This is a genomic window from Marinobacterium sediminicola (assembly GCF_022343685.1).
In the GTDB taxonomy this organism is placed as follows: domain Bacteria; phylum Pseudomonadota; class Gammaproteobacteria; order Pseudomonadales; family Balneatricaceae; genus Marinobacterium; species Marinobacterium sediminicola.
The window spans coordinates 632,859-863,544 of sequence record NZ_CP092123.1 but is presented as its reverse complement, the minus strand read 5'-3'; the positions used below and the strand labels follow the sequence as shown (position 1 = coordinate 863,544).

The following is a 230,686-nucleotide window of genomic DNA, read 5'->3' as shown; positions in this document are numbered from 1 at the left end:
AGAGCTGTAATCGTAGGAACCGTGGGCCAGGTTCTCGAAGCGGGTGTATTTGCCGATAAACGCCAGCCGCACCGAGCCGATAGGACCGTTACGCTGCTTACCGATGATGATTTCGGCTACGCCCTTGTCCGGGCTGTCTTCGTTGTAAACTTCGTCGCGGTAAATAAACATGATTACGTCCGCATCCTGCTCGATCGCTCCCGATTCACGCAGGTCCGAGTTCACCGGGCGCTTGTTCGGACGCTGCTCAAGGCTTCGGTTCAGCTGCGAGAGCGCGATCACCGGACAGTTCATCTCCTTGGCCAGAGCTTTCAAAGAGCGTGAGATTTCGGAAATCTCCTGGGTTCGACCTTCGCTCTTGCCGGTCTTCAGTGTCATCAACTGCAGATAGTCCACCATGATCATGGCCAGATCGCCGTGCTCGCGGACGATACGGCGGGCACGGGTACGCATCTCATTGGGACTGATGCCAGGCTGGTCATCGATGAACAGCGGTTTATTCTTGAGCATGTTCACCGCGGTGGTCAGCTTGGGCCAGTCGTCCTCCTCCAGCTGACCGTTACGGACCTTGGTCTGGTTGATACGGCCCAGTGACGACAGCATACGGGTGACCAGCTGGTCTGCAGGCATCTCCAGCGAGAACACCAGCACCGGCCGTTCGGTGGCCATCAGGGCGTTTTCCACCAGATTCATGGCAAAGGTCGTCTTACCCATGGACGGTCGTGCGGCCACAATCACCAGATCCGATTTCTGCAAGCCGCCGGTACGATCATCCAAATCATCAAACCCAGTGGTCACACCGGTCAACGCATCTGAATTGTTGAACAGCTCATCAATTCGGTCCACGGCACGTTTCAGCAGCGGATTAACCGGTTCAGGCCCACCCTGATTGGGTCGATTCTCGGCAATCTGGAAGATTTTCTGTTCGGCTTCATTCAGAATTTCGTCAGATGCACGTCCACCGGGATGAAAGGCGCTGTCAGCAATTTCATTGGCCACGCTGATCATCTGCCTTAACAGTGAACGGTCACGCACGATCTCGGCATAGGCACGGATATTGGAGGTGCTCGGCGTATTGCGTGCGAGCGAAACCAGATACTCCAGCCCGCCGGCCTGCTCAAGCTCGGCGGTGCGATCCAGCTCTTCCGAAAGCGTTACCACGTCGATCGGTCGCCCGTCATCGATCAGCTTTTGCATGGTGCGGAAGATCATGCGATGGGTCGGGCGGTAAAACTGGTCCTCCAGCAACACCTCGGATACGGCATCCCAGGTATTGTTATCCAGCATCAGGCCACCCAGCACCGATTGCTCGGCTTCGATCGAGTGCGGCGGCTGCTTGATCGTCTCCAGGGCTTCGTCGTTCAGGTCGGCCATATCCATCGCTGACTACCTCTAGCTGGCTGTTGGGAGGAGGATGCGGATGCCATTGTCCGGCTTCCTTCAGTACATAAAAAAGCACCGCGCAGTATACCACGCGGTGCTTTTTCTTAACCGATTGTCGGGCGGGAATTATTCGCCAGCGATAACCAGTTTGATAGTAGCGGTAACTTCCGGGTGAACCTGGATGTCAACGTCGTACTCACCGATGTGGCGGATAGCGCCTTCCGGCAGACGAACTTCGCTCTTGTCAGCTTCAACGCCAGCAGAAGTCAGCGCTTCAGCGATGTCGCGAGTACCGATAGAACCGAACAGTTTGCCTTCGTCACCGGCTTTGGTGACCAGGGACAGTTCCAGTTCGTTCAGCTGCTCAGCACGTGCCTGAGCGTTAGCCAGCTTTTCAGCAGCGGCTTTTTCCAGTTCAGCGCGACGCTCTTCGAACTGTGCTACGTTAGCAGCGGTAGCCGGTACGGCTTTACCCTGGGGAACCAGGTAGTTACGGCCAAAACCGGACTTGACAGATACTTTGTCGCCCAGCTTACCCAGCTTGCCGATATTTTCGAGCAGAATAACTTCCATCTCGTAAACCTCTTGTTCTGCAAAGGCTGCAGTCTTGAATCCTGGCTGCAGATATCCACTGAATATCCACAGCATTAATCTTGGTGGATCGTATCGCGTTTAGCGTACGACCTCCGGCTGTATCAGCCGACGTTCAATTAAACGTCGTGACTGTCGGTGTACGGCAGCAGGGCCAGGTAGCGTGCGCGCTTGATAGCGGTCGCCAGCTGACGCTGGTAGCGTGCCTTGGTACCAGTGATACGGCTCGGAACGATTTTGCCGGTTTCAGTGATGTAGCCTTTCAGGGTGTCCAGATCTTTGTAATCGATCTGCTTGACGCCTTCAGCGGTGAAACGGCAGAACTTGCGACGACGGAAAAAACGTGCCATCTGAATTTCTCCAAAAATAAGGTTAACGATTACTCTTCAGCAGCTTCTTCAGATTCTTCAGCAGCTTTTTCCTGCTTCTGCTCTGAACGCTCTTCGCGACGCGGCTTGCGCTCTTCGCGAGATTCTGCAGCCTTGATCGGAGATTCTTCAGTGATCGCTTCGTTGCAACGAATCACCATGTTACGCAGAACGGCGTCGTTGTAGCGGAACATGTTGGACAGTTCGTCCATCACTTCCTGAGTCGCTTCAACGTTCATCAGCACGTAGTGTGCCTTGTGCGCGTTGTTGATCGGGTAAGCCAGCTGACGACGGCCCCAGTCTTCCAGACGATGGATAGTACCTTCAGCACCTTCGATCAGCGCCTTGTAACGCTCGATCATCGCCGGAACCTGCTCGCTCTGGTTCGGGTGAACCAGGAATACGATTTCGTAATGACGCATTTTTGCTCCTTACGGTTTCACAGCCTCCAAGTCACTCACCGTATGTGAATGGTTGAAAGCAAGGAGTTGAACAAATAAAAGGACGCAACATTCTAATGCCGCGCCCTTCCAAACACAAGTCGAAATAACCAATTATTCGACTTCAACGATCTCGAAGCTGTGGGTGATCTTGACGCCGCCACGCTCCAGCATCAGGGACGCAGAGCAGTACTGCTCCGCTGACAGGCGAACAGCCCGCTCGACTGCTGCCTCGCGCAGCTTGCGACCACTGACGATGAACTTGACGTGAATCTCTGTAAACACAGAGGGCACTTCGTCAGAACGCTCAGCATTGATCTCGGCCACACAGTTGACCACATCCTGACGCGCCTTGCGCAGGATACCGACCACATCAACGCTGGTGCAGCCGCCGAGGCCGGCCAGCATCAGTTCCATCGGGCGCGGCCCCTGCTGCAGATCCTTGTCGATTACGATATCGAAACCGGAACCGGTGGTCGCCTTGAAGCGATCGTCGCCTTCCCAGTTAACGCTGACACTCATGCTCATGGTTGTTTCTCTAAATCAGGTTAGTTGGCCTTTTGAGCCGCCGCAAAGAACTCGGCCAGGGTCTGACCGGGGTTTTCAGCCCGCATGAACGCCTCACCAATCAGAAAAGCGTTGACCTGGCGCGCCTGCATGGCAGCAACATCTTCGGGCGTAAGGATACCACTTTCGGTCACCACGATGCGGTCTTCAGGAATCTGGTCCAGCAGTTTGAAGGTATTCTCCAGGCTCACCTCGAACGTGTGCAGATCACGGTTGTTGATACCGATCAAACGGGTGTTGAGCGGCAGAATACGCTGCAACTCCTGTTCATTGTGTACTTCAATCAGGACATCCATACCCAGCTCATGGGTCAGCGCCGTCAAGTCGGCAAGCTGCTGATCATTGAGTGCCGCCACGATCAGCAGGATACAGTCAGCCCCCAGCGCACGCGCTTCATAAATCTGATACGGATCGACAATGAAGTCCTTTCGGATCACCGGCAGCGAACAGGCGGCACGCGCCTGCTGCAAGTACTCATCAGACCCCTGGAAAAAGTCCACATCGGTCAGCACCGAAAGGCAGCAGGCGCCTCCCGCTTCATAACCCGGGGCTATCTCGGCCGGAACAAAGGGATCGCGGATCACCCCTTTGGAGGGGCTCGCCTTCTTGATCTCGGCGATCACGGCGGCACGTCCCGCGTCCAGCGCACGCTCCAAACTGGCAACAAACCCGCGCGGGTCAGTATCGCTCCCCTGCTGACGGGCAATCCGTGACTTGAGGTCATCAATGGAGACACGCGCACTGCGCTCGGCCACTTCCTCATGCTTGCGCGCGATGATTTTTTTCAGAATGGTCGGGGTATCGTTCATCAGTTGCCTTGCTCCAATTGCTGACTGAAAGCGGCCAGCTGTTCCATTTTTTCAAGTGCCGCACCGGACTGTATCGCCTCAAGCGCCCGCGCCACACCGGCCTTGTGGCTCTCCGCCTGACCACCCAGATAGATGGCTGCACCGGCATTCAGCGCGACCATCGCCGCAGCCTTGCGTGCCGCTGGCTCGCCGGTGTTGCTCAGGGCCGCCTTGATCAGCGCCAGCGACTCATCGGAGCTCTCGACTACCAGCCCGATCAGGCTCTGACTGTCGATGCCCAGATCTTCCGGAGTGATCTTGTACTCGCGGATTTCGCCGTCCTTAAGTTCGGCTACATGGGTGTGACTCGCCAGACTGATTTCGTCCAAACCATCATCCGCGTGAACCACCATGATGTGCTCGGCACCGAGCTGATGCATCACCTCGGCCATGGGACGGCAGAGCTTTTGCGTGAAAACACCGATGACTTCACGCTTGGCACCGGCCGGATTGGTCATCGGCCCCAGAATATTGAACATCGTTCGCATCCCCAGGGCGCGGCGGGCTCCGATGGCGTGTTTCATGGCGCTGTGGTAACCCGGCGCAAACATGAAACCCACTCCCACTTCGTCGATGCAACGTGCCACGCTCTCGGCGCCAAGATCAAGATTAATGCCGGCCTTTTCCAGCAGGTCAGCACTGCCGCTGCTGGAGGAAACACCACGGTTGCCATGCTTGGCGATATGAACACCGCAGGCCGCTGCTACGAATGCGCTGGCAGAGGACACATTGAACAGGTTTGCGCCGTCGCCACCGGTGCCGACGATGTCCACCAGCGGGCCTTTTTCAGGACGGACCGGCGTTGCGAGCTCTCGCATCACCTGAGCCGCGCCCGTGATTTCCTCGATCGACTCACTTTTCATGCGCAGTCCGACCAGGAAGCCAGCCACCTGGGATTCACTGCACTGCCCGGTCATCACCTGGCGCATGACATCGACCATCTCCTCACGACTGAGGTCGATGTGATCGACCACACGGGCCAACGCTTGCTGAATGTTCATTCCGTGTCTCCTCTGAAAAAGGGGGGTCAGGCCTGCTGCAAAAAGTTATCCAACAGCTGGTGGCCCTGACGGGTCAATACTGATTCGGGGTGAAACTGCACTCCCTGGATCGCCAGCTCCCGATGCCGGATCGCCATGATCTCGTCCATCTCACCACGATCATTAGTGGTCCAGGCCGTTATCTCAAGGCAGTCAGGCAAGGTATCGGCTCGCAATACCAACGAATGGTAACGGGTGACTTCCAGTGGATGATCGAGGCCCTGAAACACCCCGACTCCGGCATGTTCAATCAAGGATGTTTTGCCATGCATCACCTGGCGGGCGCGAACGACTTCGGCCCCCAATGCCTGACCAATGCTTTGGTGGCCAAGGCAAACCCCCAGAATCGGCAATTTGCCGGCAAAATATTCAATCGCTGATATCGAGATGCCCGCCTCGTTGGGCGTGCAGGGTCCCGGTGAGATAACCAGATGGGAAGGGCTCAGTGCCTCAATCTGCTCAAGGGTGATGGCATTATTGCGAAACACCTGAACTTCAGTGCCCAGTTCTTCAAAGTACCGAACCAGATTCCAGGTAAAGCTATCGAAGTTATCGATCATCACCAGCATCAGGATACTCCCGCTGCCAATGTCGGTTTGTCATGAACGCCTTGCAAGCTTTTATCCACCCTTGTAACTGTACTGCACAAGCGGCTACTCAGAGCCGTTTGCCGTCATCATACAGCATGCGCGTGTAATAGCGAACTGATACACGCAACCGATGAGCGCCTGTGGAAAGGCGGTCACGCCAGCCGATTTCTGCTAGAGTTCGAGCTTTCTCTGCACTGCCTGAAAGAGCGATGATCAAGCCTCAACCTTTGCCGATAGATCCGCTGCTACCCTCCATTTGCCAGACACTCGACCAGCATGACGAGCTTGTTCTGGAAGCACCACCAGGAGCAGGCAAGACAACCCGGGTACCGCTTGCACTGCTTGGCCAGCCTTGGCTCGACCAGAAGAAAATACTTTTGCTGGAGCCTCGCCGGTTGGCAGCCAAGGCAGCGGCACAGAGGCTGGCTGAACAGCTTGAAGAAAAAGTCGGCCAGACCGTCGGCTACCGCATCCGCATGGAGACCAGGGTAAGTGCCGCTACCCGCATCGAAGTCGTGACCGAAGGTATCCTGACCCGAATGCTGCAGGATGACCCTGGCCTGGAGGATGTTGGGCTTGTTATTTTCGATGAATTTCACGAGCGAAGCCTTGATGCAGATACTGGGCTTGCACTGATCCTGCAAGGGCGAGAACTGCTCCGCGAAGGTCCTCCTCTCAAACTGCTGCTAATGTCAGCCACCCTCGATGGCGCTGCAGTGTCAGACCTGCTGGGCGGAGCCCCTGTACTGCGCAGTGAAGGGCGGGCCTACCCTGTTGAACTGGTCTACTCGCCCCCCAGCCGTATCGATACTCCGGTCGAGGAGCGTGTCGTCAACCGTATCCGCCAGGCCTTGGACCGACACGATGGCAGCCTGCTGGTCTTTCTGCCTGGACAGCGAGAGATACGCCGTGTGAGGCAACTGCTCGACGATAGCCTGCCAAACCATGAACTGTTGATCACACCGCTCTATGGTGACCTGTCTCTGGGCGAACAGCAGCAGGCCATCACCGCCGCGCCCCCCGGAAAACGCAAGATCGTGCTGGCTACAGCCATCGCCGAAACCAGCCTGACGATTGAGGGCATTGAGGTTGTGATTGATGCAGGACTCAGCCGACAGGCCCGTTTCGACCCGGGCAGCGGCATGACCCGCTTGCTCACCACCCGCGTATCTGCCGCCGCCGCAACCCAGCGTGCCGGGCGTGCCGGGCGTCTCGGCCCCGGTACTTGCTACAGACTCTGGTCGGAACAGCAGCAGGCACAACTGGAGCCACAGACACCCGCCGAAATTCAACATGCCGATCTGGCCCCGCTGGCACTGCAACTGCTGAAGTGGGGGGTTAACGACCCAACCGAACTCTGCTGGCTCACCCCACCACCCGCTGCTGCTTACAACCAGTCACTGGAGCTGCTGCGACAACTGGACGCCGTTGAAACCCTGTCACCGGGCCAGTTCCGGTTGACCGCGCGCGGTGAGCAAATGGCACAACTGCCGGCACACCCTCGCCTCAGCCATATGCTGCTGTGTGGCGCTGAACAGGGGCAGGCTCGTCTGGCTGCCGATCTGGCGGCTCTGCTATCCGAACGCGATCCGCTGAACACCCCCCAGTCCGATCTGACGCAGCGACTTGAATGGCTACAATCATCGCGTGGAAAGGGCCAGGGGCAGCGCCTGCAGCGTTTGGCTCAGCAGTATTTTCAGCTGTCCGACAACCTTTCAACGGCCGAGCAGACCCCACACCGGCTAACAAAAGATTCCGCTACAGGCTATCTCATTGCCTGCGCCTATCCGGATCGGATCGCGCGTCGTCGGGATAACCAGACAGGGCAATACCGTCTCAGTCTGGGACGTGGTGCCAAACTGTCCGAGCAGGACCGGCTAAACCGGTGCGAATGGCTCGCCGTGGCAGCGCTGACCAGCCGTCAGGACAGTGCCACAGACCTGATCCGGCTGGCCTGCCCTCTCGACCCTGAACTGTTTGAACACCTGCTCGCAGATATGAAAGAGAGCGAAGAGGTGGTCATATGGAATGCTCAGCAAGATCGACTGATTGCCGAGAGACAGACCCGGATCGGCCAGTTGGTCTTGCACCGTGATACTTCGCTCGGCCTGCCCCCTGATCGCATCACCGCCGCCCTGATCGCTCACATACGCCGTCAGGGCCTGAGATTACTGCCTTGGGATGAAGCTGCGGAAGAGTTGCGACAACGTCTGGCCTTCGTTCGCCAGCATGATCCTGCCCCCTCGCGCTGGCCGGACCTTTCGGATACAGCGCTTCTTAATACCCTGGAAAAATGGCTGTCTCCCTGGCTTGAAGGCATCAACAAGGGCAGCGATTTTGCGCGGCTGGATATGGCCGACATCCTGCGCAGCCAGCTGGAATGGTCACAGCAGCAGGAGCTGGACCGTTTGGCCCCGGAGCGTATCCAGGTCCCTTCCGGCTCCCGGATCAGGGTCAATTACAGTCAGTCGCCTCCCGTGCTGGCGGTCAAGCTGCAAGAGATGTTCGGTTGCACCGACACCCCCAGACTGGGCTTCAACATACCGGTCATCCTGCATCTGCTGTCTCCTGCTCAGCGCCCACTACAGGTCACCCAGGATCTGGCAGGGTTCTGGCAAGGCAGCTACGCCGAAGTTCGTAAGGAAATGAAAGGGCGCTACCCCAAACACCCCTGGCCAGAAGATCCAACCAGCGCACCGGCAACCTCTCGTACCAAGCGCACCTCTCAATCCTGACCCGGCCCGGCCCAGGGCAGCTCGACCCAGAAGGTTGAACCCTGCCCGGGCTGGCTGTCGCACCCAATATCGCCCCCCATCAACTCAACCAGCTGCTTACTGATACTCAACCCGATACCCGTACCCGGAATGCTGGTGTTCTCGTAGCCAAGCCGGTTGAATGGCATAAACAATTCCTGCAAGCGGCCTGAAGTAATGCCGCTGCCGGTATCCCTGACTGATATCCTCACCTTATCTCCAAGGCGGGCACATTCCACACTGACCTGACCACCAGAGTGGTTGTACTTGATCGCATTGGACAGCAGGTTCAACAATACCTGGCTCAACCTGTTGGCATCCGCTCGAACCACCAGCTCGCGCCCCTGAAAAAATCTCTGCAGCAGGACAGATTTCTCAGCCGCCTGAGGCTCAATCATGCGCAGACAGGCATCAACCCTGTCAGCAACCGGGACCGACTCAAGACTCGTCTGGACCTGCCCCGCCTGAACCTGCGCCAAATCCAGCACGTCGTTAATCAGGCACAACAGATGCTCGGCAGCACGCAGGATCTCATGCACGCAAGCGCGCTCATCATCGCCCAAACTATTACTGTTCTGAACAAGCTCGGCAAAACCGATAATGGATGTCAGCGGTGTTCTCAACTCGTGACTGATACTGGACAAAAATCGGTTCTTGGCTCGATTGGCACGCCCCAGCACCGCGCCCATTTTGACCACCGCGTCGGCACTTTGCTGCAACTCTTGCAGCTTGAATTGAAGCCCTGGCTGGTCATAACGTTCCTGACCAATTTCCGACAGTACACGATTCAATGTTGCCAGCGGCGCAGAAATGGCGCGACTGAGCCACACAGAACGCCGCCAGGTATAGGCAAAGAACAACAGATAAAAAATCAACAGGCCTACAATCAGCAGGTACACGATCACACGAAAGTGCCGGGCAAGCTCATCTGCTGAACGATAGATGGCTTCCTCATCGACGATGGTCAACAACTGCCAGCCCGCCGAATCAATCTCACGCCAGGCAACCCGCTTCGTCTGGCCATTCAGTACCAAAGTCCCCTGACCATCAGGTTCTGCCTGCATCCGGTCGGCCAGATTTGCTGTATCCGGTCGCTGTCGAAGATTGAAACGCTCCGGCTTGAAATTCTCTTTCGGCACGCCTTTGCTGTAGTTGAAAGCCGTTAACTCTTCCAATCCGAAATCCCGCTCCCCTCGTGAAGGAAGGGCCATAATGGTGCCTTTTCGGTTAATCAGAACAGCATACCCCTGCCAGGGAATGTCCAGCTGCTGGATCTGTTCTACGATCGTCGCCACGGTAATGTCTATCCCAACCACTCCCTCCAGAAAGTCACCGCGATACACAGGTGCAACTGCGGAAGTCATCCAGCCAAGCCCCGCCGGATCGACATACACATCGGTCCAGACCACCTTGCGCTCAGGGTTGTGGCGCTCATCAGCCGCGTAGTAAAACGGATAATCCCTTGCCAGGGTGTCAGGCGCGTATTGGGCAGGAGTGTCGAACCAGGGAAAAATGCGGTTATAGCCATCCCAGCTGTTGAAATAGATCGCATTAACCATCGGATTGGTTCGCATCATATCCAGCATCAGCGGGTCCAGCTGTTCCAGACGATAGACCTTGGTCATATCCTGGCGATCAGCGGGTGTACTGGCCGAATAAAAGGACGCCGCACGACCATCATCGACGGGGCTGTAAAGGACTCCGTCCTCATTACGGACATAGATTCCTGCACCGGACTGAGGGGGCGGAGCTACCAGCGCACGACCAACGGCCTGACGGTATATCTCAACCAGGGCAGCGACGGCCTGCACCTGCTCGTTGATGACATTGACTTCAAGCCGCGCGGTATTGATCAGCTGTTCATCTGCCTGATTTCGCAGCAGTTTGACGTTGCCTTCACGAATATAGCCGCTGGAAAAGAGGTAGACGCCTACCAGCAGCGTTTCCACCAGTAACAAAGGAATCAAAGCCGAGCGCACCAACGCACGCCACACCCAGCGCTGGGTGCTGAGCAAGCCGGCTCCTTCGCGTTTTGGCGGAATTACTGTGTTCAGGCAGAGATCTCCACCTCGTGCATCTCCAGGCCACCTCCAGCACCGAAAGCCTCCCTGGGAAGAGACTGCTCTCTATGGGCTGCCTTGAAGTCGTCTGAAGCCACCCAGGCTTCAAAGGCCCCCTTGTCTCGCCAGTGGGTCATCACCACCCAGGGACAGCCTTCATTCACCGGCCGCATCACTTCCAGACGCACAAAGCCCGGTTGCTGCTCAACCTGACCGGCACGCTGACGAAAACGCTCGGCGAACGCTTCCTCATATCCCGGATTCACCATAATTCTGTTCGCAACGACAAACATAGACACCTCCCGATTTCATATAAAACCAGTCTATCAAAGATCAGGAAGATCACGGCAGGAAACGAGGTACATCAGAGGGATAACAGGATGGAAAAAGGCCGGCACTTCCGTACCGGCCAGAGGGGAGTTAGCTGCGAACGATTGATACGTCCTCGGCCTGAAGCCCCTTATCACTTTCACGAACACTGAAACGGACCTGTTGCCCTTCATTAAGGGACCGGTGACCTCGGCCACGAATGTTGCGGAAATGAACAAACACGTCATCGCCATTATCACGCGTAATGAAACCAAACCCCTTGGAGACATTGAACCATTTAACAACACCCAGCTCACGGGTGTCATTGGCATCATCCACTTCAGCATCATCAGCCGATTGCGCAGCAGCTGCCTTGACAGCAGAAGCGGCGCTGCCCGGCTGCCATGCAGCGGCCAGGGTGACAACAAATACAACAACAGCCACGACAGCCAAAACCGGCAGGGTAAAACCGATCTCGATGGAAGCGACCTTTTGTAGCAGGAAAGGAATAATAAACGCGGCCAGTACGCTGGCCAGTACACTTTTGACTAACTGGTTACCACTCATGGATCTTCTCTGTTATTAAATAAGGTGTTGATGGTAAAGGTACGCAAATGGTCAATAAACCGCGCACTAACTGATCAGATATACTGTATTCATCATTTTTTTTCAACGGCTTATCAAAACTGGTTCTTTTCGTCACATTGCCGATCGTCTATGCTTCAGGCACATACCACCTTATTGGAAGGAGAGAAACATGACTGATCATGAGACCCTTGCGGAGCTGGAATCCCGTATCGCCTTCCAGGAAGACGCCATCGACAAGCTTAGTGAGATGGTCGCCAAGCAGGAGATGGATATTGAACGCCTGACTCGGATGGTCAAGATTCTGAATGTTCAGCTACGTGAGATGGGTACAGGAGAAAATGTTGGCGACGCTAACGAAGTGCCGCCCCACTACTGATACCCCAGAGTCCTGGACTTGCAAGGGCTGAAACACGATAGGCTCAGTCAGAGCCGAGAGCCTTCAAGGCGTAGATATCATATCGACTGGATTTGCCGTCCACCGTGTAGGTCGGTGCAGGCCCCTCAATCGCAGGGGCCTTGCGCGCACGCTTGACCACCACCCGATAGCGGGCGACTTTCAAGGCGGCCGCCAACAGCTCTCGGTCATCGCTGTCATAGCCAACCAGCTCACGAAAAGCCAGCATCTCCTTTTTCACCAGCGCTTTCTTGTCCGTGTGTGGAAACATGGGGTCCAGATAAATCAGATCAGGCGCCTGCTCAGCTGAGCACTGCTCAAGCCACTGCCGACCATCTGCCTGCTCCAGCGTCATGTGGCCGATGATTTCATCCAGATCACCAACGGCTGCCGCCTGCTCCAGCCCGGACTCCAGCAACGCATGCACCACCGGCGAGCGCTCAAGCATATGCACTCGACACCCCAGTGTCGCCAGCACAAAAGCGTCACGCCCAAGCCCTGCGGTCGCATCGAGAATATTGGGGCGAATGCCCCCTTTTATGCCGCACGCCTTGGCGATTAGCTGACCGGTTCCACCTCCAAACTGGCGTCGATGCGCAACCGCTCCCCCGGTAAAGTCGGCTTTGACCGGTCCCGGACGCTTGCGTCCAGTCGCACAGAGCGCCACTTCACCAGCTGCAACCAACAGGATCTGACTCCAGGTCTCATCCTGAGAAAGATCAGGCTGTGCAACCAGAGGCAACTGAAGCCGCTCTGCCAATACCCTTGCCCTGCTTTCGTCCCGGAGTGTTTCCCATCCAACGGCCAGGGTCACAGCAAATCTCCCGGGTTAGCGAAGTACACCAGCAGCAGCAACACTCCCAACAACAGACGGTAAACAACGAACGGCTTCATTCCTACCCTGTCCAGCCATTTCAGGAACAGATGAATACAGGCCAAGGCGCTGAAACCAGCAATCAAAGTTCCGACTCCGACTTGAAGCCAGTGTGTGCCATTGCCTTCCTGATAGAGCTCGATTCCCTTCAACGAACCCGCCCCCAGAATGACCGGGATCGACAGCAAAAATGAAAAACGTGCCGCTGTCTGGCGGTCGAAGCCCAGCATCAGGGCTGCAGTAATGGTAATACCTGAACGAGACGTCCCGGGAATCAGCGCAAGAGCCTGTGCAAGACCGATAAATCCGGCCTCTCGCAAGCCAAGCCCCTCACTTGTTCGGCGTTCGGTGCGCTTCATGTCAGCCCACCCCAGCAGAACACCGAAAATCAGTGTCGTGGCGGCAATGACCAGTATGGAACGTCCGTAGTGATCAACCAGCCATCCGAACATGAAACCGGCTACCAGCGACGGCAGTGTTGCAAGAATCACCAGCCAGGCCAGAAGACCATCGGCATCGGCATGACCGGACAGGGAGCGACACCATGCCGCGGTCATCCGGCTCAGTTCATGACGGAAATAGAACATCACGGCGATCAGGGTACCCACATGGACCCCGACATCAAAGGCCAGTCCCTGATCCGGCCAACCCAGTAGCTGGGACGGCAGGATCAGGTGTGCCGAACTGGAGATTGGCAGGAACTCAGTCAACCCCTGAATGACGGCCAGCAGAGCCGTGTGGACCCACTCACTGAAGTTCACTGCTGATCCTTTTTCTTCCAGGCAACCTGATCCCGAAGGTAGACCGGCTGAGCTTCATCCGGGGACACGACCTCTCCCCGTTCGACAGCCATATCCGCAAGACGCGCCATGGCCTCAGCCTGAGGATAAACATCGGTCATGTACTGAGCAATGTGTTCAGTCAGCCCCTCAGACATCTGCTCACGGTAGACCCAGCCGCTGCCCAGAGCAGCAAAAGAGATACCGGCATACGCATCCGGCAACAGCACACCCGATGGAGCACATACCTGCTCATCCACCAGTGCCCTCAATCCGTCGCTGCCTCGTTGCCAGGCACACCAGTACACTTCATCCATGCGTGCATCCAGCGCCGTAAGCAAGTACTCACCGGTGTTGGCATCGGCGGCAAAGGCCATCGCTTCCAGCGTGGACACCGGCACTACCGGAAGGTCCGCGGCCAGCGCCAACCCCTGAGCCGCTCCGGTTGCTATGCGGATGCCGGCAAAAGAGCCCGGACCACGGCCAAACGCAATCGCATCCAGCGCAGCAAGGGTGACGCCGGCTTCTGCCAACAGCTCTTCCACCATCGGCAACAGCAAATGAGTATGGCGACGAGGTTCAATCTTGAACCGCTGGAGCATTTCTCCATTCAGCAGCAGAGCCGCAGAACAGGCATCAGTCGATGTATCCAGGGCGAGAATATTGGACATGGGACTCTCGGTCAGAATAAAAACGCAGATATTGTAATGACAGGCGGGAGACAATGCATCTGCAAGACAGCTAGAGCATTGATTCTCCCCATCGCGGCAGCAACGTCTGCTCAAACCCCAACTGTGCCAGCAGACGAGCGACGATAAAATCGACCATATCCTCTACCGTCTGAGGCTTTTGATAGAAACCGGGACTGGCGGGTACGACAACCGCCCCCATGCGCGTCAGTTTCAGCATATGCTCCAGATGGATTTCGGAATACGGGGCTTCTCTCGGTACCAGCAATAACTGGCGACGCTCCTTGAGCGCGACATCAGCCGCCCGCTCAATCAGATTATTACTGGCGCCGCAGGCAATCGCCGACAGAGTACCAGTACTGCAGGGACATACCACCATGGCACTGGGCGCGCCGGAGCCTGATGCCACCGGAGCCATCCACTGCTCACGACCATAGACCTTAATCTGGCCGGGACGTGCGGCGAAATACTCAGTCAGAAACGACTCCATGGCTTCGGGCGCGCCAGGCAGCTTCAATTCCGTCTCGGTCGCAATCACGACCTGAGCCGCCTTGGACACCATCAACAACACCTGTGTATCCAGCCCCAGCAGGCACTGCAGCAGACGCAAGCCGTACTGAACCCCGGATGCTCCGGTAATCGCCAGTGTCACCCGGCGTGCATAAGCCACCTCAGAGTTAGAGGACATGAATCGACTCCCGCTGCTCCAGCGCTTTCAGCAACTTCTGATGAATGCCGCCAAAGCCACCATTGCTCATGATCACAACCTGAGCTCCCCGCGGCAGTTCGCTGACCAATCGACCCAACAGCGTATCCAGTTGGGACTCAAGCTGAGCCGGCACCGTACTCTGTTCGACGACCTCGTCCAGAGACCAGTCCATCCCCTCGGGCTGATACCAGTACACTCTGTCAGCCGCCGCTGTCGATTGTGCCAGCGCCTCTTTGTGAGCCCCCAGCCGCATGGTGTTCGAGCGCGGCTCAATGACCGCAATCACCGGCGCATGCTCACCCACTCGGGCCTTGATCCCCTCCAAAGTGGTCTGAATCGCCGTGGGATGATGGGCGAAATCATCATAAACCGTAATTCCGGCAACCTCGCCCAGGCGCTCCATGCGACGTTTGACACCACCAAAGCGGCTCAATGCAGCTATGGCATGTTCTGGCTGCACACCGACATGACGCGCCGCTACGAGAGCGTTGATCGCGTTACTGACATTATGCAGGCCAGTTTGCTGCCAACAGACTTCACCGACTGTTTCACCTTCATGTTGAACTGCGAAATGACTGCCATCTTCACTGAGCAATTGCGCTGACCAGGTTGCACGTCGATCGAATCCGGTCAGTACCCGACCACTCCAGCACCCCATGTCGATCACTTCATTCAGAGCAGGCGCATCCGCAGGCATGATGATCTGGCCTCCGCCAGGCACCAAGCGCACCAGATGATGGAACTGCCGCTGAATAGCGGCCAGATCCGGAAATATATCCGCATGATCGAACTCGAGATTGTTAAGAATCAGGGTTCTCGGGTTGTAGTGGACAAACTTGGAGCGTTTATCGAAGAAAGCGGTGTCGTATTCGTCTGCCTCAATGACAAAGAAAGGTGTTTCTCCGAGGCGGGCAGACGTTTCGAAACCCATTGGAATTCCGCCGATCAGGTAGCCCGGGGCCATCCCGGCCTGCTCCAGAATCCACGCCAGCATGGTGGCCGTAGTGGTTTTGCCGTGGGTTCCGGCCACCGCCAGCACCCAGCGATCGGCCAGCAGATGATCATGCAACCACTGAGGACCAGAGGTGAAACGCATGTTGCGCTCCAGCATGTACTCGATACAGGGGTTGCCACGGGACATGGCATTACCGACCACAACCAGATCCGGTTGTGGTTCCAGCTGTGCAGGGTCATAGCCTTCTATCAACTCGATACCCTGCTGTTCAAGCTGAGTGCTCATCGGTGGATAAACGTTGGCATCCGAGCCCGTAACCCTGTGCCCCAGCTGCTTTGCCAGTACCGCCAGTGACCCCATGAAGGTTCCACAGATTCCGAGAATATGGATATGCACCCCTGTACTCCTTTCTATTTGGGTATGAGTCCAATCATAACAGGTCGCAGGAGCGAAAACCGCACCAGCCAGCCATGCAAAAGCCGGGCTGTTAGCGTACAATGTACGAGTCTTTTCAATCGGATCAACCAAAGGCCGAACTCACCCATGCAGCTGCTCAGCAACTACCTGAAACACCACGACACAGATCTTGAACTCGTTGAACTTATCGACACCCTGATGATCGCCTGCAAGGAGATCGCCCTGCAGCTGCGTGAAGGCGCTCTGGCTGGCGTGCTTGGCACCACCGAAGATACCAATGTTCAGGGTGAAACCCAGAAAAAACTGGACGTAATTTCAAACGATGTCCTCAAGAAGGTATTGCTGGACAACCCGCTGGTACGCGGCATCGCCTCCGAAGAGGAAGATGACCCCGTCTTCGGCAACCCTGACGGCCGCTTTCTGGTGACCTTCGACCCGCTGGACGGCTCATCCAACATCGACATTAATGTATCCGTCGGTACCATCTTCTCAATTCTGGAAGTACCCGAAAACATCACGGAAAATTCCGTGGAGATGTTCCTGCAGTCAGGCCGTAAACAGGTTGCCTCCGGTTATGTACTCTACGGTCCTTCTGCTGTACTGGCGCTGACCACCGGCCATGGCGTCAACATGTTCACCCTGGCACACACCGGCGACTTCCTGCTTACACGTGAAAACGTACAAATTCCGGCCCAGACCAAGGAGTTCGCCATCAACATGTCGAACCATCGTTTCTGGGAACCGCAGATGCGCAACTACGTTGACGATCTGCTCAAGGGAGCTGACGGTCCCCGTGGCAAGAACTACAACATGCGCTGGATTGCCTCCATGGTCGCTGAAGTTCACCGTGTCCTGACGCGTGGCGGTATTTTTACCTACCCGTGGGATTCCCGTGATCCGTCAAAACCGGGCAAACTGCGCCTGATGTACGAAGGCAACCCGATGAGCCTGCTGATCGAGCAGGCCGGTGGCATCTCCAGTACCTGTTACCACAATATCCTTGACGTCCAGCCGGACCACATCCACCAGCGCGTCTCCGTGGCTCTGGGCTCCAAAGAAGAAGTCGAAACTCTGCTCAACTACCACTGCGAGCAGTAAGAGTTTCACCGGTAAGTCGTATTCCAGCGGATCGCAGTGACGTTTATACTGCGGTCCGCTATCCGATCTGTCCTTGTAACCGATAACAGGAAAACAGCTCATGAGCTTTGAGAAAGTCCCTGCCGGCAAAGAACTGCCGAATGACATCTATGTGATCATCGAAATTCCGGCGGAAAGCTCCCCGGTCAAGTACGAAATCGACAAAGACGCTGATGCGATCTTCGTTGACCGCTTCATGGCTGCGCCGATGTTCTACCCGGCCAACTACGGCTACATCAACAACACTCTGGCAGACGATGGCGATCCCCTGGACGTACTGGTTCTGACTCCGCACCCGGTCATGACCGGCTCCGTGATTCGCTGCCGTCCGGTTGGCATCCTGAACATGACCGATGAAGCCGGTGGTGATGCCAAGCTGGTGGCTGTACCGCACGAGAAGCTGAGCCAGGCCTACAACGACATCCACGATGTAGACGACATTCCTCAGCTGACCAAGGACCAGATCGCGCACTTCTTCGAGAACTACAAGAAGCTCGAAAAAGGCAAGTGGGTCAAGGTCGAAGGCTGGGCTGACGCTGCTACCGCCCGCGCCGAAATCGAGAAGTCCGCTGCTGCATACGAAGCGGCCAAATAAGGCAGGCTTCCTCGGAGATGTACCTAGGTACATCTCCCTATCTCCTCTCTTTTCTGCCCGTCCCTATCTGATACACTGCCCTCTGTCCAAGTGAACAGACAGAGAAGCCGATGAAGTTTTCAGGTACTGACCGTTACGTTGCCACCGATGATCTGCAGATGGCCGTCAATGCTGCCATCACCTTGCAGCGCCCGTTGCTGGTCAAGGGCGAACCGGGCACAGGCAAGACCATGCTGGCCGAAGAACTGGCTGCCGCACTGGGCAAGCCCCTGCTGCGCTGGCACGTCAAATCCACCACCAAGGCTCAACAGGGCCTGTACGAATATGATGCCGTCTCCCGCCTTCGCGACTCCCAGTTGGGTGATGACCGTGTTCACGACATTGCCAACTACATCCGCAAGGGCATGCTCTGGCAGGCCTTCGAAGCTGATGAGCAGGTCGTGCTGCTGATTGACGAGATTGACAAGGCCGATATCGAATTCCCCAATGACCTGCTGACTGAACTCGACAAAATGGAATTCGATGTTTACGAAACCGGCGAGCGCATCAGCGCGAGACAGCGCCCGATCGTCATCATCACCAGCAACAACGAGAAAGAACTGCCCGATGCGTTCCTGCGCCGCTGCTTCTTTCACTACATTGCCTTCCCGGACAAGGACACCCTGCAATCGATCGTGGATGTTCACTTCCCCCAGATCGAGCAGAAGCTGGTGCGTGAAGCTCTGGAAATTTTCTTCCGTCTGCGTGACGTGCCGGGTCTGAAGAAAAAACCTTCCACATCCGAGCTGATCGACTGGCTCAAGCTGTTGCTGGCAGACCGTATTCCATCCGAAGTGCTTGCTGACCAGGACCCGTCCAGCGCCATGCCGCCACTGTACGGAGCCCTGCTGAAGAACGAACAGGATGTCCATATGCTGCAGCGACTGGCATTCATGACCCGCCGCGGAGCCCGCTGATGCTGATCGACCTGTTCCGCCATCTGCGCCAGGGCCAGGTGCCGGTTTCAGTACGCGAGCTGCTTGACCTGATCGCTGCGCTGGAACAGCGCCTTGCCACCCTGGATGTCAACGAGTTCTACATGCTCACTCGCGCCTGCATGGTGAAGGACGAGAAGTATTACGACCGCTTTGACCGTGCTTTCGGGCAATACTTTGCCGGCTTGCAGGCACAGGGAGACATCACCGATGCGCTCATCCCGTCCCATTGGCTGGAAAGCGATTTCCTCAAGCAGCTCAGTGAAGAGGAAAGGGCTCAAATCGAAGCCCTGGGTGGGCTGGACAAACTGCTGGACACCCTCAAGCAACGGCTGGAGGAACAGAAGGAGCGCCACGCAGGCGGCAACAAGTGGGTTGGCACCGGCGGTACCTCTCCCTTCGGCCATAGTGGCTACAACCCCGAAGGCATACGCATCGGAGGTGAAAGCAAGCACAAGCGTGCAGTCAAAGTCTGGGAGAAACGCCAGTTTCGTAATCTGGATGACAGCATTGAGCTGGGCACACGGAATATCAAGGTAGCCCTGCGCAAGCTGCGCAAGTTTGCCCGTACCGGTGCTGCCGATCAGCTGGATCTGGACGACACCATTCGTTCCACCGCACGGAATGCGGGCCTGCTGGACCTGAAGATGGTGCCTGAGCGCCATAATGCCGCCAAGGTTCTGCTGTTCCTCGATGTTGGCGGCTCAATGGACCCGTTCATACGTACCTGCGAAGAGCTGTTTTCCGCCGCCCGTACCGAGTTCAAGCACCTGGAATACTTCTACTTCCATAATTGCGTGTACGAGAAAGTTTGGCGCGACAATCGTCGCCGTTACGATGAGGCGATTCCCACTCTGGATGTGCTGCACACCTACGGCCGGGATTATCGGGTGATATTCGTCGGTGATGCCGCCATGTCTCCCTATGAGTTGATCGACCGTTATGGCAGTGTCGAGCACATGAACGAGGAGCCGGGACAGTTGTGGCTGCAGCGCATTCTGGATACCTGGGACAAGGTCATCTGGCTTAACCCGTCTTCCGAGCGCTACTGGAACTATACCCAGAGCACCCAGATGATTCGACAGCTGGTGGATAACCACATGTATCCTCTGACTCTGGAAGGCATTGAAGCTGGCATCCGCTACCTGTCACGCTAGCGGATACCTGAGACTCAACCTTTAACGACCAACCTGTTCCCGGGCGGCCTCTTGCAGTCGCTCAACATAGGTCAGATTTTCCTTGGCCTTTGGATAGAAGGTCGGAGACAGCGTCATGGCCTTTTCAAAATACTGTTTTGCCAGGCTGTAACGACCATCCAGCATGCAAATATAGCCGATGTCGTTATGCGCCTTGGCGCTGTCCATCACCCTCTCCAGTGCATTGAGCGCAGCCAGATAGCGCTGCTGACGGGCATAAACCAATCCCAGATTACGCCATACCTGGTCGTATTCCGGATCAATCTCCAGTGCCTTGCGAAACTGACGTTCGGCATCATCCCAACGCGCGTCCAGATAGTAGGAATAGCCAAGATTATTCAACGTGTCAGCGGCATCCGGTCTGATGCTCAACGAGATTTGATAAAGTCGCTGGGCTTCTGCCGTGTTACCGTCCAGATCGGCCAAAACACCCAGACCGTTATAGGCTCGGGACGGAGAGCGGGCGTCATACTGCTGTTCAGCAGAGGCCTCGAAACGTTTGCGATCCAGCTCCAACGCTTTATCCAGATTCGTCCTTGCCTCACTATAGCGGTTATGTTTCAGGTGCAACACGCCTAGAGCCGTCAGTGCTCCGATATGTTCAGGTTCGATACCCAGCGCACTGCGCAGAGCCAGCGAGGCAAGCTTCTCGTTCCCCCGCCCAATATGAACCTGGCCGATACGAAAATAGGCCGCCGCGCTCTCCGACTCCAGGTCCAGCACCTGCACATAGTGATAGAGCGCTTCATCGGTTTCTCCGCGCGCCAGCGCCTGATCGCCCATGATAATGCCCTGCTTTACCGTCGCAGCCCGTGGCAGCCCGGAATAGGCAAGCGTGGGCTTTCCTTCGTAGAAGGCATCATTGTCTGAACTCGTCTGTTCCATCTGTGAATTGGCTGCACATCCCGCCAACAACACAACCGTCATCAAGAGCAGTCCCTTGCCCAACGGACTTTTCACTGTGCCTGACATCATGTCGAATCCCCCTGTTCAGGTATGCGCACTCCAAACCAGCCCGCGGCGCATTCAGCGTCCAAAAACTTCAAGTACTTTCAGAATAGCTGGGCCAACGGCGACCACAAAAAAACCTGGCCAGATACAGAAAGTAAGCGGAAAAATCATCTTGGTGCCAATCTTGGCGGCCTGCTCCTCTGCTGCCTGCATTCGCTTGTCACGAAACTCCTCGGAATAGACCCGCAGGGTATCGGCGACGCTGCTGCCAAAACGAACACTTTGATCCAGCAACGCGACCAGCCCGCGGATATCCTCAACACCGGTTCGCTGGGCCATCCCCTTGAGTGCGTCGATACGGTTCACACCGGCACGAATTTCCACGTTGACCAGATGCAGCTCTTCGGACAGTTCCGGATGACTCACCTCAAGCTCCTGACCAACTCGTTGCAGGGCTGCTGTCAGGCCAAGACCGGATTCGACACAGACCACCAGCAAATCCAGCGCGTCCGGGAAGGCATTACGGATGGCTCGCTGGCGCCGGTTCGCAAGATGATCCAGAACCATATTGGGCATGATAAAGCCGATATAAGCGGCGCCCGCACAGATCATCAGCACTTTGTCTGCCGTCAGCTTGGGGTCAAAGGTGGTCACCAGCCAGGTTACAAACAGCAGGCAAAGTGACAACAACACTTTCAAAGCGTAGAGGGAACTGATCGCATTGGGCGCCCGGAACCCGGCATGCACCAGCTGGGCATGCAGACGACTTTTGTCCCAGTCCTTGCCCGGCAACAAATGTCTGGTCAGTGGATCCAGTGATGACAGCACCTTGCTGCGCCCCTCACCAACCTGTGCCTTGGCACCCTGATGACCGGTCAGCGCCCTCACTCGGTGACGAAAAGGAGCCACCAGCCCGTTGATCAGTACCGTCAGGCTCAGTCCGAATGCCAGCGCGGCCGCTGCCACCAGTCCGATCACCACATAACGGGCATAGGTTTCATTGCCTATCTGCTGATTGATCAGTTCGACTAAGGTTTCCATGACTCACACCTCGATTCTCAGCAGGCGCCGGATCCAGATCGCACCGACTAACATCAGGACAAAACTGATCACGATCAACTGGTGACCGCGCTCAGACCTGACCAATGCTTCCATGTATCCCGGCGTCGTAAAGTAGATCAGCCCAAACAAGCCAAAGGGCACCAACATCAAAATCCAGGCTGACAAACGCCCCTCGGCCGAGAGGGTTTTGACCCGGCGCTGGAAGCGGAATCGTCCACGAATCACCGAGCCGATATTTTCCAGAATTTCGGCCAGGTTGCCCCCGGTTTCCTTTTGCACCAGTACCGCAGTGACAAAAGCCATCAACGTGACACTGGGCACGCGCTCCAGCAGACCCAACATCGCCCGGCGCAGATCCGAGCCATAGCTGAGGTCAGAATAGGTGATGGCAAACTCGGTCGAAACCGGGCCCTCCAGACCTTCCGCAACCAGATTGAGCGACTCACTGAAGGGGTGACCTGTCAACAAGGCTCGCTTGATGATGTCGATCGCTTCAGGCAACTGGGCCTCGAACTCCAGCAGACGCATGTGGCGCCGATACACCAGCCTCAGGTAAGGAGCTGCCAGGGCCGCAACCCCAGCCGCCAGTGCGATCACCCAGTACTTGGACAGCAACCAGACCACCAGAAAAGCAACCACACCCAGCAGCAGAGACAGCAACAACACCTTATAGGCCATCATTTTGCCGCCAGACTGCTCAATCAGCCTTGCCAGAGACGCCATACCGGGAAGGGTTTCAAGCTGCCGCTCGAACGGGTTGAGCTTTTTCAGATAGCGCGCCCGCAGCAAAGTACTGATGGAGGGCTGATCCGATTCGGATGAAATCTCACCCAAACGCTGTTGCAATCGCTTTTTCACTCGTCGCTGTTCACCAAACACCGGAATAGACAGACTGGCGAGCAGAACGAAAACGGAAATAAACACCATCACCAGAATGACAATGAGCTCCGTAGACTCCAGTTGCAGATTCATGGTTCACCCTCCCGCTATTCGGGCTCGAACAGTGAGGTCGGTATATCGATCCCCCGCTGCGCCAGCCGCTTGTGGAAGCCCGGCACAATCCCTGTGGCCTTGAACTTGCCGAGCACATTGCCCTTGGAATCCAGCCCCTGACGCTCGAAGGTAAAGAGTTCGGACATGGTGATGATGTCGCCCTCCATGCCGTTGATTTCCTGAATGCTGACCAGCTTGCGGCGACCATCCTCAAGGCGTGTTACCTGCAACACCACATCGATCGCAGACGCGATCTGTGCACGCAATGCCTTGGTCGGAAAGCTGATCCCGGTCATCGCCACCATGTTTTCGATACGGCCCAGTGCGTCGCGCGCACTGTTGGCATGGATGGTGGTCAAGGATCCGTCATGCCCGGTGTTCATCGCCTGCAGCATGTCCAGCGTTTCACCACCACGCACCTCGCCCAGCACGATGCGGTCGGGTCTCATCCTGAGACTGTTCTTGACCAGGTCACGCTGGGTAACTTCACCACGCCCTTCAATGTTGGGCGGGCGCGTTTCCAGCCGCACCACATGGGGCTGCTGCAACTGCAGCTCTGCCGAGTCTTCAATGGTGACGATACGTTCGTCATGGGGAATGTAACCGGAGAGAATATTGAGCAGGGTCGTCTTGCCCGAGCCGGTCCCCCCCGAAATCAGAATATTCAGCCTTGCCTTGACGATCCCTTCCAGCACGGGTGCGACTTTCTCGTCCACCGACCCAAGCTCAATGAGGTTCTGCATCGATAACAGTTCGACCATGAAACGGCGAATAGAGATTTGCGGCCCGTCGAGAGCAAGCGGCGGAATAATAACGTTGACACGTGAGCCATCCTTGAGACGTGCATCCACCATCGGTGAGGATTCATCGATATGGCGCCCCACACTGGAGACAATGCGATCGATAGTGTTCATCAGGTGTGCATTGCTGCTGAAGCTGACAGGGCAGTGCTCCAGCTTGCCAAATCGTTCGACGTAGATCGAATCAGGACCATTGACCAGAATGTCTGAAATGGTCTTGTCCTCCAGCAGGGGCTCCAGCGGCCCCAGCCCCATGATCTCGTCCTCGATCAGTTTCATGATCTTCTGGCGCGACTGGGAACTGAAAGGAACCGAAAGCTCCTCCATTAATTGGCGGCAAAGATCGCTGATCTGGCACCGGGCATCTGGCTCATCCAGACTGTCGATCAGCGAGAGATCCATCCGTTTGAGCAACTCCTGGTGCAGTTGCAGCTTGCATTCAAGCTCGGCGGCCGAGAGCGTTTCGATCATCAGCGGCGGGCGTTCCTGAACCGGCTCCTGCTCCTGAGCTTCGTTTACGTCCTGCGCCAGCTCCACCACTTCGGCAACACGCAGCCGGTTTAAGCGATTACTTAACAGCGACATGGTTCAGTCCCCCTTGACCAGATGAAGCAACTTGCCCAGCAGCCCGGTACTGGTTTTATCCTTGCCGCCGGTAATCTCTTCACTGAGGCCATGCAATGCGCGGCTGATCGGCGCACGCCGTGCCACATCGAACAACGGCATACCGTTATTCAAAGACTCGCTGACATGCTTGAAGTCATTGGGCACCGTCAGGATCGGCTGATGCTTGAGCGCCTTGGCGACTTCAGCCAGGGTGATGGGTGATGACTTGTCGTAACGGTTCACCACCACCAGAATGCGATGATCAGGAATGTCCAGATCCCGGCGCATCACATCGATCAACCGGGATGCATCTCGCAAGTAGGTAATGCCCTGCTGCAACATCAGCACCACCTGGTCAGCCTGCTCCAGCACGGTTGTTGTAATCAGGTCGATCTGGCGCGGCAGGTCTACCACCAAATGCTGATGATCCTTGGCCAGTAATCTGAACAGCTGGAGCAGCTGTTCGCTGGACACCTCGTCATTCAACAGCAACCGGTCCTGTTCCGAGCTCAGCACCTTGAGCCCGCTGACATGTCGGGCGAGATACCCTTCAAGCGCCAGACTGTCCAGGTCTTCCACATTTTCCAGCGCCTGCTTGATCCCTCGCTGAGGGCTGAGGTCCAGATAGTGCGACAGTGAACCAAACTGCAGATCCAGGTCGACAAGCACTACCTTGCGATGCCCATCGGATGCCAGCTGATGTGCAAGGTTGGTCGCGATCAGGCTCGCGCCTGAGCCACCCTTGGCGTTCATTACCACGGTCAGATGGGTGTTAAGGGCGCTTTGCTGATCTCTGGACTCCCGATAAAGCTGATCCACGACCCTGAGCAGCTCACCATCTTCCAGCGGCTCGGGGAAAAAGTCCCGCGCCCCGGCTTTCATCGACAATCGCATCGCCTGAGCCGGAGCATCGGCACTGACCACCAGCATGGGTACCCGGGCTTCAGCCGGTCGTGCGCAGAGCGACTCCAATTCGGCCTGCCAGCACTCACCTACGCGGAAGATCAGCAGATCCGGCAATTTTTCCAGGCCGTGCAGAGGGTCAGTGTGCCCGTTGCTGATCAATCGGCAGTTTATTTTTACGCCGACCGGCATCAGGCTCAGTGCCGATTTCAGTTGAGTGAGTGCATCAGCTGAGCGACTGGCAATCAGGATAGAGAACTCACTGGTGCTCTGAGCGCCCGACGGCGTTTTCACTTCATATAGAAAGTTTTGCTTCATCATGACAGCTCTCCTAACTCCCACAGGGAGGGTCTCCAGCCGTAGCGGGGTGCACTCCAAGGCTCTCTGCCGGCAAGGTCGTAGAAAAACTTGGAGAAGGGACCCAGTCATCACTATCAGAATCGGGGTCAAAGAAGTTACCGATCATAGGTACAAGAAAAACGTGTCGATAAACATCATCAATTGACTTGTCTACAAAACCTTGCCAATTATCTTTATTAACTATTTCAGCTCTGACGTAATAAGTATTTGCTGTAGAGGTTGCTGGTGTTATGCCATCTTCCTGCAGGTATCGAATCGCGATATTGGCTGCCGTAAAGTTGGGCAGCATGGTGCCCTTAAAGGCACCTTCATTTTGCGCAAATAAACGACCTGCTTCTGTCACCGGACATACCACCGCGAGGCGGGCTGCACGGCGGGTCGCCTCATCCAGCACGTTCCACGTAAACATCAGTCGGCCAAACTCGATCAGGCCAAACAGCACGACAAACAACACCGAGCCAACCAGCGCGAATTCAACCGTGGTAATCCCACGCTGCGTGCTTCTGCCTGCCCTCTGAATATTCATCTCAACTGCCTCCCAGCACTCTCATGCTGATTGAGCTATCAAGCGTGAAGTCGATGTTGACGGGGTCACCCAAACCGAAAGTCGGCAGGCTGTTGAACAGCATGGGGGAGAAGTCATAGCGGACATGCACCTGGACCTCGTTCAGTGCAGGCACTTCGCAAAAACTGACATCGGCCGTTTCCAGTCCGGGCAGAACAGGCTCATCGCCACCCAGCTCTGAACCATAAACAATCAGATTTCGTGATCGCGCCATCAAATTGTCCGGCAGCAATATCACTGGATCATCCAACGTTGGACAATCATTCAAAACCGCCTGCTGGCCATAATTCAGATGCGTTGCCAGCAAGCGCGCGCCACTGCGTTGCGCCTTGGTCAGGGTGTTGTACTGGTAGAGCATGCGACCGATTTCAGCGGTTGCCAGCAGCAACAGCAGCAATACCGGCAGTACCAGGGTCATCTCGACGGCGGCCAGACCTTGCTGACGCTTTCCGGATAGTAACGGGCGTCTAGTCATCATGAGTCTCCACTGTCAGTGTCTCTGAAGAGCACGATCTTGAAGACAGCACTGGGGTCGGCAGGTGTACTGGTAAAGGTACCTATGGCATCACAGCCTTCTGATTCAGAAAAGAACTGGCCGAACACTTCCGCATCATTACCCACATCCACATCCTGCATCAGGAAGAAGCAGCCGACGGTATAGACGTAAACATCCTGACTGGTGCCTGTAGTCGTACCGGTACAGTCACCGATCGGTAAAACCAGCTCTCGCCTGCCACAGGATTCGCCGCCCAGACAGCCATCGGCATATTCGGGGCTATCCAGGTAATCCTGGTAGTCAAACAGTCCATCTACACTTTCAGTGCCATCTGCTCTTTTTATGATTGGACGACCATTCTCATCCAGGCCTTCAAGCACCAGCCGGTTGCTGCTGTCAAAATCGGTGACCACATCCGCCGGGGCTTCGTCTGGCCCTATGGGGCCACCATAGATACCCAGACGCGTATTCAGCCCCTGTCCGACCGGTCCCGATTTGTTACCGGGCTCCGTATCGGCTTCCTGGTCATCTCCAATACTGCTGCACTGGTTGGCGACTCCAGCCAGAGCATCTCGCAAATCTCCCCCGCCGGTACCGTCAAGGCGCAAGAGGCGGAAATTGCCGGGACCGACATCGGAACCACTGCCACCGGCCAGCTTGATCACGCTCACATCATCCAGCGAGGCGATATCGTTGTTATCGTTATCGACATATCCGAAATAGTTGCCATCACCCGGACCACAGTCATCGGCGGGATTGTCGGGTGTGGCCTCGCCCGTAGAATCACAGCCACAGGCCAGGATCGGCAGCAGATCACAGGTGTTCGCATTCAGCCCGATGGGCCCTGCCACCGCACTGGCACTGACATCCTTATCCGCAAACCCCACCACCTGAAGTAACCAGACTTCCAGCGGCAGATCGACTGCCGTCACCCGCACGTATGGCTGTCCGTCAGCAGCATCGACAAAGGGATTCAAGGTTGTGGAAAACTCCACCAGTAACGGAGTTTCCGAACTGGTATAGGCTTCGTTCAGCTCACCGTTGTCTGCAAGCCCAAGGTTACTCATGAACGTCGCCAGTGCAGACGCTTCCGCGGCGGCATGGATGGTGGCGATCGAGGTATCCTCCGGAAAGTCGGCCATCGTGCGAGCGGCACTCAGTGCTGACGCATCAACCGCGTTTTGCAGTCGCGTTTTGTTCAGCAGCATATGCCCGCCATCCATGGCCAACCCGGCCATGGCCAGTAATGCCAGCATGGCAATGGCAACCAGAACCAGCACGGCACCCTGTTGTTTTTTCCGAATGGTCGTTGCGTATTGGCGCTTCATTTTCGCCTCCTTCCGGGGCTTGGCAGCAGCCCCTCCCCAGATGGTTCTCAGCGGCTTTTCACGGCTCAGTTGCCAATATTGATTTCAATGTCACCCGCTACTCCGTTGGCACTCTCGGCCTGCCCTCGGTAGCTGGTCATGACTTTATGGGCTTTTTCCCCATCCAGCCGTAATGGCATGTGCTGATCCGCCGCATCGGGATTCTGTGTCTGTACCCGCCTCATTTCCTCAACAGCAAGCCCCAAGGGCTCATGTGGCGGGTTGACGCTGCAGCCCGAGGCCATCAGAAAGCCGGCTGCCAGCAGGCTCAATGTACAGATTTTGCTGTTCATGGCAGTTCTCCTGTCTGGCTGGCTATTGGATACTGTGACCAAAGGTGGATTCGCTTCCGTCGGTCACGGGGTAAACGCGGACATCATTATCGACGGCCATTCCGCTGGCAGGTCCATTGCCGCTGTTCTCCGTAGCGTCGCTGACATTGCCATCCGAAGCGGCAGCGCCAGCGTCATTGGAGGCCATGGAGGTACTCCAAGAGCGACTTCCACGGGTTCGACCCAAGAGGTAAAACTCCGCATCCGAAGGCTCAACAAAGCCATCACCCGGCAAGGGAATGCCCTCGTTCTTGAACGGCTGTGCCAGCGTGGGCGTCACCAGAATCACCAGCTCGGTTTCACCGCTTTCAAATTGAGAACTACGGAACAGATGCCCAAGCACCGGCACATCCCCCAAACCCGGAAATTTGTTGACCGCTTCACGCGTACTTTCGCTGATCAGGCCCGCTATTCCGATGGTCTGGCCATCCCCCAGTTCGACAGTGGAACGAGCGCTGCGCTTGGTTAGGGCAGGAATCAAATAGGTACCACTGTCACCGACGCTGCTTTGCACAGCTCCGGTTGCAGCGAAGTCGGTCACGGCAACGTTCAGACTGAGGTTGATCGTTCCCGAATCCAGCACGACAGGCAGAAATTTCAGTCCTACGCCATATTCCTTGAACTCGATGGTAATACCGTCATCATCGGGCACAGGAACGGGAAATTCACCACCGGACAGAAACTCGGCTTCCTGTCCGGTCAAGGTTGTCAGCGTGGGTTCCGCCAGGATGCGGGCACTGCCGTTTTCCTTCGCCGCATCGAGAGCGACACTGAAGAGAAGATTGCTATCAAGATACCGGGCAAGAAAACCGTGTTGTGTAACACTCGGGATGGCATCACTGAAATCAATGGCATCAAACCCGAAACCACTGCCCACACTTCCCCCTACACTGCTGGCCCCTACGCTCCAGTTACCATCGCTGATATCCAGCAAGTTGAAGTTCAGTCCCATCCGCTTGGTCACATCCCGAGACATTTCGGCAACGGTCACTTTCAGCATTACCTGCTGAGAGCCACCGACCTTGAGAAGGTTCACGACTTCACCCATCTGGGAAGCACCCTCACCAGAGGGTTTTTGCAGGAAACTGTCTGCCAGGCGAACCGCCATGTCCATGGTGCCAATATTGGAAACCTCGCCGCTCAACAGAATGGACCCCTGAGAGGAATTGACGCGAATGTTTTCGCTGGGTGCCATCTCATAGAGCTTGGCCTTCAGGCTGTTCACATCCGGTGTGACCTCAACATCGATGGATGCGGTAAGACGGTTCCGTTTGTCCCAGAGCAGCACGTTCGTCGTACCGATGCCCTTGCCCAACACATAGATCTGCTGAGACCGCATCACCAGAATATCGGCAATCTCCTCGTTACCGATCGAGACCTTATGCACCGGCCCGTTCAGCTGCACCACCTTGGACTTGTACAGCGGTACGGTCAGGCGCTCCACCATTGAGTCCGCGCCAGCCTCGATCGTCGCTGCCTTCGCCTCGCCGACCATCAGTATCAGCATGACGATCAGCAGGAATGCAGGCAGGATGCCCTCAAACCAGTAGTCGGAATCTCTGTTCACGACTACTGCATGTCGCTCTTGTTGCTTGGCCATAATCCAATCTCCTCAGTCGCCTTCCATCGATACCCCGACTACATGGGTACTCGCTTGCGTTCCCAGTCGACTCCCTTGATAACGATGACTGACGGGGGAGCGCTGCTGTAGCTTCGCTTGGGTTGTGGTTTCGGTTCGACGGGAGCGGGTGCGGGTTCGCTGACCGGCTCGGCTTCCGCCACGACCGGCTGCGGCTTTTCTTCGCTCATCGGGTTGCGAAGCGTCAGCTGAATGCGCCCTTCCTCACGAGCCTTGGCCAGCTCCTCCGATTCCTTGGGTGTCAGTTCAAGGGTTACGGCCCTGACCACAATGGGGTCGTTCTTGTCGGTGCGCGCCTTCTGGTCCACGGCCAACACCTTGACATCCCTCAGCACGGTTCTGGCCTTGACGCTCTTGCCTTCGCTTTTGGTCGCGATGATATCCACGTGATTACCCGGCAGCAGGAAACCGGCAACCCCCACCACGTCGTTCACACGTACGGTAAAGGCACGCTTTTCCGGATCGATCAGTGCTGCCAGAGTTGCACCTTCGCTGTGCTCACTCAGTCGTTCCCTGCGCAGGGCATCTCCGGCCAGGATATCCTGCAGCGGTACCATGCCTTCGACTTCGGCAGGGTCGGCAATGCTGTTTGCCGGCACAAGGTCATCTGGCATCGCCTTGATTTTCAGGTGTCTGCGCTCGATCGGCTGACCGTAAGGGATATCCATTGCTGCATAGACGACCGGGATTCCTTCTGCAGCAACCGCGGTGCTGCCTGGCAGCTGTTGTTTCAACCAGGCGTTGGTATAGATGGCGGCACCCGCCGCCAACAGTACCGAGAGGGTCAAGAGTAAAAGCGTTCTGCCCTTAAACATGGTCATTCCTCCTGTTCAGAGTGGTCGAGGACATCTCCACTTCGGCATCAAGACGAACGAAGTAGCTGTCCCAGGCCCACGTCAGGGACTCGATATTGAGGGCAGCGGCATCACCACCCAGATAACGCACGCGATCCTGCGCCATGCCCAGCAGGTCCCTCGGGTGGCAGGGACGCAGCCCAACCTTGTGCTTGGCATGAAGTTGAGTCAGTACGAACTCCAGCAACTGGGGCTCAAAATTGATCCCTTTTTCAGCACAGACCTGCTGCCAGATGCGTCCGTATTCATCAGGTTCCAGAAAACCGAAGTAGATCTTGTAGCCGATGCGACGCAGGAAGGCCTCATCGGCCAGATCCAGCGGGTTGATGTTGGATGAGAACACCAGAATCTGATCGAATGGAGTCTGAAAGTGGCGACCGGCTCCCAGCGTCAGGTAGTCCTGCTTCTCTTCCATCGGCACAATCCAGCGGTTGAAGATCTCCATTGGCGTGGCCCGCTGACGGCCCATATCGTCGATGATGAAGATGCCATTATTGGCCTTCAGCTGAAGTGGCGCCTGATACTCCTTGGTGACCGGATTGAAGTGCACTTCCAGCATTTCCATTCCCAGCTCACCACCGGTGATCACCTCTGGTCGCCTGCAGTGGACAAAACGCGGATCGTGCCCCTGATCCAGCATCAGACTGGGTGACTGTTCGGCGGACTCCACCGGCTGGTGCAGTAGCGGATCAAATAGTGAAATCACCTGTTCATTCACCGAAATCGCATAGGGGATCAGGCAGGTATCGGCAAACAGCCCGGTCAGTTTCTGGGTGATATAGGTTTTACCGGTACCCGCCGGGCCATAGATAAAGATGGCACGCCCAGAATTCATGGCAGGACCCAGCTGCTGCTTGAGTGAATCCCTGAGCACCACATCGGCAAACAGGCTGTTCAGCGACGCGGCGGTAACGTTGGCATGATGCACGGTCTGCGCCGCCACCACCTCGCGGTAACGCTGGATCGGGACCGGAGCCGGCCCCAGATAGCCGCTGCGCGCGTAGGCATCAATCGCGGTTTCACGACCGCGCTGGGTCAGGCCATAACTGAGCTCACGCTTGTCGAAGCCCTGGCCATGCACTTCGATCATCACCTCTTTGCGCAGGAATTCGATCAACTCTTCCAGCACAGGGCCAGCCAGAGCCAATCGCTGCATCAGCTGCTTGGAACTCAGCAGACCCGCATCGTACAGATGCTTGATCATCAGCTCGGTCAGGAAGTGGCGGCTCAGGCCGGTCTCGGCCAGTGCCAGCGGACGAAGCGCCAGGGTTTGCAAATTGGCAGTTCGAGCAGATTCACCCGCGTTTTCTGGTGACTGAAACGGCATGACATCATTCATTGCATCACCCCCAGTGCCTGCAGCTGATAGCTGATTTGGGTGGTCAGATGGTAGAACTCCAGCTTGCCGGTCAACCCCAGCTGTATCAGGGTGCCCAGTGCAATGGAGAGCGAGAAGGGAAAGCGGCGGCGGGCCACCGAGCCGGCCTCGGCCGGAATCAGGGTGCGTGTAGTCACCATGACCAGGTAGCGGCGATACAGGCTCACCAGCTCGCCGCTGCGCAGGATCATATAGACGGCAACACAGCCGCCGATCACCAGAGAAAAGGCGGCCGCCATCAGGACGGCCGAGGGTCCGATAAAGCTGCCGATGGCCGCCATCAGCTTGACATCACCAGCGCCCATGCCGCCGGTGAGGTAGAAAGGGAGCAGTATAGCCAAGCCGACGCCAATACCCTTAATGCTAGCCAACCACTCAGGGCTGGATATAAACAGGTAATGTAATAACAACCCTGTCAATAAAGAACCGAAAGTAAGCCAATTAGGAATTCGGTGTCGACTCATGTCTGTGGTTACTGCAAATCCAAGAACAAATACAAGGAGGAAGGTTGATAAGTCATATGTGTAATATGAAAGCATCGCCCGTCCCCCTAACTAGATTTGTATCAAAATGGTATTAAGCTCCACAGACTGTAGTCGGGGCCGCATCACCGTTTATCGCATCCACTAGTCCAACTATTGCATTACAAACTTCCAAACCAAGCTCTGTAAATGCAAGAACAACTACTGCCGCAATCAACGCCCCCGCCACCGCATACTCAACCGTAGTCAACCCTTCTTCTTCCTTGATGAAGTCCACAAATTTTTGAGTGATAACGTTCATTGTTCCGCCCTCTTTTTGTTTGCCCCTTAGGGGCGATACCGGTACAACTGCATTCACCACCGGTGTGCACCGGGTACGTGAATGACTATAGGCAGGGGGAAAACGGAGCGCTGAAACGATCTTGCACAAAAGATAGGACTATTTTGCTCAGGCCTGTTTCAGATCTGAAACAGACTGCGTGAATATCAATTCTGTTACAGCGATGGTTTTTTTGTATAAAAAATCGACAAGTTGCTGGAACACTCTTCTGCTGATTGTTCTCTATACTGAACACTGTGCTCCCTCAATGGACACATCGCCCCCACACGACCCAAATGAACAAGATCCCTCGTGGGAGGCTCTGGATCATGCCTCAACCCGATAGACTGACACTGCTTTGGCTTGACCTTCGCAGCTCAGACCGTTCCTCAACACTCTTTGACCTGTTCAGCGACAGGTTCGAGATTGAACAATTGAATCTTCATAACCCGGTATATGACCGTCAGCAGTTGTCACCTGTCGCCATCTGTATCGACTTTGACTATCCCGATATGCATGGACTGGCGATGGTCAGGGAACTGCACGATCAATATCATCTGCCGATCATCATGATGACCGAACAGCATTCGGAGTCATTGATGGTATGGGCCTTGAGGGTGAGGGTCTGGGATATTCTGCTCAAGCCCATGCAAGCATCGACTGCTGAGTATCAAATTGATGCCCTGCATCAGCGACTGGATCAGGCGGCCCAAAATCCGGCCTCACTGGATGAGGTCAGCCCAATGCTGAGGTTGCCAGAAGAATCCCGTTTCCACGGCAGCCACAATGAGACTCGCACCGTTCATCCCGCCCTTTCCTACATGCAGCTGCATTTGGGTGAAAGAGTCAGTGAGGAGCAGCTGGCACAGTTCTGTAACCTGCGGCCGCTGCAGTTCAGCCGCCAGTTCAAAAAAGCGTTCGGGGTGAGTTTCCAGGAGATGCTGCAGCAATTGCGGATACAGGAAGCCACTCGATTACTGGAAAATCCCGACTTGCAGATTCTGGATATCGCCCTGACCGTAGGTTACAGGGACCACTCCTACTTCTGTCGCGTATTCAAGAAATACCTTGGCGTAACGCCCAAGACTTACCAGGAGCAGCTGCAGTCCAAGAGTGAAAGCGAGCAGCAGGAAATGATCGAAGTAAAACTCAAGGCGGTTGCTAACCTGATGCCGCCTCAGCCCACTTCGACAAGGGAAAGCTGGAGCCGCCGCCCTTCACACTGAATGTGTCAGCAACGGCGGCCCAAGCGTTAATGGGTATGATCGAGCAGGTCTTCGACCACCTCCTGCTCTTCGTGGAGATCATTATCCACAGGTTTGGATGAGGGCAGGATCAGGTTAAGCACGATCGCCACTGCACCGCAGAGACTGACGCCCTGCAGGCTCAGATCGCCCTGTCCCAAAGCCATGCCACCGATACCGAACACCAGCGTGGTCGCCACGATCACCAGGTTACGCTGCTCAGCTAGGTCTACATGTGCCTTGATCAACGTATTCATCCCGACCGCAGCAATGGAACCGAACAGCAGGATCAGAATCCCCCCCATGACCGGCGCCGGAATAGTCTGTAGAGCCAAGCCGAACTTGGCGATAAACGCCAGTGCTATTGCGACGATTGCAGCCCACACCATCACTACCGGGTTGAATGACTTGGTCAGCATGACCGCACCGGTCACTTCTGAATAGGTGGTATTCGGCGGGCCACCAAAACAGGCCGCTGCCGTTGTCGCCAGGCCGTCACCGAACAGCGTGCGATGCAAGCCAGGCTTGCGCACATAGTCCTTGCCGGTCACGTTGGAGATCGCCAGGATATCCCCCACATGCTCAATTGCCGGTGCCAGCGCAACCGGCACCATAAACAGGATTGCCTGCCAGTTGAACTCGGGCATCACGAAGCTTGGCATGGCGATCCAGCTGGCTTCAACGATCGGGGTATAGTCCACCATGCCACTGAAATGTGCGACGACGTATCCCACGACCACGCCGGACAGAATCGGCAACAGCCGGAAAATACCGTGCGCAAAAACGGCCACGACAAGCGTGGTGACCAGCGCGCTCATGGACACCAGCATGGCCTGATCGTACGGAAACAGTTCGATGGAACCATCACCGCTTTTCCCCATGGCCATGTTAACGGCGATCGGCGCCAACCCAAGGCCGATAATCATGATCACGGGACCGGTTACCACCGGCGGCATCAGCCGGTGCAGGAAACCAACCCCTTTCAGTTTCACTGCCAGCGCCAGCAACATGTAGACAACACCCGCAGCCATCAGACCGCCCATGGTAGCGGCAACGCCCCAGTTCTGTACCGAATAGGTGATGGGTGCAATGAATACGAAAGAAGACGCCAGAAAGATCGGGACTGTCAGGCCTGTGATCAGGTGAAACAGCAGCGTGCCCACACCCGCCGTGAAGAGTGCCACACTGGGATCAAGCCCGGTCAGCAGTGGCATCAGTACCAGCGCACCAAATGCGACAAACAGCATCTGCGATCCGGCCAGCGCCGTGCGCCAGTGGAAAGCGCCTTGTTGAAGGTTATGCATGAGTCCTGCCCCCGTGGGTTTATTTGGTGCCGAAAATCTTGTCACCGGCGTCGCCGAGACCCGGCATGATATACCCCTGATCGTTCAGCCCCTGATCGATGGATGCGGTAAAGATATCCACATCCGGATGCGCTGCCTGCACTTTCGCGATCCCTTCCGGAGCGGCTACCAATACCAGTGCACGAATACTGGTGCATCCGGCTGCTTTCAGCAGATCAATGGTCGCGATCATGGAGCCGCCGGTTGCCAGCATAGGGTCAACCACCAGCGCCATTCGGGCTTCGATATCACTGGCCAGTTTCTCGAAATAGGTCACCGGCTCCAGCGTTTCTTCATCACGATAAAGGCCCACCACCGAAATCTTGGCACTGGGTACCAGCTCCAGTACGCCGTCCAGCATACCCAAACCGGCACGCAGGATTGGCACAACCGTAATTTTCTTGCCCTTGATGCGCTCGGCTTCGATATCTCCACACCAGCCCTTAACGGTATAGGGCTCAAGCTCCAGATCCTTGGTCGCTTCGTAAGTCAGCAAGCAACCTACCTCTGCGGCCAGCTGGCGAAAACTGCGTGTGCTTTTATTACTGGAACGCATCAGGCCCAGTTTGTGCTGAACCAGGGGGTGTTTGATCTCGTGGACACTCATTGCAGGGCAACCTCATTCGTGCAGCGGACATCTTTGACGAATGTCCGGCTTGACAAAAAATTCTTGGCAAGACTATCGAATGATCCCTCATCTGTCATCCAAGAAACCCACAAGTTGCCCCGGAAGGCAAACCTGAGTAACCTTGCTCACTTTTTTTACAATCGGGCCGTTGCTGAACGGCCAAAAGCGTACATTGCGGAGCCGGTTCCATGAGCACCATCACAGCTGACGAAATCAAAAAGGTCTATATCGAAGCCGACCTTCTGTACAGCCAGGCCGAGGTCGATGCCGCCATCAGCAAAATGGCTATGGAGATCACCGAGGACCTGCACGACAAGGACCCGGTGGTCTTTGCCATCATGAATGGCGGGCTGGTGATCGCCGGTCAACTGCTGACCCGCCTGAACTTTCCTTTGACAGCCAGTTACCTGCATGCGACTCGCTACCGCAACAGTACCTCCGGTCATGAACTGGAGTGGAAAGTGCCGCCGATGGTCGACTTCAAGGACCGCCCTGTACTCGTGGTCGACGATATCCTCGACGAGGGCCACACCCTGGTTGAAGTCATGGAATACCTTAAAGCCGAAGGCGCCGCCTCTGTTAAGTGCGCGGTACTGGTCGACAAGCATCATGATCGCAAGGCTCGAGCGGACCTGAAAGCCGATTTTGTCGGTCTTGAAATCGAGGATCGCTACATCTTCGGTTACGGTATGGACTACAAGGGTTACTGGCGCAACGCCCCCGGCATCTTCGCTGTAAAGGGGATGTAATCAAGGCTTGCCATCGGTGACCGGCCGGTTACAATGCAAGTGTCCATAGAAATTGACAGGGTTTGCATGACGGAACTGGTCATTCTCGCGTTGTCGGCCACGGCTCTCGCCCTCTGGCTGCTGCGTTTGAGACGCAAATCGCTCGCCGCACGGGAAAGTGCCGCTCAACGCGACTGCGTATTCATGAGTGATGGTCGGGTTATTGCGCCAGACAAGTAGTACAGGTCTTCGGCACTTTACCCCAGGCGATACAAAAACGGAGCCAATCGGCTCCGTTTTTTTATGCTCAGCGTGCGCATATGCTCTGTGGCAACCGGATGCGCAAGAGCGGCTCTGATTTCAGGAAAAGAATGCTTTCAGCCCCCTGCTTCCAGCTCATCGAACAGCTGGACAAACTCCAGTGTCAACTTGTGGTTCGGCGCCAGATGAATCAGCGGCCGAGCCTCGTTATGAGACTCTTTCATCTTCACCGAGGCCGACAAACGCGTTGACAACACCGGCAGTTGTTCAGCCTCGAGTCCGGCAACAATCTTCCGCGGCAGTGATGCGCGTGGCTGATACTGGTTCACCACGATACCCTCCACCTGCAATCGGTCGTTATGATCCGCCTGCGTCTCGCGTACATTGTTCAGCAGGTTGTAGAGAGCCTGACGGGCAAACTCATCACAGTCGAAGGGAATCAGGCAGCGCTCAGCAGCCACCAGAGCCGAGAGCGTAAAGAAATTGAAAGCCGGCGGCGTATCGATATAGATAGCATCGTATTCCTGAGCCAGCTGATCGATCGCATCGCGCAGCTTGTAGATCTTGTGCTTGCTCTCCAGCTTGGACTGCAGATCACCGAGTTCAGGATGTGAGGGCAAAATCGCCAGGTCAGTAAACGGTGTCGGGTGGACGAACTCATCGGCCGACCGGGGCTTGAGCTGGAAGCTCAACGCCTGCTCAAAAAATCCGTAGGCATCGGTCTGCGGCTGATTGGCGTCATCCCCCAGCAGATAATGGGTCGAATTACACTGGGGGTCCAGGTCCACGACCAGAGTCCGGATACCTCGGCTGGCACTGATCGCTGCCAGATTGACAGCGATACTGGACTTGCCGACACCGCCTTTCTGGTTAAATACCACTCTGCGCATGATTGGATAGCTCTCCGTACTTATCCCTGGGACAGGAGGTCACGCAGGTCGATGATCGCAGCGTTGGCGCGCGAAATATAGGACGCCATCACCAATGAATGGTTGGCCAGAAAGCCGAACTCCGTACCGTTCAGAATCATCGGACTCCAAATCGTGCCCTGGGTCGCTTCCAGCTCCCGGATGATCTGGCGTACACTGGCACGTGCATTTTTCTTGTCCAATGCGTCACCAAAATCCCTCTCGACCGCCTCCAGCATGTGAATCAACGCCCAGGCCGTGCCTCGCGCTTCGTAGAAGACATTATCGATCTGCAACCATGGCGTCTTGATTTCCAGCTCGTCACTGGCCACTGTTGCCTGACGACCGGCACTGTCACCCGCCAGATCGGTATTGATGCGACGCTGCCCGACACTGGCACTGAGGCGCTGCGACAGGCTGCCGAGACGGGTCGAGACGTCACCCAACCAGTCACGCAGGTTATCGGCACGCGCATAGAACTGCGCATCCTGCTGCTGGGTATCGATCAAACGCTTGCGGTAGTCATACAACAGCTTCAGCGACTTGCGATATTCACTTTCGGTGGATGGAAGAATCCAGTTGCGATGATCAAAGTGCAACAGTGGCTCGGCTTTCGCCAATGCCGGATCTTCAGTGGATTGGGACTGAGAGCGACTGAAGCTTTTGCGCAATGCACGGCTCATATCCCGAACCTGAACCAGAACACCGAATTCCCAGGACGGAATATTGTCCAGCCAGATGCCTGGTGGCGTCATGTCGTTGCTGAGATAGCCACCCGGCTTTTCGAGCAGGGTCTCGGTCAAGTGAATCAGCGTCGCCACAGTATGTGCCCCCGTAACCGGCGACTCCATCGCGGTCTGCTGCCGAGCCTGTTCACTGACATCAAACCGATCCGGCTCGAAGCTCCAGTAAATACCGAACGCCGTCGCCAGCAGTAACCCGGCCAAGACAAAAGCCAAGGCAAGCTTGAGTTTGCGGGCCGAATTGAAGCTGTCCCACAAGGTTAACCAGATCCGTTCTAAACGCTCCACCCAAAACTCCTTGAAGATGTCATGCCCCGCTTTACCGGCGGGGGTGAATGCTGCATTGCACTATGGCGAATTTCTGCATACCGGTCAATTGCACTCAGCTCTGGTTCATCCTCTCCCACAGGCAGGATGCTGGCCAATATCAAGCTATCTTCGCCAAACTGGCCGCTAACGACCGAAAATTGAATAGACAGCATAGACAGAGTTTTCACTTTCATGCACACTAGTCGACCTTAGTTTTACCCTCTGGCGAACACGATCTTGCGGAGCATCTGCATGGCTCATATCCTGGTTTTGAACGGTCCCAATCTGAACCTGCTCGGAACCCGTGAGCCCGGCATCTACGGTGCTGCCACACTCGCTGAAATCGAGCAACAGATCCAGTCTCATGCCAGATCGCTGGGGCATTCTGCAGAATGCTTCCAGAGCAACGCCGAGTTTGAATTGATTGAGCGGATCCATCAGGCCCCCGCTCAGGGCACCGAGTTCATTATCATTAACCCGGCTGCCTTCACCCATACCAGTGTTGCCATACGCGATGCTCTTTTGGGCGTCGGTATACCTTTTATCGAAGTTCATCTATCGAATGTGCATGCCCGTGAACCTTTCCGTCAGCACTCCTATCTGTCGGACAAGGCCGTGGGTGTCATCTGTGGACTCGGCCCGGCCGGATACCAATTTGCACTGGAAGCCGCTCATCAGCGCTTGTCGCTGACGCAGGCTTGATTCGATAGAACTACCCATAAACATCAGAATCAGAGAAGCCGTCATAGTATGGATATTCGCAAAGTCAAAAAGCTGATCGAGCTGCTGGAAGAATCCAACATCAACGAAATCGAGATCAAGGAAGGCGAAGAGTCCGTCCGCATCAGCCGTGGAGGCAGCATTGTAGCCGCTCCCGCTCAGGCACAGTACATGGCAGCTCCTGCAGTCGCTCCGGCGGCACCGGCTCCCGCAGCACCTGCGGCCGCAGAAGCCCCGGCTGCAGAAGCACCGGCAGGCCACGCTGTTCGTTCACCGATGGTTGGCACTTTCTATCGTTCCCCGTCTCCGACGTCTGCTGCATTCGTCGAAGTTGGCCAGAGCGTAAAAGCCGGCGACGTGATCTGCATCGTTGAGGCGATGAAGATGATGAACCAGATCGAAGCGGACAAATCCGGCGTGATCGAAAGCATTCTGGTCGAAGATGGCCAGCCGGTCGAGTTCGACCAGCCGCTGATCACCATCGCCTGATTGTTGACCAAGGATTTTCACTATGCTGGATAAAGTGCTGATTGCAAACCGTGGTGAGATCGCGCTGCGTATCCTCCGCGCCTGCAAGGAGCTGGGCATCAAGACCGTGGCGGTTCATTCCGTCGCCGACCGTGATCTGATGCACGTTCGTCTGGCCGACGAAGCGGTATGTATCGGTCCGGCTCCTTCACCGCAGAGCTACCTGAACATCCCGGCGATCATCAGTGCCGCCGAGGTAACCGACTCTGTAGGCATTCACCCGGGCTATGGCTTCCTGGCTGAGAACGCTGACTTTGCTGAACAGGTAGAGCGTTCAGGCTTCACCTTCATTGGGCCACGTGCCGATACCATCCGCCTCATGGGCGACAAGGTATCTGCGATCGAAGCAATGAAGAAAGCCGGCGTTCCAACCGTACCGGGCTCCGACGGCCCGCTGCCGGAAGATAATGAGACCATCTACAAGATCGCCCGCCGTATCGGCTATCCGGTGATCATCAAGGCCGCTGCCGGCGGTGGTGGTCGAGGCATGCGCGTGGTGCACACCGAGGCGCACCTGGCCAACGCCGTACAGGTGACCAAGTCAGAAGCAGGCGCAGCCTTCGGTGACTCCACGGTGTACATGGAGAAATTCCTCGAGAAGCCGCGTCACGTTGAGGTCCAGGTACTGGCTGATGGTCAGGGTAACGCCATTCACCTGTACGACCGCGACTGCTCCATGCAGCGTCGTCATCAGAAGGTCGTTGAAGAAGCGCCGGCACCGATGATCGACGAAGCAGCACGTGCCAAGGTACTCAAGGCCTGTGTCGATGCCTGCATCGAGATCGGTTACCGTGGCGCCGGTACCTTCGAGTTCCTGTATGAAGATGGTGAGTTCTTCTTCATCGAGATGAACACCCGCGTACAGGTGGAGCACCCGGTAACCGAAATGGTCACAGGTGTGGATATCGTCAAGGAACAGCTGCGCATCGCCTCGGGCCTGCCGCTGTCCTACAAGCAGGACGACATCAAGCTGCGTGGTCACTCGATTGAGTGCCGTCTCAACGCCGAAGACCCGAAAACCTTCATGCCGAGTCCCGGCAAGGTTACTCACTTCCATGCCGCAGGTGGCAACGGCGTTCGCGTCGACTCTCACCTGTACAGTGGTTACAGTGTGCCGCCGCACTACGACTCACTGATCGCCAAGCTGATCACCTTCGCCGATGACCGCGAAACAGCGCTGGCCCGCATGGAAAGTGCGCTGGATGAGACCCTGATCGAAGGCATCAAGACCAACATCCCGCTGCACCGGGATATCGTGCGCGACGCCAATTTCGCCCGTGGTGGAGTCAACATCCACTACCTCGAAAAGAAACTGGGTCTTTGATCCTTCATGGCGGCCTGCCCTGCAGGCTGCCATCCTTTCCTGACATACCCCGTAAACACCGCCTGAACTCTGTCCGCCCGCATGTGCTCTACATCATCCTTCGAAGATGTATCCGTCGCGCTTTTAGGACATAATTAAAACCTTCGTTTGACAGGAGAGCCTTCATGCCCTGGCTTCAGATCAAAGTTTCCATTCCGCCCGAACAGGCTGAAACCTATGAGGACCTGCTGCTGGCTGCTGGCTGTGCCGCTGTTACCTATCAGGATGCTGCTGACCAGCCAATCTTCGAACCCGATCTGGGCACGACTCCGTTGTGGAATTCCACTGTGGTCACAGGCCTTTTTGCCGCCGAGCATGACCTGCGCGAAACGCTTGATCTGCTCCAGACTGCACAGCGACAGCTGGCCTCCGACCAGGCCCCGCTACCGGAATTCAAGGCAGAGATCCTTGAAGACAAGGACTGGGAACGGGAATGGATGGACAGCTACCATCCCATGCGATTTGGTACCCGCCTGTGGGTATGCCCAAGCTGGCGCGAGGCACCCGAGCCGGATGCCGTCAACATGATGCTTGACCCGGGTCTGGCCTTCGGTACCGGCACCCACCCAACCACGGCTCTCTGCCTGGAATGGCTTGATGCACAGGACCTGCAGGGCAAACAGGTGGTCGACTATGGCTGTGGCAGCGGCATTCTCGGCATCGCCGCGTTGTTGCTGGGAGCCGAACATGTTCAGGCTGTCGACATCGATCCACAGGCACTGACAGCGACCCGGGATAACCTGGAACGCAACAAGCTTTCGGCATCGCGACTGGATGCCTTCCTGCCGCTGGACGCCCCCCTGATCGAAGCAGACCTGCTGGTCGCCAACATCCTGGCTGGCCCACTTTGTGAGCTGTCCCCGACACTGGCCGCACGCGTCCGTCCCGGGGGCCGTATCCTGCTGTCCGGGCTGTTATCCCAGCAGGCAGATGAGATAATATCCACCTACAGTCAATGGTTTGATATGGACGCACCGGGTGAGCGTGAAGGCTGGATACGCATCAGTGGTACCCGGAAGCAGGAGAGCTGATACTTGGTTATAACGCGCTGCCCCGAATGTCATGCCCGTTTTCGTGTGACCGACGGCCAGCTAAAGCTGGCGCGGGGGCAGGTGCGTTGCGGTGCCTGCCTGTGCGTTTTCGATGCCATAGCACATGCACAACCAGCCACCAGCCCTCAGCCTGTCCGCTCTGATGCAGAACATGTCGAAACCTCTGGCGCTTTGACATCCGCACCAGCCACCGACACGCCGGATGCGATTCAGACTCCTGCTACACCCGACATTGAAGCCTCCCTCACGGAACAGCCTGCACCGCCGTCTGCTCAAGCCGATGAGCAGCAGGACAAACCCGCCGAGGAAAACGCTTCTCTGCCTTTCAGTGCCGAGCCCATTGCCCTGAGTGGCCGCAATGGGGAGGACAACCCTGTTGCCACCACCGGCTGGCTGTTGCTCAGTATGGTCGCGCTACTGGCCCTGGCAGCGCAACTGCTCTGGTTCGAACGTGCCCGTCTGGCCGAATACCCCCAGCTTGGCAGCATCTACGCGCTGCTGTGTGAACAGGTTGACTGCTCTCTGACCCAGAGCGCATTTTCACTGATCGACAATCAGGGCCTTCATCTGCAGCCACACCCCAAATACAGTGATGCGCTGAACGCCACAATCCTGCTGGAAAACCGTGCCGCTTTCAGCCAGCCCTGGCCAGGACTGCAGCTCAGGTTTACCGATCTCAAGGGCCGACTGGTGGCCCAGCGCACCTTCCAGCCTGAAGAGTATCTGGATATCAGCAGTGTGGACCCCTTGCGCATGCCCACGAGACAACCGGTCCAGATCGAGCTGGAACTGGCCTCCCCCGGTCGACGTGGTATCAGCTACGAACTGAAGCTCGCACCCGCAACTCCGATCGCAAAATAGATCAATTTTTCATCAGAAATGGTTGGCCCTAAGGGGCCGAAAGAGTATCATTGGCCGCCTTCCGAAAGTTAACCCTGAATTTGTTGCAGCGATGCAGCGAATAGAGTTTCTTTTACCCTTTTGACAGGATGTGGCATGTTCAGGATCGGCCCATACAGCATTGATAGTCGGGTGATTCTGGCCCCCATGGCCGGGGTAACCGACCGACCCTTCCGGCAGCTATGCCGCCGTATGGGTGCAGGGCTGGTCGTGTCCGAAATGGTGACGTCCGACAGCCGCCTCTGGCATACCCGTAAATCCAGCTTCCGCCTGGACCACACCGGTGAAGCAGAGCCTCGCTCAATCCAGATCGCCGGTGGCGATCCGGAAATGATGGCCGAAGCTGCACGGCTCAACGTGACCAACGGTGCTCAGATCATCGACATCAATATGGGCTGTCCAGCCAAGAAAGTCTGCAACAAGGCTGCCGGCTCTGCATTGCTGCGCGATGAACCCCTGGTCAAGGATATCCTTCAGGCAGTCATTGCTGCCGTAGAGGTACCTGTCACGCTGAAAATTCGCACCGGCTGGTGTCAGGAAACACGTAACGGCGTTCGCATCGCCGAAATGGCCGAAGCCGCCGGCATCGCTGCACTGGCTGTGCATGGACGCACCCGCGCTGACCGTTACCAGGGTGAAGCTGAATACGACACCATCGCTCGTATCCGTGAAGCAATCAGCATTCCGCTGTTCGCCAACGGAGATATCGACTCACCGCAAAAAGCGGCTCAGGTACTTGAACAGACCGGTGCCGACGCGGTGATGATCGGTCGGGCTGCTCAGGGACGCCCCTGGCTGCTGGGACAAATCGATCACTACCTGCGCACCGGCGAACTTCAGCCCGAGCCAGACCTGACCACCCAGCACACAATTCTGCGTGAGCACCTGCATGCCCTGCACGATTTCTACGGAGATTATCTGGGTGTGCGTATCGCACGCAAGCACGTGGGCTGGTACCTGCAGAGCTGCACCGACAATCGGAACTTTCGGCAAAGATTTAATCAACTTGAAACAGCATCAGATCAGGTGAATGCCGTGGACGCATTTTTTGCGGCCCGGCATGAAGCCGCCTGATCCCTGGATTGGGTACAGAAGTACAGTGGATACCAAAGACTTGAAACAGACAAACAACAGCGCGCAGGCACAGATTCCGCAGCAGACCCTGCGTGATACCGTGCATCAGTCCCTGACCAGCTACTTCAAACAGCTGGACGGTCAGCCTGTTACCGATGTCTATCAGATGGTTCTGTCCGAAATCGAGGCCCCGCTGTTCGAAAGCGTGATGGCCTACACCAAGGACAACCAGACCAAAGCATCCGAGGTACTGGGCCTGAACCGCGGCACACTGCGCAAGAAGCTGAAGCAGTACGGCCTGCTGTAACGAATTCATCTTGAACGGGAATGCATACCATGTCTGAACAGAATACTACTCCTGTCCGCCGCGCGCTGATCAGCGTGTCGGACAAAACCGGCATCGTCGAATTCGCACAGGCCCTGAGCGCCGAGGGTGTTGAGATCCTCTCCACCGGCGGTACCTACAAGTTGCTGTGCGACAACAACATCCCTGCAGTGGAAGTCTCCGACTACACCGGCTTCCCGGAAATGATGGACGGCCGCGTCAAGACCCTGCATCCGAAAGTACATGGTGGCATTCTGGGCCGTCGCGGCACTGACGATGCCATCATGAACGAGCACGGCATTCAGCCGATCGACATGGTTGTCGTTAACCTCTACCCGTTCGCTGCTACCATTGCCCGTCCGGACTGCGACCTGCCGATGGCAATCGAAAACATCGATATCGGTGGTCCGACCATGGTTCGCTCAGCAGCCAAGAACCACAAGGATGTTGCCATCGTCGTCAACGCTTCCGACTATGACAGCATCATCGCCGAGCTGAAAGCCAATGGCGGCCTGGGCATGAAGACCCGCTTCGACCTGGCGGTTAAAGCCTTCGAACACACCGCAGCCTACGACGGCATGATCGCCAACTACCTGGGCGCCATCGTCGAAGGTGATGAAGAGATGCCGGCCGCATTCCCGCGCACCTTCAACACCCAGTTCGTCAAGGCACAGGATATGCGCTACGGTGAGAACCCGCATCAGCGCGCCGCGTTCTACGTTGAAGCCAACCCGTCCGAAGCCAGCGTGGCCACTGCGCGTCAGCTGCAGGGCAAGGAACTGTCCTACAACAACGTCGCCGATACCGATGCAGCACTGGAATGCGTCAAGCCGTTCCTGGAACCGGCCTGTGTTATCGTCAAGCACGCCAACCCCTGTGGCGTCGCGGTTGGCAGCGATATCCTGGAAGCCTATAACCGTGCCTTCCAGACCGACCCGACCTCCGCATTCGGCGGCATCATCGCCTTCAACCGTGAACTGGACGGCAAGACCGCTCAGGCCATCGTTGATCGTCAGTTCGTTGAAGTGATCATCGCCCCGACCGTTTCCCAGGAAGCGTCCGACATCGTTGCGGCCAAGCCGAACGTCCGTCTGCTGGCCTGCGGCGAGTGGAACAAGGACCGTGCACACGGTTTCGACTACAAGCGCGTCAACGGTGGCCTGCTGGTTCAGGACCGTGACCTGGGCATGATCGATGCGTCCCAGCTGAAAATCGTGACCCAGCGCCAGCCGACCGAACAGGAAATCCGCGATCTGCTGTTCTGCTGGGAAGTCGCCAAGTACGTCAAGTCCAATGCCATCGTCTATGCCAAGAACGGTCAGACCATCGGCATCGGTGCCGGTCAGATGAGCCGCGTCTACTCTGCCAAGATCGCCGGCATCAAGGCCGCTGATGAAGGTCTGGAAGTACCGGGTTCCGTCATGGCTTCCGATGCTTTCTTCCCGTTCCGTGACGGTATCGACGCCGCAGCGGCTGCCGGTATCACTGCGGTGATCCAGCCAGGTGGTTCCATGCGCGACCAGGAAGTGATTGACGCTGCCGACGAGCACGGTCTGGCGATGGTCTTCACCGGCATGCGCCATTTCCGCCATTAAGAGCGTCACTAATCAAGAGAAGGACCTGAACATGAATATTCTGGTTATCGGTTCTGGCGGTCGTGAACATGCCCTGGCCTGGGCTGCCGCACAGGACTCCGCTGTTGAGCGTGTTTTCGTAGCTCCGGGCAACGCCGGTACGGCCACTGAGCCCAAGCTGGAAAACGTCGCCATCGATGTGATGGACCTGGATGCGCTGGTCGCCTTCGCACGTGACAACAGCATCGCACTGACCATCGTTGGGCCGGAAGCCCCTCTGGTAGCAGGCGTCGTTGATCGCTTCCGCGAAGCTGGCCTGGCAATCTTCGGACCGACCGCGGGCGCTGCTCAGCTGGAAGGCTCCAAGGCGTTCACCAAGGACTTTCTGGCACGCCAGCAGATTCCGACCGCCGAGTATCAAAACTTCACCGAGATCGAGCCGGCGCTGGCCTACGTGCGTGAAAAAGGCGCTCCGATTGTGGTCAAGGCCGACGGCCTGGCCGCAGGCAAAGGCGTCATCGTCGCCATGACTCTGGAAGAAGCCGAAGACGCCATTCGCGATATGCTGGCCGGCAACGCCTTCGGTGATGCAGGCAGCCGCGTGGTCATCGAGGAATTTCTCGACGGCGAAGAAGCTTCCTACATTGTCATGGTCGATGGTGACAACGTACTGCCGATGGCTACCAGTCAGGACCACAAGCGCGTCGGCGACGGCGACACCGGCCTGAACACCGGTGGCATGGGCGCCTATTCTCCCGCCCCCGTGGTAACGCCCGAAATAGACCAGCGCGTGATGGACGAAGTGATCATGCCGACCGTTAACGGCATGAAAGCGGAAGGCAACGAGTACACCGGCTTCCTGTACGCCGGCCTGATGATCATGGCCGATGGTACTCCGAAAGTGATCGAGTACAACTGCCGCTTCGGTGATCCGGAAACCCAGCCGATCATGCTGCGTCTGAAGTCCTCTCTGGTACAGCTGTGCCAGGCAGCACTGGACAAGAAGCTGGATCAGACCACGGCCGAATGGGATGAGCGCAAGTCTGTGGGTGTCGTCATGGCGGCCGGTGGCTACCCCGGTGATTATGCCAAGGGCGATGTCATCACTCTGCCGGCATCCTGCCCGGAAGGCAGCAAGATCTTCCACGCCGGCACCAAGCTGGATGAGAAGGGTAATGTCGTTACCGCCGGTGGTCGCGTACTCTGCGTAACCGCTCTGGGCGACAGCGTGACCGAAGCACAGCAGCGTGCTTACGAACTGCTGAAGCAGGTCAGCTGGAAAGACGCCTACTTCCGTACCGATATCGCCTACCGCGCGATCGCACGCGAAAACGGCTAAGCCTTTTCAGTGTAAAGACAGCCGCCTGCGGGCGGCTGTTTGCGTTCTGAGGAGTACATGATGAGTCTTGAAATCTGGGTTGCCCTGTTGGGTACCGCTATCTTGATCAGCCTTTCACCCGGCGCCAGTGCCGCCACCGCAATGGGCGCGGGACTGACCTATGGCATTCGTGGCGCAGGCTGGAGCACTTTGGGGCTGGTCTGTGGCTATGGCGTACAAATTCTGGTTGTCTGTCTGGGCCTCGGCAGTTTGCTGGCAACGGCACCGGAGTGGTTTGAGGTGTTGCGGTGGATCGGGGTCGGCTACCTGACCTGGCTAGGCATTCAATTCTGGCGCCAGCGCAAATCAGCTGATATCGAATCACAAACCTTTGCGCCCCGGCACACCCGCTTTTTTCAGGCGCTGCTGGTCAACATCACCAACCCCAAGGGGCTGGTGTTTCTGCTCGCACTGATTCCGCAGTTCATCGATCCCGTACACCCCCAGTTACCACAGCTGCTGATCATCAGTGCTACACTGATGCTCAGTGAGGCTTTTATCATGACAGGCTATAGCGGACTGGCTTCAGGCCTGCGTCAGCGCTTTGCCGATCCGGTCGCATTGATGTGGCAGCAACGGCTGACCGGCTGTGCATTGATTGCCGCTGCCTTGGCCCTGTCCGCTACCGCCATCTGATTCGAGGTATAAGACCGACGTGCGCATACAGGAAGTAGCCACCATCACATTGAGCATGACGCTGGTGGCTTGCAGTCTGCAAACACCGGCGCCGGACTCGAACTCTGCAACTGAAAGTCATTGTTTCCGTGCCGGCAGCGAGCAACAATTTGACTGCTCCGCGCCGGCGCTGCAGCTGAATGAACTGCGGGACCCTCTGGCCCAAACCAGCCGGTTTACCGACGAAGAACTGATGGACCTGCTGGCCGAGATCAAGCGCTGGCTGGCACGCCGCAAGCTTTTGCTTCAGGGTGAAACAATCCCGCCAGAACTGTTACCCAAGCATTCACCAGTCCCCGTTACCACATCGACAGAAGAAAATGCTCGCCTGCCGCGCCCCTGGGCCCTGATACTGAACGATTTTTCCGCCGAATCGCTGCAACGCAGCAATTCAAGTCAACACTGACGCAACCACCCGCGCCAGTTTCATTCCTGCCACGTTTGTGCACCTGCACAGCCTCCGCTTATCTACAGTAAATCTTTGATCCTCAAGCTGTACTTTAACCATGGCTGTGCTATTCCAAAGATAACGGCGCTGCGATCCACAAGATCCGACAACGCCGATTTTTATACCCGTTTTCCGGTTTGGCTTAACCCGCGGAGGACCCCGTCATGTTGAAGCAGATGGAAAACGCCGGCCTGACCGATCTTCACTTCGGATTGGACCCGGCCAGCGGCATGAAAGCGATCATCGCCATCCACTCCACCGCTCGCGGTGCCGCCATCGGCGGCTGTCGATTCATCCACTATGCACGCGAGCAGGAAGCCATCACCGACGCCCTGCGACTGGCCCGTGGCATGAGCTACAAGGCAGCTCTGGCAGGTTTGCCTCACGGCGGTGGCAAGGCCGTCATGATCGAGCCTGAAGGCGACTATGACCGTACTGCACTGATGCAGGCGTTTGGTCGTTTTGTCGACCAGTTGGGCGGTCGCTATATCACCGCCATGGACAGCGGTACTGAAGTCAGTGATATGGATATCATCGAGACAGCGACTCGTTATGTGAGCTGTACCAGTGCCAGCGGCGATCCTTCACCACATACTGCACTCGGGGTATTTGAAGGAATCAGAGCTGCAGTGCTTCACCGACTTGAGCGAGACTCGCTTGCAGGGCTGGTGATCAGTATTCAGGGCCTTGGGCATGTAGGCCATGCGCTGGCGGCCATGCTGCACGAAGCAGGCGCAAAACTGATCGTCGCGGATATTGACTCCGCCCGCGTTCAGACCTGCATCAACCAGTTTGGTGCACGTGCCGTCGCTGCAGACGAGATCTACGATGTCGAAGCCGATGTATTCAGTCCTTGCGGCCTGGGTGCCATTCTCAACGCGGAGACCATTCCCCGCCTGAAGTGCAGCATCGTCGCCGGCAGCGCCAATAACCAGTTGGCCGTTGACGAGGATGGCAATCGGCTGCGTGCTCGAGGCATCCTGTACGCCCCCGATTATGTCATCAATGCCGGAGGCCTGATTCATGTTGCCCTTCACCATGCCGGTGTTGACGGCGACAGGCGGGATGCCAAGATTCGAGAGATTGGCGATACCCTGACTCACCTGTTTACCGAGGCCAAACGCAGCAACCAGTCAGTACACCATGTTGCTGACCTGCACGCCGAGGCGCTGCTCAAGGCCGCAGCCTCAGACGATTCTGCACAGGAGTGCCGTCATGCATGAGATCAGTTATCAGGGCGAGATCCGCCTGACGCGTTACCTTGATGACCAAGGCGTGCCTTTGGGCGAGATGCCAAAATGGGCTTGTGGCGACTCCCCCTGGGTTACCTACTACCAGCAGATGGTCTTGGCACGTCAGTTTGATACCAAGGCGATCAGCCTGCAGCGCACGGGGCAGATGGGCACTTACGCCTCCCTGCTGGGTGCCGAAGCAATCGACGTGGTCTGTGCCTCACTGATGCAGCCAGACGATGTGCTGGTGCCCTATTACCGCAACCATGCCATGCAGATGATCAGAGGCATGTCGCTCACTCAGCTGTTCCTGTATTGGGGGGGCGATGAGCGAGGCAGTGCAACACCGGAGATGCGACGCGATCTGCCCAACTGCGTTCCGATCGCAACCCAGTGTCTGCACGCCTGCGGCGTGGCGACCGCACTTAAACTCCGTGGTGAACATCAAGCGGTATTAACCATGATCGGCGACGGTGGCACCTCCAAGGGGGATTTCCTGGAAGCCATTAACGTGGCAGGTGCCTGGCAGCTGCCGGTGGTGTTTATCATCAACAACAACCAGTGGGCGATTTCGGTACCGCGCAGTAAGCAGTGCATCGCACCGACACTGGCTCAGAAAGCACTGGGCGCCGGTATACGCGGCGAGCAGGTAGACGGCAACGATGCGGTGGCACTGCATGAGGTGGTGGGCCAGGCGCTGGAACGTGCTCGCGCGGGCAAGGGCCCTACCCTGATCGAAGCCCTCAGCTATCGACTCTCGGACCACACCACGGCGGATGATGCCACGCGCTATCGCCCCTCAGATGAATTGAAAGCCGCATGGGCACGTGAACCTGTGGCCCGGCTGCGCAATTGGCTGCACAGCCAGGGGCTTTGGGACGAAGCGCGTGAACAGGCCTGGCAGGCTGAAACCCGCCAGATGATCGAAGACGCGGTAAAAGCCTATCAGGCAATCCCGCCACAAACCGTGGATGAGCTGTACGACTACGTCTATGCCGAATGCCCAGCGGGCCTCAGCGAACAGCGTGAACAGGCTCGCATCCGGCAGCAGCGTCGTGAACAGGGAGGAACCGATCATGAGTGACCATGCCATCACCCTGCTGGATGCCGTCAATCTGGCCCTGGCCCGTGCACTGGATGAAGACCCGAATGTGGTGCTGCTCGGGGAGGATATTGGCACCAACGGCGGCGTCTTCCGTGCGACCGACGGCCTCAAGGCACGTTTTGGCGAGCGTCGCGTGATCGATACGCCGCTGGCCGAAACCATGATCGCGGGCCTCAGTGTCGGCATGGCCACTCAAGGGCTTCGTCCGGTCGCCGAGATTCAGTTCATGGGCTTCATTTTTCCGACCATGGAGCACATGATCGCTCATGCCGCACGCATGCGGCACCGTACCCGAGGCAGACTCAGCTGTCCGATGGTGCTCCGTGCGCCCTTCGGTGGCGGCATCCATGCCCCTGAGCACCATTCGGAGAGTACCGAAACTCTGCTGGCCCATATTCCTGGCTTGCGCGTGGTAATCCCCTCGTCACCGGCAAGGGCATACGGCCTGCTGCTGGCAGCGATCCGTTGTGATGATCCGGTGGTGTTTCTTGAACCCAAGCGCATCTACCGCGCCAGCAAGACGCTGGTGGAAGATAACGGCGAAGCACTGCCCCTGGATACCTGTTTCACCCTGCGTGAGGGCAGCGACATCACGCTGATCAGCTGGGGCGCCATGATCAGTGAAACCCTCACCGCCGCCGACCGCCTGGCAGATGAAGGCATCAGCTGCGAGGTCATTGATGTCGCCACATTAAATCCCATTGATCACGCCACGCTTGTGGCTTCGGTCAGCAAAACCGGGCGCTGTGTCATCATCCATGAAGCCCCTCACCATGCCGGCATGGGCGCCGAAATTGAGGCGACTCTTAGCGAGCAGGCACTCACTTACCTGCAGGCACCACCCAGGCGAGTCACCGGTGACGACACCATCATGCCTTACTACCGCTATGAGCAACTGTATCTGCCCGATGTGGACGACATCCTCATCGCCGTCAGAGAGACCATGGAGTATTCAGGATGAAATATTTCAAATTGCCCGATTTGGGAGAAGGTCTGCCCGAAGCCGAGATTGTCGAATGGCATGTACAGGAAGGCGACGAAGTAGCCGTGGACCAAATACTGGTTTCTGTTGAAACAGCCAAGGCTATTGTCGAAGTACCGTCACCTCAAGCCGGAGTGATTGCTCACCTGTTTGGCGCCGCAGGGGATACCATCCATACTGGTGAACCCCTGGTGGAGTTTGCCGGAGGTGAGGACAGTGACAGTGGCACCGTGGTGGGCAAACTGAGTCAGGCCAAGAATACCGAAAGCCAGCGCGAAGACTTCATTATCGGTGCTTCCCCCAGCAGCCGTCAGGCCGCCAGCCAAAATTCCACACCGGCCGTTCGCTCACTGGCACATCGGTTGGGCGTCAGTCTGGACACACTCAGGGGCTCGGGTCCAGGAGGCAGAATCACCGCCAGCGATGTGGAGCGGGCGGCGGATCTGGACCAGTCCTTTGGAGCACCGGAACCACTGAAAGGTGTTCGCAAGCAGATGGCCAAAGCGATGGCTCAATCTCACGCCGAGGTGGTGCCGGTCACCCTGTGCGAAGACGCCGATATCGATCATTGGCCTGAGGGCACCGACATCACCATGCGACTGGTACAGGCCGTTGCAGCGGCCTGCGCGGCCGTACCGGATCTGAACGTCTGGTTTGACGGTCAGCAGCTGGCCCGACGCCCGCATCACAAGATTGATCTTGGCGTCGCTGTTGATACCGAGCAGGGTCTGTTCGTGCCGGTGTTACGTGATATCGGCAACCGCAGCCAGGAGGACCTGCGTGATGGCCTCAATCGGCTTCGCGCCGATGTAAAAGCTCGCTCTATCCCTCCTGCCGAGATGCAGGGTGCCACCATTACGCTGAGCAACTTCGGCACCCTTGCCGGACGCTACGCCAGCCCCGTCATTGTTCCGCCACAGGTTGCCATCGTAGGGGCCGGTGTCATCCGACGCCAGCCGGTGGCGGTCGGTGATGATATTCGGGTACACCGCGTCATGCCGCTGTCACTGACGTTCGATCACCGGGCAGCAACTGGTGGCGAAGCCGCACGCTTCATGCAGGCACTGATCCAATCCCTCTCAGAGTGAACGACCCGAGGGGTACGGAACGTACCCCTCAATACAGGGTCAGAATTATCAGGGACAAACCCGTAAGACTTTTTTCCACCCCACTCCGTCCTTGACTCCCTCTAATCTGGACTACACTGAAAACAGCGAAGAACGCAAACCACTGGCTCATAAGCATTTGAATTCTCAGTGGCTAGCGCAAAAGACAGGAAGGTGAGCATGAGCATCTTTGACCACTACAAGGCCCGTTATTCAGCGATCCAGCAGGAGGAGATGAGCCTGCAGGAATACCTCAACCTGTGCAAGGAGAAACCGGAAGTTTACGCCAATGCCGCCGAGCGCATGCTCAAGGCAATCGGGGAGCCCGAAGTCGTCGATACGGCTCTGGACCCGCGTCTGAGCCGCATCTTCTCCAACAAAGTCATCAAGCGCTATCCGGCATTCAGTGAGTTCTACGGTATGGAGGAAGCGATCGAGAATATCGTTTCCTATTTCCGTCATGCCGCTCAGGGGCTTGAGGAAAAGAAACAGATCCTCTACCTGCTGGGCCCCGTAGGGGGTGGTAAGTCCTCACTGGCTGAGCGACTCAAGCACCTGATGGAGCATATCCCCTTCTACGCGATCAAGGGGTCTCCCGTTTTCGAGTCCCCACTGGGTCTGTTCAAGCCCGAGGAAGACGCCGAAATTCTGGAACAGGAATATGGCATTCCGCGCCGCTACATGAACGGGATCATGTCCCCCTGGGCGGTGAAACGGCTGCATGAATATGGCGGTGACATTACCCAGTTCCGTGTGGTCAAACTGTTCCCCTCCATTCTTGACCAGGTCGGTATCGCCAAGACCGAACCGGGTGATGAAAACAACCAGGATATCTCCAGTCTGGTGGGTAAAGTCGACATTCGAAAGCTGGAGGAATACCCTCAGCACGACCCTGATGCCTACAGTTTTTCTGGCGCACTCTGCCGAGCCAACCAGGGCATCATGGAGTTCGTGGAGATGTTCAAGGCACCGATCAAGGTGCTGCACCCGTTGCTGACCGCGACCCAGGAAGGCAACTACAACAGTACAGAAGGCATGGGGGCTATACCCTACGACGGCATTCTGCTGGCCCACTCCAACGAGTCCGAGTGGCAGACCTTCAAGAATAACAAGACCAACGAAGCCTTCATCGACCGTGTGTACATCGTCAAGGTGCCATATTGCACCCGAGTCACCGAAGAAGTGCATATTTACGAAAAGCTGCTGGAAAACAGCTCGCTGAACGAATCCCCCTGTGCGCCCGATACTCTGAATATGCTGGCCCAGTTCACGGTGCTGTCTCGCATCAAAAACCCCGAAAACTCCAGCATCTATTCCAAAATGCGCATCTATGACGGTGAGAACCTGAAGGATACCGATCCGCGAGCCAAATCCATGCAGGAATACAAGGATGCGGCCGGCGTCAACGAAGGCATGGATGGTCTATCGACCCGTTTTGCCTTCAAGATTCTGTCCAAGGTATTCAACTTCGACCCGACTGAAGTGGCTGCCAACCCGGTTCATCTGATGTATGTCCTGGAAAGGGAAATCAGTCAGCAGCAGTTCCCGAGTGAAATTCAGGACCGTTACCTGGGTCATTTGAAAGAGTACATTGCACCGAAGTACATCGATTTCCTCGGCAAGGAGATCCAGACCGCTTATCTGGAATCCTACTCCGAATATGGCCAGAACATCTTCGATCGCTATGTCACTTATGCCGACTTCTGGATTCAGGACCAGGAATACCGCGATCCTGAAACCGGCGACATTCTCGATCGTCAGTCGATCAACGAAGAGCTGGAAAAAATCGAGAAACCGGCCGGCATCAGCAACCCGAAAGACTTCCGCCACGAGATCGTCAACTTCGTTCTACGTGCCCGCGCCAGCAACAACGGCAAGAACCCGGCATGGAACAGCTACGAGAAGATGCGCTCCGTGATCGAGAAGAAGATGTTTGCCAATACGGAAGACCTGCTGCCGGTTATCTCCTTCAATCCAAAGGCATCGTCCGACGATCAGAAGAAACACGGCGAGTTCGTCAAGCGGATGATCGAGCGTGGTTATACCGAGAAGCAGGTCCGCTTGCTGTCCGAGTGGTACATCCGCGTACGCAAGTCTCAGTAACCCCACAACAGGGAGCCGTACACTGAAGGAACTGAACCGCGCAGCCGTGGCACTGCGGTGCCACTCTAGCTGCCGCTCCGGGAGCCCGATATATGAGCTATATCATCGATCGCCGTGAGAATGCGAAGAAGAAAAGCACGGTCAACCGCCAGCGCTTTTTACGTCGCTACAAGCAGCACATTAAAAAGGCTGTTGAAGAGGCGATACATAACCGTTCGATCAAGGATATCGATCAGGGTGGGCAGGTCACCATTCCCAAACGGGATATCTCTGAACCGATTTTCCACCACGGTGATGGCGGCGTTCGGCACAAGATTTTCCCCGGCAACAAGGAGTTCGTGGAAGGCGATGAGTTCCGTCGTCCCGAGGGCGGTGGTGGTGGCGGTGCCGGCCAGGGCAAGGCGAGCAATCAGGGCGAAGGGGAAGATGACTTCACCTTCAATATCAGCCAGGAAGAATTCCTCGATTTCATGTTCGAGGATCTGGAATTGCCCTGGATGGTCCGCAAGCAGCTGAAGGATGCGACCACCTTCGAAACTCGCCGTGCCGGATTTACCAATGCCGGTTCACCGGAAAAGCTTCATATCGTCCGCTCACTGAGAGCAGCCCATGCACGTCGTATCGCTTTGACCGACAAGGAGGTCCGTCAGCAGATCCGGGCGCTGCGCAAGGAACTTTGGGCACTTGAAGAGTCGCCTCCTTCGGCCGAACGTACCGAGAAAATCACCGCACTGCGCGCCCGCATCATCGAACTGGAGAAAAGCTCACGTAAACTGCCGTTCCTCGACGACTTCGACCTTCGTTATACCAACATGGTGCGTGTCCCCATGCCCTCAAGCAAGGCGGTCATGTTCTGTGTCATGGACGTATCCGGCTCGATGACCCAGAGCATCAAGGATATTGCCAAACGCTTCTTCATCCTGCTGTATCTGTTCCTGAATCGGAACTACAAGCAGATTGAAGTAGTGTTCGTGCGCCACCATACGCACGCCAAAGAGGTAGACGAACAGGAGTTCTTTTACTCCCGTGAAACCGGCGGCACCATCGTATCCAGCGCTCTGGCACTGACGGCCGATATCATCGACAAGCGCTATCCACCGGCCGACTGGAACATCTATATCGCCCAGGCATCCGATGGGGACAACTGGGATGGTGACTCCAGCACCTGCAGCAAGCTGCTGACAGAGCGCATTCTGCCGAAGACGCAATATTACGCCTACGTCGAGATCACCACCGGTCCACACCAGAATCTCTGGCACGAGTATGAGCATGTGAATGAAGCCTTCAGCGAACGCTTCTCCATGCAGCAGATTACCGACGCCGGTGAAATCTACCCGGTATTCCGCCGCCTGTTCGAGAAACGCACGGAGGGTGCCCATGAGCCGTCCTAAAGCACGCCAGCCGCTTTCGACCGGGTCCGATTGGACCTTCGAGCTGATAGAAGCCTACGACCGTGAAATCGGCAGAATTGCTGCCAACTTCGGCCTGGATACCTATCCCAACCAGATCGAAATCATTACTTCAGAACAGATGATGGATGCCTACTCCTCGGTCGGCATGCCGCTGAACTACAACCACTGGTCATTCGGCAAGCAGTTTGTCGAAACCGAGCAAAGCTACAAGCGCGGCCACATGGGACTCGCTTACGAGATCGTCATCAATTCCAACCCCTGTATTGCCTACCTGATGGAGGAAAACACCATCACCATGCAGGCGCTGGTGATTGCACATGCCTGCTACGGCCACAATTCCTTCTTCAAGGGCAATTACCTGTTCCGCACCTGGACCGATGCCAGCGCCATCATCGACTATCTGCTGTTTGCCAAGAATTACATCCGACGTTGTGAAGAGAAACATGGCGTAGACGAGGTCGAAAAGCTGCTCGATTCCTGCCATGCGCTGATGAACTATGGCGTCAACCGGTACAAGCGTCCGCGTCCGCTGACCGCTGCGGAAGAGCGTGAACGCCAGCGCGCCCGCGAAGAGTACATTCAGCGGCACCTGAATGACCTCTGGAACACAACCATTCCGCGCCGAAGCGATGACGACGCGGGTAAGCAGCCCCGCTTCCCCGCTGAGCCCGAGGAAAACATCCTCTACTTCATCGAAAAAAACGCGCCGCTGCTCGAGCCCTGGCAGCGCGAGATCATCCGTATCGTCCGCAAAGTGGCCCAGTACTTTTATCCACAGAAACAGACTCAGGTCATGAACGAGGGCTGGGCCTGCTTCTGGCACTACACCCTGCTGCATCAGCTTTTCGATGAAGGACTGGTCACCGACGGTTTCATGATGGAGTTTCTGCACTCTCACTCCAGCGTGATCTATCAGCCGCCCTTCGACAGCCCCTATTTCAGCGGCATCAACCCCTACACGCTTGGCTATAACATGATGCAGGATATTCGGCGCATCTGTGAAAAGCCCACGGAGGAAGATCGGGAATGGTTCCCCGATATTGCTGGCAGCAACTGGCAGGAGACGCTGGATAATGCGATGCGTAACTACAAGGACGAGAGCTTTATTCTCCAGTTCCTGTCTCCTCGATTGATGCGTGAACTCAAACTCTTTTCCATCATGGACGACAGTAGCCGCCCCACTTTAAGAGTGGATGCCATCCACAACGAGCGCGGCTATCGTGCCCTGCGCGAATCGTTGTCAGCGCAATACAACCTGGGCAACCGGGAGCCCAACATACAGGTATACAACGTCAACGTCCGTGGTGACCGATCGCTGACAATGCGACACTACATGCATAACGGGCAACCACTGGGGGCATCAACCGAAGAGGTTCTTAAACACCTGCACCGCTTATGGGGCTTTGATGTTCTCTTGGAGTCCGTGACCCCGGAAGGCAATGTGATGCAATCCTTTGCCTGTCCGCCAAGGCCGCAGGAGCTGACAGTTGAGGGGATCGCCTAGCGCTGGCTATACTGGTTCGCTACATCACTCAAGGACCAAAAGGGTTTGTTATGGACTGTCTGTTTTGCAAGATCCTCGACGGCGATATTCCGGCCGAGGTTGTATATGAAGATGATCAGGTACTGGCGTTCCGGGATATCAACCCACAGGCTCCTTTCCATTGCCTGATCATTCCACGCAAGCATATTGCCACGCTGAACGACATTGCCGACGAAGATCAGGCACTGGTTGGCCACATGATCCAGGCCGCCGGCACCATTGCCAAACAGCAGGGTTTTGACGAAAGTGGTTATCGCACCGTTTTCAACTGCAATACTCATGGTGGCCAGACGGTTTATCACATCCACCTGCATCTGCTGGGTGGCAAGCCGATGGGCTGGCCTCCCTATCAGGATACGCTCAAAGTGGCGGTGGACTGAATACCGCCTCCCGGCCGCGCCCCATGGCCCGGCCGCTTCTCCCCCGCTTGTCTTTGATCAATCCAGCCTGTTTTGTTGACTACTTAATGTTGCACTGCGTCATAATGCGTTCATTATGAGACATTAGTTTGATGGCTTGTTAAACAGAGGGATTGTTCATGTCGATTGCAGCCGATTCGCCCGTTACCACCGAAATGCCCCCCATGCATGATCAGCTTGAGTTCTACATCGAGCAGGCACGCAAGGCGGGTCCCATACGCACGGCCGTTGTGCACCCTGTGGATCACAACAGCCTTCTGGGCGCGATCGAAGCTGCCGAGCAAGGCCTGATCGAGCCTTTGCTGGTCGGTCCCGAGCATAAGATCCGCGCCGCAGCTGAAGCCGAGAATATCGATCTGACTCCCTATCGAATCATCAGCACCGAACACAGCCATGAGGCTGCCGAACGGGCCTGTGAGCTGATTCGTCTTGCGGAAGCCGAAGCCTTGATGAAAGGCAGCCTTGGCACTTCGGAACTGCTCAGTGCCGTTATCCACAAAACCAAGGGGATTCGCACCGAGCGTCGTCTGAGTCATGTTTTCGTGTTTGATGTGCCCAATTACCACAAACCGCTGGTGATTACCGACGCGGCCATCAACGTGGCTCCGGATCTGAGCGTCAAACGCGATATCGTTCAGAACGCCATCGACTTCTGCCAGTCACTGGGTAACAAGCAGCCCAAGGTAGCGATTCTGGCCGCCGTCGAGAAGGTTAAACCCGGCATGCAAAGCACCATCGATGCGGCGGCTCTGTGCAAGATGGCCGACCGTGAGCAGATTACCGGAGGCATCATCGATGGCCCTCTGGCATTCGACAACGCCATTTCGCTTCAGGCCGCCATCGACAAGCATATCAAGTCTCCGGTTTCCGGCGACGCCGACATCCTGTTGGCACCGGATCTGGAGGCGGCCAACATGATCGCCAAGCAGTTGATCTACCTGGCCGACGCCAAGTCAGCCGGTCTTGCCGTAGGGGCTCGAGTCCCCATCATCCTGACCAGCCGCGCCGAAGGTACCCTGGGACGCCTTGCCTCCTGTGCCCTGGCTTCGCACATGGTCAAGCACGCTCAGGGAGGCAAGTGATGGATACCATCCTGACCGTTAATGGCGGCTCATCAAGCCTGAAGTGCGGCCTCTACGCTCTGGAAGGCGGGGTACTGCGCTGCCTGATCCATCTCAAGGTGGAAAACCTGCTGGGCAACCCAACCCTGTTCAAGGTACGTGACGAGCAGAATCAGGTGCTGGATGCTCACGAACTGGATTGCTGCCATGTGCCCCAGGATGAACGCCACCAGTTTGCCCTGCAGGAAGTCCTGCAATGGGTAAGCGTTCACTTGCCCGAGTCCCACCTGATTGCAACGGGCCATCGTGTCGTTCACGGCGGCAACCAGTACAGCACTCCTGTGCTGCTCGATGATGCAAGCTTCGCCGAGCTTGAAACCCTGATTCCCCTGGCGCCACTGCATCAGCCCTACAACCTGAAACTGGTTCAGGCCTGCCGCGCTCTGGCCCCTGAACTGCCGGTTGTAGCCTGCTTCGACACCATGTTTCATGCTCAACAATCCCGACTGGAGCGTCTCTACGCCCTGCCTCGTCGTCTTGTGGATAAGGGCGTCCATCGCTACGGTTTCCACGGCCTCTCATATGAATATCTTCAGCGCCAGCTGACACTTGCCGGTGCCGGCAACCTGAAAACCATCGTCTGTCATCTCGGCGCCGGTGCCAGCATGTGTGCGATTCGCGAAGGGCGTTCCATCGCCTCCAGCATGGGTTTCACCGCTGTGGAAGGACTGCCGATGGGCAGCCGTACGGGTAACCTGGACCCCGGCGTCCTGCTCTACCTGATGCGTGAAGAAGGGATGGATGTAGATGCCCTGGAACACCTGCTCTATAAAGAAAGCGGCTGGCTGGGTATCTCCGGCATCAGCTCCGATATGAAAACCCTGCATCAGGCCCATGAGCCCGCCGCAGAGGAAGCGATCGACCTGTTCTGTTATCGAGTCGCACTGGAGATGGGCCGACTGGCCGCTGCCACGGAAGGTGTGGAGCAGGTGGTGTTCTCAGGTGGTGTGGGAGAGAACGATGCCGATGTTCGCGCACGCGTTCTGCAGCGCTGCGGCTGGCTTGGCATCGAACTGGATGCCGACGCCAATCAGCGTAATGCCGGGATCATCAGCACCCCGGATTCACGGGTGACTGTGCGTGTCATGCCGACCAATGAGGAAGCGATGATTGCCACTCACGTGACAGAACTGCTGCACTGACCACCCCACTCCCCGGGCCGTTCAGGCCTGGGCAGACCTGCGCTGGCGAACGATCTCGAACAGGCACACACCGGTCGCTACGGAGACATTCAGGCTGCTGACCTCTCCAGCCATCGGGATATTGATCAGCTGATCACAGTTTTCACGGGTCAAACGGCGCATCCCCTTGCCTTCTGCCCCCATTACCAGAGCAGAGGGACCTGTCAGATCGGTATCATAAATACTGGCGTCCGCTTCCCCGGCCGTCCCGGTAATCCAGATGCCACGCTGCTGCAGTGACTGCAGAGTACGGGCCAGATTGGTGACCTGAATATAGGGCACCACCTCGGCAGCACCACACGCCACCTTGGCCACGGTTGCATTCAACGGAGCCGACTTGTCCTTGGGAGCAATCACCACGGCCACACCGGCGGCGTCAGCAGTACGCAAACAGGCCCCCAGATTATGTGGATCAGTCACGCCGTCCAATACCAGCACCAGCGGTGCAGGACCGGCATTATCCAGTAACACGTCCAGCGCCTTTTCCGACAATGCCTTGATCGGTTCACACTCCGCGATCACGCCTTGATGACGACCACCGCCTGCACGCTGATCCAGCTGAGCCTTGGGCTCCTCTATTACTTTGATCCGCTGGGCTTCAGCCTTGTCCAGCAGTGTCTGCAGGCGTTCATCATGGCGCCCCTGCTGAACCAGCAGACGGCGTACACGACCAGGGTTACGGTTAAGCAGGCTGGTGACGGCGTGCAGACCAAAGATATCGGTTTGGCTCATGGGACTCCCAGGGTCAATAGGTCAAATTACAGCTGTGTATTATGCGGTAAAACCAATAAAAAAGCCGCCCGGAGGCGGCTTTCTCGACATCAGATTCGACTTAGGCGTTCAGACCGGAGAAGACCTTGTCTCGGATGTCATTAACGCTGCCAACCCCTTCCACGTACACGTACGCAGGGGCCTTGGCTTCGCCGCTTTCGTTCCAGCCACGGTAGTAGCTGATCAGCGGTGCAGTCTGGTCATGGTAGACCTTCAGACGCTGACGCACGGTTTCTTCCTTGTCATCTTCACGCTGAACCAGTTCATCACCGGTCACGTCATCCTTGCCTTCTTCCTTCGGCGGATTGAAAACAACATGGTAGGTACGACCGGAAGCCGGATGGACACGGCGGCCGCTCATGCGCTTGATGATCTCTTCATCAGCCACGTCGATCTCGACAACAGCATCGATATCGACGCCCGCTTCTTTCAGCGCATCAGCCTGAGGAATGGTGCGCGGGAAGCCATCAAACAGGAAGCCATTGGCGCAATCCGCTTCCGCAATACGTTCCTTGACCAGACCAATGATGATGTCATCGGATACCAGACCACCCGCGTCCATCACTTCCTTGGCCTGTTTGCCCAGCGGGGTACCCGCCTTCACCGCCGCACGCAGCATGTCGCCGGTGGAGATCTGCGGGATGCCATACTTCTCGGTAATATACTGGGCCTGAGTGCCCTTACCGGCACCGGGTGCTCCAAGCAGAATAATGCGCATGTATCTAGTCTCCTGAACGTTATAGTAATCGGTAAATCTGTGGAGCAGCCGTCGCAGCGGCTCCCCCTGAATTCGATAAAAGGGTTCTTTGCAGGCTATCTGCCCGGGCCCTGTGAGCACAATTCGACATTAGACCTAGCACTTGTCGGATTGTTGACAAAGGGACCGAGGTTACGCAAAGCGATTGGGTGATTCAACCCCCTTTTGGGCGTAGACCTCAACCGGTATTGCGCATGCCAGCAGAGATCCCGGCCATAGTGACCATCAAGGCCTGCTCCAGTCGCTGATCCGGCTGGTTTCGGTCACGGAACAACAGTTCAGCCTGAAGTACGTGTAGAGGATCAATATAAGGGTTTCTCACATCAATCGACTGCCGGATGGTGCCGTTGCCCGCCAGCAGTTTATCCTCCTGCTTGATCTGCTTGACCTGCTCGACGGTCTGCTCCAGGCGCAGACGCAGGCTGGAACCCAGAGCCTGCAGCTCGGGCGATACCAGACGCTGCTCATAATAGGCCGAGATGTTTACATCGCTCTTGGCCAGAACCATCTCCAGCATGTCGATCCAGGACTGGAAGAAAGGCCAGTCATGGTACATCTCATGGAGCAGAGGAAGCTGATCATCCTTCACAGCCATGTCCAGCGCCGCACCGGACCCCAGCCAGGCCGGTAACATCAGCCGTGTTTGCGTCCAGGCGAAAATCCACGGTATCGCCCTCAGACTTTCAACACCACCATCGGCCTTGCGCTTGGCCGGGCGCGAACCCAACGGCAACTTGGCCAGTTCCTGCTCCGGTGTCAGTGCACGGAAATAGGGAACAAACTGCGGTTCTTCACGCACCAGAGAGCGGTACACGGTCATGCCACAACTTGCCATGCTGTCCATGAGCGAGCGCCAGGCAGGCTTCGGCGCAGGCCCCGGACTCAGCGTAGCCTTGAGCACCGCTGCAGTATAAAGCGTCAGGTTGCGTACCGCGATTTCCGGGATACCGAACTTGAAACGGATCATCTCTCCCTGCTCCGTAACCCTGAGACTGCCAGCAACAGATCCCGGTGGTTGTGCCAGTATCGCCGTATGGCTTGGGCCACCGCCCCGTCCCACGGTACCGCCACGGCCATGGAACAGCGTCAACCGAATACCTTCACGGTTACAGAGTTCAGTCAGGGCTTCCTGAGCACGGTATTGTCCCCAGGCGGCGGCCAACTGGCCAGCATCCTTGGAGGAGTCAGAGTAACCGATCATCACCTCCTGATGACCGTCGACATACTCCCGGTACCAGTCAATTGCCAGCAGCGCGCCGATGCAGTCCGGTGCATTATCCAGATCGTCCAGAGTCTCGAACAGAGGTACAACCCGCATATTGTGCTCAACCCCAACCTCCTGCAACAAGAGGTTGACCGCCAGCACATCGGAAGGCTGACCGGCCATGGAGATCACATAAGAGCCCAGACTGTAGGCAGGGTTTGCAGCAATGACACGGCAGGTGTTAATGACTTCCATGACGCTATCGCCCGGTTGCCAGTGATGCGGCAATAATGGTCGACGTGACTGCAACTCCTGCAGCAGGAAGGCCTGCTTACGTGCCTCATCCCATTCGGAATAACGGCCCAGCTGATAGAACTCGGTCAACGCATCGAACACCTCGGCGTGGCGATCCGCATTCTGGCGCACATCGACACGTACCAGCGTCAGGCCAAAACAGGCAATGCGGCGCAACAGATCTTCCAGCGCACCGGCCGCGATACAGGACATGCCAGACTCAATCAGCGAACGGTGGCAGATCAGCAAAGGCTCCAACAGTTCATCCAGATCACTGATCCAGATATCGGGATCACTGGGGTGTCCCTTGAGATAGGCTTCAATCCCGTTGCGAGTATCCAGCAAACGACTGCGCAGACGGCCCAGCAGCTCACGATAAGGCTCAGGATGGTGATCAGTCAGATGACGCAATTCAGCATTGGCGGCATGCATCGACAGTTCCGCGCGCAGTTGATCCACATCACGGGCATAGAGATCGGCAGCCATCCAGCGCGCCAACAACAGAACTTCAGACGTGACCGCCGCGGTTACATTGGGGTTGCCATCACGGTCGCCTCCCATCCAGGAGGAAAAATGCACCGGGCTGCAGGTCAGAGGCAGACTGACACCCAGCTCTGACTGCAGCCGCTTGTCGAACAACCGCAGGAACCGTGGCATTGCACTCCACAAAGAGTTCTCGATGACCGCGAAACCCCACTTGGCTTCTTCCACCGGTGTCGGCCGGTTTTGACGGATTTCGTTGGTATGCCAGATCTGGCTGATCAGCTGATCAAGGCGCGACTGCACCGGCTCACCGCGATCACGCTGCTTCAATGTCTCGGCAATGGCATCGTATTTCTGGATCAGAGTACGGCGATTGACTTCGGTTGGATGGGCCGTCAACACCAGGTCGATACTGAGTGTTTCGATACAGGCAAGAATAGCGTCTGGCGACTGGCCTCCGGCCTTGAGTTCTGCAAACAGCTGATCCAGCAAATCGGCATCTTCATCGCCTTCGGTTTCGAGATGTCGACGCACCCTGTGGTGTTCCTCGGCGATATTGGCCAGGTTAAGGAACTGTGTGAAGGCACGCGCCATCGGCAGCACTTCATCTTCATTCAGACCATCCAGTGCCTGACGCAGCTGCTCCTGACTGGCGTCTTCAGCAAGGCGTGCAGACTTGGCCAGTTTGCGAATATGCTCGACACGGGCCAGAAATGGCGAGCCAAGGTGGGCTTCCATGGTACGTCCCAGGCTCTCACCCAGAACACGGACATCGTCACGCAACGCTTCGTGCAGATCACTCATCCCATCCCCTCCGTTCAGGTTCCATAGCCTTCGATGCTAACCGATCAAGACGGTTGACCGTTAGCACCCTTGGTATGAATTTAACCGGGGATGATGTTCGTCTTGTGAATGAGGTGTGCTGAACTGTCAGAGACCCTTGACCTTGGCCTCATCCCACCATTGATCCAGCTGCTCCAGAGGCAATTGCTGCCACTCGTGGTTACCCTCGTTGACCTGCTGTTCGACATAGCCGAAACGGCGCTCAAATTTGCTGTTGGTATTCCGTAGCGCCTGTTCGGGATCCATCTCAAGATGACGTGCCAGATTGACCTGGGCAAACAGAAGATCACCGATCTCTTCGCGGGCATTCTCCAGGTCACCTTGCTCCAGGGCTTGACGAAGTTCGCCAATCTCCTCTTCGATCTTGTCCAGTACACCACCGATCTCGGGCCAGTCAAAACCGACACGGGCTGCACGCCGCTGCAACTTGGCCGCCCGACTCAGGGCGGGCAGGCCCAGCGGAACTTCATCCAGCACCCCTGAACGGGACTTGGCATTGCGCTCCTGCTGTTTGATCGCTTCCCATTTCTGGCTGACCTGATCCGTTTCGATCGGATCTGCCCCTGCACTATCCAGAGTTCCCTTGGGAAAGACGTGTGGATGACGCCGAATCAGCTTGCCAACCAACTGGTCGATAACCGCGTGCAAATCAAACCACTGATTTTCATCGGCCATACGGGCATAGAAGACCACCTGAAACAGCAGGTCACCAAGCTCATCACGCAAATGCTCCCAGTCCTGCCGCTCAATGCAGTCAGCCACTTCGTAGGCCTCTTCCAGAGTATGCGGCACGATACTGGCAAATGTCTGTTCCAGATCCCAGGGGCATCCCGAGTCAGGATTCCGCAAGGCATCCATCAGTCGGATCAGATCATCCAGGGTATAGCTCATCAATGGTTACCACTGCGTTCACGATGCACATCGAGCACGTTCGGCACCTGGTTGATTTTGTCCATCAAGCGTCCCAATCGCTCCAGACGCGGTATTTCAACGGTCAGGGTCAGACGTGCCATGTTGTTCTTGCGGTCCGTCAGCGTGTTGGCCGCCAGGATATTGAGCTTCTCGTTACTCAACACCAGCATGACGTCACGCAGCAAACCGGGACGATCAAAGGCCTCAATGGTCATGTCTACAGGGTAGGTCTGTTCATTCTCTTCGCCCCAATCGACACTGATGACCCGATCCGGTTCGTTCTCGCGCAACGTCATCAGGTTGAGGCAATCTTCGTGATGAATGGAGATGCCTCTACCCTGAGTGATGTAACCCATGATCGGATCACCGGGTACCGGCTTGCAGCAGGTCGCCAGTGTCGTCAGCAGGTTGCCAACACCCTGAATGTTGATGCCGCTGCCCCCTTTGCGGGGCTCGTGCGAGGATCGACTCGAGCGGAGCTCGAGGTCCATCTGTGGTTCGGGACGTTCAGGTTCTATCTGACGCTGAGCCTCATGAATGATCTGCGAGAGCCGCAGATCACCCGCACCAAGGGCGGCACAGAGGTCTTCCGAGGTCTTGTAGTTGAGTGCAACCGCAATCCGGTCCAGATCGATCGCATGAGGATCCAGCGCCAGACGGCGGAACTCGCGCAAGATGATGTCACGACCGGCATCGGCGTTCTGTTCCTTGGCCTGCAGCTTGAACCAGTGCGCAACCTTGGCCCGAGCCCGTGAGGTGGTCACAAAACCGTAGTTGGTATTGAGCCAGTCACGACGCGGCGCCTCTTCCCGGGAGGTCATGATTTCAACCTGGTCACCGGTCTTGAGCGGCTTGTTCAGGGGAATAATCCGGCCGTTGACCTTGGCACCACGGCAACGGTGCCCCACTTCGGTATGCACACGATAAGCGAAGTCCACGGCCGTCGCACCCTGTGGCAAGTCAATCACGTGACCGTCAGGGGTAAACACGTAGACCCGGTCCTGAACCACATCACCTCGCAGCATGTCGCCCAGGGCTTCGGTATCCCCCAGGTCATCATGCCACTCGAGCACCTGGCGCAACCAGGCGATCTTCTCTTCGTAGCCGTCACCACGGGACTGGGTGTCGGTCCCCTTGTACAGGTGGTGAGCACAGACACCGAGTTCCGCCTCGTCATGCATGGCGAAGGTCCGTATCTGCACCTCCAGCACCTTGCCTTCAGGGCCGAATACAGCGGTGTGCAGGGAGCGGTAGCCATTCGGTTTGGGGGATGCGATGTAGTCATCGAACTCGTGCGGAATATTGCGCCACAAACCGTGCACGATGCCGAGTACGGTATAACAGTCCCGAATCTCGGGTACCAGAATACGCACGGCACGCACATCATAGACCTGGCTGAAATCGATGTTCTTGCGCTGCATCTTTCGCCAGATGCTGTAGATGTGCTTGGCTCGGCCCATAACCTCGCCATCGATACCGGCATCTTCAAGCCGACTGCGCAGCAGTTCTACCACCTGATTGATAAACAGCTGGCGGTCGAGTCGTTTCTCGTCCAGCAGACGGGCAATATGCTTGTAATCGTTGGGTTTCAGGTAGCGGAACGAGAGGTCTTCAAGCTCCCACTTGATGTGACCGATACCCAGACGATGTGCCAAAGGCGCATAGATGTCGAATACTTCTCGGGCCACCAGGTAGCGCTTTTTACGGTCTCCGTTTTTCACCCCGCGGATCGCACAGGTACGCTCGGCAATCTTGATCAGCGCGACGCGCACATCATCAATCATCGCCACCAGCATCTTGCGGACGTTATCGACCTGGGCAATGCTCGTGCCCAGAACCGCATCATCAGAACGGGGATTTTTGCGACTACCGATGGCCGCCATCTGCAATACGCCGTCAATCAAACCGGCGATGGTCTGACCGAAGCGTTCACGGACTACATCCAGCTTGAGTTTGTGCTCGCGTACGGAGCGATAGAGAATCGCAGCAACCAGTGTTTCCTGGTCCTGCTGGAGTTCCGCCAGGATCTGGGCCATCTCAAGCCCGGTCCGGAAACTGCCGACGGTATTCTTTGCCCAGTCGTCATCCGACTCGGCGACAGCAGCGCGGGCCTCCTTGGCCAGCAAACATGCCTGCCTGATCTGCTCGATGTCACTGACTTCAACCTGTTGCTGCAGACGCAGCAGCCAGAGGTCCAAATCAACGGTGCCATCTTCTCGTATCGGATGATCTTCTCGAACCTTCACCATGGCCTAAGCCACTCCTGTCTTGCCTCCGGCGACGATTACTGAAAAAGCGGGCGTCAGCCGGTCTGATGCGGCCCACTCCTTCAGGGATGGGGCCATATTTTAGTCGGTAAGACCGTTCAGTGCGAGTAAGTTCCCCGTAAACACGATAAAACAATAACTTAGGCGTCAAAAACACCTGTAGAAAGGTAACGGTCTCCCCGATCGCAGATGATGCAAACGATGGTGGCATTTTCAACCCTCTGCGCCAGCTGCAAAGCTCCGGCTACGGCACCACCAGAGGACACGCCACAGAAAATACCCTCTTCTCGAGCCAGCGCACGCATGGTGTTCTCGGCATCCTGCTGACTGATATCGATCACTTCATCAACACGACTGCGTTCAAAGATCTGCGGCAGATAAGCTTCAGGCCAGCGACGAATTCCGGGGATCTGAGATCCTTCCTGCGGCTGAAGACCCACGATACGGATATCCGGGTTCTGCTCTTTCAAGTATCGAGAAACACCCATGATCGTACCTGTCGTCCCCATAGAGCTGACAAAATGAGTTACCGTGCCATGGGTTTGCTGCCAGATTTCAGGGCCTGTACCGGTGTAATGGGCTTCAGGATTGTCCAGATTGGAAAACTGATCCAGCACCTTGCCTTCGCCGGCTGCCTGCATCTCCAACGCGAGATCGCGCGCCCGCTCCATGCCCTCTTGCTGAGTCACCTCGATCAGCTCGGCACCGTACGCCGTCATGGCAGCCTTGCGTTCGGAGCTCATGTTGGCGGGCATAATCAGCTTCATGCGATAGCCTTTGATCGCCGCAGCCATTGCCAGCGCAATACCGGTATTACCGGAAGTGGCCTCGATCAGACAGTCACCGGGCTGTATGTCACCGCGGGCTTCCGCCAGAGTGATCATGCTGAGTGCGGGACGATCCTTCACCGAGCCGGCAGGGTTGTTGCCTTCCAGCTTGCACAGTACGGTGTTGCCATTTGGAACCGGCAGGCGCTGCAGGCGCACCAGCGGGGTATGGCCGACATAGTCGGCAATAGTGGGATATTCAATAGGCATGGAGACTCCGCAAAACTTCCGCGATGGAGCTATAAGAAAAGGATTATTTATTCCTGATAAATATAGTCGGAATAATATCAGCCCGAAGGGAAGCAAACAATCTCAGCCGCCTTCAGCGATCACAAACGCGGATACATACGCGCGCTCGTCGGTATAGCTCAGATGCCAACGGTGAATACCGGCAGCGGCCGCCCTGCTGGCGGCTTCGTCCTTGACCGACAGCAGAGGCCTGCCCAACGGATCATGTGATATTTCGAAGTGCTGCCAGCTGATGCCACGACCTATCCCTGTACCAAGCGCCTTGACTGCGGCTTCCTTGGCCGCAAAGCGTTTGGCAAGGAAGAGGGCAGGACGAGCATGTTCGCGAAAGGCTGTCAGCTCTGCCTGTGTCAAAATGCGCTCGGGCAGGCGCGGCGTACGTGCCAGCGCCCGCTCCATACGCGCAATTTCCAGCAGGTCAGTGCCGATACCGACAATCATGAGCGTATGGCATCGCGACGGGCCTGCACCCGCTGCTGTACCTGCATCAGCAGATCACGCATCTCTTGCACGGCAGGCTTGAGTCCCACCATCAACGCACGCGCAATGATACCGTGGCCAATGTTGAGTTCGTTGATTTCCGGAATCTCGGCAACCGGTTCCACATTGTGGTAGTGAAGTCCATGACCCGCATTGACGACAAGTCCCAACTGCCACGCATGACGGGATGCCAGTTTCAGCCTGTCGAGCTCTTCACTGCGGGCCACAAGCGTTTCGGCATCGGCATAATTGCCGGTGTGCAACTCGATCACCGGAGCACCACAGCGAGCGGCCGCATCAATCTGCAGAGGTTCCGGATCAATAAACAGAGAGACTTCACAACCTGCATCCGCCAGGCGCATACAGGCCGCACGAATCTGCTCTTCCTGCCCCAGCACATCCAGACCACCCTCGGTGGTCAGTTCTTCACGCTTTTCAGGTACCAGGCAGACATGAGCAGGGCGAATGCGCTCGGCCAGCTGCAGCATCTCTTCGGTCACGGCCATTTCAAGGTTCATTCGGGTCTGCAGCGTTTGCGCCAGCAGCTCGATATCACGGTCCTGTATATGGCGACGATCTTCACGCAGGTGCACCGTGATGCCATCGGCACCGGCCTCTTCTGCCAGTGCAGCCGCCTGTACCGGATCAGGATAACGGGTACCACGTGCCTGTCGCAGAGTGGCAATATGATCGATATTGATGCCTAACAGCAAACGATCGGGTTCAGTCATCCTTAGCTCCTTTGCGTTTTAAAAAAAGTTCGCGGCTGCGCAAGGGTTTGTCGCCAAGAAGAGGCGCCAGGCGCACACGCATCAGTTGTTTGGCAGTGCGTCGCACCGCCGGATCATCATAACAATCCTGCTCGATCGACAGCAGATGTGTCCCCGGGAATCCTTTTCCACTCCGGCATGGACGCAACCCGGTTTCGGCGTGCCATTCATAGCAGTTGTCATCTGTAACAGCACTGCAATCCAGCGCGAAGCCCAGCTGCTCCAGCAACTGACGCTCGAAGGTCCGCAAAGCGCCTTCGATGTCGGTAGCCAGCTTGAGTTCGTTGAGAGCATAGCGGAACAGCACAAATATCCGTGGATGGGGGTCAAACGGGCTTAGAAGACGTTGAACCAGCTCGTTGAGATAGAGGCCACAAAGGAGTGCCCGGCCCTGCAACATGGCGCCAACCTCTGTCGTTTCGGCCATGCGCAGGTTTTTCAAATCGGTGCGCCCTTGCCAGCCCACCTGCAGCAACTGAAACGGTTGAAGGCTGGCACGCAACCGGGACCCGGGCTTGCGCGCACCTCGAGCCACAACACTGACCAGTCCATGCTCGAGCGTCAGCAGGTCTACCAGCAGGCTGGTTTCACGGTAGGGGCGCGAGTGCAGCACGTAGGCTGCAGTCGCATCGACGCGCTGCGTCATCACTCGTGTCGGTAACCCAGACTCTGCAACGCGCGCTCATTATCCGACCAGCCACGCTTGACCTTTACCCAGAGGTTAAGCATGACTTTGGTATCGAACATCTTTTCCATGTCCAACCGGGCATCGCGACCAATGGTTTTGATCACAGCACCTGAATCGCCAATGACAATCCGTTTCTGGCCATCGCGCTCAACCAGAATCAGAGCGCTGATGTGCAATACCCTGCCATCGTGCTTGAACTCTTCGATCTCCACCGTGGTGCCATAGGGCACCTCATCACCCAGATTACGCATCAGTTTTTCGCGCACCAGTTCGGCAGCGACAAAACGGGAGCTTCGGTCGGTAATCTGATCCTCAGGGAACATGTGCATCCCTTCCGGAATACGACTCTCGACCTCACGCTGCAGACGTTCGACGTTGTGTCCCTTCTGGGCCGAGATCGGGATGATAGCATCAAAGTGGCGCTTGGCTGCCAACAGGTCCAGCTGCGGCAGCAGTGCTTCCTTATCCTTGAGCTGATCAACCTTATTGACTGCCAGGATCACTGGACAACGTACATGCTCCAGCTTGTCCAAAACGATCTGGTCCTCATCGGTCCAGGCCGTACGGTCGACGATGAATACGACTAGATCCACATGACGCAGGGCTTCAGAAGCAGTGCGGTTCATGAACCGGTTCAGTGCTTTACCCTTGTCGTCCTTATGCAAACCGGGCGTATCCACATAGACCACCTGCAGATCACCTTCGGTATGAATACCCAGAATCTGGTGGCGTGTTGTCTGGGGTTTGCGTGAGGTAATACTCAGCTTCTGTCCCAGAATATGGTTGAGCAAGGTTGATTTGCCCACATTGGGGCGGCCGACAATGGCGACATAGCCGCAACGGGTAATGGCTTCACTCATGCGCCGGTCTCCTGTCCCAAAGTTTTCAGTGCTCGACGGGCGGCTTCCTGTTCTGCCTGACGCCGGCTGCTACCTCGCCCCTCGGTTGGCTGTTCCAGCAGCACCACGTCACAACGGATATGGAAGGTTTGATCGTGGGGATCCCCTTCAACCGATACCAGTTCGTATCGAGGCAGCTCGACACGGCGTGACTGAAGGAACTCCTGCAGTCGCGTTTTGGCATCTTTCAGCGATATATTCAAATCCAGCTGATCAAGGTGGCCAGCGAACCAATGCAGAATAAAACGGCGTGCCGCTTCAATTCCCTGATCCAGATAGACGGCTCCGATAATCGCCTCAACACTGTCCGCCAGAATGGAGTCACGGCGATAGCCGCCACTTTTCAGTTCACCTGAGCCGAGACGCAGATAGTCACCCAGCTGCATCTCGCGCGCAATCTTGGCCAGGGTTTCCCCCTTGACCACGCGCGAACGCAGACGGCTCATCTGCCCTTCACGAGCCGCGGGAAAACGCTGATAAAGATCGTCAGCGATGACGAAACTCAGGATGGCATCGCCAAGAAACTCCAGCCGCTCATTGTTGCGTTTACCACAACTGCGATGGGTGAGTGCCAGTTCAAACAGCTCGTTATCGGTACAGGGGTTGCCCAGTTTACGGGCCAGTTCAGCAGCAGGTTTAATCAAGGTTTTACAGCTTCGTAGTGTTCTTCAAACATAACCAGAGCATCGACGTTGTAGAACATCGGTACCCGGACTTCGTAGACCAGATCAAAATAGATCACTCCCTCTTCCAGACGGATCTGGAGCGAATCCTTTTCAGGCAGTTCAACCTGGTTAATGTACAGTTTCTTATCCAGATCACGGCGCAGTTCGCGCAGAGACTTTGACAGCTCATCCGGGTCTTGGCTTACAGTCTTCACAATCGAGTTGATAGTCGCGTGATCCCAGTATGCCGAAAACAGTTTGAAGCCAACGGCAAAAAAGATCCCGACCACAATCAGGCCGATCAGTGTCGAGGTAAAGGAAGCTCCCCGCTGAAAGTGTGCTACGCCTTTGTCCATGTTATGCAATCCTCTAGTTTATGCGACGAACATCACTGAATTCAGGCAGGCTGAAAAAGCCATCCCAGTGCATCCACACCGCAGTGGCCTTGCCCACCAGCAATTCATCCGGAACGAATCCCCAATAACGGCTGTCCTTGCTGTTATCGCGATTATCGCCCAGAACGAAATAATGACCATCAGGCACCGTCCATTCACCATCGATCACCGGGCGATAGATATCCCGGTAAATTCGATGCGGCACCTCAGCCAGTGTCTCTTTCAGCAGCAACTGTTCCGGACGTGAAGGCGGCAACTTGGCTAACAGCTCCTGCTGCTGAGCCACGCCGTTAACGTAAAGCACCTTATTTTTGTAGGTAATTACATCACCGGGAACGCCAACCACCCGCTTAATGAAGTTGATGCTGGTATCCTCAGGATAGCGGAAGACGATGACATCACCATGTTGAGGATCATTGTTAGCCACAAAACGGGTATTCAGAACCGGCAACCTCAAACCATAGTGGTACTTGTTGACCAGGATGAAGTCACCGATTTTCAACGTCGGCAGCATGGAGCCGGACGGGATCTGAAAAGGTTCGTAAAGAAATGATCTCAACAGCAGTACGAACAGCAGGACGGGGAACATCGACTTGGACGTATCCGCCCAGCCGGGCTGACGCAGCAGTGCCTTACACTGAGCCTCGGGCAGCGGCTCCTGCGCCTGCTGCTGAGCTGTTTGCAACGCCTGCTGACGCCGCGGGGCAAAGATCGCAGCATCCAGCAGCCAAAGCACACCGGTCAACGCGGTGACCAGAACCAGTATCAGTGAAAAATCCAGATTCATAACCAGGCCTTAGCTGTCGACTTTGAGCACGGCGAGGAAGGCATCCTGAGGAATCTCGACCCGGCCTACCTGCTTCATGCGCTTCTTGCCCTCTTTCTGCTTGGCAAGCAGCTTCTTCTTACGGCTGACATCACCGCCATAACACTTGGCCAGTACGTTCTTGCGCAACGCCTTAACGGTGGTGCGGGCAATGACCTTGCCGCCAAGAGCCGCCTGGATGGCAACATCAAACATCTGACGCGGGATCAGCTCCTTCATTTTTTCACAGAGCTGACGACCACGGTAAAGCGCATTGTCCTTGTGCAGAATCACGGCCAGAGCATCAACACGCTCACCATTGATCAGGATATCCATACGCACCAGTTTGGCTGGTTCGAAACGCTGGAAGTTGTACTCCAGAGAAGCATAACCGCGGCTTACTGACTTAAGACGATCAAAGAAGTCGAGAACGACTTCCGCCATGGGCAGTTCATAGGTGACCTGAACCTGCTTGCCCACGAAGTGCATGTTTTTCTGGACACCGCGTTTTTCGACACAGAGCCCGATCACCTGTCCCAGATACTCGTCCGGCACAAGGATATTGGCCAAAACAATCGGTTCACGCATTTCTCGGATAGACCCGGGATCTGGCAACTTGGACGGACTGTCGATATGAACCACTTCACCCGAATTCAATTCAAGCTCGTACACCACCGTCGGTGCAGTTGTGACCAAATCCAGATCATATTCGCGTTCCAGGCGTTCCTGGATGATTTCCATGTGCAGCATGCCCAGGAAACCGCATCGGAAACCGAATCCCAGCGCATCTGATGTTTCAGGTTCGAAAAACAGGGATGCATCATTCAGGGTCAACTTATCCAATGCTTCACGGAAGTCCTCGTAATCATCCGCACTGGTCGGGAACAGGCCTGCGTAAACCTGAGGCTGCACCTTCTGGAAACCAGGCAAACTACCCACATCCGGTGTTTTGGCATGGATCAGCGTATCGCCTACGGGTGCACCGTGAATATCCTTGATGCCGGCCACCACGAAACCTACTTCACCTGCTCTGAGCATGTCGGTTTCCTTACGCTTGGGCGTAAAGATTCCCACCGCATCAATCTGGTGTGCCTGTCCAGTGGACTTGACCAGAATCTTGTCTTTCTTGCGGAGAGTACCGTTTTTAACTCTGACCAGGGAGACGACCCCCAGGTAGTTGTCAAACCAGGAGTCGATGATCAGCGCCTGAAGCGGTGCATCCACATCGCCTTCGGGCGGCGGAATGACACGTACGAGGGCCTCAAGCACGTCATCGATACCCATACCGGTCTTGGCTGAGCATGCGATCGCACCGTCGGCGTCGATACCGATCACCTCTTCTATCTCCTGACGCACCCGTTCAGGATCAGCCTGCGGCAGGTCCATTTTGTTGAGTACCGGCAGCACTTCGAGATTCTGTTCAATGGCGGTGTAACAGTTGGCAACCGATTGCGCTTCTACACCCTGTGCAGCATCCACAACCAGCAGCGCACCTTCGCATGCGGCAAGCGAACGTGAAACTTCATAGGAGAAGTCAACATGTCCCGGTGTATCGATGAAATTCAGCTGGTAGGTCTTGCCGTCTTTGGCGTGGTAGTCAAGGGTGACACTCTGCGCCTTGATAGTAATTCCACGCTCACGCTCGAGATCCATGGAATCGAGCACCTGGGCCGCCATCTCACGGTCACTGAGGCCGCCGCAAGTCTGGATGAGACGGTCTGACAGTGTGGATTTGCCATGGTCGATATGGGCGATGATCGAGAAATTACGAATATGATCCAGGTTACTCACGATAGGGCTACCCGACTCCAGCTGTAAACAGGATTGATAAGGAGGACGCAGTTTAACGTAAGAAGGGGGTTCAGGTCATCAGAACCCGCGTGTGATATCCATAAACAGCAAGGGGGCCAAAGGCCCCCTGAGTGCAGAGTTACTCCGGTTTGAGCGCAATGAACATCGGATTTCCCCGGCGGACAACACGCAAGGGTACCGAGCGGCCACCGGGCAACTCTGATACGATGCGCTGGAACTGATCGAGCGTCTCAACCCGCTCGCCATTGAGCATGGTGATGACATCCCCGCGAACCAGCCCGGCACGAGCACCAGCCCCTTCTTCAACGCGTTCCACGATGACGCCTGAACGCACATTCCATTTATCTTTCAGTTCTTCTGGCAAGGGTGCCACAACAACGCCAAGACGGCTGGTTTCGACCGGCGGCTTCTGAATCGGGGGCTGCCCTTCTTCATCGTTCGGCAGACGTCCGATCGTCACATCAAGCGTCTTGCGTCTCCCTTCCCGGATGACTTCGACTTCAGCTGTATCTCCGGGCTTAATGCGACCAACCAGAGGTGGCAAGTCAGATGACAGCACTACATCATGGTCGTTAAAACTGAGGATAATATCGCCTTCCTGAATACCGGCAGCAGCAGCAGGGCTGTCCGGCATTACCTTGGCAACCAGAGCTCCTGCCGGCTTTTTAAGGCCAAAGGATTCAGCCAGATCACGATTTACCTCCTGAATCAACACACCAAGCCATCCGCGTTCGACAAATCCCTGCCCTTTGAGCTGTTCAGAGACTTCAAGCGCTACGTCAATCGGGATGGCAAATGACAGCCCCATGAAACCGCCGGAGCGCGTGTATATCTGCGAATTGATACCAACGACTTCGCCTTTCAGGTTAAACAGAGGCCCTCCCGAATTGCCCGGATTGATCGCTACATCAGTCTGAATGAAAGGCACGTAGTTTTCGTTCGCAAGCGCACGCTCAGTAGCACTGACGATCCCTGCCGTTACACTGTGATCAAAACCAAAGGGTGACCCGATCGCCAATACCCACTCCCCGACTTTCAACTGTGATGAGCGACCCAGTCGCACAACCGGAAGATCGTCAGCATCAATTTTGAGTAATGCAACATCGGTTCTTTCGTCGGAGCCAACGACTTCAGCCTCAAGTTCACGGCGATCATTGAGACGAACCATGACCTGATCAGCATCCTTGATCACATGGTGGTTGGTCAGGATGTAACCATCATGAGAAATAATGAAGCCTGAACCCAAAGAACGTGGCGCTCGGTGAGGACGGTCTCGAAACTGTGGAATCTCACGGAAAAAATGCCGGAAGATTTCCGGAATTTCTTCACCATTGGGGCCATGAAACTGACCAAAGGGAGTCGAAAGCGCTTGTGAATCCTGCTTTTGAACCGTACTGATATTCACGACAGCCGGCGAAGCATCTTCAACCAGTTCAGTAAAGTCAGGTAAAGCGGCTGCATTAACAAGCGGCGTCAACAAACAGGCAAAAACGAGAAAAAGATTAATCTTGATTGCTTTCATCAAATGTCACCTTTCCTGTTCAAACAATTCTCAGCAGGACCGGTTGGTAGCGTGCCTTGACACCTTGCCCTGTACTGAGCTGGCGAGCCAATAAAAAGCCCCCCAACATCAACACCAATGCCAGTATCACCTGCTGCCACTCCACCAGACCCAATGCAGAACCGAGCAAGGCGCCGGCAATCAGCAAGGCAAGAGGCAACAAATACAGCAGCAGGGAAGCTCGAACTAGACTTCCCTCCTCAAGACCTATTACCACCTGCTGCCCTGGTTCCACTACTATGGCTCCCGGGTTGAAGACATCAATTTCGACCGTCTTGCCCGACCGCCACTGGGACAGCACACCCTGACTGCAACTTGATTTGCTGGCACATTGAGCACAAGCACTGGTTCGTTCAGCAGTGACTCGGACGACATTAGTGCCGACGGCCGAAACCACTGCAAATTCTTCAATCATGATTAGCGCTCAGGCTGAACAGCACTGGCTATTCGGTCCGCAATCATCAGGGGCACATTTCCTACTACCGTAACGAAATGATCACCGCGACGCTTGCCCACGGCAATATACCCATCTGCCTGAGCAACGCCTTCGGGCAAGCTCTGGTGACCGAGCTCCTCAACACTGACCGAGAAGGCGTCGCGCCCTTTGGCAAAAACCATCACTTCACCATGTGGTAGAAGCTCATGACGGACCATTGAATAGCCTTCAGGCATCCAGCGGGTACTCCATTGAGGCACCCGTTGAGCCTCAACCAAATGCTGATGCTGATCGATGTATTTTTTCAACCCATCTGACAAGCGAATAACATCCGGTGAATCGTATCCGGGCATCGTTGGTGCTGAGCGTCCCAGGTTTGTTCGCATCAAATCACCATTGACAGTAGCGCCTGGCAGATAAAAATTGGGCGTTTGAGAGGGAGACTCTGAAAAGTTACCCGCACCAAGAATCACCGCAGCCGTTACCGAAGCCGCAACCGCCATGCTGCTTACGGAACGCCACCAACGCGAAACCGGCTTGGAGGATACCGAGGATGCAGGCTCGCGATCATAAGCCGACGGATGATAAGTGGGCTCCTGCTCAAGTGCGGACATGACACCTGCACTGATATCAATCTGTAAACCAGATTGGAGTTCACCCCTCAGGCCGGCACGGGCAATATGATAACGACGCCACTGCTGAGCCAACTCAGGGTCATCGGCAACCTGCTCCAGCGTTCGGCGCAGCTCGAATTCACCCACTTCGCCATCCATCAATGCAGAGATGGAGTCATTCGCTCTATGCATAGTTTTTCCTCTGATGCCGTTGAACGGCATGCCTAAATCGACACGATTAGTTTGCAAGCAACGGGGCGATCTCTTTATCGATCGCTTCACGTGCTCGAAAAATACGTGAACGGACAGTTCCGACCGGACAGTCCATCACGTTGGCGATATCCTCATAGCTCATGCCCTCGAACTCTCGCAGGGTCAAGGCAACACGCAGATCTTCAGGGAGACGATCCAGCGTCGTTTTGACCACACGCTCCAGTTCATCCCTGTACAGCGAACTCTCCGGGGTCTCCAGCTCACGCAGTTCCGAGTCGGTATCGATGTAATGAGCATCATCAACATCAACATCAACATCGGGCGGGCGACGGCTGCGAGAAACCAAATGGTTCTTCGCTGTGTTTATAGCAATACGGTACAACCAGGTATAAAAGGCGCTGTCACCACGAAACCCCGGCAGTGCACGGTAAGCCTTGATAAAGGCCTCCTGAGCAACATCCATTGCTTCGTGCGGGTCGTATACATAGCGGCCAATCAAGCCAATGATTTTGTGCTGATACTGCTTGACCAGTAGATCGAAGGCTCGTTTATCACCCGCCTGTACACGCTTAACCAGTACCTGATCGCTGGCTGCCTGACTCTCGTTAGACACTGGGTATCCTTAAATTAAGTCGCTGCGACTTTCGGTGCCCTGCTCGAGTGGCAGGGCTATTTCAATTTCGATGCAGTATGTAACGCCGACCTAATGCATTGCAACCTCATGTCTGTAACAGGCACGCACCAAGTATGAGCCTGAATACAGCATGAAGTTCCCAAAAAAATTTATTGGTAACCGGTCTTACACTGGGTAGCTTGAAACCTCATAATAGATTGCAGTGAACGTACGGAATGTGAATATGAGCTCAAACCAAGGCACTCCTCTGGACTACGATGTATTGGTAATCGGCAGCGGTGCAGCAGGACTAACTCTCGCACTGCAACTCCCCTCTCATTTTCAGGTCGCTGTGCTGAGCAAGGCTCGTTTCGAAAGTGGCTCAACCTGGATGGCTCAGGGTGGGATTGCCGCAGTTCTAGAGACCACGGACAGTTTCCAGGAGCACACACGGGACACTTTGGTCGCAGGAGCAGAACTGAGCCGCCCTGAAGCTGTAAAACACATCATCGAGGAGGGACCGGCCAGTATTCAATGGCTTATTGAGCAAGGTGTACCTTTTACCCGTGAAGGTGACCATTACCACTTGACGCAAGAAGGTGGACACTCCCACCGTCGGATTATTCATGCTGCCGACGCAACGGGTCGAGCCATTCACTCGACGCTACTTAAACGCGCTCATGAAGCCTCAAACATCACCCTCCTGGACCACCATGTCGCGATTGATTTAATAACAAGGAGAAAGCTCCGCCTCCCTCACAATCGTTGCATTGGTGCCTATGTACTCAACAAGCACACCGGCCACGTACAGGCTTTCCGAGCAAATAATGTTGTGTTGGCTACAGGCGGTGCCGCAAAAGCTTATCTATACACAACCAACAGTGACGGCTCGACCGGTGATGGCATTGCAATGGCTTGGCGGGCAGGCTGTAGAGTTGCCAACATGGAGTTCAATCAATTCCATCCTACCTGCCTCTATCATCCTCAAGCCAAGTCTTTCCTGATCAGTGAAGCAGTTCGTGGTGAAGGTGGGCGGTTGTTGCTACCAGACGGCACCCGATTCATGCCGTCATTCGACGATCGGGCCGAGCTGGCTCCAAGAGATATTGTTGCCCGAGCGATTGACCACGAAATGAAGCGTCTTGGCTGCGACTGTGTATATCTTGATATCTCTCACCGTTCAGCCGATTTCATCAAGGAACACTTCCCGACTATTTATCAGGGTTGTTTGAACTATGGCATCGACATCACAAAGGACCCAATCCCCGTGGTGCCAGCAGCACATTACACTTGTGGTGGCGTCATAACCGACAATGAAGGCCGAACAGATCTCGAAGGACTCTATGCCATCGGTGAAACGGCATTTACTGGTTTGCACGGAGCAAACCGACTGGCATCGAACTCACTTCTCGAATGTATCGTCTACGGGGCGGCATCGGCACGGTCAATTGCACAACGTTCAACCGTTGAAAACCTCGATACCATAGAAGTGCCAAACTGGGATGAGTCACTCGTCACTAATTCAGATGAAGATGTAATCATTTCGCACAACTGGGACGAGCTTAGACGCTTTATGTGGGACTACGTAGGTATCGTCCGCACCACGAAACGTCTGCAGCGTGCACAACATCGAATCGAGCTGCTGCTTCAGGAAATTGCCGAGTATTACAGTAATTACCGGGTCAGTTCTGATCTGATCGAATTGCGCAATCTGGCGACGGTAGCCGAACTGATGATCCGCAGCGCCATCACACGCAAGGAAAGCCGCGGGCTGCACTACACATTGGACTACCCATCAGCATCACAGGAAAGGGTTGATACGATCCTTTCTCCGCTTAATTTTCAGTGGCCGGATTCGGTGCGATAGGCGCACCGAATTTCATCGCCACACTCAAACGCCTGGCATCGTCACCTGTTATCGAGCCGGGCGTAATCCAAAACCATGTACGTAGTGCCCTGTCCCTGCGTTGCAAGACCAGCAGATAGAACATGCCAGGCACAACAAGGCGATTATACACCTTATCTACAGGCACCCATTTTCCCTGAGTAGTTAAGACACTCATCATCTTGTGCTCAACATCCCAATCCAGGCCAACGAGCTGATCCGCTGTATGCATAACCAATAACTGCCAGATGATGACACTGCCGACCAACAGGTAAGTCACAATAATCAACAACAGTCGCTCAGGTTCTACGGATAACTTTGAGAGAGCAATAAAACCCAACATCAGCGTTGCCGGGTAAAGGATGTGCAGTAGCCGGGAACTACCGCACGGTAGGATCTTAATCGGGCTGAACGCGTTCAAGAATAATGTTCACAATTCGTTGAGTATCTGGATCTTCTGGCTCAGAGCGCTGCATGAACCACATGAAAAGATCCTGGTCTTCAGAATCCAGCAATTTTACGAAGCGTGTTTGATCTTCAACGGGCAATTCAGCAAAGGCCTCTTCCATAAAAGGCACCAGGAGCACATCAAGCTCCAGCATACCCCGTCTGCACTGCCAGGTGAGGCGGCGAATATCATCATCTGAGTACATCTGTTTACCTTAACACGTTAACGACAAACTGAGCAGATATTACCCGTTGCCTGCCCCAAGAGCCATACCCAAAATCTGCCCCATAACGCAAAAACCCCGGCCTCAACGAGACCGGGGTTCTGCTTAAATAAGTGCTTGGCGATGACCTACTCTCACATGGGGAAGCCCCACACTACCATCGGCGATGACGCGTTTCACTGCTGAGTTCGGGATGGGATCAGGTGGTTCCACGTCTCTATGGTCGCCAAGCAAAACTGGTACAAATCAGATCTGAAATTCGTGACTGTCTGTGTTGTCGCTACAAGCGTTCAACCGGTGCTCTTACGAGCTACGATAATCTTTCTAACCATTCATTTCAAACGCCTTGGGCGTTATATGGTCAAGCCTCACGAGCAATTAGTACTGGTTAGCTCAACGCCTTACAACGCTTACACACCCAGCCTATCAACGTCCTGGTCTCGGACGGCTCTACAGGGACCTCAAGGGTCCAGTGAGATCTCATCTTGAAGGAGGCTTCCCGCTTAGATGCTTTCAGCGGTTATCCCGTCCGAACGTAGCTACCCGGCAATGCCACTGGCGTGACAACCGGAACACCAGAGGTTCGTTCACTCCGGTCCTCTCGTACTAGGAGCAACTCTTCTCAAATCTCAAACGCCCACGGCAGATAGGGACCGAACTGTCTCACGACGTTCTAAACCCAGCTCGCGTACCACTTTAAATGGCGAACAGCCATACCCTTGGGACCGGCTTCAGCCCCAGGATGTGATGAGCCGACATCGAGGTGCCAAACACCGCCGTCGATGTGAACTCTTGGGCGGTATCAGCCTGTTATCCCCGGAGTACCTTTTATCCGTTGAGCGATGGCCCTTCCATACAGAACCACCGGATCACTAGAACCTACTTTCGTACCTGCTCGACGTGTCTGTCTCGCAGTCAAGCACCCTTCTACTCTTGCGCTCATTGGCTGATTTCCGACCAGCCTGAGGGTACCTTCGTGCTCCTCCGTTACGCTTTGGGAGGAGACCGCCCCAGTCAAACTACCCACCACACAATGTCCTCGATCCGGATTACGGACCTGAGTTAGAACCTCAACAGTACCAGGCTGGTATTTCAAGGACGGCTCCACTCGAACTGGCGTCCGAGCTTCAAAGCCTCCCAGCTATCCTACACAAGTAATGTCAAAGTCCACTGTGAAGCTATAGTAAAGGTTCACGGGGTCTTTCCGTCTAGCCGCGGGTACGCTGCATCTTCACAGCGAGTTCAATTTCACTGAGTCTCGGGTGGAGACAGTGTGGCCATCGTTACGCCATTCGTGCAGGTCGGAACTTACCCGACAAGGAATTTCGCTACCTTAGGACCGTTATAGTTACGGCCGCCGTTTACCGGGGCTTCGATCAAGAGCTTCGCCGAAGCTAACCCCATCAATTAACCTTCCGGCACCGGGCAGGCGTCACACCCTATACGTCCACTTTCGTGTTTGCAGAGTGCTGTGTTTTTAATAAACAGTCGCAGCCACCTGGTATCTTCGACCGGCATCAGCTTAGAGAGCAAGTCTCATCACCAACACCGGCGTGCCTTCTCCCGAAGTTACGGCACCATTTTGCCTAGTTCCTTCACCCGAGTTCTCTCAAGCGCCTTGGTATTCTCAACCTGACCACCTGTGTCGGTTTCGGGTACGGTCCCGCATAACCTGAAGCTTAGAGGATTTTCCTGGAAGCATGGCATCAACCACTTCGACTCATAAAGAGTCTCGTCATCAGGTCTCAGTCTTAAGGAGCCGGATTTGCCTAACTCCTCAACCTACACCCTTAAACGCGGACAACCAACGCCGCGCTGGCCTAGCCTTCTCCGTCCCCCCGTCGCAGTTATGCGCGGTACAGGAATATTAACCTGTTTCCCATCGACTACGCTTTTCAGCCTCGCCTTAGGGGCCGACTCACCCTACCCCGATTAACGTTGGATAGGAACCCTTGGTCTTCCGGCGAGGGGGTTTTTCACCCCCTTTATCGTTACTTATGTCAGCATTCGCACTTCTGATACCTCCACGGTGCCTTACAGCTTCCGCTTCAACGGCTTACAGAACGCTCCTCTACCATGCCCTAAGGCATCCGCAGCTTCGGTGTCTAGTTTGAGCCCCGTTATATCTTCCGCGCAGGCCGACTCGACTAGTGAGCTATTACGCTTTCTTTAAAGGGTGGCTGCTTCTAAGCCAACCTCCTAGCTGTCTAAGCCTTCCCACATCGTTTCCCACTTAACTAGAACTTTGGGACCTTAGCTGGCGGTCTGGGTTGTTTCCCTTTCCACGACGGACGTTAGCACCCGCCGTGTGTCTCCCATGATTGCACTCTTGGGTATTCGGAGTTTGCATCGGGTTGGTAAGTCGGGATGACCCCCTAGCCGAAACAGTGCTCTACCCCCCAAGGTGAGACATGAGGCGCTACCTAAATAGCTTTCGAGGAGAACCAGCTATCTCCGGGCTTGATTAGCCTTTCACTCCGATCCACAGGTCATCCGCTAACTTTTCAACGGTAGTCGGTTCGGTCCTCCAGTTGATGTTACTCAACCTTCAACCTGCCCATGGATAGATCGCCCGGTTTCGGGTCTACTCCCAGCGACTTGGCGCCCTATTAAGACTCGGTTTCCCTACGCCTCCCCTAAACGGTTAAGCTTGCCACTGAAAGTAAGTCGCTGACCCATTATACAAAAGGTACGCAGTCACCGTCCGAAAACGGCTCCCACTGCTTGTACGTACACGGTTTCAGGGTCTATTTCACTCCCCTCACAGGGGTTCTTTTCGCCTTTCCCTCACGGTACTGGTTCACTATCGGTCAGTCAGGAGTATTTAGCCTTGGAGGATGGTCCCCCCATATTCAGACAGGATAACACGTGTCCCGTCCTACTCGATTTCACTGTAAATAGGTTTTCGCATACGGGGCTATCACCCACTATGGCCACACTTTCCAGAGTGTTCTGCTAACCACATCACAGCTTAAGGGCTGGTCCCCGTTCGCTCGCCGCTACTAAGGGAATCTCGGTTGATTTCTTTTCCTCCGGGTACTTAGATGTTTCAGTTCCCCGGGTTCGCCTCTCAAAACCTATGTATTCAGTTAAGAGATACCCGCAAGCGGGTGGGTTTCCCCATTCGGAAATCCTCGGATCAAAGTCTGTTTACCGACTCCCCGAGGCTTATCGCAGGTTACTACGTCCTTCATCGCCTCTGACTGCCAAGGCATCCACCGTGCACGCTTATTCACTTGACCATATAACCCGAAGGCGTCTGGAAAAATGAATGGTTCGTAACGATTATCGCCGGTTGGCGCTTGTATCAAACAATACAAGACAATCTTTCAGATCCAATTTGTTAAAGAGCGTTTAAAGCTAAGAAGCTTTAAAAGATAAACTCAAAAGAGCGTATGTTTTAAAACTTTCTTGACCATTCCAGGCATCTAAGGAATGGTGGAGCTATGCGGGATCGAACCGCAGACCTCCTGCGTGCAAAGCAGGCGCTCTCCCAGCTGAGCTATAGCCCCATCGAGTCGCTTCCCCATCGGCCAGGCCGTGAGGAAATTGGTAGGCCTGAGTGGATTTGAACCACCGACCTCACCCTTATCAGGGGTGCGCTCTAACCAACTGAGCTACAAGCCTACATATTCAGCACCAGGCTGATTACGCTCTCTTCAACTTTCGATCAGGTAATATGTGTGAACGCTTGCCAGAACTTCGCAATCGTTTAAGGAGGTGATCCAGCCCCAGGTTCCCCTAGGGCTACCTTGTTACGACTTCACCCCAGTCATGAATCACACCGTGGTAACCGTCCTCCCGAAGGTTAGACTAGCTACTTCTGGTGCAACCCACTCCCATGGTGTGACGGGCGGTGTGTACAAGGCCCGGGAACGTATTCACCGCGACATTCTGATTCGCGATTACTAGCGATTCCGACTTCACGCAGTCGAGTTGCAGACTGCGATCCGGACTACGACCGGTTTTCTGAGATTAGCTTACCCTCGCAGGTTCGCGGCCCTCTGTACCGGCCATTGTAGCACGTGTGTAGCCCTACTCGTAAGGGCCATGATGACTTGACGTCATCCCCACCTTCCTCCGGTTTGTCACCGGCAGTCTCCTTAGAGTTCCCACCCGAAGTGCTGGCAAATAAGGATAGGGGTTGCGCTCGTTACGGGACTTAACCCAACATTTCACAACACGAGCTGACGACAGCCATGCAGCACCTGTCACTGCGCTCCCGAAGGCACCAAGGTATCTCTACCAAGTTCGCAGGATGTCAAGAGTAGGTAAGGTTCTTCGCGTTGCTTCGAATTAAACCACATGCTCCACCGCTTGTGCGGGCCCCCGTCAATTCATTTGAGTTTTAACCTTGCGGCCGTACTCCCCAGGCGGTCAACTTATCGCGTTAGCTGCGCCACTAAAGGATCAAGTCCCCCAACGGCTAGTTGACATCGTTTACGGCGTGGACTACCAGGGTATCTAATCCTGTTTGCTACCCACGCTTTCGCACCTCAGTGTCAGTATCAGTCCAGGCAGTCGCCTTCGCCACTGGTGTTCCTTCCGATCTCTACGCATTTCACCGCTACACCGGAAATTCCACTGCCCTCTACCGTACTCTAGTTTGGCAGTATCAGGTGCAGTTCCCAGGTTAAGCCCGGGGCTTTCACATCTGACTGACCAAACCACCTACGCGCGCTTTACGCCCAGTAATTCCGATTAACGCTTGCACCCTCCGTATTACCGCGGCTGCTGGCACGGAGTTAGCCGGTGCTTCTTCTGCAGTTAACGTCACAGCATGCCGGTATTAACGACACACCTTTCCTCACTGCTGAAAGTGCTTTACAACCCGAAGGCCTTCTTCACACACGCGGCATGGCTGGATCAGGGTTGCCCCCATTGTCCAATATTCCCCACTGCTGCCTCCCGTAGGAGTCTGGGCCGTGTCTCAGTCCCAGTGTGGCTGATCATCCTCTCAGACCAGCTACGGATCATCGCCTTGGTGAGCCTTTACCTCACCAACCAGCTAATCCGACGCGGGCTCATCTGATAGCGTGAGGTCCGAAGATCCCCCACTTTCCCCCGAAGGGCGTATGCGGTATTAGCAGTCGTTTCCGACTGTTGTCCCCCACTACCAGGTAGATTCCCACGCGTTACTCACCCGTCCGCCGCTCGCCGGCGATCTAGCAAGCTAGATCCCGCTGCCGCTCGACTTGCATGTGTTAGGCCTGCCGCCAGCGTTCAATCTGAGCCATGATCAAACTCTTCAGTTTAAATCTTTGGTTGAGTCTTTTACGAAAGGAGGAATGATCCCTTCAGACTCGGCTCAAGGTATTACACAACGCTAAATGAATATTCAGTTAGGTTGCTTGCCTTGATTAAGCTTTGCGTGCTCAATCCTGACAAGCGCCCACACATATTACCTGATCAATTTGTTAAAGAGCGGGCTTGGCCAACCGCGCCGTAGCGCAACCTGTTGTCTCAAGCGAGGCACACATTTTACTGCGCACCACTTCTGTGTCAAGTTTTTTTCAACTCTTTTCAACAACTTATTTATTATTGAAAAGCGCGCTTGCCGCTGAAGTGGGGCGTATTCTACAGCCTACCATTTCACTGTCAACGCTTTTTTTCGATTATTTCAAAGTAGCTGTATGGTGTTGAATATCAACCAGCTCGACACCAGCGGCATCAATCTGTTCGTTAAAGAAGTTATTGGCAACACGAGCAAATCGTTCAGGCCCATCAGTGACTAAAAAGCTCAACTGACCTGGTGCTTGCTGTGGATTCAATAATTTTTCCGATACCAGGCGAGCTTTCACTGCCGATGCAGTAGTCGCAGCGGAGTCAACCAGTATGACTTGGCTGCCAACCACCTTAGCGATTGCGCCACTAAGTGCCGGGAAATGGGTACAGCCCAGTACCAGGGTATCGAGGGCGCCTTCGCTTTCACTGCCTCTCATTAAAGGTTTTAGACACTTGGCAACAATCTGTTCAACGAGCTCTCCGTGGTGCCAGCCCTCTTCTGCCAAAGCTACAAATAATGAACACGCCTGCGCCTGTATGCGCGCTTCTGGCATGATACCGAGTATAGCCTTTTGATATGCCTGGTTGTTGGTTGTACTTTCTGTCGCGATGACACCTATATGCTTGCGTCTGGTTGCCTTGCAAGCTGCAAGGGCACCCGGCTCAATAACACCCAATACCGGCAATTCAGGGTAGCAATTTTGAAGATGCTCAAGCGCCATCGCAGAAGCTGTATTGCAGGCGATGACTATCGCTTTGATTCGCCTTGCATGCAGTGCTTTTACAGCTTGTTCAGCATAGCGCATGACAGATACTGCACTTTTGGTTCCATAGGGTACCCGTGCGGTATCCCCCAGATACACCAGGTTTTCGTTAGGTAGTGCTTTGCGGAGAGCATTCAACACTGTCAGCCCTCCCACTCCTGAATCGAACACCCCTATCGCCGCTTCCAGATCAACTGGACTGGATCGCCCCATCAGCGCTGCGCCTTCTTTTTGGCCTTATGTTTCATCGTCTTAATGTGCTGACGATTTCGCTCTTTCTTTGCCAACTGACGCGGCGTCAGCTTGTTACGACGACCCGCGAACGGGTTGTCACTGGTTTTGAATTCAAACCGAATCGGAGTTCCGCGTACCTTGAGGTAGCGAATAAATCTGTTTTCGAGGTATCGCTTATAAGATCCAGGCAACGCATCGGTCTGATTACCGTGAACAACAATAATGGGTGGATTGGATCCACCCTGGTGCGCATATCGCAGCTTAATTCGACGATTATTAATGGCCGGTGGCTGGTGGTCCGCTACGACATCCTCAAGCAAGCGTGTTAGCTGATTGGTTGACCACTTAGCCATTGCGCAATCATAGGCTTCATTTACCGAACCATAGAGATCCCCAACCCCAGAACCATGCAATGCTGATATAAAGTGGAATCGAGCGAAGGCGGCGAATTCAAGACGTCTCTCGACCTGTGACTTCACATGGTCACGCTGTTCAGAGGTCATACCGTCCCATTTGTTTAATGCCACAACCAGTGCACGACCTGAATCGATGACAAAGCCAAGCATACTGAGATCCTGCTCGGTCACCCCCTCTCTGGCATCTATAACACTGATCACTACATTGGCATCCTTGATTGCCTGCAGCGTCTTGACGATCGAGAACTTTTCTACCGCTTCGGTGATATGCTTGCGACGGCGAACACCAGCCGTATCGATCAGTGTGTACTTCTGCCCCTCGCGCTCGTAGGGGATATAAATACTGTCACGCGTCGTACCCGCCTGATCGTAGACTACCACACGCTCTTCGCCCAACATCCGGTTAACCAGAGTGGACTTGCCTACATTTGGGCGACCGATAACAGCGATACGAATGCTGTCATCTCTCTCTTTATCAGCCTGTTCGGCTTCCAGAGCTTCCTCATCAGGCATGTACGGCGCGAGCACTTCATCAATCAAGGAAGTGACATTGCGACCATGAGCGGCTGCGATAGGTACGGGCTGCCCAATACCCAATGCATAAAAATCTGCCATAGCCGTATCAGGGTCAATGCCATCCGTCTTGTTTACAACAAGCCAGCACTCCTTATTGTTGCGCCGCAAATGGTCTGCAATCATTTCATCGGCTGGATTTAAACCGGCGCGACCATCTACCAGAAACAAGACGATATCGGCTTCATCGATGGCCAGCAGTGACTGCTCTGCCATGCGTTGGTCAATACCGGCTTCATCACCGGAAATCCCGCCCGTATCGATTACGATGTAATCACAGCCACCAACACGTCCTTCGCCATACTTGCGATCCCGGGTCAATCCGGGCAGGTCGGCAACCAGAGCATCTCGGGAACGAGTCAGCCGGTTAAACAGGGTCGATTTGCCAACATTGGGACGACCCACCAAAGCGATTACGGGTAACATAGGATTTCACCTGGAAACAACACGGCGGCACTCTGCAGAACAGAGGCCGCCGTGGAAAAATTCAATTGTGCTTACTGCAACTTCAAAGCGGTTAAGCGGCCATCGTTGCTAAGCGCATAGAGTACATCATCTTTAACCAGCAGATCACTCTGCACACCTGCAGAAGTCAATTTGTACCGTGCTGTAAAATGACCATCAATCTGAGACAGTACGTGCAGATAGCCTTCCCCATCTGCCACAACAAGACTGTTGCCTAACACTGTTGGCGTAGTCACTTTGCGGTTCAACAGCCCATCCTGACGCCAGACGCTGGCGCTGTTTCGCGCATCAAACGCCTGCACACTGTCATCAGCCGTGACAGCGTATACATTACCAAACCCACCAGCCAGACCACGATAACTGGAAAGATCCTGAGCCCAGATCATTTGGCCATTTGCGGGATTAACCGCAGCAAGACGCCCCTGATAACTGGTAACGTATACAAGGCGATTATAAACCAGCGGCTTGGCATCAATATCGATGATACGATCAAGCTCTGAGCGCCCTTCAGACAAAGCAATTCGCTGCTCCCACAGAGGACGTCCACTGCGATTATCTATTGCCACGAGCTTGCCGTTGGCAAAACCGGCCAAGGTCAGGTCGGCTGCAACGATAGGCGCCGCAGTTCCACGAAGACTCAAGCGGGGAATCTGGCTGTCATAGGTCCACAACTGACGCCCCGTCAGAAGATCCAGTGCCGTCAACCTGCCATCCAGTTGCTGGACTACGAGCATTTCTGCATTCATTTGTGGCTGACTGATCACTTCAGACGACGCCTGATAACGCCAAAGCTCGTTGCCATCATCAGCCGAAAGCGCCAGTACCTCACCACTCAGCGTGGACAGTACAACCAATCCATTACCTGCACCGACACCACCCATGATCTCGGTTTCCAGTTCGCGGCGCCAGATAATATTCCCCGAGGCAAGGTCTGCTGCCACGACATCACCCTCTGCACTGGCAGCAAAAATACGGCTGCCATCAATCGACGGCGCCAACTGATGAAACTTGCCACCCAGATTCCCACCCAGGTTGACGCTCCATACAGTTTCAAGGGATTGCTCACGCTCAAACTCTACCAACTCGGTCGGCTTGACTCCCTCTTCAGAGCTGAACATTCCACAACCTGTCAGACTGCTTCCGATTACGGCGGCAGCCAGCAAGATTCTTAGCTTTGCTGCCATCATGATTTCACCTCAGCCAGATCGTCACGTTTGATCTTCAACAAGGGTTTACGAGCTTCGCCACCGGCTGCCAGCAATGCCGCATCATAGGCAGTGCGTGCCTGTTCAACATTCCCGATAGACAAATACAGGTCACCAAGCAACTCCTGCTTTTCTGCCTCGAAGGTACCGGCATCCAGCCCTTTCACCAGTTCAACAGCCGCCTCAACTGCGCCCTGTTGCTGCATCACCAGCGCCTTACGCAAAGTTGCGACACGCTTGATACTGTCGACCTCACCAGAAGCAGACAACACCCAATCAAGCTCGGTGATGGCTGCAGCATACTCTTCCTGCTGAACATGCATCGCCGCCAATACGAGCCCGGCATAACGTGCGTAAGTCGTATCCGCGAAATCGGCTTTCAGCTGCTCTGTCAAGTGCTTGGCCGTGGCATACTGCGCATTATCAGCGGTATTCATCGCCTGCAGCTGTGCTGCTTCGGTCAGATTCTGATAAAGCGCTGAAGCGGAAGCAGCTTTTTGTTGCTGGTGCGACTGCCAACCCTGCCAGCCAAGAACCAGTGCAATCGCCAAACCCACACCCAGAACAAGCGACTTACCGTTCTCCTGCCACCAGGCTTTTAACGCCTGCAACTGTTCCTCTTCCGTTCGCAATTCAGCCACGTTCCGACTCCTGATTGTTATGCATTGGCTATCAATTTAGTGGGCAAACAAAACTTGCAGGCGTTCACAAAGCCGCTCCAGCTGCAAGTCATATTCTGTTTCATCATTATGCCACAGGGACGCCTGAAGCCCGTGTTCGTCTGTTTTCTTAACCAGCACAATTGCAGAAGCACCCGTTTGGCGCGCCTTGGTGGCAATATTCTTTAACCCTGCACAGTGTACACGGACACGCAATCCAGGCACTGCAGACCGCAATTGTTCTGCCAACAGAATCAAATCTGCCTGAATACCCTTGTGCTCGGCAGCCAGATACAGATCAAACGTCTGGCGAGTCGTCTCGGGAACCAGCTGAAGGGTTTCAAGCAGCAGAATCAGACGCTCAACCCCCATAGCAAAACCAACCGCTGGCGTTGGTTTACCACCCAGCTGTTTAACCAGGCCGTCATAGCGCCCACCGGCACAGACTGTCCCCTGAGCACCCAGCTCATCAGTCACCCATTCGAAAACAGTCTTGCAGTAATAGTCCAGCCCACGTACCAGGTATGGATTCACCTCATAACGCACGCCTGCTGCATCCAGCATTTCGCATAGCTGACGAAAATCCTGCGCAGACTCGTCGTCCAGATAGTCAGTCAGAACCGGCGCTTCTTCAAGGACTACGCGTGTTGCTTCGTTCTTGCTATCAAGAACCCGCAAGGGGTTGCTCTCCAGGCGACGCTGACTATCTTCATCCAGCTGATCAAAATGCTGGCGAAGATAGGCGACTAATGCATCCCGATACTCGGCACGAGCCTGATTACTGCCCAGGGAGTTCAGCTGCAGGGTCACCGCATTTTCCATCCCAAGTTCACGCCAGAGTGCAGCTGTCATCAGGATCAGCTCGGCATCCACATCGGGACCGGCCATGCCAAAGGCCTCAACCCCTACTTGATGGAATTGGCGATAACGCCCTTTCTGCGGCTTTTCATATCGAAACATCGGGCCTTGATACCATAACCGCTGAGTCTGGTTGTAGAGCAAACCATGCTCCTCTCCAGCACGAACACAGCAGGCTGTTCCCTCTGGACGTAGCGTCAGACTTTCACCGTTGCGGTCATCAAAGGTGTACATTTCCTTTTCGACAATGTCGGTTACTTCGCCAATGGAGCGTTTAAACAGGTCGGTCTGTTCGACGATTGGCATACGGATCTCAGAGTACCCATAAGCACCCACTACACGCTTGATAGTGGCCTCAAGGTACTGCCAAACCGGTGTCTGTTCCGGCAGAATGTCGTTCATGCCGCGAATGGCTTTAATCTTTGTCAAAACGTCAGCTTTCCTGTCAAATCAAATAAGGTTTTACAGAGGTAAACTCAGGCGGGCCACATTGTCTTTGCTGATGGCAGCAAGTTCAATCGGTTCATTGTTATAGCGGAGATCAGCCACGGCACTGACACGACCGATGACAACGGACAGAGGCTCATCACCTTCGAACTCAAGTACGCTACCAGCTGCGGCAACGCCGCTATAGAGAGTACGACCGAGAGCGTCTTCAATACTAAGCCAGCAGTCTTCGACCAGACTGATGGACAAACCGGAATGTACAGACGACTCAGGCTGACCACCCTCTGCTTCATTATTGATCTTCTCGTCAGAAGACTGGCTTTCAGTCTCTGCCGTTGTGGTATTGGCGCTTTGACTGACAGACTCAACCGACTCTTGAGGCTCCTCTGAAGTCTCATCCGCTGACTCATTGACAGGCTGCGAATCAACATGCGCACTGACTTCGGCCTCGGTTTCAAGATCACTGACAGGTGGCAACAGAAGCGTCGTGCCGTCGGTCGTTTCAACTGAAACAGGCAGGTCATTCAGAATTGAACGTTCCTCAGCATCAAATCCGAACTGTGTCTGCGACCACCAGATGCTGACCGCAATCAATACGAGAATGAACACCCAAGTACCTACTTTAAGCACTGGATGCCCATGACGCCGTCCTGGTGCAGTTGAAACAGAACCAATGGCCCTTACTTGCGCCGTTGTCGAAAGGTTACCGGTTTGCTGGTTATAGGCCGCAACCAGCGCATCAGCATCCAGCTTGAGGAAACGTGCATAGGCACGTATGTAACCTCTGGAAAAAACCGGATCCTTAAGCTTATCCAGCTCTCCCCCCTCGATGGAATGAATAACAGCCTCAGGCAGATGCAGTTGACGGGCAACCTGCTGGATACTCAATTCCAAGCGCTGCCGCGCTTCAGAAAATGCCTGACCGGAGAAAACAGCAGGGGGACTCACGACTTCTGTTTCATCGCTCACTGGGCACTCTCCTGGTAGAGACGATACTCTTCAGATGCAGGGAACATGTTTTTAAGCAGCAGAGCATAAGTTGCGGCACGAGACACATTACGATCAAGGCGCGCCAGCTGTATCCCGACCCACAAACTCCTTGGGTAATGTTCAACCTGTCTTTGGTCCACCTGTTGGCGGAAACGCTCAAAGTAACGACTCGCCGCTGCATGCTCATCACGGTCCAGCAGCAACTGGGCAATTTCAACCAGCGCTACAGGGCGGTTGCCATTAATGGCCAGTGAGCGCTTGAAGGCTTCTTCGGCATCGATGTCACGGTTGATCAGGACATAACAGCGCCCAAGATTTTCAAGCGCCTGTGCCCGCTGTGGATAAAACGGATCCCGTGTCGCAAGATCCAGTTGCTCGCAAGCCTCTTGGTAGCGTTGACGAGCAAACAGGAAAGCACCGAAGTTGTTATGTAACATGGCCGACTCTGGGTCAGCTGCCACACCCTTGCGAAAATATTCTTCCGCCAACAGGTATTCCTGCTCAACCTGGAATACCAGAGCCATTGCGTTGTAAGCCGGAGCGTATTCGGGATCTATCGAAAGGGCTCTCTGCAGGGACATTTTGGCATTTACCGTATTCCCCGCTTGCAGGTACTGCACTCCAAGAGCGGTATATGCTTCAACAGCCTCTTCAGGCTCAGCCCCCTGCATTCCAACGGTACTTCCCGACTGTGTTGCACAGCCGGACAACAACGCTGCCGCAAGCAGCAGCGAAACCAAGCTGGAGCCCTTCACACTTCCCCCTTAAACCCTTTCAGTCTTTCCGTGAACAGGCTCCTCTTGTACCACAGGAATGTATTTTTGGCTACGGCGTGTACGGTCATCGACCTGACCGACCAGCTGACCACAGGCGGCATCCACATCATCACCTCGTGTCCGTCTGACCGTGGTGATAATCGAGGCTTTCAGCATGATATCCTTGAATCGCTGAATCGCTTCTTCACTCGGACGTCGATAACCTGAATTCGGGAAAGGGTTGAAGGGGATCAGGTTAAGCTTGCACGGCACCTGACGCAGCACCTTGATCAGCTCCCGGGCATGTTCCGGCTGATCATTGATGCCTTCTATCAAAGTATACTCAACGGTGATCACCCGTTTGTCATTCAGACCTTCAAGATAACGATTGCACGCGGCAATCAACTCTTCGATCGGATAACGCTTGTTGATCGGCACCAACTGATCACGAAGCGCGTTGTTTGGTGCATGTAACGAGATCGCCAGGGAAACATCACTGACTTCTCGCAGCTTGTCCAGCGCCGGTACAACACCAGAGGTACTTAATGTCACTCGCCGCTTGGACAGCCCATAAGCGTTGTCATCCATCATCAATTCGGTGGCATCGACAACGTTTTCGAAATTCATCAGCGGCTCGCCCATCCCCATCAACACCACGTTGGTGACGCGACGCTCGGATGGATCAAAGGGGCCATAAGCGCGAATTGCCACTCGTAACTGAGCAATGATTTCCGCTGTAGACAGGTTACGGTTGTAGCCCTGCTTTCCGGTGGAGCAGAAACTGCAGTCCAGCGAACAGCCGACCTGAGAAGAGACGCACAAAGTTCTGCGGTCACCGTCAGGAATCAGCACCATCTCGATTGCAGAACCGCCATCCATGCGAATAACCCACTTGCGGGTACCGTCCCGAGAAGTTTTATCCAGCAGGATTTCCGGCTCGCGAATCTCGGCCACTTCAGCCAGTTTCGCTCGCAGCGCCTTGCTGATATTGGTCATCTCTTCAAAGCTGGACGCGCCTTGCTGATGCAGCCATTTGAGGACCTGAGTAGCGCGAAAACGCTTCTCGCCCATTTCGTCAAAAAAGGCTTCCAGCTTGGCCGGAGACAGTCCCAGGAGATTGATTTTGGATGGGGTCTCAGACATATCGTAGATTTACTCGTTTAGGGTGACAGGCTGCCCAGAACAGGCAGCCCGTAACGAAATCAAGCGCCGAAGAAGTAGGCGATTTCGCGCTCTGCAGAAGCAGCAGAGTCAGAACCGTGCACAGCGTTGGCGTCGATAGATTCAGCGAAGTCACGACGGATGGTGCCTTCAGCCGCTTCCTGCGGGTTGGTAGCACCCATCAGTTCACGGTTCAGAGCGATCGCATTTTCACCTTCCAGAACCTGAACAACAACAGGACCAGAAGTCATGAATGCCACCAGATCAGCGAAGAAAGGACGCTCTTTGTGCTCAGCATAGAAGCCTTCTGCATCTTCTTTGCTCAGCTGCTTCATCTGCATTTCAACAATTTTCAGACCCGCTTTCTCGAAGCGGCTTTCAATCTCACCGATTACGTTTTTGGCAACAGCATCCGGCTTGATGATGGAAAGAGTACGTTCAACTGCCATAGGTATAATCCCCAATCTATAGTGCTATAGGTCAATAAGGCGCAATATTATACGCAAAGCACCATACGCTGAACAGATAACACTCATGAGCGATAGCCCGTCATGGTGCACGGGCCTCTCGAGATCACCCTTTACTCGGCCTCTTCGATCCAGGCCATCTGGATCGCTTCCAGAATTTTCTCGCCACAGTGGTCCGGATCATCATCGAAGTCATCCAGCTCAAGGACCTTGGTATACAGGTCCGGAAAGCTGATCTGCAACGGATTCACATCCGGGTAGGCTTCATACAGCTCAATGGCTATATCGTGTACATCAATCCACTTTAGTCCCATATGACACCTCAGTGCTGTTCTGACACCTGGTTAATGGTGTACTTGGGAATCTCGACAACAAGATCTTCCTCGCCAACCAATGCCTGGCAGCTTAAACGTGATTCCGGTTCAAGCCCCCATGCCTTGTCCAGCATGTCATCTTCCAGCTCATCCGCTTCATTGAGAGAATCAAATCCCTCACGCACTATCACATGGCAGGTTGTACACGCACAGGACTTCTCGCAGGCGTGCTCGATTTCCACACCGTTCGCCAGCGCCAGATCACAAATAGACACCCCTGCCTGCGCTTCAACGACTTTACCCTCCGGGCAAAGTTCTTCATGTGGCAGAAAAATCACCTGGGGCATTAACGCGCCTCCTTATCAAGTTCTTCAATCGAGTGTCCGGACAGCGCCCGGGAGATACTCTGGTCCATTCGCCTTGAAGCGAAGAAATCGCTGGCCTTGGCCAATTCCTCAACACCGCTTTCAATACGGCGATAATCGCCTTCAGCAACCGTGGACTCCAGTTTCACGACCGCCTGCTCCAGGGCCTGACGCTCGGCTTCGGACAGCAACTCACCATCCTGCGCCATGGCCGCACGCAGTGCTGCAATGATTCGCTCAGCTTCTACCTGCTGTTCCCGCAAATTGCGTGCCTCAAGGTCCTCAGCAGCATGACTGTAGGACTCCTTGAGCATACGGGCAATTTCGTCATCACTGAGCCCATAGGAAGGCTTCACCTGAATACTGCTGGTCACACCTGTGGATAACTCTTCAGCCGATACACTCAGCAGACCATCCGCATCCACCTGGAAGGTCACACGAATCTTTGCGGCCCCAGCTGCCATCGGAGGAATATCACGCAGCACGAATCGCGCCAGCGAACGACAGTCCTGAACCAGTTCACGCTCCCCCTGAACCACATGGATTGCCATTGCTGTCTGGCCATCCTGATAAGTGGTGAATTCCTGCGCACGCGCTACCGGGATAGCTGTATTACGATGGATAATCTTTTCCACCAGCCCCCCCATGGTTTCAAGCCCAAGCGAGAGTGGAATCACATCCAGCAGCAGCATATCGCTATCCGGCTTGTTACCCACCAGTACATCGGCCTGCAAGGCGGCGCCGATCGCAACGACCCTGTCGGGGTCAATATCGATATGAGGGGGCCGACCAAAGAATTCACCGACCGATTCACGTACCAAAGGAACACGGGTCGAACCGCCCACCATGACCACTTCGGCAATCTCATCTACCGAAATGCCGGCATCCTTAAGCGCGCGACGACAGGTACGCAGAGTTCGCTTCACCAGTGACTGAATCAGCGCATCAAAATGTTCTCGACTAACGTCAACCGTAAACTCCCGGCCATCGAGTTCGACAATTTGGCTGACCCGAGGCTCATCAGTCAGGCGTTCCTTGATACGTCGCGCCAGCGTCGTCAGGGCGCGAGCCGAAGAAGCATTCAGCGCGTCACCCAAACCGGACTGCAACAACAGATCTTCAGCCAACAGGCGGTCAAAGTCATCCCCACCCAGCGCAGTATCACCGCCAGTCGCCAGCACCTCGAAAACACCGCGATTCAGGCGCAGGATTGAGATATCAAAGGTACCGCCCCCAAGATCATAAACAGCAATGATGCCCTCATCCTGCTTATCAAGACCGTAGGCTACGGCGGCTGCCGTCGGCTCATTGAGTAGCCGCAACACCTTGAGGCCTGCGAGCTGAGCTGCATCCTTGGTCGCCTGACGCTGAGCATCATCGAAATAGGCAGGCACCGTAATGACGACCCCTTCGAGGTCACCGCCCAGCGCTTCTCGTGCACGACGATCCAGAGCCGAAAGAATATCTGCTGAAACCTCAACCGGGCTTTTGTTGCCAGCCGCGGTTTTCAGGTAGGGCATACCTGATTCTGAAGCAGCGAAGTGATAGGGCAGCTCTTCTCCAAGCCCTTTGATGTCTTCTACACCACGCCCCATCAGTCGCTTGACTGAAATGATCGTGTTGTAAGGATCATTGGATGCCTGCTCCAAAGCCTCGACACCGACACAGGGCCGGGCATCAGCCTGGTATCGCACAACCGACGGCAACAGATGGCGACCACTGGCATCCGCCAGGGTCACGGCTTCCCCGCTGCGTACCGAGGCGACCAGTGAATTGGTTGTTCCCAGATCAATCCCGACAGCCAGTTTACGTGCATGAGGCTCAGGGCTTTGACCAGGTTCAGCTATTTGCAGTAATGCCATAGAACTTCCGTTAATCGTCGAACAGCCTGTCTTCCAGCGCCTCAATATCGCTGTGCAGCTTGCATATAAACTGCATCTTGCGCACCAGCACCTCTGCCTGCTCGAATTGCTTGCTGTCCCAACTGCCGGCAAAAGCCACCTGCAACGCCTTGAATTCAGCATCAACATGCGCCTGAAGGGCTTCCAGTTCAGCCTCGGGATCATCATGATCAACGGCATCGGCAGCGCGCTCGCGCAACTCCATCTGCTCCATCAGAAACATGGGATCCAGCTGGGCACGGGAGTCGGAAAGCGTATCTATCCCTTTCAGGGATAACAGATACTGAGCTCGCTTGAGCGGTGACTTGAGGGTGGTTAGCGCTTCATTGAGATATGCGGTGTACTGCACCGCAAGGCGCTGCTCTCGATCAGACTGATGTGAATGTCTGTCTGGATGTATCTGTTTCTGTAAGTCGCGGTATCGCTCGGACAGCCGGGCCTGATCCACATCGAAGCTGACCGGCAAACCGAGGAATTCGAAGTAGTTTCGCGTAATGTCCATCAACCGGCCTCACTGACTGCAACGATCAGACGTTGAAGCTTTCACCGCAACCACATTCGCTGCGCACATTTGGGTTGTTGAACTTGAAACCTTCATTCAACCCTTCGCGAACGAAATCAAGCTCGGTCCCATCCAGGTAAGCCAGGCTTTTAGGGTCAACCATTACTTTGACACCGCCAAACTCGAATACCTGATCTTCAGCCTCACTGGTATCGACAAACTCCAGCACATAGGCCATACCGGAGCAGCCCGATGTCCTCACGCCCAGACGAATACCCTCGCCGTGACCACGTTTTTCAAGATAGCGCGCGACATGGTCGATCGCGGCCTGTGTCATGCTAATTGCCATAATTACCCCAAGCACGGAGGGCTTACGCCCTCCGGTACGGTGTCACTTCTGCTGTTTCTTGCGGTAGTCTTCCACCGCAGCCTTGATCGCATCTTCAGCCAGCACTGAACAGTGAATCTTCACCGGCGGCAGCGCCAACTCCTCGGCGATCTGGGAATTCTTCAGCTCGGATGCCTGATCAAGCGTCATACCCTTAACCCACTCTGTTACCAGGGAGCTGGATGCGATCGCAGATCCGCAACCATAGGTTTTGAAGCGGGCATCTTCAATCACCCCTTCGTCATTAACCTTAATCTGCAGACGCATGACGTCACCACAGGCAGGCGCACCCACCATACCGGTACCGACATGCGGATCTTCGGCATCCATTTTACCGACATTGCGCGGGTTTTCGTAATGATCAATAACCTGTTCGCTGTAAGCCATGATAAACCTCCAAAACGTCTTCGGGACCTTAGTGGTGGACCCACTCAACCTTGCTCAGATCTACACCGTCTTTATACATATCCCAAAGCGGGGACAGTTCACGCAGCTTCTCGACAGCATTGCGAACCTGTTCGATGGCGTAGTCCACCTCTTCTTCAGTCGTGAAGCGACCCAGAGAGAAACGGATTGAGCTGTGCGCCAGCTCGTCATTCAGCCCCAGTGCGCGCAGCACATAAGAGGGTTCCAAACTGGCCGATGTACAGGCTGAACCTGAGGACACGGCCAAGTCCTTAATTGACATCAGCAGCGACTCACCTTCCACAAAGGCAAAACTGATGTTGAGAATGCCCGGCACACGCTGTTCACCAGAGCCGTTCAGGTGCACCTCTTCCATATCTTTAACACCAGCCCAAAGACGCTCTCGCAGTGTCTCCAGACGGGTCGTTTCAGCGGCCATCTCTTCTCCCGCAATCCGGAAAGCCTCGCCCATACCTACGATCTGGTGTGTCGGCAAAGTACCGGAGCGCATGCCTCGCTCGTGACCGCCACCATGAATCAGGGCTTCCAGACGCACACGAGGCTTGCGTCGAACGTACAGCGCACCCACGCCTTTGGGGCCATAGATCTTGTGCGCACATACGGACATCAGATCAACTTTCATCTCGTCCATATTGATCGGCAGCTTGCCGGCACTCTGGGCTGCATCCACATGAAATAGCACGCCCTTTTCACGTGTAATTTCCCCGATCGCCGCAATATCGGTAACCGTGCCAATCTCATTATTCACGTGCATCAGAGAAACCAGAATAGTGTCTTCGCGCAGGGCAGCGGCAACCTGCTCAGGCGTGATCAGGCCGTTTGCATCAGGCTCCAGGTAAGTCACCTCAAAGCCTTCACGTTCAAGCTGACGACAGGGATCCAGTACAGCCTTGTGCTCAATCTTGGACGTAATGATGTGTTTGCCCTTTTTACTGTAAAAGTGGGCAACACCCTTGATGGCCAGATTATCGGACTCGGTTGCACCAGAGGTCCAAACGATCTCACGCGGATCCGCACCCAGCAGATCTGCGACCTGGCGACGCGCCGTTTCCACTGCTTCTTCCGCTTTCCAACCAAAAAGGTGTGAGCGCGAAGCGGGGTTACCAAAGTTACCGTCGGGAGTCAGGCACTGAACCATTTTCTCTGCCACACGAGGGTCAACCGGTGTTGTTGCGGCGTAATCAAGGTAGATCGGCAGTTTCATCTTCTCTCTCCAAAAAAACTCTACACAGCGGCCTTGCTGCTCACGGGCTGTTCTGTGGTACTGGCGATCAGTTGATCCACCTGGCGCTGCTGACGACCGGCCACTTCCTGCACATCACGACGAGCCACCAGGTCAGCCAAACTGATACTGCTCAGGAAGCCATGAATCTGATCACTGAGATCACACCACAGGTGGTGAGTGAGACACACTTCACCTCCCTGGCAGCTACCCGTTTGCTTGCATCCAGTGGCGTCGACCGACTCATTGACGGCATCGATCACTTCAGCAACGTTAATGCAGGCCTGGTCGCGCTTAAGCTGATATCCGCCCCCTGGGCCACGAACACTGCGAACCAGTTCATTGCGACGCAGCTTGGCAAACAACTGCTCCAGATAGGACAAGGAGATACCCTGGCGCTCGGAAATATCGGCCAGACTGATCGGCCCCTTGCCTTCATGCAGTGCCAAATCCAGCATCGCCGTGACGGCATACCGCCCTTTAGTTGTTAATCGCATAGTATTCCTCATACTCACGCTTTACAGCATGGGCACATTATGCGATTCCCTACTAATTTAGTCAATTATTCAACCGACTTGTTCTCTCGGTCTTTTAACCCTTGAGACGATAAGGCTTCTGCGCCAGCCCCATTGGACAACATACCACTGGCATCATCCACTGCCGCCTCAAAGTCCTCTGACTTCAGCTCAGGCAACTGCTCGTCACAGTACTCTGGCTTCAGCTCACAAAGCGCCTTACCCATGGTATCGACCTTGTGATCCATTGCCTGCATGTGATCGAGCAGGCAACGAATGGCGTGAGCAACCGGGTCCGAGACTTCCTTGGTCACGGCATACGCATCAAAACCGACCTTGTCGGCCATCTGCTGGCGCTTCAACTCTTCCGGAGTATCTTCATCAGGATGACGTTTAATGATCCGTCCGGGAATCCCGACGACGGTTGCATCTTCTGGCACATCACGGGTTACCACCGCATTCGAACCAACGCGCGCACCTGCACCAATAGTGATCGGTCCCAGCACCTTGGCTCCAGCACCACACACCACGTTATTACCCAGTGTCGGATGGCGCTTCCCCTTATTCCAGGTAGTCCCCCCCAGCGTTACGCCGTGATACAGGGTTACGTCATCTCCGATTTCGGCTGTCTCACCAATCACCACTCCCATGCCGTGGTCGATGAAGAAACGCCGACCTATGGTTGCACCGGGATGGATCTCGATACCGGTCAACCAGCGTGCAATATTGGAAATAATGCGCGCCAGCCACTTGAAATCACGTCGCCAGAGGGCATTCGCCAAGCGGTGAAACCAGATCGCATGCAGCCCCGGATAGGCCGTTAAGACCTCAAACGCATTACGTGCCGCTGGATCACGATGAAAAACCGAGCGTATATCTTCGCGGATCTGCTTAAACATCGTCTTTATCACCCTTCGATACTGGCATCTCTATCCTGCGCTCAACCGCTTTTAGAATGCCGCGCAACACATTGACCTCGACCTTGTCCGGGACTGCACGCTGCAACAACCGACGCAGGCGTGGCATAAGCTGTCTAGGGTTATCGGGATCAAGAAATTCGATTTTCACCAGGGTTTGCTCAAGGTGCTCAAACATGAGCTCCAGCTCACGCTGCTCGGCCAATTCGATATCCCAGTTGGTGCCCCATTGAGGCTTGTTCAATGGCTGCTGGGCAAGCTCCGCCATTCGCAGCTCATAAGTAATCACCTGCACTGCGGCAGCAATGTTAAGTGAGCTAAAACTTTCAACGGCAGGAATGTGCACATGATGGTGACAGCGCTGCAACTCTTCATTGGTCAACCCGCGATCTTCGCGACCAAAGAGGATAGCGACCTTGGCCTTACCCTTGAGGGGGGCCGCTATCGCTGCCAGTTCTCGAGGGTCAACCAAAGGCCAGGGAATGTGACGCTCACGCGCACTGGTTCCGAACACCAGCTCACAATCAGCGATGGCCTCATCAATGGTTTCCACAACACTGGCGGATTCAAGCAGATCCGTCGCACCTGAGGCACGCGCATCAGCATCCGGGTGCGGAAACAGCTTGGGGCTCACCAGACAAAGATCTTTCAGCCCCATGTTTTTCATGGCTCGCGCTACACCGCCGATATTACCGGGGTGGGTCGTATTCACCAGTACAATGCGGATATGTTCAGACATGGAGTTACGCCGTTAAAAGCTGAATATTCTATCAGAACATGATTGAGTTGCAGACCACCTGTTCAGCGAAGCGCCGGTCTGAGCTACAATAGACCTTTGACAACCATGAAGACTGGACACCAACACTGATGCAACCAATGGTTAATATTGCCCTGCGCGCGGCCCGGCTCGCAGGCGAACAGATTTCGCGCGCTCTTGAACGCCTGGATCTGATCAAATCTGAACAGGCCGATGTCGCTGAGTTCATCAGTGAGCTCTGCCAGCAGGCTGAACGCACAATCGCCACCTCCATCCAAAAGGCTTACCCTCACCACAGCCTCATCGGTGAATATAGTGGCCAATATGCTCCAATTGGCGAAGGCCCCGGCCACTGCGAATGGCACATCAGCCCGATTGACAGTCTGATCAACTTTTCCAACGCTCTACCCATGTTTGCCCTGAGCATTACTGGCTATATCGATGGAAAAGCTGAACACTGCGTGGTTCTGAACCCTGTTTTCGGCGAAGAATTTACCGCCAGCCGAGGCAAGGGCGCCCAGCTTAATGGCAAACGCCTGCGCGTAAGCAATCGCACCTCACTGGAAGGCGCTGTCATCGGCACGGGATACCATGCTCGCCGCAGCGACAAGCCCTGGATGGAATCTCACGCCCGCATGATGCAACAGGTGATGCAGGCAGGCGCAACGCTGCACAACAGCGGCTCCCCCGTGCTCAGCCTGGCTTACACTGCCGCCGGCCGCCTCGACGGTTTCTATCAAATCGGTCTGAGCCAGACTGAACTTTCGGCTGGCCTGCTGCTGATTCGTGAAGCAGGCGGCCTCGTTGGCGACTTCTCAGGCGGCAACAAGTACAGCGACCACGGCAACCTGGTAGCCGGCAATACCAAGGTACTCAAAGCCCTGCTTCGCACACTGCACCCTGCTACGGCAGAAGCCCTGCGCTAATCGGCCGGATTTCCGGGCACAAAAAAACCGCATCTTTGGATGCGGTTTTTTTTGAGCCGTTCGAAGCATTATGCTTCGAACGGGTGACGCAGAACGATGGTTTCGTTGCGATCGGGACCGGTCGAGATAATATCGATCGGCGCTTCGATCAGCGCTTCCAGCCGATTGATGTATGCACGCGCATTAGCAGGCAGCTCATCAAGAGCCTTCACACCGACGGTAGACTCACTCCACCCCGGCAGCTGCTCGTAGATCGGCTCGACTGCTTCGTAGTCTTCGCTTCCATTCAGGGAGCTGACAACATTGCCGTTCTTGTCCTTGTAGCCGGTGCAGATATTGATCTGCTCCAGACCATCCAAAACGTCCAACTTGGTCAGACAGATACCGGAAACAGAGTTGATCTGGATAGCGTGCTTAAGCGCAACCGCATCAAACCAGCCACAGCGACGCGCGCGACCAGTGGTAGAACCGAACTCGTGACCACGCTCAGCCAAACGCTGACCCACATCGCAGTGCAGCTCGGTCGGGAAAGGACCACCACCAACTCGAGTCGTGTAAGCCTTGGTAATACCCAGGATATAGTCCAGGTACAGCGGACCAAAACCACTACCGGTTGAAGTGCCACCAGCCGTAGTGTTTGAGGATGTCACGTACGGATAGGTACCGTGGTCGATATCCAGCAAAGAACCCTGAGCACCTTCGAACATGATGCTAGCGCCCTGCTTGCGCAGATCGTGCAACTTGGCGGTAACATCAGTGATCATCGGCACCAATGTCTTGGCCATTTCCATGCAGCTGTCATACGTCTGCTGGAAATCCACAGGGTCAACCTTGTAGTAGTTCTGCAGTACGAAGTTGTGGTATTCCAGCACTTCCTTCAGTTTGGCTGCAAAACGCTCCGGATCCGCCATATCTCCCAGACGCAGACCACGACGAGCCACTTTGTCTTCGTAGGCAGGCCCGATTCCGCGACCGGTAGTACCAATTTTGGCGTTGCCACGCGCCAGTTCGCGCGCCTGATCAAGTGCAACATGGTAAGGCAGAATCAACGGACACGCCGGGCTCAGCTGCAGACGCTCACGGACAGGCACACCACGCGCTTCCAGACCAGCGACTTCCTTCAACAGCGCTTCCGGCGACAGCACAACGCCGTTGCCGATCAGGCAGAGCACATTCTGACGCAGGATGCCGGACGGAATCAGGTGAAGAACAGTTTTTTCACCATCAATAACCAGTGTATGCCCTGCATTGTGCCCGCCCTGGAAGCGAACGACGGCAGCGACCTGCTCGGTCAACAGATCTACGATCTTACCCTTGCCTTCATCACCCCACTGGGTGCCCAGAACAACGACGTTTTTACCCATTGCTGTCTCGATTACTCTTAATTATCAAAAAGTTGCGATCAAAGATCGACCAAAACCCATTCACCGCCCTCAGACTTCAGCTGCTGAGAGTAGCGGTTATCACAATCCGTTTCGCCTTCCAGCCGCTGAACCACGCGCTTTCCAGCCTGACGCAGCTTGGCAATCGCGGATTGCAGGTCTTGAGCCTCTCCCGCAGGTGCCAGAATCACGCCTTCCGCCTGTTCGGCCAGCTGGCCAGACAGGTCCATCAAAGTTTTCAAGTCGGCACTAAAGCCGGTAGCCGGACGCGCACGGCCAAAGTCACGCCCGATATTGTCATAACGCCCGCCTTTCGCCAGCGCCTGACCAAAACTCGGCGTGTAAGCTGCAAACACAATACCGGTATGATAGTGGTATCCGCGCAACTCACTGAGATCAAAATAGGTATCCACCGATGGGAAGCGTGCCGAAATACGAGCCGCCAAGTCTGCCAGATAATCCACAGCTTTCATCAGCTCGACATCAGACGCGAAGAGCTCACGTGCCTTGCCCAGTATAGCCGCACCACCATTAAGACGAGGTAATTCAAGCAACCAATCGCAAAGCGGTGCAGTCAAATCAAGCTCAGATACAAAACGACCGATCTCCGGCAACGCCTTGCGCTGCAACATATCCTGATAGTCACTTTGCTGCTGCGAACTCAGGTTGGCCAACGCCATCAGTCGACTGAATACTCCAACATGCCCAAGATCAAGACTGACCGGCGTTCGCAAACCAACTTCATCCAGAGTTGCCAGCATCAGGGCAATCACTTCGACATCGCTGTCAGGGCCGGAGTGACCGTACAATTCGGCACCAAGCTGCAGAGGGTTGCGCGAAGCCAGCATGTTTTCAGCATGACTGTGCAGCACCGATCCACAATAGCAGAGGCGACTGGCACCTTCGGTACGCAGACGATGGGCATCGATACGCGCTACCTGAGGCGTCATATCGGCGCGCACGCCCAAAGTGTGGCCACTCATACGATCGGTCAGCTTGAAGGTATTGAGATCGAGATCATGACCGACACCGGTCAGCAGGGACTCCAGATGCTCCGCAATCGGCGGCATCACCAGCTCGTAACCCCATCGATGATAGAGGTCGAGCACCTTACGCCGCATCAATTCAACCTGCCGCGCCTGCGGCGGCAGCAGCTCCATTATTCCGTCGGGCAGCAACCAGCGATCTGCCAAGGCCATGCATTACTCCGCTGTCATCAGGTGGTCTGAATCACAAAAAAACCGGGCACAGACCCGGTTGCTTAACTATATCATGAAACCGGGCGCCAAAGGCACCCGGTTTTCATTGCACTATTGGGTAACAGATTTCCCGGTCGCGCTGTTCAGGTAACGGAAGAATTCACTCTTCGGATCCAGAACAAACATGTCGCCGCCAGAGAAGGACTCCCGGTATGCATTCAGACTGCGGTAGAAGGCATAAAATTCGGGGTCTCGCTGGAAAGCTTCTGCATAAATGGACGCCGCCAGCGCATCACCTTCACCACGAACAGTCTCAGCCTCACGGAAGGCATCAGCCAGCAGAACGGTACGCTGACGATCGGCATCTGCACGGATACCCTCAGCCAATTCCTTGCCTCGCGCCCGCAACTCACGTGCCAGTCTCAGACGCTCGGTGCGCATACGCTCGTACACCGAAGAAGACACTTCCTGCGGCAGGTCAATTCGCTTGACGCGCACATCGATAACCTCGATACCCAACTCCGACTGGGCCAGGTCACTCAGCGCACGAATCACATCACCCATCACCTCCTCACGCGCACCGGACACCACTTCGGTCAGCGTACGCTCACCGAACTGGTTACGAAGGCTGGTTTCGATACGGGTGGACAGAAGATCAGCCGCCCGGAACTCGTCACCAGAGGTTGCCGTGTAGTACTTCTCAACATTATCGATACGCCACTTGATGAAGGAGTCCACGATGAGACGCTTCTTCTCCAGCGTCAAAAACGCCTGGGGACGCGCATCCAATGTCATGGTGCGACCTTCAAATTTGCGCACGGTGTTCACGAACGGAATCTTGAAGTGCAGACCCGGCTTGATGTCAGCCTCCACAACCTCACCGAAGCGCAGCTTGATGGCACGCTCCGTTTCCTTAACGATATAAACCGATTTGGAACCAATCATCACTACCAAAAGGAGTGCTATCAGTCCGAACATGGATGTAGGCTTCATTAGCGTCCCTCCCTCAGGCCGGAAGTAGTCTGTGTACGCTGACGCGTCTCCTCCAGCACCTGGTCGGTAATCTGGCGCAGTGCATTCTCGTCAAGACGAACGCCACGACCAGCACTGTCACGCACTGGCTGCTTTTCAGCCAGACGATCCAGCGGCAGATACATCATGTTATTGCCACCCTCTACATCAACCATCACCTTGCCCGTACTGGCCAATACTTCCTGCAGGGTATCGATGTACAGACGCTCACGAGTTACGTCAGGCGCCTTCTGGTATTCGGTCAACAGAGCCTTGAATCGACTAGCCTCACCAGTCGCCTTGGCCACTACTTCTTCCCGGTAGGCATTCGCCTCTTCCAGAAGACGCTGGGCGCGACCACGGGCTTCTGGAACGATACCGTTGGCATAAGCCTCGGCTTCGTTCTTGGCACGCTGCTCATCCTCACGCGCCTTGATCACGTCATCGAATGCATCCTGCACCTGACGGGGTGCCTGGGCGTTCTTGATGTTGACCTTGGAGATGCTCAGACCAGTGGTGTAGTTCTCCATGTAGCGTTGCAGACGTGCCTGCACCTGCAATGCCAAGGTGTCACGACCTTCTGTCAGGATGCTGTGCATTTCGGAAGTACCCACAACATGACGCAGCGCAGACTCGGAAGACTGTGCCAGGCTGTCACTGGGATCACGCACCTTGAGCAGGAACTGAACAGGGTCTGCAACCACATACTGCACCGTCATATCCACATCGACGATGTTTTCGTCAGCCGTCAGCATCAGGGAACGGTGATCGTAGGTACGAATACGAGTGGTATTGACCTTGACCACCTCATCAATCAGCGGAGGATTCCACTGCAGACCCGGCTGGACGGTATCATGGTACTTACCCAGGCGCAGGACGATGCCCCGCTCCTGCTGATCGACGGTATAGAACCCCATACCCGCCCAAAAAAGAGCCGCCAATACGACCAGGACAACAAAGAAGCCGGTACCACCGCCTTTGCCGCGTCCATCTCCGCCGCCAAAGCCGCCCCGCTTCTTGCCACCGCCAAAAATTCCGCCGATGCGATCCTGCAGCTTGCGCATCGCCTCATCGAGATCAGGCGGTCCCTGATCGTTGCCACCACCACGCTTGCCGCGGTTGTCGCCACCGCCACTCCAGGGGTCATGGTTGTTACCATTCCCGCCAGGCTCATTCCAGGCCATAGTGTTCTCCGTTTTAAACCGCTTTATTAGCTTTCTAAGGATTCGTCATTGTTGCCGTATCGGCGCTGCTTAGTCGACCATTTCAGACAGGTATTGTTCCTGACGAATTCCCAAACGACTAAGAATACGCTTGAAGTCCTTCATCTGAAGTCGGACCTCTACCAACATCTCGCCCTGATCATCTACCTTTTCAGCAACCACCGCTCCCTGTGCGTACAGCTGGGCTCTTAGATTGCCATCGGTCGGCGCCAGCTTCAGCTCATCATGAAACATCTCTTCACCCAGACGCTCACTGACGGCACTCAGCAATAAATCCAAACCCGCACCACTGACAGCTGACACCCAGACGCGCCAGGGGACGCCATTCTCGTCACGATCAATGCGAGGCTCAGCCCCTTCGATGCGATCGATCTTGTTGTATACCTGTAGTACGGGCACTTCAGCAGCACCGATCTCTTCCAGTACCGCTTCCACCTGTTCAATATGCCCTAAACGCTCATCATCGTAACAATCGATTACATGCAGCAGCAGGCTTGCTTCGGTCGTTTCCTGCAGCGTAGCACGAAAGGCCTCAACGAGTTTATGGGGCAGATGACGAATAAAGCCCACCGTGTCCGCCAGAATCGCCTGCCCGACATCCGCCAGCTCTATTTTGCGCAATGTGGGGTCAAGCGTTGCAAACAACTGGTCAGCTGCGTAGACATCCGAGGTCGTCAGACGATTAAACAGGGTTGACTTGCCCGCATTGGTGTATCCAACCAGCGAAACAGTAGGCACTTCGGCACGCTTACGCGCACGCCGCCCCTGATCACGCTGTTTGCGGACCTTTTCGAGTCGCTTAAGAATGGATTTGATGCGCGCGCGCAGTAGTCGTCGGTCAGTCTCAAGCTGAGTTTCACCGGGACCACGCAGACCGATACCGCCCTTCTGGCGTTCGAGGTGAGTCCAGCCACGCACGAGACGGGTAGACATGTGCTCAAGCTGAGCCAGCTCCACCTGCAGCTTACCCTCGTGCGTGCGGGCACGCTGGGCGAAGATGTCCAGAATCAGGCCGGTACGATCCAGTACTCGGCACTGCAGTTCGCGCTCAAGGTTACGCTCCTGCGCCGGGCTCAGAGCATGATTGAAGATCACCAGTTCGGCTTCATGCTCTCGCACCAGCTCTGCCAGCTCTTCAACCTTGCCTTTGCCCAGAAAAAACTTGGGACTGGGGTCAGCGCGGGTGCCGGTCAGAAATTCGACCGGATCGGCGCCAGCCGACAGTGCCAACTCTTCCAGTTCTCGTGGATTCTCGCGATCAGCCTCTGAGGCCAGTTCAATATGGACGAGGATCGCGCGCTCGCCTGACTCGGGACGTTCGAAAAACAATTAATACCTCATTCAGCAGGCTTTTCGTCGGCCACAGGCAGCTTGACCGGGCGAGAAGGCACTACTGTAGAAATCGCGTGCTTGTAAACCATCTGACTGACAGTGTTTTTCAGCAGGATGACAAACTGGTCAAAAGATTCGATCTGACCCTGCAGCTTGATGCCGTTAACCAGAAAGATCGATACCGGAACACGTTCCTTGCGCAGAACATTAAGATAAGGGTCTTGTAGTGATTGCCCTTTTGACATTGCAAACTCCTTCCATAATGGAAATCAATTTATAGTGTAGTTATGAATTCGGCTAAAGCTGACTCGGCGTCATACAGCTGCATGAACAGAGTTTGCGCGCGATCATACCGGAAATCATTATATAACGGCAGGGTCTGACAGTTTCAAGGCATCGGAAACTAAATTCGATGACTCGCTCTCGAGCCAGTGCACCCCTTCCCAGCCACGTAACCACGTAAGCTGACGCTTGGCTAATTGACGCGTTGCCACCACGCCCTTGTATCTCATCGTTTCCCGATCATAGTCGCCACTGAAGTATGACCACATCTGACGATAGCCGACACATCGGATCGAAGGCATACCCGCATGCAGATCACCACGCTCCCAAAGACGCCGCACCTCCTCTTCAAAACCACTTTTAAGCATGATATCGAAGCGCTGCTCAATACGCTGATGCAGGCGGGAGCGTTCCGCAGGCGCCAGCGCGATAGGGATTATCTCGAACGGCAAATCCGCTTCTGCCTGCTCCCGCCAGTGCTCACTGATCGGCTTACCCGTTAACAGGACTACTTCCAGCGCCCGCTGGAGACGCTGAGAGTCCGTCGGCTTAAGACGCCGGGCACCTTCTGGATCCAGCTCAGCCAGACGGGCATGTATCGCCGGCCAGCCTCTTTCAGCGGCTTCCGCTTCAACACGGGCACGCAGTTCAGGATCTGCTTCAGGCAAAGCAGCCAATCCCTGCTGCAACGCGTTGAAATAGAGCATGGTTCCGCCCACCAGCACCGGTATTCGATCTGCCTGCTGAATATCCGCTATCTGGGCGAGCGCATCCTCTCGGAACTGGGCCGCAGAATAGGCCTCTGCAGGGTCAAGAATATCCACAAGCCGATGGGGATATGCGTTCAACTCATCCGAAGTCGGCTTAGCAGTCCCGATATCCATGTCTCGATAGACCATGGCCGAGTCCACACTAATGAGCTCACACGGCAGGTGGTCACAGAGCCGCATCGCCAGATCGGTTTTGCCCGATGCGGTAGGCCCCATCACAAAAATCACTTTGGGCTTATTCTTGGCCTGCGACTGCATTACTGTCCCCGCAAAAATAGCTTGTCCAGCTGAGCAAGTGACAGCTGGGTCCAGGTTGGTCGCCCGTGGTTACACTGACCACTGCGTTCTGTCTGTTCCATGTCGCGAAGAAGCGCGTTCATCTCGGTTACGGTCAATTGACGGTTGGCGCGGACTGCACCGTGACAGGCCATGGTTGCCAACAACTCGTTCAAGTGCGCCTGAATGCGGTCACTGGTGCCGTACTGCAGCATATCGGACAGCACATCACGAACCAGCTGTTCCACATTCGCTTTTGCCAGCGCCACCGGAACTTCTCGTATCACCAGAGACTCTTCAGCCATGCGTTCCAGACGAAAACCCAAACGATGGAATTCATCCGGACATTCTTCCGCGATATCGCCTTCGCGTGCACTGACGGCCAGATTGACCGGCACCAGCAATGGCTGACTGCGGATACGATCCTGTTCAAATGCGATTTTCATCCGCTCGTAGACAATCCGCTCATGGGCCGCATGCATATCCACCAGCACCATGCCTTCCGCATTTTGGGCAAGGATATAGATCCCGTGCAGCTGCGCCAGGGCGTACCCCAGCGGCGGGACCAATTGTCCCTCCGCCCCGGAACTCACGTCCGGGGCCGGGGCAGGCGCGACCCCAGCCGGCTGATGCAGCGCAGCATAGCCCTGAATCTGTTCACGCACCTGACTCTGACCACCCGAGCCGGCAAACCCCAGCCCCATAGGACGTTGACGCAACGCCGAGAGATCACGCCCCGAAGCGGAAGGCTCCACTGATGTCGAAAAACCATTAGCGGACACGGCCAAATCTGACTGCGACGGCAACTGAGCGCCACTTTGCACCGGCGCGACATCCTGAGGACGCAAATCAGCAATCACTCGGTACAGGGTGCGGAAGATGAAATCATGCACCAGCCTGCTCTCACGGAAGCGAACCTCATGCTTGGTAGGATGCACGTTGACATCCACCAGCGACGGATCCAGTTCCAGATAGAGTACATAGGCGGGGTGACGGCCGTGAAAGAGTACATCCTGATAGGCCTGACGCACCGCATGAGTGACTACCTTGTCACGAATCACACGACCATTGACAAAGAAATACTGTTGATCTGCCTGAGCACGGGAGAACGTGGGCAATCCCATCCAACCCCAGAGGCGTAACCCCGATGCCTCAGCCACCACATCCAGAGCTACCGATTCGTTGACGAAGCCGGCTCCCAGCAACTGCCCCAAACGCTGCTCTCTCGCCTGTTCGGTCTCCGCTGGCCGCAGCTGATGTATCGCCTTGCCGTTGTGCCTCAGGGTAAAGCCAACGTCATAGCAGCTCAGCGCCAGTCGCTTGACCACTTCTTCCAGATGGCGCAGCTCGGTTTTCTCTGTTTTCAGGAATTTGCGACGTGCAGGTGTGTTGAAGAACAGGTCTCGTACCTCAACTGTCGTTCCGGGGGGATGGGCGGCGGGAACGACCTCTGCAGCCATGTCACGCCCCTGCACCGAAACTGCCCAGGCATTATCCTGCGCCAATGTGCGCGACGTCAGGGTCAATCTTGATACCGAACTGATACTGGCCAATGCCTCACCGCGAAAGCCGAGGCTCCCAACTGCTTCCAGATCCTCCAGCGCCGTGATTTTGGAGGTCGCGTGACGACTCAGTGCCAGCGGCAGATCTTCCTTGTCAATGCCACGCCCGTTATCACGCAGGCGAATCAATTTCACGCCTCCCTGCTCAATATCCAGCTCGACCTTGTCTGCGCCGGAGTCGAGGCTGTTCTCGAGCAATTCCTTAACAACCGATGCGGGGCGCTCAACAACCTCGCCAGCCGCAATCTGGTTAGCCAGTTGCGGCGATAAAAGATGTATTCGTGACATAAAAACCTGAGGTTCAACCAGCGGGAATGCGCAGTACCTGACCGACTCGTATGCTGTCACCATTGAGCTTATTGGCACTGCGCAACTGCTGCAGTGAAACACCATTGCGCTGCGCGATAAGGGACAGGGTATCACCCGAGACCACTTTGTACAGCCGTTCACTCGCAGCCAGATTATTACCGGACTGTTTCTGCCAGGCGATATAGGTTGCAGCGGGCGGCTTTTCCCAGAAATGATCGACAATGCCGCGATAGATCGCTTCGGCCATCTGCTTCTGATAACTGGCTGTACGCAGTTTACTCGCCTCGCCCGGGTTGGAGATAAATCCGGTTTCAACCAGAATCGAAGGAATATCAGGCGACTTGAGCACCACAAATCCGGCCTGTTCGACATGCTTCTTGTGCATGCGGGCAAAGCGATCCATGTTGGCATGAATACGTGAGGCGACCTGGTGACTGTCCTTGCGGCTGGCGTTCATCGACATGTCCAGCAACACGCTGGCCAGCACATCATCCTTGTCATCAAGGCTCAGGCTACCGACACCACCAATCAGGTCGGCACTGTTTTCCCGTTTCGCAAGCCATCGGCCCATTTCAGAACTGGCACCTCGCCCGGACAGCACCCACACCGAGGCACCTCGAGCCCGCGGGTCCTTGAAAGCATCGGCGTGAATGGACACAAACAGGTCAGCGTTACTCTTGCGTGCCTTGCCAGTCCGCCCGCGCAGACTGATGTAGTAATCGCCGGTTCGCGTCAGAACGGCTCGATAGCCCTTGCGGGCATCAATCATCGCCTTGAGTTTTTTGGCAATTGCCAACACCACATCCTTCTCGCGCACGCCACCAGGGCCGATCGCACCGGGGTCCTCCCCACCGTGACCAGCATCGATCATCACGACGATATCGCGCTTTCCACCCTCGCCAGGCACCGGCACCACGGTTTTGGTGACTACGGCCTGTTCGCGCATTTCCAGGTCAACCACCAGACGATGCCCATACTGCTCATTGGGCTTGAGGTCGAAGCTCTTGGGACGAACCTTTTCCTGCAGATCAAGCACAATGCGCAGACCATCGCCGCGCTCGCTATGACGGATAGCCCCCACCGGACTGTTCTCAAGACCCAACTTGTCCAGTGAAGCCGTCAAATTGACCTGTTCGATGTCGATAACCACACGATCGGGATTGGAGAGGGTAAACAGCTTGTGATCCACAGGCCCCGACAGGTCAAACACAAGGCGAGTATTATCCGGTGCCAGCCAGGCACGAACATTACGAATCTCCTCGGCCGCCTGCAGCAGGGTCGCCATCAGGCTGAACAGCAGAAGTGTCAGCAGTTGCCCGAACTTTCTCATCGGTCCATTCACGTTTCGTTGCCAGTCTTATTCAGTGTATCGACCACATGCTGTCCTTTTTGAGTTCTGGCGGTCAATTCCACCTCTCGTCCCTGACCCGAAAGGGACAGACGAATCTCCAGATCAGGTTGCGGCAGGATCCCCTTGCCTTTTTCCGGCCACTCCACCAGACACAGTGCATCATCAGTAAAATAATCACGGATTCCCAGAAATTCCAACTCTTCCGGGTCCGACAATCGATACAGATCAAAGTGATAGACCGCTCCGGCCGGCGTTTCATATGGCTCGACCAGTGTATAGGTCGGACTTTTGACCGATCCTGCATGACCACAGCCGCGTAGCACACCTCTGCTCAGAGTGGTCTTGCCCATCCCCAGATCACCGAGCAGAAAAACCACGCCACCTGCGTCCAGAGCCTGCGCCAGTTGAGCACCAAAGTCAGCCATTGCCTGTTCATCGCAGAGGTAGCGTTTCATCAACTGCATTCCTTCATTCAATTCCACTGAGAACTCGACGCACACGGCTGATCAGATCTGTAGCCAGCAACCCTCGTTCGCCCTGTTCAGCCGCACAGAGGTCGGCTGCACGGGCATGAGCATAGACACCGGCTCTTGCTGCATCCACCGCGCTCAAGCGTTGCGCACGTAAGGCACCGATGATACCGGAGAGCACATCTCCCATGCCACCGCAGGCCATACCCGGGTTGCCGGCGTTACACAAATGCATTGCATCGCCATCAAAACTGAGACTGCCGGCCCCTTTGAGCACGACAGTACCACCAAAACGCGACTGCAGTTCACGTACTGCTCTGAACCGATCCTGTTGGACAACGTCGGTCTCCCAACCCAGCAATCGTGCCGCTTCTCCCGGGTGAGGGGTCAACACCCAATCATGGAGCGCGAGTCCGTTATACTGTCGGCGCTGCAACAGGTTGAGCGCATCGGCATCCAGCACCAGCGGCAACCCCGAATTCAGCGCCTGTTGCAGCAGTTGATCTGCCCAGGCACTTTGCCCCAGCCCCGGCCCCACAACCAGCACATCGGGACGTTCCAGCAAGGGTTGCAGATCCTGCCCCGAGTTGACGCCCGCCACCATCACTTCAGGCGCACGAGTCAATGCCGCCGTTACATGTTCCGGCCGGGTTGCCAGCGAAACCAACCCTGCTCCGCTGCGCGCCGCTGCCTCGGCCGCCATGAGCGCCGCCCCCCCCATACCGTGATCACCACCAATGATCATGACATGACCAAACACCCCCTTGTGAGAGGATCGCCGACGAGGCGGCAGCAACTTGGCCAGATCATCACTATCGGTACGAAAGGCGCTTAACGAAACCTCTTCGTATACCTCGTCGGGCAACATCAAACTGTCAAACAGCACTTGACCGCAATGATCTACCCCGTCATGGGTCAACAGACCCTGCTTTAGCCCGATAAAGGTCAGGGTCAAATCTGCACGCACGGCCACGCCGAGCACACGTCCCGTATCGCTGCACAACCCCGAGGGAATATCCACCGCCAGCACAGGGCGAGAGCTGCGGTTGAACTGTTTGATCAGCTCCGCGGTTTCACCACGTACCGGGCCGCTCAGTCCGGTCCCCAACAGAGCATCGACCAGCACGTCCCCCTGCAGTTCCATACCGGTCTGCCAGCGGGTCAGCTCAACCCCAACAGCCTGCGCCCACTGCCAGGCTGCGAGTGCTTCACCCTGCAAACGCGCTTCAAAATCATCATTGAGCACCAGCACCTGCACATCAACGCCTTGCTGCCGAGCCAGGCCTGCAACAATGAGGCCATCACCGCCATTATTGCCACTGCCACAGCCTACCGTGAGCCGACGTATACCCGGCCAGTGCGCCATCAGCTCCACGAAGGCCGCATGCCCCGCACGCTGCATCAGTCGAAAACCCGGAATCCCGAACTGCTCGATTGCAGTACGGTCAAGGGCACGACTCTGTTCAGCCGTGTATAATGCTCCCGGCAGCTCTGCTCTGCTCATGATGGCTTTCTCCTTTCTTATCAGTTCATTATAGAGGATGGACTGACCAGGACGCACCCGGTTCCCGATATGTCACAACTCAGCCCTGAACAGCTCGACGCTCTTGCCCGATCGCTCAAGCAACAGGCCCAGTCCATGGGCTTTGCTGACTGCGCCATCACGCTGCCGGATGCGCGCACCGAGGCTGAACAATTGCAGTTGTGGCTTGAACGTGGTTATCACGGCAGCATGGACTACCTGACCCAGAACGTCGATAAGCGCCTGAACCCGACACTGCTGGTACCGGAGACCCGCCGTATCATCATGCTGCGCATGGATTACCTGCCGTCGCAGACACCGATCACCGGCGTTTTGCGTGATCCGGACAAGGCCTACGTGGCCCGTTACACGCTGGGCCGGGACTATCACAAAATGATGCGCAAGCGCCTGAAGCAACTGGGGCAATGGCTGGACAACCAGATTGAAGGCACCGAAGTGCGCTTCCGCCCCTTTGTCGACAGCGCCCCGGTGCTCGAGCGCCCCCTGGCCCGCAATGCAGGACTCGGCTGGATCGGCAAGCATACCCTGCTACTGAATCGACAGGCGGGCTCATGGTTTCTGCTCGGCGAGTTGTTCATTGATCTGCCTTTGCCAATCGACCCTCCTGAAACCGAGTCCCACTGCGGCCGGTGCTCTGCCTGTATCGACATTTGTCCGACTCAGGCATTCCCGGAACCGGGCGTATTGGATGCCCGACGCTGCATCTCGTACCTGACTATCGAGTACAAGGGCAGCATTCCACTGGAGCTGCGTCCATTGATGGGCAATCGCATCTTTGGCTGTGACGATTGTCAGCTCATTTGCCCCTGGAACCGTTTTGCCAAGCGCAGTGACGAACCTGACTTCCAGCCGCGTCACAATCTTGATCAGGCAGCGCTGCTGGAGTTATTCCTTTGGGACGAAGCCACTTTTCTTAAACTCACCGAGGGCTCGGCGATCCGGCGCACCGGCTATGAGGGCTGGCAGCGCAACCTGGCGGTCGCGCTGGGAAATGGCAGAGGCGGGCAACAGGTCATCGACGCCTTGCTTAACCGCCGCGGGATCAGCAGCGAACTGGTCCAGGAGCACATCGACTGGGCGTTGACACGACTCACTTCCGGCGAAGCGCCATCCCCCTTGCCGATACTTGACCACCCGGGAGCACGCCGCTTGCCGGAGTGACCGCTGCCTCACAGGCGGAAGAAATGACGCCGGTAGTGCTTCAGCTCTTCGATCGACTCACGGATATCGTCCAGTGCCAGGTGGTTGGCCTGTTTCTTGAAGCCTTCCAGTGCCGCAGGTTTCCAGCGCCGCGCCAATTCCTTGATGGTGCTGACGTCCAGGTTGCGATAGTGGAAAAACGCTTCCAGCTCAGGCATGTAACGCCACAGGAAACGACGATCCTGACCAATGCTGTTGCCGCACATGGGTGAGGCGCCCTGCTCACTGTGTTCACGCAGGAATGCGAGCATGATCTGTTCCGCTTCGGTCTCGCTGATGGCGCTGTTGCGTACGCGGTCGGTCAGCCCGGACTGACCGTGCGTGCGGGTACACCACTCGTCCATGCGGGAGAGCACAGTATCCGGCTGATGCACTGCTATCACAGGACTTTCGGCTATGAGATTCAGATCCGGATCGGTTACGATCACGGCCATCTCGATGATTCGGTCTGTATCCGGGTTCAACCCGGTCATCTCCAGATCGATCCAGATCAGATTATCCTTGAGTGCCATGCACTGTTTCTCCCCTGGCAAAACTGTCAATTTAACTCGGATTGGAATACCTTAGCACGTCAATGAGAGTAGCAGTGAGCGAGTGATACCGGTCGGTATGGGAAAACGCAAAGTCAACCGGCGCCAAGCCTGGCGCATCAGCAAGATTCAGGAAGAGCGCGCAGCCCGCGCCCAGCGACGTGACACCCTCATCGAGGATCAGCTGGAGGGTGGCGATCTGGGGCCGGAACAGCAGGGCCTGATCATTTCCCATTTCGGTCGTCAGGTCGATGTAGAAGTGCTCGAGGGTGAACACAAGGGTGAAATCCAGCGCTGCCATATGCGCACCCATTTGGGTCAGCTGGTCACCGGCGATCGCGTGATCTGGCGCCGATCTACCGACAGCGGCGTGGTGGTGGCGGCACTGGATCGCCACAGTGAACTCCTGCGCCCGAACAACCATGGTGAACTCAAGCCGGTCGCGGCCAATATCGATTACATCGTCATCGTGATCGCCGTCGAACCCTATGCGCATGCCAACCTGATCGACCGTTATCTGGTTGCGGCTGAGGCCAGCGGCATCGAACCGGTGCTGCTGCTGAACAAGGCCGACCTTCTGAACGAGGACAACCGCCAACGCCTCGAGCCCCTGCTGGAGCAATATCACCAGCTGGGTTACCGAACACTGCAGGCCTCCACCGCCAGCAGTCATGGCCTGGACGAGCTCAAGGCATTACTGGCCGATCATATCAGCGTTTTCGTCGGCCAGTCCGGTGTGGGTAAGTCCTCGCTGATCAACAGTCTGTTACCGGGGGCCGACTTGAAAACCGGCGCACTCTCCGAACAGAGTCGCAAGGGCCGTCACACCACGACCACTGCGCGCTTGTTCCACTTTCCCGATGGCGGTGACTTGATTGACTCACCGGGGATACGTGAGTTTGCGCTCTGGCACATGACCGAAGAGCAGGTACTGGAAGGCTTTAGAGAATTGGCCGACCTGCGCGGCCACTGCCGCTTCCGCGACTGCCGCCATGAGCAGGAACCGGGCTGCGCCTTTCTGCAGGCACTGGAAGATGGCTCGATCAGCCCGCAACGCTTCAACAGTTACCAACAGATTCTGAACTCGATGCAGGACAGCCGCTGACCCATGCCAAACAGCCAGCCCGCACCTCGCCCCTATCTCCACGGCCTTGAGGCCTGGGCCGACTACCTGGAAACCAGGGCTCTGCCGGTTCGTGTCAGTATTCTGACCCGCTTTCGGCGCTTGCTGGCCAACGACCGCAGCACCCTGCAACAACTGACCCATCTGGTCAGTTCGGATCCTGTCCTCAGCCTGCACGTAACCCGCACGGCGCAACAGCTTCATCAGGGTAAACGCACTTCGGTCACGAGTATCCAGCACGCCGTCAGTTCCATCGGCCTGGACCGGTTACAGACCCTTGCCAAGGAGCTCAGCAGCCTGAAGATCAACCCGGGCAGCATGCAGCAAAAGATGTATTTTCGCGCCATCGCGGACAGTCTTCATGCATCCTTTCAAAGTGCTGAACTCTGCCGCATGCGGGGCTTGCCGTTTGTGGAAGAGGTTCGTCTGGCCTCGCTGCTGTATGGCTTCATTCACTGGCTGGCATGGCTTTATGCCCCCCTGCACAAGCAGCACTATCAAGAGCGAGTTTTGCTTCATGGCGTAGACGTTGCACTGGCTGAACAGGATATTTTCGGCTGCACTCTGCAGGCATTGGGGGCCGAGCTGGCAGCACGCTGGGACCTGCCGGAGCTGACCCGGGATGCTCTGAGCCATGCGACTTCACCGAGCCACAATGACCTGCATCTGTTGCACCGTCGCGCCGTTCAGGACCCATCCTTGGGCAAGTTGGACATGCGCAACATCAATCAACTGACCCAGCAGCGCTTTTTTCCGGTCAAGCTGGGTAACTGGCTGGCCCTGACCACGACGCGCAGCTGGCACAGCGACAAGGCCTTGCGTCTGTTCGACATTCTGGCCGACTACCTCAGCCTGACAACGGACCGTCTGGTGTCGCAGTTGCACCAGCACTGCGCCGAAGCTGCACGTCGCTACCACGTTGCCGGCACCCTAAGTCCTGCCGCCGAACTGATTTTTCTGCCGACACAGGATGGGACTCCACACACTGGACTGATTCCCTCCCCCGAGCTGAAACGCCTGAGTAAAGGCAGTTATCCGTTGCTGGAGGTTCCTCCCAGCCCGGCACCGACGACCTTGGCCGAGCCTCCCGCAGAGCAGGAGGACGTCGCCAGGCCGGTCGAAGAACACCTCGACAGTGATCGTTACCGGCAGTCGCTGGAGCGCCTCACCGATCCTCAATACGCCTTTACCAAGCCGGCACAAGTGCTGCAAACCCTGCTACAGGGGCTCCACCAGGGGCTGGGACTACAGAGACTGGCCTTGCTGCTGGTCAACCTGCCCCGCCAACAACTGCAATGCGCCCACCGCCTTGGCCTGCCGGCTGAGCACTCGCTTGGCGAGGTCAGGATCAGCCTGGAAGTTCCCAGTCTGTTCAAACGCCTGAGCGAGAAACCCGCAGGCATACTGATGGATAGCCGCAACCGTAAGAAGCTGGACCCCATGCTGCCTGAAGCCTTCACCAGCCGGCTTGATCAGGGAGATTACATGCTGATGTCCATCTTCCAGAGCAGTACACCAGTCGCGCTGATCTATGCGGACGATCTGCCCCGACATGAACAGCTGTCACCGTTCCAGTTTGAGCAGTTCCGCCAGCTGTGCGCTGCCGCTTCTCAGGCCATGCGGCGTCTGGCCGGATAGCTTTGCGTACAGCCCCGGCTTCGCTATGATCCCCTGACAACAGAACAAGTATCGGATATCACCATGCTGCCTCTACCTCTGGTCATCTCCCCCGAGGAGCTTGCCCGTCACCTGCACTCCCCCGAGGTTCTGATCCTCGACCTGTCCAGTGCGGAAAACTACCTGGCGGGACATATTCCTGGCGCCATCCATCTGGACCCCAAGCATCTGCTGCGTGGTGAAGGCGAGATTCCCAATCTGATCCCGACACCTGAACAGCTCCGGTCACTGGCTTCCGACCTGGGTCTGACACCTGACACTCAGGTCGTCGCCTATGACGACCAGATGGGCCCCTGGGCTGGCCGTCTTATCTGGACCCTGAACAGCATCGGCCACGAATCGGCCAGTTTCCTGGACGGGCAGCTGGAGGGCTGGAAAGCCGCTGGCCTGCCGCTGGAGCAGCAAGCCAATCAGGCGACGCCTTCAGAGGTCTCGATTCATGAGGTGAGCTCTCTGCGCGTCACGGCCGAAGACATACTGGCCGGCCTCGAAAACAATGAAATCTGTGTCTGGGATGCCCGCTCGGCTGACGAATACAGCGGTGCCAAAGTAATCAATGCCAAACAGGGCGGCCACATCCCCGGTGCACGCCACCTGGAGTGGACAGACCTGCTTCAACCAGGCCCCATTCCATGGCTGAAGCCACGAGAACAACTTGCCACTCTGCTGCTCGAACAAGGCATAGAAACTGATAAGCGCGTTGTGACCCACTGCCAGACCCATCGTCGCTCAGGGCTGACCTACCTGGTTGGCAAGTGGCTGGGGATCGCCCAGTTGGCCTGCTATGACGGTTCCTGGTATGAGTGGGGCAACCGACTCGACCTGCCAGTTGAAACCCAGTGATACCCGACATTATTGATAGGTAACGATTTGAAAGATTCTCTTTTTATCCTGCTTCAGAAGCTGCTGCCTCAACACCTGCTTTCACGTCTGGTTGGGCGCCTGGCTGAGTGCCGCACCCCCTGGGTCAAAAACCTCTTCATCAACTGGTTTCGCAAGCGCTACCGGGTCGATATGAGTCAGGCACTGGAACCCAACCCCGAAGCCTATGAGCACTTCAATGCCTTCTTTACACGCGCACTGAAACCGGATGCACGCCCTTTGGACAATACCCGGGGCGCGATCCTGTCACCGGCTGATGGCGCCATCAGTCAACTGGGCCCCATCGAGCACGGTCGCATTTTTCAGGCCAAGGGCCATAGTTATGCCCTGAGCACACTGCTGGGAGGAGATCTGGAGCGCGCCAAGCCTTTCATCAACGGCAGTTTTGCGACCATCTACCTGTCGCCACGGGACTACCATCGTGTTCATATGCCGGTGGCCGGTACACTGCGCGAGAGCATCTACATTCCCGGTGACCTGTATTCTGTCAATCAGGTGACCGCCGCAGGTGTCGAAAACCTCTTTGCTCGCAACGAGCGTCTGGTGGCCATCTTTGATACCGAGCTGGGCCCGATGGCGATGGTTCTGGTGGGTGCCATGATCGTAGCCGGCATCGAAACCGTCTGGAGCGGCCAGGTAGCACCGCTGCCTCGCCAGCCGCTGGTGCTTGATGCTGCCCCGGGCCGCACGCCTGTTGAGCTCGCAGCGGGTGAAGAAATGGGGCGCTTCAAGCTGGGTTCTACCGTCATTCTGCTGTTTGGCTCCGACGTCATGGACTGGGCCGAACAACTGAGTGCAGGTGATGCCGTCGTGATGGGCCGAAGCATCGGTCAGGCACGCCAGGCGTAATAACCCTGAATAACACGGGCTGATAAAGGCCCGTTTATTGTTTAGACTCACGGCATCCGATTTTCAATGGAGATCAATTCCCTATGCACGCTCACTGGCGCGAATGGCTGCAACAGCCGGGTATTCAGCTGACCGATGATCAGATCAGCCGCACACCTGCCCATGACATGCCGACGTCGGTTATTCCACTGACAGATGCCTGCATCATCTCTGTCTCCGGCCCCGATGCCCATAAATTCCTGCAGGGCCAGCTCAGCTGTGATCTTGCACAAGTGGACCGCCTGGGGTCACTACCCGGTGCTCACTGCAATATCAAGGGTCATATTCACAGCCTCTATCAGGTGATCCGTGCCGACGAAGCCTGTTACTGGCTGCGCACACGCAGCTCGATGGCGACTGACGCGCTTGCTCTGCTGAAGAAGTACATCATCTTCTCCAAGGCGGAAGCCGTGCTGGAAGAGAACCTGCTGGGGATTGGCCTGCTTGGCTCAGAAGCCGGCACCCTGGCCGAACGTATTCAGGCCAACATTGGCAACTGCGTTCTGGCTCGACACAGCGATACCCTGATCGAATGCTGGTTTGCCGCTGATCAGTTGACGCAGCTTATGGAACTGGTGCTGGCCACAGCAGGCCTGGAGGACAGCAACTGCTGGGAGCTGGCCGCCGTCAATGCCGCCATTCCTGATCTGTTTCCCTCCACCCGGGAGGCTTTCATTCCGCAGATGATCAACCTGCAGGTGTTCGAAGGCGTCAGCTTTACCAAGGGGTGCTATACCGGTCAGGAGATCGTCACCCGACTTCAACACCGTGGTCAGCTCAAGCGGCCCATGTATCTGGCAGAGGTCGAGATGACCGAGCCTCCCCATCCGGGAATGCCACTGGCCAGTCCGGACAAGGACAATGTGGGTCAACTGGTGCGTGTTGCTCGCTGTGGCGACAATCTTTACCGCGTGCTTGCTGTTATCGTCAAGGATCAGGCCGAGCAGCACACCATCCATCTGGAGTCCGTGGCAGGGCCGGTGCTGTCGTTAGAAGAGCTGCCCTACACACTCGACCCGCGACTGTTCGAAAGCAAGCGCTGATTTCGCCAGTGCCAATCGCCATGTTTATTGATTTTGGTCGTTCGATGTACTGCTACCCTCTGGTAATCTGACGCCTCCAGAGTGACAGCGGCTGATGTCGTCGGCACCCAGATTTAATTAAAGCAGACTTATTTTCCGAGCAGATTTTGCGCTATCCTCTGCTCTGGACTCACTAACATGAAGGAACACACCATGCTTCGGAAGGTATGCCTCCTGAGCATCGGCAGCACATTGCTTGCAGGATGCTTTGGTACTCACACATCACAAGCCCCCATCGCAACGACTTACCCCATCTCTGAACAACAGAAGATGCAGGCCGCACATCACTGGGACGTTTTAGCCCAGCACCAAGCTGACCTGTTGACTCAGAATGAGCGGCTGAAAAACCAGCCACTGTTCATCAAGAGCCCTGACCAGACGACGCCTTTCAGCAGAGCCTTCGACACCCTGCTGACCAGCCAACTTGTGGCCAAAGGTGCCTATGTCAAGACATCTCCAACTCAGGCGGCTCTTGTGAGCTATAAGGTACAGGTTGTAGAGCACAAGGACCGCGGCTACATCCGTGCACCAGAGGGAGCAATGACTGCATTAGCTGCTGGTATTGCTGTTGCAACTATTCCTTACAACAACTGGGCTGAGCCTGCACTGGCGCTGATCCCGGCAGCCGCTGCTACCGATCTGTTCAGCGGTAGCTGGACCAGCGAAACCGATCAGGAAGTGGTCATCACCACTCAGGTGACCATGGCGGATCAGGTGGTGTATTCCAACTCCAACATCTACTACATCAACCCGGGTGACAACGGCCATTACTCGCCCGCCAGCGAGGGTGCCAAGCTGAAGAGCATGAACGTCAGCGGCGAATGGTAACTTGGGAGATAGAGTCATGTTGAAACAAAGCAAAACGATCCTGGCGGCTTCCTTTATGACGATTGCTATGCTCGGTGCCAGCGGTTGCACAACAACGCAACCCAAAAGCTCTCCGCAGGCCGCAGAAGTGGATCTGATCCAGGAAGTGAAAAGCGCTTCAAGCCAGCTGATCGCCAAGACCAGTGGTTTGAAGCTGGGAGCGCCGGTACTGGCAGCAACATTTGCTGATATCGATGATTTGCAGCAATCTTCCACCTTAGGCCGAACACTGTCTGAACAGTTCTCCAGCGCCCTGTCTTCAAATAGCGTACCAGTGATTGAAGTAAAGATGCGCGACAGCCTGTTCATCAAGGAGCGCACTGGTGAATTGATCCTGTCCCGCAAACTGCACAGCCTGGTACAGGCCCATGATGCTCAGGCCGTACTGCTGGGCACTTACGCCATCGGTGGCAGCAATGTGTATGTGAACGTGCGAATGGTACGCACCAGCGATAATATCATCCTAGGCTCCCATGACTTCAGCCTGCCACTGAACCGTGATATCAAGGCAATGCTGCCTCGCAAACGATAGTCAGCCAAGCCTAATCAAGGAAAGCCGGCTATTTAGCCGGCTTTTTATTCACGTTTTTTTCCGAACGACATTATCGCGAATCTAACTGCTGCCGTTAGATCCCAGCCCCCCCTGCTTATGAGTTTACTTTCTCTTCAATGAGGTCAACGGGCAACTGCCAGTCGACCGGCTCCCGCCCCTGCTCGACCAGCCACTGGTTCGCCTTGCTGAAGTGACCACAGCCCAGAAAGCCACGGTGCGCGGACAGAGGCGACGGGTGCGGAGCCTTAAGTACAAGATGACGCCTGTCATCGATACAGGCTCCCTTCTTCTGTGCATAACTGCCCCAGAGCAGAAAAACCACATGCTCGCACTGTTCATTGACCAGTTGAATGATGCGGTCGGTGAACTGTTCCCAGCCCTTGCCCTGGTGAGCGTTGGCATTGCCCTGTTCGACCGTCAGCACGGCATTAAGCAACAGCACGCCCTGGCGAGCCCAGTGCTCCAGATAGCCGTGATCCACTGGAGCAATTCCCAGATCCGCCTGAAGTTCCTTGTAGATATTGACCAGCGAGGGCGGAATCCTGACACCAGGCTTGACCGAAAAACACAGCCCATGCGCCTGACCAGGCTGGTGGTACGGGTCCTGACCGAGGATCACGACTCGGACCCGGTCCAGCGGGGTGGCCTCAAGGGCATGGAACCAGTGTGAAGAGTGTGGATAGATAACCTTGTTAGCCGCCTTCTCGGCTTGCAGGAACCGCTTCAGCGACTGCATGTAAGGCTGATCAAACTCCGGCTGCAGCCAGGGCTGCCAGCTCGGTGCATTGTCCAGTGCCATTAACCTTCTCCTGAATAGACCCGGTTAATGCTCGTGAGGGCCACGCCCCTGCCCGCATTAACGTCAGCTCCCAATACAAGAAGGGCCACGTGACGTGGCCCTTGTGGATAATCTGTTGTCGCCAGTCCCGATCAGCCGCGCGGACGCATCGCCGGGAACAGCAGTACGTCACGGATCGACGGCGAGTCGGTAAACAGCATTACCAGACGGTCGATGCCAATGCCCTCACCGGCGGTCGGCGGCAAGCCGTATTCCAGCGCCTGAACGTAGTCGGCATCAAAGTGCATCGCTTCGTCGTCACCGGCGTCTTTCTCTTCGACCTGCTTCAGGAAGCGCTCGGCCTGATCTTCGGCATCATTCAGCTCCGAGAAACCGTTGGCCAGCTCACGACCGGCCACAAAGAATTCGAAACGGTCCGTAACGTGCGGGTTATGGTCATTACGACGTGCCAGCGGACTCACTTCAGTCGGGTACTCGGTGATGAACGTAGGCTGCTGCAGACGATGCTCAACCGTTTTCTCGAAGATCTCGATCTGTACCTTGCCCAGACCCCAGCCGTCTTTCACGTCAATATCCATGCGCTCGGCAATCTGACGCGCAGCGGTTTCGTCGGCCAGCGCTTCTGCAGTGATATCCGGGTTGTAGTGCAGGATGGAGTCAAACACGCTCATGCGGGTAAACGGCTTGCCCATGTCGTATTCGAAGGTTTCCAGCACTTCGCCATCTTCGTTGCGGACCGTGTTGGTCACGACGGTGGTACCCAACACATCCAGCGCCACTGTGCGCAGCATGTCTTCGGTCAGATCCATCAGGTCGTTGTAGTCAGCATAGGCCTGGTAGAACTCGATCATGGTGAATTCCGGGTTATGACGGGTAGAAAGCCCCTCATTTCGGAAATTGCGGTTGATCTCGAATACACGCTCAAAACCGCCCACCACCAGTCGCTTCAGGTACAGCTCAGGCGCGATACGCAGGTACATGTCCAGATCCAGGGCGTTGTGATGGGTCACAAACGGGCGCGCACTGGCACCACCGGGGATCGGATGCAGCATCGGCGTCTCCGCTTCGATGAAGCGGCGATCGATCAGGTACTTGCGGATACCGGCGACGATCTTGGAGCGCATCTCGAACACCTTGCGTGACTGATCGTTCATGATCAGATCCACATAGCGCTGACGATAGCGCATCTCCATGTCCTGCAGCCCCTTGAACTTGTCCGGCAGCGGGCGCAGGCTCTTGGTCAGCATTTCGAATTCGGCCATGTCGACGTAGAGGTCGCCCTTACCGGACTTGTGCAGCACACCAGTGACACCGATGATATCGCCCAGGTCAACAGACTTGGCAAAGGCACGCGCTTCCTTGTTCACGTACAGCTGGATGCGGCCGCTCATGTCCTGCAGCACCATGAAGGCACCACGGTTTAGCATCACACGACCGGCGACGGAAACACGTATCTCTGCCGCTTCCAGCTCTTCCTTGCTTTTCTCGCCATGCGCCTGCTGCAGGTCCTCAGCGTAGCTGTCGCGACGGAAGGTGTTGGGGAAGGCGTTACCGGCCTGGCGCAGGGCGGCGAGTTTCTCGCGGCGCTCGGCAATCAGGCGGTTTTCATCTTGCTGCACGTTATTGTCTGACATCGGATCTACCTTAAAACGGATTCTTACAGGCCAGCCTTGAGGCTGGCTTCGATAAACATGTCCAGATCGCCGTCGAGTACGCGATCACAGTTGGAGGTCTGCACGTTGGTACGCAGGTCCTTGATACGCTGGTCATCCAGTACATAGGAGCGGATCTGGCTGCCCCAACCGATGTCGGCCTTGGAGTCTTCCAACTCCTGTGCAGCCTCACGACGTTTGAGCATCTCCATCTCATACAGCTTCGCACGCAGCTGCTTCATACAGGTGTCACGGTTCTGGTGCTGGGAACGAGCGGACTGGCTCTGTACCACGATGCCGGACGGTTCGTGGGTAATACGCACAGCGGATTCGGTCCGGTTAACGTGCTGACCGCCGGCACCAGAGGCACGGTATACGTCCACGCGCAGGTCGGCCGGGTTGATCTCGATCTCCACGTTATCGTCGATCTCCGGCGATACGAATACGGAAGAGAAAGACGTGTGACGACGGCCACCAGAGTCGAACGGCGACTTGCGCACCAGACGGTGCACACCGGTTTCGGTGCGCAGCCAGCCGTAGGCATACTCGCCTTCGAAGCGGATAGTCGCAGACTTGATACCGGCGACTTCACCGCCGGATACTTCCAGCAGTTCGGTCTTGAAGCCCTTGCTTTCACCCCAGCGCAGGTACATGCGCAGCATCATGTTGGCCCAGTCCTGCGCCTCGGTACCACCGGAGCCGGCCTGGATCTCCAGGAAGGCGTTATTGGCATCAGCTTCGCCGGAGAACATGCGGCGGAACTCCAGCTGTTCCAGCATGTTTTTCAGTCGTGCCACATCGGCTTCGACCTCGGCAACGGTATCCTCATCGTCCTCCTCAACAGCCATGTCCAGCAGATCACGGGCATCACTGACGCCGATTTCCAGCTCGTCGATGGTTTTGACCACGCTTTCCAGTCCCGCACGCTCTTTACCAAGCTGCTGGGCATTTTCCGGATTGTTCCAGACATTGGGGTCTTCCAGCTCACGCTCGACCTCTTCAAGACGTTCGCGTTTGCCATCGTAATCGAGGTAGGTGCGCAGCGCCTGGGTACGCTCGCTGAACTCTTTCAGGCTGTTGAGAATCGGATTGATTTCCATCGTGGTACTTGGATACTCGCTGCTTGGAAAAAAGGAGCTTATTCTAACCGATCAGGGGCGCTGTTTGAATGACTCAACCACGGGATCGCCCCCGGCTCGACTTAGTCTGTCGGCTGGGTGAGAATGGGTCGGGTCAATGACCGCCTGAGTGAAAGGTAAAGCAGCCCAGCTCCGGCATCCAACGCCCCGTTTCGGTAAGGAAACCCGAAGGATGACGACCTCTTCCGTCCCGAATTTGCTGGATCTGACCACCAGTGTATATGGTTACCTGGCCCTGCTGGTCTTTTTGCTGGGCTACGTATTCGTGGTGCTGGAAGAACAGCTGGGACTGCGCAAATCCAAACCGGTCATTGTCGCCTCCGGTCTGATCTGGGTACTGGTTGGCATCGCTTACCAGCAGCATGGAGATCCTCACACGGCAGGCATCCAGCTCAGACACTACATACTCGACTATGCTGAGCTGTTTCTGTTCCTCCTGGCCGCGATGACTTTCGTCAACCTGATGGAAGAAAGGCGAGTATTCGTAGCGCTACGCACCTGGCTGGTGTCCCGTGGCTATACCATACGCACCATCTACTGGGTGACAGGCGCTCTGACCTTCCTGATCTCTCCGGTTGCCGACAACCTGTCCACAGCCCTGCTGATGGGCGCCGTTGTACTGGCCGTTGGCGACCATAACTACCGTTTTATCTCGGTCGGCTGCATCAACGTCGTGGTTGCCGCCAATGCGGGTGGAGCCTTCAGTCCGTTTGGTGACATTACGACACTGATGGTGTGGCAAAAGGGTGTTGTTCAGTTTGTCGATTTCTTTCAGCTATTGCTGCCCTCACTGGTCAACTGGATTATCCCCGCCCTGTTGATGAGCCTTACGATCGAACGCTCTCAATCCAGCGGTGAACCTCGCCACCAGAGAATGAAAAAAGGGGGCGTGACCATCGTGCTGCTGTTTCTCCTGACCATCGCACTCTCCGTCATGGTACACAGCATGCTTCACCTGCCACCGGTACTGGGCATGATGACAGGGCTTGGGGTCCTCAAGATTTATGGCTACTACCTCAGCTTTCATGATCCTATCTTCCGAGAGCACGGGCACATTACCCACCACCACGCTGAAAGCACGACAAAACACAGCTTGCTGCATGGTGATCATTCCGGGGTCATTCGACGCTTTGATATTTTCAAGGTCGTGGAACGTGAGTCATGGGATACGCTGATGTTCTTTTACGGCGTTGTACTCTGTGTCGGCGGCCTTGCCACCCTGGGCTATTTGACCAACCTGTCGGTACTGCTCTATGAGGGCTGGGGAATCAACCTTGCAAACGCCGTTATCGGCCTGCTGTCAGCCCTGGTGGATAATATTCCGATCATGTTTGCGGTCCTGAGCATGGATCCAGGCATGACGCTCAACCAGTGGCTGCTCGCGACACTGGCCGTCGGCACAGGCGGCTCTCTGCTGTCGATAGGCTCTGCTGCCGGAGTTGCCCTCATGGGGCAGGCCAAGGGAACCTATACGTTCTACAGCCATCTGAAGTGGAGCTGGGCGATCCTGCTGGGCTACATCGCCAGCCTTACCTGTCATTTCTGGTTAAATGGATTCTGATATGACCCAACTGCATACTGACAAGGAACCCACACCGGTCTGGGATATTTTTATTCGTCTGTTCCACTGGTCGTTGGCGGCCAGCATCCTTTTTGCCTGGTGGAGCGGTGAACAGGGCGGCAACTGGATGCAATGGCATATGTATGCTGGCTACTCGGTGCTGGGACTGGTTACTTTCCGTATCCTCTGGGGTGTGGTCGGCAGCCACTATGCACGTTTCAGCGAGTTTGTCCGCTCACCGGCCCATACGCTGAAATACGGTCAGCAGCTGGCCAAAGGCGAAGCGCCCCGCCACACTGGCCATAACCCCTTGGGCGGCTGGATGGTATTGCTACTGTTAGCGCTCAGTGCCGCTCAGGCTGGCACCGGCCTTTTTGCCAATGACGAGATTTTCACCGAAGGCCCTCTGGTCCATCTTGTCGGCTATGACCTCAGCGTGGAAATTACCCGATGGCACAAACTGATCTTCGACGGCTTGCTCATCGCCATCGGACTTCACCTGCTGGGTGTGTTCGTACATCAGGTTTTCAAGGGGGAAAAGCTGGTTCAGGCGATGCTGCATGGCCGCAAGCCCGGTTCCACGCAGGCGGGGCACTATCCGTTCGCCCCGCTTTCTCGCGGTATCGTTCTGGCGCTGCTGGCCGGCACTGCTGTCTGGAGTCTGCTCAATTTGTTGTAGTACAAAAACAAAAAAGGGCGTCAAGGCGCCCTTTTTTCTATCACACCGGATACGCCTGAATCTTACTCCTTGAAGTTATCGTGACAACCTTTACAGGTCTTGCCAACTTCTCCGAATGCTGGCTTGATCTGCTCCAGATCACCGGTCTGGGCAGCCACAGCCAAAGCGGCTGTTCGCTCCACCAGCGCCTTCATGCCGCCATCAAACTTTTCACGATCATCCTCAATAGCCGGCAGCGCGCTGGTTTCGCCCTCATAGGTACCCGGAAGAAAACCTTCGATCGGCAGCTTACTCAGTTGGGCCACGATCTCAGCACGACGACTGAAATCTTCAGCATCATACTCCATCTTGCCTTTTACCATCGCGCCCATGGTGCCAAAGTGCCACTTGATCGCACTGAATACGCCCTGACGGTAATCGATTGCGTCTTCCGGCTTGGCCGCGACCGCCATTGTACTGGCCGCAGCCAGAATTCCTGCCAATCCCATTGCAGCAAATTTCTTCATTATCATTTCCTTTCTGGATAAATCGGACGTGGAACACACATTAGACCAAACTAATACTTAAATTCAACACTGCTCGAAGAGCAGTTCCCCAGCCACGTCCTGAAGTATAATTTGGCCTAACCCTGGCCCTCTTCAGTCTCTGACAAGGATGCAAAGTTCCATGCCGCTAATCGTTCGTCTGCTCATCCCCTTTGCCCTCGGTTACTGGCTCTCCTATGTGTTCAGGGTCATCAATGCTGTTGTGGCACCGGCTATCATGAGTGATCTTGGCCTGGACAGCGCAACTCTGGGGTTTATTTCCAGCGCCTACTTCCTGACCTTCGCTGCCTGCCAGATCCCGCTGGGCATTCTGCTTGATCGATATCAGACCCGCCATGTCGCAGCAACCCTACTCCTGTTCGCCGCTGCCGGAAGCCTGACGTTTGCACTGGCCGAAGACAGCCTGGGTCTATGGATTGGGCGAGGACTGATCGGCATCGGCGTTTCGGCCTGTCTCATGGCTGCTTTTAAGAGCTATACCACCTGGTTGAAGGCAGAACAGCTCCCCCTGATCAATGGACTCCAGCTGACCAGCGGTGGTCTGGGTGCCCTGACCGCGACCGCGCCCGTGGAATGGGCGTTGCAGTACAGTGACTGGCGGACACTTTTCATTGTCCTGGCAGGGATTAGCCTGCTGATTGCCCTGCTGATCAGCCGCTGGATTCCATTAACAGAGTCACAGCATAAACCTGCGAGTATGTTGATTCAGCTACGCCAGACGTTGACAGTTATCCGCTCCCCGACGTTCTACCAGCTGGCTCCGGCCAGCATGCTGTCCCAATCCGTTTTCATCGCGACTCAATCACTTTGGGCGGGCATCTGGTTACAACAGGTCAATCTTTTACCCCCTGCTGAAGCGGCCCAGACCCTGCTGGTGTCAGCAGCCAGTATGGTGGCCGGCTTTCTGGGGTTAGGGGTGATTGCCAGCCGCATGAACCGCATCGGCATCAGCACTCAGAGCGTCAGCTTCATCGGCATGAGTGGTTTCTTGTTGGCACTGCTGTGGATTCAGTTACACCCGACTCAGGTAGATACTCTGGCATGGGTGGCATTCGGCTTCTTCGGCACATCAGGCACACTGATGTTCGCAGGGCTGGCACAACAGTTTCCGACCGAAATCAGTGCCCGTGTCAGCACCAGTCTCAATCTCGGCATTTTTCTCGGCGCGTTCATTGTACAGTGGGGAATGGGTGCCATTATCGCCTGCTGGCCGTCCACCAATGGCGTAGACTATCCGGCCGAGGCCTATCGAGCAGCATTGGGGAGCGCCACACTGCTGCAAGCGCTCAGCCTATGCTGGTATCTTGCCTGCCGCCTGAAGGGGTTTCAGGCTTCGAAAGCGGAGATCACCTGAGGCAGCCAATGCTGCAAGCGTTCTTCGGTTTCACCATGTTGGCCATCTTCATCCAGCGCCAAACCCACGAAGTACTGTCCGTCCTCCGTCAATGCTTTCGAAGCTTCGAACTGATAACCAACCACCGGCCAGTGGACGACTACCTGTGCACCCGCGTTCCGCACCTGTTGATCCAGCAGTCCCATGGCATCCTGAAACCATTCACCATATCCCAGCTGATCACCCAAACCGAACAGGGCCACACGTTTACCGCTCAGATCCAGTGCCGACAGCTCTTCCCAATGCTCAGCCCAATCCTCCTGTAACTCTCCGAAGTCCCAGGTTGGAATACCCAGAATCAGACAGCGATATTCAGCCATGGCGGCCACGCCTTCCACCGCAATATCATGCAGATGGATGCAATCCGGCAACATGGCCGCAATCTGATCCGCAATCTGCTCTGTGTTACCGGTGGTACTGGCGTAAAACAAACCGATGCTGAGTGCCATAATCTCCATCTCTAAAAACAAAAAGCAGCCACACCGGGCTGCTTCTGGTAACAGTGAACTCGCTCAACTTTACTTCTTGCCAGTAAAAGCCTCAAGCGAGTTCTGGGTCAGCTGCTGAATCGCTTGCTGCGCGGCGGTCAGGGCTTTCATATTCTGCTCATTGGCAGCCTTCAGCGTCGTTTCAAGTTCCTTTGCATAAGCCTGCTGCAATTCGATCAGATCATTCGGGGTTTTGCATTTCTGCAGCTCGCTGCTCTGCTGCATGGTCGCTTCAAGGCAGGCCTTGGTGCATTCCATCTGCTGGCGGGTCAGCTCCTCCAACATTTTGGTCTGAATATTGACCAACTCACGGAATGGAGCCATGGATTCATTGAACTGTTTAGTCATATCCTGAAACATGGGTCAGCCCCCCTTGGCTATTGTTATTAATACTTCCAATTAATCATTGTAGACTGAAAGCCGCAAGCAGATTCTGCGGGATCAGCGATATAGATCAGGTTTTCAACACGACTGAAGAGGTGTTTTCATGCGCATGCTGCATACCATGTACCGGGTAACTGACCTGGACAAATCCCTGGCCTTCTACACTGAAGTACTGGGAATGCGACTGCTGCGACGCAAGGACTATCCGGAAGGCAAGTTCACGCTCGCCTTTGTCGGCTACGGTGATGAAGCGGAAAACACCGTACTGGAACTGACACATAACTGGGAAACAAACGAGTATGACCTGGGTACCGGCTATGGCCACATCGCCATTGAAGTCGATGATGTCTATGAAGCCTGTGACCAGATCAAGGCACGGGGCGGTGAGGTTGTACGTGAGGCAGGTCCGATGAAAAACAGCAGCTCAGGCACTATCCTGGCATTCGTGAAAGACCCGGACGGTTACCTGATCGAGCTGCTCAGCCCTCAGAGAAAGGACTGAACAACTCAGGTATCGCGTTACACCCGGAAACGGGTAGCGATATTTTGCAGGTCTGCCGCCAGCCGTGAAAGCTCATGGCTGGCACTCTCGGTCTGCGATGCGCCAGCTGAAGATTCCTGAGCGCCATCGCTGATCGATACCAGTGAACGGTTGATCTCTTCGGCCACACTGCTCTGCTCTTCGGACGCACTGGCAATCTGTGCGTTCAGGTCGGTAATCCGCTGAACCGCCTGAGCGATTCGGCGCAATGCCTCACCCGCTTCCCCGGCCTGCTCCCCGGTGAGTTCAGCCCTTTCCTGGCTGACATTCATCGCTTCGACCGCATGACGCGTCCCCTGCTGAAGGCGCTCAATCACGCCCTGGATCTCTGCGGTAGACTCCTGGGTACGCTGAGCCAGTGAACGAACTTCATCCGCCACGACGGCAAAACCACGTCCCTGGTCGCCGGCACGTGCCGCCTCGATTGCTGCGTTAAGTGCCAGCAAATTGGTCTGCTCCGCGATCCCTCTGATGACTTCTACGACACTGCCGATGCTTTCGCTGTCTTTCTCCACGATAGCGATCTGCTCAGCCACACGTCCCACCTGATGCACCAGCTCGGAAGTCGACGCAGCGGCACGAGCCACCACCTGATCACCATTACGGGATTCTTCCAGGGTCTGCCGAGCTTCCTGGTCTGCTCGTTCTGCGCTGCCTGCCACTTCCTGAACTGTGGATACCATCTCATTCATGGCAGCCGCGACCTGTTCAACTTCAGCACGCTGGTTGTTGATGACATGGCTGGAGTGACTGCTGATGCTGCTCATCTCTTCCGCCGCAGATGCCAGCTGAGTGGTTGCACTGACAATATGTCCTACCAGTTCCTGCACCTGCTCGAGCATGTGGTTAAAACTGCCCGCCATCTGGCCAATCTCGTCATTATTTTCAACCTTCGCCCGAAGACGAAGATCAGAGTTACTTGCCACCTGGCTCATGACTGCCTGCAGGTGCTCCAGAGGACCACGGATCGAACGGTAGTTGTACCAGGCGAACAGTGCCAACAGCAGTACGATGACCACCGCCAGACCTATGAGCACCAACTGCTGGTTACCATAGGCAACTCGCATTTGCTGGCGCATTATATTCGCTTCGCGCAGCTGCAAGCTGACCAGTTCACTGACCTTTTCGGTGACCGGATCAATCGTGGCATAAAGCCCACCATTGAACTCGTTCAACCCATTCTCGCTGATCCCGCTCATCTGTTGCAGTTTGGACTTGAGTCGCGTGATCGACTGATTGGCCGCGCCAAACAGCTTTTCTACCTCACCCGCCAATCGAGCCTCTTCAACCGTCAGCGTCGTGGCGCGATAGTCACGCCAGTTGGATGCAATCTGTTGCTCGGCTTCAACTACACCACGGTAGGCATCTTCAGCACTGATCAGACCATTATCGACTTTATTGACAGCATCAATCACGTTGACTGCGTAGAGATCTGACACCGTCTTGAGCTGCTGCAGCGGCACAACTCGATCGGCATAAAGGCGATCCACGTTGTCATTGGCCAATTTGAGCTCGAACAAGGAATCAGCCACTATCACCAGCAAGCCCAGAATGGGAAGGATGGAGCCCACAATCAGTTTGGTACGTATCGACATGTTAGTAATCATCCTCAACTTCCCAAAAGGGCAATGGATGTTAAGAGCACAGGTGCAGCGCTTTGCGATTTTCCTGTACAATAAATATTAGAAACACCTTATCGAAAAGTGTCTCACGTGGGGGACATTACCTAATTATGATTACTCCCTCCGAGCACCACAAGAGTGCACTGCTGATATAAAATTTCGGCGGAAGCCGTCCAGACGACTTCCTGACATGCATCAACATGATGACGAAGGCATGGCTTTAATGAATAAATCCGCACTTTTTGCAGCGGCAAGTCTGCTGTTCTCACTGCACATCACTCCTGCAAGCGCATCCAGCATCGATGAAGCCAAACGCGCTCTGGATGCAGGCGATTACACCAAGGCCCAATCCGAGCTGCAGGCACTGGTCAAATCCCAGGACCCCGATGCTTTGAACCTTCAGGGCCAGATGTATGAAAACGGCTGGGGCGTCGAACAGGACACGGACAAGGCACGCCGTCTTTACGAACAGGGCGCTCGCCAGGGTCACCTTGAGAGCGTTAACAGCCTGCGCGCTCTGAAAAACAAGGAGTATAAAGTCGAATTCGATAAGCTGCTCCCTCTGGCGGAACAGGGCGATGGAGAAGCACAGAACCGTATCGGCGAAATGTATGAATTCGGTCATGGTGTGGCACGCGACAACGGCAAGGCGCTGGAATGGTTCCGCAAGGCAGCTGAGCAGGAGGTCGTAGCAGCCTGGCACAACCTCGGCCGCAGCTACAACTTCGGCACAGGTGTTAATCAGGACTATGCCGAGGCTGAGCACTGGTATCGTAAGGCTGCCGAGAAAGGCTTCATGGAGTCAATGTTCTTCCTCGGCACACTGTATTCAAATGCGCACGGACAGGACACCAGCGTAGACACCAACATCGCGGCCTACGCCTGGATGCACAACGCAGCGGTGCTCGGTAACCGTACCGCAGCTACCATCGAAACCCGCTTGCTGCTGAAACTGGACGAAAGCGAACTGGCCGAAGCCAAGGCGCTGGCTGAAAGCTACAAGGCCCAGTATGTAACCCCGTTCCAGTAAGACCTTCCAAAACCGGGCGGGAGGTCACTCCCGCCTGGCGTTCCGTAGATGATCGATCGAGCATTCTGCTTACCCTGAACCAACGACCAGAGCAGACCAACTTATCCCGATCCTGTTTCCGGTGCTACAATCCGGCACCAACGTCTTCAGCCGGAATCAGGAACCGATCCCATGCACCGTCCGTTCAAGCAGGAATTCGCGCAGATCACTCCCGCCTCATTCATCAAGCGCCTCATGGCGATGGTCTATGACAGCCTGCTACTGCTGGCTCTATGGATGGTGATCGGTGCCGTTAGCGTGGGTATCAACGGGGGCGAGGCGATCAGTATCGAGTCCAGTTCTCGCACCACGGTCGCTCTGTTCAACTCTGCACTGTTCTGCGCGACTTTCCTGTTTTTCGGCTTCTTTTGGACCCGAAATGGACAGACTTTGGGCATGCTGGCCTGGCGACTGCGCGTGCAAACGATGGCGGGTGGACGTCTAAGCTGGGGACAGGCACTGATGCGCTTTCTGCTGGCTATCCCGTCACTGGGACTCTTCGGTATCGGTTTCCTGTGGATGCTGCTGACTGACGAACGTCTTAGCCTGCATGACCGCTGGTCAGGCAGCTGCGTTGTGCAACTGCCTAAACCGGAGAAAAAGAAGAAAGCAAAGTCTTAACCGGCTCTGCGCAACAGCCAAAGACCAGCAGCGGTGCATAGCAGAATCGGTACGATCACGGCAATCATCGGAGGAAAGCCGAAAACCGTACTGGCCGGCCCCAGCAGATCCTGAGCAAATTTGAAGATCAGACCAAAGATGACACCGGCAATCACCCGCTGCCCAACTGTCACGCTGCGCAGCGGGCCAAAAATAAAGGAAACGCCGATCAGCACCAGAGCCAGAATAGCCAGCGGCTGCAGCAGCTTGCTCCAGAAGGCCAGCAGATAGGTGTCGGCGTTCACGCCCTGTTCTTGCAGATAGCGCGAGTAGGACCAAAGACCACTGATCGGCAAATCCAGAGGCTCAACCACGATCACCGACAACAGGTCGGGTGTCAGGCCACTCTGCCAGCTTTCTTCAGCCAGATTATCGATCTGCGTCCCCTGCTCGCTAAAGCGGGTATTACGGACCTGCTCCAGCTGCCACTGGCCATCCCTGTACCGCCCCTTGAGCGCATAACTGGCCTGCTCCAGCTGATGGTCCTCACCGAAACGATAGCGGGTAATGCCGTGAATCACACGCCCGCCCTCTACCGCATTGATGTGAATAAAGCTGCGCCCCTCACGGTGCCAGACCCCATAACGCGAGCCCATGGTCCCATTACCGGATTCAGCCAGAGCCCGATAGCTCTGTGCCTGCTGTTCGGTAAACGGCGCGATAAACTGTCCCAGGACCAACGCAAACAGCGCCAGCAACATGACCGGCTTGAACACGCCGAGCAAGATACGACGGGTCGAAAAGCCGGCTGCACGCATCACCGTCAATTCACTGTGCGTGGCCAACATGCCCAAACCGATCAAACAACCCACCAGGCTGCTCAAGGGAATAAATTCGTAGACTCGTCGCGGGATGGTTAATGTCAGGTACCACAGACTATCAAGAAAGCTGTAGCGATCATCCAGTGCATCCAGCTGATCCAGCAGCGCCGATACCAAATCCAACCCGACAACGACGAGCAGCACGGCCAGAATCGCACCTATCACATGGCGTGCGATATACCACTCAAGACGTAACATCAGGCACCCCTCCGACGAAACCTGGGCAATGAGGGCAAACGATTCCAGACCCGCTCCCAGAAGCGGTCAGCCAGAATCAGGTTGGCCGCCAGCAGGATAAAGCCACCATGGATCACCCACAGCATCCAGACTGAAAGATCACCATCCTCGACCGCCGAACGCGTGCTGGTCAGCAACGACAGGTACAACAGGTACACGATGATAGAAGGTATCAGCTTGGCGAAGCGCCCCTGTCGTGGATTGGTTCGACTCATCGGCACCGCAATCAGGGTGACAATGAACGCCAGAACCGGCAATGACAGCCGCCAATGCAGGCGCGCTTCCTGTTTGGGATCTTCGCTGGTCATCAGTTGTCGGGTCGGCAAGGCGTCCAGCTCGGTGACCTCTCGGGCGATTTCGGCTTCAGGCAAGCTGATGCCATAACTCTCGTAAGCTGTGCGGCTATAGGCCGCCTGCCCCGGCACGCCATCATATCGATAGCCGTTCTGCAGGATCAGGAAACGCCCGCCATACTCCGGCAGGAACTGACGTTCAGCACGTTCCGCCATCAGTACGATCGGCTCCCCCGCTTCGTTACGCTGCGCGATGAAAATTTCCTGCAACTGATCGGCCTCGGCGTCATAGGATTCCGCATAGGTCACCTGACGACCACTGGTTTGCGACTGAAAGCGACCCGGCGTTAACAGCTCCAGCTCACTGCGCGCTTCCTGGATGCTGAAAATCTCTTCCGATTTGGCTGCCCCCAGAGGCGCGAGCCAAAGTGTCATGACCGCCACCATTGCAGCCACCAGTGCCGCTGGCCCCAGAGCATAGAGTGCGAGGCGCTTCTGGCTGATACCGCAGGCACGCAGCACCACCATCTCGCTGTCGAGGTAGAGACGACCAAAGGCCAGCAAAATGCCAAGGAACAGACCCAACGGCAGCAGCAACTCCAAAAAGCCCGGAATACGCCAAAGAATCACCCAGAACACGAAGCTGGCCTCAAGTTTGCCGGTCGCGGCATCGGCCAGATATTTGATCAAGCGGGCACTGGTGATGATCAGCAGCAAAACAGAGGTGACCGCTGCAGTTGAGATCAACGCCTCACGGGCCAGATAACGGAAGATAATCAAAGCAGATTCCCTTTCACCGCCATGGTTTCCAATCGGAGAAATGGTTTATAGTGCGCGTTACATCAGGAACATAAGTAGCGCAAAGCCGAGCAGCCCGGTGCGGAAAATACCGCCGCCCCAAGGGCCATTAATCGGCGCATTATCGCGCAATCAGTCTGCAATGTCTTGTACGGAGTCGTCATGGATTTTGAGATCATCAATGGCAGTGTCGAAACACTGAAAACCGAATGTATCGTAGTTGCCCTGAGCGCAGACGGCATCCTTTACCCCTCTGCCGCGGCTGTGGACAAGGCTTCCAACGGTTACCTGACCGAACTGGTCAACAGCGGTGACATCTCCGGCAAAGCGGGCGAGCAACTGCTGCTGTTCAAGGTACCGGGTATTCAGGCACGCCGCGTGCTGCTCGTAGGCCTGGGCAAGAGTGATGAGCGCAAGGATCGTCATTATCGCAAGCTGGTTAAAGGTATTACTGCAACCCTGAAGAAGTCCGGCATCACTTCCGTTGTTTTTGCCCTCGACGGCTGTGCCAGTTACCGCGACGATATCTACCGAGAAACCCGCCAGCTGGTGGAATGGGTGTCCGCGGATTTCTACCAGTATGACGAAACCAAGAGCAAGAAAGCCGACCCCGTCAAACTGGAAAGTGTTCAGATACTGCTGACAGAAGAGGACACTGAACTGGGCGAAGGCGCCCTGCTGGATGGTGTCGCTATCGCCAACGGCGTGGATACCGCCCGTGAGCTGGGCAACCTGCCGGGCAACATCTGCACCCCGACCTACCTGGCCGAACGTGCCGAAGCGCTGGGCGAAGAGTTTGACGAACTGACCGTCAAGATTCTGGGTGATGAGGAAATGGCCGAGCTGGGCATGAACTCACTGCTGGCCGTGGGCAAGGGCAGCGCCCAGCCTTCTCGCCTGATCGTGATGGAATACAACGGTGGCGAAGCCGGCGAAAAGCCTCACGTACTGGTCGGCAAGGGTATTACCTTCGATACCGGTGGCATCAGCCTCAAACCGGGTGCCGGCATGGACGAGATGAAATTCGACATGTGTGGTGCTGCCAGCGTACTGGGTACCATGGAAGCCGTAGCCGAGATGCAGCTGCCGCTGAATGTGGTCGGCATCATCGCCGCTGCCGAAAACATGCCGGGCAGTCAGGCAACCAAACCGGGCGATATCGTCACCACCATGTCCGGCCAGACCGTCGAAATCCTCAACACCGATGCCGAGGGGCGTCTGGTATTGTGTGACGCACTGACCTACGCCGGTCGTTACAACCCGGAAACAGTCGTCGACATCGCCACTCTGACCGGTGCTTGCATCATCGCACTGGGCCATCATGCGACCGGTATTCTGTCCAATGACGAAGACCTGGCTGGTGCCCTGCTGGATGCCGGCGACTTCGCGGCTGACCGTGGCTGGCCGCTGCCGCTGTGGGATGAATTCCAGGAGCAGCTGGACTCCAACTTTGCCGACATCGCCAACATCGGCGGCCGTCCGGCTGGCACCATCACCGCAGCCTGCTTCCTGTCACGCTTCACCAAGGAGTACCGCTGGGCACACCTGGACATCGCCGGCGTAGCCTGGAACAGCGGTGGCAAGGAAAAAGGCGCCACCGGTCGTTGCGTGCCGATGCTGAGCCAGTACCTGCTGGATCTGGCCGAGCAGGTTGAAGTGGAAGACCATCACCACGCTCACGAGGAGTAAGCGTTGTCCCGCGCAGACTACTACATTCTGCCGGACAGCGACCCTGACAGCCGGGCCGCCTTCCTGTGCCGGCTCTGTGACAAGATCCTGGGGCTCGGCCTCAGGGTCTTCATCAGCACCGAGCATGAAACGGCGGCTCGTCAGCTGGACCATCAGCTGTGGAGCGCCAAACCCGAGAGCTTTGTGCCTCATGTACTGCTGGGCCAGCCGCCGAACTCGCCAATCGAGATCGGCTGGGGTGACCAGCTGCCCGACCATCGCCAGGTTTTCGTCAACCTGTCTGCCAGGCTCCCCGATGCGGCGTTTGATTTCGAACGCATCGTCGAAATCGTGGTGCAAACCCCCGAAGTACTGGCGGCGACCCGCGACAACTATGCACGCTGCCGTGATCGCGGCATCGAGCTGCACCGTACCGACATGCGCCGACGCGGTTGAGTCCGGTCAATCCGAAGAGAGGCTGGCTCACCTATACTGGATCCGAGACGCAAGGAGCCCAATCGGATGAAAAAGCTGCTCGTGAGCCTTGGCCTGCTGATGTTGATCGCAGCAGGACTCTACTTCCTGAATCGCCCCTCCCCCGTGAGCGTACGCCTTGTCGATGTGCAGACCGGGCAAGTGGAACAGCTCGCCGCCAACAGCCGAGCCGGTACCGTCAGAGCCTGTCGGCGCTCACGACTGTCGATGCCCCAGGGGGGACGCGTTGAGCAACTTCTGGTGGATGAAGGCGCTCACGTGGAGCAGGGCCAGCCGTTGCTGGAACTGTGGAATGCCGACCTCAAGGCGCGACTCGAAGAAGTTGCCGCCACACTGAAGGCCCGTGAAATCCAGCTATCCAGTGCTTGCCATACTGCGGCGCTGGCGCAACGGGAGGCCCGTCGGGCAGAATCACTGGCCAAGAATCGTCTTGCGTCCGAAGAGCTGCTCGACCAGCGCCAGACCGAAGCCCGCCGTGCTGTGCTTGCCTGTGACGAAGCCCAGGCAGTCACTGAACAGGCACGTGCCACGCTTAAGCTGCATCAGGTGTTGCTTGATAACACCATCCTAAAAGCGCCTTTCGCCGGTATCATCGCGGAGATCAACGGTGAAATCGGCGAATATGTCACCCCCTCTCCGCCAGGTGTAGCCACACCGCCTGCTGTTGACCTGATCGATGACAGCTGCCTCTACGTGCGCGCGCCCATCGATGAAGTCGAGGCCTCCCGACTGGAGGTGGGACAACGAGTACGCATCACCCTGGATGCTTTCAGAGGCCGCCACTTTGACGGTCAGCTGACCCGCATCGCTCCCTTCGTCTCTGAAGTGGAGAAACAGGCCCGGACGGTCGACGTGGATGTCAATTTCACACCGCCCCCCCATGATGCTCACTTGCTCGTCGGCTACAGTGCCGATATCGAGGTGATCATTGAACAGCGTGACGATGTGCTGCGGGTTCCCACCGAAACCCTATTACAGGGCAACCGGGTTTTGCGGTATGACGCCAACCTGCAGACACTGGAGGACGTCCATGTGGAAACCGGGCTGGGTAACTGGACCTGGACCGAAATCCTCAGCGGCCTGAGTGCCGGCGACCGCATCCTGCGCTCACTGGATGCTGCCGGCGCAGAAGCCGGAGCCCGAGTGGAACCGGCACCATGATTCGCCTTGAGCAGCTGTGCAAACGCTATCAGCTCGGCGACGAGCCAGTGCAGGCGCTGGATCATGTGGACCTGAATATCACTGCCGGTGAGTATCTCTCCGTGATGGGGCCTTCAGGTTCCGGCAAGTCCACGCTGCTCAACATGCTCGGCTTGCTCGACACGCCGGACAGTGGCCATTACTGGCTCAACGATACCGACATGACCACACTGGACGAGGAAGCCCGTGCCGCCGAACGCAACTGCCGCATCGGTTTTGTGTTTCAGGCCTACCACCTGATTGATCGACTCAGTGCGCGGGAGAATATCGAGCTACCCCTGGTACTGACTGGCACCCCGCCCGCCCAACGCCATCTGAAGGTCAATGAGCTGCTGCAACGGCTTGGATTGGACCGCCACGCCGACCACCGTCCCAATCAACTGTCCGGAGGCCAGCGTCAGCGAGTGGCGATTGCCCGGGCAGTGATCCGCAAACCGGCCCTGCTGCTGGCCGATGAACCCACCGGCAACCTGGACAGCCATTCCGGCCAGGATGTAATCGAGCTGCTGGAAGAGCTCAACAGTGAAGGCATCACCCTGGTGATGGTCACCCATGACGCGAACATGGGTCGAAGAGCACGCCGACGCCTGTGGATGCAGGACGGCAAGCTGCTGAAGGATGAGCAGGATGCGCAGCCCTGACCTGTTGCGCTTCAACCTGCGCCTGCTGACCGGCCAATGGTTCCGCACCCTGATGACCCTGCTTGCGACGGCGGTCGGTGTTGCCGCGGTACTTCTGCTGACTGGTATGGGTGAAGGCGCTCGTCGTTTTGTGCTCGAAGAGTTCAATCTGCTGGGCAACGATGTCCTTATCGTGCTGCCCGGGCGCAAGGAGACTACCGGAGGTATACCGCCGCTGACCGGTGAAGGCACTCGGGACCTGACACTGGGCGATGCCGAAGCTCTGCTCGGCCTGCCGGGTGTGCGCGCGGTCGCCCCTCTGGTGGTTGGTCTTACCCAGGTCGAAGGTGGTGGTCGCAACCGTGAGCTGGTCGTCGTCGGCACCAGCGTCGAGTTGTTTCACATCCGCCAGCTGTATGTTTCACAGGGCCGCTTGCTGCCGGAAACCCCTCTGGATCAGGCCGAACCCGTGTGCATGATTGGGCCTGAGGTACGTCGCTCCCTGTTTGATCAGCAGCCCGTTCTGGGACGCTGGCTCAGAACCGGTGATCGTCGCTGCCGTATCATTGGTGTGCTGGAGGACCGCGGCGTCTCACTGGGGACCGACATGAACGATACGGTCATTATCCCTGTCGCCAGCGCCCAGCAACTGTTCAATACTGAGGGCCTGTTCCGCCTGTTCGTTCAGGTCCAGCACCTGGAGCTGCTCGACAGCGTCAAGGAGGAGGTGCTTGAGCTGATTCAGCGCCGCCATCAAGGCGAGCGAGACGTGACCCTCATCACTCAGGACAGCCTCTTAGGTGTTTTCGACGATGTCCTTAAACTGCTGACCCTGGCCGTCGGTGCCATTGCCGCCATCAGTTTGGTAGTCGCGGGCATCCTGATCATGAACATCACCCTGATCAGTGTCAGTCAGCGGACCTCAGAGATCGGACTGCTGAAGGCACTGGGGGCCAGCGAACGTCAGGTCCACCGTCTGTTTCTGAGTGAAGCGCTGATCATGACGCTGATCGGAGCCTTTACAGGCGTGGTGGCCGGTTACGCCTTGCTCTGGACCGGACACTGGCTTTGGCCGCAGTTTCCGGTGTCGGTGCCACTTTGGGCATTGATCGGCGCCGTGCTGCTGGCGATCGGTGTCGCCCTGTTGTTCGCCTGGCTACCGGCACGCAAGGCCGCCAGAGTGCCGCCTGTGCTGGCTCTGAAGGGGATCTCCGATGCGCATCGTTGATTATCTTCGCCTGACACTCTCCAGCCTGAGATCCAGTCGCATGCGCAGTGCATTGACGATCCTCGGCATCGCCATTGGCATCTGTGCGGTCGTACTGCTGACGACGCTGGGTGAAGGCTTGCGCCTGTATGTGCTGGAAAATTTTTCCCAGTTCGGCAGCCGCATCGTTGCCATCAACCCCGGAAAATCACAGACGGGAGGTACCGGTGGTCTGCTGGCAAGCACTCGCCCCCTGCTGGTCGAAGATGCCTGGAGCCTGCAGCAACTGCCCTATGTCGAGTTTGTAGTACCGGTGGTTCAGGGCAGTGGCGCCATCGAATTCGGCAACCGGGTGCGTTACACCGATATCATCGGCACTGGCAGTGACATGGCGGCCGCCTGGCGCTTCGAGATCGCTCAGGGACGCACCCTGCCAGACAGCCGCGGAGGCTACCCACAACCCTGGGCAATGCTGGGACACAAGGTCAAGCAGGAACTGTTCGGCGAGCAGAGCGCCCTGGGGCAGTTCATACGGGTAGGGGGGGAGCGCTACCGGGTGGTCGGCGTCATGGCCGAAAAGGGACAGATGCTGGGGTTCGATCTGGACGATATCGTCTACATTCCGGTGGAAAGAGCGCTGAGCCTGTTTAACCGTCCCGGATTGATGGAGATCGACGTCACCTACCGTGCCGGCACCACGGCCCAGGAAATGGCCGAGCGAATTCGACAACGCCTGATCGCCCGCCACGGCGTGGAAGACTTTTCGCTGATCACTCAGGACGAAATGCTCAAGAGTCTGGACCGAATCCTGGCCATTCTGACCGTGGCAATCGGCGGCCTGGGTGGCATCTCGCTGGTCGTTGGCGCCATCGGCATTGTCACCATAATGGTCACTACCGTACATGAACGCCGCGCCGAAATCGGCCTGTTCCGAGCAATTGGCGCAACCCGGCGTCAGGTCATGTGGCTGTTCCTCGGTGAGGCGATCCTGCTGGCCTTGATCGGTGGACTAGGCGGTATTCTGATCAGCGGACTGGCCCTTGCCGTTTTGACGCTGGCCATGCCCGCACTGCCGATACAACTCGATCCCTTTTATCTGCTGCTGGCACTGACACTGTCGGCGCTGGTCGGCCTGGTATCGGGTGTACTGCCCGCCCGCCGCGCCGCCAGCCTGAATCCGGTGCTGGCGCTGCAGAGCGAGTAGGTAATGGCGTGCTGAAAAGAGCGACCTTATCTAACGCTTTTTGCCCGGAGCGGACATTCCACTGACAGTCTTACACGGGGCAACTGGCACTTAGCTGCCATGGGTTCTCAACCGAAATCTGGTATCTGACCACACCAAAACTGGTAAACAAGTGCTTTTCAATTATGCGGAACTGAATTAGCGACGCCTAATTCAAGACGCCGCCAATGCGTACTTATTTCAGGCTTGCGATTATTCCGATTTGGTCGCTGTCACCTGTTAAGCTTTGGCCTGTCAGCCCTCCGGAGGCAAGATCGACTTGGAACCCCGCATGCTCAAGCTCGCACCTGATATTCTCTAATGAGAAATGCTGGAACCAATTAAAGATTTCCCATGTCTCGCGGGGTTCTACGATCATAAATCGATCCAATACTAATAATTCTTTGGGATAGATGAACGTTTTTTGTAGACCAATGTAGCTGCTTGAACTCCAAAACCCACCCATAAAGTTTTGCTCAATGACCGAGTTTTCCTTCCTGTTTGCTATGGCGCTGTCAGACATAACATCAAACACAATGCGCCCCCCTGTGTTGAGCATGCCTTTCATTCGATGAAGTAAAAGCTGCCTCTGCGTGGGAGATAGTGCGCATAGATCACAGTATATGAGAGTCACCACATCGAATCCTGTGGGTAGTTTTCCCTCAAGGTAATCAGCGTGCAGGTATGTTACTTTGCTTCCTGAGTGTTTCTTGGCGTAGTTGATGCTGTTTGCCGAGAAATCGACGCCTGTTACTGATGCTCCGGCTTTTGCGAATCGTTCCGTATAGAGTCCTGGGCCACAACCCAGATCGCAAACCCTTTTCCCCGCGAAATTAATCTCGGAATTAATCCATTGGACTACAAGATCGATGGTCTCAATCTTACGAGAGGCGAGATCCGTTTCTTGATTGAGGTGATAATTCAGCATCTGCTGAGCGAGGTGAGGACGAGTCCAGAGCTCTTTGGCCGTATAGCGAGAGAAAGGAGCCGGCTTTCTAGATGTGGGTGCTAAGGAGGTTGTTCACGCCGGTTAAGTTCGAGATGCTGGTTATCGCCAAACAAACAGCACAGAACAACCGACATGAACAACCCTCACAAGAATGCCCGAACTACGCCTCATATTCGAGCCCTGATCGTTGATCGAGCCCTCCGTAAGCGGCAGCCGGTGCGAGACATTGCCAGCACTTTTGGTATCAGCACGCACACTGTGTACAAGTGGATTGCTCGTTATCGAGAGGCAGGTGAGGCTGGTCTTGAGTCAGCATCCAGCCGTCCCCACGCCTCACCGAGGCAGATGCCGAAACAGTGGGTTGAGCTGATTCAGAAGATGCGCCTGACACTCAAGTGGACTGCCAAGCAGATCGCACAGGCACTGAGTCTGGCTTACTCCACAGTGACAGCTGTACTGCGCCGACTTAAGCTCAATCGAGCCTCACACCTGGAGCCGGTGCAACCTGCGCAGCGCTACGAACACCCCGCGCCGGGTGACATGCTGCATATGGATATCAAGAAGCTGCCTCGCTTCGACAGGCCCGGCCACCGCGTGACAAACAACCGTCGCCAGAATACCCGAGGTGCGGGTTATGAGTGCGTTCATATCTGTATTGATGATCACAGCCGCTGGGCGTTTGCCCGGGTACTACCAGATGAGCAGCAAGGCACCACAACGCGCTTTTTGGAAAACGCTCTAGCGGCCTACCGCGGAATAGGTGTAGAGGTGAAACGCCTGATGACCGATAACGGTCCAGCCTATCGTTCCCGTCGGTTCAATGCAGTTTTACAACGGGAAGGGATCAAGCATGTATACACGCGCCCATACACGCCCAGAACGAACGGCAAGGCGGAGCGATTTATACAAACAATGATCAGGGAGTGGGCATATGCAGTGCCCTACGCAAACGACATATCAAGGGCCTGGGCGCTGACAGACTGGATCAACCACTACAATAAACAGCGCCCTCATGGCAGTATCGGAAATCTACCGCCGGTGTCTCGAATACCGAAGCTGCGTGAACAAGGTGTTTAGTATTCACATCTAGAGAAATCAAATAGCATTTCATACATAACATTAATCCCTTCAAAGCATGGTGCTTCGAATAAATAAATTCTTATGGAATATTCGGGACGAGCGAGACCTCGACTTGAAAGTCTCAAATCGTTAGACGTATGAGGTCGGTCCCAGATGATGTATGTGCTATTTATTTCATGATGGTGCGAATCCTAACACCCGCTTAATGCCATGTAAAACATTAGGCTTCTCTGATGAAGCTGCATGCTAAAGGCAATCACCCAAGCTGCTTGGCAGTCTACATATGTATTCAGACATCAAACCATAAGTTGTAAGAGTGACCGCGCAGGGTCGAAAACTAAAGATGGCCATGCCCGCTATATTCATCCACAACGTGCGCAAAGCAGCCACTTGGCCGCTCAGCATTAAAAGCAGCATCGACACGAAACAGTTCCAGAGAGCAGGATAGCCCTACAGGTTTTACACAAAAGAAAAGGGCCGGCCTGCTATCACAGACCAGCCCTTGACTTCAGCTGCAAATGGCGATTATTAAAACCGTTTCTGGTAACGGTGGCAGTACGGCACTTTCCCAGTGCGCACATAGTAGTCCTGGTGAAACTCCTCGGCGCGCCAGAATGGCGCCATCGGCAGCACCCGTGTGACCACGTTCAGTCCCTTGTTCTCCAGCTCGGCAATCAGGCATTCGCTGACGCCGCGCTCCTCTTCGTCGTGTACGAAGATGGCCGAGGCATATTGCGGGCCGATATCCGGCCCCTGGCCATCCTCTTGTGTCGGATCGTGGATCTCGAAGAACAACTTGGCCAGTGTTTCAAAGCTGACCACTGCCGGATCATAGAGGACTTCGACGGTTTCCAGATGACCGGTCTGCTTGCTACAGACCTGTTCATAACTGGGGTTATCCACATGTCCCCCCATGTAACCGGAGACCACGGACACCACCCCCGGTTGCTGCTGCAGCAGATGTTCGACCCCCCAAAAGCAGCCACCGGCAAAATAAGCCGTTTTCAGGGCACTCCCCTGCTGGCGAGCCAGCTCTTCGGCACTGACAAAGTTCATCGACAGGGAATTTACACAATGGCGCACGTTCTTGCGCGTCAGCATCTCGCCTTCAAACACGTGCCCCAGATGACCACCACAATTGGCACACAGAATCTCGATTCGCCGACCATCCGCATCCACTTCTCTGCGAATAGCGCCTTCAATTTCGTCGTCGAAACTGGGCCAGCCGCAGTGCGACGGGAACTTGTCTTCCGAGCGGTAGAGCGGTGCATCACACTGCTTGCAGGTATAAACACCGGCCGCAAAATGCTCGTTGTACTCACCGGTAAAGGGGCGTTCGGTACCCTTGTTCAGGATCACGTACGCTTCTTCAGGGGTCAATTTGTTGTAGCTCATCAAGGCACCATTCTCTTGTTTTGCATCCCGGACTGATTAGTTGGGCCGGAGGTCCAACGAAAGGTTCCCGCAACCCGAAGACGCCGATCCTCACCGGGGCACTTCAAGCAGCCACTGGCTGACGTCTGCAGCAGTCGCCGCCATCAACACTGAAAACGCATCCACCACTGCAGCCACATCCTTGCCCTGGGCCGGCTGCGTGACTGCCAGCGGTCGTTCGGCCAAAATCCGTCGACTGTTGACTTCTACCAGCTGCAGATAGCCTCGGATCACCGCGACCGGCTGTCCATTACGGTATTCGCTTTGGAAAGCATCCAGACGACTGACCAGTTCATAACGTGCCGCAACTCTGACCTCGTCACCGCTGATGTGAGAAAAACGGCTATCCTGCTGCAGCGAACCGACCAGGTAATCACGCCAGAGCGTGGGAATCGAAGCGCCCCAACGAGCCCCCTGGTAAACACTGACCGGCTGCCCCTCGGGGACGACCAGCATGTAACTGCCACTGAGCAGATCCTGCGTCTGCGGCCTCAAAATTCGCAGGTCACTGAACGCGTCTTCAGAACCGCTGTCACTGATCACCTTGGCTTCCGGTACCAGTGTCCAGCTTTGTACCGGTTTAGCCGCCGGCAACAGGCTGCAGGCCCCAAGCACCAGGGTCAGTCCTGCGATCAATGAAGCCTTTGCTGTGTTTCGCAACATGCCCAACCTCTCAAGGGGTAAATTCATTGGCCGGAGCCTTGCCGGTCAGGTAACCGGCGGGATCTTCCTCCAGCCGCGCCAGAATACGGTTCAGGGTACCCAGACTGCGTTGCAACTCCTGCATCACGGGGCCAATTTCGGCCATGCCCTGCAAGCCATTACTCAGGGCACCGGAATTTTGGCTCAGCAGGCGCTCCAGCTGTTGACTGATCTGGGCCATCGACTGCATCGCCTTCTGCCCCTCTGCCAGCATCGGCTCGCCGCGGTCTGCCAGCATGCGATCGGCATGAGCCAGCAGCTCACTGGCATCACGCATTACGATCTGCGCATCCCGCGCGGCCTGCGTCAGTTCATTCAATGTCTCGCCAAGGCCTGCGCGCGATTCCACCAGCTCATCGGAAACGCGTTCCAGATTGCGAATAATACGACCGATGCTGTCAATATTCTCGGCCGACAACAGCTGGGCCCCCTGCTCCACCAGCTCATTTACGTTGGCAAACAGTGTCTCGCTGTTACCCAGCAAAGACCCGATTGCAGAGGGCTCGGCCACAATCACCGGCGGCGAATCCTCCTGTTGCGCAAGCGGTAATGCATTTGGATTGTCGGTACTGAGCAGAATATTGGCGGCCCCGGTGATATTGGCAATGGCCAGTCTCGCACGGGTTCCCTGATTGATTGGCGTGGTAGCGCTGACTTCCATATCAGCCAGCACCCGTCGCGGATCGGCAGGGTCCAGCTGCAACCGGCGTACTTCACCGACTCTCAGGCCGTTGTACTGCACCAGGCTCCCCACGCTCAGACCGGTGACCGCTTCCTCGAAGACAACGCGATAACGTGCCGTTTCCTGCTGCTTGCCCGATTTTACCAACCAGACTCCGAATCCCAGTGCCAATAACAGGCTGAGCAGCGTAAACAGACCAATGATCACATGATGTGCACGTGTTTCCATATCAACTCCCTTGGGCCGCCCGATAGGCAGCACGGCCGCGCGGGCCATTGAAATAGTTCTGTATCCACTGATCGTCGTAGTTCGCCACCCGTTCCGGTGCATCTGCCACCAGAACCCGCTTCTGTGACAGCACCGCTATGCGATCACAGGCGGTCCACAGTGAGTCCAGATCATGGGTGACCATAAACACGGTAAGCCCCAGCGCGTTGCGCAATGTCAGCAGCAGCTGATCGAAGTCAGCCGCACCGATGGGGTCCAGCCCGGCGGTCGGCTCATCCAGAAAGAGCACATCCGGGTCCAGCGCCAGCGCCCGTGCCAGCGAGGCACGCTTGACCATGCCACCGGACAGGGAAGCGGGATAAAGGTCACCTGCGTGAGGGGCAAGGCCGGACAGCGCCAGCTTCACCTCGGCCAGTGCCTCGGCATCACTGCGTGACAGCCCCGCATGTTCGATCAGCGGCAGCGCCACGTTTTCACGTACCGTCAGCGAACTGAACAAAGCGCCTCCCTGAAACAGCACTCCCAATCGCTGCTCGAGACGCGAGCGCTCACTCACCGGCAGCGACAGCAGATTCTGGCCAAAGAGCCTGACCTCTCCCTCACTCGGCCGGTTCAAGCCGACAATGGATCGGAGCAATACGGATTTCCCGGTACCCGAACCTCCGACCACACCGAGAATCTCGCCGCGATACAGATCCAGGTCCAGATTCTCATGCACCGAGTTGCGACCAAACCGGTTGCAGAGCCCTCGCACCTCGATGATCACCTCTGCGCTCACCAGCCCATCTCCATAAAGAACATCGCCGCCACTGCATCCAGCAGGATCACCATAAAGATCGATTGCACCACACTCGAGGTGGTATGACGCCCCACCGACTCAGCACTGCCGCTGACCTTGAATCCTTCCATGCACCCGATCACCGCGACCACAAAGGCAAACACAGGCGCTTTCGCCAGCCCGACCAGATAATGCTTGAGCGGCACATCGGCCAGAATACCCAGATACTGACCCAGCGGAATATCCAGGGCCACCAGTGACACCAGCGCACCGCCGAACAGGCCGGACATCACCGCGACAAACGTCAGCAGCGGCAGGGTAATCAACAGCGCCAGTACCCGAGGAATCACCAGTAACTCAATGGGATTCAGCCCCAGCGTTCGCAAGGCATCCAGTTCCTCGTTGGCTTTCATCGAACCGATCTGTGCCGTAAAGGCACTGGCCGTTCGCCCCGCCAACAGAATGGACGCCAGAATCACGCCAAACTCGCGCAGGAAAGAGTAGGCCACCAGATTGACCGTGTAGATCTCGGCACCGAACTCGCCCAGCACAGTCGCCCCCAGAAAGGCCACCACCGCCCCCACCAGGAACGTCAACAGCGCCACGATGGGCACCGCATTCAACCCGGTTTGATGAATCTGGTTCACCAGCGCCGTGACGCGCCAGCGCGAAGGGCGAACCAGAACGCCCAGCAGACTTTGCAAAACCAGGCCGACAAAGCCGCTGAGCTGCCACAGATGACGTGCCAGTTGTTCGCTGTGCTGTCCCAGCAGAGTCAAGGCCTGCACCAGTGCCGGGGGTTGAGGCTGTACCGGTGGCGGCTCACGGCGAATGGCGCGCAACAACGTTTCCAACAGGGCGCGACGCTCGGGCTGCAGGTCTGTTTCACTGCTGATGATGGCTTCCAGCCGCTCAATGCCCAGCCATTGCACCAGCAGGGTCGCGCCGGCGGTGTCCAGCGACGCGATATCCTTAAGACATACCTGCCCTTCCGGCACCGGCGTATCGGCCACCAGTCGCTTGAGTTGGTGATGCTGCGCCAATGTCCAGGCCCCCAGCAGCCGGGTCACTGCTCCGCTATCAATTGCGGGCGCTGTCTCATTGATCAAGGTCGATCCTTCCACGCTAGAGTCTGGATTCATTGTCGCGGTCCATCGTGCCCACTGCAAGCCGGGTTACAACCCTGTAATCACCCTCTACCAGCCTGTATAATGTCCGGTTTCGACCGGGCTGCCGACGCCCCGTGCTCATCGCACGCCAAGCGCGCATTCGGCAACCATCCGAGCGGCCACAAGATCAGAGATACGGACCCTAATGGACAAGACCTACCAGCCACACGAGATCGAGAAATCCTGGTACCAGACCTGGGAAGAGAAAGGTTACTTTGCTCCCTCCGGTGAAGGCGACGCCTACTGCATCATGATTCCGCCGCCCAACGTAACCGGTAGCCTGCACATGGGCCACGCCTTCCAGCACACCATCATGGACGCGCTGACCCGCTACCGCCGCATGCAGGGCCGCAACACCCTGTGGCAAGTGGGCACCGACCACGCCGGCATCGCCACGCAGATGGTCGTTGAACGCAAGCTGGCGGCGGAAGAGAACCTGACCCGCCACGACCTGGGCCGCGATGCCTTCATCGAAAAGATCTGGGAGTGGAAGGAAGAATCCGGCGGCACCATCACCCGACAGATGCGCCGTCTGGGCAACTCCGTAGACTGGCCCACCGAGCGCTTCACCATGGACTCCGGTTTCTACCGCGCCGTGCAGGAAGTGTTCATCCGCCTGTACGATGACAAGCTGATCTACCGTGGCAAGCGTCTGGTCAACTGGGACCCGAAACTGCACACCGCCATCTCTGACCTGGAGGTGGAGAACCGCGAAGTCAAAGGCAAAATGTGGTATCTGCGCTACCCGCTGGCGGATGGCATGAAAACCGCAGCCGGTGAAGACCACATCGTCGTCGGTACCACCCGTCCGGAAACCCTGCTCGGCGACACCGGTGTAGCGGTGAACCCGGAAGACGAACGCTACCAGAGCCTGATCGGCAAGTTTGTCGAGCTGCCGCTGGTCGGCCGTCGCATCCCGATCGTGGCCGACGAGCACGCCGACATGGAGAAAGGCACCGGCTGCGTAAAAATCACCCCGGCGCACGACTTCAACGACAACGAAGTCGGCAAGCGTTGTGGCCTGCCGATGATCAACGTGCTGACGCTGGATGCCCATATCCGTCAGGAAGCCCAGGTGTTCAACACCGATGGCAGCGTCAACACCGAAATTGACCCAAGCCTGCCGGAAAAATACCGTGGTCTGGAGCGCTTCGAAGCCCGTCGACAGATCGTGGCGGATATGGAAGAAGCCGGCCTGCTGGTCAAGATCGAAGAAAACAACATGACCATCCCCTACGGCGACCGTGGCGGCGTGGTGATCGAGCCGATGCTGACCGACCAGTGGTTCTGCGATGCCAAGACCCTGGCCAAGCCGGCCATCGAAGCGGTCGAGAACGGCGACATCAAGTTCGTGCCCAAGCAGTACGAAAACATGTACTTCGCCTGGATGCGTGACATTCAGGACTGGTGTATCTCTCGTCAGCTGTGGTGGGGTCACCGCATCCCGGCGTTCTATGACAACGAAGGCAACGTTTACGTCGCGGCCGACAAGGATGCTGCTCGCCAGAAGTACAACCTGGACCCGGAACTCGAACTGCGTCAGGACGATGACGTACTGGATACCTGGTTCAGCTCCGCGCTGTGGACCTTCGGTACTCTGGGCTGGCCTGAAAACACCGAACGTCTGAAGACCTTCCACCCGACCGATACCCTGGTCACCGGCTTCGACATCATCTTCTTCTGGGTGGCGCGCATGATCATGATGACCATGCACTTCATGAAGGACGAAGACGGCAAGCCGCAGGTACCGTTCAAGAATGTCTATGTCACCGGTCTGATCCGCGATGAGAACGGCGACAAGATGTCCAAGTCCAAGGGCAACGTACTGGACCCGCTGGACATGATCGACGGCATCAGCCTGGAAGACCTGCTGGAGAAGCGGACCGGCAACATGATGCAGCCGCAGTTGGCCGAGAAGATCGGCAAGCGCACCGAGAAGCAGTTCCCGGAAGGCATTGCCGCCCACGGCACCGACGCCCTGCGCTTTACCCTGACCGCGCTGGCCTCCACCGGCCGCGACATCAACTGGGACATGAAGCGACTGGAAGGTTACCGCAACTTCTGTAACAAGATCTGGAACGCGGCCCGTTACGTGTTGAGCAACACCGAAGGTCAGGATTGCGCCCAGAAGAACGAGGAAGTGCTCCTGACCCTGGCCGATCGCTGGATCATCAGCAGCCTGCAGCGCACCGAACAGACTGTCATCAAGCATCTGGACGAGTACCGCTTCGACCTGGCCGCCCAGACCCTGTACGACTTCATCTGGAACCAGTACTGCGACTGGTATCTGGAGCTGTCCAAACCGGTACTTTGGGACGAATCCGAAGGCGAAACCGACGAAGAGAAGGAGCGCCTGGCTGCCCTGCGTCGTGGTACCCGTGGCACCCTGGTACGCGTGCTGGAAGCAATCATGCGCCTTGCCCACCCGCTGATGCCGTTCATCACCGAAGAGATCTGGCAGCAGATCAAGGGACTGGCCGGCAAGGAAGGCGACACCATCATGCTGCAGACCTACCCGCAGCCGGTCGCTGAGCTGATCGACGAAGCCGCTGAAGCCGATATCGAGTGGCTCAAGGAGGTCATCGTCAGCGTACGCAACATCCGCGGCGAGATGAACATCGGTCCGGGCAAGGAGCTGGAAGTGCTGATGCACAACGGCAGCGATGAAGATTTCCGCCGTGTGCAGGAAAACTATGTTGCCCTGACCAAGCTGGCCAAGCTGAGCGAAATCAAGTGGCTGGAAGCGGACGAGGAAGCCCCCATGTCCGTCACCAAACTGGTCGGCAAGATGGAAGTGCTGGTGCCGATGGCAGGCCTGATCGACAAGGACGCCGAACTGGCGCGTCTGCAGAAGGAGCTGGATCGACTGACCGGCGAAATCAAGCGTGTCGAAGGCAAACTGTCCAACGAGAAGTTCGTTGCCAACGCTCCGGAAGCCGTGGTCGCCAAGGAGAAAGAGAAAATCGCCGACGCTCAGGAAGCGTTCGACAAGCTCAAGGAACAGTACGCCAAGATCGAGGCGCTATAATGCTTTGGGCCGGATTCTGTCCGGCCCTTTTCCTTCATCGGCCAAATAGACTTTACGGTCGAACCTGCCACGGCTAAAGCCGGCATGAATCACAGGGAGGTAGAACATGCGTATTTCAATTACGCTTTCCAAAATATCCAAAATACCAATCTTCCTGATGTTCTGAGTTTTGATGACTGCTTTTGCCCACCCATATATGGCAGCAGTACGCGAAAAAACTCGTTCTTCAGAAGCTTCATTACTGTATCGGAAGGTGTGATTTAGCCAGATTCAATATTTATTGTGCAGGTTCATTACATGAAAATACTGCTTGTAGACGACCATCAGTTGTTCCTTGACGGACTCACCTCTTTGCTGACTGGTTCTGACCTAGTCAAATCGATAAAGACTGTTAATAACGGTCGAGATGCTTTAAGGCTACTAAAAACCAGTGAATTTGATGTCGCTTTGATTGATTTGCGTCTGCCTATCATGGATGGCTTCAGTCTTCTGGACTCGCTTGCAAAAATCCATTCGCCAGTACCAATTATTATCGTAAGTGCTTCCCGTGACCCTGATGACATACGTCGTGCACTGGAACTGGGAGCAATGAGTTTTATCCCAAAATCATCGTCAGGCGCGAAAATTCTCGAAACGATTGAAGCTGTCAATCGTGGTGAAGTGGTCTACCACCCTTTCGAAAGTTCTGAACCTTCACTGCAAGCATTTTCAGAAGATTGGGCAAACCAGCATAATATGACAAAACGTCAGCTGGAAGTGCTTCGACTGATTATACAAGGGCTATCCAATCAAGCGATTGCAGAGCAACTCAACCTTAGTTTAGCCACTGTTAAAACACATATTAGTTCAATATTTCAAATATTGAACACACGCAGTCGCTCTGAATCGATAAAAAAAGCTCAGCAGCTTGGATTGGATTAATGTTAAATTCACTTCCTCTTGTGAAAATCAGGTCCCGATATCTAGAGAGAATCAATGCGGAAAAAATTCTGATTGCACAACGCAATACTCCTGCAACGCTGATCGGAAATTTATTGGGGGGTATTCCTCTTACTCTCGCGCTGAGCGATACGCCTCATGCTTCTGTTGCCTACACCTGGTTAGGCACTCTTTATCTTTTCACCCTTGTACGCTGGATTCATTATTTATCATTCAATAAAAGCTTGTCGCAAAACGGCGATATTTTTCTACATGGACGGCTACAGACAGCATGCATTTTTATAGCAGGCTCTATTTGGGGATCAGCTGGAATTATTTTTTTTGATCCTGAAAATTTCAAAAACATTGTATTCATCGTATTGACTTTTGTTTGTATGCTGGGTGGAAGTCTGGCATCTCTGTCATCACGTCCACTTGCTTATATAGCCTTTGCAGCTCCCGTCATGCTCCCACTTATTGTGGAAATGACCTTTCAGCAAATAGAGATTTATCGCTGGATGGCATTCGGTGCAACGGCCTATCTGGCAGCAACCATTGTGTTTTGCCTAAACATTCACCATGTTATTACACGATCACTCAGCCTTCAGTATGAGAATACTGATTTGATAAGTGATCTGAAGGAGCAAAAAGAGCGAGCCGATAAGGCAAACAGAGAAAAGTCTCGCTTTTTGGCTTCAGCAAGTCACGATTTACGGCAACCATTACATGCTATCAACTTGTTAGCCGAGGTATTGAGTGGAAAGGTCCAGCAACCTGAACAGAAGCAGGATTTGGATAATATTAAGCACGGCCTCAACTCTCTGAGTGATCTTCTGGATGTTCTGCTCGACATATCGCGACTTGACTCAGAATCCGTCCGCGCAAATAAAATCAACTTTGATATAAGCGAAATATTCTCCAGCCTGAAAAAAACTTTCTATATTGATGCTCAGGAAAGAGGCTTGGAATTTAATGTCTCAAATGAAAAGCATTTCATCTTCAGCGACCCCCTTCTGATCGAACGAGTGATAACTAATCTGCTGGTAAATGCTTTCCGCTATACAAATAAGGGTCAAGTAAAAGTATTCTACACCCTGAATGATGACACCGTTAACGTTCATATTGCCGATACTGGAGTCGGCATAGAGCCAGAGCACTTGGAAATGATATTTGATGAATTTTTCCAGGTTGGAAATCAGGAACGCAATCGGCAAAAAGGGCTCGGCCTTGGTCTTGCTATTGTTAAAAGAATACTGGATCTTCTCGAGCACACTCTCGAGGTAAAATCCATCTTTGGACAAGGCACTGAAGTAGTCCTGTCGTTACCCTTGGGCCAGGAAGCAAAGACCGCGTCAGAGAATGTTTTTTCCAATCCTGAAGCCAATTTCACAAGCGACATATTCAAAGGCGTCAACATTCTTCTGGTCGACAATGAACCAGATATAGTTGATGCGATGGAAAAGCTTTTGCGTGGCTGGGGATTGGAGTGCCTGTCGGCAATCTCAACAGAATCAGCTTTGGATCATATAGAGTCAGGGTATCGACCCACATTGCTACTGGTCGATTATAGAATGCCTGGCCCACACAATGGATGCTCATTCATTCAAAAGGCGAGATCTGTCATTGGCACTGTTCCAGCCATCGTCATCACCGGCGACAGCAGCGAGGAAGTCATTAATGAGATCACTGCGCAAGGCCTTGTTTATCTGCGTAAACCTATCAAGGCAGGACAGCTGAGAACCTTGATTACTCGAATGCTCAAGGAAAAGTAGAATTAAAAAATTATTCAAGAATAAAAGCGGTCTTTTAAAACTTAAAAGGCGATGATCAGACACCGCCTTTTAATATTCAATATCGTTACTGAATCGTAATATCCTCAACTGTCTCTTCAGGAGGCTCGAGGTGCTCAGGCAAGCGTGTTATACATCCCAGAGAAATCAAGTGAGCATATATCAGACCTAACCAGCCTTTTTTATGCAGCTCCCCTAATTGATTATCCTCAAGTTTTGCCAATTTCTCTTCATCCACCACACGGAAGTCATTAAGAAAGAAGTTTCGACCAAACCTGTCCGATACTCTCAAGGTTCTGGTGGCCAACAAGTCATGCTCCTGTAACCAGGACACAAAGCCTGCTGTCATTTCCAACTCACGAGTGTAACGATTCAAGAAATCGATCACGCCGCCAAGATAACTTGATTCCTTGCCTTCTTCATCGAACAAGGCGTCACCGCTGTCATCCGAAAAGCCGGCATAGGACTGGTCAAAACAAATCGTGAAGTCTGACTGGGTTTCATTACGAGCAAGAATAAACGGGTAACGGCGAACAAAAGCGGGAACATAGGTTCCTTTAATCCAACGCTTATCGTCACTAACGAACAGGTTTTCGTTTTCACGCAACCCCAGCAGAGCAATAGCACCTGCCGAATCGCCTTCACCCGCAAACAGAATGGGGTAATCTTTTGAAGCCTGATAAAATTCGCTCGCAGCCAGGGGCACGTAATGCGTATGTTCGGCAAAACTCGCATCCCCTTTGCTGGAATCAATATGAAGTGTACGATGTTTATCCCGGTTCAACGGGATTATGTCGTTATAAAACAGCTTGCTCGCCATATTTTCCTTCCTTAGTGCAAAATGACTGACTGGATTAATGCCAACGGTAGCTGATCCGTGTATGCAACCGTGCAGAATCCTGATCAGGTACGACATCCTCAAGAGGAATGCCCAGTGAAAGCTCAGCAGATAAATGCTTGTCTGCAAACCACTTAACACCGACTCCCAGAGAGCTCAGCGTTACTGAGTCTGGACTGATATCTTCAGCTCGTCCGTAGTCTGCAAACGTATATCCCTGCCAACGATCATTAAATCGATAATGCAATTCAAAGCTGGTGGTCAAACCCTTCGCACCCGCGACTACACCTTGACTATATCCCCTGACAGTATTAACACCGCCAAGCTGAAATAACACAGGAGACGGCACAGTTTCCAGATCCGTTAGCTGCCACCCTGCTCGGGCGATTGCTGTGAGCCGTTCATTCAGGGCATAGACCAGGCTTGCATCGCCCTGCAGTAAAGTAACATCTGTCTGATCTTCGAACATATCCTTGACCTTGTAAAAGCGCAGTCCCTGTCCAAGCCTCCAGACAAACCGCTCCTCAAAACCCTGCAGCAGCCCGCCGATCCCCCAGCTCTCAACTTCGAACTCACTCAGGCTTTCACCAGATATCTCTGATACTGATTCCATCCGTGCGATATTGAACCAGCCATCCAACCAATATTGATCATGGCGAATGAACGGCTGCTTTAACATAAATTCGACACTGGAGCTGCTTCCCTCAATGTCCAGGCTGGTAAAGGGGCCTTCAACGACCTCAATATCGCCTTCAGAGAGGCTGAGGTGAACACGACCACCTGTGGTATTGAACGGCATATTCCAGTTTAACAAGCCACTGGTAGACCCATTGCTACCAACCAGATACAAATCAACCCTGTCATCACGGCCAAGCAAACCATAGGCCCCCAACAGAGTGCCAACACGGTATTCTCCTGTCGATTCACTGCCGTTGTTGTCCGCAAAAATCTCTACCGTATAACGCGAAGGCTCTAAAACCTCCAGCAGGACATCGGTTTCTCCGGGATTTTCGCCTGATTTGAGCGCGGCCTGTAAACGCAACTCTGAGGTACTGTTAACCCAGTTCAGTGAATGGCGCAGAGCGGGTACATCGACGACTTCCCCCACTGTCAGAGGGAGCCTCGCAGACAAAAAATCGAAACGGGTCCGCGCTTCCGGGTCAATCAACAGCTGTCCCAGGCGCCCTTCGACCAAGCGCACATACAATATACCGTCCTGAATGGTTTGAGGTGGAATAACGGCTCTGGCACTCACAATCCCTCTTTCACGATAGATTGCATTGATGCGCTCGATCATTGCATTCAACTGTTCGAAACCAATTTCAACCTCCACATAGTCTCGACCAATCGTCAGTAAACGTTCGGTCGATATAAAGCTGGAACTATCAAAACGGATCTCTTGTAATGTAAAACGCAACGCATTTTCAGGCAGCCCGGCACCACTGTCCGGACCCGGCGCGATGATAACGTCTTCATCCGAAGGACGCTGTCCTCGCGTTTCCTCTTCCTGGCGATAACGGCGCTCATCCAGCACACCTTGTCGCTGAACACCCGGGTCCAGCGTCCTGATGTCCGGCTGTAAAGGCGCTGCATGCAACTCCTTTGTCAGCAACAGGCAAAAGACACTTCCCAATAGAAGTCGTGTGCGGTAAACCGACCTGTCAACCGAGCGTTTCATATCCGCTACGTCTTTCTTCCTTGCGCTCATATTCCATCTTTTTCCTGTTCCGGCTGCTCATCTTCACTATCCAACCGTACTGCAAAACCGCTCACAGGCCCCTGAACCGGGCTAGAGGCCAGCACAGGCGATTGGAATGGCGTCATAATCGAACCTGTATACACGTAGCTCTCAGGCTCGCTGAGAATACGACCAACCGTACGTTCAACACTTTGACCACCTACTAGAACCCCCTCAAGATCATGAGTGTCCGTAAAGTTCGGCACACTGACAGTCCAGCCTGGGCGGTAGTAGACAACATAGGCGTCGGTTTCAACATTCTGTCCAGAAACCGATACTTTGAATGCCTGGTCAGGCTCATAGAGTTGCGTATCTACCTGCTGTGTCCCGGGATTCAACTGGTTCATCCAGACATAGGTTTCAGGAGTCTGCAATGCCATGCTTTCACTTATGCGTACGTCTCGCATGACCAATTCAAGCGCATCTGTCCACAGCTCCAGTACTCCTGCATAGAGCCGATCAATCTCGACACCTTCATCGCCGAAAATCCGCAGGCTGATTCGATCTGCCAGACCTTCATGCCCGTCGTGCAGATCAAGCCTGATCCAGTCACCGTCAGTGTCATACACACTGGTGTTCAGACCCGAACCATACAACCCGACAAAGTTCGCTGCATTGACCTGAGGAATTCGGGTTACGCCTCCCGAGCGCAGTGATACGCTGTCGGCTTCCGCAAGGTCGATGGAAAGGTTCACCCCTTCGGTCACGTCAGGCTGGCTTTCACCATCAAGCCATTGCACACCCGCGGTCATATCGATCAGCGGACCTCCCTTCACGGTACGCCCGATGATGGAGCCCCCTGCTGCAGCTGTAACACCACTGCCAGCCTCCATATCCTCGAACTCAATGCGGCCACCAGCGGTCAACCCCAGTGCACCCAGCGTATCCACGCTTACAATGACGATGTCTTCGAGGGTTTTCAGTGCCACATCGGCACCGGCTGAGAGTGAACCCAGATTTAACGACTCAGCTTCAAGGGTCACATCGCGGCCTGACGCGATCCGATTAACGTCCAGCGATCCTCCAGCCCGCAAGTTCAAATCAAGCCCTGTACGTATCTGATCACCGGTTATGATGCCGGCCGCAACACCGTTGATATTCTGGCCGGCAATCAGCGTGCCGAAACTGAGGTTCTCCCCGGTATTCAGCGCCAAAGACCCGACGATATCGGCACTGCCGATATGCAGATCGTTGACGGCACTGAGCAGAGCATCACGGCCCGACGCGACCTGATTAACGTTCAGAGTTCCTCCAGCCGACAGGTTCAGATCAAGCCCTGTACGTATCTGATCACCGGTTATGGTGCCGGCCGCAACACCGTTGATATTCTGGCCGGCAATCAGCGTACCGAAACTGAGGTTCTCCCCGTTATTCAACTCCAAAGATTCGACGATATCAGCACTGCCGATATGCAAGTCGTTGACGGCACTGAGCAGAGCTCCGGCTTCTGATCCCAAAGTTCCCAGCTGCATTGTCCCCTGGTCCACAGCATTGACACCATCCGCGCCGAACAGGCTGTCCAACAACAGGTCACCGGCCGCATTGACACTGACTTCTCCCCCCAGTGCCGCGATAGCTCCACCACCGGTCATGTCACTCAGCAGGTCGAGGTAGACGCTACCGTTTTGACTCAGTGCATTGACCGAGCCGGTCGAGACACGCAGGTAGGCATCCGAGGTACCAATATCATTCGTCGCCGTCAGGCTGAGAGCGCCGTTGAGACGCAAATGAGGCCCGTCACCCACCGCCTGGATCGCTGTGGACTCAAGGGTGAAATCATTTGCCTCACCCCATAACCGGATATCGGACAGCACGCTTGTGCCCCCCGTGCGAGCCGAGACATTGCCCAGTGACTGCAGCGAGGATGTCGAAGACATTCGCCAGTCATTTTGCAGATCCATCAACAGATTGCCACTGACGCCAGCGTCGGCATCCGACAGCAATACGTCCCACACATTGGCAATGGTCAGATCTCCGCCCACCATCAATTGGGCAAAGTTGAGGTTGCCCACCGCACCATTAAGCTGTCGGGCACCCAGCCAGACATCACCTGATACTTCCAGGTTCAGCCATTCACTGCTGCCCTGAGTAATATCCACGGCACCCGTTTCCGATCCAAGATTACCGGATACACTCAATGTCACATTACCGCCGTTGAAAGTGGCACCGGTACTGCGAGCGGCCGTCACATCACCGACCACATCCATCCAGATACCACCCAATGCAGTCACGCTGTCAACAATCACATCTCCTCTCTGGAACAGGTACAGTGAGCCACTGGTTCGCGCCGTCAACTGCCCGATCAGATCCGTCACCAGAGGGAGGTCTTCGGAGCCGATGTTGCCGCTCGATGCCTCCAGAATCAGATCCGTGCCCCTGATCCTGCTCCCGGGTGACAGTGAGTCATCCAGCAGAATCGAACCGTTGGTTTTAATACGAATGGTTTTTCCATTGATCTGTTGAATGTTGAGGTCCTGATCACCGCCAATAAAGGCATTCTCATGGGCAGTAACCAATATGCCCCCACTCGCCGCAAAATCCACGTCATCACGCCGTAGAATGGTCAAGACATTCGGGTTCTCGGGGTCGATAGCCACATCATCATATTCGGCCGTCGACAGTGCCTGACGCTCTGCTGTAGTCAGAGACCGAACACCATCCGTCAGGTCGATGACGAGTGTTTCGTCCAGCGTTTTGCCTACGTTATTAGCGGCAATAAAGACGTTATGACCCACAATGTTCGGATCTTCATTCAGCACGCCGGTGTTCTGGCCAGGCGCACGCGCAATGCCTTCGGCCACCGAATAGGTCAGCTGGTCGACCGTCCATTTGTGGCCCTGCGAAATGGCATCAATGTCATCCTGTGACAAGACAAAAGCAAAATTCGGGTCGTAGGCTCCCGTGCCGAACTCCTGGTGCAGGGCGTGATACTCATCGGTCGCCAGCTGTTCCATGCGCGCGACTCCGGCTTCCACTTCCGCAGGCGTCGACCATCCGTAGGTCGCTTTCAACGCTTCGATACGACTGCTGCCATAGCTGACACGGAAGTCGGGATCATAGGCATCACTGCTATAGGCCACCGGCTGGCCACTTTCATCCAGCTCAATCGACAGATTGCGCAGCGTCCAGTAACGCTGGTAACGCGTTTGCCCGGCCTGTGTCTGAGCATCCAGCTCCCTCTGCAACGCTTCATCCGCACCCGTGCCGGTAAGATCCATGTCGTCCCACAGTGCCTCGATAACCGCCGCCTGACGTTGATCGACACTCGCGGTGGTATTACCGTCCAGCAAATCACCGTCCCCAAGTGTCACACTGACATCAGAAGCCCCGGCATCCAGGGTCGTCACCCAAAGATCACCCTCCCTTTGCAACAGATTGATTCCGCCAGGTGCCGATGCAGCCAACACATCCTGCTCGGTACTGCCGGTCTGTATTGCGCCGTTAATGGAACCACTGAGGGAAGTCAGCTCGATCGACCCTCCCTTGATCCCTAAGCTCGAACCGCTACGAATATCCCCCACTGCACGCAACCAGACATCGCCGTCCTGGGTGCTGACTTCTCTGATATTGAGGCCCCCGTTGACCGCATCGAAACGGATATCGCCACCCACACTCGCCGCTCTCAAGTCGCCCGAAATCTGGGTCCTCATGGCTTGCGTCAGGCCGATGCCTTCAGTTGTGTATACGTTCAGATGTCCGGCGCTGATAATCGCATCAGGATCCAGCTGGTCCAGAACATTGGCTCTGATAGTAGTCGTACCGGACTCATTGAGCACTGAACCGCCCACCAGCACGTCCGACAGGGTGCTGGTGATATTGATGCTGCCACTGTCGTAGCCGATAAAGTTGATGTTGATGTCCTGATCTGCCGCCATGCCACGCCGGTGAATCCCGACCAGTCCGCTGGTCGTGGTTTCCTTTGTCCAGTACCGTCGTTCCAGACACACGATGAAGTGCGACTCGCAGGTTGACCAGGTTTCGACCACAGTACTGTCGGCACTGCCATCGCTTTCGTAGTCCTGTACCCCCCAGTCATAAACATTGCCAAGTCCTCGCTCGCCTTCGGGAATCTCACCTTCAGCCAGGTAGTTGGCACCCGGGATGGCCCGTGGTTCAGCACTGCCAGGAATGGTTTCGCTCGAATAGAGCGTACCCGATCCTGCCGGGATAAACCCGATGGCGGTATCGCTGTAACGGGTCTCAATATTGAGCGCCTGGTAACTTTCACCATCGAGCCAGATATAGTCGAGACCTTCACGCGGAGCATATACGGTCGAGCGGGAGCCTGCCGAAGCAGTCAGTGACGAATCAAGGAATTCGGCTGTCGTGTCAATCTCGCCGAAAGCTCCGCGATACACCTGGATACTGTTGCCCACTCGGGTATAGATTGTTGAGGTCAGGTTATTGTCATCACCATCCAACAGACCGGCATCGTTGATGCGGAGCCGTCCCTCGATTTCAGTGCCGATATCAATCCCGGCAATTTCCAGATCAATACCGGTTTCATTATTGACGGACACTCGACCATAACCATCAAGGACGCGCAGCTCGCCATTACCGGTACTGATAATCTTGCCGGTCAGCTCCATATAGCCACCGGAAACATCAACAGAATCCAGCACTATCCTGTCATTGCGGGCATCGTAGCGATAGCCGATGGTACCGCTCAACGGATCGGATTCACGAATCCGCACCAGTTCTTCACCGGCTCCGTTATTGAAGTCGGTGCGAGCCTGAGACATCACGGTTGCATCGCCCGCACTGATGGTGAGGTTCCAGTTCGGTATGCCACTCTGAACCAGACCGTTCACGTTGATGTAGCGGGCACTGATAATAACCGAGTTGCCGGCCACCGTAGCGCCGCTCGCATCAGGTGCAGCCAGACCCGCCGGGTCTGTATCCAGGTGACGGAAATCGTCGATATAGCTCAGAACCACATTCTCACCGGCACCGATGCTCGTACTGTTGGCGCGAATGCTGCCATCGACAATGACGCTGCCATGGTTGCTCTTGATCAGCACACTGCCACGCCGATTTTCCACATCACCCACAGCAAACACATCAGGTGCCAACGTCCCCGGCAGATCCGTGGGGTTGAAACTGTTAATGACGCTGATCTGCGGCACATCCGAGTTAGCGGCCGTATTCACTTCAGAGAAGTTCGCTACTCTTCCATCCTTGTTCAGGGCCGTGATCTCGGCGGTCGATTTGACCAGTGCACGGTTGAAGCGGACTTCACCACCCATCCGGTCTGGAACAATCAGGTCATTGGTGCGGAGAAAAGCCGGTGTGTTGTTGATAATTTCGATACTGGCATCACCCGGCGCATCCAGTACACCCGTACCGGTGAGAACCTGTGCACCGATTTCGATATTACCTGGACGTGCGATGATATCGTCCAGTTCCACGGTATAGATCGGGAAACTGGTCGGTATGACGAGTGCGCCATCCCTGCCATCCGGGTACATTTCGGCTTCGGTGAGCCCTGCCTGGGTGCCCAGAGCCTCCAGCTGGCGGCGAATCAGATCGATTTCGGCCTGGAAAGCCGCTTTTTCGACTGCCGAAGCGTTGTAATCGACCTGTTGGGCATACAGCGTGTTCAGTCGCTCAAACAGGTTCTGGGTGTAATCCTCGGACAGCAACGTGTAGCCGACGCCCTCGCTGCTGCGGCTGGCATAAACCTCGAAAGTTTCACCGCCACTGCCGTCAGAAACAACCCGGTGATTCAGTGTCAGGAACTGGTCATGGTAGATACCCGCCTCAACACGCCCATCGATGCTGACCGCGGTCTGGTTATCGATGGAGGTACTGCCCCCTTTCAACTCCAGCGAAATCTCTTCCGCCCCCACCAGAGAGCCTATGGCGTTAACGATCCCTTCAGCTGCGGCACGATACAGATCCTTGCCAGTCCCCTGAGCAGTCAACGCGTTTTTTCCGCCATCGGCGATGAGGTACACATCCCCCACACTGGCCACACGAGCACCGCTATCGATCGCGATATTACCCGTGCGGGTCAGCAGGACATCGGCTACCGGCGGACCGCCGACCGGCAACGCAGTATAGTTCCAGAGGTCGGTATAGGCCTGAAGATCAATCTCGCTGTCGTTTCCGAAAGTATCACGACCGGTCATCAAGCGCATGTCACCCCAGGACAGCAGCTCCGCTCCCTGACCGACATCTATGCTCTGCTCACTGCTGAATTCAATGCGGGATGTGCCGCCCGCGGCACCGCTTACGCCATAGGTTTTGGCATTGGCACTGGCACCGATATCCGCATCGTTATAGCTTGCCAACACCATATCGCCGGTGGACTCGAGCCTTGCACCCTCGGCAATATTAAGGGTTGCCGAGACGTCATTGGCGGTAATCCTGGACTCCGCGTGAGCGGTGGCAATGAGACCGCCTGCATCCAGCTTGACCCTGTCACTCAGATCCAGAGTATTGGCAGCCTGCACCGTGAATGTGCCCGGACTGGTCCAGTCCCCCTTCAGACCCAACATAACGTTGCGACCGAGGTCGACCAAAGTATTCAGTACGATATCTGCCATGCTGGACGCGCCGGCAAAATCAAAGATACCGCCTGACCCACTCTGAACGTTGAAATCGTCACCACTGTTGCTGGACACACTGCCCAGAGCATCGATCTTGACGTTATTCGCCTGAACAACGCTGTCTTCGGCTACTGTTACGGTGACATCCGCATCCACCGAATTCACGCTCCAGCCACCACTCATGCCGAGCAGGGAAGCACGCGTCGAATCTACGGTCGTCAGATATTCGGTGGTGTGACTGGCCGCAAGCGTCAGGTCGCCAACTGAAATTGCACTGCTGTTGGCCAGCGTTGCACTGACACTGCTGGCATCCAGTGTGCTTGCACTGGCCGCAGCACCGGCCACAAGGCCACCACTACCGGCCTCTGCCTGAGCTTCGTTAACGTTCTCGCTTATGGCGCGCACACTCAGATCACCGTGACCGGAACCTCCGATGGCCCCGGCAAAGTGGGCCTTGGTCGTTCCCGAAGATTCCGCATGTGCATCGTTGGCCCCGGCGGCAACCAGCCCGATCGAATAACCATCGGCATTCGCCGACTGACGGGCATCGGTCCAGGCCAGCAACTGGATATCTCCTTGCTGGTTGAATGTGCTGCCACTCTCGATTTCGGTGTTGATATGACTGGTCGTACGCGCGTCGGCTACCGTGGCATTGGCACCCAGCGCCGCGCCTCCGGAGGCGCCGGTTGCGCGTGCCCAGGCCAGGCCGCCGCTACCGGAAACCTGTTCAAGGCGTGCCTTGAGCTCCACGTCACCAATCCCGTTCACCGTCGTGGTGCCGAAAATGACCGCATCAACATCGGCTTCCACCTTCGCCGTCGCAACCGAGGCTCCCACACTGTAGGAGCCGGCCACGTTGTACCCCTCGGCCAGCGCGCGTACCTCGGGCCGGCTCTTGGCATCGATATTCAAGCCATCGCCCTTGACGTACAAGACGTTAGCGCCATAGAGACCGGCATCCACATCGCTGCCATCAATCGCCGTGGCAACCGAGCCACTGCCCGCAGCCAGAATGCCCCCTGCGGCGGCGACCGAATGCGCATTCACACGACCGGAACTGGCCGCTGCCAACTCAATCTCACGCGCACTACTGGCGTACAGAGTGGCGTCAGCAATGCGTGCGTCGACTCGGCTGGTTTTTCCGGCGTTCGCCAGCACAATCCCGGCTGCGGAGGCTCCGGCCTGTGCGCCTATGGCCTCTGCATTAACGCTGCTCAGATCTTCTGCCTTTACACTCAGCACACTGCCAGGCCCTTGCAGTCGAGCCGAAAAGCCCGCTTCGACCTGATTATCGATACGTGCGTCGACCACGGCCGCACCCAGCGCGACCATACCGGCACTGCCAGCAACAGCAGTATCGGTCAGTTCATCAGTATCCCCGGCCTCACCGGCAACCGCTTTTACACTCACGTCGCCATGAGAGTAGATGCTGGCATTATCACTGATTAGAGCACTGACCTGACTGTAGGAACGGCTGATGGATACCGCGCCACCAAAGCCCAATGAACCACCGGCGATTGCACCAACCGTATTGGTAATGCGCGAGACATCCTCGGCATTAACATTCAGGTTGGCGGCCACGATGCTGCCACCTGAAATGCGTGCACGGGTTCGATCGGCCACAGTCCCGGATACTGCTGTATCAAAGTCATAAGCCGAGCTTGTAGCGATCTGCTCCTGTTGGTCCTGAGACAGCAGCTCGGCGGTATCGCCGTTGCGCTCCGCCTGATTCAGGTCGGAAACATGACTGAGCGTTCCCTGGCCGTCCTTGTCAATTTCCTCATCCGCATCACCACGCTCCCCACTGCCGATAAGCGTCACGGATACGGAGCCGGAAATGCCCGCGCTTGCACCGCCTGAGGCAGCGATGCTGACGGCATTGCTGGTGAGATCACTGCGGGCAAGCACATCCAGATCCCCACCCATCTGAACGCTTGAGTGTTCCAGAGCAGCATCGGTTACCGAATGGACTACCGAAACCTGTGCCCCAGCCCCGACGCCTGATCCGGATACGCCGACGCCCAAGGCCCCAGCAAAGGTCGAGAGCGTTACCGCCTCGGTTGCTTCTATGCCGAGACTGCTATCCCAGGTGCCCTGCAGACGAGCATTGCGCATGCCCGCCATTGTGGTGTTGTCGACCACATTGACGCCAATGGAGCCGGCAACCCCCAGGGTACCGCCGCCCGCCGCGCCTATTGCGTAGTTTTCGATACCGCTGTCGCTGTTGGCCTTGATTCGGGTATCGCCTGATACAATCAGTTGTCCAGAGCCGGTCGGTGTTTCATTGGTTTCATCACGCCACTCAGAATCGATCTCCGCTTCGGTGGTGAGACTGGAGACCGCAAGATTGGTCGCGCCTGCACCGCCGCCGGTCACTCCGATACCCACGGCACCGGACACCAGCGTCATGCGGTTACGGGCATCGGCATCGAGTACCAGTTGCGCCGTATCGGCATCCGTTTCGCCTTCGAAGTAAGCCAGCGTGGTCGCGTCATGAACGGCAATGTTGCCGCTGCCGGCTATACCGGCAACACCTCCGGCGCCACCAATGGACAGCATGCTGGTTCCCAGCGTGGTTCGTGCTACGACATCGATGCGATCTGTCGCATGCAGGTCCGCCTCACTGGCCCAGGCCGAGGTCCTGCGGGAAAGTGTATCGATAGCGAGAGTACCCGAACCACTGCCGGTAGCACTGGCTGCAACCCCTGTCGCCAGATTGGCGCTGTAGGCATGACTCGATGCCCTCAAGTCGAGTTGCTGATATTCGCTCGCGCCCACAGCACGATTGATGTCGCCCCCCCGAATCCAGGCACTGGTCTCACCCGCAATGACGTTATTGCTGGACGTCACGGCGCCAGAAGCACCACCACTGACCCCGATTGTCACGGCCAGTGCACCCACACTCTGAATCGAACTTGCGTTCACGGCCACACCGGTGACGTCATGAGAAGCCCGCTCCACGTTCACCGGACTGAAATCGACGACTTCTTCCAGTTTGGTCGCCGAGATTTCGCTGGTGAGATCGCCGGTTGCCACAGAGATCACATCGGCAGCATCAAGAGCCAGTGCGCTGACCCGAGTTGTAGCACCATCAATATAGGCCTGGGTCACCCCCATCATGTGATTGATCACAAAGGACAGCCCGCCACCTACGGCGCCAATGCCGATACCGGCACTGCCGGCAATCACGTTGACAGCGTCATTATTGGTCGCGACCACTCCTACGTTGTGTTGCGCCTCGATATCAGCGCCTGAATCGATATAAGCCGATGTGACCGTATCCATCAGATTAACCGCAATGGAACCGGCCAGCCCGGCCTGCCCGCCCACGGCAACGCCCGCCGCTATGGTGTTGATTGCGGCAAGACTGGATGCATCAATGGACAGGTTCTCAACTCGCAATCGTCCGCCGCTGACCTGAGCACTGATTTGATTAGCGATGTCATTTACAACCGCTGCGGCTCCGACGGCACCGGTGCCGCCACCCTGCACGGCACCGGCAAGACTGTCGATGGCCGCATGGTCGGCCGCCTGTACGTTCACACGTGCCGTATCACGCTCAAGGTAGGTATTATTGAGTCCCGCCGATATCATGGCGCGGTTGGAACTGGATGCGTCCGACACCCCCGCAGAGATGTTGCCGGAGCCGCCGCCGGAGACAGCCAATGTTTTGATCGACGAATGGTTATCGCTGCTGACATCCACCTGGTCGGTACCCAGCAGCGTTGTGCCGCTGATTCCGGAGCTGATGGCATTCGCCAGCGTATTGAACGAGAACGCCAAACCAAAACCGGCCGTGTTGCTGACAGTGATGCTGCCGGCCAGCGACCAGATATCATTGGAATTGTCTTCACTGCCATTGGCAGCACGCACACGGAGACTGTCAGCCTCCACACTTGAAGCGTCTACCTGCGCACTGGTCGAGGCGGTCAGGCTGTTGATCGTAACCGAGCCCGCAGCCGCCACCGTGCCGCCTGCATTCACACCACCCGCAATGGCCAACGCGCGGATATCGGCATCCTGCTGCGCCAGCACATCAACACTGGCACCCTCACCAGCCGGGTTACTGCCGGTTACATGTACCCGATCGCCACCCAGCGTGGCCGCAACAGTGCCACCAATTTCGTTATAACTTGCCGCCGCACCAATCGCGGCAGTGCCTGATGAGGTCGCACTCAAGGCCCCGGCCAGAGAAAAGATTTCACCCTGTGCTTCTGCCTTGACACCGATATTGTCGGCTTCCAGCACGGAGCTTCCGCCCACCTGAGCCACCACATCGGTTTTACTGACAGTAATAGCACCTGACCCCAGGGCTGTGATGGCTGCCGCATCCGAGTAGCTGGCACCGGCGGCGATTCCGATTGCCGTGCGGCTGTTGATGGCAGCCACATCGATGGCACCCGCTGCAGTAACATCGGCATCCAGAATCTCGGCACGGTAGCTGCCGCCCAACTCCGTATAGCCAACGGCCACACCCGCTGCAGCCGCATCGCCCCCAATAGCCAGAGAACCGGCAAACCCGAGTACCGCCTCACCGGGCAAAGCCAGATCCGGCATAGCCAGTCCAGTCTGGTCCGTATCGATACCGGCCAGCACGTTACCGTCAAAGTCAGCGCCGGTATTCAGCCCCCCCTCGACAAAATGGCTATCCAGCTCCGCGGTCCCCGAGGTACTGGCGGCCAGCACCTGCAGATCACCTGACAACGTCAGTACCGATTCGGAGACCAGCTCCGGTACGGCCGGGGTTTCAGGGTTCGAATCGTCATCGACTTCATGGTAGGTGCCGGTGACACCGGCCCCCAGATCACTGTCGACACTGAGCACATAGACGGAACCGGCACCACTCAGGGTACTGGAACCGGTATCCACCGCCCCGCCGAAAGCAGCAGCGAGAACCCGTGAAGCGCTGAGAGCACTCACACCCACATTGCCGTAGTTGTACAGTTCACTGCCTCGAATGTAGGCCGAAACATCGTTATCGATGCGGCCATAGGTCAGCGCCAGGCCCACACCGCCACCGCCGTCGCCCGAACCATGGTAGAGCGCGCCACCACCCACCAGAATGCGTGAGCGGTCATAACCGGTCAGATTCAGATCCGAATCATTGCCCAACAGCATCGAATTCTCGATTTCCGCGCGCGTATCCGAATCAATCATGCCCAGCGATGCCGAAACGGCCCCACCGTAACTGGCATTGCCATCAGACGACGCCAAGGCCAGACCGGCCGACAGGATGTCACCCGAGCTTGCCGCCAGCACATCGACAGTTGATGTTTCTCCACCGGCCGCGAGGGTGACACCATACAAACCCGCACGGGTTTCGTTCTGGATATCGTTGAAGGCAACCGCCCCTGCCACGGCGGTAGACCGCGAGGCCGAACCACTGCCGGACAGGGACAACGCGGCAGCACCACTGCCACTGATCTGATCAATATCGCTGATCGCATTGACACTGATCTGAACCGCCCCATCCGCAGGTGTGTTCAGCAAAGCCACATCGTTCATTTCGGCAACGGTATTGATACGCGAGAAGTTAAGCGTACCTGAGCCGGCTCCGGTCAGTGACGGTGCAGCCGTGGGGGCTGAAGAGGAAGAGCCAAACGACTGGCTCATATTCTGCAATGAACCCAGAAAACCTGAATTCTGTGTGTTGCTGCTGGTATTGCTGCTCAGGCCACCGGCCGTATTCTGCTGCTGACTGCCAACACTTGAGCTTGACGATGCCCCGCTACGCGCCACGGCGCCAGCTACGGAGATCGCTCCTACCTCACCTTCGGTGCGGGCATTGAGATTGACCTCATCAGCAAGAATTCCGGCAGCCGAACCGTCGGCCACCAGCACATCGGCCCTTTCGGTATCGGCCATGCCATCCCCATCGGTATCCTCACCCTCTTCAGGGACCCGATCAGCGCTGTTGTCGCCAACCCAGGCGCGGGTATCGCTGCTGATACTGTCTACTGCCACCGCAACACCGATGCTGGTTTCGGACGACGAAGCCATCGCGCCACCGATCGCCCACAGCCAGGTATTCTGATCCGCCAGTATATCCAGCACTCCCACATCCAGATGGGCACCGTTGTGTACGCTGGCATGAGTTACACCGTCGAGCTGGGCATAACTGAAGATACCGTTTCCTGCCACGCTGTCCCCCTGTCCCGCACTGGGCGCAATCACGACCATCAAGTCGGTCGTTACTGCATTCACATCCAGTGCACTGGCACGCACCACGGCACCATCGCCGATCCCGGCAATGGTCCGCGTGTCAAATTGGGTCCAGCCAAAACTGCCTCCGACAGAGTTGCCCGAAGGGTCATTACGGTTCAGCAGCAGGCTGAGAATTGACAGGTTGCCTGTAAAACCAATGGTTTCCGTCGTACTTTGCGCGTCTACATCGACCGGGGCCGACCAGGTCCATGATTCTGCAGCGTCGATATCCCAGGGATCTTCACCATCATCCACTTCAATGGGAATACCGAAGTCAGAACTCCACTCGGCATCTGCCCCGGTAGCGTTCAGGGTTGCACCTTCACCTACCCAGGCCCGAGTGTCATGTCCGGTCAGCAGAATATTGGCTGAGCCAAAAACCGCGTTTTCCTCGGCTGTGCCGTAGGCGTTCGAGTATCCCGTCAGGAGATAATCCGCCAACCCTGCACTTTCCACAGCGGTGGCATCCGGCATCATGACCGCTTCATAGAGAGAGGTCAGCGCGCCGAAGAAGTCATCCGGCCCATCCCATTGGGTCACGTCAAAATCACTGAGCGCCTCGTCGTAGTCGTTATCGATAGGCAGCAGGCTGCGCGCCCCCACACCGATATTGGCGGCATTAACGCTGGCGCCGTCTCCGATCAACGCATGACTGGCATGGTTGTACTCGCCAAAGGCAAAGGCCACGCTGCCCGAAATCTGGCTGGCATCGGATCCCGATGTGGAGTTGACTCGGCTATCAGCGATGTTGCGAATGCCCTGGTCAATCACGCGTGAACGCACCGCAACATCACCGGCAGCATTCACAACAGCACCGGAGCCAATCCGAGCAGAAGCGGTCTGCTCACTGATGGTCACGGCAGCGGCACCCGCGATACGCAGACTGGAAGGTGATCCCGAACGGGAAATGGCTCCGGACAAGAGTCCATCCAGCGCACTCTGGCGATTGCTTCGGCTTCCCAGCAGATAATCGAAAAAGTTATTACCGGTCTGCACGCTGGCACGGGTCGAGCGTGACACGCTGAGGTTCTGGGCAATCACATCCAGCGATTCCAGCTCTTCGCCGGCAGCCAATCGCGCATCAAAGTAGGCATCAACGCCGGTTTTCCAGTCCGAGATGGCGACAGTCAGCGCGCCCTGTGACTGGGTCGGTGCCCCGGCTTTGGTACTTTTGATGGCAATGCTCTGGGCTTCGGTGCTGAAATCATCCATACCCGCCGCGTGCACATCCACGTCGCCGGCGTCAAGCACCACGCTTTCACCGATTCCAGCGGTGGTATTCACACGCGCCCTGCCAATCGCCAAGGCGAATGCCGCCGAGGAGTTGCCCTGGGTGGTATTGGAGGTTGTTTTAGCAGCCTCGACCTGAGCTTCCGCCCCCACTTCCAGCTCGTTTTTACTGAACGCCGTGACATTGACCGCCTCGGTCGTTGTCAGACGGGCATTCCCGGAAACAATCGCCGTGGTTTCCCCGGACACCTGCCCATAGATCGCGCCTATGCCGATATTCGGAATGGAGCCTGCCAACAGGCCGCCACTGGCACCATTGACACTGCGTTCGGCATTCGCTGACACATTGATTTCGCCACTGGCTTCCAGCACTGCACCATTGCCAATTTCCACTTTGGCATCGGCATGGGCTATACCCGCCGTGATGGGCAGTCCAACCCCCAGCAGGTTGGTCAGATCAGTGGGGTCATCCGCGTTCTCGATCAGGTCTGCATGTATCTGATCGAACTCAACATCGGATATTTCCTCCATCAGCGTGAGCGTACCTGTCGGGTTGGCCGGATCCAGAGCCGCCAGGAAACTGAAATCGACGCCCGCATTGGCACTGGCGGTCACATTGATATCGCCGCCACGCAGCATACCGTTCACGACGACAGATGCACTGGCCTGCGACCAGCCGGCCACTTGCAGATCCGATGCTTCGGCACTGATTTCGATATTGCCGTCAGCACCGGCAGCGCCCATGTATCCGGAGCGCTCCAGGTATCGGGCATCCAGCACGGCGCCCTCTGCAATAGAGATGGACACGTCATCGGTTGAGGCCACCGCGATAGGGGAACCGATGCTGTCGATGTCGGTGAAGTAATCCCCCACGGACGGAGCTTCACAGATATTACAGGTGAAGTTATCGCCGGATAACAGGCTAATATCGCCCGCATCGTACCCATCGGTGGCGAAGGTATTGATCCGCGCGCCTGCTTCAATCGTGATATTCGGAGCCTGCAATGTCACGTTGCCGGAACGACCAATCGACGCCACTGTTTCACTGTCTGCAGGTAGCAGGAAGGGATTATCTCCGGGGGCTGCCCAGTCCCCGTACAGCTTGTCATCGCCAGCAGGATCAAGAATCTGTCGGGTGTTGATGACGGCATTTTCAGCCAGGGTAATCGTATCGGATGCAACGATGGTAACGTTGCCGCCATTGGTGTAATAAGCCGTTGAACCCGCGTTGACGGTCACCGGATCAATCAGGAACTCGCCCACCTCACCACCGGCCCCGGCGCCAAGGTCTGCATTGAGGCCATCCAGCGTCACCGTGCGTGCGGCACTGACTTCAATAAAGCCACCATCGCCGGTCGCCCCTGCGCTGGCATCAAACCGAACCCCAGTTGATACTGTGGCATCGCGATCAGCCCAAATGTCGATAACACCGGCCGAGCCTCCTGAATCAGCACCGGCCACGGACATCACAGCACCATCATTCAAACTGACGTCACGACCGGCACGAACCCGTATATGACCACCTTGTTCGCCTGAGGCCGGAGCCGAAACATTGGCAACACCGCTGATGACAACATCATCAGCGGCATGAATAACGATATTGCCCGCCTCAAGGCTGGCTCCGGAAGCCACGGCCAGACCTTCGGTATTCACCGCGGCCTCAAACAGCGCCTGATGTGCTTCATCCGTTGCAACTTCGACCGTTCCGTCGAGCACTACGACTCGACCTCCAAGATGAACCGCGTCGAGTGCATTCACTTTGCCATCAATCCTGATCTGGCCGTCACCCACTGGGGCTGTTCCAGCGAGCAAATCACTTACCGCGGCTTCATCAATCGCGCCCTCCGCTGAAATCATGCGATCCATGAATTCCGACGTCGGCGCAGCCAGCATCAAGCTGCCGACATTTATGACACCATTTGCCCCAACGACGACACCATGAGGGTCTGCAAACACGATATGGCCATCGATATTGCCGTTCTTGACGCCGTTGAGTGTCCCGTCGATGACAGCTCGACTGTCATGGACCAGGTTAATCAGGTTCTGTGCGTTGGATGGGACATGCAGATTAACGGTATTGCCTGCGGCTACATTGAAGTGATGGAAGGAGTTGAAGCCGTTTGCTCCACGCACCGTTCCAGTTACAACGTCCGTGACATTGCCATTCACATTCAGGCGTGTATCGGTGCGTCCATCCACTACGATGGTATTGGCCCACAGAGGGCTGATTCCCGCTCCCAGTGCAGCTGCCACAGCAGCAGCCAATGTCGAACGGGCCGCCGTGAATTTCTGTCCTGCGATTTGACGCAACCCGCCTCTGCGTCGCTTAGCCGCTCTAGCCATATCCTTTACTCCCTGTTTGGAATCCCTTGCAGACTCCCATGCCCGCTTCCGACACGCAGACCCATGATTAATATGATGACAAGCAACATACAGATGTTTGAATCCGTCATGGAGTCACTATTCAGTGACTCCAGTGCCCTCCAACCAAAGCGCCGTTAATCCTGTGCGCCCCCTGACTCCGAACTTGCGACAGATTCTGACGCAATAGGTATGCACGGTGCTTTTGCTCAAATTGAGATGATCTGCTATCTGTGACTCAGTCTTAGCCGTCAACAGTCCACTCAAAACCTTTCGCTCTGAAGAGGTAAGTGGCTCACTCGCCACTATGGATCCGTGATGCAGAGCCAACTGCCGATGGAACCATTTCATTGGTCTGACAGCATGCTCCAGCAACAGCTTCTCACGCTGACTAAACCTCGGCTTCTTCGCATCTAAGCGCTCAAAGGCAAACCATGACTCCGCATCCTGAGTGACTGGAGTACAAACAAAGATGACTTCACCAGTGTCCGTTAACGGGTCAGAGCTTTCGCAGAGTTCAGACTCAGAACATGCCGAATCAAGCCTCTCGTCTTGAACCGAAATGCCGAATCGCCCAGCTTCCCCGGGATGACTCAACAGGCAAGCATCAGCATCTTTTGAATCGATTCTTTTGGGAGACTCCGTTCTTGCCATATCCTGCTCGAAACCGTCAGACAGACGCACTACGTGCCTCGGTTTCCAGCACATGGCCGAATCACTGAAGGCCTTGTCTTGCACTCTCAGAGTTCCCATCCAATAGGCGTCCTGAGCGCAAATCAGACTGCACAGCCCTTTAAGGACATGGATAAGCGCCTGGTCAGTCTCTGAAGCCCCAAAAGCCGCCAACTCATCCCACAGGGTGTGAATCTGTTGAGTTTCTTCGGCATCAATGCCTTTCATGCTCCATGCTCCATAAACTGCCTGTTCAGCTTGAGGCGTTTTAACTAAGCGAATTTCCCGGAAAGAAGCATTTCTTGCCAACCCGGTATCTCAAGTTGGTAGCTCATCACATTTACACATCCATAAAATGGACATATCACTGGACGGCAGTTTGTTAACCTGATCTGTTTGATCAAATTTTATCAGCGGCAGCTGAGTTATCATCAGCCGAAAGAATGGTTTCGAAGGGGAATAAAGCGAATCGAATTGCTCAGAAATCAGCCGCTATCTTGCGGACAAAACGTATTAACGGAATAAAACGGGATAAAGTGGTCAGGCCCATTTTGTCTGGTTAAAGTCCTTGCACCAGGCTCAACAGAATAGTCTTGCATCTCCTGACAGTCAGATGATGCAGAAACAATCCTGCCCTTTCCAATTCCCGGTTTTGAACAATACTTGAGTCATGGCAGGTCAGAACCTGCACCCACACATTGATCAAACAGCGGGAGAACTTACATGGCTACCTGGTACGTTGTTGCCGACGCCGCCAAGGCACGCATCTTCCAACAGAAAAGCCCCAGGGACACGGCTGAAGAGATCCATACCCTGGTCCACCCTGCCGCACGTGCGCCGGGGTCGTCACTGACGAGCGATGCACCTGGCGCTCAGGCCAATGCAGGCTCTGGCACCCATGGCATGCAAGAAAAGGTCACCCCGCGCCAGGCTGAGGACCAGCGCTTTGCTCGCGAGGTGATCGATCAGGTACGCCATGCCCTGAATGACAATCAGATCAGCCAGTTTTATATGGCTGCTCCACCGCACTTTCTGGGTTTGCTGCGTGGCGCCATGGATAATCGGGTGTCAAAGGCGCTGGCCGGCGATCTGGACAAGAACCTGTCAACAGCCAAACCTGATGAAGCCTGTGCCGCTTTCAAGCCCAAACTGATGTGAACAACAGCATGGGAGGATGACGCTGGTGACCGGGGATGATTATCAGAGGCCAGGCGCAACCTCCCACACCTCAGCCCGATGGCTCCCCCATCCGACACCCTTGTTTGTGAGGGTCAGTCCCGATTACGCACCATATCAGCAATGGCGAACATCGGTTCCTTGAGCATCTGCTTGAGCTCTTCTTCAGCTCCAATCTGCTCCAGTGCCTTGTCCATGCACAGCAGCCACTGGTCACGCTCTGCCGTCCCTATCGCATAGGGCTTGTGAGGGCTGGTCATGCAAACCGAGCCATATTTTTCGGCATAGAGCTGAGGACCGCCCATCCAGCCGATCAGATATTCGGCCAGTCGCTCCTTCATGGGCCCCAGGTCCTTGCCATGCATGGCACGAATGCCAGCCACTTCAGGCGCCGTATCCATGAAATCGTAAAAGGCGTTGGTGAGGCTGCGAATACCGTCTTCACCCAGCGCTTCATAAGGCGTGTTGTAGCAACCCATGTTGTGTCCTTGAACGGTTGTTGATGTTATTCCTGACAACCTATCCGAATACGCCACAGGAAGAAAGCCACAACCGGACCAGGGATATCCATCCGCTGCACAAAAATATTGTTGATGTGATATCAGACCGGGCTAGCCGCATGGCCAGCAGCAGTGCCAATGGCTCTGGAGTCCACCTTCAGGATACCCATTTCAGCCCTACCAACGAGCACAACAGCAGGGCCAGAAAAAACAGCCGCAACCCGCTGACCGGGTCTCCAAACCAGATCATTCCAACCAGCACCGTCCCCATGGCCCCCACGCCAGTCCAGATCGCATAGGCCGTTCCCAGCGGGATACTGGCCATGGCCTTGGTGAGTAGCATGAAACTCAATCCTCCCAGTACCACGAAGGTTATTGAGGGCCCCAGCCTGCTCAGCCCTTCCGACTGTTTCAAGGCCACCGCGAATCCCACTTCGAACACACCTGCCAGCAAAAGATAGAGCCAAGCCATTTTATCTTCCCAGTAAGATAATCATGCGTGATATTATCTTCCGAGAAAGATAAAAACAAGGAACCTCTCCCCATGAGCCGTGAACGTGTGAGTTTTACTGAACTAACCGATGTCTCCCAGAAATACTGGCCCGAGGCTTCGGTCGGAGTCAGTCTGATTGCTCCTGCCATCTACCGGTTGCATGAGTATTTGAACCGTCTGGCCAGGGAGCTGTTCAAGCAGTACAACCTGCAAAGCGCAGAGTTTGAGACGCTCTGTGCCCTGCGTAACAGTCCTGAGCCATACCGAATCACGCCAACCGAGCTCTATCGCAAACTCCTGGTCAGTTCAGGCGGCATGACGAAAATTCTGCTCAGACTGGAAGACAAGGAGTTAATCGAGCGCCCCGCCAATCTGGCAGATGCCCGTAGCCGCCTGGTCGCTCTGACGCCCAAGGGTAAAAGCCTGATTGAAAAGGTGACGGCACAGTTGATTGAGCAGGAAGCAGAGCTGGTTGCCCGGATTGACCAGCCCGGGCAGCTGGAGCAGCACTTATTGCGGTGGCTTGCCCAGATCGAATCGCATCAGGACGACAAGGGTCCACACCTTTGACTGACGACTGTCAGCCCATGATGACTTCTTCGACCGGTCGCCTTGATGAAGCCGGCAGCACCTCTTCGGGGTAACCTAGCCGCAACAGAATTTGGGGGAAGCCCGCAATGCCCAGCTGCTGCTTCAGCCGAGAACGCAACTCGGCGACCTGAATTGGCTGGTTCAGATAGGACGCCTGAATCCCTTGTCGCTGCGCCACCAGCAACAGGCGTTGCAATGCCTGACCCGCTTGCAGCCAGTATTCAGGACTGTCCCCCTCTGTGGATAACAGTATCAGAGCAGGAGATTCTTCCACCAGCAGACTGTCCTGCGAGGCCACACTTTTCCCCATATCAAAATGCCGTACCACACCGCGGACCAGTGGCGCTACCAGTCCCGGAACAGCCAGCCCATCGCCCTTGCGTCCTGCGTGCAACCACTGCGCCAGTTCGTCACGCCAGGCATCATTCTGCCACTGGAGACTATCCCCTTCACGGATCAGCTCCACCAGGGCATCCCGTAGCAGGTCGTCCTTAATAACCACCGGCTGGCAGTGTTCGACTTCAGCTGCACGGATCAGCGACTCTTCCAGTAACGGTTCCAAGGCTTCCTTTTTGAAACGGTTTCGATAGGTGCGCCGTAACAACATCGCATCGAAAAGTACTGCCAGCGAGGAATCGGCCGGTTCTGCATCCAGCGAGATACGTGCCAAAAGGCAGGGCTCGGCACTCTCTGGCAACAGCTCCAGGCTGACTCCCCAGCCTGCATGGGCGGCAGATACTCTAAGGTTCATCAGCGCACAGCCACAACTGATATGCAGTTCCCGGTTATCGGGATCATTGACCGGCAGTCGACGTTTCAGGTCCGCATGAAGTTCAAGCTGGTGTTTGAGCCCCCTGAAGCGCCACGGCTGGGAGTTATGGCTGGAAGGCGCCAGCACCGCATGTTGTATCAGTGACATGAGGTTGTCAGCATCACGGCCCTTGTCCATAGTACGCACTCCCGATACAGGCATGAGCTTAGAGTGTATGCCAGCAGGTTCCGATCGTCAGCCTACGCTCCGAAATGTCCGGGGATAAGCGAGTCACATGTTTGAACCTCATCCGCAAGCTAGCCGGCAATGGCAGCAAAACGCGCCGACGTCAGCCGGCACAGATCATCAGGGGCCAGTTCGATCTCCAGACCACGACGTCCGGCACTGACATGCATCGTGCTGTACTGCTGAGCACTTGCGTCGATAAAGGTTGCCAAACGCTTTTTCTGACCTAAAGGACTAACCCCACCCATGACATAACCGGTGACGCGTTCGACTTCGGCCGGATCAGCCATGGCGGCTTTTTTCGCCCCGGCCGCCTTGGCAATCTGCTTCAGATTCAGCTTGCCGGCAACCGGTACTATACCGACGGCCAGCGTTTTACCATCCAGACTTACCACCAGCGTCTTGAACACCTGCTCTGGAGAGAGCCCAAGCTTTTCGGCAGCCTCGGTACCATAAGACTCGCTGCTGGGGTCATGCTGGTACTCGTGAACCCGATGGTCGACCCCTGCCTTGCGGACCTGATTGATTGCAGGTGTCATTCCTGCCTCCTGTGTACTCGAATTTCAACGGCATACATCGCTGCGCTCATGAATGAAGCGCGCCGGGGAGATGGTAAAAGTAGTACTGGTTCTTGCCCTGTTGCTTGGCGGTGTACATTGCCTGATCGGCATGACGCAGCAGCGTATCCGGGTCCCGGCCATCCTGTGGATATGTCGTAACACCAATACTGGCAGAAACGTGACAATCCCTGTCATGAACAACGACAGTGTCCGCAACCCGACGCAGTACACGCTCCAGCGTCACTTCGGCCTGTTCAAGCGTACTGATACCACTCAACAGCAGCACAAACTCATCTCCCCCGAGACGCGACACGGTATCGACCTCTCTAAGGGTGGCAACCAGTCGCTGAGCGATTTCTATCAGCACTCTATCCCCTGCCTCATGTCCCAAAGCATCATTAATTGCCTTGAAGCCATCCAGGTCGAGATAACAGACAGCAAACACCGAACCGTAGCGATGCGCATGGGCAACCGCCTGCTCCATGCGCTCGGCCAGCAATGCTCGGTTCGGCAGCCCGGTCAGACTGTCATAATGAGCCAGCTGTTCCAGCTTTTGTTGCTGATGTTTAAGCTGGGAAATGTCTCGAGTGACCGAAAGCACCGCCGAGATCTGTCCATCGGTGTCGCGCAACGGAGCTGCATGGGTATCCAGCCAGCGGACCTGGCCCTGCCGCCCGGTCACGGTAAATTCCAGTGAACCAGAATCCCCCTGGAGCACGCGTTGATTGAGTGCCTCAAATTGTTCCCGGTATTTCGGATCGACAAAACTGAGCACCCCAGCCTGGTTAACCTGCTCGACACTGTCCGCTTCCAGCATCGCAAGACCAGCAGAGTTCATCTGCAGCAGCTCACCATCCGGAGACATGACCTTGACGCATTCGGGCTGGGTCTCGATGATCGTTTCCAACCGCTGTTCGCTGGCCGCCAGGGCTCGACGGTCCATCTCCTGGGTAATGGCAGAGCCTATCCAGCGCGCCAACAGGCGCATGAACTCCCGATCACCATCATCGAACTCTCGCTCATAGGACTCGGGCCCGGAAAAGTTCACCGTCCCGAAAACCTGGTCATTCACATAAACGGGCGCACCCAGATAGGACTCAAGGTGGAACAGCTCATAGCAAGGGTGATGATGGTAGACAGAAGACCCCATGCTTGATATGGCCAGCACGTCATTCAGCTTCAAGGTGATGTCACAGTAGGTATTACCCAGTTCGAAGCACTGTGCATCTTCAAGGGTGCCGGGCGGCGACACTTGCGCCAGTAACTTGTAGGTTTGTCCTGAAATCTCGCTGACGATGCCAAAACTGAGCCCAAAATGCTCATTCCCGATTCTGAGCGCCTGGCGCAACTGCTCCTGAAATGGCAGATGGGTTAATGCCGCGACCTCGTTCAAAGCCGCCAGCCCCTTGCGCTGACGCAGCTCCTCGGCTTCGATGCGCTTGCGCACGGTAATATCTTCAATCAGGGCGATACCGCCCACGATCTCACCGGCTTCACTCCTGACCGGGGCGCAACGCATCGAAATCCACAACTGCACACTGCCATAGCTGGTACAGTACTCACCTTCATAGTAGGTACGCTTGCCTTCCAGTGAACCTTCCAAAGCCGGAATCACGCGCTGGTCACGCAGTTTGTGACAATTCAGCCCCAACATGTACTCGATCGGAACACACATGATCTCGGCAAAACGGGTGTTCACATAGGTTACCTGCAACTCACGATCATAGTTGAGGATACCTGCTGGTGAATTACTCAGCAGCTGACGATATCGCTCCTCGCTCTGCTGCAACTTGGCCTGACTTTGCAGCAGGGCAGCCTCTGCTGCCTTGCGAGCGCTGGTATCAATCATGGTGCCCGCCATGACAGCAGGTTCTCCATGCTCATCCGATTCGACAACCTGCCCTCTGATCAACACCCAGGACCAATTATCACTGTCCGTTTTGAAACGGCATTCAGCTTCGAACAGCTCATCAATACCACTGAGGTGATTGTTCAGCTGAAGATTGAATGAGGGCACGTCCTCGGGGTGCATAAGGCTGCGCAACAGTTCACCACTGGTTGCCATGGGTAGCTGATTCAGTACATGCGATTCCTTGGCATGGCTGATACGGTCATCCTTCAGACTCCACTCCCACATCCCCAGCTCTGCCCCCAGGCTCGCCAGCGCCAGGCGACGTTGACTCACGCTGAGTTCCCCGATCAGCACTGTGATGAGTACGGGAATGATGGTCGCTGTTGCCATGTAGCCCCAGAGCATGGCCAGGCTGAAATGGACGTCATCAGACAGGAAGGGGCCGCTGCCCTGTGCCGTTGCCCATACTGCCTGCGCCGACAGTAACAGTGCAGCTCCAGAGGCCACCGCCACACCACCCCTGATCGCCAACCAGGACAAGAGGAAAAATGGCAGGTAAAGGACAGGATGATACAAGGCTTCATTGTTCACCGGGCCGTTGAAAATCAGTACCCCGGTGCACAGCAGGAGCAGGAGGGCGATGCCAAGATCAATCCCGCGGGATCCACCAAGCGTCGTTTTCAAAGCGGACCAGCGGAACGTCATCAACGGAATCCCGCACACCAGAGCGCCCATGGCGTCCCCCAGCCACCACACCGCCCAGGCCTTGGGCAGAGCCGCGGTCGGCACCACATCGGCCAGCCAGAGCTGATATACCCCATTGGCTGAAGTGATCAGCATGGCTGTGACAACGCCGAGTATCAGATAAAGCAGCAGGTCTGTGCGACGCGCCAGACTGGGATTGAAACCTGAGCGCTTGAGCAACCAGACCCCCAACAGCGGCCCTATCGTATTACCAGTGGCGATGATACTGGCCAACCAGAGCGAACCATCAATCGACAGGTTGATACTGAAGGCAGCCAGCCAGATCGCAGGCCATAATGACAATCCCCAGCGCATCAGGGCCGCTAAGGCGATACCTGTCGGCGCCCAGATAAGCGTGATGTGAGCATCGAGAAAGGGAACAGACAGCCCGACCAGCCCAGCTGTGTAATACGCCAGCGCCAGCATCATGAAACGGCCCGGCCAACGCCAGTCGTTGAACATTTTTTTCATTATAAGGGCCTTGAAAAAGGTTCTATCTTTTCATTTTTGCAGCTCTGCAGCACTCAATTCAACTACTATGAAGCTTCCCTTTGTTCGCAATGCTGAGTATCTGTTCGGACAAGGCCATAGCCCGCTTTAACGGGAAAACAGAGAACGACGACCTGCCGAACGTGCAGGCTTACGCTCAGGGCTGTTGGTTTCCTTGCTGGCAGTTCTGGATTTCTGGGCTGACCGAGGCTTTGAAGCACCGGGTCTGCTCGTTTTTTTCTCAGCCAGTGGGGCACTCTCGATCAGGCGCCCATTTTCAAAGCGAGGCACGGGCTGCACCTGCAAGGGTTTGTTGAGCAACGCCGAGATCGCCTGCAGAAAACGCCGCTCTTCCGGTGCCACCAAAGAAACGGCCCAGCCGCGCTGACCGGCTCGGCCGGTTCGCCCGATGCGGTGAACATAGGCCTCGGGCTGATTGGGCAGATCGTAATTCACCACCTGCGGCAATGCTTCGATATCCAGACCACGGGCCGCCACATCCGTTGCCACCAGCACCTGCACCTCTCCCTCCTTGAATGCCTGCAACGCCGCCAGCCGCTCACGCTGGTGGCGGTCGCCATGGATCGCCAACGTACTGATGCCTTCCTCCTGCAGCTGAGCCGCCACCAGATCAGCCCGGCGCTTGGTACGGGTGAATACCAGTGTCTGTTGCCAGTTTCCCTCTCTGATCAGGTAACTGAGCACGTCGGTCTTGTCGGCATTGGTCACCGCATAGGCACTCTGTTTGACCTGCTGGCTGGCGGCATTGCGACGGGCAACCTGCACCCGTTCCGGCTGTCGCAACAGCGATTCGGCAAGAGCCTCTACCGAGCTATTCAGCGTGGCGGAAAAAAGCAGCGTCTGACGCTGTTCCGGCATATGGCTCATCAGCTTGCGGATATCGTGAATAAACCCCAGGTCCAGCATGCGGTCTGCTTCGTCCAGCACCAGCAGCTGCAGGTGTGCCAGCGAGAGTTTCTTCTGATTGAGCATGTCCAGCAGACGCCCCGGGGTCGCCACCAGAATATCAGCGCCACGTTTCATCTTGCGGATCTGGTTGTCGAAGCGTACACCACCAAAAATGGAGATCACTCTCATACCCAGCAGTCGGCCGTACTCCAGCGCATTGTCCCCCACCTGAACCGCCAGCTCGCGGGTCGGCACGAGCACCAGCCCGCGGATCTCATGATACTCATCCGTGACCGGTTCCCGGCTCAACTGCTGAATCATCGGCAAGGCAAAGGCTGCCGTCTTGCCGGTGCCGGTCTGCGCCTCGGCGATCAGATCCTTGCCAGCCAGTATGCGCGGAATCGCCTGAGCCTGAATCGGCGTAGGCTGCTTGTAGCCCAGCTCCTCCAGCGTATGGACAAGTTCCGGACAGAGATGAAGATCGGCAAAAGTGGTCACGACGGCAGACTCGGCTGAAAACGGCTATTATCGCATGAAGCTCAGGGCCGCCCAAACAGCTTCAACACACAGCGGTTTTGTGTGCTTGAGCGGAGGCAGGATATGCAGCCAGCCGGTATTTCTGAACAGGCTGGCTGCGTCACATCAAGGAACGATCAGGAATCCTGCGAACGCAGGTAATCTTCGTAGTTGCCGTGGAAGTCGACGATGCCGGTCGGTGTCAGCTCGATGATGCGGGTAGCCAGTGATGATACAAACTCTCGGTCGTGGCTGACGAAGATCAGCGTCCCGGGATAGTTCTCCAGTGCCAGATTGAGCGACTCGATGGATTCCATATCCAGGTGGTTGGTGGGCTCGTCCAGCAGCATGATATTGGGCTTCTGCAGGATCAGTTTGCCGAACAGCATACGCCCCTGCTCACCACCGGAGATGACTTTAACGGACTTGTCGATCTCTTTCTGCGAGAACAGCATCCGGCCCAGCGTGCCACGGATCACCTGCTCATCATCACCCTCTTTGCCCCACTGACTCATCCAGTCGTACAGGTTCATGTCCTGCTCGAATTCGTGGGCATGATCCTGGGCGTAATAACCGATCTCGGCGTTCTCGGACCATTTCACCGTCCCGGCATTCGGCTCCAGATCGCCGACCAGACACTTGAGCAGGGTGGATTTACCGATGCCGTTGGGACCGATGATGGCAACCCGCTCACCCACGGACACCTGCAAATTCAGTCCGGAGAACAATTCTTCGTCGAACGACTTGGCCAGCCCTTCCACCTCAAGCGCGGTACGGTGAAGTTTTTTCGCCTGTTCGAAGCGGATGAACGGATTCTGGCGGCTGGAAGGCTTGATCTCTTCCAGCTGAATCTTGTCGATCTGCTTCAGGCGTGAAGTGGCCTGGCGTGACTTGGAGGCGTTGGCAGAAAAGCGACTGACAAACGCCTTGAGGTCGGCGATCTGAGCCTTCTTCTTGGCGTTGTCAGCCTGCATGCGCTCACGCGCCTGAGTAGAAGCCAGCATGTAATCGTCGTAGGTCCCCGGATACACCCTGAGCGTACCGTAGTCGATATCGGCCATGTGGGTGCACACGCTGTTGAGGAAGTGGCGGTCGTGCGAAATGATGATCATGGTGCACTGACGCTGGTTCAACACCCCTTCCAGCCAACGAATGGTGTTGATATCCAGGTTGTTGGTCGGCTCGTCGAGCAGCAGAATATCCGGGTCGGAGAACAGTGCCTGGGCCAGCAAGACACGCAGTTTCCAGCCCGGCGCGACTTCGCTCATCAAGCCAAAGTGCTGCTCCACCGGGATGCCGACACCGATCAGCAGTTCCCCCGCACGGGACTCGGCGGTATAACCATCCATCTCGGCAAATTCGGCTTCCAGCTCGCCGGCGCGAATACCGTCTTCCTCGGTCATCTCGGCCTTGGCGTAGATCGCGTCACGCTCAGACTTGATCGCCCAAAGCTCCTCATGCCCCATGATCACCGTATCGACCACGGAGTACTCCTCGTAGGCGAACTGATCCTGACGCAGCTTACCCAACCGCTCATTCGGATCTTTGGAGACATTGCCGGAGGACGGTTCCAGGTCGCCACCCAGAATTTTCATGAAGGTGGATTTACCGCAGCCGTTGGCACCGATAAGGCCGTAACGGTTGCCGTCACCGAATTTGACAGAAATGTTCTCAAACAGTGGCTTGGCGCCAAACTGCATGGTGATGTTCGCAGTGGTCAGCAATGGAATGGTCTCACTTGCCTGGAAAATGGAAATTCTGAAACGAGGAAGGCGGGGCCGGCTGCACATGGTTCAGCGGGCAGATGACGCTTTTCGATGCCGTATTATGCCACAAACAAACGCCGTTTACAGTGAGCACCTCATCGCTGACGTCACTCGAAAATGAGCAGCAAATTGCCATGAATCACGAGGATCTCCTTGCGATCTGCTCGGTCTGTGCCACGCTTGAATCATCTAATACGGAGAGGTCAACATGTTCAGAATTGAGATAACTCGACCGCTGTTACCGGCTCTGCTGGGGTTGGCTTTGGCAATCCCTGTAAGTGCGCACAACCATATGATGCAACAAGCGCCAACCAACATGCCCGGACCTGCCATGGCACAGGGAATGGGCCCCGGAATGATGTACGGCTATGGCCCCATGATGGGCTATGGCATGGGCGGTCACATGATGGGGTATGGCATGGGAATGGGCGGTATGGGAATGGGCGGTATGGGAATGGGAAGCATGGGAATAATGCCCTGCCCAATGATGGGTGGAATCCAGGGAGGCCCAAACACGTTCGGCCTGCAGTTGGATGAAAACCAGCAGCAAAGGATGAACGAGATCGGCAAAAAGGTCTGGCAGCTGTATCAGGAACAGATGAAGGAAATGTGGGAACACCACAACGAGATGCAGCAGCTTTGGCAGGATGGAAAACCCGACAATGACAAGCTACTGAATGCACATCGGGAAATGCAGCAGGAACAGCTGGAAATGCTTGAACAACGCCTGAAACTGCAGCAGGAGATGGAGAGTGTGCTGACAGAGGAACAGCGCCAGCAGCTATGGCAGATGCATCGAGGGATGTATCGAGGCGGCCAGTAAACCGTTCGCGGCCGGCAGCATGCATTGAACAAAACATCCACCGGCCCGTTTTACCCGTGAAGCCCCGTTACTGATCCGAGGCATGATGCCGTCGATGCAGCTGATGAATTTGGTCAATCAGTTCCGGCACCGGCCCTTCAACCTTTAGTCCGGGTACCACATCACGGATCGGCAAGGCACTGACCGGCGCAGCCGGCACACCCAGCTCCTCAAGCCAGCGCCCCAATTGCTGGCAAGAGCTGGCGTAAACAATGCGGCCCAGTCCGACCCAGCCATGCGCAGCCGCGCACATGGGACAATGCTCTCCCGAGGTATAAACCGTGGCCGTCGCTCGCTCTTCAGGGGTCAGGTGCTCGGCCGCCCAGCGAGCCAGCTCGAACTCGGGGTGACGCGTATTGTCACCGGTTGCATGGATACGGTTGCGGTCTTCCGCGAGTATCCGACCGTCAGCGGCCACCAGAACAGAGCCAAAGGGCTCATCTCCGGCTTCCACAGCTTCCTCGGCGAGCTCTACAGCCCTGCGCAGATATTGCATATCGGATTCGGACCACATATCTATCTCCTGTCAAACCTTTCAGCTTTTAACAGCTTAGCAGAGCCCGTTTCCCGCCTCGACGATTACTGCTAACCTCAGCACTCCCGCGCAGACAAGGCCCTGACATGTCGGACATATTTACCCTTGAATCCCGTAATCCTGAGCAGTACCGCCAGGAGACCCGCAAAAGCAACCTGATCGTGATGGCGACCTTTGCGATTCTGGCCATGACACTGGCCACACTGAGTGTGCGTATTTTTGGCAGCCCGGAAGGCGGAAACTTCATCTGGAATCTGGCCGGGGTGCTGTCCGGCGTCATCGCCACCACCCTGGTCTTCAAAGGCTACTACTGGCAGCAGCCCTGGATGGACTCGGCCCGCTACGGCTGGCAACTCAAGCGCAGCCTGATGAGCGTGACCAACATCCTGCATGCGGTCAAGGACGGCGTTGAGCGTAATGATCACACGGCCTTGAAGGTCATGCGCTTCTACCATCTGGGACTGGAGCAGATGTACCGACTGGAAAACAACGAAAGCGAACTGCGTGACCTGCAGACAGAAAGTCAGGCTCATCTGGACAGACTGCTGGCGTTGGGAATCGCACCAGAGCAGACATCACTCGATCCGGCCTGGATTGAGCAGCTGAAACCGCCGAAGCGCACAAAACGCTGAGGGGCCGGCGCTGTTATCACCCCCACTCAACCTGAGTCTTACCCGCGTCTGATCGGAAACGAACCGACTCGACCCGCCCTTGCCACACGGGCTGAAACACACCCAGCCGGTACCAACCCACCTCTGCCCGGGTGGGCAATAAGGCACCCTCAAAACGCTGGTATTGCTCCAGCCGGGCCTCCCAGGGACGCAAACGATACTTGTGTCCTTCACGACAATACCGGCCGGGACTGTATACCCGGCACACTTCGTCTTGTTCATTGAAATAGAATATCAGCGTAGCGCTGACGCCCTCACAATGAATTTCAACCTGTGCCGATCGCGCCGACAATGACTGCCAGCGAATACAGGGATCAGAAATCAGCATTGCCGGATACCAGACACTCTCGGCCAGGAAGCGCATCAAGGCAGCCGAATTCAACTCGCTGCCGCCTCTCTCTCGTGCCAGAGGTATCAACGAGAACAACCGGACCTCTCCCCGCCCTTGCCCCTGATGAAAGCCATCCCTGACACTCACCCATGCCCCAGGAAAAATGCCGACTTTCGCCTGCCAGATGAATGCATGCTGCAGGGGCCATACCCGCTGGCGTGCACTGAACGTCAGCCACCGCGACTGGTCCATATCCGTTCGCAATCGCCCCGATTGCAGGATCTCCAGCTCAGAGGACACTTTGCTCCACTCAGGCAACACTTTGGCCAGCCAGGCGGCCACCGGGGCTGGCAGTGATTGTTGTGGCTGAACAGCGGCCGGTTCATTCATTTCCCTTGTCTCTCTCAGACCAGGCGGCCCTGCTGATAATCTTCGATGGCCTGATCCAGTTCAGCCACCGTATTCATGACAAAAGGACCATATTGAGCAACCGGTTCTCCTATCGGCCTTGCTGCGAGAATCAGCATGGCAGCTCCCTGTTCACCGGCACTAAATGACAGTTGGTCACCGGCCGACAGCTCGGCGGCCTCGTTGAGATTGAGCACCTCCGATCCCAATTGCCCGCTGCCTTCAAACAGGTAGATAAAACCGGCGCGCTCAGACGCCAGTGGCAGCGAGAGGCAGGCGTTGGGTGGCAGGCGCAGATCCAGCATCAAGGGGTCACGGCTGATGCCTTTGACCGGGCCGGCATAGGACTGACCATTGAGTTCTATTTCACCGGCGATGAGCTTGAGTCGGGCTCCCGAAAGCGCGTCTTCAACCAGAGCAATCTGGTCGGCCGCAAATTCCTGATAATGTGCTGGCATCATCTTTTCGGCGGCGGGCAGATTCACCCAAAGCTGGAATCCTCGCATCAGCCCCTCTTCCTGCTCCGGCATTTCCTCATGGATCACACCACGGCCAGCCGTCATCCACTGCACGCCGCCACTTTCGAGCACCGCTTCGTTACCCAGATGGTCACGGTGGCGCATGCGCCCATCCAGCATATAGGTGACGGTTTCAAAACCACGGTGAGGATGCGCCGGAAAACCGGCAATGTAATCTTCAGGATTATCGGAAAAAAAGTTATCCAGCATCAGGAAAGGATCAATACGATGCTGCGCCGAGCGGCCCAGACTGCGCAGCAGGCGCACGCCGGCGCCATCGCGGCTCTCACGGGCAGGGATACGACGTTTGATGGTACGTTCATTCATGGCAAGCCTCCTGTTGCGGGCTGCGCAACTCGTTCATGGATAACTGCCATTGTGCAATCGGAAGCACTGATCATGAACGGCAAAAAACAGCACAAAGTGATCAGTTTTGCTGATTTAAACTATTTCAGGGCTGCACCTTGCCCCGCATCGACTTGATGCTGCCACGCTGCTTTTTCTTATCCAGCCGCTTGCGCTGAGAACTGCGAGTCGGTTTCGTGGCACGGCGTTTTTTTTCTACCTTTACCGCACTGCGAATCAGTTCGGCCAAACGATTCAGTGCATCCTCACGGTTCTGTTCCTGAGTGCGGTACTGCTGCGCCTTGATCACGATCACACCCTCTCGGGTGATACGGCTGTCATTGAGCGCAAGCAATCGTTCCTTGTAAAACTCCGGCAGAGAAGAAGCACAGATATCGAAACGCAAATGAATCGCCGAAGACACCTTGTTGACGTTCTGCCCACCGGCTCCCTGAGCACGAATGGCACTCAGTTCAATCTCATCATCGGCCAGCGATACCGCGTTTGAAATCCTCAGCATGCCCTGATCAGCGCTCACTCAGGGTAAGTGACACCATTGCCTGAATCGCAGCCCCGGACTCACGAGAGGTGGTCAGGGTGAGTAACAGGCGGCGCGGTGCATGCTCGGTCGCCCATTGCCAGGACTCAGTCAGTGCCTCGCCGTTGAGTGGGGTCTGTATCTGTTTTTCACTGAGTTTACTGGAGTGGAGCGGTGTCGGGGCCTGCGAAGCCAAGTCGGCAAACCACTGACGGGTGACGGTCGCATCACTTCGCCGTGCCAGAACCGAACAGAGCCGGTTTCCCTCCGGCAAGGCCAGAACATACTGGCCAAACTGCCCCTGATAAGGGATCGGCCAGGCATCGCCGCCACCTTCCGGCAGGAAATGCTGAGCCTGCTGTGGCGGCAATTTGGGCAACTGCTGAGCAATCAGCTCATGGCGCAGGGCACCATAATCGTCAAAGTGCTTCATGCAGAATGAGAGATAAACCTTCTTCAAAAACACGGCACGCTCATCCGCCTGGGCCAGACTTGGCAACACCGTCATCAGTACCAGAAGGCAGGCCGTATATTTCTTCATGCAGGGATTACTCTTCGTTCTGTTTCATTGTCAGTGTCAGCGACAGGATTGCCTGTATCTGTGCATCTTGTTGCTCGGAAACCATAAGACTGTGAGTCAAAACACGATCAGACCCATTCCAGGCCCAGCGATTGATCTGGGCATTCCCGGCGAAATGTCCTTCAGCTTCAGCAGTCTGCAGCCGCTCAGGATCATAGCCCTCTGGGGGGTTAAGCATCAGCTGCTCAAACCAGCTCAGCGTGTAATTCACATCCGCATACCGGGCGACAATGGCGCAACTGTTTTCATCTTCGGCCAGCACCAGAACATATTCGCGTCTTCCCTGATAGGCCAGAGCCCAGCCCTGAACGCTGTCGTTGCCCATCAGCAGTTGACGCACGAGGGCGGAGGGCAACTGAGGCAGCGCTCCGTTTTCAAGGCGCTGCCGAAAGCTCTCCGGATCCTCGGCAAAGGCCAGACACTGGGTGCGATACTGGTGTTGCAGGAAGCCGTCACGTTCAATCGCCCACGCGACCGTGCCTGCAAACATCATCAGCAAGGCCAGCAACCCTCTCTTCATCCCTGTCATACAAAACATCCTCCGTGATTGTTTTTCCAAAGTCTGACCGCCATACCGGCCTTTGGCAAGCCGGTTCACTGGAAAAAAAGCCATGCTGTTCTAAGCTGAGTGGCATACTTAAAATTAGCGTCACATAAGGATATATGGCCATGTTCTGGATCAAGACGCTGCTGGTACTGGCTTTTCTCGGCATTGGCGTTATCAGCAGCTGGGGCCTGACCGATCACACTCTGCACCTGACTTCGACTCAAGCCTTCTGTGGCAGTTGCCACAGCATGAAGCCAATGCAGGCCTCTTTTTTGCGGGACACTCATGGTGGCAACTCCACGACGGGCATTCAGGCCCTGTGTACCGACTGCCATCTGCCGCATGACAGCACGATCAATTACCTGTGGGTCAAGGCCCGCAGCGGCGCCTGGGATATCTGGAAAGAGTTCGTTCTCGGAGCCGAGGATGTGGACTGGCACGCCAAGCGCGCCCGGGCCAACACCTATGTTTATGATTCCGGTTGCATCAAGTGCCACAACAACCTGCAATCCGGCTCCGGGCTGGACCCTGCACAATTTGTGGCACATAAACCCTATTTTCTCGGCACCATCAAGGATAGCTGTATCGACTGCCATAGTGTCGGTCATGCCGATCTGAGCCGCGAACTGCCCCCTCCGCCAACGGCGGCCATCACCGAATAAGGAGATCGATCATGGTTCAGCTTTTCTGCCGACTCTTGCTGCTCATACTGCTGCCGCTGAGCGTCCTGGCCCAGGCTGCCGCCACAGGTTCCGAGATCAATCCGAGTATCAAATCACTGGCATTCAGCCGTAGCCTCTCCGAACTTGACCGCCAGTGCGTCAGCTGCCATCAACAGGAACACCCGGGAGTCGTCGCAGACTGGAAGAACAGCCGACACAGCCATGTCGGCGTAGGTTGCAACGACTGCCATGCGGCAGCCAAGGGCGAACCCGATGCTCGGCTGCATAATCAGGAAGGACTGGAAAATGTCTATATTTCCCCCCTGGTCTCCCCGGACACCTGTGGCCGCTGTCATGCGCAGGAGCAGCAGGAGTTCAATCACAGCGGTCATTTCCGTGCCTACCGCCAGATCATTCCCAAGAACAGCCTGCACGCCCTGGTGAAATTCCATGAAGGGCGCAATAACCCTGAACTGGGCAATGCACCGGACGAAACCGGCTGCATGCAATGCCACGGCACGGAGATCAAGCTGCTGGACGACGGCCGCCCCGATCCCACAACCTGGCCCAACTCGGGCATGGGTAATATCTATCCGGACGGATCAACCGGTAACTGCGGTGCCTGCCATACCCGCCACCGCTTCTCCATTGCCGAAGCCCGCAAGCCTCAAGCCTGTGCCAGCTGCCATCTGGGGCCGGACCACCCCGATATTGAAGTCTTCGAAAACAGCAAACACGGGCAGGTGTTTGCAGCCGAAGGCCATGAGTGGAACTGGAACGCTCCCGCCGACGGCTGGGAACCCGGCGATTATCGTGCCCCAACCTGTGCCACCTGCCATATGAGCGGCGTCGGCAATCTGGCCCCTACTCACAACATCACTCAGCGCTTGTACTGGAACCTTTGGGCTGAACGCTCTGAAGTGCGCAACTCCACCGATGTACTGAGTCCGCTGCTTGGCAACGGCGAGCAGGGCCGACAGGAGATGAAAGCGGTCTGCAAGGCCTGTCATGGCAAGTCGCATACCGAAGGTTTTTTCAAACAGGGTGACAAGGCTGTTCAGCTGTATAACGTGGAGTACTACGATCCTGCGCGCAAAATGCGTGACGAGCTCAAGGAAAAGGGCTTGCTGAAGGATAACCCCTGGACCGACGAGTTCCAGATCACCTTCTACCATCTATGGCACCATGAAGGACGCAGAGCCCGCCACGGTGCCATGATGGCCGGCCCCGATTATGCCCACTGGCATGGATTCTTTGAGCTCCAGCAGGATCTCTACAAACTGCAGGGAATCTACCGTAAACGGATTGAGAGTGGTCAAATCGAGGATTGATCTCTCATTTGGTACCCGGCCCTCAGTGACGAGGGCCGGTCACAGTTTCCATCAACGCCACCAGATCCTCGGCAGTAGTGTGTTCAAAATTGTGCCAATCGAGGTAGTACTCGCTGAGCAACGGGTTGGGATCGATGCAATCATCCTTGCCACGGGACTTGTGCAGCTCGATATGCATGGGCGAGATATTCAGCACCCGCCCCTCTTCTTCCCAAAGAATATCCTGCAGATCGTAAAGGGCATTCATGATGATGAAATGCTTACGAAAGAGGGCGAGCAGTCCATCCGCTTCCAACTCGTCAAATGCATTCTGCCGGTCCAGTGTCCGCATCAGGTAATACTCACTGACCCCTTCCGGGTGCTGACGAAGCTCGCTCAGTACTTGGGGCAATACAGGGTTAATCATGCGTCACCTTCCGCTCTTGTCTTTCTGCGCGGGAGCCAATTGCATTATAGTCAAAGCGATCTGTTCGTCAGGGCAGAAGGCGGCAACATGGATATAGATGAGGTGGATGATGGATGAACTCTGGCTGCTTTTGATGGCTCTCCCACTGTTTGTAGTGGTCGGAGCCTGTTTCGGCATTCGCGCCTGGGTCGTTACCCGTCACCTGCGCGATCACATTACCCAGCTGCAGGAGCGTGTCCAGGAGCTGGAACAGCGCGAGGCTCCACGGACCACCGATGTAGCAACCGCCCGCCCACCCGAAAACCTCACCGCTCCCCCCCCCCGACCGGAAGCGGAACCCGCGCCACCCCCCACACGCCAGGAGAGCGCCACGCCCACAGAAGCCACTCAGCATGCTGCCGCTGATGCTGCCTGGGGTGTGGAACCAGCACCCGCTGCCGAACAGCCCCCAACGATTTCCATCTCACCTCCCATCACGGCTGAAGCGCCCCGCTTTTTTGATCGTCTTGCCGCCAACCTCCGAGCCAACTGGATGATCTGGCTGGGCGGTATCTGTGTCGGTCTGGCCGGCGTTTTCATGGTGCATTACTCCATTGAGCAGGGTCTGCTGGGGCCGGAAGCGCGTGTCATTCTTTCCCTGATTGCCGGCGTGGTGCTACATGGGGCCGCCGAATGGCTCAGGCGCAGCCGTGGCCAGCATGATGTGTTCGCGGCATTGGCCGGAGGCGCCAGTATCATCCTTTATGCCGCACTCTTTGCCGCCTTCAAGTTACTGAACGACATTTCGCCGGGGCTGATTTTTACTGGCATGGCACTGGTCTCCTTCGCCACCCAGGCACTGGCGTTGAGACATGGCCCTGTACTGGCCGCGCTCGGCATGCTCGGAGGTTATCTGGTCCCCATTCTGGTCAATACCGGCTCAGGCCAGATCGAGCTGGCCCTGATCTACATCGGCATCCTGACCCTGTTCTCGCTCTGGCTGCTGGCTTACGTTGAAAGACGCTGGCTCTGGCTGGGGGTCATCGCAGGCAGCTTGGGCTGGTGGCTGCTAAGTCTTGGCAGCCATCCGGCTGACGGTGTCCGATCGCTCTATCTGCTGGCACTGACCTACCTGTTTCTGGCCGTGCCCGGTTACGACTGGCTGCTGCAGCGGCGCGACGAGCCTGCCAGTCACTGGCTGCAGTTACTCAAACAGGTTCGCAGCACCCGCTACTGGCCGGTCCTTCCGACACTGGTGCTGATCGTACTGGCACAGGGGATTACGCTGGCCACTGAAACCGTCTCCCGCAGCAGTTATCCGACCCTGCTGCTGTTACCAGCCCTGCTGTTGCTCGCCGCCAGTCGGCGCCCGATTCTGAATCCCCTGCCAGTTCTGTTGCTGCTGGCGACCGCACTGGCAGTGGTCATGCCGATGCTGAGCTATCTCGGCGATCAGTTGCTGTTCACCGCACCGGACGCCGCCACTCAGGCGGCACTGGTTTCCCGCTTTGTGATGCTGACGATCCTCTATACCGCCGGTTCAGCCTGGCTGCTGCAGCGACGGGTGGAATACCCGGGGTTCTGGGTTGGCCTTGGCTGTTTCACGCCGTTGCTGATGCTGGCACTGGGCTACTACCTTTTCACCGCCTTCACTGCCGACTGGGCCTGGGGAGGCGCAGCGCTCATTCTCGGGTTGATTTATCTGACGCTGTCGAAGATGGCCCTGGAGCGCCCCACCAGCGACCTGGTAAGGGTATTGCTGATCAGCAGTGCCCATCTGGGGCTGTCGCTGGCCGCGGTAATCTGGCTGGTCGATGCCACTCTGACCCTGGCCTTTGCCGTTCAACTGATCACCCTGTCGCTGCTGCAACGACACTATCAGCTGAGATTGCTGCCTTGGGTGATTCGCCTGCTCCTTGCCGTGGTGATCTGCCGCCTGACGTTCAACCCCTGGCTGCTGACCTACGACAGCGGTACCCACTGGTCGCTGTGGACCTATGGCGGCTCGACGCTCTGCGCCTTTGCCGGGGCCTGGATTCTGCGCCACGACCACAAGCTGACCGCCTGGCTTCAGGGCGCCGCCGCCCACTTGCTGGTACTGACACTGGCGGCCGAGGTACGTTATTGGCTCTATGACGGCGATATCTTCCGCCATGAATACAGTTTTCTCGAAGCCAGCCTCAACACGCTGATCTGGGGCTCCGCCGGCTGCGTCTACCTCTGGCGCGCCAGACTTAGCCAATACCTGCAACGCTTCTATCAGGTGATCGCAACCCTGCACCTGCTGGCAGCCGCCGGTAACCATCTGCTCTTGGTCGTACTCTGGTATAACCCGCTTTGGCACAGTACCGAGATCAGCCCGACTCCGCTGTGGAACCTGCTGCTGATCAGCTACGGCCTGCCAAGCCTGCTGATGCTGATACTTTGGCGGCTCTTGCCCGGCCGCATTGGGCGCTACTCTGCGATGGCCGCAGGGTTGAACTGGCTGCTGTTCATTTCACTGGAGATCCGCCACCTCTGGCAGGGCAAACTGAGCCTGAGCTATCCAACCCCGGACGGTGAGCTGTACACCTATTCCGCAGTCTGGCTGCTGATGGCTTCGGGTGCCCTGTTGGGCGGAAACTGGCTGCAGAAAGCCTCGTTGTATCGTGGAGGCCTGGCCCTGCTGCTGGTGGTGGTCGCCAAGCTGTTCCTGATCGACATGTCGGACCTGACTGGACTCTGGCGGGTGGCATCCTTCATGGGACTGGGGTTGGCACTGCTGGCGCTGGCCTGGCTGCATCAGCGACTGACGCCGAAGAGCAGCGTCCCCCCGGATGCCTCCGGGGTGGACGCCGATTAGACCTCAAAGAGCATTGGCTGACCCGGTCTGACCCGGGTCTTTTTTGCGGGACAGACGGTGACCAAGTCGCCGCAGGTCCTCCAGCAGCATGAAGTTGACTGGTACCATAATCAGCGTCACCAGTGTTGCGAAGATGATGCCGAAGCCGAGTGAAACGGCCATCGGGATCAGGAACTGTGCCTGTACCGCCTTTTCGAACAGCAGCGGCATCAGGCCGATGAAAGTGGTCAGCGAAGTCAGCATCACCGGACGGAAACGTGCAACGCCCGACACCAGTACGGCCTGACGCGTCGCCTCGAAATGTGAGTGTTCACCCGCATCCTGAAGTTCTTTCCGCCGCTTGTTGGTGAAGTCCACCAGCACCAGGCTGTCGTTGACGACCACACCGATCAACGCCATCAGTCCGAGCAGGCTCATGATGGTCAGGTCCATCCCCATGATCCAGTGGCCGATGATGGCACCAATCGCCCCGAAGGGAATCACCGACATCACGATCAGCGGCTGCAGATAGGAACGGAACGGTATCGCCAGCAGGCTGTAGATCACGAAGAATACAAACCCCAGGCCGATTGCCATGGAAGAGAAAGACTCGCGCTGCTCACGCGCCTCCCCTTCAAGGCTGAAGGACGCCCCGGGGTACTGACGTACGAGCTCGGACAGGAACTGCTCCAGGTCACGATTCAGCACCGTGGTATTGGTATTCAGCTTATCCATGTCGGCGACCACGCTGACCGTACGCTGCTGGTCAACACGATAGATCGCTGCAGGGCTCTGCCCCGGCACCAGGCGCGCGACCGCATCCAGCGGCACCTGCCCCTGGGCGGTACTGATCAGCACCTCCCTCAGCCCCGAAATCGCCTGACGCTCAGCCAGCGGCAAACGCACCATGACCCGCACATCATCCCGCCCTCGCTGTACACGCTGCACTTCTATGCCGAAGAATTTCTGCCGCACCTGACGGATGATGTCGCTGCGGGTCAACCCGAGCAGATGCGCCTGCTCGGTCAACTCCAGCTGCAGCTCTTCCTTGCCATCGGACAGGTTGTCCGTGATATCGAACAGAGTCGGATAGGTCTTCAGTCGTGCCTTGACCTCGGCGGCCATGGCTTCCAGGTCCGACACCCGGCTGGAGCGCAGCTGGATATCGACAGGATCACTGGCTCGGCCTATCTCGGCCCTGAACGTCAGAGTCTCGGCTCCGGGAATGGGACCGATAAGCTCACGCCATTCCTGCACGATCCTGCGCGTGCTGATACTCTCGTCACGCTGCTCTGAAGGCAGCAGCTCAAAACGCACCCGTCCTTCTTCGGTGCTGCCGCCGGTACCGGAAGTAGAATAGATATTGAGAATGGCACTCTCGCCGGTCACCGGGTCACGGTACTGCTCCTGCAGTTCTCGGGCTGCGTCCACCATGCGAACGATATAACGGTCAGTGACCTCAAACGGGGTACCACTGGGCATGGTCAGTGAAGCCCGAGCGGTATCGCTCTGCACCCGGGGGAAGAACACAAACCGGGTCCAGCCACTCAGAATCATCGCCAGAATCAGAATAAACACGCCACTGAAGAGTGCCAGTGTGGTCAGCCGGTGCCGCAAGGCCGTTTCCAGCAACGGCCTGTAATAGCGCAGGATCATACTTTCGAAGCCGTCGGCAAAACTCTGCTGCAGTCTGGCCAGACGCCCCTGTTGCTCCACGTTTTCGTGACGCAGCTTGAGATGCTTGAGATGGGCCGGCAACACGAACTTGGACTCGATCAGCGAGAACAACAGTACCGGTATGACGACAACCGGAATCTGCGCAAAGAGCGCGCCACGTTGGCCTTCAATAAAGCCAATCGGTAGAAAGGCCGCTACTGTCGTCAGCACGCCGAAGGTCACGGGGACCGCCACTTCCTGGGTTCCGCGGATTGACGCCTGCAGCCCGGATTCGGCCCCCCGCAGGTGGCTGTAGATATTCTCGCCGGTGACAATGGCATCATCAACGACGATACCCAACACCAGAATGAAACCGAACAGCGACAGGATGTTCAGCGTGACACCGAACACCGGCATCACCAGGAACGCCCCCATGAAACTGACCGGGATACCGATAAACACCCAGAAGGCGATCGAAGGCCGCAGGAACAGGGTCAGCAACAAGAGCACCAGCACACCGCCCTGCACCGCATTGGTCAGCAGGGTGTTGATTCGGCTTTTGACGATTTCGGAATCATCGTCCCAGTAACTCAGGCTCAGACCTTCCGGCAACTGCGGCTGCTGCCGAGCGATGTAATCCTTGATCGCATCCGCTACCGCAATAGCGCTCTGGTCACCCACCCGGTACACCTCGATCATCGCCGCCGGCATGCCGTTAAAACGGGTGCGCAGCGCACTTTCCTCGAAGCCGTCGGTTACCTGGGCCAGATCCCCCAAACGCAGCAGACTGCCATCGGGATGGGTCTTGATCACCAGCGGCTCGAACTCGTCGCGGCTGTAGGCCTGCCCCTTGGAGCGGATGAGGATATCACCGCCATCGGTGCGAATGTTGCCGGCAGACAGGTCCAAAGAGCTGGCAGCGATGCGATCGGCCACATCCGCCAGCGTCAGGTCATAGTCACGCAACCGATCCTGAGCGATCTCGATGGCGATCTCGTAATTGCGAACCCCATCCAGCTCCACCTGAGTGACGCCGTCCAGCTGAAGCAGATCATCCCGTACCTGCTCGGCGTAGCTGCGCAACTCGCGCTCGGACAAATCACCGGAAATGGCTACCGTGATCACATCCCGCTTGAACGTCGCCAGTGCAATCACCGGCTCCTCCGCCTCGGCCGGGAAGGTGCCAATCTCGTCCACCCGGGATTTGACGTCGGCCAGCAACTCGCGGGCGTCATAGCCCTTCTCCACCTCGATGGTGACCGTGGTGCCGCCTTCAACCGAACGGCTGCGCAGCTCCTCAACACCTTCCAGATCGCTGACGGCTTCCTCGACGCGGGTGGCAAGACTCAACTCGGCATCTTCGGGTGTGGCGCCCCGCAGGCTGATCTGCACACTGATGGTGTCGGACTCGAAGCTGGGAAAGATCTCCAGCGGGATATTGATCTTGAGGGACATCAGGCCGGTAAACAGAATCGTGACCATCAACAGATTGGCGGCCACATGGTTACGGGCAAACCAGGCGATCATGAGCGGCCTCCTTGAGGCACAGCATCTTCAGCCGGTACTGATGAAGAGCCTGATTCGGCACCGCGAACCCGTACCCGTGTTCCCGACACCACCTGCCCCAGCGACGTCAGCACCAGCTCTTCACCCGGCTCAAGCCCCGCCGCAACCAGTGCCTGTGTCTCGTCCTGCCAGGCAACTTCGATTTCACGCCGTTGCAGCATGCCTTCTTCAACCACGTACACGTAACTGCCCTGATAGATCGCCTTGTTCGGCACCAGCAACGCATCCGGGACCTCGATTCCTTCGATCAACGCGGTCACATACTGCCCGACTTTGAGCGGCACCCGATCGACCGCTTTCTCGCCGTAGGGGTCATCAATCTGCGCCAACACATGCAGCTGTCGGCTGGTTTCATCAATGGCGCCTTCTGTCTGCACGATTCGTCCCTGCCAGCGCTCGGGCCGGATCAGGTCAGAGTAAATTGACACTTTCGGCTGAAAGCTTTCCCCTGCCTTCACCCGATACTCTTCCGGCAAACGCAGATAGGCCAAATCCCGGTTCTGCAACGGCAGACGGACTTCGAGCACGTCCACGGCATAGATTTCGCCCAGTACAGTCCCGCTGGAAACGACCTGCCCAAGGTCCACCTCGGTGTCCAGCACACGCCCGGAGAAGGGAGCACGGATACGTGTACGTTCCAGATTCAGTCTGGCAATCGCCAGCGCCGCTTCGGCCGAAGCCACTGCCGCCTTGGCCGCGTTCAATTGGGGTTTGCGCAGCACCAGCGGGGGGGCATTTCCGGGGTTACCCAGCCGCTTCCAGTCAGCAGCCGCCTGAGCACTACGAGCTTCCTCCTCCGCCAACGCTTGACGGGCGCTCATCAGCGTCGCCTCGCTCTGGGACACAGCCGCTTTGTAGTCACGGTTGTCGAGCCGCACAAGCTCCTCATCCGATTCGAAAAAACCACCGGCACGAAAATCAGGGTTCAACCAGACGATCTGACCGGATACCTGCGGCAACAGCGTACTCTGGGTACGTGGCTTGACCCGGCCATAACTTTTTACCTGTATCTTGAATGGCACCCGCGCCAGCGTCTGCGTCTCTACACTGGTGCGACTGGCCTGGGGGGGAGCTCCTCGCTGCACTTCGGGTGGGTTCTGGTAAATCACCCAGCTGACCGCGCCCAGCACGGCAATAACGATAAGGGGAAGTATCCGCTTGATCATGGGGTGTCAGACTCCTTTGCCTGCTGAAGCGGAGCGCTCTTGGCAGTCGACGCAAAGCGACCTCCCAGCGCTCGGTAAAGCTCGATCCTGTTATCCAGTAATTGCCGACGCAGGTTTATCACACTGGTTTGCGCGTCCAGTGAACGACGTTGAGCTTCCAGTACGGTGGTGTAGTTCTCAAGACCATTTCTGTACTGCTCGAATGCCAGCGTCTCAGCGCTCAGTGCATTCTGCTCTGCCTTGAGGTAGAGCGCATAGCGGGCCTTGAGACTCTGCCGAGACGACAGGGCATTCTCGACCTCGGTCAGGGCGCTGAACAGGGCATCCAGCCAGCGCTGCTCCTGCTCTCGACGCACCGCCAGCGCCTGATCCTGGACTGCCGCCTTACGCCCGGCGTCGAACAGGCTTTGCACCAGAGAAGCACCCAGACTCCAGGCCAGGTTGCCACCGGAAAGCAGGTCACTCAACGCATCGCTGCTACCGCCATAAGCGGCGCTCAGATTAAACGCGGGAAAGCGGTCGCGATGGGCAGCGGCAAGAGCGGCATCCGAGGCCAGCAGTTGCAGCCACTGCTGCTGCAGATCAGGGCGACGCGTCAGAATCTCCGCAGGCTGTCCCGCAACGATGACCTCATCGTTGAGCGGCAACAGCGCATCGTTGGTCAACTGCGCCGCAGGGTAACGGCCCAACTGGCGTTCCAGCTCCCGCTGCAACTCGCTCAAGGTCTGTTGCTGCTGCTCTACCCGAGCGGCCTCGGCATGCAGGTTATTACGGGCCAGATAGAGATCCAGTGCCTCGTTCAATCCCTGCCGATAACCTGACTCAATGATATCCAGATTCTGTTGCAGGTTATCGCGACGCTGGGTGTAGAGCATCAGCAGCATGCGCGCTTCCTGCAAGGCAAACCAGTTGCGTGCCAGACTCGCTGCCAGCGCTTCACGCTGTTCAACGTAGGCGGCTTCCGCTGCTGCGCGGCTCAGTTCCGCTTCCCGTTGATCGGCGCTGAGTTTGCCCCAGACATCCAACGTCCAGCCCGATCCCTGTTCCATGGATTCAGACCGCGGACTCCCCTCCTGACGACGACTGCTCAACTCGAGAGAAAGCTGCGGGTAACGAGCAGCACCGGTAATCTCTGCACGTTGCTGAGCAGCCAGCCACTGCTGTCGCACAGCTTCCAGTGAAGGATTTCGCAACATGGCCTCGTCGACCAGTTCCACCAATGCCGGGTCGTTCAGGCCAACCAGCCAGTCTGGCGACTGCTCCCCGGTATCGGCAGGCGACTGCCAGGCGGAGGGCAGGTCGGGCGAAGGAGGCTGCAGTTCGGGCGGGGCGCTGCAGGCGGTCAGCAGCACCATCAGGGGCAAAAACAGATAGGTGCGCACATTATTTCCCTGTATCGATAGATCTCAATCTGTCCTCTGAACCACCATGGTAGAGGATTGTTCCCCTGACGACAGCGGCTTTTACATTTCTTTACGCTGCCGTGTTTACGTTCATTACCCGGAACGGAGCACCTCATAGGCACGACGGACTTCAATGAAGGCTTCGCTATCTCCTCCCTTGTCAGGATGAAGACGCGCCGCCAGCTGCCGATAGCGCAAACGAATCTCTTCCTCGGTCGCACCTTCTTCCAGTTCCAGAGTGATCAGCGCCTGCTGGCGTGCACCGGGGTTGAAACACTGCTTCCAGAACCCTCGCAGCAACTTCTGTACATCTTCGGCACTGGTGCTGCTCAGCTGTTGCCAGTCGAGATAGTACTCACGCAGGCTGTCTCCGGCTCCGGGTACGCTTGCCTGCTCGGTAGTTTCTTCAACGCTCTCCATGAAAAGGCGAACGCTCAGCGGTGAGATCTCCACACGCAACTGCTCTTCGTACCAGAGCCGGGTCTGCAAGGTGTACAGACCGTTCATGATCATGAAATGCTTCTGAAACAGGCACAGCTGATAGTCTTCAGCCAAATCGCTGAAAGCCTGATGTGACTCCAGTGCCTTCATCAAACTGAATTCACTGATCCCTTCAGGATTTTGCCTGAGCAGAGCCAGCAACTCGGGTATCAGAGGGTTAGGCGTCATATCTGGGCACATGGTGGCTCCGGGTCTTACACTGGGCTGAGGCTGTCCAGCCGATGAGCGCTTCTGGCACAATGAGCATTCACCGACTACGGCTAGGGACAGTGTCTCATGTTGCTACGACTTTTTATCCTCCTTATCCTGGCACCGGTTGTCCATGCTGCCGAATGGAAAAAAATTCTTGATCAAGCCCCCGCAGGCAGCCAGGTTGCACTGGTCGTGGAACCGCTCGGCGCCAATGCGCCTCTTCAGATCCACTATCGTGACGACCGTTTTCTGCCACCGGCAAGCACCCTCAAGCTGTTTACCGCGACGGCTGCTGAACTGGAGCTTGGCGAGGACTACCGATTCGAAACCCGCCTGTGGCATCGGGGCCAGCAGCGCAATGGCCGTTGGCAAGGCGACTGGTTGCTCGAGTTTCGAGGCGCTCCTGACCTGAACCGGCAACAACTGGCCGAACTGCTGGAAGTGCTGCGACAGCAGAGCGTTCGTGAAATAGAGGGTGACCTGCTGCTCGACGTCAGTTACTTCACGGGCTATGACCGTGCCATTGGCTGGCCCTGGAACAACCTGGGGGTCTGCTACAGCGCACCCGCCTCGGCCCTGACACTGGAGGGCAATTGCGTGGCGGCCAGCCTGACCAATCAGGGCCAGGATCGCCCCGCCCGATTCTTTGTACCGGCACATCAACCGATTGAAGTAACGTCGGAGGTGGTGGTTAGAACGCAGGATGAGATTGATGCCGAGCTCTGCGAGCTGGAATCATGGGTCGGTCCGGGCAACCGCTATCACTTGAGCGGCTGCATCAACGACAGGCGCGAAGTCTTGCCACTCAACTTTGCCATCAATGACCCCATCGCCCATGGCAAGGCACTGGTGCGTCAGGAGTTGAGCCGTCTGGGCATCGTGTTGCGTGGCGAGATCCGCGTCGACAGACGTGACGATCAGGGCTGGCAGCTGGCAAGCCAAGTAGAGTCTGCTCCGCTGGCCACGCTGCTCACTGAAATGCTGCAGGATTCAGACAATCTGATCGCCGACCTGACATTGAAAAACCTGGGGGCTGCCGAGCACACCCCGGGAAGTTTTGCCCGTGGTGTAAGAGCGATGAAAAACAGCATCCTGACACGTACGGGTATTGATCTGACACTGTCGAAAGTAACCGATGGATCAGGCCTGTCGCGAGACAATCTGATGCAGGCCAGTCAGCTGGCTCAACTGCTGCAGTGGTTGGCCCGACATCCGGACATGACAACCTACAAGGCGCTGCCGGTCTCAGGAGAGAATGGCACGCTGAAATACCGCCGCAGCACTCGTCAGGCCCCGCTGAAAGGTGCCATTCAAGCCAAGAGTGGTACCGTCAACGGCACGCGTAATCTGGCCGGCTATATCACCACCGCCTCCGGTGAACGTTATGTATTCGTATTGATGCTGAGCGGGATCAGCCTGCCTGACCATATGCCAAGGCCGACTCCGGTCACCGTATTCGAAAAGTCACTGCTGGAATGGATCTACCACAACGGTTAATCGGCTCCATCCAGCCGCTCAACTCTAGCCTGACCATGCAGCTGTTCGCTCAACGCAGAGACGAAGGCGGACTCCTGTTCCAGCGGCAGGGACAGTGACAACTGCACCTGCTCGGTAAACTGATGATCCTGAACATTGGTCTCGAATCCGTTCAACGTAGCCTCCACGGCGGCCGTCAAGCTGTAGGGATACGTCAGGCGATAATACGCCTGCGGTTCTCGCAGCACCTGTGGGGTTTGCTCCAGCACGGCCCGGACCGCCTGCGAATAGGCACGCACCAACCCTCCCGTACCCAGTTTGGTCCCACCGAAGAAGCGGGTGACCACCACACAGGCCTGACCCAGTTCTGCCCCTGTCAATACAGCCAGCATGGGACGCCCGGCAGTCCCGGATGGCTCGCCATCGTCACTACTGCCCAGCCCTTTCAATGCAAAGGGTTCCGCGACAACGAATGCCCAACAGTGGTGGTTCGCCCCGGGAAAACGATTGCGCTGTCGCTCGATAAAGGCTTTGGCTTCCGCTTCGGAGGTGATTGGGCACAGGCTGGCAATAAAACGGCTTTTCTTGACCTCGATTTCAGCCTCGGCTTCGCTCATCGGGATCTTGTAGGCACGGGGGGTAGACAAAACGGGACTCTCAGACAAACAGGATAAGTGCCAAAAACATGCATCGACACCGGGCATCATAACAGATGTCCAACAGGCTTTCCGAGCGCCCAAAACAGCAGACCCCCGTCAATGCGGGGGTCTTGATAACACACCGGCGGACTGAATCGGGGAAATCAGGCTCCTGTCATCTGTCGCTTATTTGCCGTGCTTATGCGCATCTTCATTCATCAGCTTGCGCACCTTCACGAAGGCCCAGATCATGGCGGCGGTCATACCCGCAACACCCAGAAGACTCGGCCACAGGGTTCCAAAGCTGTAAGTATCAATTCCGAACATAGCAATCACCTGCTTCACTGTTTTCTAATGTTGGGATCAGATTACTCCTATACGAAGTAGGGGTTATTGACTTGGCTCAAGCAATATTGATCACACTTTGAACAGGCACCTGAGCCCCTTCACTCGCTTGCAAAAACCGAGGAAGTGCGCCATATCTGAACTATCGACGCCGACGATCAAGGAGCCCCACATGTATAAAACCAAACACTGGACGCCCGAACAGATCAGCAAGATGAACGAAGAGAGTTTCCTGGTGGAGATGCTCGACATGTTTCAATACTCTCCTTCCAATGCAGACTCCAACCCCACTGAACAGATGCGGCAAAAGCTGGATGCCATTGAAGAGGCGCTCAAAACACGTCTCGATGCCAAACGCAACGACTGAAATCTGAACCAGTCAGCTTCCTGACAGGTAGCACCCTCGCTGCCTGTCGACTCTATCCCCTGTCTACCATGTTCGCCCCAGCCGTCAGCTGGGGGTTCAGGCCACCCGCCAGGCCATCCTTCCACGTAATCCCACTCCACCTTTTGCGCTTGTCGACTCATCGTCACGCTTTCACCGTTCTGAACGCCATAAAAGTGCTTTGGACCGCATGATCAACGCACCGCAGGCACGCCTGGGCCGAATGATGACAATTTCATTTTGATAATTCATAAATCTCTTATGAATTATCACAAAGCAATAAAGATAATAAAAACTCTATATCGATAGCAAAAAAGTATAAGCCGATTGATTTTTTACCCTTTTAAAAACAATGAGTTACGGATACTCACAAAACAAAGTTACGCCCTCCTCTATCGCAATGAAAATCCCAATAAATACAAAGACTTAGGCAGCGCTGCGTCGCGCTTTTATTTTGCGATAAATCATTATTGATTATATAATGATCACTAAAGATTAATGATTAATCAGAATAGGAATAACGATCATGCAGGAAAAGGAAATCAAGCTGCTCTTTAAGGCGGGTGTATTCGAGTCCTGTCAGGCAATTCCGATTTCAATGTCGCGCGGCTGGACACTGAAATTCATTACGCGGGACCAGGAAGTCGTAACGTTGAACCTGCAGCGCTCAAAGGGTGAACGGGAGTTCAAAAGTCTGGATGGCGCTTCCGCTGTGGCAAGACGGATAGGATTTGACTGGCTCAATGTCCAGATCGGCGATCTGCAGTGGCGGGAAAAGGTGTCATAACCCTGGTCGGAAACCCGTCAAAGACAGCCGTGAGGAGCGCGGGCAGGCGCACGGAGGGCGTTTCGGTCAGTTCCTGAGGAGTGTGTTATGACGCCCGCGGTCACTCTTCGTGATCGGCAGGCGTTGAGAAGGCAGGGCCAACATCAGAGGTACAGGATGAGGCCCCAAAGTGCGGGGTCAGGGCTGCAGCCGTTCCAGTTGCCAGATACCGTCTACCAGTGTGTAGCGAAAACGGTCATGCAATCGGTTTTCGCGCCCCTGCCAGAACTCATACTGATGTGGAATCAGGCAATAGCCGCCCCAGGTTTCAGGGCAGGGAATCACCTCTCCGGCATATGCCTGATCAAGTTCGCTGACCCGCTGCTCCAGCGTGGCGCGATGATCGACAGCATGGCTCTGGGTCGAAGCTGCAGCACTGAGCTGACTGCCACGTGGGCGCTGGTGGAAATAGGTTTCACCATCGTTATAGGGCAGCCGCTCCACACGACCACGGACGCGCACCTGCCGCTCCAATCCACGCCAGTAGAACATCAGTTCTGCTTTGGGGTTTTGCTCCAGTTGAACGCCTTTTTCACTGCGGAAATCCGTAAACCAGCAGAAGCCTTCACTGTCGAAGCGCTTAAGCAGGACTATTCTGGCGGAGGGCCAGCCATCCGCGTCAGCCGTCGCCAGTGTCATTGAGGTGGCGTCATCGGGGTGAGCTTCCAGTGCTGAGTGCATCCAGCCACGGAACTGGTCCAGGGGATCGGCTAGCATGTCGTGCCGATGCAAGCCCGCGGCTACATATTCACGGCGCAAGGCACTGATTTCAGGGGTATCGGTCATAGCTCTCTCCATCGGATTGACACAGGCCATTACTATAAAGCATCGCCAGAGGGTTATACTGCCACGGATCATGCATGGAGCATTAGTGACTCAACGATTGATGAATGGAGCCCAATCACATGGCCCGCGCCCGATTCTGCCACTCCCTTGCTGTGCTGGTGTGTGCGACACTGCTGCTCGGCGGCTGCGTCAGCAACGGCCAGCCCCGTCCCTTCCAGATCAAGAACCTGGCCAAATCGGAAATCGATATGGTCGCCGACCTGCATGTCGAGGCCGTTAATCGCCTGGCCCGAGAGTTGACCATCAAGCTGTACAAGCGCAACCCGCGCGAACTGGCCAAGATTCCGGGCATGACCATCGAACGTCGGCTCGAGCTCCTGCTGGGCTCCCCCCGACTGATCACCCACCCTGAACTGAACAACCTTTATGCGGAAAAAGCCGTGCCGCTGGCATTTGATCCGGCATTCACTGGCGATCGGGTGTTTGCCTTGATGGTCGGTATCACCGGCATGTTGCACGCCTCATACAACTACCGGGACGAGTTCTATCTACTCAATGAGATGGACCAGCAAAAGCTCTACAACTCGGCGCGCAACCTCGAAGCCGTTGCCTGGCGACTGAATACCTACCGTCAGCCGAACGGAGCCCCTTTCCTGCTCGCCAATGACCCGGCCAACCTTAGTTTCGAGCGCCTGTTCGGCAAGTTGATTGCTCATCAGGACATGATGGCACGCATCGTATCTGATTCGACCAACCGTGCCATCAACTCAGTGGTACACGGCATCGCCTCAACGACGCTGCTGCCGATCTAAGCGGTATATGATGACATCGCGACGCGGCGTTCGGATTCAACAGTCCCGTAACGGGTTGAATACCCGGATATCGGCGATCTTGTGGTTCTCGTTGAGAAACAGCGTGACATCGGCCTGATCAGGCATCTGCTCCAGCATCGCTCGAGTCAGCCTTTCATAGTGCTGGATGAAGCGTTCGATCTCGTTCTCATTCATGATGCGCAGGTGATCGGTCGGCTGCTGAGTGTCATAGATATACTGCACCCGCTCGGCCAGTTTCTTTTCCTGTAAAGATCGCCACTCGTAGACCGCATCCATGCTGGGGACACAGAGCATGAGAAGCATGTCCAGACGGGAAAAGAGCTCACGGTAAGGTCCCTTGAGCTGTTCATTGACATACCGGCGCCAGACCCCGTCAGGGTCCTCATCACGTTCCAGTTGATTGACCGGTTCGACCAGCGAGACATCCGGTTGCGGCTGAGCGCCGACACACCAGCCTTCAAACACAATCAGGTCAGCTCCGCCAACCCATTCCTGCCAGACAAAGTCGGGACAGCGATCATCGATCGATTTGTCGAACACTGGAATCTTGGTCACCTGCTCGGGATCATCGGTACACAGGCTGTCGATGATTTCGATACCCAGATCCACATCGTGCGTACCCGGGACGCCACGGGTGACAAACAAGGGATGGATCGCTTCCGCCATGGCCTCTCGGTCAGCACGCGTCTTGTAGAGGTCGTCGATGGAAAAGCCGACTACACGCAAGCCAAAACCTTCTCCGAGAATCACTTCAAGCAGGTTGAACAGGGTGGACTTGCCCGCACCTTGCGCCCCGTTGATGCCCAACACCAGCGGCCCCTGATGTTGCCGCTTACGCGCCAGAATCCAGGCCGCCAGTGGCACGTAGATTTCCTCGAACATTTCCTTGAGGCCAATATCCACCTTCAAGGATTCGAGGGTAGCGGCAAATGCCTGCTCGACCGCCTGAACAGCGTGCTTTCGCTCTGCTGCAGACAGACAGAGCTGGTTGCGTGGCCAACGGGTCAAAATGCTCATGGCGTATCCTGCATTGCGATGACAAAAAGGCTGAGACTAAAGCACCCAGTTTATACCAGTTCCCCTGTGGGGGGATAAGCGCCAACACCTGTCATTTTCTGACGACATCCGAGCTGTGGATACTATTAGGCTTTTCTCATAGTATGAAGCCATCCCGGGCATGTGGCGAAGACGTTTTCCACCGGTCGTATTGCTGCAGTCTCCGACTTTCACTCCGTTGATCAAGGACCATCAATGCGTGATACCTCCCGTCTTCTGTCACTGCCCAGCCGATGGCTGCCCCTGGCCATTCTCCTGGCGGCAGCACTCATCACCTTCGTACTGATCAAAACCCGGGAGCAGCCTCAGGCCCAGGAGGCCGGCGTCAAGCGCTGGAATGTCAACAGCATTGAGCTGACTCCGATCAGCGCCCGACCCGAACTGAAACTCTACGGTCAGTTTGAGGCGCCTCAGCTGACCCGATTGAGCAGCGCATTGAACGCCGATGTCCAGCGGATTGAGGTACGCGAAGGCGATCGCGTGCAACAACACAGCCTCCTGCTTGAGCTGGATGCACGTGAAGTCGAGCTACAGTTGCGCCAGCGTCAGTCAGAGCTGGCCGCAGTGGAAGCGCGCATTGCCGCCGAACATAACCGCCATCGCAACGACCTGCGTTCACTCAAACTGGAGCAGGAAGTGCAGGCGCTGAACGAAGAGCGTGTCAGCCGTGCCGAACGCCTGCACCAGCGTACCCTGCTCAGTCAGGAGCAGCTCGACAACACACGCCTTACAACCCGACAGCAGGCCCTGGCCATCCGGGCGCGCCAGCAGGCAATTGCCGACCACCCCAATCGGCTGGCACAGCTCCACGCCGAGCGGGATCGTGCTCAGGCCCTTGTTGACAGTGCGCAGCTGGACCTGTCCCGCACCCGTATTCAGGCCCCCTTTAATGCTCGTATCGTCAGTATCGACACCGCCATCGGCAACCGCACCCGTACCGGCGATAGGCTGCTGACGCTCTACGATCTGGATCGACTGCAACTGCGCGCCCAGGTACCCGAGCACTTGCTTCCCATCCTGCGCCAGGGACTGGACAGCCAGGCAGGCGAGGCCGAAAAGCTGTCTGCACATGCCATGATGCAAGGCACTTCGGTGAGGCTTTCACTCGCCCGTCTGGCCGCTCGAGTCAATGCAGGCCAAGCAGGGGTCGATGCGCTGTTTACACTGATGGACACCAACGTTCAGGCCGTTCCCGGACAGACATTGAGTCTGACCCTGAAGCTGCCCGAGCAGTCCGGCCTCTATGCTCTGCCCCCTTCGGCACTCTATGGCAGCAACCGCATTTACCGAATCGTTGACGACGATCGCCTGCAGGGCATTGAGGTGCACCTGGTCGGCCAGCATCACCCGGGTGGACAGCCGGAACAACTGCTGGTCAGCAGTGCTGAACTGAAGCCGGGTGATCGCGTGATCACGACCCAACTGCCCAATGCGATCGGCGGTCTGCCGGTAAAAGTCGTGGAGTAAGCCATGCACGGAGCCATCGCACTTTTTGCCGGTCACCGCGTTGCCGCCAACCTGCTCATGCTGCTGTTGCTGCTGGCGGGGCTCTTCGGTTTGCGCAATCTCAACACCCAGTTCTTCCCCACTTTTGATCTCGATATGATCACCGTGCAGGTGATCTGGAGCGGTGCCACTGCTGAAGACATTGAACGCTCCATCCTGCTGCCCGTGGAGCAGGAGCTGCGTTCGGTCAACGGTATCGACAGCCTCTTTGCCACCGCCAATCAGGGGGTCGCGTCCTTTCGTGTCGAACTGGAAGAGGGCACTGATGTGGATTATGCCCTCACCGAAGTGCGCCAGAAGATTGATGCCATCCGTGCTGACCTGCCCAGCGACAGCGAGGAGCCGCTGGTTCAGAAGGTCATCAACTACGAAGGCATTTCCGATGTCATTTTGACGTCTGACCGAGCCTCACTGGAAGAGCTTCGACCACTCGCCTACCGGCTGGAACAGCAACTTCTGGAGCGCGGTGTACGCAAGATCGATTTTATCGGCCTGCCGGACGAAGAGATTGCCATCCAGGTGCCCCCGGACAAACTGCAGCAGCTGGGTCTTACCCTGAATGATATCGTTGGCAAAATCCGTCAACAGAGCCTGGACCTGCCAGCCGGCACGGCGGCCCAAAGTGAAGGTGCTCGCCAGATTCGCAGCCTGGGACAGCAACGTGATGCCGAGGGCTTTCGTCAACTGCCTCTGATGACGGATGAGCAGGGTCGGCTGATAAGGGTGGGTGACATTGCCGAGGTGGAGCAACGACCACGTGACGCTCAGGTGCTGCTCTCATGGCAGGACCAGCCTGCCGTCCTGCTGCAGCTCAAACGGACCGATGCTGACGATACCCTTGAGGCGGCCGAAATCCTCAATACCTGGCTCACCGAAGTGCGTCCTGAACTGCCTGCAGGCACTCAGTTGGTGGCCTTTAACGAAAGCTGGCAGCTGATCAATGACCGTATCCAGCTGCTGATCAAGAACGGTGTCAGCGGTCTGATTCTGGTGGTTCTGATTCTGTTTCTGTTCCTCAATGCCCGCGTCGCCTTCTGGGTCAGCGTCGGCATTCCGATCTCCTTCATGACTGCGTTGGCGGTGCTCTGGGTTATCGGCGGCTCGATCAACATGCTGTCCCTGTTCGCATTCATCATGGCGTTGGGGATCATCGTGGACGATGCCATCGTTGTCGGTGAGGACACGCTCACCCATGTGCAACGCGGCGAGCCCGGGCTTCAAGCCGCCATCGGTGGTGCCAAACGGATGGCGGCTCCCGTCATTGCCTCTTCGCTGACCACGATAGCGGCCTTCCTGCCTCTGCTGATGGTGGGCGGCATCATCGGCAACATTCTGGTCGACATCCCCATCGTTGTTATCTGCGTCATTCTGGCGTCGCTGCTCGAATGCCTGTTCATTTTGCCCGGCCACCTGAGTCACAGCTTGCGCAGCATCCAGGACCTGCACCCGTCCAACTTGCGGTTACGTCTGGATCGGGGCTTCAATCACTTCCGTGAAGCCTGGTTTCGCCCCTTTGTTACTTTGACCCTGCACCACCGTGGCACCACCATCGCCTGTGCGCTGGCCATGCTGATTATCAGCATCGGCCTGCTTGCCGGCGGTCGTCTCCAGTTCACGTTCTTTCCCAGCGTCGAAACCGACACCCTGACTGCCAACGTCAAGTTCGTCGCGGGTACCGAGGGCGTCACGGTCGAGCGCTTTCTGGCCCACCTTGACCAGACCTTGCGGGAAACCGACCGTGCGTTCGGCGGTGGACTGGTGAAGATCGCTCTCAGGGAGTCGGGCATGGCCAACTTCCCTCGCAGCTCGGCCATGCCCTTCAATGGGGAAGTCTATGGCTCGCTTTATGTCGAGCTGGTGCCTGCCGACCACCGACATGTGCGCAACCAGCCCCTGATTCAGGCCTGGCGTGAGCGTATTCGCCTGCCTGCCGGAGTCGAGAAGTTCAGCATCGACCTTGCCCAGGCCGGCCCACCGGGCAAGCCGATCGAGGTCAAGCTGACCGGCCCGGATATTGAGACGCTCAAACAGGCCTCGGTGGATTTGCAGAACACGCTGAACCGTTATGCGGGTCTGTCCAATATCGATGACGACCTGCCCTGGGGCAGTTCCCAGTTGATCTATCGTCTGACCCCCGGTGCGGAGTCGGCAGGACTGACTCTGGAAACACTGGGACGTCAGTTACGTGCCGCCTTCGACGGACAGCTGGTGCAGTCGTTCTACGCAGGGCGAGATGAAATCGAGGTCAGAGTGATGCTGCCGGATGCTGAGCGTGACCGCCTGAGTACTCTCGGCTCACTGCCGGTGGTATTACCCGACGGCAGCATCACCCCGATCAGCAATGTAGTCGAATTCACCGCAAGACCCGGACTGGACAGCCTGCAGCGGATTGATGGCCAGTTGGCACTGAACGTATCCGCTGATCTTGACGAGGCGGTGGCCAATGCTGACGAGATCATTGCCCGGCTGCAGGACGAGTCCCTGCCGGCCCTGACCAGCCGCTATGGCATTCATGCCAGCTTTGAAGGCAAGAATCGCGACCAGCGCGAAACGCTGGCTGACATGAAAGCCGGACTGCTTCTGGCCCTCGCTCTGATCTATATCATTCTCGCCTGGGTCTTCGGCGCCTGGAGTTGGCCGCTGGTGGTCATGATGGCCATTCCCTTGGGTCTGACCGGCGCCATCTTTGGTCATCTGCTCACCGGACAGGACCTGACCGTACTGTCACTCTTTGGTCTCTTTGGCCTGTCCGGCATTGTGATCAATGACTCCATCGTTCTGGTCACCTTTTACAAGCAGCTTAAAGCGAAGGGCATGGCTGTTCAGGAAGCGATATCCGAAGCCGCTTGCCAGCGTCTGCGCGCCGTTTTATTGACCTCTCTCACCACCATTGGTGGCCTGACCCCGATACTCTTTGAAACTTCATTGCAGGCCCGTTTTCTAATCCCTATGGCCACTTCAATCGTATTTGGTCTGGCCTATGGCACTCTTCTCATTCTGGTGGTAGTGCCTGCCATGCTGAGCCTGGTAGAAGAATACAAGCCACGTCGTTTCAAGACGACCGATGCCCGACCGTTAACCGAAAAGGAGCAGTAACCATGACCCGGAATACCCGCACGGAACACGACAGCCTGGGCACGGTAGAGGTCCCCGCAGACGCGCTCTTCGCTGCCCAGACCCAACGCGCTGTGGATAATTTCAACATCAGCGACCTGACGTTACCGGTTCACTTCATCAAGACGCTGGCCCAGATCAAGGGTGCCTGCGCTCGCGCCAACGCCGAATTGGGCTTGCTGGAAAAGGAGGAAGCCGAAGCGATCGTCGCAGCCGTCGACCAGATCGTCGCCGGTAAACACCTGGATCAGTTCCCTGTTGACGTTTTTCAGACCGGATCAGGCACCAGCAGCAACATGAACATGAACGAGGTACTGGCCGCACTGGTCAAGCGAGACAGCGGACTCGACCTGCACCCGAACGACCATATCAACATGAGCCAGAGCTCAAACGATGTGATCCCAACCTGTATCCATGTCAGTGCCCTGCTGCAACTTGAAAACAGCGTACTGCCTGCGCTGCATCATCTGGCAGGCATCTTGATGCGCAAACGCTCCGCGGTGATGCATATCGTCAAGACCGGCCGCACCCACCTGATGGATGCCATGCCGATCCGCATGGATCAGGAGATTTCAGGCTGGCTGCAGCAGGTTAAGGACTGCATTACCCGACTGGAGAATATAAGGCCCCGACTGGTGCAGGTGGCACAGGGTGGTACCGCCGTCGGCACCGGCGTCAACGCGCCTCGCACCTTCTCCCGTCTGTTCTGCCGACATCTGAGCGTACGCACCGGCCTGACCCTGCAGCCGGCCGCCAATCATTTCAGCGCCCAGGCCTCCCAGGATACGGCGGTCGAACTGTCAGGCCAGCTCAAAACCTGCGCCACCATGCTGATGAAGATTGCCAACGACCTGCGCTGGATGAACTCCGGTCCACTGGCAGGACTGGGCGAAATCGCCCTGCCGGCGCTGCAGCCGGGATCATCGATCATGCCCGGCAAGGTCAACCCGGTGATCTCGGAAGCCGTGATGATGGCCGCCGCCCAGGTCTGCGGCAACGATACCAGCATCACCATCTGCGCCCAGCACGGCAATTTCCAGCTCAACACCATGCTGCCCCTGATCGGCTATAACCTGCTCCAGAGCGAGCAGCTGGTAGCCAATGCGGCCATCACACTGGCCGACAAGGCGATCAGCGGTTTCACCGTTAACCGTGCCCATATCGAGGCGACTCTGTCTCGCAACCCGGTGCTGGTTACCGCATTGAATCCGATACTCGGTTATGAGCAGGCCGCTACGCTGGCGAAACAGGCCTATGCCGAATGCCGACCGATCGTCGATGTGGTGGTGGAGCAAACCGATCTTGAGCGCGACGAGGTCGAGAGCCTGCTTGATCCTCACCACCTTACTGGCGCCGAATAGGCGCCATCCGCTATACTTTCGCCCCTGAATGTGGCCGAAAACCCTGCAGTTTGCAGGGTCTGACAGGAAAAACGCATGAACCACGATCTCGACAGACTCCAGCCCTACCCGTTTGAAAAGCTGGCCGTACTCAAGGCCGGTATCCAGCCACCAGACAGCCTCGAGCACATTTCGCTCGGCATTGGTGAACCCAAGCACCCGGCGCCGCCGTTCGTGCAGGAAGTGCTGGCCAACAACCTGGACTGCCTGTCGAACTACCCGACCACCAAGGGAATGCCAGAGCTGCGCGAAGCGATCGCCGGCTGGTGCGAACGCCGTTTCGAACTGCAAAGTGGCAGCATGGACCCGGAGCGCAACGCACTGCCGGTCAACGGGACGCGTGAAGCGATCTTCGCCTTTACCCAGGCGGCGGTGGAACGTAAGGATGACGCTCTGGTGGTGTCACCCAACCCCTTCTACCAGATCTACGAAGGTGCTGCCTACCTGGCCGGTGCCGAGCCGCATTACCTGAATTGCCTGGCCGAGAACGGCTTCATCCCGGACTACGACGCGGTACCCGCCGACATCTGGCAGCGCTGTCAGCTGTTGTTCGTGTGCTCCCCCGGCAACCCGACCGGCGCCGTACACAGTATCGACACGCTGAAGAAGCTGATCGCACTGGCGGACGAGCATGACTTCATCATCTGCTCCGACGAGTGCTACTCCGAACTGTACCCGGACGAAAACAACAAACCGGCAGGTCTGCTGCAGGCCTGTGCCGAGCTGGGCCGTCACGACTTCGCACGCTGCATCGTATTCCACAGTCTGTCCAAGCGCTCCAACCTGCCGGGCATGCGCTCAGGCTTTATTGCCGGCGATGCCAGCCTGCTGGAACCCTTCCTGCTGTACCGTACCTACCACGGCTGCTCCATGCCCGTGCAGCACCAGCTGGCCTCCATCGCGGCCTGGAATGATGAAGCTCACGTGCTGGAAAACCGCAGCCAGTACCGGCACAAGTTCGAAGCCGTACTGCGTATCCTGCAACCAGTGATGGATGTGAAACAGTCCGATGCCAGTTTCTACCTCTGGGCACCGACACCGATCGCCGATGATGAATTTGCCAAGGGCCTGTTTGCCCAGCAGAACCTGACCGTACTGCCGGGCCGCTATTTGTCCCGTGAAGTCGATGGCGTAGTGCCGGGTGAAGGCTTTGTACGCATGGCGCTGGTCGCAACCGTATCCGAGTGTGTCGAGGCAGCTGAACGTATTCGCCGCTATATTGAATCATTGTAAGAGGCTCGAAGTGACCATTATTTACGGAATCAGCAACTGCGACACCGTGCGCAAGGCGCGCAAATGGCTGGAAGCCGAGGCTGTCGCATTTGACTTTCATGACTTCCGCAAACAGGGCCTGAGCGCAGAGCAGGTCGACCGCTGGTGCGCAGCCGTAGGCCTGGATACGCTGCTGAACAAGCGCGGCACGACCTGGCGCCAACTGCCGGACGAGGTCAAGGCCAACACTGATGAGGCCGCTCTGAAAGCGCTTCTGGTGGAGCAACCGACACTGATCAAACGGCCCGTCCTGGAACTGGATGATGGCCGTATCGAGATCGGCTTCAAGGCTGAGCAGTACGCAGCCGCTTTCGATCGCTGAACGCTCAAACAGCGTACACATGAAGCCTTACGAACGTATTTTTTTGCATTATTGAACGACGGAGTAAACGATGGCGAATTTCGCATTTGGTCTGGGTGTAGGTACTAAATCTTCCGCCGGTGACTGGCTGGAGGTGTACTACAACGCACCGCTGCTGAACGCAGACGATGCCCTGATCGCGGCCGTGGCCGACAAGGTGGGTTATGAGGGTGGCAACCAGACCATCGAACTGAACGCCAGCCAGCTGAAGGCACTGGAAGCGGCTTTCCTGTCAGTGGATGCCGAAGAGCAGGCTGAAGTCGTGGAGATCCTGGAAGGCACCAAGCAACCGCTGGTCCTGTGTATTCTGGAGACCGACGCAGCGCCTCAGACCACCGCTGAGGTGTACCTCAAGCTCTCGCTGCTGTCTCATCGCCTGGTTCAGCCGCACGGTGTTGACCTGAGCGGCATGTTCCCGCTGCTGCCGAACGTCGCCTGGACCAACGAAGGTGCTGTGGCACTGGAAGACCTGCCGCGCCGCCAGCTGTCTGCCCGCGCCCAGGGTCGCGTGCTGGATGTTCTGTCGGTGGACAAGTTCCCGAAAATGGCCAACTACGCTGTTCCGGCCGGTATCCGCATCGGTGATGCTTCCCGCATCCGCCTGGGTGCTCATGTGGGTGAAGGCACCACCGTGATGCACGAAGGCTTCATCAACTTCAATGCCGGTACACTGGGCGTAAGCATGGTTGAAGGCCGTATCTCCGCTGGCGTTGTCGTCGGCAACGGTTCCGACATCGGTGGTGGCGCTTCTACTATGGGCACCCTGTCCGGCGGCAACAACGTGGTCATCTCCGTGGGCGAGAACTGCCTGCTGGGCGCCAACTCCGGTCTCGGTCTGCCGCTGGGTGATCGCTGCACCATCGAAGCGGGCCTGTATGTGACCGGCGGTTCCAAGGTCACCATCCTGGACGACCAGAACAACGAAGTGGGCGTGGTCAAGGCAGGCGAGTTGGCCGGCAAACCGGACCTGCTGTTCCGCCGCAACTCCCAGAACGGTCGCATCGAGGTGAAAACCAACAAGAGCGCGATCGAACTGAACGCCGAGCTGCACAAGCACAACTAAGCACTCGCCTCCGGCACATTGACTACCCCGCACGCCTGACGGTCTGCGGGGTTTTATCCGTTTGCAACGCAGGACATCCCGATGACACAGCTTTCGCCGACTCTTGAATTGGCCAAGGACCTGATCAGCCGCCCTTCGGTGACCCCGGAAGACGCCGGTTGTCAGGAACTGATGATCAGCCGACTCGAAGCCCTGGGCTTCAAGATCGAACGCCTGCCGTTCGAAGAGGTTACCAATTTCTGGGCCCGCCGGGGCGACAGCGGTCCGGTGTTCTGTTTTGCCGGCCATACCGACGTGGTACCGACGGGACCGGTTGAACAGTGGCAGTTCCCGCCCTTCGAACCCACAATCGAAGAGGGCTACCTGTATGGCCGCGGCGCAGCGGACATGAAAGGCAGCCTGGCCGCCTTCATCACTGCCGTCGAGCGTTTCATCGACCATCATCCGGATCATAAGGGCTCTATCGCCTTCCTGATTACCAGCGATGAGGAAGGCCCCTTCATCAACGGCACCACCCGTGTGATCGACCATCTGGAAGCGCGTAACGAGAAGATTGATTGGTGCATCGTCGGCGAACCGTCCAGCACCGAGAAAGTGGGCGATATCATCAAGAACGGACGCCGGGGCTCCTTGAGCGGCACTCTCAAGGTACGTGGTGTGCAGGGTCATGTCGCTTATCCGCACCTGGTCCGCAACCCGATCCACGAAGCGGCTCCGGCACTGGCTGAACTGGCCGCAACCGTCTGGGATGAAGGCAACGAGTTTTTCCCGCCGACCAGCTTCCAGATTTCCAACATTCATGCCGGCACTGGTGCGACCAATGTGGTTCCGGGCGAAGTAGAGATAGCGTTCAACTTCCGTTTCTCCACCGAGGTCACGGCTGACGAACTGAAAGTGCGCGTGCGCGACATTCTCGACAGACACAACCTGGAGTGGGATATCGACTGGATTCTCTCCGGCAACCCCTTCCTGACCGCCGCCGGCGAACTGGTTGATGCCAGCCGTGAAGCGATCAAGACCATCCTGGGTTACGATACCGAGCTGTCCACCTCCGGTGGCACTTCGGATGGGCGTTTCATTGCTCCCACCGGCGCTCAGGTGGTGGAGCTGGGTCCGGTCAACGCAACCATCCACAAGATCAATGAGCGCGTACGCGTTACTGATCTGGATGACCTGTCGGCGCTCTACGAAAACATCCTGGCTCGGTTGCTGGTCGACGCATGAAGGCACCCGAGTTGATCTGCCCGGTTTGTCGCGAGCCACTTCAGGCTGTGGATAACAGCCTGTGCTGCAGCAACCGCCATAGCTTCGACCGCGCCCGACAGGGTTACTGGAACCTGCTACTGGCGCAGAAGAAGCGCAGCAAGACACCGGGTGACAACGCTGAAATGGTTCAGGCACGCCAACGCTTTCTTGAGGCAGGACACTATGCCCCCCTGTGCGAGGCGATCGGGACACTGCTGCAGACCCACTTATCCACAGCGAACCACGCCAATCTGCTGGATCTTGGCTGTGGCGAAGGCTGGTATACCGATCGGCTTCAAAAGCAGATGGATTCCCGCATGACCGGCCTCGATATTTCCAAGGATGCTGTGAAGGCTGCCTGTCGACGCAACAGGGACGTCACCTGGCTGGTCGCCACCGGTGCCGATATTCCCATGGCAGATGCATCCGTGGACGCTGCCACACTGATTTTCAGCCGTCTGATGCCTGAACCCACGGCACGCGTTCTCAAGCCTGGCGGATTGCTGCTGGTGGTTCATCCGGGCCCCGACCACCTGTTGGCCCTGCGTCGATTGATCTACTCCGAGGTCCGCGCTTCGTCAGGTTTTGATCCGGCAACTCAGCTGGCCGAGTGGTTCGACCCGGTCGTCGAGCAGTCACTGGGATTCGAGTTCTCCCTCGACACCCCGGATGCCATTCAGGACCTGCTCGCGATGACGCCGCACGGCCAGCGCCTCAATGCCGACGCGCGTACCCGCATTGCCGCCTGCAATGCACTGCAGGAACAGGCCGACTTCCGCCTCTGCCTGTTCCGCAAACGTGCCAGCTCGGAATAACGCCGTGCGCATACGTACTGACGCCCTCAAGGCCTGGCTGCGACAACGTGCTGAGGATCCCAGAGGCAACCTGCGTCTGCTGATGAGCGGTGCCTTTCTGTTCTTCAGCGGGCTGGGTGGCATCATGATGGCGCAGCACGGCCTGCCTGCCGGGCTGAAAGCGGAACTTCTCGCACTGGCCGGCTTGATCCTGCTGCTGGCCGGCAGCATACTCGCCCTGTTGGGCTATCTGAGCCTGAGCCTTTTACGTATCTGGCACCTTCTGGACAATGATGATGAGCAACGATAACCGCCACCCCGACATTGAGATCTACATCAAGAACCGATCCCTGGATCAGATCCTAGAGTGGTTACGGGAACGCTGCGACAGCCTGGAGCCACAGCACAGCGGCGGTGGTACCCATGCACTCAAAGCCGTGCTGGACGGTGTCACCGTGCCGGTCATGATTCATGAAAAGGCAGTCGGCAAGGCCTGGATCAGTGTCTGGTTCCGTTCTGATGCCACCCCCTGGGTGCGCGACCTGGATTGTGCCGAAGAAGTCTCCAACGCTCTGGATACTCAGGTACGCTGCATCGTTTCAGGCTGGCAGGACGGTGATGATCCAGATGAGTGGTGGCGAATCGAAAACGGCAGCACCGAAAAGATCACCTGGCGTACCGAATAAGACGCACGACTGACATTGATTGATCAGGGAGAGCCATATGACCATCGAATTGACTCCACTCCACGCTCTGTTGCTCGATGGTCAGGGCGGTGCCCGTTCACTAACCCCTGCCGAAGTCGACAACTGGACACCAGAACAGGGCACTCTCTGGCTGCACCTGGACTACACCGAGGAAGGCTCCCGCTTCTGGCTGGAACATCATAGCGGACTGCCCGAACTGGCGATTGACGCCCTGCTGGCGGAAAATACCCGCCCCCGCGCCGCCGTGCTCGGTGAGCACCTGCTGCTGGCACTGCGCGGCGTCAACACCAATCCCGGTGCCGACCCTGAAGACATGGTCTCCATCCGGCTTTGCATCTCGGACAAGCGTATCATTTCCACCCGCAAACGCCGCCTGATGTCCGTCAGCCGCTTGCTGGAAGACCTGCACAATGGCTGCGGCCCCATTGACAGTGCAGAGCTGATCGTCCAGCTCAACGACCGTCTGGTAGAGCGCATGGGCACTACTGTCGAGACGCTGGACGACCAGCTGTCCGAACTTGAGCTGGATCTGCTTGCCGAGGCCGGCAGCGAGATGCGACACGCGGTGCGCAATCTGCGCCGCCAGAGCATCAGCCTGCGCCGATACTATGCACCCCAGCGCGATGCCTTCAACCAGTTGCAGAGCGAGCGCCTGGGCTGGCTGACCACCGATACCCGTCTGGCCCTGCGCGAGATCAGTGACCGACTGCTGCGCCATATCGAGGATCTGGACATGCTGCGCGAACGCGCCGCCATGGCCCAGGAGGAACTGGCCAGCATACAAGGTGAGCAGCTCAACCAGCGCATGTATGTCCTCTCGATCATTTCGGCAATTTTCCTGCCACTGGGTTTCCTGACCGGGCTGCTGGGCATCAACGTCGGCGGTATTCCCGGAGCCGATAACGAAAACGCCTTCCTGATGTTCCTCGGCGCCTTGACCCTGATGGTCGCGGGCCTGTTCTGGTTATTCCGCCGCTGGCGCTGGCTCTGAGCGGGCCGCTCGCTGCTGCCAGACAACAGCCAGTACGATCAGCCCCAGGCCGATGAACGTGGCCGGGGCAACCGGCTCATCCAGCAGGAAATAGATAAATACCAGTGACAGAAAGGGCGACAGGAAAATCAGGTTGGAGATGCGGCTGACATGGGTCGCTGCACGCATGGCCCCTAACCAGAGCATGAATGTCAGCCCCATTTCAAACAGCCCCACATATGCAGCCCCCAGAAGCCCCTGCCAGGAAGGCAGCATTGACTCGCCCTGCCAGAGCATCAATCCCCAGACCAGCGGTGTGCCACACAGGAAACACAGCAACAGACTGACTGCGGGACTGCCCTCCGCACGGGCGTTCAGAATCCAGTACAGCGCCCAGATCAGCGTACTGAACAGTGCCAGTGCTACGCCCGGCACACTGTCGAACTCCAGTGTCAGCAGGTTGCCACGAGTCGCGATCACCAGCGCACCGCCATAACCCAGCAGCATCGCCAGCAGATCCACCCGTTGCAGCTTCTGCTTCAGCAGCGGCACCGCCAGCAGCGCCAGCGTCAACGCCCAGGTATAGTTCAGCGCCTGCGCCTGCTGCGCAGGCAACAAGTCATAGGCGCGAAACAACACCAGATAATACAATGCCGGATTCAATGCCCCCAACCCCAGATAAAACAACGGACGCTGACGCCATTGGGTTGCCAACTCACGCCATTTTTGCTGCCAGCTGACGCCAGCCGCCAGCACGCCAGTTGAAAACAGACCGGCCCACGCCAGCAGCTGCAATGGCGACATCTGTTGCAGTGAAAGCTTGAAAGCCGTGGCGACAGTGGACCACAGCAGTACCGCCGACAGGCCCAGAACAAAAGCTCTGGATTGAGATTTTTCTGACATGGATATCCTTGGGGGCAAACGCAAAAGCGCCTAGGAAAGCATAATTGAAGCCTTCTGTCAGGCTTTCACGTTGATGCTCTGACGTGCCGTTGCGATCGTGCCTGCCAGATTACTGGCGGCGTACAACGCCACCTGTTCAAAGCGATCCGATGCCAATGCCTGTGCACGCGGCGTACGTGCCTGAACATCAAGCCGGCTGACCAGAAAGGCGTAATCACCGGGGATCGGATCATTGATGGAGTGATTGAGGCGATCCACCACTTCCGAGGTGTGCAGCTGAGCGGGATCCGGATAACTCAGGGCCTGTCCCGGCAGTGCAAAACCTTCACCCGGCGACTGTTGGGGCTGAGGTCGGTAGATCTCCTGATTGGACGCGATAAGACTGAGCAGAAACGCGAACTGCGCCCCATTGGGCGAGTGCACCGCCTGTGGCAGCGAGGCCGTATAGGTCTCGATTCGTGCTTGTATACTGTCAGTCTGCATCTTACCTCCGTTGGAGCTGGTATTATCGGCAACTGACTGTAATTCTTTATATTTTTATTCGGTTCTTTCTTTGATCAAGAGGCAGATGAGTCATGGGACGCTGGCGACCACCCCAACCGAAAAGTTCTCCCTACATTACGCAGGAAGGCTACGACAGGCTCAACGAAGAGCTACGCTACCTGTGGAAGGTCAAGCGCCCCGAAGTCACCCAGTCGGTCAAGGAAGCAGCCGCTCAAGGCGATCGTTCAGAGAATGCCGAGTACATCTACGGCAAGAAACAGCTGCGTGAAATCGATCGACGCGTCCGTTACCTGTCCAAGCGTCTTGAACATATCAAGGTCGTGGACCGCGCTCCTGACGACACCAGCCGTATCTTTTTCGGCGCCTGGGTAACGCTGCTGGATGAAGAAGACCATCAGCGCCGCTACCGTATCGTCGGAGCCGATGAAATTGATCCGGCCAAAGGCTATATCAGTATAGATGCGCCTCTCGCCCGTCAGCTGCTGAAGAAGCAGGTGGGCGATGAAGTGACGATACAGCGTGGAGATGGGGATGAACTCTGGCTCGAAATAACCGGGATTGATTACTGAATCACAAAAGCGGATCTTCGGCAGGGATGCCGGAAGAGATAATAAACACTGGGAAAAGACAGGAAAGAACCGGAAGTGGTGGGTCGTATAGGACTCGAACCTATGACCAATTGGTTAAAAGCCAACTGCTCTACCAACTGAGCTAACGACCCTCCGGTTGCGAAGAGTGGTGGGTCGTATAGGACTCGAACCTATGACCAATTGGTTAAAAGCCAACTGCTCTACCAACTGAGCTAACGACCCGCTCTTTGCAGCGACCATGCCAGACAGGCAAGGCCTTCATGATTTGGCTCCTCGACCTGGACTCGAACCAGGGACCAATAGATTAACAGTCTACTGCTCTACCAACTGAGCTATCGAGGAACTGCTCAAATCATCATCCTTTAATGGCGGAGGGGCAGGGATTCGAACCCTGGGAGCCTCTCGACTCGTCGGTTTTCAAGACCGGTGCTTTCGACCACTCAGCCACCCCTCCAAAGGATGGGCGCAGATTTTATAGAGTTCAGATTTTCTGTCAACACCCTTTTTGAAAAAAATTACTTAACTTTCAGAAACGGTTAGATTTTTACCTGTTGTTCACCATGTTCGGACAGCGGACGCGGTGCGGAAAACAGGTAGCCCTGCAGCTCGTCACAACCCCGTGCCTGAAGGAACTCCGCCTGCGCCGATGTTTCCACCCCTTCCGCGACCACCTGCAGCCCCAGCGAATGGGCCAATACGATGATCGTCTCGACGATCACGCGATCATCCGCGTCTGTTTCGATGTCACGCACGAAGGAGCGGTCGATTTTGAGATAGTCGATTGGCAGTCGCTTGAGATACTCCAGCGATGAATACCCTGTCCCGAAATCATCAATCGCCACTTCCACACCCAGCGCCTGCATCTCTTCAAGTTGAGCAGCCGTGGCCTGAAAGTTTTCAACCAGCGCATTTTCCGTCACCTCGATACAGAGCTGGTCGGGCCGCAATCGGTACTGCTCGATGGTCGCCTTGAGCGTTGCGGCCCAGTTGCCGGTCTGGAACTGACGCGGTGACAGGTTGATACTCACCTGCTTGCCACGCATGACTTCGTGGGACAAATCCTGAGCGACCTGATGCAGTAACCAGGCAGTCATCTGCCCCAACACTTCGGTGGTTTCAGCAATGGGTATAAACTCTGCAGGTGAGACCGAACCCAGCTCTTCGCTGTTCCAGCGTAGCAGCGCCTCATAGCCTGTCACCTTGCGGCTTTCCGAGTGCACACGCGGCTGATAGACAAGACTCAGCTCCTGCTTTTCCAAAGCCTGATTCAGACCGGTCTTGATCTTCATCACACGCTGGTTGCGAGCATTGATCTGTGGGTCAAAGAAGGCGTAGCGTCCACGTCCCTGCTCCTTGGCAAAGTACATGGCCGCATCAGCATGCCCCAGCAGGGTATCCCTTTCACTGCCGTCTCTGGGATAACTGACCATGCCAATACTGCAACCGATCTGTATTTTCTGTCCCTCGATCAGAAATGGTTCGCGCAGCTGCTCAATCAGCTTATCAGCAACCGTCGTCAAGTCACTGTCGTGACCCGCCTTTGGCAGCAGCACTGTAAATTCATCCCCTCCCAGACGGAAAGCATGATCCGTCTCACGCAAACAGCCGCGCAATCGCTCGGCGACCTGGCACAACAACTTGTCGCCGGCGGCATGGCCAAAGCTGTCATTGACCTCCTTGAACAGGTCAAGATCGATAAACAAGAGGCCAAAGGGCTCGCCATACCGCTC

General features: G+C 56.2%; 208 protein-coding genes, 6 tRNA genes and 3 rRNA genes (2 of these 217 only partly in view). 79 read left to right on the top strand and 138 right to left on the bottom strand.

What is annotated here, in order from left to right:
• The 8 genes from dnaB to LN244_RS04005 all read right to left on the bottom strand — a co-directional run.
• Nucleotides 1-1,380, bottom strand: partial view of a replicative DNA helicase gene (gene dnaB, locus LN244_RS04040; protein WP_239041567.1) — the 5' portion only. It extends 9 nt beyond the left edge of the window; the window shows 1,380 of its 1,389 coding nt (coding positions 1-1,380); the start codon lies at nt 1,378-1,380; its stop codon lies beyond the left edge, outside the window.
• Between the two features lie 129 nt (nt 1,381-1,509).
• Nucleotides 1,510-1,956: a 50S ribosomal protein L9 gene (rplI, locus tag LN244_RS04035; RefSeq protein WP_239041566.1), complete on the bottom strand. Its 447-nt coding sequence runs from the start codon at nt 1,954-1,956 to the stop codon at nt 1,510-1,512.
• A 137-nt stretch (nt 1,957-2,093) separates the two neighbouring features.
• Nucleotides 2,094-2,324: a 30S ribosomal protein S18 gene (rpsR, locus tag LN244_RS04030; protein ID WP_091825431.1), complete on the bottom strand. Its 231-nt coding sequence runs from the start codon at nt 2,322-2,324 to the stop codon at nt 2,094-2,096.
• 29 nt (nt 2,325-2,353) lie between these two features.
• Nucleotides 2,354-2,764, bottom strand: coding sequence for a 30S ribosomal protein S6 (gene rpsF, locus LN244_RS04025; protein WP_239041565.1), 411 nt, complete (start codon nt 2,762-2,764; stop codon nt 2,354-2,356).
• 132 nt (nt 2,765-2,896) lie between these two features.
• Nucleotides 2,897-3,310, bottom strand: coding sequence for an OsmC family protein (locus LN244_RS04020; RefSeq protein ID WP_408904451.1), 414 nt, complete (start codon nt 3,308-3,310; stop codon nt 2,897-2,899).
• Nucleotides 3,311-3,330: 20 nt separating this feature from the next.
• Entirely contained in the window at nt 3,331-4,158 is an 828-nt protein-coding gene (trpC, locus tag LN244_RS04015) for an indole-3-glycerol phosphate synthase TrpC (protein WP_239041564.1), read from the bottom strand.
• Nucleotides 4,158-5,198 carry an anthranilate phosphoribosyltransferase gene (gene trpD, locus LN244_RS04010; protein WP_239041563.1) on the bottom strand — a complete coding sequence of 347 codons (1,041 nt, stop codon included), beginning with the start codon at nt 5,196-5,198 and terminating at the stop codon, nt 4,158-4,160. Before trpD ends, trpC begins: the two co-directional genes overlap by 1 nt.
• 26 nt (nt 5,199-5,224) lie before the next feature.
• On the bottom strand, nt 5,225-5,806 hold the full coding sequence (locus LN244_RS04005; protein WP_239041562.1) for an anthranilate synthase component II: 582 nt from the start codon (nt 5,804-5,806) through the stop codon (nt 5,225-5,227).
• A 230-nt stretch (nt 5,807-6,036) separates the two neighbouring features.
• On the opposite strand from LN244_RS04005, the gene hrpB reads away from it, so the two are divergent.
• Nucleotides 6,037-8,562 (top strand): ATP-dependent helicase HrpB, encoded by a 2,526-nt coding sequence (hrpB, locus tag LN244_RS04000; RefSeq protein ID WP_239041561.1) that lies wholly within the window; start codon nt 6,037-6,039, stop codon nt 8,560-8,562.
• Here the strand turns inward: hrpB and LN244_RS03995 are convergent.
• From LN244_RS03995 to LN244_RS16420, 3 genes are all read right to left on the bottom strand, one after another.
• Entirely contained in the window at nt 8,553-10,595 is a 2,043-nt protein-coding gene (locus LN244_RS03995; RefSeq protein ID WP_239041560.1) for a sensor histidine kinase, read from the bottom strand. The genes hrpB and LN244_RS03995 overlap by 10 nt on opposite strands.
• Before the next feature lie 35 nt (nt 10,596-10,630).
• Nucleotides 10,631-10,933: an antibiotic biosynthesis monooxygenase family protein gene (locus LN244_RS03990; RefSeq protein WP_239041559.1), complete on the bottom strand. Its 303-nt coding sequence runs from the start codon at nt 10,931-10,933 to the stop codon at nt 10,631-10,633.
• Between the two features lie 127 nt (nt 10,934-11,060).
• Nucleotides 11,061-11,516, bottom strand: a complete 456-nt coding sequence (locus LN244_RS16420; RefSeq protein ID WP_275424706.1) for a cold-shock protein — start codon at nt 11,514-11,516, stop codon at nt 11,061-11,063.
• A gap of 190 nt (nt 11,517-11,706) precedes the next feature.
• On the opposite strand from LN244_RS16420, the gene LN244_RS03980 reads away from it, so the two are divergent.
• Nucleotides 11,707-11,913: a SlyX family protein gene (locus LN244_RS03980; RefSeq protein WP_239041558.1), complete on the top strand. Its 207-nt coding sequence runs from the start codon at nt 11,707-11,709 to the stop codon at nt 11,911-11,913.
• 43 nt (nt 11,914-11,956) lie between these two features.
• Here LN244_RS03980 and LN244_RS03975 read toward each other — a convergent pair whose 3' ends face one another.
• The 5 genes from LN244_RS03975 to mpl all read right to left on the bottom strand — a co-directional run bounded on the left by LN244_RS03975 (nt 11,957) and on the right by mpl (nt 16,333).
• Nucleotides 11,957-12,745 (bottom strand): class I SAM-dependent methyltransferase, encoded by a 789-nt coding sequence (locus LN244_RS03975; RefSeq protein ID WP_239041557.1) that lies wholly within the window; start codon nt 12,743-12,745, stop codon nt 11,957-11,959.
• Entirely contained in the window at nt 12,742-13,566 is an 825-nt protein-coding gene (locus LN244_RS03970) for an undecaprenyl-diphosphate phosphatase (RefSeq protein ID WP_239041556.1), read from the bottom strand. The genes LN244_RS03975 and LN244_RS03970 overlap by 4 nt, the downstream gene beginning before the upstream one ends.
• Entirely contained in the window at nt 13,563-14,255 is a 693-nt protein-coding gene (gene tsaB, locus LN244_RS03965) for a tRNA (adenosine(37)-N6)-threonylcarbamoyltransferase complex dimerization subunit type 1 TsaB (protein ID WP_239041555.1), read from the bottom strand. The genes LN244_RS03970 and tsaB overlap by 4 nt, the downstream gene beginning before the upstream one ends.
• A gap of 70 nt (nt 14,256-14,325) precedes the next feature.
• Nucleotides 14,326-14,961 carry a flavin prenyltransferase UbiX gene (locus LN244_RS03960; protein ID WP_275424705.1) on the bottom strand — a complete coding sequence of 212 codons (636 nt, stop codon included), beginning with the start codon at nt 14,959-14,961 and terminating at the stop codon, nt 14,326-14,328.
• Nucleotides 14,951-16,333: a UDP-N-acetylmuramate:L-alanyl-gamma-D-glutamyl-meso-diaminopimelate ligase gene (gene mpl, locus LN244_RS03955; RefSeq protein ID WP_239041554.1), complete on the bottom strand. Its 1,383-nt coding sequence runs from the start codon at nt 16,331-16,333 to the stop codon at nt 14,951-14,953. Before mpl ends, LN244_RS03960 begins: the two co-directional genes overlap by 11 nt.
• Before the next feature lie 147 nt (nt 16,334-16,480).
• Between mpl and LN244_RS03950 the strand changes: the two genes are divergently transcribed.
• The 4 genes from LN244_RS03950 (at nt 16,481) to LN244_RS03935 (ending at nt 20,217) form a co-directional block, all read left to right on the top strand.
• Complete coding sequence (locus LN244_RS03950; protein WP_239041553.1) at nt 16,481-17,452, top strand: class 1 fructose-bisphosphatase; 972 nt, start codon at nt 16,481-16,483, stop codon at nt 17,450-17,452.
• 100 nt (nt 17,453-17,552) lie between these two features.
• A complete protein-coding gene (gene ppa / locus LN244_RS03945) occupies nt 17,553-18,086 on the top strand; it encodes an inorganic diphosphatase (RefSeq protein WP_239041552.1) in 534 nt (177 codons plus the stop codon).
• A gap of 110 nt (nt 18,087-18,196) precedes the next feature.
• The gene (locus tag LN244_RS03940) at nt 18,197-19,042 is read left to right on the top strand and encodes an AAA family ATPase (protein WP_239041551.1); all 846 of its coding nucleotides are present in this window, start codon (nt 18,197-18,199) and stop codon (nt 19,040-19,042) included.
• On the top strand, nt 19,042-20,217 hold the full coding sequence (locus LN244_RS03935) for a vWA domain-containing protein (protein WP_239041550.1): 1,176 nt from the start codon (nt 19,042-19,044) through the stop codon (nt 20,215-20,217). Before LN244_RS03940 ends, LN244_RS03935 begins: the two co-directional genes overlap by 1 nt.
• A gap of 21 nt (nt 20,218-20,238) precedes the next feature.
• On the opposite strand, the gene LN244_RS03930 is transcribed toward LN244_RS03935, so the two are convergent.
• The 14 genes from LN244_RS03930 to LN244_RS03865 all read right to left on the bottom strand — a co-directional run bounded on the left by LN244_RS03930 (nt 20,239) and on the right by LN244_RS03865 (nt 33,345).
• A complete protein-coding gene (locus tag LN244_RS03930) occupies nt 20,239-21,231 on the bottom strand; it encodes a tetratricopeptide repeat protein (RefSeq protein WP_239041549.1) in 993 nt (330 codons plus the stop codon).
• Nucleotides 21,232-21,282: 51 nt separating this feature from the next.
• Nucleotides 21,283-22,248 carry a type II secretion system F family protein gene (locus LN244_RS03925; RefSeq protein ID WP_239041548.1) on the bottom strand — a complete coding sequence of 322 codons (966 nt, stop codon included), beginning with the start codon at nt 22,246-22,248 and terminating at the stop codon, nt 21,283-21,285.
• Nucleotides 22,249-22,251: 3 nt separating this feature from the next.
• The gene (locus LN244_RS03920) at nt 22,252-23,241 is read right to left on the bottom strand and encodes a type II secretion system F family protein (RefSeq protein WP_239041547.1); all 990 of its coding nucleotides are present in this window, start codon (nt 23,239-23,241) and stop codon (nt 22,252-22,254) included.
• Nucleotides 23,242-23,255: 14 nt separating this feature from the next.
• A complete protein-coding gene (locus LN244_RS03915; RefSeq protein WP_239041546.1) occupies nt 23,256-24,647 on the bottom strand; it encodes a CpaF family protein in 1,392 nt (463 codons plus the stop codon).
• A 3-nt stretch (nt 24,648-24,650) separates the two neighbouring features.
• A complete protein-coding gene (locus LN244_RS03910; protein ID WP_239041545.1) occupies nt 24,651-25,892 on the bottom strand; it encodes an AAA family ATPase in 1,242 nt (413 codons plus the stop codon).
• 10 nt (nt 25,893-25,902) lie between these two features.
• Nucleotides 25,903-26,457, bottom strand: coding sequence for a TadE/TadG family type IV pilus assembly protein (locus LN244_RS03905; protein ID WP_239041544.1), 555 nt, complete (start codon nt 26,455-26,457; stop codon nt 25,903-25,905).
• A gap of 1 nt (nt 26,458) precedes the next feature.
• The gene (locus tag LN244_RS03900) at nt 26,459-26,971 is read right to left on the bottom strand and encodes a TadE/TadG family type IV pilus assembly protein (protein WP_239041543.1); all 513 of its coding nucleotides are present in this window, start codon (nt 26,969-26,971) and stop codon (nt 26,459-26,461) included.
• On the bottom strand, nt 26,971-28,320 hold the full coding sequence (locus tag LN244_RS03895) for a Tad domain-containing protein (protein ID WP_239041542.1): 1,350 nt from the start codon (nt 28,318-28,320) through the stop codon (nt 26,971-26,973). The genes LN244_RS03900 and LN244_RS03895 overlap by 1 nt, the downstream gene beginning before the upstream one ends.
• A gap of 65 nt (nt 28,321-28,385) precedes the next feature.
• Nucleotides 28,386-28,652: a hypothetical protein gene (locus LN244_RS03890; RefSeq protein WP_239041541.1), complete on the bottom strand. Its 267-nt coding sequence runs from the start codon at nt 28,650-28,652 to the stop codon at nt 28,386-28,388.
• Between the two features lie 22 nt (nt 28,653-28,674).
• Nucleotides 28,675-30,291, bottom strand: a complete 1,617-nt coding sequence (locus tag LN244_RS03885) for a type II and III secretion system protein family protein (RefSeq protein ID WP_239041540.1) — start codon at nt 30,289-30,291, stop codon at nt 28,675-28,677.
• Between the two features lie 38 nt (nt 30,292-30,329).
• Nucleotides 30,330-31,145: a Flp pilus assembly protein CpaB gene (cpaB, locus tag LN244_RS03880; RefSeq protein ID WP_239041539.1), complete on the bottom strand. Its 816-nt coding sequence runs from the start codon at nt 31,143-31,145 to the stop codon at nt 30,330-30,332.
• On the bottom strand, nt 31,138-32,523 hold the full coding sequence (locus tag LN244_RS03875) for an AAA family ATPase (RefSeq protein WP_239041538.1): 1,386 nt from the start codon (nt 32,521-32,523) through the stop codon (nt 31,138-31,140). The genes cpaB and LN244_RS03875 overlap by 8 nt, the downstream gene beginning before the upstream one ends.
• Nucleotides 32,520-33,101, bottom strand: a complete 582-nt coding sequence (locus tag LN244_RS03870; RefSeq protein WP_275424704.1) for an A24 family peptidase — start codon at nt 33,099-33,101, stop codon at nt 32,520-32,522. The genes LN244_RS03875 and LN244_RS03870 overlap by 4 nt, the downstream gene beginning before the upstream one ends.
• Nucleotides 33,102-33,138: 37 nt before the next feature.
• Entirely contained in the window at nt 33,139-33,345 is a 207-nt protein-coding gene (locus tag LN244_RS03865; RefSeq protein WP_239041536.1) for a Flp family type IVb pilin, read from the bottom strand.
• A 347-nt stretch (nt 33,346-33,692) separates the two neighbouring features.
• Here LN244_RS03865 and LN244_RS03860 point away from each other — a divergent pair, with 347 nt between their 5' ends.
• On the top strand, nt 33,693-34,589 hold the full coding sequence (locus tag LN244_RS03860) for a helix-turn-helix transcriptional regulator (RefSeq protein WP_239041535.1): 897 nt from the start codon (nt 33,693-33,695) through the stop codon (nt 34,587-34,589).
• Between the two features lie 26 nt (nt 34,590-34,615).
• Here the strand turns inward: LN244_RS03860 and LN244_RS03855 are convergent, their stop codons facing one another.
• Both LN244_RS03855 and upp read right to left on the bottom strand, forming a co-directional pair.
• On the bottom strand, nt 34,616-35,911 hold the full coding sequence (locus LN244_RS03855) for a uracil-xanthine permease family protein (RefSeq protein ID WP_239041534.1): 1,296 nt from the start codon (nt 35,909-35,911) through the stop codon (nt 34,616-34,618).
• 19 nt (nt 35,912-35,930) lie between these two features.
• Complete coding sequence (gene upp, locus LN244_RS03850; protein WP_239041533.1) at nt 35,931-36,557, bottom strand: uracil phosphoribosyltransferase; 627 nt, start codon at nt 36,555-36,557, stop codon at nt 35,931-35,933.
• 209 nt (nt 36,558-36,766) lie between these two features.
• Here upp and LN244_RS03845 point away from each other — a divergent pair, with 209 nt between their 5' ends.
• Together LN244_RS03845 and LN244_RS03840 are read left to right on the top strand one after the other, a co-directional pair.
• Nucleotides 36,767-37,327, top strand: coding sequence for a hypoxanthine-guanine phosphoribosyltransferase (locus tag LN244_RS03845; protein WP_239041532.1), 561 nt, complete (start codon nt 36,767-36,769; stop codon nt 37,325-37,327).
• 66 nt (nt 37,328-37,393) lie between these two features.
• Nucleotides 37,394-37,546: a hypothetical protein gene (locus LN244_RS03840; RefSeq protein WP_239041531.1), complete on the top strand. Its 153-nt coding sequence runs from the start codon at nt 37,394-37,396 to the stop codon at nt 37,544-37,546.
• 137 nt (nt 37,547-37,683) lie between these two features.
• Here the strand turns inward: LN244_RS03840 and LN244_RS03835 are convergent, their stop codons facing one another.
• On the bottom strand, nt 37,684-38,457 hold the full coding sequence (locus LN244_RS03835; protein ID WP_239041530.1) for a ParA family protein: 774 nt from the start codon (nt 38,455-38,457) through the stop codon (nt 37,684-37,686).
• A gap of 20 nt (nt 38,458-38,477) precedes the next feature.
• Nucleotides 38,478-39,506: a DUF2333 family protein gene (locus tag LN244_RS03830; RefSeq protein ID WP_239041529.1), complete on the bottom strand. Its 1,029-nt coding sequence runs from the start codon at nt 39,504-39,506 to the stop codon at nt 38,478-38,480.
• Nucleotides 39,507-39,779: 273 nt separating this feature from the next.
• Between LN244_RS03830 and aroQ the strand changes: the two genes are divergently transcribed.
• The 21 genes from aroQ to LN244_RS03725 all read left to right on the top strand — a co-directional run bounded on the left by aroQ (nt 39,780) and on the right by LN244_RS03725 (nt 61,729).
• Nucleotides 39,780-40,229: a type II 3-dehydroquinate dehydratase gene (gene aroQ, locus LN244_RS03825; RefSeq protein WP_239041528.1), complete on the top strand. Its 450-nt coding sequence runs from the start codon at nt 39,780-39,782 to the stop codon at nt 40,227-40,229.
• A 48-nt stretch (nt 40,230-40,277) separates the two neighbouring features.
• Nucleotides 40,278-40,736 carry an acetyl-CoA carboxylase biotin carboxyl carrier protein gene (gene accB, locus LN244_RS03820; RefSeq protein ID WP_239041527.1) on the top strand — a complete coding sequence of 153 codons (459 nt, stop codon included), beginning with the start codon at nt 40,278-40,280 and terminating at the stop codon, nt 40,734-40,736.
• A 22-nt stretch (nt 40,737-40,758) separates the two neighbouring features.
• On the top strand, nt 40,759-42,099 hold the full coding sequence (gene accC / locus LN244_RS03815) for an acetyl-CoA carboxylase biotin carboxylase subunit (protein WP_239041526.1): 1,341 nt from the start codon (nt 40,759-40,761) through the stop codon (nt 42,097-42,099).
• A gap of 164 nt (nt 42,100-42,263) precedes the next feature.
• Nucleotides 42,264-43,169: a 50S ribosomal protein L11 methyltransferase gene (gene prmA / locus LN244_RS03810; RefSeq protein WP_239041525.1), complete on the top strand. Its 906-nt coding sequence runs from the start codon at nt 42,264-42,266 to the stop codon at nt 43,167-43,169.
• 3 nt (nt 43,170-43,172) lie between these two features.
• Entirely contained in the window at nt 43,173-44,051 is an 879-nt protein-coding gene (locus LN244_RS03805) for a DUF3426 domain-containing protein (protein WP_239041524.1), read from the top strand.
• A gap of 135 nt (nt 44,052-44,186) precedes the next feature.
• A complete protein-coding gene (gene dusB / locus LN244_RS03800; protein ID WP_239041523.1) occupies nt 44,187-45,164 on the top strand; it encodes a tRNA dihydrouridine synthase DusB in 978 nt (325 codons plus the stop codon).
• Nucleotides 45,151-45,471, top strand: coding sequence for a DNA-binding transcriptional regulator Fis (gene fis, locus LN244_RS03795; RefSeq protein WP_408904450.1), 321 nt, complete (start codon nt 45,151-45,153; stop codon nt 45,469-45,471). The genes dusB and fis overlap by 14 nt, the downstream gene beginning before the upstream one ends.
• 29 nt (nt 45,472-45,500) lie before the next feature.
• Nucleotides 45,501-47,084 (top strand): bifunctional phosphoribosylaminoimidazolecarboxamide formyltransferase/IMP cyclohydrolase, encoded by a 1,584-nt coding sequence (gene purH / locus LN244_RS03790; RefSeq protein WP_239041521.1) that lies wholly within the window; start codon nt 45,501-45,503, stop codon nt 47,082-47,084.
• A 31-nt stretch (nt 47,085-47,115) separates the two neighbouring features.
• Nucleotides 47,116-48,402: a phosphoribosylamine--glycine ligase gene (purD, locus tag LN244_RS03785; RefSeq protein ID WP_239041520.1), complete on the top strand. Its 1,287-nt coding sequence runs from the start codon at nt 47,116-47,118 to the stop codon at nt 48,400-48,402.
• Between the two features lie 60 nt (nt 48,403-48,462).
• Nucleotides 48,463-49,077 carry a LysE family transporter gene (locus tag LN244_RS03780; RefSeq protein ID WP_239041519.1) on the top strand — a complete coding sequence of 205 codons (615 nt, stop codon included), beginning with the start codon at nt 48,463-48,465 and terminating at the stop codon, nt 49,075-49,077.
• 19 nt (nt 49,078-49,096) lie between these two features.
• Entirely contained in the window at nt 49,097-49,522 is a 426-nt protein-coding gene (locus tag LN244_RS03775) for a hypothetical protein (protein WP_239041518.1), read from the top strand.
• 206 nt (nt 49,523-49,728) lie between these two features.
• Nucleotides 49,729-50,787, top strand: a complete 1,059-nt coding sequence (locus LN244_RS03770) for a Leu/Phe/Val dehydrogenase (protein WP_239041517.1) — start codon at nt 49,729-49,731, stop codon at nt 50,785-50,787.
• A complete protein-coding gene (gene pdhA, locus LN244_RS03765) occupies nt 50,780-51,880 on the top strand; it encodes a pyruvate dehydrogenase (acetyl-transferring) E1 component subunit alpha (protein ID WP_239041516.1) in 1,101 nt (366 codons plus the stop codon). The genes LN244_RS03770 and pdhA overlap by 8 nt, the downstream gene beginning before the upstream one ends.
• Nucleotides 51,873-52,862 carry an alpha-ketoacid dehydrogenase subunit beta gene (locus LN244_RS03760; RefSeq protein ID WP_239041515.1) on the top strand — a complete coding sequence of 330 codons (990 nt, stop codon included), beginning with the start codon at nt 51,873-51,875 and terminating at the stop codon, nt 52,860-52,862. The genes pdhA and LN244_RS03760 overlap by 8 nt, the downstream gene beginning before the upstream one ends.
• Nucleotides 52,859-53,971: a dihydrolipoamide acetyltransferase family protein gene (locus tag LN244_RS03755; RefSeq protein ID WP_239041514.1), complete on the top strand. Its 1,113-nt coding sequence runs from the start codon at nt 52,859-52,861 to the stop codon at nt 53,969-53,971. The genes LN244_RS03760 and LN244_RS03755 overlap by 4 nt, the downstream gene beginning before the upstream one ends.
• A 198-nt stretch (nt 53,972-54,169) precedes the next feature.
• Nucleotides 54,170-56,092, top strand: coding sequence for a PrkA family serine protein kinase (locus LN244_RS03750; RefSeq protein ID WP_239041513.1), 1,923 nt, complete (start codon nt 54,170-54,172; stop codon nt 56,090-56,092).
• A gap of 92 nt (nt 56,093-56,184) precedes the next feature.
• On the top strand, nt 56,185-57,483 hold the full coding sequence (locus tag LN244_RS03745) for a YeaH/YhbH family protein (RefSeq protein WP_239041512.1): 1,299 nt from the start codon (nt 56,185-56,187) through the stop codon (nt 57,481-57,483).
• Entirely contained in the window at nt 57,470-59,008 is a 1,539-nt protein-coding gene (locus LN244_RS03740; RefSeq protein ID WP_239041511.1) for a SpoVR family protein, read from the top strand. The genes LN244_RS03745 and LN244_RS03740 overlap by 14 nt, the downstream gene beginning before the upstream one ends.
• 50 nt (nt 59,009-59,058) lie before the next feature.
• Nucleotides 59,059-59,427, top strand: coding sequence for a histidine triad nucleotide-binding protein (locus tag LN244_RS03735; RefSeq protein WP_239041510.1), 369 nt, complete (start codon nt 59,059-59,061; stop codon nt 59,425-59,427).
• Between the two features lie 158 nt (nt 59,428-59,585).
• Nucleotides 59,586-60,548, top strand: coding sequence for a bifunctional enoyl-CoA hydratase/phosphate acetyltransferase (locus LN244_RS03730; RefSeq protein WP_239041509.1), 963 nt, complete (start codon nt 59,586-59,588; stop codon nt 60,546-60,548).
• Nucleotides 60,548-61,729, top strand: a complete 1,182-nt coding sequence (locus LN244_RS03725) for an acetate/propionate family kinase (protein ID WP_239041508.1) — start codon at nt 60,548-60,550, stop codon at nt 61,727-61,729. The genes LN244_RS03730 and LN244_RS03725 overlap by 1 nt, the downstream gene beginning before the upstream one ends.
• A gap of 21 nt (nt 61,730-61,750) precedes the next feature.
• On the opposite strand, the gene rlmB is transcribed toward LN244_RS03725, so the two are convergent.
• The 18 genes from rlmB to rpoE form a co-directional block, all read right to left on the bottom strand.
• Nucleotides 61,751-62,500 (bottom strand): 23S rRNA (guanosine(2251)-2'-O)-methyltransferase RlmB, encoded by a 750-nt coding sequence (rlmB, locus tag LN244_RS03720; RefSeq protein WP_239041507.1) that lies wholly within the window; start codon nt 62,498-62,500, stop codon nt 61,751-61,753.
• Nucleotides 62,501-62,600: 100 nt separating this feature from the next.
• Nucleotides 62,601-63,257, bottom strand: coding sequence for an adenylate kinase (gene adk, locus LN244_RS03715; protein ID WP_239041506.1), 657 nt, complete (start codon nt 63,255-63,257; stop codon nt 62,601-62,603).
• A gap of 217 nt (nt 63,258-63,474) precedes the next feature.
• Nucleotides 63,475-66,081, bottom strand: a complete 2,607-nt coding sequence (gene ppc / locus LN244_RS03710) for a phosphoenolpyruvate carboxylase (protein ID WP_239041505.1) — start codon at nt 66,079-66,081, stop codon at nt 63,475-63,477.
• Between the two features lie 126 nt (nt 66,082-66,207).
• A complete protein-coding gene (mazG, locus tag LN244_RS03705; protein ID WP_239041504.1) occupies nt 66,208-67,011 on the bottom strand; it encodes a nucleoside triphosphate pyrophosphohydrolase in 804 nt (267 codons plus the stop codon).
• Entirely contained in the window at nt 67,011-69,281 is a 2,271-nt protein-coding gene (gene relA, locus LN244_RS03700; RefSeq protein ID WP_239041503.1) for a GTP diphosphokinase, read from the bottom strand. The genes mazG and relA overlap by 1 nt, the downstream gene beginning before the upstream one ends.
• 158 nt (nt 69,282-69,439) lie before the next feature.
• Nucleotides 69,440-70,336, bottom strand: coding sequence for a cysteine synthase CysM (gene cysM, locus LN244_RS03695; RefSeq protein WP_239041502.1), 897 nt, complete (start codon nt 70,334-70,336; stop codon nt 69,440-69,442).
• Between the two features lie 102 nt (nt 70,337-70,438).
• Nucleotides 70,439-70,816 carry a holo-ACP synthase gene (gene acpS / locus LN244_RS03690; RefSeq protein WP_239041501.1) on the bottom strand — a complete coding sequence of 126 codons (378 nt, stop codon included), beginning with the start codon at nt 70,814-70,816 and terminating at the stop codon, nt 70,439-70,441.
• On the bottom strand, nt 70,813-71,586 hold the full coding sequence (gene pdxJ / locus LN244_RS03685) for a pyridoxine 5'-phosphate synthase (protein ID WP_239041500.1): 774 nt from the start codon (nt 71,584-71,586) through the stop codon (nt 70,813-70,815). Before pdxJ ends, acpS begins: the two co-directional genes overlap by 4 nt.
• A complete protein-coding gene (recO, locus tag LN244_RS03680) occupies nt 71,579-72,271 on the bottom strand; it encodes a DNA repair protein RecO (protein WP_239041499.1) in 693 nt (230 codons plus the stop codon). The genes pdxJ and recO overlap by 8 nt, the downstream gene beginning before the upstream one ends.
• On the bottom strand, nt 72,271-73,173 hold the full coding sequence (era, locus tag LN244_RS03675; protein WP_239041498.1) for a GTPase Era: 903 nt from the start codon (nt 73,171-73,173) through the stop codon (nt 72,271-72,273). Before era ends, recO begins: the two co-directional genes overlap by 1 nt.
• On the bottom strand, nt 73,170-73,856 hold the full coding sequence (gene rnc, locus LN244_RS03670) for a ribonuclease III (protein ID WP_239041497.1): 687 nt from the start codon (nt 73,854-73,856) through the stop codon (nt 73,170-73,172). The genes era and rnc overlap by 4 nt, the downstream gene beginning before the upstream one ends.
• Nucleotides 73,853-74,233, bottom strand: a complete 381-nt coding sequence (locus tag LN244_RS03665; RefSeq protein WP_239041496.1) for a DUF4845 domain-containing protein — start codon at nt 74,231-74,233, stop codon at nt 73,853-73,855. The genes rnc and LN244_RS03665 overlap by 4 nt, the downstream gene beginning before the upstream one ends.
• A 13-nt stretch (nt 74,234-74,246) precedes the next feature.
• Nucleotides 74,247-75,059 carry a signal peptidase I gene (gene lepB / locus LN244_RS03660; RefSeq protein ID WP_239041495.1) on the bottom strand — a complete coding sequence of 271 codons (813 nt, stop codon included), beginning with the start codon at nt 75,057-75,059 and terminating at the stop codon, nt 74,247-74,249.
• Between the two features lie 9 nt (nt 75,060-75,068).
• The gene (gene lepA / locus LN244_RS03655) at nt 75,069-76,868 is read right to left on the bottom strand and encodes a translation elongation factor 4 (RefSeq protein WP_239041494.1); all 1,800 of its coding nucleotides are present in this window, start codon (nt 76,866-76,868) and stop codon (nt 75,069-75,071) included.
• A 139-nt stretch (nt 76,869-77,007) separates the two neighbouring features.
• Nucleotides 77,008-78,411 (bottom strand): DegQ family serine endoprotease, encoded by a 1,404-nt coding sequence (locus LN244_RS03650; protein ID WP_239041493.1) that lies wholly within the window; start codon nt 78,409-78,411, stop codon nt 77,008-77,010.
• Nucleotides 78,412-78,430: 19 nt separating this feature from the next.
• The gene (locus LN244_RS03645) at nt 78,431-78,865 is read right to left on the bottom strand and encodes a SoxR reducing system RseC family protein (RefSeq protein WP_239041492.1); all 435 of its coding nucleotides are present in this window, start codon (nt 78,863-78,865) and stop codon (nt 78,431-78,433) included.
• A gap of 2 nt (nt 78,866-78,867) precedes the next feature.
• On the bottom strand, nt 78,868-79,692 hold the full coding sequence (locus LN244_RS03640; protein WP_239041491.1) for a MucB/RseB C-terminal domain-containing protein: 825 nt from the start codon (nt 79,690-79,692) through the stop codon (nt 78,868-78,870).
• 46 nt (nt 79,693-79,738) lie between these two features.
• Nucleotides 79,739-80,326, bottom strand: coding sequence for an RNA polymerase sigma factor RpoE (rpoE, locus tag LN244_RS03635; RefSeq protein WP_239041490.1), 588 nt, complete (start codon nt 80,324-80,326; stop codon nt 79,739-79,741).
• A 244-nt stretch (nt 80,327-80,570) separates the two neighbouring features.
• On the opposite strand from rpoE, the gene nadB reads away from it, so the two are divergent.
• Nucleotides 80,571-82,193: an L-aspartate oxidase gene (gene nadB / locus LN244_RS03630; RefSeq protein ID WP_239041489.1), complete on the top strand. Its 1,623-nt coding sequence runs from the start codon at nt 80,571-80,573 to the stop codon at nt 82,191-82,193.
• Here nadB and LN244_RS03625 read toward each other — a convergent pair.
• The 26 genes from LN244_RS03625 to LN244_RS03500 all read right to left on the bottom strand — a co-directional run bounded on the left by LN244_RS03625 (nt 82,162) and on the right by LN244_RS03500 (nt 104,670).
• Complete coding sequence (locus LN244_RS03625) at nt 82,162-82,554, bottom strand: hypothetical protein (RefSeq protein ID WP_239041488.1); 393 nt, start codon at nt 82,552-82,554, stop codon at nt 82,162-82,164. The genes nadB and LN244_RS03625 overlap by 32 nt on opposite strands.
• A gap of 55 nt (nt 82,555-82,609) precedes the next feature.
• Nucleotides 82,610-82,864 (bottom strand): FAD assembly factor SdhE, encoded by a 255-nt coding sequence (locus LN244_RS03620; protein ID WP_239041487.1) that lies wholly within the window; start codon nt 82,862-82,864, stop codon nt 82,610-82,612.
• A 133-nt stretch (nt 82,865-82,997) separates the two neighbouring features.
• Nucleotides 82,998-83,113 (bottom strand): 5S ribosomal RNA (gene rrf, locus LN244_RS03615).
• Between the two features lie 126 nt (nt 83,114-83,239).
• Nucleotides 83,240-86,124: ribosomal RNA gene (locus LN244_RS03610) — 23S ribosomal RNA — on the bottom strand.
• A gap of 194 nt (nt 86,125-86,318) precedes the next feature.
• Nucleotides 86,319-86,394 (bottom strand) — tRNA-Ala (locus LN244_RS03605).
• 38 nt (nt 86,395-86,432) lie between these two features.
• A tRNA-Ile gene (locus tag LN244_RS03600) sits at nt 86,433-86,509 on the bottom strand.
• Nucleotides 86,510-86,595: 86 nt separating this feature from the next.
• Nucleotides 86,596-88,137 (bottom strand): 16S ribosomal RNA (locus LN244_RS03595).
• Together the 16S, 23S and 5S rRNA genes with 2 tRNA genes alongside form the textbook arrangement of a ribosomal RNA operon.
• Before the next feature lie 360 nt (nt 88,138-88,497).
• Nucleotides 88,498-89,364 carry a glutamate racemase gene (gene murI, locus LN244_RS03590; RefSeq protein ID WP_239041486.1) on the bottom strand — a complete coding sequence of 289 codons (867 nt, stop codon included), beginning with the start codon at nt 89,362-89,364 and terminating at the stop codon, nt 88,498-88,500.
• Nucleotides 89,364-90,800 carry a ribosome biogenesis GTPase Der gene (der, locus tag LN244_RS03585; RefSeq protein WP_239041485.1) on the bottom strand — a complete coding sequence of 479 codons (1,437 nt, stop codon included), beginning with the start codon at nt 90,798-90,800 and terminating at the stop codon, nt 89,364-89,366. The genes murI and der overlap by 1 nt, the downstream gene beginning before the upstream one ends.
• Before the next feature lie 71 nt (nt 90,801-90,871).
• Nucleotides 90,872-92,023, bottom strand: coding sequence for an outer membrane protein assembly factor BamB (gene bamB / locus LN244_RS03580; protein ID WP_275424717.1), 1,152 nt, complete (start codon nt 92,021-92,023; stop codon nt 90,872-90,874).
• Entirely contained in the window at nt 92,023-92,685 is a 663-nt protein-coding gene (locus LN244_RS03575; protein WP_239041483.1) for a YfgM family protein, read from the bottom strand. Before LN244_RS03575 ends, bamB begins: the two co-directional genes overlap by 1 nt.
• 36 nt (nt 92,686-92,721) lie before the next feature.
• On the bottom strand, nt 92,722-93,963 hold the full coding sequence (gene hisS / locus LN244_RS03570; protein ID WP_239042359.1) for a histidine--tRNA ligase: 1,242 nt from the start codon (nt 93,961-93,963) through the stop codon (nt 92,722-92,724).
• 60 nt (nt 93,964-94,023) lie between these two features.
• A complete protein-coding gene (locus LN244_RS03565) occupies nt 94,024-94,977 on the bottom strand; it encodes a RodZ domain-containing protein (RefSeq protein WP_239041482.1) in 954 nt (317 codons plus the stop codon).
• Nucleotides 94,974-95,753 (bottom strand): type IV pilus biogenesis/stability protein PilW, encoded by a 780-nt coding sequence (pilW, locus tag LN244_RS03560; protein WP_239041481.1) that lies wholly within the window; start codon nt 95,751-95,753, stop codon nt 94,974-94,976. The genes LN244_RS03565 and pilW overlap by 4 nt, the downstream gene beginning before the upstream one ends.
• A gap of 9 nt (nt 95,754-95,762) precedes the next feature.
• Nucleotides 95,763-96,896 (bottom strand): 23S rRNA (adenine(2503)-C(2))-methyltransferase RlmN, encoded by a 1,134-nt coding sequence (gene rlmN / locus LN244_RS03555; RefSeq protein WP_239041480.1) that lies wholly within the window; start codon nt 96,894-96,896, stop codon nt 95,763-95,765.
• 59 nt (nt 96,897-96,955) lie between these two features.
• A complete protein-coding gene (gene ndk, locus LN244_RS03550; protein WP_239041479.1) occupies nt 96,956-97,363 on the bottom strand; it encodes a nucleoside-diphosphate kinase in 408 nt (135 codons plus the stop codon).
• A gap of 131 nt (nt 97,364-97,494) precedes the next feature.
• On the bottom strand, nt 97,495-97,695 hold the full coding sequence (iscX, locus tag LN244_RS03545) for a Fe-S cluster assembly protein IscX (protein ID WP_239041478.1): 201 nt from the start codon (nt 97,693-97,695) through the stop codon (nt 97,495-97,497).
• Nucleotides 97,696-97,703: 8 nt separating this feature from the next.
• The gene (gene fdx / locus LN244_RS03540) at nt 97,704-98,042 is read right to left on the bottom strand and encodes an ISC system 2Fe-2S type ferredoxin (protein WP_239041477.1); all 339 of its coding nucleotides are present in this window, start codon (nt 98,040-98,042) and stop codon (nt 97,704-97,706) included.
• On the bottom strand, nt 98,042-99,922 hold the full coding sequence (gene hscA / locus LN244_RS03535; RefSeq protein WP_239041476.1) for a Fe-S protein assembly chaperone HscA: 1,881 nt from the start codon (nt 99,920-99,922) through the stop codon (nt 98,042-98,044). The genes fdx and hscA overlap by 1 nt, the downstream gene beginning before the upstream one ends.
• 10 nt (nt 99,923-99,932) lie before the next feature.
• A complete protein-coding gene (hscB, locus tag LN244_RS03530) occupies nt 99,933-100,463 on the bottom strand; it encodes a Fe-S protein assembly co-chaperone HscB (RefSeq protein WP_239041475.1) in 531 nt (176 codons plus the stop codon).
• 25 nt (nt 100,464-100,488) lie between these two features.
• Entirely contained in the window at nt 100,489-100,812 is a 324-nt protein-coding gene (gene iscA / locus LN244_RS03525) for an iron-sulfur cluster assembly protein IscA (RefSeq protein WP_239041474.1), read from the bottom strand.
• A 42-nt stretch (nt 100,813-100,854) separates the two neighbouring features.
• Nucleotides 100,855-101,238 carry a Fe-S cluster assembly scaffold IscU gene (gene iscU, locus LN244_RS03520; RefSeq protein WP_239041473.1) on the bottom strand — a complete coding sequence of 128 codons (384 nt, stop codon included), beginning with the start codon at nt 101,236-101,238 and terminating at the stop codon, nt 100,855-100,857.
• Nucleotides 101,239-101,266: 28 nt separating this feature from the next.
• Entirely contained in the window at nt 101,267-102,481 is a 1,215-nt protein-coding gene (locus LN244_RS03515; protein WP_239041472.1) for an IscS subfamily cysteine desulfurase, read from the bottom strand.
• Nucleotides 102,482-102,501: 20 nt separating this feature from the next.
• Entirely contained in the window at nt 102,502-102,996 is a 495-nt protein-coding gene (gene iscR, locus LN244_RS03510; protein WP_239041471.1) for a Fe-S cluster assembly transcriptional regulator IscR, read from the bottom strand.
• 65 nt (nt 102,997-103,061) lie between these two features.
• Nucleotides 103,062-103,913, bottom strand: coding sequence for a serine O-acetyltransferase (cysE, locus tag LN244_RS03505; protein WP_239041470.1), 852 nt, complete (start codon nt 103,911-103,913; stop codon nt 103,062-103,064).
• Complete coding sequence (locus LN244_RS03500) at nt 103,906-104,670, bottom strand: RNA methyltransferase (RefSeq protein ID WP_239041469.1); 765 nt, start codon at nt 104,668-104,670, stop codon at nt 103,906-103,908. The genes cysE and LN244_RS03500 overlap by 8 nt, the downstream gene beginning before the upstream one ends.
• A 128-nt stretch (nt 104,671-104,798) precedes the next feature.
• Here LN244_RS03500 and LN244_RS03495 point away from each other — a divergent pair, with 128 nt between their 5' ends.
• Nucleotides 104,799-105,614 (top strand): inositol monophosphatase family protein, encoded by an 816-nt coding sequence (locus tag LN244_RS03495; RefSeq protein WP_239041468.1) that lies wholly within the window; start codon nt 104,799-104,801, stop codon nt 105,612-105,614.
• 68 nt (nt 105,615-105,682) lie between these two features.
• Here the strand turns inward: LN244_RS03495 and LN244_RS03490 are convergent, their stop codons facing one another.
• From LN244_RS03490 to LN244_RS03440, 11 genes are all read right to left on the bottom strand, one after another.
• Nucleotides 105,683-106,978: an adenylosuccinate synthase gene (locus LN244_RS03490; RefSeq protein ID WP_239041467.1), complete on the bottom strand. Its 1,296-nt coding sequence runs from the start codon at nt 106,976-106,978 to the stop codon at nt 105,683-105,685.
• A gap of 38 nt (nt 106,979-107,016) precedes the next feature.
• On the bottom strand, nt 107,017-108,195 hold the full coding sequence (locus LN244_RS03485; protein ID WP_239041466.1) for an ATP phosphoribosyltransferase regulatory subunit: 1,179 nt from the start codon (nt 108,193-108,195) through the stop codon (nt 107,017-107,019).
• Nucleotides 108,196-108,306: 111 nt separating this feature from the next.
• A complete protein-coding gene (hflC, locus tag LN244_RS03480) occupies nt 108,307-109,188 on the bottom strand; it encodes a protease modulator HflC (protein WP_239041465.1) in 882 nt (293 codons plus the stop codon).
• Nucleotides 109,188-110,390, bottom strand: a complete 1,203-nt coding sequence (hflK, locus tag LN244_RS03475; protein ID WP_239041464.1) for an FtsH protease activity modulator HflK — start codon at nt 110,388-110,390, stop codon at nt 109,188-109,190. Before hflK ends, hflC begins: the two co-directional genes overlap by 1 nt.
• Nucleotides 110,391-110,459: 69 nt before the next feature.
• Nucleotides 110,460-111,758 (bottom strand): ribosome rescue GTPase HflX, encoded by a 1,299-nt coding sequence (hflX, locus tag LN244_RS03470; protein ID WP_239041463.1) that lies wholly within the window; start codon nt 111,756-111,758, stop codon nt 110,460-110,462.
• Between the two features lie 8 nt (nt 111,759-111,766).
• Nucleotides 111,767-112,006, bottom strand: coding sequence for an RNA chaperone Hfq (gene hfq, locus LN244_RS03465; protein ID WP_091827810.1), 240 nt, complete (start codon nt 112,004-112,006; stop codon nt 111,767-111,769).
• A 117-nt stretch (nt 112,007-112,123) separates the two neighbouring features.
• Nucleotides 112,124-113,071: a tRNA (adenosine(37)-N6)-dimethylallyltransferase MiaA gene (gene miaA / locus LN244_RS03460; protein ID WP_239041462.1), complete on the bottom strand. Its 948-nt coding sequence runs from the start codon at nt 113,069-113,071 to the stop codon at nt 112,124-112,126.
• Nucleotides 113,071-114,939, bottom strand: coding sequence for a DNA mismatch repair endonuclease MutL (gene mutL / locus LN244_RS03455; RefSeq protein ID WP_239041461.1), 1,869 nt, complete (start codon nt 114,937-114,939; stop codon nt 113,071-113,073). The genes miaA and mutL overlap by 1 nt, the downstream gene beginning before the upstream one ends.
• 13 nt (nt 114,940-114,952) lie before the next feature.
• On the bottom strand, nt 114,953-116,290 hold the full coding sequence (locus LN244_RS03450; RefSeq protein ID WP_239041460.1) for an N-acetylmuramoyl-L-alanine amidase: 1,338 nt from the start codon (nt 116,288-116,290) through the stop codon (nt 114,953-114,955).
• An 8-nt stretch (nt 116,291-116,298) separates the two neighbouring features.
• Nucleotides 116,299-116,766, bottom strand: coding sequence for a tRNA (adenosine(37)-N6)-threonylcarbamoyltransferase complex ATPase subunit type 1 TsaE (gene tsaE, locus LN244_RS03445; RefSeq protein WP_239041459.1), 468 nt, complete (start codon nt 116,764-116,766; stop codon nt 116,299-116,301).
• A gap of 13 nt (nt 116,767-116,779) precedes the next feature.
• Nucleotides 116,780-118,285: an NAD(P)H-hydrate dehydratase gene (locus LN244_RS03440; RefSeq protein WP_239041458.1), complete on the bottom strand. Its 1,506-nt coding sequence runs from the start codon at nt 118,283-118,285 to the stop codon at nt 116,780-116,782.
• 69 nt (nt 118,286-118,354) lie between these two features.
• Here LN244_RS03440 and queG point away from each other — a divergent pair, with 69 nt between their 5' ends.
• On the top strand, nt 118,355-119,485 hold the full coding sequence (gene queG / locus LN244_RS03435; protein WP_239041457.1) for a tRNA epoxyqueuosine(34) reductase QueG: 1,131 nt from the start codon (nt 118,355-118,357) through the stop codon (nt 119,483-119,485).
• Nucleotides 119,486-119,493: 8 nt separating this feature from the next.
• Here queG and orn read toward each other — a convergent pair whose 3' ends face one another.
• Nucleotides 119,494-120,036 carry an oligoribonuclease gene (gene orn / locus LN244_RS03430; protein ID WP_239041456.1) on the bottom strand — a complete coding sequence of 181 codons (543 nt, stop codon included), beginning with the start codon at nt 120,034-120,036 and terminating at the stop codon, nt 119,494-119,496.
• A 97-nt stretch (nt 120,037-120,133) separates the two neighbouring features.
• Between orn and rsgA the strand changes: the two genes are divergently transcribed.
• The 7 genes from rsgA to LN244_RS03395 all read left to right on the top strand — a co-directional run bounded on the left by rsgA (nt 120,134) and on the right by LN244_RS03395 (nt 127,105).
• Nucleotides 120,134-121,159, top strand: coding sequence for a small ribosomal subunit biogenesis GTPase RsgA (gene rsgA / locus LN244_RS03425; protein WP_239041455.1), 1,026 nt, complete (start codon nt 120,134-120,136; stop codon nt 121,157-121,159).
• A 3-nt stretch (nt 121,160-121,162) separates the two neighbouring features.
• Nucleotides 121,163-122,815 (top strand): HDOD domain-containing protein, encoded by a 1,653-nt coding sequence (locus tag LN244_RS03420; RefSeq protein WP_239041454.1) that lies wholly within the window; start codon nt 121,163-121,165, stop codon nt 122,813-122,815.
• A gap of 63 nt (nt 122,816-122,878) precedes the next feature.
• A complete protein-coding gene (locus tag LN244_RS03415) occupies nt 122,879-123,697 on the top strand; it encodes a sulfurtransferase (protein ID WP_239041453.1) in 819 nt (272 codons plus the stop codon).
• A 27-nt stretch (nt 123,698-123,724) separates the two neighbouring features.
• Nucleotides 123,725-124,585 carry an archaetidylserine decarboxylase gene (gene asd / locus LN244_RS03410; protein ID WP_239041452.1) on the top strand — a complete coding sequence of 287 codons (861 nt, stop codon included), beginning with the start codon at nt 123,725-123,727 and terminating at the stop codon, nt 124,583-124,585.
• Nucleotides 124,586-124,668: 83 nt separating this feature from the next.
• Nucleotides 124,669-125,667 carry a CAF17-like 4Fe-4S cluster assembly/insertion protein YgfZ gene (gene ygfZ / locus LN244_RS03405; RefSeq protein WP_239041451.1) on the top strand — a complete coding sequence of 333 codons (999 nt, stop codon included), beginning with the start codon at nt 124,669-124,671 and terminating at the stop codon, nt 125,665-125,667.
• A gap of 192 nt (nt 125,668-125,859) precedes the next feature.
• Nucleotides 125,860-126,534: a hypothetical protein gene (locus LN244_RS03400; protein ID WP_239041450.1), complete on the top strand. Its 675-nt coding sequence runs from the start codon at nt 125,860-125,862 to the stop codon at nt 126,532-126,534.
• Between the two features lie 16 nt (nt 126,535-126,550).
• Nucleotides 126,551-127,105: a FlgO family outer membrane protein gene (locus tag LN244_RS03395; protein WP_239041449.1), complete on the top strand. Its 555-nt coding sequence runs from the start codon at nt 126,551-126,553 to the stop codon at nt 127,103-127,105.
• A 115-nt stretch (nt 127,106-127,220) separates the two neighbouring features.
• Here LN244_RS03395 and ung read toward each other — a convergent pair whose 3' ends face one another.
• The 3 genes from ung to prfB all read right to left on the bottom strand — a co-directional run bounded on the left by ung (nt 127,221) and on the right by prfB (nt 130,677).
• Nucleotides 127,221-127,925 (bottom strand): uracil-DNA glycosylase, encoded by a 705-nt coding sequence (gene ung / locus LN244_RS03390; RefSeq protein ID WP_239041448.1) that lies wholly within the window; start codon nt 127,923-127,925, stop codon nt 127,221-127,223.
• 131 nt (nt 127,926-128,056) lie between these two features.
• Nucleotides 128,057-129,559, bottom strand: a complete 1,503-nt coding sequence (gene lysS, locus LN244_RS03385) for a lysine--tRNA ligase (RefSeq protein ID WP_239041447.1) — start codon at nt 129,557-129,559, stop codon at nt 128,057-128,059.
• 23 nt (nt 129,560-129,582) lie between these two features.
• On the bottom strand, nt 129,583-130,677 hold the full coding sequence (gene prfB / locus LN244_RS03380; protein ID WP_239041446.1) for a peptide chain release factor 2: 1,095 nt from the start codon (nt 130,675-130,677) through the stop codon (nt 129,583-129,585).
• 211 nt (nt 130,678-130,888) lie between these two features.
• Between prfB and nhaD the strand changes: the two genes are divergently transcribed.
• Nucleotides 130,889-132,277, top strand: a complete 1,389-nt coding sequence (nhaD, locus tag LN244_RS03375) for a sodium:proton antiporter NhaD (protein ID WP_239041445.1) — start codon at nt 130,889-130,891, stop codon at nt 132,275-132,277.
• A 1-nt stretch (nt 132,278) separates the two neighbouring features.
• Nucleotides 132,279-132,956 carry a cytochrome b/b6 domain-containing protein gene (locus LN244_RS03370; RefSeq protein WP_239041444.1) on the top strand — a complete coding sequence of 226 codons (678 nt, stop codon included), beginning with the start codon at nt 132,279-132,281 and terminating at the stop codon, nt 132,954-132,956.
• Nucleotides 132,957-133,018: 62 nt separating this feature from the next.
• Here the strand turns inward: LN244_RS03370 and LN244_RS03365 are convergent, their stop codons facing one another.
• Complete coding sequence (locus LN244_RS03365) at nt 133,019-133,462, bottom strand: c-type cytochrome (RefSeq protein ID WP_239041443.1); 444 nt, start codon at nt 133,460-133,462, stop codon at nt 133,019-133,021.
• 160 nt (nt 133,463-133,622) lie between these two features.
• Here LN244_RS03365 and LN244_RS03360 point away from each other — a divergent pair, with 160 nt between their 5' ends.
• Nucleotides 133,623-134,855, top strand: a complete 1,233-nt coding sequence (locus tag LN244_RS03360) for an MFS transporter (RefSeq protein WP_239041442.1) — start codon at nt 133,623-133,625, stop codon at nt 134,853-134,855.
• Here LN244_RS03360 and fldB read toward each other — a convergent pair.
• Nucleotides 134,828-135,343, bottom strand: a complete 516-nt coding sequence (gene fldB, locus LN244_RS03355) for a flavodoxin FldB (RefSeq protein WP_239041441.1) — start codon at nt 135,341-135,343, stop codon at nt 134,828-134,830. The two genes, LN244_RS03360 and fldB, sit on opposite strands and share 28 nt — an antisense overlap.
• A 69-nt stretch (nt 135,344-135,412) precedes the next feature.
• Nucleotides 135,413-135,730 carry a phasin family protein gene (locus tag LN244_RS03350; protein ID WP_239041440.1) on the bottom strand — a complete coding sequence of 106 codons (318 nt, stop codon included), beginning with the start codon at nt 135,728-135,730 and terminating at the stop codon, nt 135,413-135,415.
• A gap of 139 nt (nt 135,731-135,869) precedes the next feature.
• Between LN244_RS03350 and gloA the strand changes: the two genes are divergently transcribed.
• On the top strand, nt 135,870-136,268 hold the full coding sequence (gene gloA, locus LN244_RS03345) for a lactoylglutathione lyase (RefSeq protein WP_239041439.1): 399 nt from the start codon (nt 135,870-135,872) through the stop codon (nt 136,266-136,268).
• A 17-nt stretch (nt 136,269-136,285) separates the two neighbouring features.
• Here gloA and LN244_RS03340 read toward each other — a convergent pair whose 3' ends face one another.
• Complete coding sequence (locus LN244_RS03340) at nt 136,286-137,902, bottom strand: methyl-accepting chemotaxis protein (RefSeq protein WP_239041438.1); 1,617 nt, start codon at nt 137,900-137,902, stop codon at nt 136,286-136,288.
• A gap of 250 nt (nt 137,903-138,152) precedes the next feature.
• Here LN244_RS03340 and LN244_RS03335 point away from each other — a divergent pair, with 250 nt between their 5' ends.
• Both LN244_RS03335 and LN244_RS03330 read left to right on the top strand, forming a co-directional pair.
• A complete protein-coding gene (locus LN244_RS03335) occupies nt 138,153-138,959 on the top strand; it encodes a tetratricopeptide repeat protein (RefSeq protein WP_239041437.1) in 807 nt (268 codons plus the stop codon).
• Nucleotides 138,960-139,130: 171 nt separating this feature from the next.
• Nucleotides 139,131-139,619 (top strand): RDD family protein, encoded by a 489-nt coding sequence (locus LN244_RS03330; protein WP_239041436.1) that lies wholly within the window; start codon nt 139,131-139,133, stop codon nt 139,617-139,619.
• Here LN244_RS03330 and lptG read toward each other — a convergent pair.
• Both lptG and lptF read right to left on the bottom strand, forming a co-directional pair.
• Nucleotides 139,616-140,677, bottom strand: a complete 1,062-nt coding sequence (lptG, locus tag LN244_RS03325) for an LPS export ABC transporter permease LptG (RefSeq protein WP_239041435.1) — start codon at nt 140,675-140,677, stop codon at nt 139,616-139,618. The genes LN244_RS03330 and lptG overlap by 4 nt on opposite strands.
• On the bottom strand, nt 140,677-141,789 hold the full coding sequence (lptF, locus tag LN244_RS03320; protein ID WP_239041434.1) for an LPS export ABC transporter permease LptF: 1,113 nt from the start codon (nt 141,787-141,789) through the stop codon (nt 140,677-140,679). The genes lptG and lptF overlap by 1 nt, the downstream gene beginning before the upstream one ends.
• A gap of 180 nt (nt 141,790-141,969) precedes the next feature.
• Between lptF and LN244_RS03315 the strand changes: the two genes are divergently transcribed.
• The 6 genes from LN244_RS03315 (at nt 141,970) to LN244_RS03290 (ending at nt 148,201) form a co-directional block, all read left to right on the top strand.
• Nucleotides 141,970-143,496: a leucyl aminopeptidase gene (locus LN244_RS03315; protein ID WP_239041433.1), complete on the top strand. Its 1,527-nt coding sequence runs from the start codon at nt 141,970-141,972 to the stop codon at nt 143,494-143,496.
• 3 nt (nt 143,497-143,499) lie between these two features.
• A complete protein-coding gene (locus LN244_RS03310) occupies nt 143,500-143,931 on the top strand; it encodes a DNA polymerase III subunit chi (RefSeq protein WP_239041432.1) in 432 nt (143 codons plus the stop codon).
• A 66-nt stretch (nt 143,932-143,997) separates the two neighbouring features.
• The gene (locus LN244_RS03305) at nt 143,998-145,131 is read left to right on the top strand and encodes an efflux RND transporter periplasmic adaptor subunit (RefSeq protein WP_239041431.1); all 1,134 of its coding nucleotides are present in this window, start codon (nt 143,998-144,000) and stop codon (nt 145,129-145,131) included.
• Nucleotides 145,128-145,811, top strand: a complete 684-nt coding sequence (locus LN244_RS03300) for an ABC transporter ATP-binding protein (RefSeq protein WP_239041430.1) — start codon at nt 145,128-145,130, stop codon at nt 145,809-145,811. Before LN244_RS03305 ends, LN244_RS03300 begins: the two co-directional genes overlap by 4 nt.
• The gene (locus tag LN244_RS03295; RefSeq protein WP_239041429.1) at nt 145,798-147,018 is read left to right on the top strand and encodes an ABC transporter permease; all 1,221 of its coding nucleotides are present in this window, start codon (nt 145,798-145,800) and stop codon (nt 147,016-147,018) included. The genes LN244_RS03300 and LN244_RS03295 overlap by 14 nt, the downstream gene beginning before the upstream one ends.
• Nucleotides 147,005-148,201 (top strand): ABC transporter permease, encoded by a 1,197-nt coding sequence (locus LN244_RS03290; RefSeq protein ID WP_239041428.1) that lies wholly within the window; start codon nt 147,005-147,007, stop codon nt 148,199-148,201. Before LN244_RS03295 ends, LN244_RS03290 begins: the two co-directional genes overlap by 14 nt.
• 214 nt (nt 148,202-148,415) lie before the next feature.
• Here the strand turns inward: LN244_RS03290 and LN244_RS03285 are convergent, their stop codons facing one another.
• Nucleotides 148,416-149,147, bottom strand: a complete 732-nt coding sequence (locus tag LN244_RS03285) for a class I SAM-dependent methyltransferase (RefSeq protein ID WP_239041427.1) — start codon at nt 149,145-149,147, stop codon at nt 148,416-148,418.
• Nucleotides 149,148-149,300: 153 nt separating this feature from the next.
• Here LN244_RS03285 and LN244_RS03280 point away from each other — a divergent pair, with 153 nt between their 5' ends.
• Nucleotides 149,301-150,245, top strand: coding sequence for an IS481 family transposase (locus tag LN244_RS03280; protein WP_239040410.1), 945 nt, complete (start codon nt 149,301-149,303; stop codon nt 150,243-150,245).
• Between the two features lie 531 nt (nt 150,246-150,776).
• On the opposite strand, the gene LN244_RS03275 is transcribed toward LN244_RS03280, so the two are convergent.
• The 5 genes from LN244_RS03275 to LN244_RS03255 all read right to left on the bottom strand — a co-directional run bounded on the left by LN244_RS03275 (nt 150,777) and on the right by LN244_RS03255 (nt 155,181).
• A complete protein-coding gene (locus tag LN244_RS03275; RefSeq protein ID WP_239041426.1) occupies nt 150,777-151,643 on the bottom strand; it encodes a bifunctional methionine sulfoxide reductase B/A protein in 867 nt (288 codons plus the stop codon).
• Nucleotides 151,644-151,733: 90 nt separating this feature from the next.
• Nucleotides 151,734-152,345 (bottom strand): ABC-type transport auxiliary lipoprotein family protein, encoded by a 612-nt coding sequence (locus LN244_RS03270; protein WP_239041425.1) that lies wholly within the window; start codon nt 152,343-152,345, stop codon nt 151,734-151,736.
• Between the two features lie 10 nt (nt 152,346-152,355).
• A complete protein-coding gene (locus LN244_RS03265; protein ID WP_239041424.1) occupies nt 152,356-153,294 on the bottom strand; it encodes an MlaD family protein in 939 nt (312 codons plus the stop codon).
• A 1-nt stretch (nt 153,295) separates the two neighbouring features.
• Nucleotides 153,296-154,072: an ABC transporter ATP-binding protein gene (locus LN244_RS03260; RefSeq protein ID WP_239041423.1), complete on the bottom strand. Its 777-nt coding sequence runs from the start codon at nt 154,070-154,072 to the stop codon at nt 153,296-153,298.
• The gene (locus LN244_RS03255) at nt 154,069-155,181 is read right to left on the bottom strand and encodes an MlaE family ABC transporter permease (protein ID WP_239041422.1); all 1,113 of its coding nucleotides are present in this window, start codon (nt 155,179-155,181) and stop codon (nt 154,069-154,071) included. The genes LN244_RS03260 and LN244_RS03255 overlap by 4 nt, the downstream gene beginning before the upstream one ends.
• 205 nt (nt 155,182-155,386) lie before the next feature.
• Here LN244_RS03255 and LN244_RS03250 point away from each other — a divergent pair, with 205 nt between their 5' ends.
• From LN244_RS03250 to LN244_RS03240, 3 genes are all read left to right on the top strand, one after another.
• A complete protein-coding gene (locus LN244_RS03250) occupies nt 155,387-158,269 on the top strand; it encodes a valine--tRNA ligase (RefSeq protein WP_239041421.1) in 2,883 nt (960 codons plus the stop codon).
• Nucleotides 158,270-158,566: 297 nt separating this feature from the next.
• Nucleotides 158,567-159,190 carry a response regulator transcription factor gene (locus tag LN244_RS03245; protein ID WP_239041420.1) on the top strand — a complete coding sequence of 208 codons (624 nt, stop codon included), beginning with the start codon at nt 158,567-158,569 and terminating at the stop codon, nt 159,188-159,190.
• Entirely contained in the window at nt 159,190-160,959 is a 1,770-nt protein-coding gene (locus LN244_RS03240) for an ATP-binding response regulator (RefSeq protein WP_239041419.1), read from the top strand. The genes LN244_RS03245 and LN244_RS03240 overlap by 1 nt, the downstream gene beginning before the upstream one ends.
• Before the next feature lie 85 nt (nt 160,960-161,044).
• Here LN244_RS03240 and LN244_RS03235 read toward each other — a convergent pair whose 3' ends face one another.
• The 4 genes from LN244_RS03235 to LN244_RS03220 all read right to left on the bottom strand — a co-directional run bounded on the left by LN244_RS03235 (nt 161,045) and on the right by LN244_RS03220 (nt 180,799).
• Nucleotides 161,045-161,797: a SapC family protein gene (locus LN244_RS03235; protein WP_239041418.1), complete on the bottom strand. Its 753-nt coding sequence runs from the start codon at nt 161,795-161,797 to the stop codon at nt 161,045-161,047.
• A 34-nt stretch (nt 161,798-161,831) separates the two neighbouring features.
• On the bottom strand, nt 161,832-163,349 hold the full coding sequence (locus LN244_RS03230; RefSeq protein WP_239041417.1) for a ShlB/FhaC/HecB family hemolysin secretion/activation protein: 1,518 nt from the start codon (nt 163,347-163,349) through the stop codon (nt 161,832-161,834).
• Nucleotides 163,350-163,519: 170 nt separating this feature from the next.
• Entirely contained in the window at nt 163,520-179,881 is a 16,362-nt protein-coding gene (locus tag LN244_RS03225; protein WP_239041416.1) for a leukotoxin LktA family filamentous adhesin, read from the bottom strand.
• A 117-nt stretch (nt 179,882-179,998) separates the two neighbouring features.
• Entirely contained in the window at nt 179,999-180,799 is an 801-nt protein-coding gene (locus LN244_RS03220; RefSeq protein WP_239041415.1) for a helix-turn-helix domain-containing protein, read from the bottom strand.
• Nucleotides 180,800-181,294: 495 nt separating this feature from the next.
• Here LN244_RS03220 and LN244_RS03215 point away from each other — a divergent pair, with 495 nt between their 5' ends.
• Complete coding sequence (locus LN244_RS03215) at nt 181,295-181,729, top strand: host attachment protein (RefSeq protein ID WP_239041414.1); 435 nt, start codon at nt 181,295-181,297, stop codon at nt 181,727-181,729.
• 113 nt (nt 181,730-181,842) lie between these two features.
• Here the strand turns inward: LN244_RS03215 and LN244_RS03210 are convergent, their stop codons facing one another.
• Together LN244_RS03210 and LN244_RS03205 are read right to left on the bottom strand one after the other, a co-directional pair.
• On the bottom strand, nt 181,843-182,226 hold the full coding sequence (locus LN244_RS03210; RefSeq protein ID WP_239041413.1) for a group II truncated hemoglobin: 384 nt from the start codon (nt 182,224-182,226) through the stop codon (nt 181,843-181,845).
• Between the two features lie 178 nt (nt 182,227-182,404).
• Nucleotides 182,405-182,719, bottom strand: a complete 315-nt coding sequence (locus tag LN244_RS03205; RefSeq protein WP_239041412.1) for a DMT family transporter — start codon at nt 182,717-182,719, stop codon at nt 182,405-182,407.
• 72 nt (nt 182,720-182,791) lie between these two features.
• Between LN244_RS03205 and LN244_RS03200 the strand changes: the two genes are divergently transcribed.
• A complete protein-coding gene (locus tag LN244_RS03200) occupies nt 182,792-183,310 on the top strand; it encodes a MarR family winged helix-turn-helix transcriptional regulator (protein WP_239041411.1) in 519 nt (172 codons plus the stop codon).
• Nucleotides 183,311-183,320: 10 nt separating this feature from the next.
• On the opposite strand, the gene LN244_RS03195 is transcribed toward LN244_RS03200, so the two are convergent.
• The 5 genes from LN244_RS03195 to LN244_RS03175 form a co-directional block, all read right to left on the bottom strand.
• A complete protein-coding gene (locus LN244_RS03195; RefSeq protein ID WP_239041410.1) occupies nt 183,321-184,280 on the bottom strand; it encodes an Acg family FMN-binding oxidoreductase in 960 nt (319 codons plus the stop codon).
• Between the two features lie 119 nt (nt 184,281-184,399).
• Nucleotides 184,400-184,867 carry a Cys-tRNA(Pro) deacylase gene (gene ybaK, locus LN244_RS03190; RefSeq protein WP_239041409.1) on the bottom strand — a complete coding sequence of 156 codons (468 nt, stop codon included), beginning with the start codon at nt 184,865-184,867 and terminating at the stop codon, nt 184,400-184,402.
• Nucleotides 184,868-184,913: 46 nt separating this feature from the next.
• Nucleotides 184,914-187,955 (bottom strand): sensor domain-containing diguanylate cyclase, encoded by a 3,042-nt coding sequence (locus LN244_RS03185; RefSeq protein WP_239041408.1) that lies wholly within the window; start codon nt 187,953-187,955, stop codon nt 184,914-184,916.
• A gap of 126 nt (nt 187,956-188,081) precedes the next feature.
• Nucleotides 188,082-189,380, bottom strand: coding sequence for a DEAD/DEAH box helicase (locus LN244_RS03180; protein WP_239041407.1), 1,299 nt, complete (start codon nt 189,378-189,380; stop codon nt 188,082-188,084).
• Nucleotides 189,381-189,535: 155 nt separating this feature from the next.
• Entirely contained in the window at nt 189,536-191,122 is a 1,587-nt protein-coding gene (locus tag LN244_RS03175; RefSeq protein ID WP_239041406.1) for an ABC-F family ATPase, read from the bottom strand.
• Nucleotides 191,123-191,372: 250 nt separating this feature from the next.
• Here LN244_RS03175 and LN244_RS03170 point away from each other — a divergent pair, with 250 nt between their 5' ends.
• Complete coding sequence (locus LN244_RS03170; protein WP_239041405.1) at nt 191,373-191,987, top strand: Spy/CpxP family protein refolding chaperone; 615 nt, start codon at nt 191,373-191,375, stop codon at nt 191,985-191,987.
• Nucleotides 191,988-192,054: 67 nt separating this feature from the next.
• Here the strand turns inward: LN244_RS03170 and LN244_RS03165 are convergent, their stop codons facing one another.
• A complete protein-coding gene (locus LN244_RS03165) occupies nt 192,055-192,540 on the bottom strand; it encodes a nucleoside deaminase (RefSeq protein ID WP_239041404.1) in 486 nt (161 codons plus the stop codon).
• Between the two features lie 107 nt (nt 192,541-192,647).
• Here LN244_RS03165 and LN244_RS03160 point away from each other — a divergent pair, with 107 nt between their 5' ends.
• Nucleotides 192,648-193,193 (top strand): DUF3087 family protein, encoded by a 546-nt coding sequence (locus LN244_RS03160; RefSeq protein WP_239041403.1) that lies wholly within the window; start codon nt 192,648-192,650, stop codon nt 193,191-193,193.
• 16 nt (nt 193,194-193,209) lie between these two features.
• Here LN244_RS03160 and LN244_RS03155 read toward each other — a convergent pair whose 3' ends face one another.
• From LN244_RS03155 to LN244_RS03135, 5 genes are all read right to left on the bottom strand, one after another.
• Complete coding sequence (locus LN244_RS03155) at nt 193,210-193,953, bottom strand: DUF6544 family protein (protein WP_239041402.1); 744 nt, start codon at nt 193,951-193,953, stop codon at nt 193,210-193,212.
• A gap of 14 nt (nt 193,954-193,967) precedes the next feature.
• The gene (locus tag LN244_RS03150) at nt 193,968-194,816 is read right to left on the bottom strand and encodes a pirin family protein (RefSeq protein WP_239041401.1); all 849 of its coding nucleotides are present in this window, start codon (nt 194,814-194,816) and stop codon (nt 193,968-193,970) included.
• 124 nt (nt 194,817-194,940) lie between these two features.
• Nucleotides 194,941-195,354: an alternative ribosome rescue aminoacyl-tRNA hydrolase ArfB gene (gene arfB, locus LN244_RS03145; RefSeq protein ID WP_239041400.1), complete on the bottom strand. Its 414-nt coding sequence runs from the start codon at nt 195,352-195,354 to the stop codon at nt 194,941-194,943.
• Between the two features lie 7 nt (nt 195,355-195,361).
• Entirely contained in the window at nt 195,362-195,913 is a 552-nt protein-coding gene (locus LN244_RS03140; RefSeq protein WP_239041399.1) for an NMCC_0638 family (lipo)protein, read from the bottom strand.
• A 7-nt stretch (nt 195,914-195,920) separates the two neighbouring features.
• Nucleotides 195,921-196,481, bottom strand: a complete 561-nt coding sequence (locus LN244_RS03135; RefSeq protein WP_239041398.1) for an NMCC_0638 family (lipo)protein — start codon at nt 196,479-196,481, stop codon at nt 195,921-195,923.
• 140 nt (nt 196,482-196,621) lie between these two features.
• Here LN244_RS03135 and LN244_RS03130 point away from each other — a divergent pair, with 140 nt between their 5' ends.
• Together LN244_RS03130 and LN244_RS03125 are read left to right on the top strand one after the other, a co-directional pair.
• On the top strand, nt 196,622-197,161 hold the full coding sequence (locus LN244_RS03130) for a cytochrome c3 family protein (protein WP_239041397.1): 540 nt from the start codon (nt 196,622-196,624) through the stop codon (nt 197,159-197,161).
• Between the two features lie 11 nt (nt 197,162-197,172).
• Nucleotides 197,173-198,492, top strand: a complete 1,320-nt coding sequence (locus LN244_RS03125; RefSeq protein WP_239041396.1) for a multiheme c-type cytochrome — start codon at nt 197,173-197,175, stop codon at nt 198,490-198,492.
• A 22-nt stretch (nt 198,493-198,514) separates the two neighbouring features.
• Here the strand turns inward: LN244_RS03125 and LN244_RS03120 are convergent, their stop codons facing one another.
• The gene (locus LN244_RS03120; protein ID WP_239041395.1) at nt 198,515-198,898 is read right to left on the bottom strand and encodes a DNA-J related domain-containing protein; all 384 of its coding nucleotides are present in this window, start codon (nt 198,896-198,898) and stop codon (nt 198,515-198,517) included.
• Nucleotides 198,899-199,007: 109 nt separating this feature from the next.
• Here LN244_RS03120 and LN244_RS03115 point away from each other — a divergent pair, with 109 nt between their 5' ends.
• Nucleotides 199,008-201,719: a DUF2339 domain-containing protein gene (locus LN244_RS03115; RefSeq protein WP_239041394.1), complete on the top strand. Its 2,712-nt coding sequence runs from the start codon at nt 199,008-199,010 to the stop codon at nt 201,717-201,719.
• Between the two features lie 3 nt (nt 201,720-201,722).
• Here LN244_RS03115 and LN244_RS03110 read toward each other — a convergent pair whose 3' ends face one another.
• The 4 genes from LN244_RS03110 to LN244_RS03095 all read right to left on the bottom strand — a co-directional run bounded on the left by LN244_RS03110 (nt 201,723) and on the right by LN244_RS03095 (nt 208,158).
• The gene (locus tag LN244_RS03110) at nt 201,723-204,881 is read right to left on the bottom strand and encodes an efflux RND transporter permease subunit (protein ID WP_239041393.1); all 3,159 of its coding nucleotides are present in this window, start codon (nt 204,879-204,881) and stop codon (nt 201,723-201,725) included.
• On the bottom strand, nt 204,878-206,086 hold the full coding sequence (locus LN244_RS03105; RefSeq protein ID WP_239041392.1) for an efflux RND transporter periplasmic adaptor subunit: 1,209 nt from the start codon (nt 206,084-206,086) through the stop codon (nt 204,878-204,880). The genes LN244_RS03110 and LN244_RS03105 overlap by 4 nt, the downstream gene beginning before the upstream one ends.
• Entirely contained in the window at nt 206,083-207,468 is a 1,386-nt protein-coding gene (locus tag LN244_RS03100) for an efflux transporter outer membrane subunit (RefSeq protein WP_239041391.1), read from the bottom strand. The genes LN244_RS03105 and LN244_RS03100 overlap by 4 nt, the downstream gene beginning before the upstream one ends.
• A gap of 114 nt (nt 207,469-207,582) precedes the next feature.
• Entirely contained in the window at nt 207,583-208,158 is a 576-nt protein-coding gene (locus tag LN244_RS03095) for a DNA-J related domain-containing protein (RefSeq protein ID WP_239041390.1), read from the bottom strand.
• 108 nt (nt 208,159-208,266) lie between these two features.
• Here LN244_RS03095 and dacB point away from each other — a divergent pair, with 108 nt between their 5' ends.
• Nucleotides 208,267-209,679 carry a D-alanyl-D-alanine carboxypeptidase/D-alanyl-D-alanine endopeptidase gene (gene dacB / locus LN244_RS03090; RefSeq protein WP_239041389.1) on the top strand — a complete coding sequence of 471 codons (1,413 nt, stop codon included), beginning with the start codon at nt 208,267-208,269 and terminating at the stop codon, nt 209,677-209,679.
• Here the strand turns inward: dacB and LN244_RS03085 are convergent.
• Nucleotides 209,676-210,305 (bottom strand): YigZ family protein, encoded by a 630-nt coding sequence (locus tag LN244_RS03085; protein ID WP_239041388.1) that lies wholly within the window; start codon nt 210,303-210,305, stop codon nt 209,676-209,678. The two genes, dacB and LN244_RS03085, sit on opposite strands and share 4 nt — an antisense overlap.
• 177 nt (nt 210,306-210,482) lie before the next feature.
• Nucleotides 210,483-210,623 (bottom strand): hypothetical protein, encoded by a 141-nt coding sequence (locus LN244_RS03080; protein ID WP_239041387.1) that lies wholly within the window; start codon nt 210,621-210,623, stop codon nt 210,483-210,485.
• Between the two features lie 190 nt (nt 210,624-210,813).
• Here LN244_RS03080 and LN244_RS03075 point away from each other — a divergent pair, with 190 nt between their 5' ends.
• Both LN244_RS03075 and LN244_RS03070 read left to right on the top strand, forming a co-directional pair.
• Complete coding sequence (locus LN244_RS03075) at nt 210,814-211,008, top strand: hypothetical protein (RefSeq protein ID WP_239041386.1); 195 nt, start codon at nt 210,814-210,816, stop codon at nt 211,006-211,008.
• 544 nt (nt 211,009-211,552) lie between these two features.
• Nucleotides 211,553-211,813, top strand: a complete 261-nt coding sequence (locus LN244_RS03070; protein ID WP_239041385.1) for a hypothetical protein — start codon at nt 211,553-211,555, stop codon at nt 211,811-211,813.
• Between the two features lie 177 nt (nt 211,814-211,990).
• On the opposite strand, the gene pdxH is transcribed toward LN244_RS03070, so the two are convergent.
• The gene (gene pdxH / locus LN244_RS03065; RefSeq protein WP_239041384.1) at nt 211,991-212,638 is read right to left on the bottom strand and encodes a pyridoxamine 5'-phosphate oxidase; all 648 of its coding nucleotides are present in this window, start codon (nt 212,636-212,638) and stop codon (nt 211,991-211,993) included.
• 119 nt (nt 212,639-212,757) lie between these two features.
• Between pdxH and LN244_RS03060 the strand changes: the two genes are divergently transcribed.
• Complete coding sequence (locus LN244_RS03060) at nt 212,758-213,450, top strand: hypothetical protein (RefSeq protein WP_239041383.1); 693 nt, start codon at nt 212,758-212,760, stop codon at nt 213,448-213,450.
• Nucleotides 213,451-213,486: 36 nt separating this feature from the next.
• On the opposite strand, the gene LN244_RS03055 is transcribed toward LN244_RS03060, so the two are convergent.
• Nucleotides 213,487-214,488 carry a hypothetical protein gene (locus tag LN244_RS03055; protein WP_239041382.1) on the bottom strand — a complete coding sequence of 334 codons (1,002 nt, stop codon included), beginning with the start codon at nt 214,486-214,488 and terminating at the stop codon, nt 213,487-213,489.
• A gap of 234 nt (nt 214,489-214,722) precedes the next feature.
• Between LN244_RS03055 and LN244_RS03050 the strand changes: the two genes are divergently transcribed.
• The 11 genes from LN244_RS03050 to zntB all read left to right on the top strand — a co-directional run bounded on the left by LN244_RS03050 (nt 214,723) and on the right by zntB (nt 226,980).
• On the top strand, nt 214,723-215,994 hold the full coding sequence (locus LN244_RS03050) for an efflux RND transporter periplasmic adaptor subunit (protein ID WP_239041381.1): 1,272 nt from the start codon (nt 214,723-214,725) through the stop codon (nt 215,992-215,994).
• Between the two features lie 3 nt (nt 215,995-215,997).
• The gene (locus tag LN244_RS03045) at nt 215,998-219,129 is read left to right on the top strand and encodes an efflux RND transporter permease subunit (RefSeq protein WP_239041380.1); all 3,132 of its coding nucleotides are present in this window, start codon (nt 215,998-216,000) and stop codon (nt 219,127-219,129) included.
• A 2-nt stretch (nt 219,130-219,131) separates the two neighbouring features.
• Entirely contained in the window at nt 219,132-220,508 is a 1,377-nt protein-coding gene (locus LN244_RS03040; protein ID WP_239041379.1) for a class II fumarate hydratase, read from the top strand.
• Nucleotides 220,509-220,583: 75 nt separating this feature from the next.
• The gene (gene dapC / locus LN244_RS03035; protein WP_239041378.1) at nt 220,584-221,780 is read left to right on the top strand and encodes a succinyldiaminopimelate transaminase; all 1,197 of its coding nucleotides are present in this window, start codon (nt 220,584-220,586) and stop codon (nt 221,778-221,780) included.
• Between the two features lie 10 nt (nt 221,781-221,790).
• Nucleotides 221,791-222,141 carry an ArsC family reductase gene (locus LN244_RS03030; RefSeq protein WP_239041377.1) on the top strand — a complete coding sequence of 117 codons (351 nt, stop codon included), beginning with the start codon at nt 221,791-221,793 and terminating at the stop codon, nt 222,139-222,141.
• Nucleotides 222,142-222,211: 70 nt separating this feature from the next.
• Nucleotides 222,212-223,243, top strand: coding sequence for a 2,3,4,5-tetrahydropyridine-2,6-dicarboxylate N-succinyltransferase (dapD, locus tag LN244_RS03025; RefSeq protein ID WP_239041376.1), 1,032 nt, complete (start codon nt 222,212-222,214; stop codon nt 223,241-223,243).
• An 81-nt stretch (nt 223,244-223,324) separates the two neighbouring features.
• Nucleotides 223,325-224,467, top strand: coding sequence for a succinyl-diaminopimelate desuccinylase (gene dapE / locus LN244_RS03020; RefSeq protein ID WP_239041375.1), 1,143 nt, complete (start codon nt 223,325-223,327; stop codon nt 224,465-224,467).
• On the top strand, nt 224,464-225,303 hold the full coding sequence (locus LN244_RS03015) for a putative RNA methyltransferase (RefSeq protein ID WP_239041374.1): 840 nt from the start codon (nt 224,464-224,466) through the stop codon (nt 225,301-225,303). The genes dapE and LN244_RS03015 overlap by 4 nt, the downstream gene beginning before the upstream one ends.
• 4 nt (nt 225,304-225,307) lie before the next feature.
• Complete coding sequence (locus LN244_RS03010; RefSeq protein ID WP_239041373.1) at nt 225,308-225,592, top strand: hypothetical protein; 285 nt, start codon at nt 225,308-225,310, stop codon at nt 225,590-225,592.
• On the top strand, nt 225,579-225,968 hold the full coding sequence (locus tag LN244_RS03005) for a hypothetical protein (protein ID WP_239041372.1): 390 nt from the start codon (nt 225,579-225,581) through the stop codon (nt 225,966-225,968). The genes LN244_RS03010 and LN244_RS03005 overlap by 14 nt, the downstream gene beginning before the upstream one ends.
• A gap of 37 nt (nt 225,969-226,005) precedes the next feature.
• Entirely contained in the window at nt 226,006-226,980 is a 975-nt protein-coding gene (gene zntB / locus LN244_RS03000) for a zinc transporter ZntB (protein ID WP_239041371.1), read from the top strand.
• On the opposite strand, the gene LN244_RS02995 is transcribed toward zntB, so the two are convergent.
• Both LN244_RS02995 and LN244_RS02990 read right to left on the bottom strand, forming a co-directional pair.
• Nucleotides 226,954-227,862, bottom strand: a complete 909-nt coding sequence (locus tag LN244_RS02995; protein WP_239041370.1) for a DMT family transporter — start codon at nt 227,860-227,862, stop codon at nt 226,954-226,956. The genes zntB and LN244_RS02995 overlap by 27 nt on opposite strands.
• A 57-nt stretch (nt 227,863-227,919) precedes the next feature.
• The gene (locus tag LN244_RS02990; RefSeq protein ID WP_239041369.1) at nt 227,920-228,345 is read right to left on the bottom strand and encodes a hypothetical protein; all 426 of its coding nucleotides are present in this window, start codon (nt 228,343-228,345) and stop codon (nt 227,920-227,922) included.
• Nucleotides 228,346-228,437: 92 nt separating this feature from the next.
• Between LN244_RS02990 and greB the strand changes: the two genes are divergently transcribed.
• Nucleotides 228,438-228,935, top strand: a complete 498-nt coding sequence (greB, locus tag LN244_RS02985) for a transcription elongation factor GreB (protein WP_239041368.1) — start codon at nt 228,438-228,440, stop codon at nt 228,933-228,935.
• A 76-nt stretch (nt 228,936-229,011) separates the two neighbouring features.
• Here greB and LN244_RS02980 read toward each other — a convergent pair.
• The 5 genes from LN244_RS02980 to LN244_RS02960 all read right to left on the bottom strand — a co-directional run.
• Nucleotides 229,012-229,087, bottom strand: a tRNA-Lys gene (locus tag LN244_RS02980).
• A gap of 15 nt (nt 229,088-229,102) precedes the next feature.
• A tRNA-Lys gene (locus LN244_RS02975) sits at nt 229,103-229,178 on the bottom strand.
• A 44-nt stretch (nt 229,179-229,222) separates the two neighbouring features.
• A tRNA-Asn gene (locus tag LN244_RS02970) sits at nt 229,223-229,298 on the bottom strand.
• A gap of 24 nt (nt 229,299-229,322) precedes the next feature.
• Nucleotides 229,323-229,410, bottom strand: a tRNA-Ser gene (locus tag LN244_RS02965).
• An 82-nt stretch (nt 229,411-229,492) separates the two neighbouring features.
• Nucleotides 229,493-230,686: the final stretch of a bifunctional diguanylate cyclase/phosphodiesterase gene (locus tag LN244_RS02960; RefSeq protein ID WP_239041367.1), read on the bottom strand. It continues 1,599 nt past the right edge of the window; only the last 1,194 of its 2,793 coding nucleotides appear in the window; its start codon lies beyond the right edge, outside the window; its stop codon occupies nt 229,493-229,495.

Coding starts and splice junctions, on each gene's coding strand:
- rplI (WP_239041566.1), bottom strand. CDS start 1,956: ATGGAAGTTATTCTGCTCGAAAATATCGGCAAGCTGGGTAAGCTGGGC.
- rpsR (WP_091825431.1), bottom strand. CDS start 2,324: ATGGCACGTTTTTTCCGTCGTCGCAAGTTCTGCCGTTTCACCGCTGAA.
- rpsF (WP_239041565.1), bottom strand. CDS start 2,764: ATGCGTCATTACGAAATCGTATTCCTGGTTCACCCGAACCAGAGCGAG.
- LN244_RS04020 (WP_408904451.1), bottom strand. CDS start 3,310: ATGAGCATGAGTGTCAGCGTTAACTGGGAAGGCGACGATCGCTTCAAG.
- trpC (WP_239041564.1), bottom strand. CDS start 4,158: ATGAACGATACCCCGACCATTCTGAAAAAAATCATCGCGCGCAAGCAT.
- trpD (WP_239041563.1), bottom strand. CDS start 5,198: ATGAACATTCAGCAAGCGTTGGCCCGTGTGGTCGATCACATCGACCTC.
- LN244_RS04005 (WP_239041562.1), bottom strand. CDS start 5,806: ATGCTGGTGATGATCGATAACTTCGATAGCTTTACCTGGAATCTGGTT.
- hrpB (WP_239041561.1), top strand. CDS start 6,037: ATGATCAAGCCTCAACCTTTGCCGATAGATCCGCTGCTACCCTCCATT.
- LN244_RS03990 (WP_239041559.1), bottom strand. CDS start 10,933: ATGTTTGTCGTTGCGAACAGAATTATGGTGAATCCGGGATATGAGGAA.
- LN244_RS16420 (WP_275424706.1), bottom strand. CDS start 11,516: ATGAGTGGTAACCAGTTAGTCAAAAGTGTACTGGCCAGCGTACTGGCC.
- LN244_RS03980 (WP_239041558.1), top strand. CDS start 11,707: ATGACTGATCATGAGACCCTTGCGGAGCTGGAATCCCGTATCGCCTTC.
- tsaB (WP_239041555.1), bottom strand. CDS start 14,255: ATGTCCAATATTCTCGCCCTGGATACATCGACTGATGCCTGTTCTGCG.
- LN244_RS03960 (WP_275424705.1), bottom strand. CDS start 14,961: ATGTCCTCTAACTCTGAGGTGGCTTATGCACGCCGGGTGACACTGGCG.
- LN244_RS03950 (WP_239041553.1), top strand. CDS start 16,481: ATGCAGCTGCTCAGCAACTACCTGAAACACCACGACACAGATCTTGAA.
- ppa (WP_239041552.1), top strand. CDS start 17,553: ATGAGCTTTGAGAAAGTCCCTGCCGGCAAAGAACTGCCGAATGACATC.
- LN244_RS03940 (WP_239041551.1), top strand. CDS start 18,197: ATGAAGTTTTCAGGTACTGACCGTTACGTTGCCACCGATGATCTGCAG.
- LN244_RS03935 (WP_239041550.1), top strand. CDS start 19,042: ATGCTGATCGACCTGTTCCGCCATCTGCGCCAGGGCCAGGTGCCGGTT.
- LN244_RS03930 (WP_239041549.1), bottom strand. CDS start 21,231: ATGATGTCAGGCACAGTGAAAAGTCCGTTGGGCAAGGGACTGCTCTTG.
- LN244_RS03925 (WP_239041548.1), bottom strand. CDS start 22,248: ATGGAAACCTTAGTCGAACTGATCAATCAGCAGATAGGCAATGAAACC.
- LN244_RS03920 (WP_239041547.1), bottom strand. CDS start 23,241: ATGAATCTGCAACTGGAGTCTACGGAGCTCATTGTCATTCTGGTGATG.
- LN244_RS03915 (WP_239041546.1), bottom strand. CDS start 24,647: ATGTCGCTGTTAAGTAATCGCTTAAACCGGCTGCGTGTTGCCGAAGTG.
- LN244_RS03910 (WP_239041545.1), bottom strand. CDS start 25,892: ATGATGAAGCAAAACTTTCTATATGAAGTGAAAACGCCGTCGGGCGCT.
- LN244_RS03905 (WP_239041544.1), bottom strand. CDS start 26,457: ATGAATATTCAGAGGGCAGGCAGAAGCACGCAGCGTGGGATTACCACG.
- LN244_RS03900 (WP_239041543.1), bottom strand. CDS start 26,971: ATGACTAGACGCCCGTTACTATCCGGAAAGCGTCAGCAAGGTCTGGCC.
- LN244_RS03895 (WP_239041542.1), bottom strand. CDS start 28,320: ATGAAGCGCCAATACGCAACGACCATTCGGAAAAAACAACAGGGTGCC.
- LN244_RS03890 (WP_239041541.1), bottom strand. CDS start 28,652: ATGAACAGCAAAATCTGTACATTGAGCCTGCTGGCAGCCGGCTTTCTG.
- LN244_RS03885 (WP_239041540.1), bottom strand. CDS start 30,291: ATGGCCAAGCAACAAGAGCGACATGCAGTAGTCGTGAACAGAGATTCC.
- cpaB (WP_239041539.1), bottom strand. CDS start 31,145: ATGTTTAAGGGCAGAACGCTTTTACTCTTGACCCTCTCGGTACTGTTG.
- LN244_RS03875 (WP_239041538.1), bottom strand. CDS start 32,523: ATGAATGATGTCATGCCGTTTCAGTCACCAGAAAACGCGGGTGAATCT.
- LN244_RS03870 (WP_275424704.1), bottom strand. CDS start 33,101: ATGCTTTCATATTACACATATGACTTATCAACCTTCCTCCTTGTATTT.
- LN244_RS03865 (WP_239041536.1), bottom strand. CDS start 33,345: ATGAACGTTATCACTCAAAAATTTGTGGACTTCATCAAGGAAGAAGAA.
- LN244_RS03860 (WP_239041535.1), top strand. CDS start 33,693: ATGCCTCAACCCGATAGACTGACACTGCTTTGGCTTGACCTTCGCAGC.
- LN244_RS03855 (WP_239041534.1), bottom strand. CDS start 35,911: ATGCATAACCTTCAACAAGGCGCTTTCCACTGGCGCACGGCGCTGGCC.
- upp (WP_239041533.1), bottom strand. CDS start 36,557: ATGAGTGTCCACGAGATCAAACACCCCCTGGTTCAGCACAAACTGGGC.
- LN244_RS03845 (WP_239041532.1), top strand. CDS start 36,767: ATGAGCACCATCACAGCTGACGAAATCAAAAAGGTCTATATCGAAGCC.
- LN244_RS03840 (WP_239041531.1), top strand. CDS start 37,394: ATGACGGAACTGGTCATTCTCGCGTTGTCGGCCACGGCTCTCGCCCTC.
- LN244_RS03835 (WP_239041530.1), bottom strand. CDS start 38,457: ATGCGCAGAGTGGTATTTAACCAGAAAGGCGGTGTCGGCAAGTCCAGT.
- aroQ (WP_239041528.1), top strand. CDS start 39,780: ATGGCTCATATCCTGGTTTTGAACGGTCCCAATCTGAACCTGCTCGGA.
- accB (WP_239041527.1), top strand. CDS start 40,278: ATGGATATTCGCAAAGTCAAAAAGCTGATCGAGCTGCTGGAAGAATCC.
- accC (WP_239041526.1), top strand. CDS start 40,759: ATGCTGGATAAAGTGCTGATTGCAAACCGTGGTGAGATCGCGCTGCGT.
- prmA (WP_239041525.1), top strand. CDS start 42,264: ATGCCCTGGCTTCAGATCAAAGTTTCCATTCCGCCCGAACAGGCTGAA.
- dusB (WP_239041523.1), top strand. CDS start 44,187: ATGTTCAGGATCGGCCCATACAGCATTGATAGTCGGGTGATTCTGGCC.
- fis (WP_408904450.1), top strand. CDS start 45,151: ATGAAGCCGCCTGATCCCTGGATTGGGTACAGAAGTACAGTGGATACC.
- purH (WP_239041521.1), top strand. CDS start 45,501: ATGTCTGAACAGAATACTACTCCTGTCCGCCGCGCGCTGATCAGCGTG.
- purD (WP_239041520.1), top strand. CDS start 47,116: ATGAATATTCTGGTTATCGGTTCTGGCGGTCGTGAACATGCCCTGGCC.
- LN244_RS03780 (WP_239041519.1), top strand. CDS start 48,463: ATGAGTCTTGAAATCTGGGTTGCCCTGTTGGGTACCGCTATCTTGATC.
- LN244_RS03770 (WP_239041517.1), top strand. CDS start 49,729: ATGTTGAAGCAGATGGAAAACGCCGGCCTGACCGATCTTCACTTCGGA.
- pdhA (WP_239041516.1), top strand. CDS start 50,780: ATGCATGAGATCAGTTATCAGGGCGAGATCCGCCTGACGCGTTACCTT.
- LN244_RS03760 (WP_239041515.1), top strand. CDS start 51,873: ATGAGTGACCATGCCATCACCCTGCTGGATGCCGTCAATCTGGCCCTG.
- LN244_RS03755 (WP_239041514.1), top strand. CDS start 52,859: ATGAAATATTTCAAATTGCCCGATTTGGGAGAAGGTCTGCCCGAAGCC.
- LN244_RS03750 (WP_239041513.1), top strand. CDS start 54,170: ATGAGCATCTTTGACCACTACAAGGCCCGTTATTCAGCGATCCAGCAG.
- LN244_RS03745 (WP_239041512.1), top strand. CDS start 56,185: ATGAGCTATATCATCGATCGCCGTGAGAATGCGAAGAAGAAAAGCACG.
- LN244_RS03740 (WP_239041511.1), top strand. CDS start 57,470: ATGAGCCGTCCTAAAGCACGCCAGCCGCTTTCGACCGGGTCCGATTGG.
- LN244_RS03735 (WP_239041510.1), top strand. CDS start 59,059: ATGGACTGTCTGTTTTGCAAGATCCTCGACGGCGATATTCCGGCCGAG.
- LN244_RS03730 (WP_239041509.1), top strand. CDS start 59,586: ATGTCGATTGCAGCCGATTCGCCCGTTACCACCGAAATGCCCCCCATG.
- LN244_RS03725 (WP_239041508.1), top strand. CDS start 60,548: ATGGATACCATCCTGACCGTTAATGGCGGCTCATCAAGCCTGAAGTGC.
- rlmB (WP_239041507.1), bottom strand. CDS start 62,500: ATGAGCCAAACCGATATCTTTGGTCTGCACGCCGTCACCAGCCTGCTT.
- adk (WP_239041506.1), bottom strand. CDS start 63,257: ATGCGCATTATTCTGCTTGGAGCACCCGGTGCCGGTAAGGGCACTCAG.
- ppc (WP_239041505.1), bottom strand. CDS start 66,081: ATGAGTGATCTGCACGAAGCGTTGCGTGACGATGTCCGTGTTCTGGGT.
- mazG (WP_239041504.1), bottom strand. CDS start 67,011: ATGAGCTATACCCTGGATGATCTGATCCGACTGATGGATGCCTTGCGG.
- relA (WP_239041503.1), bottom strand. CDS start 69,281: ATGGTGAAGGTTCGAGAAGATCATCCGATACGAGAAGATGGCACCGTT.
- cysM (WP_239041502.1), bottom strand. CDS start 70,336: ATGCCTATTGAATATCCCACTATTGCCGACTATGTCGGCCATACCCCG.
- acpS (WP_239041501.1), bottom strand. CDS start 70,816: ATGATTGTCGGTATCGGCACTGACCTGCTGGAAATTGCGCGTATGGAG.
- pdxJ (WP_239041500.1), bottom strand. CDS start 71,586: ATGACTGAACCCGATCGTTTGCTGTTAGGCATCAATATCGATCATATT.
- recO (WP_239041499.1), bottom strand. CDS start 72,271: ATGACGCAGCGCGTCGATGCGACTGCAGCCTACGTGCTGCACTCGCGC.
- era (WP_239041498.1), bottom strand. CDS start 73,173: ATGAGTGAAGCCATTACCCGTTGCGGCTATGTCGCCATTGTCGGCCGC.
- LN244_RS03665 (WP_239041496.1), bottom strand. CDS start 74,233: ATGGACAAAGGCGTAGCACACTTTCAGCGGGGAGCTTCCTTTACCTCG.
- lepB (WP_239041495.1), bottom strand. CDS start 75,059: ATGAATCTGGATTTTTCACTGATACTGGTTCTGGTCACCGCGTTGACC.
- LN244_RS03650 (WP_239041493.1), bottom strand. CDS start 78,411: ATGAAAGCAATCAAGATTAATCTTTTTCTCGTTTTTGCCTGTTTGTTG.
- LN244_RS03645 (WP_239041492.1), bottom strand. CDS start 78,865: ATGATTGAAGAATTTGCAGTGGTTTCGGCCGTCGGCACTAATGTCGTC.
- LN244_RS03640 (WP_239041491.1), bottom strand. CDS start 79,692: ATGCATAGAGCGAATGACTCCATCTCTGCATTGATGGATGGCGAAGTG.
- nadB (WP_239041489.1), top strand. CDS start 80,571: ATGAGCTCAAACCAAGGCACTCCTCTGGACTACGATGTATTGGTAATC.
- LN244_RS03625 (WP_239041488.1), bottom strand. CDS start 82,554: ATGTTGGGTTTTATTGCTCTCTCAAAGTTATCCGTAGAACCTGAGCGA.
- LN244_RS03620 (WP_239041487.1), bottom strand. CDS start 82,864: ATGTACTCAGATGATGATATTCGCCGCCTCACCTGGCAGTGCAGACGG.
- murI (WP_239041486.1), bottom strand. CDS start 89,364: ATGGGGCGATCCAGTCCAGTTGATCTGGAAGCGGCGATAGGGGTGTTC.
- der (WP_239041485.1), bottom strand. CDS start 90,800: ATGTTACCCGTAATCGCTTTGGTGGGTCGTCCCAATGTTGGCAAATCG.
- bamB (WP_275424717.1), bottom strand. CDS start 92,023: ATGGCAGCAAAGCTAAGAATCTTGCTGGCTGCCGCCGTAATCGGAAGC.
- hisS (WP_239042359.1), bottom strand. CDS start 93,963: ATGAACGACATTCTGCCGGAACAGACACCGGTTTGGCAGTACCTTGAG.
- rlmN (WP_239041480.1), bottom strand. CDS start 96,896: ATGTCTGAGACCCCATCCAAAATCAATCTCCTGGGACTGTCTCCGGCC.
- ndk (WP_239041479.1), bottom strand. CDS start 97,363: ATGGCAGTTGAACGTACTCTTTCCATCATCAAGCCGGATGCTGTTGCC.
- iscX (WP_239041478.1), bottom strand. CDS start 97,695: ATGGGACTAAAGTGGATTGATGTACACGATATAGCCATTGAGCTGTAT.
- fdx (WP_239041477.1), bottom strand. CDS start 98,042: ATGCCCCAGGTGATTTTTCTGCCACATGAAGAACTTTGCCCGGAGGGT.
- hscA (WP_239041476.1), bottom strand. CDS start 99,922: ATGGCATTACTGCAAATAGCTGAACCTGGTCAAAGCCCTGAGCCTCAT.
- hscB (WP_239041475.1), bottom strand. CDS start 100,463: ATGGACATTACGCGAAACTACTTCGAATTCCTCGGTTTGCCGGTCAGC.
- iscA (WP_239041474.1), bottom strand. CDS start 100,812: ATGGCAATTAGCATGACACAGGCCGCGATCGACCATGTCGCGCGCTAT.
- iscU (WP_239041473.1), bottom strand. CDS start 101,238: ATGGCTTACAGCGAACAGGTTATTGATCATTACGAAAACCCGCGCAAT.
- LN244_RS03515 (WP_239041472.1), bottom strand. CDS start 102,481: ATGAAACTGCCGATCTACCTTGATTACGCCGCAACAACACCGGTTGAC.
- iscR (WP_239041471.1), bottom strand. CDS start 102,996: ATGCGATTAACAACTAAAGGGCGGTATGCCGTCACGGCGATGCTGGAT.
- cysE (WP_239041470.1), bottom strand. CDS start 103,913: ATGTTTAAGCAGATCCGCGAAGATATACGCTCGGTTTTTCATCGTGAT.
- LN244_RS03500 (WP_239041469.1), bottom strand. CDS start 104,670: ATGTCTGAACATATCCGCATTGTACTGGTGAATACGACCCACCCCGGT.
- LN244_RS03495 (WP_239041468.1), top strand. CDS start 104,799: ATGCAACCAATGGTTAATATTGCCCTGCGCGCGGCCCGGCTCGCAGGC.
- LN244_RS03490 (WP_239041467.1), bottom strand. CDS start 106,978: ATGGGTAAAAACGTCGTTGTTCTGGGCACCCAGTGGGGTGATGAAGGC.
- LN244_RS03485 (WP_239041466.1), bottom strand. CDS start 108,195: ATGGCCTTGGCAGATCGCTGGTTGCTGCCCGACGGAATAATGGAGCTG.
- hflC (WP_239041465.1), bottom strand. CDS start 109,188: ATGAAGCCTACATCCATGTTCGGACTGATAGCACTCCTTTTGGTAGTG.
- hflK (WP_239041464.1), bottom strand. CDS start 110,390: ATGGCCTGGAATGAGCCTGGCGGGAATGGTAACAACCATGACCCCTGG.
- hfq (WP_091827810.1), bottom strand. CDS start 112,006: ATGTCAAAAGGGCAATCACTACAAGACCCTTATCTTAATGTTCTGCGC.
- miaA (WP_239041462.1), bottom strand. CDS start 113,071: ATGCAGTCGCAGGCCAAGAATAAGCCCAAAGTGATTTTTGTGATGGGG.
- mutL (WP_239041461.1), bottom strand. CDS start 114,939: ATGTCACGAATACATCTTTTATCGCCGCAACTGGCTAACCAGATTGCG.
- LN244_RS03450 (WP_239041460.1), bottom strand. CDS start 116,290: ATGAGAAAGTTCGGGCAACTGCTGACACTTCTGCTGTTCAGCCTGATG.
- tsaE (WP_239041459.1), bottom strand. CDS start 116,766: ATGAAACGCTACCTCTGCGATGAACAGGCAATGGCTGACTTTGGTGCT.
- LN244_RS03440 (WP_239041458.1), bottom strand. CDS start 118,285: ATGAGCAGAGCAGAGCTGCCGGGAGCATTATACACGGCTGAACAGAGT.
- queG (WP_239041457.1), top strand. CDS start 118,355: ATGTCACAACTCAGCCCTGAACAGCTCGACGCTCTTGCCCGATCGCTC.
- orn (WP_239041456.1), bottom strand. CDS start 120,036: ATGGCACTCAAGGATAATCTGATCTGGATCGATCTGGAGATGACCGGG.
- rsgA (WP_239041455.1), top strand. CDS start 120,134: ATGGGAAAACGCAAAGTCAACCGGCGCCAAGCCTGGCGCATCAGCAAG.
- LN244_RS03420 (WP_239041454.1), top strand. CDS start 121,163: ATGCCAAACAGCCAGCCCGCACCTCGCCCCTATCTCCACGGCCTTGAG.
- LN244_RS03415 (WP_239041453.1), top strand. CDS start 122,879: ATGCTGCCTCTACCTCTGGTCATCTCCCCCGAGGAGCTTGCCCGTCAC.
- ygfZ (WP_239041451.1), top strand. CDS start 124,669: ATGCACGCTCACTGGCGCGAATGGCTGCAACAGCCGGGTATTCAGCTG.
- LN244_RS03400 (WP_239041450.1), top strand. CDS start 125,860: ATGCTTCGGAAGGTATGCCTCCTGAGCATCGGCAGCACATTGCTTGCA.
- LN244_RS03395 (WP_239041449.1), top strand. CDS start 126,551: ATGTTGAAACAAAGCAAAACGATCCTGGCGGCTTCCTTTATGACGATT.
- ung (WP_239041448.1), bottom strand. CDS start 127,925: ATGGCACTGGACAATGCACCGAGCTGGCAGCCCTGGCTGCAGCCGGAG.
- lysS (WP_239041447.1), bottom strand. CDS start 129,559: ATGTCAGACAATAACGTGCAGCAAGATGAAAACCGCCTGATTGCCGAG.
- prfB (WP_239041446.1), bottom strand. CDS start 130,677: ATGGAAATCAATCCGATTCTCAACAGCCTGAAAGAGTTCAGCGAGCGT.
- nhaD (WP_239041445.1), top strand. CDS start 130,889: ATGACGACCTCTTCCGTCCCGAATTTGCTGGATCTGACCACCAGTGTA.
- LN244_RS03370 (WP_239041444.1), top strand. CDS start 132,279: ATGACCCAACTGCATACTGACAAGGAACCCACACCGGTCTGGGATATT.
- LN244_RS03365 (WP_239041443.1), bottom strand. CDS start 133,462: ATGAAGAAATTTGCTGCAATGGGATTGGCAGGAATTCTGGCTGCGGCC.
- LN244_RS03360 (WP_239041442.1), top strand. CDS start 133,623: ATGCCGCTAATCGTTCGTCTGCTCATCCCCTTTGCCCTCGGTTACTGG.
- fldB (WP_239041441.1), bottom strand. CDS start 135,343: ATGGCACTCAGCATCGGTTTGTTTTACGCCAGTACCACCGGTAACACA.
- LN244_RS03350 (WP_239041440.1), bottom strand. CDS start 135,730: ATGACTAAACAGTTCAATGAATCCATGGCTCCATTCCGTGAGTTGGTC.
- gloA (WP_239041439.1), top strand. CDS start 135,870: ATGCGCATGCTGCATACCATGTACCGGGTAACTGACCTGGACAAATCC.
- LN244_RS03340 (WP_239041438.1), bottom strand. CDS start 137,902: ATGTCGATACGTACCAAACTGATTGTGGGCTCCATCCTTCCCATTCTG.
- LN244_RS03335 (WP_239041437.1), top strand. CDS start 138,153: ATGAATAAATCCGCACTTTTTGCAGCGGCAAGTCTGCTGTTCTCACTG.
- LN244_RS03330 (WP_239041436.1), top strand. CDS start 139,131: ATGCACCGTCCGTTCAAGCAGGAATTCGCGCAGATCACTCCCGCCTCA.
- lptG (WP_239041435.1), bottom strand. CDS start 140,677: ATGTTACGTCTTGAGTGGTATATCGCACGCCATGTGATAGGTGCGATT.
- LN244_RS03315 (WP_239041433.1), top strand. CDS start 141,970: ATGGATTTTGAGATCATCAATGGCAGTGTCGAAACACTGAAAACCGAA.
- LN244_RS03305 (WP_239041431.1), top strand. CDS start 143,998: ATGAAAAAGCTGCTCGTGAGCCTTGGCCTGCTGATGTTGATCGCAGCA.
- LN244_RS03300 (WP_239041430.1), top strand. CDS start 145,128: ATGATTCGCCTTGAGCAGCTGTGCAAACGCTATCAGCTCGGCGACGAG.
- LN244_RS03295 (WP_239041429.1), top strand. CDS start 145,798: ATGCGCAGCCCTGACCTGTTGCGCTTCAACCTGCGCCTGCTGACCGGC.
- LN244_RS03290 (WP_239041428.1), top strand. CDS start 147,005: ATGCGCATCGTTGATTATCTTCGCCTGACACTCTCCAGCCTGAGATCC.
- LN244_RS03285 (WP_239041427.1), bottom strand. CDS start 149,147: ATGCTGAATTATCACCTCAATCAAGAAACGGATCTCGCCTCTCGTAAG.
- LN244_RS03280 (WP_239040410.1), top strand. CDS start 149,301: ATGAACAACCCTCACAAGAATGCCCGAACTACGCCTCATATTCGAGCC.
- LN244_RS03275 (WP_239041426.1), bottom strand. CDS start 151,643: ATGAGCTACAACAAATTGACCCCTGAAGAAGCGTACGTGATCCTGAAC.
- LN244_RS03270 (WP_239041425.1), bottom strand. CDS start 152,345: ATGTTGCGAAACACAGCAAAGGCTTCATTGATCGCAGGACTGACCCTG.
- LN244_RS03265 (WP_239041424.1), bottom strand. CDS start 153,294: ATGGAAACACGTGCACATCATGTGATCATTGGTCTGTTTACGCTGCTC.
- LN244_RS03250 (WP_239041421.1), top strand. CDS start 155,387: ATGGACAAGACCTACCAGCCACACGAGATCGAGAAATCCTGGTACCAG.
- LN244_RS03245 (WP_239041420.1), top strand. CDS start 158,567: ATGAAAATACTGCTTGTAGACGACCATCAGTTGTTCCTTGACGGACTC.
- LN244_RS03240 (WP_239041419.1), top strand. CDS start 159,190: ATGTTAAATTCACTTCCTCTTGTGAAAATCAGGTCCCGATATCTAGAG.
- LN244_RS03235 (WP_239041418.1), bottom strand. CDS start 161,797: ATGGCGAGCAAGCTGTTTTATAACGACATAATCCCGTTGAACCGGGAT.
- LN244_RS03225 (WP_239041416.1), bottom strand. CDS start 179,881: ATGGCTAGAGCGGCTAAGCGACGCAGAGGCGGGTTGCGTCAAATCGCA.
- LN244_RS03220 (WP_239041415.1), bottom strand. CDS start 180,799: ATGAAAGGCATTGATGCCGAAGAAACTCAACAGATTCACACCCTGTGG.
- LN244_RS03215 (WP_239041414.1), top strand. CDS start 181,295: ATGGCTACCTGGTACGTTGTTGCCGACGCCGCCAAGGCACGCATCTTC.
- LN244_RS03210 (WP_239041413.1), bottom strand. CDS start 182,226: ATGGGTTGCTACAACACGCCTTATGAAGCGCTGGGTGAAGACGGTATT.
- LN244_RS03205 (WP_239041412.1), bottom strand. CDS start 182,719: ATGGCTTGGCTCTATCTTTTGCTGGCAGGTGTGTTCGAAGTGGGATTC.
- LN244_RS03200 (WP_239041411.1), top strand. CDS start 182,792: ATGAGCCGTGAACGTGTGAGTTTTACTGAACTAACCGATGTCTCCCAG.
- LN244_RS03195 (WP_239041410.1), bottom strand. CDS start 184,280: ATGGACAAGGGCCGTGATGCTGACAACCTCATGTCACTGATACAACAT.
- ybaK (WP_239041409.1), bottom strand. CDS start 184,867: ATGACACCTGCAATCAATCAGGTCCGCAAGGCAGGGGTCGACCATCGG.
- LN244_RS03185 (WP_239041408.1), bottom strand. CDS start 187,955: ATGAAAAAAATGTTCAACGACTGGCGTTGGCCGGGCCGTTTCATGATG.
- LN244_RS03170 (WP_239041405.1), top strand. CDS start 191,373: ATGTTCAGAATTGAGATAACTCGACCGCTGTTACCGGCTCTGCTGGGG.
- LN244_RS03165 (WP_239041404.1), bottom strand. CDS start 192,540: ATGTGGTCCGAATCCGATATGCAATATCTGCGCAGGGCTGTAGAGCTC.
- LN244_RS03160 (WP_239041403.1), top strand. CDS start 192,648: ATGTCGGACATATTTACCCTTGAATCCCGTAATCCTGAGCAGTACCGC.
- LN244_RS03155 (WP_239041402.1), bottom strand. CDS start 193,953: ATGAATGAACCGGCCGCTGTTCAGCCACAACAATCACTGCCAGCCCCG.
- LN244_RS03150 (WP_239041401.1), bottom strand. CDS start 194,816: ATGAATGAACGTACCATCAAACGTCGTATCCCTGCCCGTGAGAGCCGC.
- arfB (WP_239041400.1), bottom strand. CDS start 195,354: ATGCTGAGGATTTCAAACGCGGTATCGCTGGCCGATGATGAGATTGAA.
- LN244_RS03140 (WP_239041399.1), bottom strand. CDS start 195,913: ATGAAGAAATATACGGCCTGCCTTCTGGTACTGATGACGGTGTTGCCA.
- LN244_RS03135 (WP_239041398.1), bottom strand. CDS start 196,481: ATGACAGGGATGAAGAGAGGGTTGCTGGCCTTGCTGATGATGTTTGCA.
- LN244_RS03130 (WP_239041397.1), top strand. CDS start 196,622: ATGTTCTGGATCAAGACGCTGCTGGTACTGGCTTTTCTCGGCATTGGC.
- LN244_RS03125 (WP_239041396.1), top strand. CDS start 197,173: ATGGTTCAGCTTTTCTGCCGACTCTTGCTGCTCATACTGCTGCCGCTG.
- LN244_RS03120 (WP_239041395.1), bottom strand. CDS start 198,898: ATGATTAACCCTGTATTGCCCCAAGTACTGAGCGAGCTTCGTCAGCAC.
- LN244_RS03115 (WP_239041394.1), top strand. CDS start 199,008: ATGGATGAACTCTGGCTGCTTTTGATGGCTCTCCCACTGTTTGTAGTG.
- LN244_RS03110 (WP_239041393.1), bottom strand. CDS start 204,881: ATGATCGCCTGGTTTGCCCGTAACCATGTGGCCGCCAATCTGTTGATG.
- LN244_RS03105 (WP_239041392.1), bottom strand. CDS start 206,086: ATGATCAAGCGGATACTTCCCCTTATCGTTATTGCCGTGCTGGGCGCG.
- LN244_RS03095 (WP_239041390.1), bottom strand. CDS start 208,158: ATGACGCCTAACCCTCTGATACCCGAGTTGCTGGCTCTGCTCAGGCAA.
- dacB (WP_239041389.1), top strand. CDS start 208,267: ATGTTGCTACGACTTTTTATCCTCCTTATCCTGGCACCGGTTGTCCAT.
- LN244_RS03080 (WP_239041387.1), bottom strand. CDS start 210,623: ATGTTCGGAATTGATACTTACAGCTTTGGAACCCTGTGGCCGAGTCTT.
- LN244_RS03075 (WP_239041386.1), top strand. CDS start 210,814: ATGTATAAAACCAAACACTGGACGCCCGAACAGATCAGCAAGATGAAC.
- LN244_RS03070 (WP_239041385.1), top strand. CDS start 211,553: ATGCAGGAAAAGGAAATCAAGCTGCTCTTTAAGGCGGGTGTATTCGAG.
- pdxH (WP_239041384.1), bottom strand. CDS start 212,638: ATGACCGATACCCCTGAAATCAGTGCCTTGCGCCGTGAATATGTAGCC.
- LN244_RS03060 (WP_239041383.1), top strand. CDS start 212,758: ATGGCCCGCGCCCGATTCTGCCACTCCCTTGCTGTGCTGGTGTGTGCG.
- LN244_RS03055 (WP_239041382.1), bottom strand. CDS start 214,488: ATGAGCATTTTGACCCGTTGGCCACGCAACCAGCTCTGTCTGTCTGCA.
- LN244_RS03050 (WP_239041381.1), top strand. CDS start 214,723: ATGCGTGATACCTCCCGTCTTCTGTCACTGCCCAGCCGATGGCTGCCC.
- LN244_RS03045 (WP_239041380.1), top strand. CDS start 215,998: ATGCACGGAGCCATCGCACTTTTTGCCGGTCACCGCGTTGCCGCCAAC.
- LN244_RS03040 (WP_239041379.1), top strand. CDS start 219,132: ATGACCCGGAATACCCGCACGGAACACGACAGCCTGGGCACGGTAGAG.
- dapC (WP_239041378.1), top strand. CDS start 220,584: ATGAACCACGATCTCGACAGACTCCAGCCCTACCCGTTTGAAAAGCTG.
- dapD (WP_239041376.1), top strand. CDS start 222,212: ATGGCGAATTTCGCATTTGGTCTGGGTGTAGGTACTAAATCTTCCGCC.
- dapE (WP_239041375.1), top strand. CDS start 223,325: ATGACACAGCTTTCGCCGACTCTTGAATTGGCCAAGGACCTGATCAGC.
- LN244_RS03015 (WP_239041374.1), top strand. CDS start 224,464: ATGAAGGCACCCGAGTTGATCTGCCCGGTTTGTCGCGAGCCACTTCAG.
- LN244_RS03005 (WP_239041372.1), top strand. CDS start 225,579: ATGAGCAACGATAACCGCCACCCCGACATTGAGATCTACATCAAGAAC.
- zntB (WP_239041371.1), top strand. CDS start 226,006: ATGACCATCGAATTGACTCCACTCCACGCTCTGTTGCTCGATGGTCAG.
- LN244_RS02995 (WP_239041370.1), bottom strand. CDS start 227,862: ATGTCAGAAAAATCTCAATCCAGAGCTTTTGTTCTGGGCCTGTCGGCG.
- LN244_RS02990 (WP_239041369.1), bottom strand. CDS start 228,345: ATGCAGACTGACAGTATACAAGCACGAATCGAGACCTATACGGCCTCG.
- greB (WP_239041368.1), top strand. CDS start 228,438: ATGGGACGCTGGCGACCACCCCAACCGAAAAGTTCTCCCTACATTACG.